Origin of the sequence: Kaistia defluvii, from assembly GCF_040548815.1 — a bacterium.
Classification (GTDB): domain Bacteria; phylum Pseudomonadota; class Alphaproteobacteria; order Rhizobiales; family Kaistiaceae; genus Kaistia; species Kaistia defluvii_A.
This window is the reverse complement of record NZ_JBEPSM010000001.1, coordinates 2,598,270-2,785,797: the sequence shown is the minus strand read 5'-3', so window position 1 is coordinate 2,785,797 and position 187,528 is coordinate 2,598,270. Positions and strand designations below refer to the sequence as shown.

At 66.1% G+C, this 187,528-nt stretch carries 176 protein-coding genes, 1 tRNA gene and 1 other RNA gene (1 of these 178 running past the window's edge); 103 read left to right on the top strand and 75 right to left on the bottom strand.

Annotated elements, in window-relative coordinates; all coding sequences use genetic code 11:
* Positions 1–356 precede the first annotated feature (356 nt).
* The 4 genes from ABIE08_RS13050 to ABIE08_RS13035 all read left to right on the top strand — a co-directional run bounded on the left by ABIE08_RS13050 (position 357) and on the right by ABIE08_RS13035 (position 7,046).
* Complete coding sequence (locus ABIE08_RS13050) at positions 357–1,571, top strand: efflux RND transporter periplasmic adaptor subunit (protein WP_354551695.1); 1,215 nt, start codon at positions 357–359, stop codon at positions 1,569–1,571.
* Positions 1,568–4,663 carry an efflux RND transporter permease subunit gene (locus tag ABIE08_RS13045; protein ID WP_354551505.1) on the top strand — a complete coding sequence of 1,032 codons (3,096 nt, stop codon included), beginning with the start codon at positions 1,568–1,570 and terminating at the stop codon, positions 4,661–4,663. Before ABIE08_RS13050 ends, ABIE08_RS13045 begins: the two co-directional genes overlap by 4 nt.
* An 84-nt stretch (positions 4,664–4,747) precedes the next feature.
* Positions 4,748–5,974: a chromate efflux transporter gene (gene chrA, locus ABIE08_RS13040; protein ID WP_354551504.1), complete on the top strand. Its 1,227-nt coding sequence runs from the start codon at positions 4,748–4,750 to the stop codon at positions 5,972–5,974.
* A 130-nt stretch (positions 5,975–6,104) separates the two neighbouring features.
* A complete protein-coding gene (locus ABIE08_RS13035; protein ID WP_354551503.1) occupies positions 6,105–7,046 on the top strand; it encodes an alpha/beta hydrolase family protein in 942 nt (313 codons plus the stop codon).
* Positions 7,047–7,089: 43 nt separating this feature from the next.
* On the opposite strand, the gene ABIE08_RS13030 is transcribed toward ABIE08_RS13035, so the two are convergent.
* From ABIE08_RS13030 to ABIE08_RS13020, 3 genes are all read right to left on the bottom strand, one after another.
* On the bottom strand, positions 7,090–8,595 hold the full coding sequence (locus tag ABIE08_RS13030; protein ID WP_354551502.1) for a DHA2 family efflux MFS transporter permease subunit: 1,506 nt from the start codon (positions 8,593–8,595) through the stop codon (positions 7,090–7,092).
* A 27-nt stretch (positions 8,596–8,622) separates the two neighbouring features.
* Positions 8,623–9,684, bottom strand: coding sequence for an HlyD family secretion protein (locus tag ABIE08_RS13025; protein ID WP_354551501.1), 1,062 nt, complete (start codon positions 9,682–9,684; stop codon positions 8,623–8,625).
* Between the two features lie 104 nt (positions 9,685–9,788).
* Positions 9,789–10,415 carry a MarR family winged helix-turn-helix transcriptional regulator gene (locus ABIE08_RS13020; protein WP_354551500.1) on the bottom strand — a complete coding sequence of 209 codons (627 nt, stop codon included), beginning with the start codon at positions 10,413–10,415 and terminating at the stop codon, positions 9,789–9,791.
* Positions 10,416–10,437: 22 nt separating this feature from the next.
* Between ABIE08_RS13020 and ABIE08_RS13015 the strand changes: the two genes are divergently transcribed.
* Positions 10,438–11,199 carry a sulfite exporter TauE/SafE family protein gene (locus tag ABIE08_RS13015; protein ID WP_354551499.1) on the top strand — a complete coding sequence of 254 codons (762 nt, stop codon included), beginning with the start codon at positions 10,438–10,440 and terminating at the stop codon, positions 11,197–11,199.
* A gap of 110 nt (positions 11,200–11,309) precedes the next feature.
* Entirely contained in the window at positions 11,310–12,482 is a 1,173-nt protein-coding gene (locus tag ABIE08_RS13010) for an OpgC family protein (RefSeq protein WP_354551498.1), read from the top strand.
* Positions 12,483–12,543: 61 nt separating this feature from the next.
* Here the strand turns inward: ABIE08_RS13010 and ABIE08_RS13005 are convergent, their stop codons facing one another.
* Positions 12,544–12,723 (bottom strand): YdcH family protein, encoded by a 180-nt coding sequence (locus ABIE08_RS13005; protein ID WP_354551497.1) that lies wholly within the window; start codon positions 12,721–12,723, stop codon positions 12,544–12,546.
* A 260-nt stretch (positions 12,724–12,983) separates the two neighbouring features.
* On the opposite strand from ABIE08_RS13005, the gene ABIE08_RS13000 reads away from it, so the two are divergent.
* On the top strand, positions 12,984–13,190 hold the full coding sequence (locus tag ABIE08_RS13000) for a YdcH family protein (RefSeq protein WP_266330330.1): 207 nt from the start codon (positions 12,984–12,986) through the stop codon (positions 13,188–13,190).
* Here the strand turns inward: ABIE08_RS13000 and ABIE08_RS12995 are convergent.
* Positions 13,163–13,864, bottom strand: coding sequence for a GGDEF domain-containing protein (locus ABIE08_RS12995; protein ID WP_354551496.1), 702 nt, complete (start codon positions 13,862–13,864; stop codon positions 13,163–13,165). The two genes, ABIE08_RS13000 and ABIE08_RS12995, sit on opposite strands and share 28 nt — an antisense overlap.
* A gap of 156 nt (positions 13,865–14,020) precedes the next feature.
* Here ABIE08_RS12995 and purE point away from each other — a divergent pair, with 156 nt between their 5' ends.
* The 4 genes from purE to ABIE08_RS12975 all read left to right on the top strand — a co-directional run bounded on the left by purE (position 14,021) and on the right by ABIE08_RS12975 (position 20,083).
* Entirely contained in the window at positions 14,021–14,485 is a 465-nt protein-coding gene (gene purE, locus ABIE08_RS12990; RefSeq protein ID WP_396309517.1) for a 5-(carboxyamino)imidazole ribonucleotide mutase, read from the top strand.
* The gene (locus ABIE08_RS12985; protein WP_354551494.1) at positions 14,475–15,569 is read left to right on the top strand and encodes a 5-(carboxyamino)imidazole ribonucleotide synthase; all 1,095 of its coding nucleotides are present in this window, start codon (positions 14,475–14,477) and stop codon (positions 15,567–15,569) included. Before purE ends, ABIE08_RS12985 begins: the two co-directional genes overlap by 11 nt.
* 282 nt (positions 15,570–15,851) lie before the next feature.
* Positions 15,852–19,004, top strand: coding sequence for an isoleucine--tRNA ligase (gene ileS, locus ABIE08_RS12980; RefSeq protein WP_354551493.1), 3,153 nt, complete (start codon positions 15,852–15,854; stop codon positions 19,002–19,004).
* 86 nt (positions 19,005–19,090) lie between these two features.
* Positions 19,091–20,083 (top strand): LLM class flavin-dependent oxidoreductase, encoded by a 993-nt coding sequence (locus ABIE08_RS12975; RefSeq protein ID WP_354551491.1) that lies wholly within the window; start codon positions 19,091–19,093, stop codon positions 20,081–20,083.
* A 36-nt stretch (positions 20,084–20,119) separates the two neighbouring features.
* Here ABIE08_RS12975 and ABIE08_RS12970 read toward each other — a convergent pair whose 3' ends face one another.
* The 4 genes from ABIE08_RS12970 to ABIE08_RS12955 form a co-directional block, all read right to left on the bottom strand.
* A complete protein-coding gene (locus tag ABIE08_RS12970; protein ID WP_354551489.1) occupies positions 20,120–20,680 on the bottom strand; it encodes a biotin transporter BioY in 561 nt (186 codons plus the stop codon).
* A 229-nt stretch (positions 20,681–20,909) separates the two neighbouring features.
* A complete protein-coding gene (locus tag ABIE08_RS12965) occupies positions 20,910–21,509 on the bottom strand; it encodes an energy-coupling factor transporter transmembrane component T family protein (protein ID WP_354551487.1) in 600 nt (199 codons plus the stop codon).
* Positions 21,506–22,180 carry an energy-coupling factor ABC transporter ATP-binding protein gene (locus tag ABIE08_RS12960; RefSeq protein ID WP_354551485.1) on the bottom strand — a complete coding sequence of 225 codons (675 nt, stop codon included), beginning with the start codon at positions 22,178–22,180 and terminating at the stop codon, positions 21,506–21,508. The genes ABIE08_RS12965 and ABIE08_RS12960 overlap by 4 nt, the downstream gene beginning before the upstream one ends.
* An 84-nt stretch (positions 22,181–22,264) precedes the next feature.
* Positions 22,265–23,263 (bottom strand): exonuclease domain-containing protein, encoded by a 999-nt coding sequence (locus tag ABIE08_RS12955; RefSeq protein ID WP_354551483.1) that lies wholly within the window; start codon positions 23,261–23,263, stop codon positions 22,265–22,267.
* Between the two features lie 167 nt (positions 23,264–23,430).
* On the opposite strand from ABIE08_RS12955, the gene ABIE08_RS12950 reads away from it, so the two are divergent.
* A complete protein-coding gene (locus tag ABIE08_RS12950) occupies positions 23,431–23,808 on the top strand; it encodes an antitoxin Xre/MbcA/ParS toxin-binding domain-containing protein (RefSeq protein ID WP_396309357.1) in 378 nt (125 codons plus the stop codon).
* Complete coding sequence (locus ABIE08_RS12945; RefSeq protein ID WP_354551480.1) at positions 23,768–24,562, top strand: RES family NAD+ phosphorylase; 795 nt, start codon at positions 23,768–23,770, stop codon at positions 24,560–24,562. The genes ABIE08_RS12950 and ABIE08_RS12945 overlap by 41 nt, the downstream gene beginning before the upstream one ends.
* Positions 24,563–25,410: 848 nt before the next feature.
* On the opposite strand, the gene ABIE08_RS12940 is transcribed toward ABIE08_RS12945, so the two are convergent.
* Positions 25,411–26,613, bottom strand: a complete 1,203-nt coding sequence (locus ABIE08_RS12940; RefSeq protein ID WP_354551478.1) for an MFS transporter — start codon at positions 26,611–26,613, stop codon at positions 25,411–25,413.
* Positions 26,614–27,350: 737 nt separating this feature from the next.
* Between ABIE08_RS12940 and ABIE08_RS12935 the strand changes: the two genes are divergently transcribed.
* Positions 27,351–27,992, top strand: coding sequence for a 2-dehydro-3-deoxy-phosphogluconate aldolase (locus ABIE08_RS12935; protein ID WP_354551476.1), 642 nt, complete (start codon positions 27,351–27,353; stop codon positions 27,990–27,992).
* Between the two features lie 263 nt (positions 27,993–28,255).
* Positions 28,256–29,206, top strand: coding sequence for a tellurite resistance TerB family protein (locus ABIE08_RS12930; protein WP_354551475.1), 951 nt, complete (start codon positions 28,256–28,258; stop codon positions 29,204–29,206).
* Positions 29,207–29,335: 129 nt separating this feature from the next.
* Here ABIE08_RS12930 and ABIE08_RS12925 read toward each other — a convergent pair whose 3' ends face one another.
* On the bottom strand, positions 29,336–30,520 hold the full coding sequence (locus ABIE08_RS12925; protein ID WP_354551473.1) for a pyridoxal phosphate-dependent aminotransferase: 1,185 nt from the start codon (positions 30,518–30,520) through the stop codon (positions 29,336–29,338).
* Positions 30,521–30,655: 135 nt separating this feature from the next.
* On the opposite strand from ABIE08_RS12925, the gene ABIE08_RS12920 reads away from it, so the two are divergent.
* The 7 genes from ABIE08_RS12920 to ABIE08_RS12890 all read left to right on the top strand — a co-directional run bounded on the left by ABIE08_RS12920 (position 30,656) and on the right by ABIE08_RS12890 (position 36,525).
* Positions 30,656–32,452 (top strand): IlvD/Edd family dehydratase, encoded by a 1,797-nt coding sequence (locus ABIE08_RS12920; protein WP_354551471.1) that lies wholly within the window; start codon positions 30,656–30,658, stop codon positions 32,450–32,452.
* 696 nt (positions 32,453–33,148) lie between these two features.
* Positions 33,149–33,442 (top strand): hypothetical protein, encoded by a 294-nt coding sequence (locus ABIE08_RS12915; RefSeq protein WP_354551470.1) that lies wholly within the window; start codon positions 33,149–33,151, stop codon positions 33,440–33,442.
* A gap of 16 nt (positions 33,443–33,458) precedes the next feature.
* Positions 33,459–33,638, top strand: a complete 180-nt coding sequence (locus tag ABIE08_RS12910) for a hypothetical protein (protein WP_354551468.1) — start codon at positions 33,459–33,461, stop codon at positions 33,636–33,638.
* Positions 33,639–33,765: 127 nt separating this feature from the next.
* Positions 33,766–34,599 (top strand): isocitrate lyase/PEP mutase family protein, encoded by an 834-nt coding sequence (locus ABIE08_RS12905; protein WP_354551466.1) that lies wholly within the window; start codon positions 33,766–33,768, stop codon positions 34,597–34,599.
* Positions 34,596–35,303, top strand: a complete 708-nt coding sequence (locus ABIE08_RS12900; RefSeq protein WP_354551464.1) for a GNAT family N-acetyltransferase — start codon at positions 34,596–34,598, stop codon at positions 35,301–35,303. Before ABIE08_RS12905 ends, ABIE08_RS12900 begins: the two co-directional genes overlap by 4 nt.
* Complete coding sequence (locus ABIE08_RS12895; protein WP_354551462.1) at positions 35,300–35,773, top strand: GNAT family N-acetyltransferase; 474 nt, start codon at positions 35,300–35,302, stop codon at positions 35,771–35,773. The genes ABIE08_RS12900 and ABIE08_RS12895 overlap by 4 nt, the downstream gene beginning before the upstream one ends.
* Positions 35,770–36,525 (top strand): SDR family oxidoreductase, encoded by a 756-nt coding sequence (locus ABIE08_RS12890; RefSeq protein WP_354551460.1) that lies wholly within the window; start codon positions 35,770–35,772, stop codon positions 36,523–36,525. Before ABIE08_RS12895 ends, ABIE08_RS12890 begins: the two co-directional genes overlap by 4 nt.
* Before the next feature lie 274 nt (positions 36,526–36,799).
* Here ABIE08_RS12890 and ABIE08_RS12885 read toward each other — a convergent pair whose 3' ends face one another.
* A complete protein-coding gene (locus ABIE08_RS12885) occupies positions 36,800–37,762 on the bottom strand; it encodes a 2-hydroxyacid dehydrogenase (RefSeq protein WP_354551458.1) in 963 nt (320 codons plus the stop codon).
* A gap of 230 nt (positions 37,763–37,992) precedes the next feature.
* Here ABIE08_RS12885 and ABIE08_RS12880 point away from each other — a divergent pair, with 230 nt between their 5' ends.
* From ABIE08_RS12880 to hdhA, 4 genes are all read left to right on the top strand, one after another.
* Positions 37,993–38,892, top strand: a complete 900-nt coding sequence (locus ABIE08_RS12880) for an NAD(P)-dependent oxidoreductase (RefSeq protein ID WP_354551456.1) — start codon at positions 37,993–37,995, stop codon at positions 38,890–38,892.
* A 475-nt stretch (positions 38,893–39,367) separates the two neighbouring features.
* Positions 39,368–40,210, top strand: a complete 843-nt coding sequence (locus ABIE08_RS12875) for a cytochrome b/b6 domain-containing protein (protein WP_354551455.1) — start codon at positions 39,368–39,370, stop codon at positions 40,208–40,210.
* Entirely contained in the window at positions 40,200–40,982 is a 783-nt protein-coding gene (locus tag ABIE08_RS12870; protein WP_354551453.1) for a molybdopterin-binding protein, read from the top strand. The genes ABIE08_RS12875 and ABIE08_RS12870 overlap by 11 nt, the downstream gene beginning before the upstream one ends.
* Positions 40,983–41,059: 77 nt before the next feature.
* The gene (hdhA, locus tag ABIE08_RS12865) at positions 41,060–41,827 is read left to right on the top strand and encodes a 7-alpha-hydroxysteroid dehydrogenase (RefSeq protein WP_354551451.1); all 768 of its coding nucleotides are present in this window, start codon (positions 41,060–41,062) and stop codon (positions 41,825–41,827) included.
* 106 nt (positions 41,828–41,933) lie between these two features.
* Here hdhA and ABIE08_RS12860 read toward each other — a convergent pair whose 3' ends face one another.
* The 4 genes from ABIE08_RS12860 to ABIE08_RS12845 all read right to left on the bottom strand — a co-directional run bounded on the left by ABIE08_RS12860 (position 41,934) and on the right by ABIE08_RS12845 (position 46,349).
* Positions 41,934–43,133 (bottom strand): MFS transporter, encoded by a 1,200-nt coding sequence (locus tag ABIE08_RS12860; RefSeq protein ID WP_354551450.1) that lies wholly within the window; start codon positions 43,131–43,133, stop codon positions 41,934–41,936.
* Positions 43,134–43,278: 145 nt separating this feature from the next.
* Entirely contained in the window at positions 43,279–44,205 is a 927-nt protein-coding gene (locus tag ABIE08_RS12855; RefSeq protein WP_354551448.1) for a DMT family transporter, read from the bottom strand.
* Positions 44,206–44,303: 98 nt separating this feature from the next.
* Positions 44,304–44,843: a MarR family winged helix-turn-helix transcriptional regulator gene (locus ABIE08_RS12850; RefSeq protein WP_354551447.1), complete on the bottom strand. Its 540-nt coding sequence runs from the start codon at positions 44,841–44,843 to the stop codon at positions 44,304–44,306.
* 63 nt (positions 44,844–44,906) lie between these two features.
* On the bottom strand, positions 44,907–46,349 hold the full coding sequence (locus ABIE08_RS12845; RefSeq protein ID WP_354551445.1) for an outer membrane beta-barrel protein: 1,443 nt from the start codon (positions 46,347–46,349) through the stop codon (positions 44,907–44,909).
* Between the two features lie 188 nt (positions 46,350–46,537).
* On the opposite strand from ABIE08_RS12845, the gene ABIE08_RS12840 reads away from it, so the two are divergent.
* Positions 46,538–47,551, top strand: coding sequence for a KpsF/GutQ family sugar-phosphate isomerase (locus ABIE08_RS12840; RefSeq protein WP_354551443.1), 1,014 nt, complete (start codon positions 46,538–46,540; stop codon positions 47,549–47,551).
* Positions 47,552–47,815: 264 nt separating this feature from the next.
* On the opposite strand, the gene ABIE08_RS12835 is transcribed toward ABIE08_RS12840, so the two are convergent.
* From ABIE08_RS12835 to hemH, 3 genes are all read right to left on the bottom strand, one after another.
* The gene (locus tag ABIE08_RS12835) at positions 47,816–48,262 is read right to left on the bottom strand and encodes an NfeD family protein (protein WP_354551442.1); all 447 of its coding nucleotides are present in this window, start codon (positions 48,260–48,262) and stop codon (positions 47,816–47,818) included.
* Positions 48,262–49,251: an SPFH domain-containing protein gene (locus ABIE08_RS12830; RefSeq protein ID WP_354551440.1), complete on the bottom strand. Its 990-nt coding sequence runs from the start codon at positions 49,249–49,251 to the stop codon at positions 48,262–48,264. The genes ABIE08_RS12835 and ABIE08_RS12830 overlap by 1 nt, the downstream gene beginning before the upstream one ends.
* A gap of 77 nt (positions 49,252–49,328) precedes the next feature.
* Positions 49,329–50,381, bottom strand: a complete 1,053-nt coding sequence (gene hemH / locus ABIE08_RS12825; RefSeq protein ID WP_354551438.1) for a ferrochelatase — start codon at positions 50,379–50,381, stop codon at positions 49,329–49,331.
* Between the two features lie 172 nt (positions 50,382–50,553).
* Between hemH and ABIE08_RS12820 the strand changes: the two genes are divergently transcribed.
* Positions 50,554–52,056 carry a bifunctional metallophosphatase/5'-nucleotidase gene (locus tag ABIE08_RS12820; RefSeq protein ID WP_354551436.1) on the top strand — a complete coding sequence of 501 codons (1,503 nt, stop codon included), beginning with the start codon at positions 50,554–50,556 and terminating at the stop codon, positions 52,054–52,056.
* A 182-nt stretch (positions 52,057–52,238) separates the two neighbouring features.
* Here ABIE08_RS12820 and ABIE08_RS12815 read toward each other — a convergent pair whose 3' ends face one another.
* Positions 52,239–53,366, bottom strand: coding sequence for a TRAP transporter substrate-binding protein (locus ABIE08_RS12815; protein ID WP_354551435.1), 1,128 nt, complete (start codon positions 53,364–53,366; stop codon positions 52,239–52,241).
* Positions 53,367–53,568: 202 nt separating this feature from the next.
* Between ABIE08_RS12815 and ABIE08_RS12810 the strand changes: the two genes are divergently transcribed.
* Positions 53,569–54,357 carry a gamma-glutamyl-gamma-aminobutyrate hydrolase family protein gene (locus ABIE08_RS12810; RefSeq protein ID WP_354551433.1) on the top strand — a complete coding sequence of 263 codons (789 nt, stop codon included), beginning with the start codon at positions 53,569–53,571 and terminating at the stop codon, positions 54,355–54,357.
* 284 nt (positions 54,358–54,641) lie between these two features.
* Here ABIE08_RS12810 and ABIE08_RS12805 read toward each other — a convergent pair whose 3' ends face one another.
* The 5 genes from ABIE08_RS12805 to ABIE08_RS12785 all read right to left on the bottom strand — a co-directional run bounded on the left by ABIE08_RS12805 (position 54,642) and on the right by ABIE08_RS12785 (position 60,397).
* Positions 54,642–55,745 (bottom strand): nickel/cobalt transporter, encoded by a 1,104-nt coding sequence (locus tag ABIE08_RS12805; protein ID WP_354551431.1) that lies wholly within the window; start codon positions 55,743–55,745, stop codon positions 54,642–54,644.
* Positions 55,742–56,386, bottom strand: a complete 645-nt coding sequence (locus tag ABIE08_RS12800; protein WP_354551430.1) for a DUF1007 family protein — start codon at positions 56,384–56,386, stop codon at positions 55,742–55,744. The genes ABIE08_RS12805 and ABIE08_RS12800 overlap by 4 nt, the downstream gene beginning before the upstream one ends.
* Positions 56,387–56,527: 141 nt before the next feature.
* Positions 56,528–57,436 carry a LysR family transcriptional regulator gene (locus tag ABIE08_RS12795; RefSeq protein WP_354551428.1) on the bottom strand — a complete coding sequence of 303 codons (909 nt, stop codon included), beginning with the start codon at positions 57,434–57,436 and terminating at the stop codon, positions 56,528–56,530.
* Between the two features lie 71 nt (positions 57,437–57,507).
* Positions 57,508–58,692, bottom strand: a complete 1,185-nt coding sequence (locus tag ABIE08_RS12790) for an amidase (protein ID WP_354551426.1) — start codon at positions 58,690–58,692, stop codon at positions 57,508–57,510.
* Between the two features lie 115 nt (positions 58,693–58,807).
* Complete coding sequence (locus ABIE08_RS12785) at positions 58,808–60,397, bottom strand: gamma-glutamyltransferase family protein (RefSeq protein ID WP_436409551.1); 1,590 nt, start codon at positions 60,395–60,397, stop codon at positions 58,808–58,810.
* A gap of 750 nt (positions 60,398–61,147) precedes the next feature.
* On the opposite strand from ABIE08_RS12785, the gene ABIE08_RS12780 reads away from it, so the two are divergent.
* From ABIE08_RS12780 to ABIE08_RS12760, 5 genes are all read left to right on the top strand, one after another.
* Positions 61,148–62,281, top strand: a complete 1,134-nt coding sequence (locus tag ABIE08_RS12780; protein ID WP_354551425.1) for a type III PLP-dependent enzyme — start codon at positions 61,148–61,150, stop codon at positions 62,279–62,281.
* Positions 62,282–62,294: 13 nt separating this feature from the next.
* The gene (locus tag ABIE08_RS12775; RefSeq protein ID WP_354551423.1) at positions 62,295–62,867 is read left to right on the top strand and encodes a GNAT family N-acetyltransferase; all 573 of its coding nucleotides are present in this window, start codon (positions 62,295–62,297) and stop codon (positions 62,865–62,867) included.
* Positions 62,868–62,991: 124 nt separating this feature from the next.
* Positions 62,992–64,422, top strand: a complete 1,431-nt coding sequence (locus ABIE08_RS12770) for a homospermidine synthase (protein WP_354551421.1) — start codon at positions 62,992–62,994, stop codon at positions 64,420–64,422.
* Between the two features lie 496 nt (positions 64,423–64,918).
* Positions 64,919–65,065 carry a DUF1127 domain-containing protein gene (locus ABIE08_RS12765; protein WP_266330395.1) on the top strand — a complete coding sequence of 49 codons (147 nt, stop codon included), beginning with the start codon at positions 64,919–64,921 and terminating at the stop codon, positions 65,063–65,065.
* Between the two features lie 438 nt (positions 65,066–65,503).
* Positions 65,504–65,866: a hypothetical protein gene (locus ABIE08_RS12760; protein WP_354551419.1), complete on the top strand. Its 363-nt coding sequence runs from the start codon at positions 65,504–65,506 to the stop codon at positions 65,864–65,866.
* A gap of 262 nt (positions 65,867–66,128) precedes the next feature.
* Here ABIE08_RS12760 and ABIE08_RS12755 read toward each other — a convergent pair whose 3' ends face one another.
* The 12 genes from ABIE08_RS12755 to ABIE08_RS12700 all read right to left on the bottom strand — a co-directional run bounded on the left by ABIE08_RS12755 (position 66,129) and on the right by ABIE08_RS12700 (position 79,594).
* A complete protein-coding gene (locus ABIE08_RS12755) occupies positions 66,129–67,112 on the bottom strand; it encodes a WD40 repeat domain-containing protein (protein ID WP_354551417.1) in 984 nt (327 codons plus the stop codon).
* 127 nt (positions 67,113–67,239) lie between these two features.
* Complete coding sequence (locus tag ABIE08_RS12750) at positions 67,240–68,316, bottom strand: CobW family GTP-binding protein (RefSeq protein ID WP_354551416.1); 1,077 nt, start codon at positions 68,314–68,316, stop codon at positions 67,240–67,242.
* 257 nt (positions 68,317–68,573) lie between these two features.
* On the bottom strand, positions 68,574–69,560 hold the full coding sequence (locus ABIE08_RS12745; protein WP_354551414.1) for a dipeptide ABC transporter ATP-binding protein: 987 nt from the start codon (positions 69,558–69,560) through the stop codon (positions 68,574–68,576).
* On the bottom strand, positions 69,557–70,564 hold the full coding sequence (locus ABIE08_RS12740) for an ABC transporter ATP-binding protein (protein ID WP_354551412.1): 1,008 nt from the start codon (positions 70,562–70,564) through the stop codon (positions 69,557–69,559). The genes ABIE08_RS12745 and ABIE08_RS12740 overlap by 4 nt, the downstream gene beginning before the upstream one ends.
* Before the next feature lies 1 nt (position 70,565).
* Complete coding sequence (locus tag ABIE08_RS12735; RefSeq protein ID WP_436409550.1) at positions 70,566–71,474, bottom strand: ABC transporter permease subunit; 909 nt, start codon at positions 71,472–71,474, stop codon at positions 70,566–70,568.
* A gap of 4 nt (positions 71,475–71,478) precedes the next feature.
* A complete protein-coding gene (locus ABIE08_RS12730; RefSeq protein ID WP_354551410.1) occupies positions 71,479–72,489 on the bottom strand; it encodes an ABC transporter permease subunit in 1,011 nt (336 codons plus the stop codon).
* A gap of 204 nt (positions 72,490–72,693) precedes the next feature.
* Positions 72,694–74,283 carry an ABC transporter substrate-binding protein gene (locus ABIE08_RS12725; RefSeq protein ID WP_354551408.1) on the bottom strand — a complete coding sequence of 530 codons (1,590 nt, stop codon included), beginning with the start codon at positions 74,281–74,283 and terminating at the stop codon, positions 72,694–72,696.
* Between the two features lie 142 nt (positions 74,284–74,425).
* The gene (locus ABIE08_RS12720) at positions 74,426–75,352 is read right to left on the bottom strand and encodes an NAD(P)-dependent oxidoreductase (protein WP_354551406.1); all 927 of its coding nucleotides are present in this window, start codon (positions 75,350–75,352) and stop codon (positions 74,426–74,428) included.
* Between the two features lie 104 nt (positions 75,353–75,456).
* Positions 75,457–76,263, bottom strand: coding sequence for a creatininase family protein (locus ABIE08_RS12715; RefSeq protein ID WP_354551404.1), 807 nt, complete (start codon positions 76,261–76,263; stop codon positions 75,457–75,459).
* An 81-nt stretch (positions 76,264–76,344) separates the two neighbouring features.
* Positions 76,345–77,748, bottom strand: a complete 1,404-nt coding sequence (locus ABIE08_RS12710; protein ID WP_354551691.1) for an 8-oxoguanine deaminase — start codon at positions 77,746–77,748, stop codon at positions 76,345–76,347.
* A 15-nt stretch (positions 77,749–77,763) separates the two neighbouring features.
* Positions 77,764–79,119, bottom strand: a complete 1,356-nt coding sequence (locus tag ABIE08_RS12705) for an 8-oxoguanine deaminase (protein ID WP_354551402.1) — start codon at positions 79,117–79,119, stop codon at positions 77,764–77,766.
* A gap of 85 nt (positions 79,120–79,204) precedes the next feature.
* Complete coding sequence (locus ABIE08_RS12700) at positions 79,205–79,594, bottom strand: RidA family protein (RefSeq protein WP_354551400.1); 390 nt, start codon at positions 79,592–79,594, stop codon at positions 79,205–79,207.
* 413 nt (positions 79,595–80,007) lie between these two features.
* Here ABIE08_RS12700 and ABIE08_RS12695 point away from each other — a divergent pair, with 413 nt between their 5' ends.
* From ABIE08_RS12695 to ABIE08_RS12660, 8 genes are all read left to right on the top strand, one after another.
* A complete protein-coding gene (locus tag ABIE08_RS12695) occupies positions 80,008–81,021 on the top strand; it encodes an ABC transporter substrate-binding protein (RefSeq protein WP_436409528.1) in 1,014 nt (337 codons plus the stop codon).
* 96 nt (positions 81,022–81,117) lie between these two features.
* Positions 81,118–81,939: an ABC transporter ATP-binding protein gene (locus tag ABIE08_RS12690; protein WP_354551397.1), complete on the top strand. Its 822-nt coding sequence runs from the start codon at positions 81,118–81,120 to the stop codon at positions 81,937–81,939.
* Positions 81,936–82,814: an ABC transporter permease gene (locus ABIE08_RS12685; RefSeq protein WP_436409527.1), complete on the top strand. Its 879-nt coding sequence runs from the start codon at positions 81,936–81,938 to the stop codon at positions 82,812–82,814. Before ABIE08_RS12690 ends, ABIE08_RS12685 begins: the two co-directional genes overlap by 4 nt.
* A gap of 1 nt (position 82,815) precedes the next feature.
* Positions 82,816–84,129: a cytosine deaminase gene (locus tag ABIE08_RS12680; protein ID WP_354551395.1), complete on the top strand. Its 1,314-nt coding sequence runs from the start codon at positions 82,816–82,818 to the stop codon at positions 84,127–84,129.
* 2 nt (positions 84,130–84,131) lie between these two features.
* A complete protein-coding gene (locus tag ABIE08_RS12675) occupies positions 84,132–85,547 on the top strand; it encodes an FAD-binding oxidoreductase (RefSeq protein ID WP_354551393.1) in 1,416 nt (471 codons plus the stop codon).
* Position 85,548: 1 nt separating this feature from the next.
* Entirely contained in the window at positions 85,549–86,130 is a 582-nt protein-coding gene (locus tag ABIE08_RS12670) for an NAD(P)H-dependent oxidoreductase (RefSeq protein ID WP_354551391.1), read from the top strand.
* A 4-nt stretch (positions 86,131–86,134) separates the two neighbouring features.
* The gene (locus ABIE08_RS12665) at positions 86,135–86,722 is read left to right on the top strand and encodes an NAD(P)H-dependent oxidoreductase (RefSeq protein WP_354551389.1); all 588 of its coding nucleotides are present in this window, start codon (positions 86,135–86,137) and stop codon (positions 86,720–86,722) included.
* Positions 86,723–86,856: 134 nt separating this feature from the next.
* Positions 86,857–87,558: an ankyrin repeat domain-containing protein gene (locus ABIE08_RS12660; protein WP_436409526.1), complete on the top strand. Its 702-nt coding sequence runs from the start codon at positions 86,857–86,859 to the stop codon at positions 87,556–87,558.
* Between the two features lie 56 nt (positions 87,559–87,614).
* Here the strand turns inward: ABIE08_RS12660 and galU are convergent, their stop codons facing one another.
* A complete protein-coding gene (gene galU / locus ABIE08_RS12655; RefSeq protein ID WP_354551387.1) occupies positions 87,615–88,493 on the bottom strand; it encodes a UTP--glucose-1-phosphate uridylyltransferase GalU in 879 nt (292 codons plus the stop codon).
* A gap of 149 nt (positions 88,494–88,642) precedes the next feature.
* Here galU and galE (ABIE08_RS12650) point away from each other — a divergent pair, with 149 nt between their 5' ends.
* The 3 genes from galE (ABIE08_RS12650) to ABIE08_RS12640 all read left to right on the top strand — a co-directional run bounded on the left by galE (ABIE08_RS12650) (position 88,643) and on the right by ABIE08_RS12640 (position 92,347).
* Positions 88,643–89,635 carry a UDP-glucose 4-epimerase GalE gene (galE, locus tag ABIE08_RS12650; protein ID WP_354551385.1) on the top strand — a complete coding sequence of 331 codons (993 nt, stop codon included), beginning with the start codon at positions 88,643–88,645 and terminating at the stop codon, positions 89,633–89,635.
* Between the two features lie 97 nt (positions 89,636–89,732).
* Complete coding sequence (locus tag ABIE08_RS12645) at positions 89,733–90,986, top strand: lytic murein transglycosylase (RefSeq protein ID WP_354551383.1); 1,254 nt, start codon at positions 89,733–89,735, stop codon at positions 90,984–90,986.
* A 56-nt stretch (positions 90,987–91,042) separates the two neighbouring features.
* On the top strand, positions 91,043–92,347 hold the full coding sequence (locus ABIE08_RS12640) for a DUF459 domain-containing protein (protein ID WP_354551381.1): 1,305 nt from the start codon (positions 91,043–91,045) through the stop codon (positions 92,345–92,347).
* 304 nt (positions 92,348–92,651) lie between these two features.
* Here ABIE08_RS12640 and ABIE08_RS12635 read toward each other — a convergent pair whose 3' ends face one another.
* Together ABIE08_RS12635 and gltB are read right to left on the bottom strand one after the other, a co-directional pair.
* The gene (locus ABIE08_RS12635; RefSeq protein WP_354551380.1) at positions 92,652–94,073 is read right to left on the bottom strand and encodes a glutamate synthase subunit beta; all 1,422 of its coding nucleotides are present in this window, start codon (positions 94,071–94,073) and stop codon (positions 92,652–92,654) included.
* Positions 94,074–94,083: 10 nt separating this feature from the next.
* Positions 94,084–98,769: a glutamate synthase large subunit gene (gene gltB, locus ABIE08_RS12630; protein ID WP_354551378.1), complete on the bottom strand. Its 4,686-nt coding sequence runs from the start codon at positions 98,767–98,769 to the stop codon at positions 94,084–94,086.
* Positions 98,770–99,359: 590 nt separating this feature from the next.
* Here gltB and ABIE08_RS12625 point away from each other — a divergent pair.
* Complete coding sequence (locus tag ABIE08_RS12625) at positions 99,360–100,421, top strand: threonine aldolase family protein (protein WP_354551376.1); 1,062 nt, start codon at positions 99,360–99,362, stop codon at positions 100,419–100,421.
* A gap of 54 nt (positions 100,422–100,475) precedes the next feature.
* On the opposite strand, the gene ABIE08_RS12620 is transcribed toward ABIE08_RS12625, so the two are convergent.
* Positions 100,476–100,940, bottom strand: coding sequence for an Hsp20 family protein (locus ABIE08_RS12620; RefSeq protein WP_354551374.1), 465 nt, complete (start codon positions 100,938–100,940; stop codon positions 100,476–100,478).
* A 282-nt stretch (positions 100,941–101,222) separates the two neighbouring features.
* Between ABIE08_RS12620 and ABIE08_RS12615 the strand changes: the two genes are divergently transcribed.
* Complete coding sequence (locus ABIE08_RS12615) at positions 101,223–101,636, top strand: hypothetical protein (protein WP_354551372.1); 414 nt, start codon at positions 101,223–101,225, stop codon at positions 101,634–101,636.
* Between the two features lie 216 nt (positions 101,637–101,852).
* Complete coding sequence (locus ABIE08_RS12610; protein WP_354551371.1) at positions 101,853–102,797, top strand: alpha/beta hydrolase; 945 nt, start codon at positions 101,853–101,855, stop codon at positions 102,795–102,797.
* A gap of 7 nt (positions 102,798–102,804) precedes the next feature.
* Here the strand turns inward: ABIE08_RS12610 and ABIE08_RS12605 are convergent, their stop codons facing one another.
* The gene (locus ABIE08_RS12605; RefSeq protein ID WP_354551369.1) at positions 102,805–103,284 is read right to left on the bottom strand and encodes an Lrp/AsnC family transcriptional regulator; all 480 of its coding nucleotides are present in this window, start codon (positions 103,282–103,284) and stop codon (positions 102,805–102,807) included.
* A gap of 128 nt (positions 103,285–103,412) precedes the next feature.
* Between ABIE08_RS12605 and ABIE08_RS12600 the strand changes: the two genes are divergently transcribed.
* The 3 genes from ABIE08_RS12600 to ABIE08_RS12590 all read left to right on the top strand — a co-directional run bounded on the left by ABIE08_RS12600 (position 103,413) and on the right by ABIE08_RS12590 (position 105,862).
* Positions 103,413–103,730 carry a DUF1330 domain-containing protein gene (locus ABIE08_RS12600; RefSeq protein WP_266330250.1) on the top strand — a complete coding sequence of 106 codons (318 nt, stop codon included), beginning with the start codon at positions 103,413–103,415 and terminating at the stop codon, positions 103,728–103,730.
* A 57-nt stretch (positions 103,731–103,787) separates the two neighbouring features.
* Positions 103,788–105,035, top strand: coding sequence for a PLP-dependent aminotransferase family protein (locus ABIE08_RS12595; RefSeq protein ID WP_354551367.1), 1,248 nt, complete (start codon positions 103,788–103,790; stop codon positions 105,033–105,035).
* Positions 105,036–105,124: 89 nt separating this feature from the next.
* Complete coding sequence (locus ABIE08_RS12590; RefSeq protein ID WP_354551365.1) at positions 105,125–105,862, top strand: SDR family oxidoreductase; 738 nt, start codon at positions 105,125–105,127, stop codon at positions 105,860–105,862.
* A 48-nt stretch (positions 105,863–105,910) separates the two neighbouring features.
* Here the strand turns inward: ABIE08_RS12590 and hisN are convergent, their stop codons facing one another.
* Together hisN and ABIE08_RS12580 are read right to left on the bottom strand one after the other, a co-directional pair.
* A complete protein-coding gene (hisN, locus tag ABIE08_RS12585; RefSeq protein ID WP_354551363.1) occupies positions 105,911–106,696 on the bottom strand; it encodes a histidinol-phosphatase in 786 nt (261 codons plus the stop codon).
* 352 nt (positions 106,697–107,048) lie between these two features.
* Positions 107,049–107,939, bottom strand: coding sequence for an N-formylglutamate amidohydrolase (locus ABIE08_RS12580; RefSeq protein ID WP_354551688.1), 891 nt, complete (start codon positions 107,937–107,939; stop codon positions 107,049–107,051).
* Positions 107,940–108,142: 203 nt separating this feature from the next.
* Here ABIE08_RS12580 and cpdR point away from each other — a divergent pair, with 203 nt between their 5' ends.
* Together cpdR and ABIE08_RS12570 are read left to right on the top strand one after the other, a co-directional pair.
* Positions 108,143–108,505 (top strand): cell cycle two-component system response regulator CpdR, encoded by a 363-nt coding sequence (gene cpdR, locus ABIE08_RS12575; protein WP_244670002.1) that lies wholly within the window; start codon positions 108,143–108,145, stop codon positions 108,503–108,505.
* A gap of 102 nt (positions 108,506–108,607) precedes the next feature.
* Positions 108,608–108,682 (top strand) — tRNA-Val (locus ABIE08_RS12570).
* Between the two features lie 115 nt (positions 108,683–108,797).
* On the opposite strand, the gene ABIE08_RS12565 is transcribed toward ABIE08_RS12570, so the two are convergent.
* Both ABIE08_RS12565 and ABIE08_RS12560 read right to left on the bottom strand, forming a co-directional pair.
* The gene (locus tag ABIE08_RS12565) at positions 108,798–109,994 is read right to left on the bottom strand and encodes a M14 family metallopeptidase (RefSeq protein WP_354551361.1); all 1,197 of its coding nucleotides are present in this window, start codon (positions 109,992–109,994) and stop codon (positions 108,798–108,800) included.
* A 254-nt stretch (positions 109,995–110,248) separates the two neighbouring features.
* Positions 110,249–110,521: a hypothetical protein gene (locus ABIE08_RS12560; RefSeq protein WP_354551359.1), complete on the bottom strand. Its 273-nt coding sequence runs from the start codon at positions 110,519–110,521 to the stop codon at positions 110,249–110,251.
* 30 nt (positions 110,522–110,551) lie between these two features.
* On the opposite strand from ABIE08_RS12560, the gene ABIE08_RS12555 reads away from it, so the two are divergent.
* Both ABIE08_RS12555 and sugE read left to right on the top strand, forming a co-directional pair.
* Positions 110,552–110,836: a hypothetical protein gene (locus ABIE08_RS12555; protein ID WP_354551357.1), complete on the top strand. Its 285-nt coding sequence runs from the start codon at positions 110,552–110,554 to the stop codon at positions 110,834–110,836.
* Positions 110,837–111,006: 170 nt separating this feature from the next.
* On the top strand, positions 111,007–111,324 hold the full coding sequence (sugE, locus tag ABIE08_RS12550; RefSeq protein WP_354551355.1) for a quaternary ammonium compound efflux SMR transporter SugE: 318 nt from the start codon (positions 111,007–111,009) through the stop codon (positions 111,322–111,324).
* Positions 111,325–111,374: 50 nt separating this feature from the next.
* On the opposite strand, the gene ABIE08_RS12545 is transcribed toward sugE, so the two are convergent.
* From ABIE08_RS12545 to ABIE08_RS12525, 5 genes are all read right to left on the bottom strand, one after another.
* On the bottom strand, positions 111,375–112,091 hold the full coding sequence (locus ABIE08_RS12545; protein WP_354551353.1) for a sugar transferase: 717 nt from the start codon (positions 112,089–112,091) through the stop codon (positions 111,375–111,377).
* A gap of 92 nt (positions 112,092–112,183) precedes the next feature.
* Positions 112,184–113,191: a UDP-glucose 4-epimerase GalE gene (gene galE, locus ABIE08_RS12540; protein WP_354551351.1), complete on the bottom strand. Its 1,008-nt coding sequence runs from the start codon at positions 113,189–113,191 to the stop codon at positions 112,184–112,186.
* A 603-nt stretch (positions 113,192–113,794) separates the two neighbouring features.
* On the bottom strand, positions 113,795–114,688 hold the full coding sequence (locus tag ABIE08_RS12535; RefSeq protein WP_266330241.1) for a sugar phosphate isomerase/epimerase family protein: 894 nt from the start codon (positions 114,686–114,688) through the stop codon (positions 113,795–113,797).
* A gap of 27 nt (positions 114,689–114,715) precedes the next feature.
* A complete protein-coding gene (locus tag ABIE08_RS12530; protein ID WP_354551350.1) occupies positions 114,716–115,753 on the bottom strand; it encodes a LacI family DNA-binding transcriptional regulator in 1,038 nt (345 codons plus the stop codon).
* A gap of 137 nt (positions 115,754–115,890) precedes the next feature.
* The gene (locus tag ABIE08_RS12525) at positions 115,891–116,691 is read right to left on the bottom strand and encodes an IclR family transcriptional regulator (protein ID WP_354551349.1); all 801 of its coding nucleotides are present in this window, start codon (positions 116,689–116,691) and stop codon (positions 115,891–115,893) included.
* Positions 116,692–116,928: 237 nt separating this feature from the next.
* Here ABIE08_RS12525 and ABIE08_RS12520 point away from each other — a divergent pair, with 237 nt between their 5' ends.
* The 4 genes from ABIE08_RS12520 to ABIE08_RS12505 are packed head-to-tail and all read left to right on the top strand — an operon-like array spanning position 116,929 to position 121,439.
* On the top strand, positions 116,929–117,981 hold the full coding sequence (locus tag ABIE08_RS12520; RefSeq protein ID WP_354551347.1) for a substrate-binding domain-containing protein: 1,053 nt from the start codon (positions 116,929–116,931) through the stop codon (positions 117,979–117,981).
* A gap of 10 nt (positions 117,982–117,991) precedes the next feature.
* Positions 117,992–119,500: a sugar ABC transporter ATP-binding protein gene (locus ABIE08_RS12515; protein WP_354551346.1), complete on the top strand. Its 1,509-nt coding sequence runs from the start codon at positions 117,992–117,994 to the stop codon at positions 119,498–119,500.
* Entirely contained in the window at positions 119,497–120,468 is a 972-nt protein-coding gene (locus ABIE08_RS12510) for an ABC transporter permease (protein WP_354551344.1), read from the top strand. Before ABIE08_RS12515 ends, ABIE08_RS12510 begins: the two co-directional genes overlap by 4 nt.
* A complete protein-coding gene (locus tag ABIE08_RS12505) occupies positions 120,465–121,439 on the top strand; it encodes an ABC transporter permease (protein WP_354551343.1) in 975 nt (324 codons plus the stop codon). Before ABIE08_RS12510 ends, ABIE08_RS12505 begins: the two co-directional genes overlap by 4 nt.
* Positions 121,440–121,456: 17 nt before the next feature.
* On the opposite strand, the gene ABIE08_RS12500 is transcribed toward ABIE08_RS12505, so the two are convergent.
* Together ABIE08_RS12500 and alr are read right to left on the bottom strand one after the other, a co-directional pair.
* Positions 121,457–122,725: a D-amino acid dehydrogenase gene (locus ABIE08_RS12500; protein ID WP_354551342.1), complete on the bottom strand. Its 1,269-nt coding sequence runs from the start codon at positions 122,723–122,725 to the stop codon at positions 121,457–121,459.
* On the bottom strand, positions 122,722–123,888 hold the full coding sequence (alr, locus tag ABIE08_RS12495) for an alanine racemase (protein ID WP_354551340.1): 1,167 nt from the start codon (positions 123,886–123,888) through the stop codon (positions 122,722–122,724). The genes ABIE08_RS12500 and alr overlap by 4 nt, the downstream gene beginning before the upstream one ends.
* A 127-nt stretch (positions 123,889–124,015) precedes the next feature.
* Here alr and ABIE08_RS12490 point away from each other — a divergent pair, with 127 nt between their 5' ends.
* Positions 124,016–124,471, top strand: coding sequence for an Lrp/AsnC family transcriptional regulator (locus ABIE08_RS12490; RefSeq protein WP_354551339.1), 456 nt, complete (start codon positions 124,016–124,018; stop codon positions 124,469–124,471).
* Positions 124,472–124,605: 134 nt separating this feature from the next.
* On the opposite strand, the gene ABIE08_RS12485 is transcribed toward ABIE08_RS12490, so the two are convergent.
* Positions 124,606–124,737, bottom strand: a complete 132-nt coding sequence (locus ABIE08_RS12485; RefSeq protein ID WP_354551337.1) for a hypothetical protein — start codon at positions 124,735–124,737, stop codon at positions 124,606–124,608.
* 285 nt (positions 124,738–125,022) lie between these two features.
* Between ABIE08_RS12485 and ykgO the strand changes: the two genes are divergently transcribed.
* Both ykgO and ABIE08_RS12475 read left to right on the top strand, forming a co-directional pair.
* Positions 125,023–125,148, top strand: a complete 126-nt coding sequence (ykgO, locus tag ABIE08_RS12480) for a type B 50S ribosomal protein L36 (RefSeq protein WP_018181353.1) — start codon at positions 125,023–125,025, stop codon at positions 125,146–125,148.
* Between the two features lie 175 nt (positions 125,149–125,323).
* The gene (locus tag ABIE08_RS12475) at positions 125,324–125,812 is read left to right on the top strand and encodes a hypothetical protein (protein WP_354551335.1); all 489 of its coding nucleotides are present in this window, start codon (positions 125,324–125,326) and stop codon (positions 125,810–125,812) included.
* 181 nt (positions 125,813–125,993) lie between these two features.
* On the opposite strand, the gene pyk is transcribed toward ABIE08_RS12475, so the two are convergent.
* The 3 genes from pyk to ABIE08_RS12460 are packed head-to-tail and all read right to left on the bottom strand — an operon-like array spanning position 125,994 to position 128,999.
* Entirely contained in the window at positions 125,994–127,433 is a 1,440-nt protein-coding gene (gene pyk / locus ABIE08_RS12470) for a pyruvate kinase (protein ID WP_354551334.1), read from the bottom strand.
* Positions 127,430–128,038, bottom strand: coding sequence for a DUF1036 domain-containing protein (locus tag ABIE08_RS12465; RefSeq protein WP_354551333.1), 609 nt, complete (start codon positions 128,036–128,038; stop codon positions 127,430–127,432). The genes pyk and ABIE08_RS12465 overlap by 4 nt, the downstream gene beginning before the upstream one ends.
* A 52-nt stretch (positions 128,039–128,090) precedes the next feature.
* Positions 128,091–128,999: a DMT family transporter gene (locus ABIE08_RS12460; protein WP_354551331.1), complete on the bottom strand. Its 909-nt coding sequence runs from the start codon at positions 128,997–128,999 to the stop codon at positions 128,091–128,093.
* Positions 129,000–129,066: 67 nt separating this feature from the next.
* Between ABIE08_RS12460 and ABIE08_RS12455 the strand changes: the two genes are divergently transcribed.
* The 3 genes from ABIE08_RS12455 (at position 129,067) to ABIE08_RS12445 (ending at position 130,602) form a co-directional block, all read left to right on the top strand.
* Positions 129,067–129,891, top strand: coding sequence for an N-formylglutamate amidohydrolase (locus ABIE08_RS12455; RefSeq protein WP_354551330.1), 825 nt, complete (start codon positions 129,067–129,069; stop codon positions 129,889–129,891).
* A 62-nt stretch (positions 129,892–129,953) separates the two neighbouring features.
* Positions 129,954–130,259 carry a DUF1244 domain-containing protein gene (locus ABIE08_RS12450; protein WP_354551328.1) on the top strand — a complete coding sequence of 102 codons (306 nt, stop codon included), beginning with the start codon at positions 129,954–129,956 and terminating at the stop codon, positions 130,257–130,259.
* A gap of 91 nt (positions 130,260–130,350) precedes the next feature.
* Positions 130,351–130,602, top strand: a complete 252-nt coding sequence (locus ABIE08_RS12445; protein ID WP_266330224.1) for a DUF2312 domain-containing protein — start codon at positions 130,351–130,353, stop codon at positions 130,600–130,602.
* A gap of 75 nt (positions 130,603–130,677) precedes the next feature.
* Here the strand turns inward: ABIE08_RS12445 and ABIE08_RS12440 are convergent, their stop codons facing one another.
* The 4 genes from ABIE08_RS12440 to ABIE08_RS12425 form a co-directional block, all read right to left on the bottom strand.
* A complete protein-coding gene (locus ABIE08_RS12440) occupies positions 130,678–130,851 on the bottom strand; it encodes a hypothetical protein (protein WP_354551327.1) in 174 nt (57 codons plus the stop codon).
* A gap of 320 nt (positions 130,852–131,171) precedes the next feature.
* On the bottom strand, positions 131,172–132,872 hold the full coding sequence (locus ABIE08_RS12435; RefSeq protein WP_354551325.1) for a DUF882 domain-containing protein: 1,701 nt from the start codon (positions 132,870–132,872) through the stop codon (positions 131,172–131,174).
* Positions 132,873–133,215: 343 nt separating this feature from the next.
* A complete protein-coding gene (locus tag ABIE08_RS12430; RefSeq protein ID WP_354551324.1) occupies positions 133,216–134,943 on the bottom strand; it encodes a L,D-transpeptidase family protein in 1,728 nt (575 codons plus the stop codon).
* A 55-nt stretch (positions 134,944–134,998) separates the two neighbouring features.
* On the bottom strand, positions 134,999–136,498 hold the full coding sequence (locus ABIE08_RS12425; RefSeq protein WP_354551322.1) for a sigma-54-dependent transcriptional regulator: 1,500 nt from the start codon (positions 136,496–136,498) through the stop codon (positions 134,999–135,001).
* A 245-nt stretch (positions 136,499–136,743) separates the two neighbouring features.
* Between ABIE08_RS12425 and ABIE08_RS12420 the strand changes: the two genes are divergently transcribed.
* Positions 136,744–138,552 carry a M3 family oligoendopeptidase gene (locus tag ABIE08_RS12420; RefSeq protein ID WP_354551321.1) on the top strand — a complete coding sequence of 603 codons (1,809 nt, stop codon included), beginning with the start codon at positions 136,744–136,746 and terminating at the stop codon, positions 138,550–138,552.
* Positions 138,553–138,838: 286 nt separating this feature from the next.
* On the opposite strand, the gene ABIE08_RS12415 is transcribed toward ABIE08_RS12420, so the two are convergent.
* Positions 138,839–140,737, bottom strand: a complete 1,899-nt coding sequence (locus ABIE08_RS12415; RefSeq protein ID WP_354551319.1) for an ABC transporter ATP-binding protein — start codon at positions 140,735–140,737, stop codon at positions 138,839–138,841.
* Positions 140,738–140,960: 223 nt separating this feature from the next.
* On the opposite strand from ABIE08_RS12415, the gene ABIE08_RS12410 reads away from it, so the two are divergent.
* From ABIE08_RS12410 to ABIE08_RS12375, 8 genes are all read left to right on the top strand, one after another.
* On the top strand, positions 140,961–141,185 hold the full coding sequence (locus tag ABIE08_RS12410; protein WP_354551317.1) for an AbrB/MazE/SpoVT family DNA-binding domain-containing protein: 225 nt from the start codon (positions 140,961–140,963) through the stop codon (positions 141,183–141,185).
* Positions 141,182–141,574, top strand: coding sequence for a type II toxin-antitoxin system death-on-curing family toxin (locus ABIE08_RS12405; RefSeq protein ID WP_354551316.1), 393 nt, complete (start codon positions 141,182–141,184; stop codon positions 141,572–141,574). The genes ABIE08_RS12410 and ABIE08_RS12405 overlap by 4 nt, the downstream gene beginning before the upstream one ends.
* A gap of 100 nt (positions 141,575–141,674) precedes the next feature.
* A complete protein-coding gene (locus ABIE08_RS12400) occupies positions 141,675–143,030 on the top strand; it encodes an ABC1 kinase family protein (RefSeq protein WP_354551315.1) in 1,356 nt (451 codons plus the stop codon).
* 202 nt (positions 143,031–143,232) lie between these two features.
* On the top strand, positions 143,233–143,358 hold the full coding sequence (locus tag ABIE08_RS12395) for an aa3-type cytochrome c oxidase subunit IV (RefSeq protein WP_354551313.1): 126 nt from the start codon (positions 143,233–143,235) through the stop codon (positions 143,356–143,358).
* 105 nt (positions 143,359–143,463) lie between these two features.
* The gene (locus ABIE08_RS12390; protein ID WP_354551312.1) at positions 143,464–144,663 is read left to right on the top strand and encodes a Re/Si-specific NAD(P)(+) transhydrogenase subunit alpha; all 1,200 of its coding nucleotides are present in this window, start codon (positions 143,464–143,466) and stop codon (positions 144,661–144,663) included.
* Positions 144,664–144,665: 2 nt separating this feature from the next.
* A complete protein-coding gene (locus ABIE08_RS12385) occupies positions 144,666–145,157 on the top strand; it encodes a proton-translocating transhydrogenase family protein (RefSeq protein WP_354551310.1) in 492 nt (163 codons plus the stop codon).
* A gap of 10 nt (positions 145,158–145,167) precedes the next feature.
* Positions 145,168–146,574 carry an NAD(P)(+) transhydrogenase (Re/Si-specific) subunit beta gene (locus ABIE08_RS12380; RefSeq protein WP_354551309.1) on the top strand — a complete coding sequence of 469 codons (1,407 nt, stop codon included), beginning with the start codon at positions 145,168–145,170 and terminating at the stop codon, positions 146,572–146,574.
* Between the two features lie 381 nt (positions 146,575–146,955).
* On the top strand, positions 146,956–147,705 hold the full coding sequence (locus ABIE08_RS12375) for a DUF6065 family protein (RefSeq protein WP_354551307.1): 750 nt from the start codon (positions 146,956–146,958) through the stop codon (positions 147,703–147,705).
* A gap of 50 nt (positions 147,706–147,755) precedes the next feature.
* On the opposite strand, the gene ABIE08_RS12370 is transcribed toward ABIE08_RS12375, so the two are convergent.
* From ABIE08_RS12370 to ABIE08_RS12355, 4 genes are all read right to left on the bottom strand, one after another.
* Positions 147,756–148,583 carry a tetratricopeptide repeat protein gene (locus ABIE08_RS12370; protein ID WP_354551687.1) on the bottom strand — a complete coding sequence of 276 codons (828 nt, stop codon included), beginning with the start codon at positions 148,581–148,583 and terminating at the stop codon, positions 147,756–147,758.
* A 219-nt stretch (positions 148,584–148,802) separates the two neighbouring features.
* Positions 148,803–149,033: a 30S ribosomal protein S21 gene (rpsU, locus tag ABIE08_RS12365; protein WP_018181327.1), complete on the bottom strand. Its 231-nt coding sequence runs from the start codon at positions 149,031–149,033 to the stop codon at positions 148,803–148,805.
* Positions 149,034–149,488: 455 nt separating this feature from the next.
* Positions 149,489–150,211, bottom strand: a complete 723-nt coding sequence (locus ABIE08_RS12360) for a DUF1013 domain-containing protein (protein WP_354551306.1) — start codon at positions 150,209–150,211, stop codon at positions 149,489–149,491.
* An 808-nt stretch (positions 150,212–151,019) separates the two neighbouring features.
* A complete protein-coding gene (locus ABIE08_RS12355; protein WP_354551304.1) occupies positions 151,020–152,021 on the bottom strand; it encodes an NAD(P)H-quinone oxidoreductase in 1,002 nt (333 codons plus the stop codon).
* Between ABIE08_RS12355 and ABIE08_RS23610 the strand changes: the two genes are divergently transcribed.
* A complete protein-coding gene (locus ABIE08_RS23610; protein ID WP_436409525.1) occupies positions 151,987–152,307 on the top strand; it encodes a DUF1192 domain-containing protein in 321 nt (106 codons plus the stop codon). The two genes, ABIE08_RS12355 and ABIE08_RS23610, sit on opposite strands and share 35 nt — an antisense overlap.
* Positions 152,308–152,545: 238 nt before the next feature.
* Positions 152,546–153,073 carry a protease adaptor protein RcdA gene (rcdA, locus tag ABIE08_RS12345; RefSeq protein ID WP_354551302.1) on the top strand — a complete coding sequence of 176 codons (528 nt, stop codon included), beginning with the start codon at positions 152,546–152,548 and terminating at the stop codon, positions 153,071–153,073.
* A gap of 108 nt (positions 153,074–153,181) precedes the next feature.
* On the opposite strand, the gene rpmE is transcribed toward rcdA, so the two are convergent.
* The gene (gene rpmE, locus ABIE08_RS12340; protein WP_266330388.1) at positions 153,182–153,406 is read right to left on the bottom strand and encodes a 50S ribosomal protein L31; all 225 of its coding nucleotides are present in this window, start codon (positions 153,404–153,406) and stop codon (positions 153,182–153,184) included.
* Between the two features lie 236 nt (positions 153,407–153,642).
* Between rpmE and ABIE08_RS12335 the strand changes: the two genes are divergently transcribed.
* Entirely contained in the window at positions 153,643–155,445 is a 1,803-nt protein-coding gene (locus ABIE08_RS12335; protein ID WP_354551300.1) for an ABC transporter transmembrane domain-containing protein, read from the top strand.
* A gap of 205 nt (positions 155,446–155,650) precedes the next feature.
* On the opposite strand, the gene ABIE08_RS12330 is transcribed toward ABIE08_RS12335, so the two are convergent.
* The 6 genes from ABIE08_RS12330 to tkt all read right to left on the bottom strand — a co-directional run bounded on the left by ABIE08_RS12330 (position 155,651) and on the right by tkt (position 163,553).
* Positions 155,651–156,679: a peptidoglycan -binding protein gene (locus ABIE08_RS12330; protein ID WP_354551299.1), complete on the bottom strand. Its 1,029-nt coding sequence runs from the start codon at positions 156,677–156,679 to the stop codon at positions 155,651–155,653.
* Between the two features lie 3 nt (positions 156,680–156,682).
* Positions 156,683–157,696, bottom strand: a complete 1,014-nt coding sequence (locus ABIE08_RS12325; protein WP_354551297.1) for a flagellar motor protein MotA — start codon at positions 157,694–157,696, stop codon at positions 156,683–156,685.
* A gap of 244 nt (positions 157,697–157,940) precedes the next feature.
* Positions 157,941–158,972 (bottom strand): class I fructose-bisphosphate aldolase, encoded by a 1,032-nt coding sequence (locus ABIE08_RS12320; protein WP_354551295.1) that lies wholly within the window; start codon positions 158,970–158,972, stop codon positions 157,941–157,943.
* A gap of 188 nt (positions 158,973–159,160) precedes the next feature.
* The gene (locus ABIE08_RS12315; protein ID WP_354551294.1) at positions 159,161–160,360 is read right to left on the bottom strand and encodes a phosphoglycerate kinase; all 1,200 of its coding nucleotides are present in this window, start codon (positions 160,358–160,360) and stop codon (positions 159,161–159,163) included.
* A 112-nt stretch (positions 160,361–160,472) separates the two neighbouring features.
* Positions 160,473–161,480: a type I glyceraldehyde-3-phosphate dehydrogenase gene (gene gap / locus ABIE08_RS12310; protein ID WP_266330200.1), complete on the bottom strand. Its 1,008-nt coding sequence runs from the start codon at positions 161,478–161,480 to the stop codon at positions 160,473–160,475.
* 90 nt (positions 161,481–161,570) lie between these two features.
* Positions 161,571–163,553, bottom strand: a complete 1,983-nt coding sequence (gene tkt, locus ABIE08_RS12305; RefSeq protein ID WP_354551292.1) for a transketolase — start codon at positions 163,551–163,553, stop codon at positions 161,571–161,573.
* Between the two features lie 241 nt (positions 163,554–163,794).
* Here tkt and ABIE08_RS12300 point away from each other — a divergent pair, with 241 nt between their 5' ends.
* The 23 genes from ABIE08_RS12300 (at position 163,795) to ftsH (ending at position 183,181) form a co-directional block, all read left to right on the top strand.
* Positions 163,795–164,121: a DUF4164 domain-containing protein gene (locus ABIE08_RS12300; protein WP_354551290.1), complete on the top strand. Its 327-nt coding sequence runs from the start codon at positions 163,795–163,797 to the stop codon at positions 164,119–164,121.
* Positions 164,122–164,233: 112 nt separating this feature from the next.
* A complete protein-coding gene (locus ABIE08_RS12295; RefSeq protein WP_266330198.1) occupies positions 164,234–164,605 on the top strand; it encodes a cell division protein ZapA in 372 nt (123 codons plus the stop codon).
* Between the two features lie 105 nt (positions 164,606–164,710).
* Positions 164,711–164,870, top strand: a non-coding RNA gene (gene ssrS, locus ABIE08_RS12290) — 6S RNA.
* Positions 164,871–164,903: 33 nt separating this feature from the next.
* A complete protein-coding gene (locus tag ABIE08_RS12285; protein ID WP_354551288.1) occupies positions 164,904–165,476 on the top strand; it encodes a 5-formyltetrahydrofolate cyclo-ligase in 573 nt (190 codons plus the stop codon).
* 19 nt (positions 165,477–165,495) lie between these two features.
* Positions 165,496–166,317: a TIGR00282 family metallophosphoesterase gene (locus ABIE08_RS12280; protein WP_354551286.1), complete on the top strand. Its 822-nt coding sequence runs from the start codon at positions 165,496–165,498 to the stop codon at positions 166,315–166,317.
* A gap of 113 nt (positions 166,318–166,430) precedes the next feature.
* On the top strand, positions 166,431–167,225 hold the full coding sequence (locus tag ABIE08_RS12275) for an inositol monophosphatase family protein (protein ID WP_354551284.1): 795 nt from the start codon (positions 166,431–166,433) through the stop codon (positions 167,223–167,225).
* Positions 167,226–167,316: 91 nt separating this feature from the next.
* Positions 167,317–167,988 (top strand): thiamine phosphate synthase, encoded by a 672-nt coding sequence (locus tag ABIE08_RS12270; RefSeq protein WP_354551282.1) that lies wholly within the window; start codon positions 167,317–167,319, stop codon positions 167,986–167,988.
* Positions 167,989–168,004: 16 nt separating this feature from the next.
* Positions 168,005–169,096 (top strand): tetratricopeptide repeat protein, encoded by a 1,092-nt coding sequence (locus ABIE08_RS12265; RefSeq protein WP_354551280.1) that lies wholly within the window; start codon positions 168,005–168,007, stop codon positions 169,094–169,096.
* Positions 169,097–169,184: 88 nt separating this feature from the next.
* Positions 169,185–169,934, top strand: a complete 750-nt coding sequence (locus ABIE08_RS12260; protein ID WP_354551278.1) for a YebC/PmpR family DNA-binding transcriptional regulator — start codon at positions 169,185–169,187, stop codon at positions 169,932–169,934.
* Positions 169,935–170,068: 134 nt separating this feature from the next.
* Positions 170,069–170,674, top strand: coding sequence for a hypothetical protein (locus ABIE08_RS12255; protein WP_354551276.1), 606 nt, complete (start codon positions 170,069–170,071; stop codon positions 170,672–170,674).
* Between the two features lie 92 nt (positions 170,675–170,766).
* On the top strand, positions 170,767–171,276 hold the full coding sequence (ruvC, locus tag ABIE08_RS12250) for a crossover junction endodeoxyribonuclease RuvC (RefSeq protein ID WP_266330190.1): 510 nt from the start codon (positions 170,767–170,769) through the stop codon (positions 171,274–171,276).
* A 75-nt stretch (positions 171,277–171,351) separates the two neighbouring features.
* Positions 171,352–171,969, top strand: coding sequence for a Holliday junction branch migration protein RuvA (ruvA, locus tag ABIE08_RS12245; RefSeq protein WP_354551274.1), 618 nt, complete (start codon positions 171,352–171,354; stop codon positions 171,967–171,969).
* Between the two features lie 28 nt (positions 171,970–171,997).
* A complete protein-coding gene (locus tag ABIE08_RS12240; protein WP_354551272.1) occupies positions 171,998–172,468 on the top strand; it encodes a hypothetical protein in 471 nt (156 codons plus the stop codon).
* Complete coding sequence (gene ruvB, locus ABIE08_RS12235; RefSeq protein WP_354551271.1) at positions 172,465–173,499, top strand: Holliday junction branch migration DNA helicase RuvB; 1,035 nt, start codon at positions 172,465–172,467, stop codon at positions 173,497–173,499. The genes ABIE08_RS12240 and ruvB overlap by 4 nt, the downstream gene beginning before the upstream one ends.
* 77 nt (positions 173,500–173,576) lie before the next feature.
* Complete coding sequence (gene ybgC, locus ABIE08_RS12230; protein WP_354551269.1) at positions 173,577–174,044, top strand: tol-pal system-associated acyl-CoA thioesterase; 468 nt, start codon at positions 173,577–173,579, stop codon at positions 174,042–174,044.
* 231 nt (positions 174,045–174,275) lie between these two features.
* Positions 174,276–174,986, top strand: coding sequence for a protein TolQ (gene tolQ / locus ABIE08_RS12225; protein ID WP_266330185.1), 711 nt, complete (start codon positions 174,276–174,278; stop codon positions 174,984–174,986).
* A 3-nt stretch (positions 174,987–174,989) separates the two neighbouring features.
* Positions 174,990–175,442: a protein TolR gene (tolR, locus tag ABIE08_RS12220; RefSeq protein ID WP_354551267.1), complete on the top strand. Its 453-nt coding sequence runs from the start codon at positions 174,990–174,992 to the stop codon at positions 175,440–175,442.
* Between the two features lie 3 nt (positions 175,443–175,445).
* A complete protein-coding gene (locus tag ABIE08_RS12215) occupies positions 175,446–176,435 on the top strand; it encodes a hypothetical protein (RefSeq protein WP_354551265.1) in 990 nt (329 codons plus the stop codon).
* A gap of 82 nt (positions 176,436–176,517) precedes the next feature.
* A complete protein-coding gene (gene tolB, locus ABIE08_RS12210) occupies positions 176,518–177,897 on the top strand; it encodes a Tol-Pal system beta propeller repeat protein TolB (protein ID WP_354551264.1) in 1,380 nt (459 codons plus the stop codon).
* Between the two features lie 257 nt (positions 177,898–178,154).
* A complete protein-coding gene (pal, locus tag ABIE08_RS12205; protein WP_266330181.1) occupies positions 178,155–178,673 on the top strand; it encodes a peptidoglycan-associated lipoprotein Pal in 519 nt (172 codons plus the stop codon).
* Positions 178,674–178,827: 154 nt separating this feature from the next.
* The gene (ybgF, locus tag ABIE08_RS12200; protein ID WP_354551262.1) at positions 178,828–179,802 is read left to right on the top strand and encodes a tol-pal system protein YbgF; all 975 of its coding nucleotides are present in this window, start codon (positions 178,828–178,830) and stop codon (positions 179,800–179,802) included.
* Positions 179,789–181,120 (top strand): tRNA lysidine(34) synthetase TilS, encoded by a 1,332-nt coding sequence (gene tilS / locus ABIE08_RS12195; protein ID WP_354551260.1) that lies wholly within the window; start codon positions 179,789–179,791, stop codon positions 181,118–181,120. The genes ybgF and tilS overlap by 14 nt, the downstream gene beginning before the upstream one ends.
* A 138-nt stretch (positions 181,121–181,258) precedes the next feature.
* Positions 181,259–183,181 carry an ATP-dependent zinc metalloprotease FtsH gene (gene ftsH, locus ABIE08_RS12190; protein ID WP_354551259.1) on the top strand — a complete coding sequence of 641 codons (1,923 nt, stop codon included), beginning with the start codon at positions 181,259–181,261 and terminating at the stop codon, positions 183,179–183,181.
* Between the two features lie 67 nt (positions 183,182–183,248).
* Here the strand turns inward: ftsH and ABIE08_RS12185 are convergent, their stop codons facing one another.
* Positions 183,249–183,812, bottom strand: coding sequence for a cysteine hydrolase family protein (locus ABIE08_RS12185; protein ID WP_354551257.1), 564 nt, complete (start codon positions 183,810–183,812; stop codon positions 183,249–183,251).
* Positions 183,813–184,106: 294 nt separating this feature from the next.
* Here ABIE08_RS12185 and glmM point away from each other — a divergent pair, with 294 nt between their 5' ends.
* Positions 184,107–185,450 carry a phosphoglucosamine mutase gene (glmM, locus tag ABIE08_RS12180; protein ID WP_354551255.1) on the top strand — a complete coding sequence of 448 codons (1,344 nt, stop codon included), beginning with the start codon at positions 184,107–184,109 and terminating at the stop codon, positions 185,448–185,450.
* A gap of 285 nt (positions 185,451–185,735) precedes the next feature.
* Complete coding sequence (locus tag ABIE08_RS12175; protein ID WP_354551253.1) at positions 185,736–186,512, top strand: outer membrane protein; 777 nt, start codon at positions 185,736–185,738, stop codon at positions 186,510–186,512.
* Positions 186,513–186,642: 130 nt separating this feature from the next.
* Here the strand turns inward: ABIE08_RS12175 and ABIE08_RS12170 are convergent, their stop codons facing one another.
* Positions 186,643–186,765 (bottom strand): hypothetical protein, encoded by a 123-nt coding sequence (locus ABIE08_RS12170; protein WP_354551250.1) that lies wholly within the window; start codon positions 186,763–186,765, stop codon positions 186,643–186,645.
* 166 nt (positions 186,766–186,931) lie between these two features.
* On the opposite strand from ABIE08_RS12170, the gene ABIE08_RS12165 reads away from it, so the two are divergent.
* A protein-coding gene (locus tag ABIE08_RS12165) for a phosphoserine transaminase (protein ID WP_354551248.1) crosses the window boundary here: on the top strand, positions 186,932–187,528 show its 5' portion. Its footprint extends 576 nt past the window's final position; the window shows 597 of its 1,173 coding nt (coding positions 1–597); its start codon is at positions 186,932–186,934; its stop codon lies off the right edge, out of view.

The window sequence follows — 187,528 nt, the reverse complement described above, 5'->3', positions numbered from 1 at the left end:
TTCCGAGCTTCCGAGCTTCCGAGCTTCCGAGCTTCCGAGCTTCCGAGCTTCCGAGCTTCCGAGCTTCCGAGCTTCCGAGCTTCCGAGCTTCCGAGCTTCCGAGCTTCCGAGCTTCCGAGCTAAAACAGCCCCGTCCAAGTGGCCACGATCCAATCGACCGGTGTTGCGGAGTTAGCACGAGTTCAGAGCGAACGGCGGTGTTCGGCGAGCGGCACGTTGACAGTTCTGTACGCCAGGTACACTAATTCCGGCCTGATGATCGAGGAAGCAACCCTGCGTGGCGCGTTTCCGCGATCTTTGTTTTTTGCCATGCGCCTGCCAGCTTTCAGACCGGCTTCGCGCTCACTGGATTGCCAATCATGAAGCGGTTTATCCTTGCTACGATCCTGCTCGTCGTCGTCGTGGCGATCTGTGGCGGCTTGATCTGGTTCAATTTCTTCCGCGACAAGATGATTGAGCAATTCTTTGCCGGAATGAAGGCGCCCGTCGTCACGATTTCAGCCATCACGGTCGAGCCTGCCCAGTGGACGCCCGGCATCGAGGCTGTCGGCACCGCGGCGGCGGCCGAGGGCGTCGATGTCGCCGTGCAGACCGGCGGCATCGTCGAGAAGATCCTGTTCAAGGCAAACGACAAGGTCCAGCAGGGCCAGTTGCTCGTGCAGATCGATGACGCGGTCGAGCGTGCCGGCTTGGTCAGCGCCAATACCGCCGTGGCCGTCAGCCAGGATGCGCTGAGCCGCGCCCAGGCGCTGCTGCAGCGCAATGTGAGCACCGTCGCCTCGCTGCAGGACGCCCAGAACAATCTGGACAAGGCCAAGGGCGCGCTGACGCAGCTTGAGGCGACCCTCGACGAGAAAGCGATCAAGGCGCCCTTCGCCGGCACGATCGGTATTCCGAAGATCGATGTCGGCCAGTATGTGCAGCCGGCGACCGTCGTCGCGACGCTGCAGAATCTCGACCGCATCAAGGTCAATTTCAGCGTGCCCGAGCAGGAGCTCGGTTCGCTCAAGATCGGCCAGCCGGTCCGCTTCGGCCTCAAGGAAGACGAACTGAACTTCAGCGGCACGATCACCGGTATCGATCCGAAGATCGACGCGGCTTCGCGGCTCGTGAGCGTGCAGGCGCTGCTTGACAATCCGGATGGCACGCTGCGTCCGGGCCAGTTCATTCGCGTGCGCGTCGACCTTCCCGTTGAATCCGACGTGATCGCCTTGCCGCAGACGGCCGTGACCATCAGCCTCTACGGCGCCTATGTCTATGCTGTGCAGGACGCGCCGGCGGAGGCCAAGCCTGCAGATGCCAAGCCTGCGGAAGCCAAGCCCGCCGAGGCGAAGCCCGCGGACGGAAAGCCGGCGGATGCGGCCGCGCCGAACCTCATCGCCAAGCAGATCTTCGTCAAGGTTGGCCGTCGTTCGGGTGACATGATCGAGATCCTGGAAGGCGTGAAGCCGGGCATGCAGATCGTCACGTCGGGCCAGAACAAGCTTTCGAGCGGCAGCCCGGTGGCGGTCGATAATTCCGTCCAGCCGGTCAAGGGCGCCACCGTGAACCCGGAGGCTTCCAAGTCATGAGCTTCTCCGAACTCTTTATCCGCCGTCCTGTCCTCGCAACGGTCGTCAGCCTGCTGATGCTGTTGCTGGGCGCGCAGGGCATCCTGTCGATGTCGATCCGCCAGTATCCCAAGGTGGACGAGACGGTCGTGACCGTCACCACGGTCTATCCGGGCGCCAGCGCCGACGTCATCCAGGGCTTCATCACCTCCACCATCGCTAAATCCGTTTCCTCGGCTGAGGGCGTGGATTACGTCACGTCCAAGAGCTCGCTCGGCGTGTCGACGGTTTCTGTCTACATGCGGCTGAACACCAATCCGGACAAGGCGCTGACGGAAGTCATCGCCAAGGTCCAGCAGGTGCGCGGCCAGCTTCCGGACGAGGCGGAGGATCCGGTGATCCAGAAGGGTACCGGCTTCCAGTTCGCGCTCATGTATCTCGCGGCTCGCAGCGACACGATGAACGCGCAGCAGCTGACGGATTACCTGATCCGCGTGATCCAGCCGCGTTTCGCCACCGTCGACGGTGTCGCCAATGCGGAGATCCTCGGCGCGCAGGAATTCGCCATGCGCGTCTGGATCGATCCGGTCGCGCTCGCCTCGCGCAACGTGACCGCGACCGATGTTCTGACGGCCATCAAGGGCTCCAACTTCCTGTCGGCTCCCGGCAAGACGAAGAACGAGTTCTACGCCTATTCGATCGAGGCGAAGACGACGCTGCAGGATCCCGAGACGTTTGGCGCGCTGCCGATTCGTTCCAATGGCGCGGATATCGTCCGGCTGCGCGACGTCGCCAATATCGAGCTCGCCGCGGCTTCGACCGATACGGAAGTCCGCTTCAACGGCAAGGAAGGCGTGTTCCTCGGCATCTTCCAGACGCCGTCGGCCAATCCGCTCGACGTGGCGTCGGGCGTTCGCCGCGAGCTGCCCCTGATTGCGGATTCGCTGCCGGAAGGCATGCATATCGAGCTGGTCTACGATTCGACCGAGGCGATCAGCGCGTCGATCGAGGAGGTTATCCGGACGATCCTGGAGGCATCGGCCATCGTCGTGGTCGTGATCTTCCTGTTCCTCGGTTCGTTCCGGTCGGTGATCATTCCGATCGTAACGATTCCTCTATCGTTGATCGGCGTCTGTTTCATCCTCTGGGCGCTCGGCTATTCGCTGAATACGCTGACCCTGCTCGCCATGGTTCTGGCTATCGGCCTCGTCGTCGATGACGCGATCGTGGTGGTGGAGAACATCCACCGCCACATCGAGGAGGGGCTGAAACCGATGAAGGCCGCGATCGTCGGCATGCAGGAGATCACCGGCGCGGTGATCACCATGACGATCACGCTGGCGGCGGTGTATGCGCCGATGGCCTTCACCCAGGGCGTGACCGGCGCATTGTTCCGCGAGTTCTCGCTGACGCTCGCCGGCGCGGTGATCCTGTCGGGTTTCGTCGCCTTGACGGTGTCGCCCATGATGTCCGCCCGCATCCTGAAGCCGGGCGGCGGACGCATCCAGCATTTCATCGACCGTGTCTTCGAGAGCTTCAGCCACTGGTATGCCCGCCGGCTGATCGGTTCGCTAAAGGTCCGGCCGATCACGCTGCTGATGGTTGCCGCCATCCTCGGCACCATGGTGTTCCTGTTCCTCAACACGGCGTCCGAACTGGCGCCGGAGGAAGACGAGGGCGCCATGTTCACGCTGATCACGGCGCCGCAATATGCGACGATCGACTACACGCAGCTCTATGTCGATGAGATCGCGCAGAAGACCGCCGATATTCCCGAGCGCCAGGCCCTGTTCTCCATCGCCGGTTCCGGTTCGGCCAATTCGGCCTTCTCCGGCCTGGTGCTGAAGCCTTGGGCCGAGCGCACGCGCGGCCAGCCCGCGGTGCAGGCGGAAGTCCAGGCGCGCCTCGACAAGGTGGCGGGCGTGCAGGCCTTCGTGTTCGCGGTGCCGTCTCTGCCGGGAACGGGCGGCGGTTTGCCGATCCAGTTCGTCATCCAGTCGACCGAGCCGGCCGATCGCGTCTACGCGGTGGCGGAGGAGATCAAGAACCGGGCCATGGCGTCGGGCAAGTTCATCGTCGTGCAGAACTCGCTCTCCTTCGATACGCCGAAGGTGAATGTGGTGATCGACCGCAACCGTGCCGCCGCGCTCGGCGTCTCGGTCGCCGAGATCGGCAATACGCTGACGCTGCTCGTGGGTGAGAACGGCATCTCGAAGTTCGATCGGGAAGCGCGCGCCTATGACATCATCACCCAGGTCCCGGAGAAGTACCGTCTGAATCCGGAAAGCCTCGGGACCTTCTTCGTCCGGTCGCAGGCCGGCGACATGGTGCCGCTCTCCTCGGTGGTCTCCATCAATACGGAAGGTTCGGCGCCGGCGATCGAGCAGTTCAACCAGCTCAATTCGGCGACGCTGGCGGCGCTGCCGCGGCCGACGGTGACGTCGGGCGATGGCCTCGCCACGCTGCAGCAGATCGCGAGCGAGGTGCTGCCGTCCGGCTACTTTATCGAATATGCCGGACAGTCGCGTACGGAATTGGAAACCGGCAATTCGCTGCTGATCGTGTTCGGCCTCGCCATCGTCGTCATCTATCTGGTGCTAGCGGCGCAGTTCGAAAGCTTCCGTGATCCGCTGATCATCATGATGTCGGTGCCGCTTTCGATCTTCGGTGCGCTGATCCCGCTCAATCTGGGCGCGGCGTCGCTGAACATCTATTCGCAGGTGGGCCTGATCACACTTGTCGGGTTGATCACGAAACACGGCATCCTGATGGTGGAGTTTGCCAACCAGCAGCGCGAGGAGCGTGGCCTCAACCGGCATGATGCGATCGTCGAGGCCGCGCGCGTGCGTCTGCGGCCGATCCTGATGACGACGGCCGCCATGGTGTTCGGCGTGCTGCCGCTGCTGTTCGCGGAAGGCGCGGGCGCCAAGGCCCGCTTCTCGATGGGCCTGGTCATCGCGACCGGCATGTCGATCGGCACGGTGTTCACGCTGTTCGTCGTGCCGATGTTCTATACCTACCTCTCCAGCGCGCATGCGAAGCGCGACGAGGACGAGGAGCAGCCGGCGGTTCCCGCTGCGGTGACGACGGCCGGCGCGGCCCCGGCGCACTGACGCCGTCGAAATGAAGTTTGGAAAGCGGCGCCTTCGGGCGCCGTTTTCTTGTGGGTGTCACGGAAGGGATGCAATCCTGCCGGGATGACCCGCCCCGCGATCGATCCCCCTGAACCCCCCGGCCTTGCAAAGGGGGCGCCGACGGTCGCGCGGGTCTTCCGCGAGTTCCTGCGCCTCGGCCTGACCTCGTTTGGCGGCCCCGTCGCGCATATCGGCTATTTCCGCGACCGCTTCGTCAAGCGGCTCGGCTGGCTGGACGAGGCGGATTTCGCCGATCTGGTGGCGCTTTGCCAGTTCCTGCCCGGGCCCGCCTCCAGCCAGGTCGGCATGGCGATCGGGCTGGAGAAGGCCGGCCTTGCCGGCGCGCTGGCGGCGTTCATCGGTTTCACCCTGCCGTCCGCCCTCCTCATGGCGCTGATCGCCTATGGCCTCGGCTCCAACGGGGGATTGATCGATGCCGGCGTGCTGTCGGGGCTGGCGATCGTGGCTGTCGCGGTGGTGGCCGAGGCGGTGCGGGGGATGGCGCTGTCGCTTGCTACCGGAAGGCTGCTCGGCGGTGTGGCGCTGGCGGCGACCGCGCTGGCGCTCCTCGTGCCCGGGAGCTTTGCCCAGATCGCCATCCTGCTCGGCGGCGGGCTGGCAGGCTATGGGTTCAGCCGCCCCGTTACCCGCGTCGTCGAGCTCGCGCCGGGCGTAACAATGTCCCGGCGCAACGGCATCGCAGCGCTCGGCCTCTTCGCCGTGCTGCTCGTCTCCCTCCCCATCCTGGCCGCGACGACCCATTCGCAGACCGCCGTTCTGGCCAGCGGGCTCTACCGGACGGGCGCGCTCGTCTTTGGCGGTGGCCATGTGGTGCTTCCACTGCTGAAGGACTCCGTCGTCACCACCGGGCTGGTGCCGGAGCCGGTCTTCGTGGCCGGTTATGGCGCGGCTCAGGCGATGCCGGGGCCACTGTTCAGCCTGTCGGCCTATCTCGGCGTCGCGGCGGGGGTGCCGACGCCGTGGCTCGGTGGAGCCCTTGCCGTCGTCGCCATCTTCGCGCCTGCCTTGTTGCTGGTCGTGGGCGTCCTGCCGTTCTGGCGGCAGCTGCGGCGGGTGGAGGCCGTTCGCCGCGCTCTCAGCGGCGTTAACGCGGCGGTTGTCGGGCTGCTGGCGGCGGCGCTGTACGATCCGGTCTTCGTCACCGCCATACACGGCCCGCGCGATCTCGCTTTTGCCGTGCTCTGCTACGCGCTGCTGGTTTTCGTGCGTCTGCCGGCTTGGCTGGTGGTGCTGCTGGCGGCCGGCGCGGGCTGGATCCTCGGCGGCTGAACGGCTTGCGGATCGATGCCGAAAGCATCGATAGTGGTGAGGCAGGCCGTTACGCGGGGGCCTCTTGGGGCCAGGGACGGCGCTGATTTGAGATCGTTGACGACGACGTCGTGCTTCCAGGGGAAATTTGATGCTGAGAAAATGGCTGCTTGCCTCCGTCATGCTGGCTGCGATCGTCGCGCCGGCGGCGGCCGATGACGTGACCGCGAAGATGCGCGATGCCTCGAAGATCGCGCTTGCCCGCCCGGCCGGCGAGACGACGGAAAGCACGGTACGGATCGCGCGCGGCGACGAGACCATCGTCGGCACGCTCGCGCTGCCCAAGGGCGTCGAGAAGCCGCCCGTCGTGCTGCTGCTGCACGGCTTCACCGGCAAGCGCGACGAGCTCGAGGTCGCCGGCACCAAGGAAGGCGTCTACTCGCGAACCGCCCGCCTGCTGGCCGAGCGAGGCCTGGCCAGCCTGCGGATCGATTTCGTCGGCTCAGGCGACAGTTCGGGCAAGTGGGAAGATACGACCACCTTCAGCCAGATCGCCGATGCGGTGGCTGCCTTCGACTGGCTGAAGAAGCAGGACACTATCGATCCCGGCAGGATCCACGTCATCGGCTGGAGCCTCGGCGGACTGGTGGCGTCGCACCTCGCTTCCGTGCGTCCGGTCGATAGCGCCACGCTCTGGGCGCCCGTCGCCAATCCGGCCTTCAGCTTCGGCGTCGTGCTGGGCCAGGATACCGTCAACAAGGCGATGGCGGCCACGGACCCGAACGAACTGATCGAGGGCACCTTGCCATGGGGCGCCAAGACGTCGCTCAAGGTCCCGTTCTTCAAGTCGCTGTTTGCGACGGATCCCGTCGCGGCGATCGCGCAATATGGCGGGCCGCTGCTGGTCATCGTCGGCACCAAGGACACCGTCGTGACGCCGCAGCCGGCGGCCGGCCAGCTCTTCCTGGACTATCACACCGGCGATGAAGGCCTGATGGTGCTCGACACCGACCATGGCTTCGACGCCTTCACCGGCCCGGCGACGCTGGACGAGATGGTCGGCGCGACGCTGAGCTTCATCGAAGCGCACTGAACGACAGGCGTGCCGGCGGACGGGTTCCGCCGGCGCGCTTCGCTCATTCGAGAGCGACGTGCTGGGCCGGGCCCTTCTGCGGCTTGTAGCGCATGAAGGCCAGCAGCGGGATCGTGGCCAGCGTCACGAACATCATCAGCTTGAAATCGTCGATATAGGCGATGAAGGCGGCGTCGCGGGTGATGACGGCGTTGATCCGCGCCAACGCCTCGAGATTGCCGGCGGCGGCGTCGGCCGGCATGGCCGGGTTGAACGGCGTCACATGACCGGCCAGCACCTCGTGGCCGATTTGCGTGTTCTGCGACAGCAACGTCGCCACCAGCGAGACACCGATCGACGAGCCGAGATTGCGCACGAGGCTGAACAGGCTGGCCGCGTCGGTGCGCCAATGCGCCGGCAGGGTCGCGAAGGCGATCGTCGAGAGCGGCACAAAGACGAAGCCGAGGCCGAAACCCTGCACGATGCCGGTGGTCATGAACGGCCAGGCATCCATTTCCGGGGCCCAGGTCGTCATTTCGTAGAGCGACCAGGTGGTGGCGCCGAGGCCGACAAGGATCAGGATGCGCGGGTCGACCTTGCCCATGAGCCGGCCGACGACGAGCATCGCCACCATGGTGCCGACGCCGCGCGGCGCCAGGATCATGCCGGTGGTGATGACGGGATAGCCATACAGGTTCTGCAGCATGGGCGGCAGCAGCGCCATCGTCGCCAGCAGGATGATGCCGATGATGAAGATGAAGACGAGCCCGGTGACGAAGTTGCGGTCCTTGAAGATGTGCGGATCGATGAAGGTGTTCTTGGCCGTCGCCATGTGAATGGTGAAGATCCAGAAGCCGATCGCCATCAGCGCCACTTCGATCAGGATCTCGGGCGAGGAGAACCAGTCGAGCTGCTCGCCGCGATCGAGCATCATCTGCAGGGCGCCGATGCCGAGGCTGAGGAAGGCGAAGCCGAAGAAGTCGAACTTGCGGGCGCGAAGCGGTCCTTCCGGCAGGAAGGCGCCGATGCCGAGAAAGGCGATGATGCCGACTGGCAGGTTGATGAAGAACACCCAGCGCCAGTTGAAGGCGTCGGTCAGCCAGCCGCCCAGCGTCGGGCCGATGATCGGGCCGACCATGATGCCGGCGCCCCACATCGCCATGGCCTGGCCGTGCTTTTCCTTCGGATTGATGTTGAGCAGCACGGATTGCGACAGCGGCACCAGCGCGGCGCCGAACAGGCCCTGCAGAATGCGGAACCCGACCATCTGCGTCAGGCTGCCGGAGAGGCCGCACAGCATCGAGGCGAGGGTGAAGCCGGCGACGCAGGTCATGAACAGGCGCTTGATGCCGATCTGGTCGGCAAGCCAGCCGGTGATCGGCGTGGCGATGGCGGCGGCGACGATATAGGAGGTCAGGACCCAGGTGATGGTGTCCTGCGCGGCGCCAAGCGAACCCTGCATCGAGGGCAGCGCGACATTGGCGATCGTCGTGTCGAGCACCTGCATGATCGTGGCAAGCATGATCGATACGGTGATGAAGCCACGATGCTGAACCGCTGGCGCGCTCATTCTGGCGACTTTCCGGTGCGCGGCGTCCTAGTTGGCAGCCGCGGCTTCCGCTGGAGGCGTGGAATTGGCGGCGATCGCATGGCTGAAGCCTGGGAGGGTCCGCTTGTATTCGGTATCGACTTCCACCGAGGCGCTGAGGCCCGTGCGGAGGGTCGAGAAGTCGACCGCGCCATCCAGGCGCAGCCGGACCGGCACGCGCTGCACGACCTTGACCCAGTTGCCGGAGGCGTTCTGCGCCGGCAGCAGCGAGAAGGCCGAGCCGGTTCCGGCGTCGATCGATTCCACATGCGCCGTGAACGGCCGGTCGGGATAGGTGTCGAAGGTAACCCGCGCCGTCTGTCCCACCTTCATGTGGGTCAGGTCGGTTTCCTTGAAATTGGCCTCGACATAGGTGGTGGCCGTCTCGACCAGACTGAGCAGCGCCGTCGGCGCCATCGCCGGATTGGTCACATACTGGCCAACCCGGAGGCGGTCGGTCTGCGAAACGACGCCGTCGCTCGGCGCAAACACGGTGGTCTGCTTCAGCGCCAGCGCGGCCGCTTCCTGCGCGGCCTGCGCCTGCATCACGGTCGGATGCTGGTCGGTCGGCACGTTAGGATCGCCACCCAGCGCCGTGAGCGCGCCCGACACTTTCTCGCGCGCCTGGGCGACGAGCTGTTCGGCGACGCGCACATTGTTCTGCGCGGTGTCGAAATCGGCGTTCGACGTCACGCCGCGCGCCAACAGGTCCTGCTGGCGTTGAAACGTCTTCTGACGGTAGGCGAGGGTGTCCTCGCCGGATTGCTGCTCCGACAGCGCCTGCTGGTAGCTGGAGCGCAACTGCTCGACCTGCAGCCGGGCGACGGCGACCGCCGCCTCTGCCTGGCGCAGCGCCAGCTGATAGGGCTCGGGATCGATGCGGAAGAGCAGGTCGCCCTTCTTGACGTGATCGTTCTCGTGCACCGCGACCTCGACGATCCGGCCGGACTGGTCGGCCGTGATCGTGACGCGGTTCTGTTCGAGATAGGCATTGTCGGTCGAGGCATAGCGCCCGCCCGTCAGCCAGAGATAGCCGCCGCCAACGGCCAGAAGCACCGGCAGCGCCAGCATGAGGAAGAGGCGTCCGCGGCGTGTCTTCCGCGGCGCAGGCTCGGATGCCGACTGCGGGACCGGAGGCTGGGCCTCGGACGTCCCGCCATCTCCCGCTTCGGCGCTCATAGCAAGGCCTTCTCGGACAGCTTGGTCGCGGCATCCTTGGCGGCTTCGCCGCAGCCGGATTCGAAGCCGCGGGTGGTCATGTTGCTGCGGATCCGGCTCAGCAGATCGATCAGCATCTCCGACTCTTTTTCGGAGATGCCTTCGAGTGCGGTGGCGATCACCTCGTTGCCGATGATCTTCATCTGATCGAGCAGCGGACGCACGCTTTCGGTCAGGTGCAGGCGGCGAGCCCGCCGGTCCGCCGGATCGGGAACGCGCGCGACAAAGCCCATCGCTTCCAGCCGGTCGATATGGCGCGACAGGGTGATCGGCTCGACATCCAACGCATCCGCGACGGAGGCCTGGTTCGAGCCCTCATTGTGAAAGAGATAGGCCATAACCTGCCATTGCGCGCGGGTCAGGCTGCAGCTCTGCCCCTTCTGATCGAAGGCACGGCGAACCAGACGCGCGACGTCGTTGATCAGAAAGCCGAGGTGCTTGTCAGAAGGCAGCGTATTCATAGGTCGATATATAATAAGCTCGCGTATGTTACGCAATGTGAGTCTGTCGCCGCAAAAGGCTCCAAAGCAGGAGATATACTGGATTTTGGCGGCGAACGAGGGTAAATCGTTCCAACCTGCCATACTCCTCGCCAAGCGACACCGCATGTTCACCGAATTCGCATTCTACGCGGCTGCGATCCCAGCCGTGGCCGTCGCAGGCTTGTCCAAGGGCGGATTTGGCGGCGCGATGGGGATGCTGGCCGTTCCCATCCTGGCTCTGGTGATCTCGCCGGTTCAGGCCGCCGGCATCATGCTGCCGATCCTGCTCGTGATGGATGCGATAAGCCTCTATTTCTACCGCCGCATCTTCGATCGGCCGACGCTTACCGTCATGCTGCCGGCGTCGATCGTGGGCATCGCGGTCGGCTGGGCGACGGCCGCCTATGTGAAGGAGGATTTCGTCCGCCTTCTGGTTGGACTGATCTCCATCGTGTTCGCCCTGAACTACTGGTTCGGCGACCGGTTGCGGGCGGTGCCGGCGCAGCCCAACGGCGCCAAGGGGTCGTTCTGGGGAATGCTGGCCGGCTTCACCTCGTTCGTCAGCCACGCCGGCGCGCCGCCGTTCCAGATGTACGCGCTGCCGCTCCGGCTCGACAAGCAGGTGTTCGTCGGTACCTCGGTGATCTTCTTCGCCGTCACCAATGCGGTGAAGCTCATTCCCTATTTCTTCCTGGGCCAGTTCGACGCCGCCAATCTGGAAACGGCCGCGGTGCTGTTTCCGCTCGCCGCGCTGACGACGGTTCTCGGCATCTGGATCGTGCGGGTGATCGACCAGACCGTCTTCTACGGTCTTTCCTATCTGTTCGTGATGCTGATCGGGCTCAAATTGACCTGGGACGGAGCCGTGTCCCTCCTGGCGCATTGAAACCGGCATCCACCGCCGCAAGCTTGCCTTGTTCGCCAGCTAGGCGAACCCGATACTTGTCCGTTCCTGTCATCTGAGGCTTCCGGGTGCATCGAGCATTGTCGACTTCCATGCCGCGTGACTATCGGATCGATTTTTTCCGGGGTTTGGCGCTCATCTCGATTTTCGTGAACCACATCCCGGGCAACCTATATTCGAACTTCACGCATCGGAACTTCGGCCTGTCGGACGCGGCCGAGATTTTCGTGTTGCTCGCCGGCATCTCGGCGGCGCTCGCCTATTACCCGCGCTTCGTCTCGGGCCAATCCGGGCAGGCGGTCGGCCGGATCAGCAAGCGCATTGGCACGCTCTATGTCGCGCATCTCGCCTCGATCGCCTGCGGTTTCGCAATCTATGCGGGGGCCTCGCTCTGGCTGGATCAGCCGGGCCTGATGATCCCCGATGAACGTCACTGGATCGTCGAGCAGCCGGTGCAGGCCTTGGCCGGCATCGGCATGCTCACCTACCAGACCGGCAATTTCAACATCCTGCCGATGTACATGGTCATGATGGCGATGCTGCCGCTGATCATGCTGCTGGCCCGTATCCGCCTGTCGCTGGCGCTGGCGGCGAGCGTGGCGCTCTGGGCAATCGCCAATGCCTGGCGCCTCACGCTGCCGAGTTTCCCCGGTGGGGGCGGCTGGTATTTCAACCCGTTCACCTGGCAGCTGCTGTTCGTGATCGGCTTCGTCGGCGGCGTCATGCTGCGGCGGGGCGACCGGCTGGCATTCTCGCGCCCGCTCTATGGCCTGGCGATCGCCTATCTCGTGGCCTCGGCCATCTTGGTGTTCGCCCATCTCTGGGACTATTTCCCGACCTTGCCCGAATGGGTCTGGCTCTCCGGCTTTAACAAGAGCTGGGTCGGATTCTTCCGCCTGCTGCATGTGCTGTCGATCGCCTATGTCGTGATCTACAGCCCGCTGCCGGCCATGCTGGCGGGCTGGCTCGACAAGGGCAACTGGATCGTTCGATTGGGTCGCCACACCCTGCCGGTGTTCTGGACCGGGACCATCCTGAGCGTCACCGGCCATATCATCCGGGAGAGCGTCTTCGGCCTACCCAATGACCCGACCTTCACGGCCACGGGCATGGTGCTCGACACGGTGCTAATTGGCGTGGGCCTGAGCGTCCTGTTTGCGCTGGCCTGGTATCTCGACTGGACCGGACCTGCGCCGAAGTCCCGCCAGCGGCTCGAAGCCGAGGATCCGATCGGGCCGCCGCCGCGCGCCGTTCCGGCCGAGTAGTCCCCAAAAAGCAAAAGCGCCGCGTTGGACGCGGCGCTTCGCATGACCCTTTCGTCATCAATCAGTGAACGGTGTTTCCTACCTTCAGTCGGGCGATCTCGTCCTTCAGCTGCAGCTTGCGCCTCTTCATGGCCGCCAACTCGAGCGTATCGGCGCTCGGATGGTTCGTGACCTGGTCGATTTCCCTGGAGAGCGCCTCATGGCGACGCTCCAGCTCGGCAAGATGCGATTCGATGGACATTAAAACTGCCTCCCTTCGTTGATCGATGACGGCACGCGGATCGTGCCATAGACGGGGGTTGCTGTGAACCGGGAACTGTCACACGCCGGTCATATCAATCCGACCAGCCTGTAAACCGGCTCAGTTTGGATCTGTGCCTTGCGGCCGTCCGGTTCAAGGGGGGAAGGTGAGATAGAGTGCTCGCGCCCGCTGGGCGGAGCATGTATCGTCGCGCGTCGGCGCCGTCAGGGGCCGGGCGGAACTCGGCGAGGTTGGGGCGTATGACCGAGGAAGAAGAGCGGGAAATCCGGTTCGAGCTGGCGCGGTTGCGACAGGAACACAGCGATCTCGACGCGGCCATTTCCGTCATGTCGGAGACCGGCAAGATCGATCCATTGCGGATCCAGCGCCTCAAGAAGCGCAAGCTGGCGTTGAAGGACCGGATCGTCGCGCTGGAAGATCAGCTCTTGCCGGATATCATCGCCTGACCGCAGGCCATTCCCTCTAGCAGAAGCCGGTCCGCCGTTGCGATCACCTGGTCGGCGGTCGCGCCGGGCTCGATCATCACCACCGCCGCGCGTGTGGCCAGGCTGGCGCCCGCTTCCAGAACGTCTTCCAGACCGGCGATGGCACGCTGCAGGCCGAGCACGCGATGGCCGCAATCGGCCGTGGTGGAGTTCCACAGCACGACCGCGAACTGTTCGTTGCCGGTCCGGGCGGTCACGTCGCAGGAGCGGATGCCGGCGCGCAGCGTCTCGCCGATGAGGCGCAGCGCGCGGTTCAGCCCGCTTTGCCCCTGGGCATCTCGGATCGCGTCCATGCCGTCGACATCGATCAGCGCGATCCCGCAGGTCATGGGATAGCGCGTCTGGAAGGCGATCGCCCGTTCGATCTCGCGGATGAAGGCGCGGCGGTTGAACAGTCCCGAAATCGGCTCTTCGGCGGCCTCCACTTCCAGCGCCGCGATGCGGTGCTGGCTGGCGTCGAGCGCGCGGCGCAGCGCGGTTACCTCCTCCGAAAGCCGCATCACCAGCGAGCGCTGCTCGACGGGCAGGTCCGCCGATCCGCCGCCATCCTCGCTTTCGCGACGACGAGCGATCGGCCTCGGATCGTATCCGGAGACGACAAGGTTTTGCGGCTTGAGGACGGGTGCGCTGGACATGGGGCGATTTTGCCCGCGCTTGGTTCAATTCTGGTTAACGGCGGGTAAGGCTGTTTCCGCGCCTTGCGGCGAGGGCATCCCTCTCTATAATCCGCGCCTTCCCGCAATGTCGGAGACGAAAGCTTGGCAGAGACTACGGCGCCAATCGCCATTATCATGGGCAGCCAATCCGATTGGCAGACGATGCGGCATGCGGCCGAGACGCTCGATGCGCTCGGCGTCGCGCATGACGACCGGATCGTCTCGGCGCACCGGACGCCCGACCGGTTGATCGAATTCTCGAAGACGGCGCGCGACAAGGGCTTCAAGGTGGTGATCGCCGGCGCGGGCGGCGCGGCGCATCTGCCCGGCATGTGCGCGGCGATGACGCCGCTGCCGGTGCTGGGCGTCCCCGTCGAATCCAAGGCGCTCTCCGGCCAGGACAGCCTGCTTTCGATCGTGCAGATGCCGGGCGGCATTCCCGTCGGCACGCTGGCAATCGGCAAGGCCGGCGCGATCAACGCGGCGCTGCTCGCCGTCGCGATCCTCGCCCTCAACGACGCGGCCCTTGCGGCGCGTCTCGATGATTGGCGCGCTGCCCAGGCGGCGCGGGTTGCGGAAAGCCCTTCGGATGACCTCTGACAAGATGCTGCCGCCCGGCTCGACCATCGGCATTCTCGGTGGTGGACAGCTGGGCAGGATGCTGGCCACGGCCGCGGCCGAACTGGGCTTTCGCTGCCACGTCTATTGCCCCGACGGCGAGAGCCCGGCTTTCGACGTCGTCGCGGCGCGGACCACGGCGGCCTACGAGAACCAGTCGGCGCTCGCGGCGTTCGCCGGCTCGGTCGACGTCGTTACCTATGAGTTCGAGAACGTGCCGGCCGACACTGCGTCCTTCCTGGCCGAGCAGGTCGACGTCCTGCCGAGCCCGCATGCGCTGGCCGTGTCGCAGGACCGCCTCTCCGAAAAGGAGCTGATGCAGAGCCTCGGCATTCCGGTGGCGCCCTTCGCGCAGGTCGATGATCTCGCGTCCCTGGAAGCGGCCCTTGAAGCGCTTGGCCGCCCGTCGATCCTGAAGACGCGTCGGTTCGGCTATGACGGCAAGGGCCAGGTGGCGATCCGCGCCGGCGACGACGTGGCGGCGGCCTGGGAGGCGATCGGTCGCCGGCCGGCGGTGCTGGAAGGCTTCGTCACCTTCGTCCGAGAGGTCTCGGCGTTGGTCGTGCGCGGCCGGGACGGCGAGACGTCGGTCTACGACACGGTCGAGAATGTCCACCGCAACCATATCCTCGCGACCTCCACGGTGCCGGCGCAGCTTTCGGCCGCCACCACCGAAGCCGCGCGGGAGATCGCGGCCAAGGTGGCGAGTGCGCTCGATTATGTCGGCTTGCTGGCGGTCGAGATGTTCGTGGTCGAGGAAGAGGGCAGCGAACGGCTGATCGTCAACGAGATCGCGCCGCGCGTGCATAATTCCGGTCACTGGACGCAGGATGGCTGCATCGTTTCGCAGTTCGAGAACCACATCCGCGCGATTGCCGGCTGGCCTCTGGGGTCGACCGAGCGCCATTCCAACGCGGTGATGACCAATCTGATCGGCGCCGACGCCGACGACTGGGCAGCCCTCGCGGCCGAGCCCGGCGCCCGGCTGCATCTCTACGGCAAGGCCGAAAGCCGGCCGGGCCGCAAGATGGGGCACGTCAACCGGATTTCTCCGAAGGTCGGCTAAGACCCTCGCCTAACCCTCTCCCGAACGCGGGAGAGGGGGCGCGTCCAGCCCGGTGCAGACGTCGAGACAGATACCGGCGAAAAGCCCTCGCCCGCTTGCGGGAGAGGGTCTTTCTTGCCTTCCATACGGTCGGTCCATGCCGACCCTTACAACTTTGCCCGTCGCCTCCCATATCTGCGCTGCCTCCTGGGGGTGGCGCCCTTGCCGCAAAGGCGCTATCGAAGGCGCCAATTTCCGTCCCGGAATTCGCTGCCGTTTTCCGCCAGAATAAAGACATTCGCCATGACAGAGCCGAAGACCGTCTATCCCGCCGCCGAGCCGTCGCCGTCCTTCCCGAAGATCGAGGAAGCGATCGGCGCGTGGTGGAAGGAGAACACGATTTTCGAACGCTCGATCGAGCAGCGCCGGGAGCAGGGCGCGTCGGAATTCGTCTTCTACGACGGACCGCCCTTCGCCAACGGCCTTCCCCATTACGGCCATCTCGTCACCGGCTTCGTGAAGGACCTGGTGCCGCGCTATCAGACGATGCGCGGCAAGGTCGTCGATCGTCGTTTCGGCTGGGATTGCCATGGCCTGCCGGCCGAGCTGCAGTCGGAAAAGGAACTCGGCGTCTCCGGACGTCTCGAGATCCTGAAATACGGCATGGCCCGCTTCAACGAGCATTGCCGCACCTCGGTGCAGCAGTTCACGTCGGACTGGGAATATTACGTCACCCGTTCCGCGCGCTGGGTCGATTTCAAGAACGATTACAAGACGATGGATCTCTCCTTCATGGAGAGCACCATGTGGGCGTTCAAGCAGCTGCACGACAAGGGCCTGATCTATGAGGGCTACCGCGTCGTGCCCTATAGCTGGGCCGCGCAGACGCCGCTGTCGAACTTCGAGACCCGCCTCGACAATTCCTACCGCATGCGCCAGGACCCGGCGCTGACGGTCGGCTTCCTGCTCGATCCGGTCGCCGGCGAGAGCGTGCCGACGCGCCTGCTCGCCTGGACGACGACGCCCTGGACCCTGCCGTCCAACATGGCGCTCGCGGTCAAGGCCGATGCCGACTACGCCGTGCTGGAAAAGGATGGCCAGCGCGTCATCCTCGGTGCGCCGCTGGTCGCGAACTACGCACATGAACTGGCTGACTACACCGAAGTCGGAACGGTTTCGGGCGCCGATCTCGTCGGCCGCACCTATCAGCCGCTTTTCCCCTTCTTCGCCGGCGAGCGCGAAGCGGGCGCCTTCCGCGTGCATGCGGCCGCCTTCATCGAGATGACAGACGGCACCGGCGTCGTCCACATCGCCCCCGCCTTCGGCGAGGACGACATGGCGCTGTCGCAGTCGAACGGCATCCCGGTCGTCGACCCCGTCGACTTCGCCGGCAATTTCACTGAGCTGACGCCGCCCTACCAGGGCGTGAACGTCTTCGAGGCGAACAAGGACATCATCCGCGACGTCAAGGCCCAGGGCGCCGTGCTGCGCCACGAGACCTATGACCACAACTATCCGCATTGCTGGCGCACCGACCAGCCGCTGATCTACAAGGCGCTGCGCTCCTGGTATGTGAAGGTCTCGGCCTTCAAGGACCGCATGGTCGAGCTCAACCAGGGCATCGACTGGGTGCCGGGCCATATCAAGGACGGCCTGTTCGGCAAGTGGCTGGAGAATGCGCGCGACTGGAACATCGGCCGAAACCGCTTCTGGGGTTCGCCGATCCCGGTCTGGAAGTCGGACGATCCGAATTATCCGCGCCTCGACGTCTATGGTTCGATCGACGAGATCGAGCGCGATTTCGGCGTGCGCCCGCATGACCTGCATCGCCCCTATATCGACGACCTTACCCGCCCGAACCCGGACGATCCGACCGGCAAGTCGGTCATGCGACGCGTCGAGGATGTGCTGGATTGCTGGTTCGAATCCGGCTCGATGCCGTTCGCCCAGGTGCATTACCCGTTTGAGAACAAGGAGTGGTTCGAGAGCCACTTCCCGGGCGATTTCATCGTGGAATATGTCGCGCAGACGCGCGGTTGGTTCTATACGCTGATGGTGATGTCGACCGCCCTGTTCGACAAGGCGCCGTTCCGCTCGGTGATCTGCCATGGCGTCGTGCTCGACGAGAACAAGCAGAAGCTCTCCAAGCGGCTGAAGAACTATCCCGACCCGATCGAGGTGTTCAACACCTACGGCGCCGACGCCTTGCGCTGGTATCTGGTGTCGTCGCCGCTGCTTTCCGGCGGCGATCTCGCCATGCCGAAGGACGGCCGCACGATCGCCGAGACCGTGCGCCAGGTCCTGCTGCCGATCTGGAACGCCTATTCGTTCTTCACGCTCTACGCCAATATCGACGGCATCAAGGGCCGGATGGTCACCACCGCCGAGGCCGAACTCGACCGCTACATCCTCGCCAAGACCGCGGATCTGATCCGCGGCATCGACGCGGCGATGGAGAAGCTCGATCTCGCCGGCGCCACCAGTGCGTTCCCGCCCTTCATCGAGGCGCTGAACAACTGGTTCATCCGCCGGTCGCGCGAGCGCTTCTGGAAGGCCGAGAAGGACGCCGATAAGCAGGCGGCCTATGACACGCTCTACACCGTGCTCGTCACGATGACGCGTGCCCTGGCGCCGTTCCTGCCGTTCCTGACCGAGCATATCCACCGCGCGCTGGTGAACGGCGAGAGCGTGCACCTGGCCGATTGGCCGGATGCCTCGGCGCTGGTCGACGACAAGGCGCTGGTCGAACGCATGGATCTCGCCCGCACGGTAGCCTCCGCCGCCGCCTCGATCCGCACCGTCAAGAACCTGCGTACGCGCCTGCCGCTCCGCCGGCTGACCGTCGCCCATCCGGGCTTCGAGAAGCTGGCTCTGCTGAAGGACGTCATCGCCGACGAGGTCAACGTCAAGGAAGTCGTGCTGGCGGTCGACCCGTCCGCCTTCGGCCAGGTCGTGCTCGCCGTCGATCCGAAGATCGGCAAGCGGCTCGGCAAGGGCTTGAAGGACGTGCTGAACGCGGCGCGGGCCGGCCAATGGGAAGATCTCGGCGGCGGCCGCTATGCCGTGGCCGGCCAGACCATCGAGCCCGGCGAATACGAGCTGCGCTTCAAGGCCAATGAAGGCCTCGACGCGGTCGCCTTCGACGGCGCCGCCGGCGTGGTCGTGCTCGATACGCATGTCGACGAAGCGCTCGAGCGCGAAGGCGTTGCGCGCGACTTCATCCGCCTGGTGCAGGTGGCGCGCAAGGATGCCGGCCTCAATGTTTCGGACCGCATCCATATCGAGGTGAAGATCGCCAACGGCCTCGGCGACGTGCTCGTCGACCATGCCGAGACGATCCGCGCCGAGACACTGGCCGAGACGTTGCGCCCGACCGACGACCAGCCGGAAGGCTTCGTCTCGGAGACGAGCCTCCTGGAACAGCCGATCGCGATCGGCGTCCGCGTCGCTCGCTAAGATGCGGATCTAACGACTATTATCGCCCGGCCGCCCTCGGCCGGGCGAAATCTCTTCCGGCCTTTGCCGCCTGATTGGGGATTGCCATGACGCCCTTGTCCATTCTCGAACTCGTACGCGTGACGGAAGAGACGGATGCGCGGGGCGCGCTCGACAATGCCCGCGACCTCGCCGCCCATGCCGAACGATGGGGCTATAACCGCATCTGGGTGGCCGAGCATCACAACATGCACGGCATCGCCAGCGCCGCGACCTCGATCGTACTCGCGCATATCGCGGCCGGCACCCAGACGATCCGCGTCGGCGCCGGGGGCATCATGCTGCCAAACCACGCTCCCTACATCATCGCCGAGCAGTTCGGCACGCTGGCCAGGCTCTTTCCCGGCCGCATCGATCTCGGCCTCGGCCGGGCGCCTGGCACCGACCAGATGACGCTCAGGGCGCTGCGCCGCTCGCCTGGCAATGCCGAGAATTTTCCGCAGGACGTGTTGGAATTGCAGGCGTTTCTGGCGCCGGCCGGACCGGACCAGCGCATCGTCGCCGTGCCGGCGGCGGGCACCGAAGTGCCGCTCTGGATCCTCGGATCCAGCAATTTCGGCGCGATGCTGGCGGCCGAACTCGGCCTTCCCTATGCCTTCGCCTCGCATTTCGCACCCGACCTGCTGCTGCCGGCGCTGGAGATCTACAAGAGCCGCTTCAAGCCGTCGGAACAGCTCGACCGGCCCTATGCCATGGTCGGCGTCAATGTGATCGCGGCGGAGACGGATGCCGAGGCGACTCGACTGGCGACGACGCAGCAGATGTCGTTCGCGGATATCTTCAAGGGTGCGCGCGGGCTTTCCAAGCCGCCGATCGACGACATCGAGACCTATTGGGGGCCGATGGAACGGGCGCAGGCCAAGCAGATGCTGGCCCGCTCGATCGTCGGGTCACCGGCGACGGTCCGCGCCGGCCTCGACGCGCTGGTCAAGGAGACGGGCGCGGATGAACTGATCCTCGTTTCGGATGTCTACGACCATTCGGCGCGGCTGCGCTCGGTCGAACTGATCGCCGAAAGCTGGGGGATCGGCGCCGGTTAGCAGCGCCGATCCTGTTAGCGATCCGGTAACGGCGCGTTATCGCACCGTCTGCATCAGCGGGTAGGAGCGACGCACCGTCTCGGCGATGACGGCGGCGACGCCGGCCTTGATCAGATCGCCCGGCACGAAGATCATCGAGCCCTTGGTCGCATCCCAGAGCGACAGCTTGGCCACCATGGCCAGCCAGGGGATGCCGATCAGGTAGACGATGCCGATACCGCCAATGACAGAAAAGACGAAGAACCAGACCGTATTCATCCGTCGCCAGTTCAGTTCGGTCAGCCAGCCGGTGACGAAGGCGGCGATCGGCCAGGACAGGATGAAGCCGGCGGTCGGGTCGAAGAAGACAGGGAGCCCACCATAGCCGCCGGAGAGCAGCGGCAGGCCGAGGGCGACCAGCAGCACGAAGAGCAGGATGGCGAGGCCGCCGCGCTTGGCGCCGATCAGCGAGCCCGCCAGCATGACGCCGAGCGTCTGCGCGGTGATCGGCACCGGCAGGAAGCCGATCTGGATCGCCGGGACCAGATTGATCGCCGCCATCAGGGCGGCGAACAGCGCGATATAGACGATGTCTCGGGTCGATACGTCCTTGGTCATCGGATTGGGTCCCCTATCCCGATTTGTCACTCGTTTCAAACTCCGGCGCAGAAGTCGTCTGCCAAGACGCCCGCGCTTTACTTCACCTCTCCCTGAGGGAGAGGTCGACGACCGGAGGTCGGCGGGTGAGGGTTTACGGCCTCACCGGATAGTTCCCTAAACCCTCACCCGGAGCTTCGCTCCGACCTCTCCCTCAGGGAGAGGTGAGGGTAGGTTCTCCTGGTCCGCTTTATCTCTCATAGCCGCGCGCCTCGATGGCGTCGGCGAGTTCGTCGGCGGATTTCAGCGTGCGGATGACGAGCGGCACGATCAGCGCCAGCGGATTGGCGGCGAGCCCGCGCGCGGCCTGCGCCTCGCGGATATGGCGGAATTCCTCCGATATCAGAGGCACGAAGCGGATGGCGAGCGCGATGGCGAGCCCGACCTTCTCCGGATTGACGCCGATCGGCTTCAGGGGCTGGAGCCCCCACTCGACCAGTTCCGCCATTTCGGAGATCGGCGTCGACAGCGTCACGGCGCTGGCGAGCAGGATCAGGCTTGCGAAGCGGGCGACGACCAGAACGCCATCTGCCACCGAGCCGAACAGCAGGTGGAAGATGAAGACGAGGACGAGCAGGATCGCCGGACCGCGCAATTGCGCCATCAATTGCCGGAAGGGCGCACCGGTCGAGAGATAGATCGCGAAGGAGACCGGCACGCTCAAAAGCACGACCAGCGTGGAGGGAATGAGGAAAAGCGCCAGCGAGGCGACCAGCAGGCCCGCGACCTTCGTGCCGGCGGAAAGCCGGTGCAGCGGCGAATGGCCGGGGTGATAGAGCCCGATCGTCATCGCATCCGCTCGCGATAGAAGGGCAGCACTTCGGAGGGCAGGCCGTCGGCGGCGACGCGGCCATCTTCGATCATCAGAATGCGCTCGAAGCCGGCGATCAGATCGAGATCATGGCTGACCACGAGGGCCGGATGCGGCAGCGCATCGATGGCGGCCGCCACCCGGTTGCGGTTGCGGAGGTCGAGCAAGGTCGTCGGCTCATCGAAGACGACGATCTCGGGCTCGGTGACCAGCACGGCGGAGAGCGCCACCAGCTGCTTCTCGCCGCCGGAAAGCAGATGCACCGGCCGTTCGCGCAGATGGCCCAGATTGTAGCGGGCGAGCGCCGCGTCGATCCGGCTGGCGATCTCGGCCTTCGGCACCTTGCGTGCCTTGAGGCCGAAGGCGAGATCCTCGCCGACGATCGGCATGACGATCTGGTGGTCGGGGTTCTGGAACACGAAGCCGACCTTGCGCCGGATCGCCTTGACGTCCTTCTTCGTATCGATGCCGTCGACCAGCACGCGGCCGATCTTCGGCAGGACCAGGCCGTTCAGCAGGCGCGCAAAGGTGCTCTTGCCGGACCCGTTGGCGCCGACGATGCCGATACGCCGCTCGGGCAGGGCGAGGTTGATCTCGACCAGGACAGGCCTGTCATCGAAATCATGGCTGACGCCTTCCAGCACGATCATGGCCCGTTCGGCGCCCCTGCTTTGCGGATTGTGCACTGCCGCATGCGATAGAGGCTGTGATGCGCCGGGTCAATTGTCGCGCACTCAGTCGATCGTGTCGGTGGGGTGACAGGAAATCCGATAGCTGTAAGGGCCTATCTCGGAGATCGAGACCCAGTCGCCGGCCTGCGCGCCACTTGTGTCAAAGAACGCACTTACCCAAGCTCGCTTTCGAAACAGCTTCTTCGAACCATCGAGATCGGTAGCGATCACGCCGCCGCCCCAATGGATGCGGATCTCGCGACTGGCGGCCTCGGCCATGTTCGAGCCGCCGATCGCATCGGCCGGAAACCGATCGAAGAAGTCCTTCAGGTAGATGTGCTTGTGCTTCAGGTTGCCTTCCGTCAGCTGCGACACGCCGATATGCCGTTGCTGCGATTCGATTGCTTCGAGCTGCGCCGAGATCGAAAGCCGTGAGGGCGTGGACGGGCTTCGGCCGAGATCGCCACGGCTCGCGGTGCTGGAAGCCTTCGCCCGGACGCCCTCGGCGTGCAGGACCACTTCCGCCGCGGCGCGCGCGTCTTCGCCGGCGTCGTGGTGGTTGAAGCGGAGCCCCAGATGCGCCTTCAAGCTGGCGAGGCCATGCCCGCCATTGCCCTTCAGCTCGGGCCAGGCTGCGCGCGCCACCTGGACGCTGTTGTGCCATAGCCAGGCGGGCGCCACGAGGTCGATATCGGCGCAGGCGGCGGCGACGGCGCTGCGGTCGAAGCCGGAATGCTGGTAGACCGTGTGGCCCCGCAGCGCCACCTCGAGCACCGGCAGCACATCCGCGAAGGTCGGCGCGCCCTCGACCCTCTCGGCCGTGATGCCGTGCAGGCCACTCCAGAGCCAGATCCGGGTCTGCGGATTGACCAGGGTCACCCAGGTCTCGATGCTGTTGTCCGGGCGGACGCAGGCGACGCCGATCTGGCAGATGCTGCCGCGGTGATTGTTGGCCGTTTCGACATCCAGCGCGAAGAAGCGGAATGGACCCTGAGGGAAGGGCGCGACGCGGGCGGAGGATAGTGCGACCGCCGCGAACAGGCTTTCTTCGATAGAGGGCAAGGAAACGCTCCGGAATCACGGGGACGGCGGGCTCTGCCGGTGTCCGAATGCGATAGAGCCTGCCCTGCGCCGGGTCAATCGGCGCGAGGCCGCGCACAAGGTCGGAGCGATCCGCCCTTTCCATGGAAAAAATTCTGACCTATATTTCCTCTGGAAAGGAAATGGCGATGCTGAAGCTTCAACCTGCTGCCCGGCCCGAGGCCGGTCCGGTCATCACCAAGGCGGCCCTTCGCGCCGCGGACCAGTTGCGCCTTACCGCGCGGGTACTGGCGGCGACGATCGGCGTTAGCGAGGCGACGGTATCGCGGATGCGGCGCGACGAGTTCCGGCTCGAGCCGGGCACCAAGCCGTTCGAACTCGCCATTCTGTTCATCCGCCTGTTCCGCTCGCTCGACGCGATCGTCGGCGGTGATGGCGCCGTCGCCAAGGCCTGGCTGGACAATCCCAATCTCGTCCTCGACGCCCGGCCGATCGAGAAGCTGCAAACCGTGAGCGGGCTGGTCGATGTCATCGCCTATCTGGACGCGCGTCGCGCTCTCGTCTGAGTTCCGCAGTTTCGCCGGACCGTGCTGGCGCCTTGTCGAGGCGCAGCATCGGGTTTCGACGCTCAAGCTGACCGATACGCTGGCCGAGCAGGCCCTGCTGGAAGACCTGATCGAGGCGGCCAAGCCGGCGATTCCGCCGGAGTGCCGCCATCTCGATTTCCTGCTGGCGACGCCGTTCCGCTATGGCTCGATCTATCCCTATGGCTCGCGCTTCCGCCGTGCGGGACGGACGCTCGGCGTCTATTACGCCGCCGAGGACCCAAAGACGGCCGTGGCCGAGATGGCCTTCTACCGGCTGCTGTTCTTCGCGGAGTCGCCGGCCACCCCCTGGCCGAAGGATGCGGCCGAATACACGGCCTTTTCCGCCGAGGTGGCGACCGGACGCCTGCTCGACCTCACCGCGCCGCCGTTATCCGATGACGCGGATATCTGGACAAACCGCACCGACTATGCGGGCTGCCAGGCCTTCGCCGAGGCCGCCCGCGCGGCCGATGCCGACATGATCCGCTACCGGTCGGTGCGCGATCCCGCGGGCGGCGGCAATCTGGCGATCCTGATGTGCCGCGCCTTTGCGCGCCCGGTTCCCGGCGACCGCCAGACCTGGCGCATGCGTCTGAGCGCCAGCGGCGTGCAGGCGCTCTGCGAGTTTCCGCGCCAGGCGGTGGAGTTCCCGCGCGAGACCTTCGTGGCCGATCCCCGCATCGCCGGCCTGAACTGGGATCGGGCGGGGGTTGCGGTGCGGGTGCGCTCCTGAGGGAGCGGTCGTGCAATGCTGGGTCGCTCAGGCCAGAAACGCGATCCTCTCTGGAGTGCTGGCCCATAGTTCGAAGACCTCGATCCTCATCCTGAGGTGCCCGGCGCAGCCGGGCCTCGAAGGAGGGTCCAGGGAAATCCCTTCTGGGGACGGATAGAACTTCGTCGAATTCCAGCAATTGCCCACTGGAGCCTCCTTCGAGGCTTCGCTTCGCGAAGCGCCTCAGGATGATGGCGGAGGGTATGGATGGGGCTGGAGGCTCCTGAGGTTGGAGATCCCAGAGCGCAATCAAAACCCTCACTGCCCGTAAGCAAGACCCTCACCCAGCCCTTTCCCGCGCGCGGGAGAGGGCTTTCGGCCGGCGCCTTTCACGATGCCGGGGAAGGGCGCAGGCGGGCTCCCTCTCCCGCGCGCGGGAGAGGGTCGGGGTGAGGGGCGGGTGCGCTCCTGAGGGTCGCGCTCCAATTCGAAGACCTCGATCCTCATCCTGAGGTGCCCGGCGAAGCCGGGCCTCGAAGGAGGGTCCAGGGAAATCCCTTCTGGAGACGGAGAGGACTTCGTCGAATTCCGGTGGTTGCCCACTGGAGCCTCCTTCGAGGCTTCGCTTCGCGAAGCGCCTCAGGATGATGGCGGAGGGGATGGATGGGGCCGGAGGTTCCGGAGAGTGGATCGTCGCGGCCAGCGAGCAAAGTCCTCACGGCCGGTCAGCAAGACCCTCACCCCACCCTCTCCCGCAAGCGGGCGAGGGCTATTTGGCCGGCGCCTTTCAGGATGCCGGGGAAGGGTGCAGGCGGGCTCCCTCTCCCGCGCGCGGGAGAGGGTTGGGGTGAGGGGCCTTTTCTTGCCCCTTAAGCCGGCTGAAACCGCCGGCGGGGCAGCGGCGGGAAGGCGAGGGCGATCGCCACCGCGCCGAGGCCGACGATCGACGAACCGATGAACAGCCAAGCATAATTCTGGAAGGTGTCGAAGATCCAGCCGCCGATCCAGGGCCCGAGCGCCATCCCGACGCTCGACAGCATGGTCGCGGCCCCGAGCACGGCGCCGAGATTCTTCTGGCCGAAATAATCATGCGCCAGCACCGCATAGAGCGGCATCACGCCGCCATAGGCAGCGCCGAAGATCATCGCGAGCAGGTAGAACTGCTCGAGCTGGCCGACGACGCTGTAGGCGGCGATGACGATCGCCTGCACCAGCAGGCCCGCCACCAGCACCGGCTTGACGCCGAGCCGGTCGGCGCCGACGCCGAGCAGGATGCGGCCGCCGAGCCCGGCCAGCCCCTCGACGCTGTAGATGCTGACGGCCGCCATCGGCGAGACGCCGCAGACGATGGCATAGCTCACCATGTGGAAGATCGGGCCGGAATGGGCCGCGCAGCAGGCAAAGAAGGTGAGCCCGAGAATCCAGAACTGCGGCGAGCGCAGCACCTCGCGCATGGGCATGCCGCCGGATTCGCCGGCCGGTGCGCCCGCCAGCGCCGGGGCAGGCGCCGCCGGAGGCCGCCGCAACAGCAGCGTCGCGGGCAGCAGCACCACCCAGGTGCCGATGCCGATGGCGAGCATGGCGAAGCGCCAGTCATAGGCGGTGATCAGCCAGCGCGCGAAGGGCGAGATGGTCATCGGCGCCATGCCCATGCCGGCCGAGACCAGCGAGACAGCGAGGCTGCGATGGGTGGTGAACCAGCCGGTCACCGCCGCGGTAACGGGCGCGAAGAAGGCGCTGGCGGCGAGGCCGACGAGAATGCCGTAGGTCAGCTGGAAGGCGAGCAGCGAGGTCGCCCGGCTCGCCAGCACCAGCGCCAGTCCGAGCAGCAGCGACCCGATCAGCACGACGATGCCGGGCCCGAAGCGGTCGCTGGCCGTGCCCCAGGCGATGCCGGCGACGCCCATGACCAGGAAGTTGAGGGTCATGGCGCTGGAGATGCCGGCCCGGGACCAGCCGGTCTCGAGCGACATCGGATCGAGAAAGACGGCGAGCGAGAACATCGTGCCGACGGCGACACAGCCCATCAGCGCGCCTGCGAAGACGACGAGCCAGCGTTGGAAATTGCTCATGCTGCGAACCCCTCCAAGGAAGTTGGGCGGTCGCGAGGCTTGCCTTCCGCCGCCGATGAAGCCTCGACGAACGAGGCAGCGCGGTTTCGACAAGATGACGCGGATTTTTACGCGGGAATTTTCGGGAAGGAAGGGAGCAAGGGAAGGGAAGGGAAGGGAAGGGAAGACCCTCACCCCAGCCCTCTCCCGCGCGGCGGGAGAGGGGGGAGGCCGCGCCCGGCCTCGACCCTGTGGCTAGCGGGCGCTCTGCTTCACCTCCCCCTGCGGATAACCTTGGAGAACCACCATCCTCAACATGCTGAGGAGGCCCGAAGGGCCGTCTCGAAGCACGCAGGGCGGCGCCGGCATCAAGCCCGGCCCCTAGGCAGGCTTCGAGACGGCTTGCTGCGCAAGCCTCCTCAGGATGTTGGATATCGAGACCTGCAGACAGATTTCGCCCACCAGCGGGGAAGAATTGCTGTTCTTCCGTCGCCCCGGCGAAGGCCGGGGCCCATAAACACCGGCCACGGAAGCATGGTTGAGCCGCATCGTCATGCGCGGCGTGTCTGGATCCCGGCCGGATGACGGCGGAGGGTGTCGCTCGGCCGGATCGTCTCCGACCCTTCGCTCAAACAAGTCTCATCAGCATGATGCCAGGTCCCCCATGACTACCTCTCTCCCCCTTTTCTTCGGTGTCCGAATGGGAAAGCTCCAGATCGCTCTTCCGCTCCGCCGACCCATTGGCTAGAAACACACTCATGACCCAGAACCTCACCGCTCTCCTCCCGATCGTGAAAGCCGCGCCGGTTGTTCCGGTGCTGATCATCGATGACGTCAAGACCGCCGTACCGCTCGCGCGGGCGCTGGTCGCCGGCGGCCTGACGGCGCTCGAAGTGACGCTGCGCACGCCGGCCGCGCTCGACTGCATCCGCGCCATCAAGGCCGAGGTCGAAGGCGCCAATGTCGGCGCCGGCACGATCCTCAACCCGAAGCAGTTCGACGAGGCCGTCGCGGCCGGCTCGACCTTCCTCGTCAGCCCCGGCGCCAGCCCGAAGCTGATCGCGCATGCGGCCGGTTCGCCGGTGCCGCTGCTGCCGGGCGTCGCCACGGCCGGCGAGGCGATGTTCCTGCTCGAGGAAGGCTATGGCGCGGCGAAGTTCTTCCCGGCCGAGCAGGCCGGCGGCGCACCCTACCTCAAGGCGCTGTCGTCGCCGCTGCCGGGCCTGATGTTCTGCCCGACCGGCGGCGTCAGCCTGAAGAATGCGCTGAGCTATCTGTCGCTGCCCAACGTGATGTGCGTCGGCGGCTCGTGGGTCGCGCCGGCGAGCGCGATCGCGGCCGGCGACTGGGCTGGTATCACCACCCTGGCGCGCGAAGCCTTCGAGCTGCGCGCCGCCTGAGCTGGCGATCTGGAGCTTCCCTCTTCCGCTTGCGGGGAGGGCACTCCAAAGTCTTCGCCGGCGAAGCCAATCGTTTCGCAGCAATCACAACGAGTTCGTCAGGCCGCGTCTGCGCAGAGCAGGGGCGGCCTTTCCTTTTTCGCCATCGATTTCGTCGCGATGATTTTGATCGTCGAGGCGGGATCTTGCCTTGTCGTGGCAACCAGTGCTCACTACTTCCCCCAAAGCGCATTGGCGCGGCTTTTTAGATAGGGAAGAGTGAGATGATCGACGGCAAGAGCATTCTCGACCAGCTACTCGGCGCGACGACCGGGCAAGGCGGCGGCCAGGGGCAGGGCGGCCTCGGTGATCTCAGCCGGATGAGCGGCTCGCTTGGCGGCGGCGGCGGTCAGCCGTCTTCGCCGGGCGCCGGATCCGGCGGCCTCGGCGACCTGCTGGGCGGCATGCTCGGCGGCGCGGGCGGCGGTGCGGCCGGTGGAGCCGGCGCTGGCGGTCTCGGCGACCTGCTCGGCGGCATCATGGGCGGCAATGGCGGCGGTTCGGCCGCCGGCGGGTCGCGCGGCGGCCTGGGCGACGTGGTCGGCAAGGTCACGGAATATGCCAAGCAGAATCCCGGCCTGTCGACGGCGGCGGCCGGCGGTCTCGCCGCGGTGCTGTTCGGCGGCAAGGGCCCGAAGCTCAAGGCCGATGCGCTGACGCTGGGCGGCCTCGCCGCGATCGGCACGCTCGCCTACAAGGCGTTCCAGCAATACAAGATCAACAATCCCGGCACGACCGCCTCGGCGCCGCCGGTCGGCACCCCGGCCGCCCTGCCGCCGGCGGATTCGGCCTTCCATCCGGCCAATGCGCCGGGCGGCCAGGACGCCGTCGCGCTGTCGATCGTGACCGCGATGATCGCTGCCGCCAAGGCGGACGGCACGGTCGACGCGACCGAGCGCCAGAAGATTCTGGGCAAGCTCAGCGAAGGCGGCCTGTCGGCCGAGGAGCGCGATTACCTTGACCGCGAGCTGGCCGGGCCGCTCGATCTCAACAAGGTAGTGGATTCGGCGACCGGGCCGGAGCATGCGATCCAGCTTTATGCCGCGTCGCTGCTGGCAATCGATCCCGACCATCCGGCCGAGCGCGCCTATCTCGACATGCTCGCCGCCCGTCTCGGCCTTGATGCCGGCCTGAAAACCTCGATCGAGCAGGCCGTCGCCGGCGCGGCGGCGTAAGGGTCGGAGCCCTCATAAGAACCCTCTCCCGCATCGGGAGAGGGATTGGTGCTGACGACGGCGCTTGCTTCACCTCTCCCTCAGGGAGAGGTGAAGGTCTCGCTTGCGGGAGAGGGCAGGGTTGGGGCCTCAGGCAGCCTTGATGTTCGCCTGCAGGAATTCGTCGATGCGGGCGATCGCCTTGCGGATGTTTTCCGTCGAGTTGGCGTAGGAGAGGCGGATATAGCCTTCGCCATGGATGCCGAAATCCGGGCCGCCGATCGTGGCGACGCCGGCCTGCTCCAGCAGAGCGGAGGCGAGCGGCTTGGCCTTCCAGCCCGTCGCCTTGATGTTCGGGAAGGCGTAGAACGCGCCCTTCGGCGTGGCGCAGGAAACGCCCGAGATCTTGTTCATCTCCTCGACCACGACATGGCGGCGACGGTCGAATTCCGCGACCATGGCATGCACCGCGTCCTGCGGGCCGGTCAGCGCGGCGAGGCCGGCGAACTGCGCCGGCGCGTTGACGCAGGACCAGCAATTCACGGCAAGCTTGCGCACCTTGTCGACCAGCGCGGTCGGCCAGACCGAATAACCCATGCGCCAGCCGGTCATGGCATAGGTCTTGGACCAGCCGTCGAGCAGGATGACGCGGTCGCGGATCTCGGGATAGGAGAGCAGCGAGGTGTGCTCCAGCCCGTCATAGATCATCTGGCCGTAGATCTCGTCGGACATAATCGCGACATTGGGCCATTTGGCGAGGCCGGCGACGAGCTTGTCGATCTCGCTCTTCGGTGTGACGCCGCCGGTCGGGTTGGCAGGCGAGTTCAGGATGATCAGGCGGGTCTTCGGCGTGATCAGCGCCAGCGTCTCCTCGGCGGAGAAGGCGAAGCCGTTCTCCTCGCGGATCGGCACGGCGACCGGATTGGCGCCGGTGAACTCGATCATCGAGCGGTAGATCGGGAAGCCGGGATCGGGATAGAGGATGTCGGCGCCGGGTTCGCCGAACATCAGGATCGCCGCGAACATCGTCACCTTGCCGCCCGGCACCACCACGACATTGTCAGGCGAGACCGGCGCGCCGGTACGCTTTGCAACGTCCGCGGCGACGGCTTCGCGCAGCGGCAGGATGCCGGTCGCCGGCGTATAGCCATGCTCGCCGTCGCGCAGCGCCTTCACCGCCGCTTCGACGATATGCTCCGGCGTTTTGAAGTCGGGCTGCCCGATGCCGAGATTGATGATGTCGCGGCCCTGGCGGGCGAGATCGGTGGCGCGGGCGAGCACCGCGAAGGCGTTCTCCTCGCCGATGCGATCGAAATTGGCGACTGTCTGGAACATATGTAGCCTCCCTGGGTATGTCCTTGCGGCGGCTGATTTTGTTGCGCGCCGGGATCAGACGATCCTTGATTTCGTATGATGTTTCAGCGCATCCTCACGCCAAAATCAAACTCGATTTTCCGGGAGCCTCTTACCATGTCGTCCAACACGCCGCTCAAGCTTCGTTCGCAGTCCTGGTTCGATAATCCGGATAATCCCGGCATGACCGCGCTCTACATGGAGCGCTATCTGAACTATGGCCTGACGCGCAAGGAACTGCAGTCCGGCAAGCCGATCATCGGCATCGCCCAGACCGGTTCGGACCTGTCGCCGTGCAACCGCCACCACCTGGTGCTGGCTGAGCGCGTTCGCGAAGGCGTGCGCGAGGCGGGCGGCATCGTCATGGAATTCCCCGTCCATCCGATCCAGGAAACCGGCAAGCGCCCGGGTGCGGCACTCGACCGCAACCTCGCCTATCTCGGCCTGGTCGAGCTGCTTTACGGCTACCCGCTCGACGGCGTCGTTCTGACGATCGGCTGCGACAAGACCACCCCGGCCTGCCTGATGGCGGCTGCGACCGTCAACATCCCGGCGATCGCGCTTTCGGTCGGCCCGATGCTGAACGGCTGGTACAAGGGCGAGCGCACCGGCTCGGGCACCGTCGTCTGGAAGCAGCGCGAGCGGCTCGCCGCCGGCGAGATCAACTATGAAGAGTTCATGGAGATCGTCGCCTCGTCCGCGCCTTCGACCGGCTATTGCAACACGATGGGCACGGCTTCGACGATGAACTCGCTGGCCGAGGCGCTCGGCATGCAGCTGCCCGGTTCGGCCGCCATTCCGGCGCCGTATCGCGAGCGCCAGCAGATCGCCTACGAGACCGGCAAGCGCGCCGTCGAGATGGTCTGGGAAGACCTGAAGCCTTCCGACATCATCACCCGCGAAGCGATCGAAAACGCCATCGTCGTCAATTCGGCGATCGGCGGCTCGACCAATGCGCCGATCCACATCAACGCGATCGCCCGCCACATCGGCGTCGAGGTCTCGGTCGATGACTGGCAGACCGTCGGCCACAAGGTGCCGCTGCTCGTCAACCTGCAGCCGGCCGGCAAGTATCTCGGCGAAGACTTCCAGCATGCCGGCGGCGTCCCCGCCGTCGTCTCCGAGCTGATGAAGCACGGCCTCATCCATGAGAATGCGATGACCGTCAACGGCAAGACGATGGGCGACAACTGCCGCAAGGCCGAGATCGAGCTGCCCGACGTCATCCGCACCTTCGATACGGCGCTGGTGCACGATGCCGGCTTCATCGTGCTGCGCGGCAATCTGTTCGACAGCGCCATCATGAAGACCAGCGTGATCTCGAAGGAATTCCGCGATCGCTACCTGTCGAACCCGAGCGATCCCGAGGCCTTCGAAGGCCGCGCGATCGTGTTCGAGGGGCCGGAGGATTACCACCACCGCCTCGACGATCCGGCGCTGGAGATCGACGAGCACTGCATCCTGTTCATCCGCGGCACCGGCCCGATCGGCTATCCGGGTGCGGCCGAGGTCGTGAACATGCAGCCGCCGGCAGCGCTGATCAAGCGCGGCATCCTCTCGCTGCCCTGCATCGGCGACGGTCGCCAGTCGGGCACGTCGGGTTCGCCGTCGATCCTCAACGCATCGCCGGAAGCCGCCGCCGGCGGCGGTCTGGCGCTGCTCAAGATGAACGACCGCGTCCGCATCGACCTCAACAAGGGTTCGGCCAACATCCTGATCTCGGATGAGGAACTGGCCGAACGCCGCGCGGCGCTCAACGCCCAGGGCGGCTTCCATGTGCCGCCGAGCCAGACGCCGTGGCAGGAAATCCAGCGCGCCATGACCGACCAGCTCGCTGACGGCATGGTCCTCAAGCCCGCCGTCAAGTACCAGAAGGTCCACCAGACCTACGGTATCCCGCGCGACAACCACTAAGTTTTCTTGGAAGCCCAAGGCTTTCCGGATCGCTTTGACAGACGCTCATGACCGGCCCCCGTGGCCGGTCATGTTGTTTTCGGGGGGAATTCTTTGGCTGCCGTACAGGCTCGGTCCTCAACATCCTGAGGAGGCTTGCGCAGCAAGCCGTCTCGAAGGACGCACTGACTCTGGGGCTGCAAGCATGCGCACTGCGTGCTTCGAGACGGCCCTGCGGGCCTCCTCAGCATGTTGAGGGTGGTGTTGTGTGTTCGCGCGAGGTCGTCATCCCGGCGAAGGCCGGGATCCAGACGCGCCGGGGTCACACGGTCGAGCGCGGCTTCCACCGCGGGTGGTTATGGGCCCCGGCCTTCGCCGGGGCGACGGGCGGAGCCTTAAACTACCCTCACCCCAGCCCTCTCCCGCAGGCGGGAGAGGGGGCGGTTCCGGCCTCTCCCATGCGCCTCCGCGTCGACGACTCGCGCCGGCGGAAAGCCCTCTCCCGCAAGCGGGAGAGGGTTGGGTGAGGGGCTTGCTGGGACGTCGCTGGCGAGTTGCAAATCCCGCGACATTTTCACCGCCGGTGTTCATGGGCCCCGGCCTTCGCCGGGGCGACGGCGGCGTTTGGCCCGCTTTGCGGAAAAGCCCACCCGGATCCAATTCCATCCCGCCCCATCTTCGCTTAAATAGCGCTTTGCCATGCAAGCGGAGGCTGCCTTGCCGCAACTCAGGATTTCGCCGGAAGGCATCGCCGAGCACTTCTGGCTCGTGCCGGACAACAAGCCCGCCTTCGTCATCGAACCGGACGATCTCGACCTTTCCGACGATTTGCTCGACCGGATCGAGGCTTGGGGCGACGCCTTCGACGCCGTCTTCGATCCGGCCAATCCGACCGCGACGCGCTTCGCCTCGCCGGAAGCCGAGATCGTATGGCGCGCCGAGGGCCATGCCATCGCCGCCGCCATCCGCGAGGAATTGGGCGACGAGTGGGACGTCGAAACGCGCTTCTGACGCCAAGGGGGGAACCATGAGCAAGCTGAACCGGGCGTGGCACGACGCCAATCCGATGCCGGCAAACCCGACGCTGGACCAGCGCGTCGAATGGCATCTGGCCCATACCGCCCATTGCGGCTGCCGGCCGATCCCTCGCCTCGTGCTGGAGGAACTGGCGCGGCGCGGCATCGCGGTGCCCGAGACCACACGCTGAGTCGTTTTTCCCGCCGCCGGGTCGCCAGGCCTAAGGCGTTGCAGGAGCGCGCTTTCTCCGCGCAAACCGCTTTCCACTTCGCCCGAAAACGCTCTAGGATCGAGGCGTTGGAGGGTGAGGGGAAAAGATGACATCGATATCGGCGCGGCGCGCCGCCTTTCGCAGGCTGCACGAGTCGGGATGCTTCGTCCTTCCCAACCCCTGGGACATCGGCAGCGCGCGGCTGCTGGCGGGGCTCGATTTCAAGGCGCTGGCCACCACCTCGGGCGGCTTCGCCTTCAGCCGTGGCCTGCCGGACGGCGCCGTGTCGCGCGACGTTATGCTGGCGCATGTCGGCGAAATCGTCGAGGCGACCGACCTTCCCGTGAACGCCGATTTCGGCAATGCCTTCGCCGATGACGCGGAAGGCGTCGCCACCAATGTCAGCCTCTGCGTCGATACCGGTGTCGCGGGTCTCTCGGTCGAGGACATGGCGTCCGACCGTTCGCTCTATGGTTTCGAGCATGCCGTCGATCGCGTGCGCGCGGCGCGCGCCGCCATCGACGCGTCGCGGCAGGACGTGCTGCTGACGGCGCGCAGCGAGGCGCTGCTGGTGGGCCACCCCGATGCGCTGAACGAGGCCTGCCGGCGCATTGCTGCCTTCGCCGAAGCCGGCGCCGACGTGCTGTTCGTACCGGGCAAGCTCGACGCCGCCGCCACCGCCGCCGTGCTTTCGGCCGCCGGCGGCAAGCCGGTCAACGTCATCGCGCTCGATCCGGCGCAGTCGATCGCTGAGGTCGCCGCCCAGGGCGTGCGGCGGATTTCGCTCGCGACCGGGCTTGCCCGCGCCGCCTATGGCGGTTTCCTGCGGCTGGCGCGCGAAGTGGCGGGGGCCGGCACCTTGACCGAACTGGCGCAGGCCGAGCCCGGCGCCGATCTGAACCGCGCCTTCGCGCCCTTTGCCAGAGGCAGCCAATCGTGACATCGACCGCAACGCTGCCCGTCGGCATTGAACTCGACACCACCCCGGGCGAAAGACCCGGCCGCGTGACGCTCCAGGGTCGCTTCGTCGACGTCGTGCCCTTCGACCTCGCCGCCCATGGCCGCGATCTCTACGACGCCTCCCGCGGGCCGGAGAATGACGGGCTCTGGCCCTATCTCTGGCAGGGTCCCTTCGCCGATTTCGAGAGCTTTTCCGCCCACTATGCGGAAGCGGCGAAGAAGGACGATCCGCTGCTGTTCGCGATCCTGGACAGGAAGACCGGCCGCGCCGTCGGCCATGCGGCGCTCATGCGGATCGTGCCGAATGACCGGGTCGTCGAGGTCGGCAACATCCTCTATACGCCGCGGCTGCAGCGCACGATCGGTGCCACCGAGGCGATGTATCTGCTGGCGCGCTATGTCTTCGACGATCTCGGCTATCGCCGCTACGAGTGGAAGTGCAACGATCTCAACGCGCCGTCGCAGCGCGCCGCCCGGCGCTATGGCTTCCGCTATGAGGGCACGTTCCGCCAGCACATGATCGTCAAGGGCCGCAACCGCGACACGGCCTGGTTCTCGATGCTCGACAGCGAATGGCCGCGCGTGAAGCAGGGTTTCGAGGCCTGGCTCGACCCCGCCAATTTCGACGCCGAGGGACAGCAGATAGCGAGTCTCGATACGGGTGGGGCGGAGACCGCGTCGTGAACCGGCCGCCGCGTCGCGGCGGCCCGGACGACCGCCTCGCCATTGAGGCGCTGCAGCAGGCTGCCTATGCCCGCAACCGCGCCAGGCTGGGCGTCGAGCCGCTGCCGCTGCTCGCCGACTATGCCCGCCTGTTCGACACGCATGAATTCTGGGTGCTGGACGGGGTGACGGCGCCGCGGGGGCTTCTGGTGCTGGAAAAGCGGCCGAAGGACCTGCTGGTCTGGAGCGTCGCGGTCTCGCCGGTGGCGCAGGGCCAGGGCGTCGGCAACCGGCTGCTGGAATTCGCCGAGACGCGGGCGCGCGAGCTCAGGCGCTGGAAGCTGCGGCTCTATACCGGCGAGAAGCTCGTCGAGAATATCGCCTGGTACCAGCGACACGGATACGCGATCGAAGGGCGGGAGGTGCTCGAGGATCGCACGATCGTTCACATGCTCAAGACAATCGACAAGAACACGGGAGGAATTTCATGACGGGACGTCTCACGGGCAAGCGCGCCTTTCTGACGGCGGCGGGCGCCGGCATCGGCCACGCCACGGCGCTCGCCTTCGCGGCGGAGGGCGCCTATGTCATCGCCACGGACCTGAAGCCGGAGCTGATGGCGGATCTCAAGGCCGGCGGCGTCGCCGAGGTGCACGCGCTCGACGTCCGCTCGACCGCGGCGGTCGACGCGCTGGCGGCGCAGGTCGGGCCGGTCGACATCCTGTTCAACTGCGCCGGCTTCGTGCATCACGGCACGGTGCTGACGACGTCGGACGAGGACTGGGATCTCTCCTTCGACATCAACGCCAAGGCGATGCACCGCACCATCCGCGCCTTCCTGCCGGGCATGCTGGCCAAGGGCGAGGGCTCGATCATCAACATCTCGTCCGGCGCGAGCTCCGTGCGCGGCATCCCGAACCGCTATGCCTATGGCGCCTCGAAGGCCGCCGTCGTTGGCCTGACCAAGGCGGTCGCCGCCGACTACATCCGCCAGGGCATCCGCGTGAACTCGATCGCGCCGGGCACGATCCAGTCGCCCTCGCTCGACGGCCGCATCGCCGAGCAGGCGGAAAAGCAGGGCAAGACGGTGGAGGAGATCCGCCAGCAATTCATCGACCGCCAGCCGATGGGCCGCCTCGGCACCGCCGAGGAAATCGCCTCGCTGGCGATCTACCTGGCGTCCGAAGAGTCGCGCTATACGACCGGCCAGGTCTATCTGTCGGATGGCGGGTTCTCGCTTTGAGAAGCGGATGCGCGTCCGGGTTTGGCGCGAGCGGCGGGGATGTGACCCCTCCCCAAAACCGGCTCGGCCGGTTTTGACCCTCCCTCAAGGGGAGGGTTTGAGAAAAGAAGAAGCCGGCAATCAAGGGATTGCCGGCTGCCAAAGATCTCGGGCGTCCCACGCATCCTCCGCGGCCGACCCCTCCCCTTGAGGGAGGGGGCGCCTGCGCGAGCCCATATCTCGGGGCAAGATGCCCCTCTCCCCGAGGGAGAGGGGCTTCCAAAAGGCCTGCGCCTTACTTCTTCCAGCCGGTGAAAGGCGTCTCGGAGACGGGGCTGAGCGGCGGCTTGCCGTCGAGCCAGGCGGTCAGGTTATCGATGACGCGCTGGCCCATGGCGTCGCGCGTGAACACCGAGGCCGAGCCGACATGCGGCAGCAGCACGGCGTTTTCGAGCGCGATCAGCTCGGCGGGAACCTGCGGCTCCTTCTCGAACACGTCGAGGCCGGCGGCGGCGATCCGCTTTTCCTGCAGCGCCTTGATCAGCTCCGCCTCGTCGACGACGGTGCCGCGGCCGATATTGATCAGCACGCCGCGGGGGCCGAGAGCGTCGAGCACGGCGCGGTTGATGACCTTCTCGGTCGAGGCGCCGCCGGGCAGGACGCTCAGCAGCGTGTCGACGGCCCCGGCCATCTCGGTCAGGTCGGCGTAATACTTGTAGGAGACGTCCTCGGCCGGGCGGCGGTTGTGATAGACGACCGGGACGCCGAAGGCTTCGAGGCGGTGGGCGATGGCCTTGCCGATGCGGCCGAGGCCGACAATGCCGACCGTGCGGTCGCGCAGCGAGCCGCTGAGCGGATAGTTGGCGGTCGGCCACTTGCCGGCGCGCAGATAGCGCTCGGAAGCGGAAAGCTCGCGCACCGTCATCAGCAGCAGGCCGAGCGCGGTGTCGGCGACTTCCTCGGTCAGCACGTCCGGCGTGTTGGTGACGATGATACCCTTGGTGGCCGCGTATTTCGCATCGACCAGGTCATAGCCGACGCCGAAGCTCGCCACGATCTCGAGCGCCGGCAGCTTGTCGATCAGCGCGGCATCGACGGCGCCACCCACGGCGACCGCCTGGATGCGCGGCGCGACTTCGGCGAGCAGGGCGGCGGGGTCCTTGGCGTCATAGAGGCGATGCACGGTGAACTTGGCGTCGAGGGCATCGTTGACGTTCTTTTGCATGCGCCCGGGCATGAGAAGTTCGGGCCGAGACATGGGGGCTCCTTGCGGCTGGCTGTGCGCGAACCCGGTTGGCGCAGCGCCGGCACCGGATTCGTGTGATCGGTAACATGATTTCGGCGATCGATCCCGGCTGATCTGTGCCGTCGATCCGACCCTGTGGTGTTTCCTCGCGGGACTGGCGGTGGTTTGCCTTGTCCTGAACCGGTTTCGCACTCTAATCTGCGAATGAAATCAAATGCAAACACCCAGGGAGGGGTTGCGTCATGTCGAACCGCACCGTCGGCTTTATCGGGCTTGGATTCATGGGCGAGGGGATGGCGACCAACCTGCTCACCAAGGGCAACCCGCTGCTGGTCATGGCCAATCGCCGCCGCGAGGCGGTCGAGCGGCTGCTGGCGCTCGGCGCGCATGAGGTGGCAACCCCTGCCGACATGGCGCGCGGCGCCGACGTGATCTTCCTCTGCGTGACCGGCTCGCGCGATGTCGAGCAGGTGATCGAAGGCAAGGACGGCATCCTGGCCGGCGCGCGCAAGGGACTGATCGTCATCGACTGCTCGACCGCCGAGCCGACCTCGACGTTGCGCCTCTCGGGCCGCATGGAAGCGCAGGGGGTGACGCTGGTCGATGCACCGCTGGGCGGCACGCCGGCCGGCGCCGCCGCCGGCAAGCTGCAGGCGCTGGTCGGCGCCAGCGACGAGGTGTTCGCCTCGATCCAGCCGCTGATCGCCTGCTGGGCGGCAACGATCGTGCATGTCGGCCCGGTCGGCGCCGGCCACAAGATGAAGCTGATCAACAACTTCCTCTCGCTCGGCTATGCCGCGCTCTATTCCGAGGCGCTGGCCGTCGGCCAGAAGGTCGGCATCACCCCGGACACGTTCCATTCGGTGATCAGCAAGGGCCGCATGCATTGCGGCTTCTACGATACCTTCATGAACTACGTCATCGACGGCAACGAGAACGCCCATCCGTTCACGATCTCCAACGCCTACAAGGATCTGCGCTATCTCGCGTCGATGGCGGATTCGGCCGGCGCGGTGAACACGCTGGGCGACGCGGTGAAGAACAATTTCGCCGCCATGGCCGCCTCCGGCCAGGCCGAGAAGTTCGTGCCGATGCTGGCCGACTTCATCGCCGCGCAGAACGGGACGAAGCTGAAGGGGTGAGGGGGGCGCCCAGCTGCTCTTCAGCTCTCTCTCTCTCTCTCTGAGAGATGTTGCGGAGCCACATCGCCAGGCCGCGTTTTCCTCGGTCGTCATCCCGGCGAAGGCCGGGATCCATACCCTCGCCGGCCTGGCGAATAGAAGGCTGGTTACGACTTGCTGGGCCAGTGTTCATGGGCCCCGGCCTTCGCCGGGGCGACGCGTTCCCATGCCGTTGTTTCCATTGGCTGTCATCGCGCTTGCCCCCCGCTTCCTAAGGGAGAGACAACGCCACGGCAGGCGTTCCCTGGACCCTCCTTCGAGGCCCGGCTTCGCCGGGCACCTCAGGATGATGATCGTGTTTTAGGAATAACCTCCTCGGCGAATGGCTTGGCCCCTGCACCTTCGCGAAACTTCGCGGGCGAAAAGAGCGTAGAATGGTTGGGCCCGGAAAAGGGGCGGCCGTTTCGACCGCGTGCCGGGCCGGCGGAGTCCGGCCATGTCTGCGATCTCGGAAGAAGGCGTCCCGCGACGCCAACTGATCTATCGCCACCGTCTCGTGGTCCGGATCACCCACTGGATCAACGTGCTCTGCATCACCGTGCTGCTGATGAGCGGGATGCAGATCTTCAACGCCCATCCAGCCCTGTATCTGGGCCAGCGCTCGCATTTCGACAGCCCGGTGCTGGCGATGCGGCAGGCGCCCAATACCGACGACAACCCCGTCGGCCTTACCACTATCCTCGGCCATGACTTCACCACCACGGGCGTGCTGGGCGTGTCGCGCGAAAATGGCGCTTCCGTCGAGCGCGGTTTCCCGAGCTGGGCGACGCTGCCGAGCTTCCAGGATCTCGCCACCGGACGACGCTGGCACTTCTTCTTCGCCTGGCTGTTCGTTGCCAACGGCCTCGTCTACCTCGCCTGGAGCCTCGCCTCCGGCCATCTGCGCGAACTGGTGCCCGACCGCGACCAGCTCCGCCATATCGGCGCGTCCATCTGGGAGCACATGCGGCTGAAATTTCCGCGAGGGGACGAGGCGCGTCACTACAACGTGCTGCAGAAGCTCGCCTATTTCGGCATCGCCTTGGTCGTGCTGCCGCTGCTGGTCCTGGCCGGCCTCGCCATGTCGCCGGGCATCGACGCAGCCTTTCCCTGGCTCGTCGATCTCTTCGGGGGCCGGCAGACGGCGCGCACAATCCACTTCGTCTGCGCTACGCTGGTGGTGCTGTTCATCCTTGTCCACCTCGTCATGGTGCTGATCTCCGGCGTCTTCAACAATCTGCGCTCGATGATCACTGGCAATTACGCCATCGAACCCGAGGAGAAGTCCGATGCGCGCTGACAAGGTGTTCGACCGCCGCGGTTTCCTCAAGCGCGCCTTCGTGCTTGGCGGGACGCTGGTGCTTGCCGGTTGCGACCAGCTTTCCAGTTCTGACTGGTTTCGCCGCATGCTGTTCCGGGCGGAAAACCTGACCCGCACGACGCAGCGCGCCATCCTCGGGCCCAATGACATGGCGCGCGAATATAGCGAGGCGGACATCTCGCCCGACTTCAAGCCGAATGGCAGCATCGATCCGCAGGACGAGGATTATCTCGCCCTGTCCGCCAATGGCTTCCAGGATTGGCGCCTGAAGGTCGGAGGGCTGGTGGAGCGGCCGATGGAATGGTCGCTGGCGGATCTGCGCGCGATGCCGTCGCGCACCCAGATCACCCGGCATGACTGCGTCGAGGGCTGGAGCTGCATCGGCAAGTGGAAGGGCGTGCCGCTGAAGGCGCTGCTCGACCAGGTCGGGCTGAAGCCGGAGGCGCGCTACATCGTGTTCTATTGCGCCGACACGCTGGAGCAGACGCTGGCCGGCGGCGCCAAATATTACGAAAGCCTCGGCTTGCCGGATGCCGAGCATGCCCAGACCATCCTCGCCTATGAGATGAACGGCGAGACCCTGCCGGTCGCGCATGGCGCGCCGCTGCGGCTGCGGGTCGAGCGCCAACTCGGCTACAAGATGGCGAAATACGTCATGCGCATCGAAGCGGTGGCCGATTTCTCGGCGATCGATGGCGGCAAGGGCGGTTTCTGGGAAGATCGCGGCTACGAATGGTATGCCGGGATCTGAACCGGCCGGTCGGATGACGCCGGTGGCGGATCGTGACAGAGTGAAGGGCGTTCCCTGGATCAATGTCGGGTGCCGTCATGACGATCAGCCAGCTTCTCAATCTCGATGCGGATGTCGCCATCGTCACGGGAGCGGCGGCGGGCATCGGCCGTGCCATCGCGATGACCCTGGCCGAAGCCGGCGCCGCGGTCGTGGTCACCGACCTGAAGCCGGAAGGCGCGATCGAGGTAGCCGACGCGATTGTCGCGAAGGGCGGCCGGGCGATCGGCATCGAATGCAACGTCACCGACGAGGCGCATCTGGCGCGCGCCGTCGAGCAGGCGGTGTCGCAATTCGGCAAGCTGACGATCCTCGTCAACAATGCCGGCGGCGGCGGACCCAAGCCGTTCGACATGCCGATGAAGGATTTTCGCTGGGCCTATGAGCTGAACGTCTTCGCGCTGTTCCGCCTGATGCAGTTGGCGGCGCCGCATATGGAGCAGGCCGGCGGCGGCGCGATCCTCAACATCTCGTCCATGTCGGGCGAGAACAAGAACCAGCGCATGGCGTCCTATGGTTCGTCCAAGGCGGCGGTCAACCATCTGACCCGCAACGCCGCCTTCGACCTCGGCCCGAAGAACATCCGCGTCAACGCCATCGCGCCCGGCGCGATCAAGACCGATGCGCTGCAGAGCGTGCTGACGCCGGAGATCGAGGCGGCGATGCTGAAGCACACGCCGCTCGGGCGGCTCGGCCGGCCCTCCGATATCGCCAATGCGGCGTTGTTCCTCTGCTCGCCGGCGGCGGCGTGGATCAGCGGCCAGGTGCTGACGGTCTCGGGCGGCGGCGTGCAGGAGCTCGACTGATCGGCTAGAGCGTTTTCGAGCGAAGTGGGTACCGGTTCGCGTGAAGAAAACGCGATCTCACAGGGAGTTAGAGCCTTTCCCCGCTTCAGGGAAACGGTGAAAGGCTCTAGGCGCGCCCGCGCCGCGAGGGCCGCAGCACGATGCGGGCAGTGCTGTTGACCACGATCGTGCCGACGACGGTGAAGACCGTCAGGCACAGGAAGGCGCCGAACAGGCCGAGCCGGTCGCCAAGGAAGCCCAGCGCCAGCACCGGCAGCGCGTTGGCGAGATAGCCGGTGATGTAGAAGGTCGAGACCCAGGTGGCGCGCCGGTCGGGCGGGGCGATGCGGTTGACCACGCCGGCGGCGCCGACGAATGCCGCGCCATAGCCGATGCCGCTGCCCAGCGTGCCGAGCACGAACAGTAGTGGCGACGCGGTCCAGATGGCGAAGGCGCAGGCGAGGATCGCCAGCGCGATCAGCGTGGTGCCGAGCACCATCGCCTTGTTGGAATCGAGCCGCTGGCTGGCGAGCTGGCTGATGCCGGCGACGAGCTGGAAGGCCGCGACGATGACGCCGGATGCCGCCTGGCTGTTCACCTTCAGCAATTCATGCACGAAGGTGACCCCGAGCCCGGCAAAGGTCGAGCCGACGGCCCAGGCGATGATCAGCGCGCCCGCCGCGACCGTGAAGGCGGCGTAGCGGCCGGTCGGAACGACGTTTGCGGCGACCGTTTGCGGCGTCTCGACGATGCGCGAGGCCGGCTGCCAGGAGGCGGTGACCAGGCCCAGGATGGCGACCAGCGCCAAGGCGGCGATCAGGATGAAGGGGAGATGCAGCGGCCAGGCATCGAAATGGAGCGCCGCCGAGCTGATCACCGGCCCGAGCGCGCAGCCGCCGGTGAAGACGGCGGTGGCGAGAACGGCATTGGCGCGTGCGTCCGCCTTGGGATCGAGCTCGATCAGGGCGGCATTGGCGATGCCGGTCAGGCCGCCCGTGCCGGCGCCGGCCAGCAGCCTTCCGATCAGCAGCGTGGCCAGATTGCCGGCCGAGGCGAAGATCAGCGCGCCGGCGATCACGATGCCGAGCGAGACGATGATCAGCAGCCGCCGGTCGGGCAGGCGGTCGGAAAGCCGTCCCAGGACGACCAGCGCGGCGAGCGTGCCGAAGGCGTAGATGGCGAAGATGAAGGCGACGGTAAATGCGTCCAGCGACCACATCACCCGGTAGCTCGTATAGAGCGGCGATGCGGCGGTGCTGTTCAGCAGCGCGACCATGATGGCGAGGGCGACGAAGAAGCGCGCCTGTCGGTTGGCGGGAAGGGCCATGGGGTATTCCGGGGAGAGCACGGTCTTGAGCCGCGCGCGGGAGCGGCGCGGAAGGGCGACGTTCGGGCGATGCGGTTCGCTGTCTTAGCGCGTTTTCGCGCGGGCGGCTGCGGCCTTTCTGCCGCGCCGGACGAGAAGCCGAGGCTCAGCCGTCCAGAACGTCGACCGGCTCCTGCCGCTCCGGCGCCTTTACGCGCTCCCGGTAGAGCAGATAGAGGCCGCTGGCGATGATGATGCTGGCGCCGACCAGGGTGCGCGGCGCCGGCACGTCGTTGAAGACGACATAGCCGAGCAGGATCATCCAGATCAGGCCCGTATACATGAACGGCGCCAGCACCGGCACGGCGGTCTGCTTGTGCGCGCGGACCAGGCACCAGTGGCCGGCGAAGGCGAGCGCGCCGGTCATGAACATGCAGACCCCGACCAGCAGGGTCGGCGGCGCGCTGATCGTCGGCAGGGCGGTCGGCGACAGCACCAGCATCGGGATCAGCGCCGAATAGAGCAGCAGGCCGGCGCTGCTGTCGGTGCGGGTCAGGAGCCGGGTCGAGAGGATGTAGAAGGCGTTGGAGAAGGCGGCGGCGAGCGACAGGAAGATCGCCGGCTTCAAGGATCCGAAGCCGGGCATGGTGATGACCAGCACGCCGACGAAGCCGACCAGGATCGCGGCCCAGCGGCGGGGCCCCGCCCATTCGCCGAGCAGCGGGCCGGCCAGCGCCGCCGTGATGAAGGGCGCGGAGAAGCCGATCGACATGGTCTGGTCGAGCTGCAACTCGTGGATGGCGAGGAAATTGAACACCGTCGAGCCGGCCAGGAACATGCCGCGCATGAATTGCAGCACCGGCCGCCGCGTCTTGTAGAGCGCGATGGCGCGCCACGGCTGGAACACCAGGATGGCGAGCAGGACCTGGACTGCGAAGCGGAGCCAGACCACCTCCATGACCGGCACGAACTGGCCCGCATATTTGGCGCAGGCGTCGGTGCAGGCGAACAGCAGCATGGCGAGCGAGTAGATGGCGATGCCGCGCAGGCGCAGCGTGGCCTCCGCATCGGCGGTCGGCAACGGGGAAGACATCCGGACTCCGGGAAGTCGGTCGGGGGAGGATGCCCGTGAGGGGGCAGGCGCTATCGGCGATCGGGCCTTGCCCAATCAAGCAGATTGCGCCGCCCGGCTCAAGCCGCCGTTTCGGCGTTCTCCGGCGCGAGAGCGGCTGCGTCCGCCTTCGATTCCGTGTCCGGCTCGGCTTCCGGCTCGTCGATCGCGTCGTCTTCGCCATCCTCGGGGATGGCCGAGAGGTTGCGCTCGATCTGGCGCAGCAGCTTGCGCAGGCGCTTGACGTCCTTGTCGTCGAGACCGGCGAGCGCTTCCTTTTCGAGGCGCTTCCAGCCCTTGTCGATGTCGACGATGGCGTCGCGGCCCTGCTGCGTCAGATAGACATGCGCCTGGCGGCCGTCGCCCTTGGAGGCCTTGCGCTCGACATAGCCCTGGGCGGCGAGGCGGCTCACCATCTTGGTGACGGTGGGCGGCTGCACGGCCAGTGATTGCGCCAGCTGGCTCATCGAGAGGCCATCCTGCTCGGAGAGCGTCTTCAGAACGCTGTCCTGGCCGGGATGGAGCCCGATCCGCGCGAGATGACTACCTGAACGCCCACGAGCGGCACGCGCTGTCTGGGCGAGGCGGAAGGTGATCGTTTTGCGGTGATTGAAGGCCATGATATCCCGCATAACCGGTGAACGTGTCGGGTTGATGACACGGCAAACGAAATCAGCTGAAAATCAACGCTGCAGGCGCAGACCGACCGTGACGGTGGTGGTCGGATAGTCTCCGCCCGGCTGGGCACTCTTGTAGTATTCCTGCGAGAAACGGCCGACAAGCCAGGCGGCGCGATTGATTTTCCACGTCACCCCGAAGCCGGCTTCATAGGTCACGTCGGCGGCGTTGATGCCCTGGTAGTCCTGGTACTGATAGCCGAGGTCGGCCTCGAGCGTCAGGTTGCGGCGCAGCGCATGCTGGGCCTTCAGCCCGACATCGTAGACGATCGAGCCGGCCGAGCTCGAATCCGTCGTTGGATCGACATAGGTGGCGGCGCGCAGCGTGAAATTGGTCAGCTCGGTCGGCGCCCACAACACACTGCCGTCGATGGTCATGGCGTTCAGCGGCTGGAACGCATTGTCGTCATAGCGCTCGTGATGCCAGCCGATGGCGAGTTCGCCCCGGAGCACCGGATCGGCCGAATAGGCGATGCCGCCGCGCAGCGTCACGCCCTGGCTGGCGCGGCTGAAGCCGTTGGGATCGATCTTCTGGCGGAAGCTGCGGTCGGAGACCTCGGCCTCGACGAAGGGGGTGAGAACCGGCGTCACCTCGTAGCCGACGCGGGCGGCGGCGCTGACCAGCGTGTTGTCGCGATAGCCCTGCGGGATGGTGACGTCGCCGGCCTTGCCGTCCTCATAGCCGGAATAGGCGATGTTGCTGCGCAGCTGCAGCACGGTGCGGCCCAGCGTGCCATCCAGCGTCGCCCCGGCCGCATAGGTGTTGATCCCCGGCGGGTTGTCGACGCCGGTCGGGTAATCGAGGTTGGAGAGCGACTGCGTCTCGTAATTATAGGCCGCCCGCAGCCGCAGCGCCCAGTCGCGCGGCAGGTCGATGCGGGCATTGGCTTCGGCATCCACGGTCGGCTTCGGCGCGACGGAGGTGTCGGTGAAATAGTCGTAGGTGCCGTGGAACTTGAAGTCGAGCGCATGCCGGCTCCAGTCCGACTTGACGATCAGGTCCGGCACCAGAGTCAGCAGCCCCGACGGTCCCCCGGTCGCGGAACCCGCCGCGTTCGAGGTATAGCCGCCGCGCAGTTCGATCGAAGGCAGCACGGTAAAGCTGCCCATGCGGATGCCGAGCGGGTCGTAGCTGGAGGCATCGAGCGCATCGGCGGTGCGGTTGCGCGGCCGGGCCGGCTCGTCCTCCTCGGCGATGATCGGCGCGATGCGCTCGGTACGCACGGCGCGGCCGGTTTGCAGCGGCTCGTCGCGGCCGGTGCCGGTGGTCTCGGTCGGCAGGGTGAGGTCGACGGCGGCCTGTCCGTCGCTGCCGCGCAGGCTGCCGAAAGCGTCGATGTCGTCGAGCAGAGCGGCCGGCAGGGCGGCGTCCTGGGCCCGGGCAACCGTCGTCGATGCGAGCGCCGTGAGGAGCGCCGCCGACAGGATGAGCCGGACTGGAATGTGCATTGCCGCTTGCCGTGGCCTTCTGACGAAAACGGGTAGCGACCGGCGAGCCGGACACTATGGTTTCCGAACCGTAAACGGCCTTGGTTAAGAGAAGGTTGTCACGGCCTCTCCGCCGCACAGCGTTTTCCGGCGGCGCGGGCAAGTCGGGCATGCTAAAAGCCCGCCAGAAAACGGATGCGGAGTGAACGATGCCGGTGGCGGGCAAGACAGGCGAACATCTGGTGAGCGTGGACATGGCGGGTCCGTCGGTCGCCTCGGCGCTCAGGACGCTGGAAAGCGAGCGCGCCGGCCTCGATGCCCTGGCCGCCGCCTTCGCCGGGCCGCTGGCCGCGCCCTTCGCCGAAGTCGTGGACATGATCCGCGCCCATGGCGGCCGCGTCGTCGTCACTGGCGTCGGCAAGAGCGGCCATGTCGGCGTCAAGATCGCGGCGACGCTGGCGTCCACCGGCACGCCGGCCTTCTTCGTCCACGCCGCCGAGGCGAGCCATGGCGATCTCGGCATGGTCGGCCGCGACGACATCATCCTGGCGCTGTCCTGGTCGGGCGAGACGGCGGAACTGCGCGCCGTGGTCGAATATGCGAGCCGTTTCCGCACGCCGCTGATCGCCGTCACCTCCAATGCCGACAGCACGCTCGGCCGCCAGGCGAGCCATGTGCTGGCGCTGCCGCGCGCGGAGGAGGCCTGCCCGCATGGCCTCGCGCCGACGACCTCGGCGGTGATGCAGCTGGCGCTGGGCGATGCGCTCGCCATCGCTCTGCTCGAGACGCGCGGCTTCACGGCGCAGGATTTCCGCCTGTTCCATCCCGGCGGCAAACTGGGTGCCAGCCTGCATTTCGTCCGCGACGTGATGCACAAGGGCGCGTCGATGCCCGTGGCTCATTCCGGCGCGCCGATGACGGAAGCGATCGTCACGATGACCGCGAAGGGGCTTGGCTGCCTCGGCGTGATCGACGGCGACGGCGCGCTGATCGGCATGATCACGGATGGCGACCTGCGCCGTCATATCGGGCCGGATTTGCTGTCGCGCAGCGTCGACCAGGTGATGACCCGCTCGCCGAAGACGATCCAGCCGGACATGCTGGTGGGCGCGGCGATCGACCGGCTGAACGCCGCCAAGATCACCGTGCTGTTCGTGGTCGAAGGCGACCGGCCGGTCGGCGTGCTGCACATGCACGACCTGCTGCGGATCGGCGTGGCGTAGCGAAGATTCCCTTCATCTTTGACCTCGGAAGAGGTTGCTCACGCTGAGGACAGACTGACAGGCTGAGGCTATTTGGACGCTCGTCGCCCCGGCGAAGGCCGGGGCCCATGAACACCGGCCAGGCAAGAAGTGGCCAGCCTTCGTTCCACAAGACGGTGTGTCTGGATCCCGGCCTTCGCCGGGATGACGCCCGAGTGATCCCGATTTCGCGTTTCAACGACGAGGCTGCGCCAAGGGTTATCCCGACAGGTGAGATCGACGCGCCTACGCCGCCACGACCTTCAGAACGGCGCCGTCGAAGCCGGTGACGCGGACGCGGGTGCCGGATGGCAGGTCGGGGCCGGTGACGCTCCAGGTCGTGTCATCGATGCGGATGCGGCCATGGCCGTTGGAAATCGCCTCGGCCAGAGGATAGACGCCGCCGACGAAGCGCGCCGCGCGCTGGTTCAGATGCGGCTGGTCGCCCGGGCGACGCTCGCGCGAATAGAAGCGCCGGCCGAGAATGACCAGGACCAGTGCCAGCGCGACGAACAGGATCGCCTGTGCCTGCCAGCTCACCACGACGAGAAGCGCCAGCGCGCCGACGATCAGCGCGGCGATGCCGAACCACAGGAAGAAGGCGCCGGGCGCCAGCACCTCGACGCCGAGCAGCAGCAGGCCGAGGATCCACCAGCTCCATGGGCCGAGCTGCCGGACCGCCTCGACGATCATCAGAACGATCCTTCGCCGGAACGCGGCACGCTGGAGGTCTGGCGGCGGCGCTGGGCGGGTTCCGGGTCCGGGCCGCCAAAGGCGCCGCGCGCGAGCTCCGCGATGCCGCCGATCGAGCCGATCAGCGCCGTCGCCTCGACGGGCAGCATCAGCACCTTCTGGTTGGGGGCGGAGGCGAGCTTTTCCAGCGCCTTGGTATAGCCCTGCGCGACGAAATAGTTGATCGCCTGCACGTCGCCGGCCGCGATCGCCTTGCTGACCAGCTCGGTCGCCTTGGCCTCGGCTTCCGCCGAGCGCTCGCGCGCCTCGGCATCGCGGAAGGCGGCCTCGCGCCGGCCCTCGGCCTGCAGGATCTGCGCCTGCTTTTCGCCCTCGGCCTTCAGGATGGCCGACTGGCGCGCGCCCTCCGCCTCAAGGATCTGGGCGCGCTTCTCGCGCTCCGCCTTCATCTGCCGGCCCATGGAATCGACGAGATCGGCCGGCGGCACGATGTCCTTGATCTCGATGCGGGTGATCTTGATGCCCCAGGAAGCGGCGGCGGAATCGACGACGCGCAGCAGCCTGTCATTGATCTCGTCGCGATGCGACAGCAGCTGGTCGAGATCCATCGAGCCCATGACGGTACGGATATTGGTCATGGTCAGATTCAGCAGCGCGTTCTTGAGGCCGTTCACCTCATAGGCGGCTCGGGCGGCGTCCAGCACCTGGTAGAAGGCCACGCCATCGACCGAGACGGTGGCGTTGTCCTTGGTGATGATTTCCTGCGTCGGGACGTCGAGCACCTGCTCCATCATGTTCATCTTCGCGCCGATGCGGTCGATGAAGGGGACGATCAGGTTGAGGCCGGGCGACAGGGTGCGGGTATAGCGGCTGAACCGCTCCACCGTATAACTATGACCTTGCGGCACGGTCTTGATGCCGGCGATCAGCACCAGAATGACAAGAACGACGACCACCAGCACCGTGATGTCGAAACCGAAAAATCCCATCGCCCAATCCCTCTGCCACGCCTGTCGCGGTCAGAGGAGGTGTAGGGATTTCGATCCGGCGACGCAATTGGCGCCGGTCACACCCAGCCGAGCAGTTCGCGGCGCACGAGGTGTTCCAGCAGCGCCATGCCTTCCGGGCTGTCGTTGAGACAGGGAAGGGCGGCAAACTGCTCGCCGCCATGGTGGCGGAAGATCTCGGCGTTCTCGCCGGCGATTTCTTCCAGCGTCTCGACGCAATCGGCCGAGAAGCCAGGCGTCACCACGGCGATGCGCTTGACGCCGGCCTTGGCCAGCGCCTCGACGGTCTTGTCGGTATAGGGCTGCAGCCATTCCGCCTTGCCGAAGCGCGATTGGAAGGTCGCGCGCAGCTTGTCCTTTGGCCAGCCAAGCTGTTCGCGCAGCAGGCGGGCGGTCTTCACGCAATGGCAGTGATAGGGGTCGCCCAGCTCAAGATTGCGCTTGGGCAGGCCGTGGAACGAGGCGAGCACGATCTCCGGCTCGAAATCGAGCGCCGCGATCGAGCGCTCGACCGAGGTGGCGAGCGCCGCGATATAGACCGGGTCGTCGTGATAGGCCGGCATGGTGCGGACGGCCGGCTGCCAGCGCATGGTGCGCAGCTTGTCGAAGGCCTTGTCGTTGACCGTCGCCGTCGTCGTCGCGGAATATTGCGGATAGAGCGGGGCGATCAGGATCCGGTCGCAGCCCGCGCGCTTCAGCCCGTCGATCTTTTCCGCGATCGAGGGGGTGCCATAGCGCATCGCCCACTCGACGACGATCTTGCCATTGTCGGCAAAGGCGGCGGAGAGCTTGTCGGACTGCGAGCGGGTGATGGTGCGCAAGGGCGATTCGTTGCGCTCCTTGTTCCAGATCGACTCGTAGTTCTTGCCGGACTTCTGCGGGCGCGTCGTCAGGATGACGCCGTTCAGCAGCGGCCACCAGATCAGCTTCGGCACCTCGATGACGCGCGGATCCGAAAGGAATTCCTTCAGATAGCGCCGCATCGACCAATAGTCGGTCGCATCCGGCGTTCCGAGATTGACGAGGAGCACGCCGACCCGGCCGATCGAAATCGGCGGGTGGTCGGCAGGCTTGCTCTTGGGAGGGGCGATATCGGCGGTCTGGCTGGTCATCGTGCCGGAACTTACCCTCAACCTCGCGCGGCGCGAAGGGGCAGGGTGCATTTTCATCCGTCGCGCGTTGTCGCAGCGCCGTTCGGGCGCGTCGGCGCTATGCGATTGCAACATGAGCATGGCATGCTCAGGCCACGCGCCCCTCGCACAACCCTGACCGGAGATCGCCCTCATGTTCGGACGCCAGCGCAGCCTGCGATTCGGCCTTCTCGCCTTCGCCGCCCTTGTCGCGATGCCGTCATGGGCCGCGCCGGTGACGATCACCTTCGTGCAGACCAACGACATCGACCGGATAGAGGAGCTGGACGGTCGCGGTGGTTTTGCCAAGCTGGCCACGGTCGTCGAGGCCGAGCGCGCCAAGGGGCCGACTCTGTTCGTCCATTCCGGCGACACCATCTCGCCGTCGCTGCTCTCGGGCATCGACAAGGGCGTCCATATCATCGACATCCTCAACCAGATGAAGGTCGATGTGATGACTCCCGGCAATCACGAATTCGATTTCGGGCCGGACGTTTTTCACGCGCGCATCGGCGAGGCGACCTTTCCCGTTGTCACCTCGAACATCCGCGAAAAGGACGGCAGCCAGCCGAAGAACACGGTCGACGAGAAGATCGTCGATATCGAGGGCATCAAGATCGGCTTCTACGGCCTGACCACCGAGGACACGCCGGTGGTCGCCACCTCGGGCGACACGGTCTTCAATTCCTCGATCGAGACCGGCAAGGCCAAGGGCAAGGCGCTGCGCGAGGCGGGCGCGGATTTCGTCGTCGCGGTCGTCCACACGCCGCTTTCGGTCGATATCGCGCTGGTGCGCAACCACGCCGCCGATCTGGTGCTGTCCGGCCATGACGAGCACCTGCTGACCTTCTTCGACGGCAAGACGGCGCTGACGGAATCCGGCGCGCAGGCGGAAAGCATCGTCGTCACGCGGGTGACGATCGACAAGAGCGAGAAGGACGGCAAGACCAAGGTCGACTGGCGGCCGCATTTCGAGATCATCGACAGCGCCACGGTGACGCCAGATCCGAAGATCGCCGGCGTGGTGAAGGGCTATCAGGACAAGCTCGACGCCGAGCTGAAGGTCGAGATCGGCACCACGCAGACGCCGCTCGACAGCCGTCGCGCCACGGTGCGCGGCGAGGAGGCGGCGATCGGCGACCTGATCGCCGATGCGATGCGCGCCTCGGTCGGCGCCGACATCGCCCTCACCAATGGCGGCGGCATCCGCGCCGACAAGGAATATCCGGCCGGCACCGTGCTGACCCGGGCCGACGTCTTCAGCGAGCTGCCCTTCGGCAACAAGACGGTGAAGCTGGCCGTCACCGGCAAGGCGCTGAAGGCGGCGCTCGAAAGCGGCTTCAGCCTCGCCGAGGCGGCCGCCGGCCGCTTCCCGCAGGTCTCGGGTCTCGTCGTCGAGGTCGACCTGAAGCAACTGCCCGGCATGCGGGTGAAGAGCGTCACGGTGAACGGCGCGCCGCTCGATCCGGACAAGAAATACACGCTCGCCACCAACGACTATGTCGCCGATGGCGGCGACGGCTATGTCGCGTTCAAGGATGCGGCGCGGCTGATCAGCCCGGTCGACGCCAAGCTGATGGCGAGCGACGTGATCGACTATATCGCGGCGCGGAAGACGATCGCGCCGAAGCCTGAAGGTCGGATCGTGTTCCGTTAGGTTCGGGGCGGTCAGGAAAGACCCTCACCCCAGCCCTCTCCCGCGAGCGGGAGAGGGGGATCGCCGGCTCCCGGCATTTCCCAAGTTTCAGCGGGACTGGCACACTCCGCCATCATCCTGAGGTGCTTCGCTTCAGCGAAGCCTCGAAGGAGGATCCACCGGTGGGACGATGGGCTTGAACCCTAGAGCCCCTTGGCCTGCTGGGCGAAGCCGAAGCTCTCGAACGAGAATTCGGCGACACGGAACGACTGGTAGATCTGGTCGCGGAACAGCTTCCACGGCTCGTAGATCGCCTTGAAGCGCGGGTGCTCTGCCGCGAGTTCGGCATAGAGCTCGAACGACGCCTTGTAGGTGGCCTCCAGCAGGTCCGTCGGGAAGGGCCGCAGTTGCACCCCCTTGTCGATCAGGCTGCGGATGGCCGTGTTGTTGCGCACATCGTAGCGGGCGAGCATCTCGTGCGAGGCCTGGCCGGCGGCCGTGCGGAGCGCCACCTTGTAGAGCTCCGGCAGCGCCTCGAAGGCCGGGCGGTTGACGAGCAGGTGGACGGACGGTCCGCCCTCCCACCAGCCGGGATAGTAGTAATAGGGCGCGACCTTGTAGAAGCCGAACTTCTCGTCCTCATACGGCCCGCCCCATTCGGCGGCGTCGATCGTGCCATCGGCCAGGGCGGCATAGATCCCCTCGGGCGCGATCTGCTGCGGCTCGACGCCCAGCCGGGCGAGCACGGTGCCGCCGACGCCGGCAATCCGCATCTTCATGCCGGCGATCTCCGGCAGGCTGCGGATCTCGCGCCGGAACCAGCCGCCCATCTGCGCGCCCGTATTGCCGACGACGAAGGAGACCAGGTCGTAATTGGCATAGAAGGTGTCGAGCAGGTGCTGGCCGCCGCCATCCGTTATCCAGGCGTCCTGCATCCGGGCGTTCATGCCGAAGGGCAGGGCGGTGCCGATCGCGAAGGCGGGGTCGAGATCCATATAATAGTAGGAACAGGTCTGGTGCGCCTGGATGGCGCCGTTGCGCACGGCGTCGAGCGTCTCGGCGCCGGGCGCCAAATGGCCGGGCGTCTCGATCTCGATGCGAAACCGGCCGCCGGTCAGCGCCGCGATCGTGCGCGCCATCGCCTCGGCGCTGCCGTGAATGGTTTCGAGCGAGGCGGGGAAGCTCGATTGCAGCCGCCAGACGATGTCGGGCAGGCTGGACGTCACGGCGGGGGCGGCCAGCGCGGGCGTGGCGGCGCCTGCCACCGCCACGCCCGGGGCGATGACGGCGGTGCGGAGGAACGTGCGTCGATCCGGTCGGTTCGGAGCCATTCCTTACCTCCTGGTTGGTCAGGGCAGCCATCGCGGCCGGGACTCAACGCCTTTCGGCGGCTGTCTCGGCCTGGGCTGCCGGCGTCCGGGGGAACGCCTATGGGGGGCTCGGTGGGTAGCCGGCAGAGTTGGCGAAAAGACGGCTTTTTGCCATGGTCCGGTGTAAAAGGAGCGAAATGCCTCACAGCAAGCGATCTGGATCATGACGGAACTGAAGAATGCCTCGCCTCTCGTGGCCGTTGCGGCCGATGTGCGCGAGTTCGAGGGCTATCGCTGGCACGCCGCTTCCGAGACCTATGTGAAGGCGGTCCTTACCGGCGCCGGCGGTATTCCGGTGATCGTGCCGTCGCTGGGCGACGCGCTCGACATCGAGGCGCTGCTGGAGCGGGTCGATGGCGTGCTGGTCACTGGCAGCCGCTCCAACGTCCATCCCTCGCTCTATGGCGAAAGCGCCGATCCGCGCACCGAGCCCTATGACCCGGCCCGCGATTCGACCACGCTGCCGCTGATCCGCGCCGCGATCCGGCAGGGCGTGCCGCTGCTCGCCATCTGCCGCGGCCAGCAGGAACTGAACGTGGCGCTGGGCGGCACGCTGATCTCGGAAGTGCAGGAGCATCCCGGCCGCCACGACCACCGCGCGCCGGTTTCCGAGGTCCAGGCCGAGCGCTTCGCGATCCGCCACCCGGTCCGGATCATCGCCGATGGCTGTTTCGCCCGCATCGTCGAGCGCGACGAGATCGAGGTGAACTCGCTGCACCGGCAGGCGATCGGCGAACTGGCCGAAGGGCTGGTCGTCGAGGCGTTGGCGGCGGATGGCACGATCGAGGCGGTCAGCGTCCGGGACGCGCCGGGCTTTGCCGTCGGGGTGCAGTGGCATCCGGAATATTGGGTGACGACCGACGCGCCCTCCGCCCGCCTGTTCCGCGCCTTCGGCGAGGCAATGCGGGCGCGCCTGGCCTCGCGCGGTCGCCTGGCTGCGGCGGCGGAGTAGTTCTTGAGGAGGCAAGACGCCCAGCTTCTTCCGCGGAGGGGGCGCACAGAGAGTCTCTCTGTCTTTGAGCAAACACCATCCTCAACATGCTGAGGAGGCCCGGAAGGGCCGTCTCGAAGCACGCAGGGCGGTGCCGCTTCAAGACAGGCCCTAAGGTGGTGCGTCCTTCGAGACGGCCTGCTTCGCAGGCCTCCTCAGGATGTTGGAAATCGAGATCTGCAGGATCCGGCCTTTGGCCGTCGACCTCTCCCTCAGGGAGAGGTGAAGGAAGAGCCGTCTCGAAATTACCCCGCCGCGAGGGCGCCGCCGAGCATCAGCAGGCCGAAGAGCAGGATGCCGCTGGCGACAGCGATCTGCAGGCCGTTGACGACGCGCAGTTGCGTCCGCGTCTCGCCGCCGGAAAAGCGCAGCGCGAGGTCCTTGGCCTTGACCGCCAGCGTTGCGAGCGCCGAGACCGTCAGGCCGGTGCCGAGCGCCATCAGCAGCACTGACAGGATGCCGGCCCAATAGAGCTTCTGCGATACGGCGAAGACCAGCACGATGATCGCGCCCGAGCAGGGGCGGATCCCGACGGCGAGGATCGCCGTCCAGGCCCGGCCGACAGTCAGCGGGCGGTCGAGCTGGGACGGGTCGGGCGCGTGCGAATGGCCGCAATCGCAGGCGAGGCTGGTCGCCCCGGACGCGACGCGGCTGTCGGTGAGCCCGGTGGCCGAAAAACCCGCATTGGCGAGGCCGACGGGAGCGACCCGGGGCCCGAAGGCGAGATTGCGGCCGAGCCGGTGATGGGGATGATTGCAGGTCGCGGGATCATGCTCCACGACCGGCGCATTCGGATTGGACTCCTGGCCGCGTCCCGACAGCTTCATCCAGAGCAGCCAGACGCCGCAGAGCGCGATCAGCGCGTAGCTGGCGATCTCCAGCGCATCGGTCGCCCGCGTCATGGTCATCGCGGTCACGTTGAGAATCAGCGTGCCGACGGAAACCACGAGGATGGCGGTCAGCGCCTGCACCAGGGCGGAGGCAAAGGAGATGACGATGCCGCGCTTCAGCCGGTCGCCGGTCGCCAGCAGATAGGAGGCGATCACCGCCTTGCCATGGCCGGGGCCAACGGCGTGGAACACGCCATAGGCGAAGGACAGCGCCACCAGGATGAGGGCCGCGTGGCCGCTCTGCGACAGGTTCGCGAGCGCGTCGGTCAGGTCGCGGTAGAAGACTGATTGCTGGCGCGCGATCCACTGGAAGAGCGGGGCGAGGGGGCCGGCCCAGCCGACTGTGCCGCCGCCATCGGGCGTGGCGATGCCGAACGGGCTCGGCGCGGCGAGGGCAAGGGTCGGCATCGCGCTGGCGGCGACGGCGCCGGTCCAGCGAAAGGCGCGGGATGGCTTCATGAACAGCGGATCGTGATCTGGGCCGCGAGGCTCGAGGCCGCGTCGGCGAGTTCATCGGGCAGGTCGCGCTGGTCGGCCGGGATCGCGGCAAGCTTGGCCATGATGTCGGCGTCGAGCTCATGCGGCGGCGCGTAATGCGCCGTGCAATTGGCCGGCGCGCCGGTGAGCGTGATGGCGTGATGCTTCACGAAGTTGAAGGCGACGAAATATTCGGGGTCGAACACTTCCAGCGTCGTCGTCTCGCCGACCGCTGTCGGCGTCTTCAGCGGCAGCGTGTAGAACAGCGTCAGCCGGCTGTCGTGGAAGTCGAGCCAGTATTCGGACGGCGCCTCGACCGGCGCGCGGCGGCCATTGACCTTCAGCCGGGTGAAGTAGTGGTAGTCCTTCAGCGACTCGACGTTGACCTTGGCGAGCGGCTGCAATTCCTCGTCCGACAGCTTGCCGTCGCCATTGGCGTCGAGGCCCTGGATGGCGAAGGCGGTGAAGGCCTGGTCGAACTGCCAGATATGGCGGATCGCCGACATCTTGCCGTCGGCGTCGAACAGGATCTCCTCCTTCGCATCGACGAAGACATGCGGATGCGCCTGGGCTGCGGTCGCGAAGAGCGCGGCGAAGGCGAAGACGATCAGGGATCGAAGCATGCGATGGGTCTCTGCGGAAAGGCGAACGGCCTGAAAGGGCCAGACAAGTGCGGCCAGATCGTGTCGAGCCGACGACGGACGCGTGCCGGCGACGGCCCGACGGTCACAGTTTCTTGAAGGCGGCTGGCGGCGGAGGCCCGCCTAGCAATTGCCGCCATGCGGGCCGTTCTTGTCGAACCACTTCACCAGGAAGTCGATGAAGCTGCGTACCTTCCCCGAGAGATGGCGGCGGTGCGGATAGACGGCGTGGATGGCGGCGCTGGCCGGCTCATAGGCCTCCAGCACGACGCGCAGACGGCCGGCCTCGATATCGTCCTTGACCACCAGATGCGGGACGATGGCGAAGCCGAGGCCGGACAGCGCCGCGAGGCGGGCGGCGTTGGGGCTGTCGACCTCGACGCGGCCCTTGACCGGCACCGTTACCCGCTCGCCGTCGATCAGGAACGGCCAGTTGGTGCGGTAGGCGACGTTGGAATCGATGACGCAGGGCTTGCCGGAAAGCTCCTCCGGGCGCTCCGGCAGGCCATATTGTTCCAGCACGGCGGGGCTGGCGACGGCCGAGATGCGGAACGAGGCGAGGCGGCGGGCGATCAGGCTTGAATCGGTCAGGGTCGAAATGCGGATGGCGACGTCGAAGCCCTCATCGACGAGATCGACGAAGCGGTCCTCCAGGTGCAGTTCGAGCGAGATCTCCGGCTCGCTGACCACGAATTCCATGATCGCGCGGCCGAGCTCGCCATCGCCGAAGGTGCGCGGCGCCGAGACCTTGAGGCGGCCGCGCGGCGCGGCATGGGCGTCACCGACCGAGGACTGCAGGTCTTCGATCCGCTGCAGGATCTCGGTCGCGTCGCGGGCATAGCCCTGGCCGACCTCGGTAAGCGACAGGGTGCGTGTCGTGCGGTTGAGCAGGCGGGCGCCCAGTTCGTCCTCGAGTTCGCGGACATATTTGGAGATCAGCGCCTTCGAGCGGCCCATCTTGCGCGCGGCGGCCGAAAAACCGCCGGCCTCGACGACCTCGACGAAGGTCTTCATCCGGGTGAGCGTATCCATCGTGCCGCCTAGGGTATTTCGAGCGAAGGGGGAGCCGGCCCGCGCGAGGCGGCGTGGGCCGGCGAAGCGGACTAGCCGGCCATGATCCGGGCGGCGAGATCGATCAGGGCGCGGTCGCGGCCGGCCGGCGCGATCAGCGAGACGCCCAGCGGGCACCCCTCATGGTCGGCGAGCGGCAGGCTGATCTGCGGCAGGCCGGCGAGGCCGGCGGTGCAGAGCATGGAAAGCGCGCGGTTGCGGTAGGATTCGAGCTCGTCGCCTCCAAGGCCGATGCGCGGCGCAATGCCGGGCGTGGTCGGGATGGCAAGGACGGTATTGTCGCCGAGCAGGCCGCGCACGCGCGCCCGGACCTGGGCGCGGCGCAGGGCGGCGGCGTCATATTCCTCGCGGGTGACGTGGCTCGCCCATTCGAAGCGCTCGCGCACGCCGGGGCCGAAGCTCGGCTGGCGGCTCTCGATCCATTCGCCATTCGCCTGCCAGGCTTCATAGGCCTGCATGGTGCGGAAGATCATGCGCCAGGCGGCGAGCCCATCCGGCGCGACGATGACGGCGCCGGCCGGCTCCAGATGCGCGGCGATGCGCGGCGTCGCCGAACGGACGGCGGCTTCTTCCAGTTCGCCGAGCAGCAGGGCATGGATGTCGTCGCCGACGAGGAAGCGGGTCAGCGGCGTGTCGCTCTCGTCCTCGCCCAGCAGCACGGCGCCGACGCGGGAGAAGGTATCGGCGTCGCGGGCGAACCAACCGACCGTGTCGAAGGTCTCGGCCAGCGGCGCGACGCGGGAGATGTCGATGCGCCCATGCGTCGGGCGGATGCCGAGCAGGCCGTTATAGGAAGCGGGCGCGCGCACCGAGCCGCCGGTGTCGCTGCCAAGCGCGAAATCGACCAGGCCGCCCGAGACGGCGGTGGCCGAGCCGGAGGACGAGCCGCCCGGGATGCGGCCGGGCGCGCGGACATTGATCGGCGTGCCGTAATGGTGGTTCTCGCCGTTCATCGAATAGGCGAACTCGTCGGTATGGACCTTGCCGACGAAGCGAGCGCCGGCATCGAGCAGAAGCTGCACGGCGGGCGCGGTCACCGTCTTGTCGCCGCTCTCGGCGCGCTTCAGCGGGTGGCCGACGCCGGTCGGATAGCCGGCGACGTCATAGAGATCCTTGATCGCCATGGTGAGTCCGACGAGCGGCCCGGTCGGGGAGGACGGCACTTCAACGGCGGGATAGTCGACGAACGCATGGACCGGATCGTTGGCGAGAAGCATGGGCGTCTATCGACTCCTGGATGGGATATCGGGGCGACGCCTTCGCGGCGTCGCTTTGCAGGCGATTCATAGCGCCATTCTCAGGTATTTGCCAAAAAAGAGCGCGCTGGGCGCCTCAGGCGGCGATGGCGGCGCCGTCTGAACGCGGATCGCTGGCGCCGAAGATCCGGCCATCCTTGCGCCGCACCAGCGCGCCGGCATGGCCCATCGTGTCGGAATAGGCCTCGTCCAGCACGGCGACCTCGTGGCCGGCCCGCTCCAGCGCGATCAGAAGGTCGGGATCGAACCGGTTTTCCACGCGCAGATTGGTGTGGTCCGAGCCCCAGGTGCGGCCGAGCAGCCAGCGCGGCGCGTCGATCGCCTCGCCCAGATCCATGCCGAACAGCGCATGCCGGCTCATCAGGGCGGCCTGCGTCTGCGGCTGGCCTTCGCCGCCCATCGTGCCATAGCTCATGATGCGGCCATCGTCGAAGCGGGCGAGCGCCGGATTCAGCGTGTGGAAAGGCTTGCGGCCGGGCTCCAGTGGGTTGAGCGCGCGCGGATCGAGCGAGAAGCTGGCGCCGCGGTTCTGCCAGGTGATGCCGGTCGCCGGCAGCACCACGCCGGAGCCGAACTCCCAGAAGATCGACTGGATATAGGAGACGGAGAGGCCGGAGGCGTCGATCGCGCCGAGCCAGACCGTGTCGCCCTTCTTCGCCACCTGAGGCCAGGGTGCGGCGCGGGACATGCTGATCTGCGCCGCCTCGCGGTCGAGCACGCGCGGCGACAGATGCACGGAGAGATCGCCGGCGAAGATCGGGTCGGTCACATGCTTGTCGCGGATCAGGAAGGCGCGCTTGGTCGCCTCGACCAGCCCGTGAATATGCTCGAAGCTCTCGCCGCGCTTGACGTTGAGCCGCTCGAAGATGCCGAGGATCAGCAGCGAGGCGAGGCCCTGGGTCGGCGGCGGCGAGTTGAAGACCGTGGCGCCCTCGAGCCGGACGGAGAGGGGCGCGCGCAGGCGCGCCTCATGCGCGGCGAGGTCGTCGCGCGTCACGGGGCATTCGAAACGCTCGAGATCGCCGGCGATCTCGCTGGCGACGTCGCCCTTGTAGAAGTCGAGGAAGCCGGCGCGGCCGAGATGTTCGAGCGTATCGGCGAGGCGTTCCTGACGGATCGTCGCGCCAAGCTCCGGCGCCTTGCCGTCGACCAGGAACACGTCCTTGAAGCCGGGGGCGGCGGAGAGGTCGGCCAGATGCTGCGCTGTCAGCCGGGCCTGCGAGCGGGTGACGCTTATGCCCTTCTTGGCATGTTCAACGGCGTTGGCGAGCAGGGTGGGGCGGTCGATCCGCCCGCCCAGGCTCTGCGACAGTTCATAGGCGGTGTTCCAGCCGGAAACCGCGCCGGCGACGGTGAGCGCCGCGTCGGGGCCGCGCGTCGGGATCGTGTCATAGCCCTTGCCGCGATAGGCCTTGATGGTGGCGAGCGAACCGGCGCCGCCGCAGGCTTCAAGGTAGCGCGGCTCCTTGCCGGGCTCGCGGATCAGCCAGAAGCCGTCGCCGCCGATGGCATTCATATGCGGATAGACCACGGCGATGGTGGCGGCCGCGGCGATCACTGCCTCAATGGCGTTGCCGCCGGCCCGGATGATCTCGGCCCCCGCTTCCGCTGCAGCCCTGTGGGGAGCCACAACCATGCCCTTTTCGCCGACGACGGTCTCGTTCACATGCAGCACTCCTGTTGCCGCTTCTGCATAGGCGATCGGGCCGATTGCCGGAAGCACGAATCAATCGCAGTGGCGGGCGTGTTAAGCCTGTTTGGCAGGCGGAATCCGGCTCCCGGAGGGGGCTGCCAAGCCCCTGTGGCGACACAAAAATGTCGTGATTCCGTCATGTCGGCCGCGCTGCGGCCGCCCCTGCATGATTTTTGTGCCCGAGGGGCAAAAACCGCTTGAATGTTAACCGCGTTGGGCCTACGTACCGCTTGCCCAATTATCGCACGTGCCTGTGGTTGCGTGCCGACCGGTGGGGCTTCGGACAAGAGGCCGAAGCGACGCCCAAGACCCTCACAAAGAGAGGGTCCCAGGAGTTCGGGAGAGATCCCGATAAGGTCGGCAGCCGGAAAGCGAAACCGGTGAACTCCGTCTCCGCGGAGGACGCGACTTGAAGCAACGACGTAGCGGGCTTTTTTGGTCTCGGACGGCTCTCCATCGGCCGTAGTCACTGAAGAGGCACTACATCCTTGCCGGGCGTGCGGATCGGGTCTCCCGTTCCAAGCGAAGGCAGCGCTCACGATAAACGCTGGCCGTTTGTCCCAAGCGACTGCTACCCGCGAAAACTGCCGGCTTACCCCGGCAAAAACGGCTCGTCTTCAACGTTCCGATCGCGTCCATAGCGCTCGGCGCGGCGATTTCGCTCCGGTTTCGTCCCGCTTCGCAACGCTTTTCTGGCCTTGGCAGGCCATCGGGGAGACCCTCATGACCGCTCGCATCATCGACTTCCTCAATAGCCGACGTCCCGAAGGCCCGTGCCTTGTCGTGGATCTCGATGTCGTGCGGGAGAATTATCTCACCTTCGCGCACGCTCTGCCCGACACCCGCGTCTTCTATGCGGTGAAGGCCAATCCGGCTCCGGAAGTGCTGGCGCTGCTCGCTTCGCTCGGCTCGAACTTCGACTGCGCGTCGGTCGCCGAGATCGACATGGCGCTGGCCGCTGGCGCGACCCCGGACCGCATCTCCTTCGGCAACACCATCAAGAAGGAGCGCGACGTCGCCGCTGCCTTCGCGCGTGGCATCGACCTTTATGCGGTCGATTGCGAAGCCGAAGTCGACAAGGTCGCCCGCGCCGCTCCCGGCACCCGCGTGTTCTGCCGCATTCTGTGCGACGGCGCCGGCGCCGAATGGCCGCTTTCGCGCAAGTTCGGTTGCGAGCCCCAGATGGCTGTCGGCGTGCTCGAGCATGCCCATCGCCAGGGCCTGCGCGCCTATGGCGTTTCGTTCCATGTCGGTTCGCAGCAGGCGAACACCGAAGCCTGGGACGGCGCGCTCGCGTCGGCCGCCGGCATCTTCCACACGCTCGCAGAGCGCGGCATCCAGCTGTCGATGGTCAATCTCGGCGGCGGCTTCCCGACCCGTTATCTCAAGGAGATTCCGGGCGTGGAGAACTATGCCTCGTCGATCGACTCGGCCCTGAAGCGCCATTTCGGCAACCGGATCCCGGAGACGATCATCGAGCCGGGCCGCGGCATGGTCGGCAATGCCGGCATCATCAAGACGGAAGTCGTGTTGATCTCGAAGAAGAGCGACTCGGCCGACGACCTGCGCTGGGTCTATCTCGACATCGGCAAGTTCGGCGGCCTCGCCGAGACGATGGACGAGTCGATCCGCTACCCGATCCGCACGGCGCATGACCACGACGAGAAGACGGCCTGCGTGCTTGCCGGCCCGACCTGCGACTCGGCTGACGTCCTCTACGAGAAGACGCCGTATCACCTGCCGGTTTCGCTCTCGATCGGCGACGAAGTGCTGATCGAAGGTACCGGCGCCTATACGACGACCTATTCGGCCGTCGCCTTCAACGGCTTCAAGCCGCTCGAATCCTTCGTGATCTGAGGGAATTCCATCGATGATTCAGATCGACGTGGAGGCGCCCGGCGAAGCCGGCGCCCGGGAAATGCTGCTTGACCGGACCATGGGTCCGGATCGCCACCAGAAGACCTCCGAACGCCTGCGGGAAAATCGCCTGCCGGCGTCCGGCCTGGCTCTCGTCGCCCGCGATGGCGACGAGATCATCGGTACGGTCCGTCTGTGGAACGTTGCGGCCGGCGGCCGCGACGCGCTGCTGCTCGGGCCGCTGGCGATCGCGCCGGAACGGCAGAGCGAAGGCCTTGGCGGCAAGCTGATGCGCGCCGCGCTGAACCGCGCCGCCATGTTCGGCCATGGCGCCGTGATACTGGTCGGCGATGCCGAATATTATGCCCGCTTCGGCTTTTCCGCCGCGGCGACGCAGAGCCTGCTGATGCCGGGGCCCGTGGAGCGCAAGCGCTTCCTGGCCCTGGAACTCCGCGAAGGCGCCCTCGACGGCGCCTCCGGAATGCTGGTCGCGACAGGCGACTGGTCGGTCCCGCCGCTCTCCGCGCAGGACTTTCCGCTGGTTGCAAGCCCGTCCGGGCTCGACCTGGCCGACACAAGCCGCTAGGCTCCCGCTTCAAACCGGTCGTGGATGGAAGAGCTGACGCTCCTTCATCCACGACTTTTTGTTTGTCACGAAGGAAGGGTACGGTACCCCACTTGTTGATTTCGACTTTGAGGAGTGTCTCGCTATGACGACTTGGCCTGTCTACGGTCGCATCAATGGCCCCGTGGTCATCATCGGCTTCGGTTCGATCGGGCGAGGGTTCCTCCCGCTAATCAGGCGCCATTTCGCGCTCGACCAGCCGCAGATCACGGTCATCGAACCGAGCAGTGAAAACGTCGGACTGATGGCCACCTACGGCGTGAAGCACGTCAAGGCGGCGCTGACGCGGGAAAATTTCCGCGAGATCCTGGCGCCGCTGCTGGCTCCCGGCGGTTTCTGCGTCAATCTCTCGGTCGACACCTCCTCGCTCGACATCATGCGGCTCGCCCGCGAGATGGGCAGCCTCTACATCGATACGGTGATCGAGCCCTGGCCGGGCTTCTATTACGATCACAAGGCCGATCCGGCCTCGCGCTCCAACTATGCGCTGCGCGAAGAGCTGCTGACGGAAAAGCGCGCCAATCCCGGCGGTCCGACCGCGGTTTCTTGCTCCGGCGCCAATCCGGGCATGGTGTCGTGGTTCGTCAAGCAGGCGCTGCTCGACGTGGCGCGCGACCTCAACATCGAGCATGACGAGCCGAAGACGCGCCGCGAATGGGCCGCGCTGATGAAGGCGACCGGCGTCAAGGGCATCCACATCGCCGAACGCGACACCCAGCGCGCCCGCGTCGCCAAGCAACTCGACACCTTCATCAACACCTGGTCGGTCGAGGGCTTTATCTCCGAAGCGCTGCAGCCGGCCGAGCTCGGCTGGGGCACGCATGAGCGCTGGATTCCGGACCATGCCCGCACGCATGACACCGGCAGCGGCGCGGCGATCTTCCTGCTCGGCCCGGGCGCCGATACGCGCGTGCGCTCCTGGTGCCCGACGCCGGGCCCGCAGCTCGGCTACCTCGTGACGCATAATGAGGCGATCTCGATCGCCGACCACTTCACGGTGCGCGAAGAGGGCGAAGTCGTCTATCGCCCGACCTGCCACTACGCCTACCACCCGTCCAACGACGCGGTACTGTCTCTGCACGAAATGTTCGGCCGCGCCGGCAAGCGCCAGTCGAAGCAGCACATCCTCAGCGAGGAAGAGATCATCGCCGGTCGCGACGAACTCGGCGTGCTGCTCTATGGCCATGCCAAGAACGCCTACTGGTATGGCTCGCGGCTGACGATCGACGAGGCCCGCGAAAACGCGCCCTACCAGAACGCCACCGGCATGCAGGTGACGTCGGCGGTGATCGCCGGCATGGTCTGGGCGCTCGAGCATCCGACTGCCGGCATCGTCGAGGCGGACGAGATGGACTACCATCTCTGCCTGCGCATCCAGCGGCCCTATCTCGGCACCGTCGAGGGCATCTACACCGACTGGACGCCGCTCACCGATCGTCCGGGCTTCTTCCCGGAAGACATCGACGAGAGCGACCCCTGGCAGTTCCGCAACGTGCTGGTCCACAATCTGGGCTGATTTTCTCCGGCGCGAGGCGGAGTCCTTCACCCTCCCTGAGGGAGAGGTGAGGATGGCGCCTTCGCCGGGGCGACGCGTTCATTCTGAGAGTGGCGCTCAAGTCGAGCAAGACCATGAGGACCGGGCTTTGGCCCGGTCTTTTTTTATGCGCTTGCCGGGGCAGGGCGCATCCGCCGTCGATGCCGCCTGCCGATTAGGCAGGGCCCGCGGCTGCCGCGACATGCGTCACGGGCATGTCTCCGCCGGCTTGCCGCCCCGATGCGGGCACATTCGGTACCTGGGTGCCGCAATTCAGCCGCAGCGCTTAATGTGCAGTGCAATATGACAGCGAAATTAATGCTGCCCTGCGTCAGGCGCATCGCTGGCATGAGCTTTTTCGTAGTGCTCATTCCGTCGGCATCAGCCTATATCAGCGTCAACAAGAACGGCGACAGAGAAATCCGGCGCCAGTTCGACAGAGATCAGACCGAATTCAAAAGGACATCCGAAAATGGCTATGAACATCGTTGCTTCCTACAAGACCTGGCGCAAGTTCCGCGAGACCTACAACGAGCTTTCCCGCCTGAACAACCGCGAGCTTGCTGACCTCGGCATCCACCGCGGCGAGATCGAGCGCGTCGCCAAGCAGGCCGTCGGTTACTAAGACTTCCGACACGCGCTATAAGTTCAAGGAATTCGCAGGGAACCTCCTCCCCTCCAAGTCCCTGCGATCGGCGCCGCGCTGACCTCCTCCCCGGCAACGCGCCACCTTCAAACGCCCGTCGATCTCCTCCCCGACGGGCGCTTCTTCTTCGACGCCATGCGGTTTTCCTCCCAAAACCATGCGTCAGACGCCGGCAGACGCGACCGAGTCTTGAGCCTCCCCTTCGGCTCCCGGTCGCGCGCCGGCGTCATTCTTTTTGGGCCGTGGCTCTCCGCCTGCGCCCGGCCGACACGTGCTCCGACAGGGCAGGCCCAACATCCCACCTTGGAATGATTTTGACTTACCTTCCGTAACGTCGTAACCGCGTTTCGGGGGCGTATGACGGGATGAGTCGGCCCCGCTTCCGGAGGGGAATTCGACATGCCAAGAATTAGCCAGATGTTTATCGGGACCGCCGTGATCTATGTGATCATCGGCATGCTGGGCGGCATCATCATGGGCGCGCAGCAGGACTTCAGCCTTGCGCCGGCTCATGCCCACCTCAACCTGATCGGCTGGGTATCGCTCGCGCTGATGGGCTTTTATTACAACGCCAATCCCGCCAAGGCCGAGAGCCGGCTCGCGCTGATCCAGTTCTGGGTCTCGACGATCGGCCTCTGGATCATGATCCCGGGCCTGGTGCTGACGCTCCGCGGCGCGCCGGCCGGCGAACCGATCGTCATCCTGGGATCGCTGATCACGCTGGTCGGCATGATCCTGTTCGCGACGGCGATCTTCCGCAAGGCCCCCAGCCTGCGCTGAGGCACGGTCTTCTCAGGCGTTGGCCTTCTCGCTCTTCTTGAGGAGCCTGCGCCCACATCGTTGAGACGCCAATGCCCCGTCTCCCTCGGGCGTCATCCCGGCGACGGCCGGGATCCATACGCCTGAGGCCTACCCGAAAGAGGCTGGCCAAAGTTTGCTGGGCCGGTGTTCATGGGCCCCGGCCTTCGCCGGGGCGTCGGACACTTTTGCACCAGAAACAGACTTGAAGCAGCGCTGCCTGGGGCTGCGTGCCTCGTCGGTGTCAGCCGGCGAGGTCGATGACGCCGGCTTCGCCGCCTTCGGTGCCGAAGGCGAGGCGGATGCCCTTCTTGTCCCAGGCGAGCGCGCTGATCGGGCCGCCCTCGGCCGGCTTGCGCAAAATCGCTTCGTCGCTGTCGGCAAAGCGAACCGCCAGCACCATGCCGTCCCGGTAGCCGATCGCCACGACTTCCTCGGTCGGGTGGCAGGCGACGAAGCTGACGATCTGGTCGCGGACGCCCAGCTGCAGCGGCTGCTTGCCCATCGGGCCGTCCTTGAAGTGGAACGGCCAGAGCACGGCCATTTCCGCGCCCGACGTCGCCAGGAAGCGGCCCTTGGCCGACCACGACATCGACTTGACCTTGCCCGGATAGCCCGACATGCGCATGTGGCCACCGCCATCGGCGACGCGCCAGCCATGCAGCGAATTCTCCTGCATGGTCGTGATGACGTTCTTGCCATCGGGCGAGAAGGTGACGCCGAGATGCGAGCCCTTCCATTCGAACTCGGTCGGCTTGGCGTCGGTGCCGATCCACCAGAGCGACACGCCATTGTAGCGCGCGACGGCGAGGCGCATTCCCTTGGGCGCGAAGGCGAGGCCGGCGGCGGTGCGCTCATGCTCCAGCACGCGCTCCTTGCCATTGGCGAAGCGCACGAAAACCTGGCGGCCGCTGGCATAGGCGATCGTGCCGTCCGGGCCGCAGGCGACCTGGTCGATCCACTTCTTCGGCTGCACCGCGATCTCGTCGATCTTGCCGCTCGCGTCGATCGCCATGACGCGGCCGTCATCGCCGGTGGTGATCAGCCGGTCGCCATCCAGCGTGCGGGCGGCGGCGAGCAGGCCGCCGGAATGGACGTCGTGCTTCTCGGCGGAGGGGCCGCTGACCAGGGCGACCTTGCCGTCGCCGAGCGCGAAGGCCGGCTCGGAACCCAGAAACTCGGCGGCGACGACATAGGCGTCGAGAGGAAAGGACTGGATCGTGGGCAAGAGGCGTTTCCGGTCGATGTCTGTCGTGGATTTTGGGAGAGATCAGGCCGCGTCACCCGGAATGTCTCGGGATGACGCGGCCTTCAAGGGTAGAGGGCGGCGATGGGCCGGCCCGTTTCCAGTCGCCTCAGGCGGCGATGAGGCAATCCTCGAAGCTTTTGCGCAAAGCCTGCTCGTTCAGCTTGCGGCCGATGAAGACGAGGCGGCTCTCGCGCTTCTCGCCCTCGGCCCAGGGGCGCTGATGCGTGCCTTCGACGATCATGTGCACGCCCTGCAGCACATAGCGGTCCGGATCCTTGTCCATCGCCAGGATGCCCTTCAGGCGCAGGATGTTCGGACCCTCGACCTGGGTGATCTCCTGGATCCAGGGGAAGAACTTGTTCGGATCGAGCGTGCCGCCGCGCAGCGAGACGCTGAACACGGATTCGTCATGGCGCGGATGGTGGTGGTGATGGTCGTGATCATGGTCATGACCGTGATGGGCATGGTCGTGGTCATGATGGTGGTGATCGTGGCCGCAATTCTCGTCATGGACGTGATCATGGTCATGATCGTCGCCCTCGAGGAATTCCGGGTCGAGCGTCAGGATGCGCTCGAGGTCGAAGGCGCCGCGGTCGAGCACCTTGGAGAGATCGATGGCGCAGCGCTCGGTCCGGTGGATCGTCGCATGCGGGTTGATCTCGCGGATGCGTCGCTCGACGGCAGCCAGCTTCTCGGCGTCGACGAGATCGGCCTTGTTGAGCAGGATGACGTCGGCGAAGGCGATCTGTTCCTCGGCCTCCGGCGCGTCGTCGAGCCGGGTCAAAAGGTTCATCGCGTCGGCGACGGTGACGACGGCGTCGAGGCGCGACTTGGCGCGGACATCGTCATCCATGAAGAAGGTCTGCGCGACCGGGGCCGGATTGGCGAGGCCGGTGGTCTCGACCAGGATGCCGTCGAAGCCGCCGGGGCGCTTCATCAGACCCTCGACGACGCGGATCAGGTCGCCGCGCACCGTGCAGCAGACGCAGCCATTGTTCATCTCGTAGATCTCTTCGTCGCTCTCGACGATGAGGTCGTTGTCGATGCCGATCTCGCCGAATTCATTGACGACGACGGCGTATTTCTTGCCGTGGTTTTCCGAGAGGATGCGGTTCAGCAGCGTCGTCTTGCCGGCGCCGAGATAGCCGGTGAGCACGGTGACCGGGATCTGGGTTTCCGTCATGAAATGTCTCCGGCGCGGAACATCAGCCCGCGCAAAAGGGGGAATGGGTTGCCGCCTGATATAAGGGATGTCGGCGCCGATTGCGATGGGTCACGAAACGGTCGCGGCAAAGGAAGACCCTCACCCCAGCCCTCTCCCGCGGGGCGGGAGAGGGGGCGCCAGCGATACGCCGCGATGTCGAGGAGGGCCGCCGCCAGAAAAGCCCTCGCCCGCTTGCGGGAGAGGGTTGGGTGAGGGGGCTTGCTGGCTGAAAAGACCTAAGCCGCCCGGTCATCCCGCTCGACGGCCCAGCAGGCGACTTCGGTTTCGCCGTGAAAGCGCAGCTCCGGGCGGTCTACGCGGCATTTGTCGAAGGCGAGCGGGCAGCGCGGATGGAAGGCGCAGCCGGATGGCGGGTTGAAGGGCGACGGCAATTCGCCCTTGAGCCGCACCCGGTCGCGCTGGCGCTCTGGATCGGCCATTGGCGTCGCCGAAAGCAGCGCCTGCGTATAGGGATGCATCGGCTGCTCGAACAGTTTTTCGCGCGGGGCGCGTTCCACCACCCGGCCGAGATACATGACCAGGATCTCGTCCGCCATGTGCCGCACGACTGCCAGGCCATGGCTGATAAACAGGTAGGAAAGGCCGAGGCTGTCCTGCAACTCGACCAGCAGGTTGAGCACCTGCGCCTGCACCGAGACGTCGAGCGCCGAGACCGGCTCGTCGAGCACCAGGATCTTCGGCCGCAACATCAGCGCGCGGGCAATCGCGATGCGCTGGCGCTGGCCGCCCGAGAACATGTGCGGATAGCGGTCGGCATGCTCGGGGCGAAGGCCGACCCGCTGCAGCATGTCGAGCACGGCAGCCTTGCGTTCGGCCGCGCTCATTTCCTTGCGGTTGATCACCAGCGGCTCGGCCAGCGCATCGATGATCCTCTGGCGCGGATTGAGCGAGCCATAGGGGTTCTGGAAGACGATCTGCACGTCGGAGCGCAGCTTCCTCAGCGCCGCCTTGTCGGCGGTGACGATGTCGGTATCGCCGATGACGAGCTCCCCCTCGCTCGGCTCCTCGATCATGGTGACGAGGCGGGCGAGGGTGGACTTGCCGCAGCCGGATTCGCCGACGACGGCCAGCGTCTTGCCGGCATGCAGGGTGAAGCTGGCCTCGGCCAGCGCCTTGATGGTGGCGGCGGGCTTGAAGGCGCCGCGGCTCACCGAATAGAAGCGCGCCAGCTTGCTGGCTTCGAGGACGACGGGCGCGTTCATGCCGCGACCTCCCTGCCTTCGGGGTGGGGATGGCCAATCGGCCGGCCATGCGTCAGCGGATAGTGGCAGAGCGCGAAGCCGGCAATGGCGCCCTGGCGCGGCGGCAGCTTGGTGCGGCAGCGCTCGGTGGCGAAGCGGCAGCGCGGCTCGAACAGGCAGGCCGGCGGCCGGTCGAACTGGCCGGGCACGACGCCGGGAATCGAGGGCAGGCGCTTGCCCGTCGCGCGTTCCGGCAGGGCTGCGAGGAGCGCCGCCGTATAGGGGTGGTGCGGATCGGCGAAGAGCGGGCCGACCGGCTGCTCCTCGATCTTCTGTCCGGCATAATGCACCGAGACGCGCTCGGCCGTTTCGGCGACAACGCCCATGTCGTGGGTGATCAGCACCAGGCCGGTATCCGTCTCGCGCTGTAGCGAGACGAGCAGTTCCAGGATCTGCGCCTGGATGGTCACGTCGAGCGCCGTGGTCGGCTCGTCGGCGATGATCAGCTTGGGCCGGCAGGCCAGCGCGATCGCGATCATCACGCGCTGGCTCATGCCGCCGGAAAGCTGATGCGGGAAGGCCGAGAGCCGGCGTTCGGGATCCGGAATGCCGACGGCCTCGAGCAGTTCGATCGAACGCTTTCGGCGCTCGCTCTTGGAGAGGCCGAGATGGACCTTGAGGCTTTCGCCGATCTGGTAGCCGACCGTGAAGCACGGGTTGAGGCTCGACATCGGCTCCTGGAAGATCATCGCCATGTCCTTGCCGACCAGCCTGCGCCGCTCGCGCGGCGTCAGCGTCAGCAGGTCGCGGCCGTCAAAGGCGAGCGTCTTGGCCGAGACGGTGGCGGTCCAGGGCAATAGCCCCATGACCGCCAGCATGGCGACCGACTTGCCGGAGCCGGATTCGCCGACGATCGCCAGGATCTCGCCGCGGTCGACCGTGAGCGACACGCCGTCGACGGCGCGGAACTGGCCGGAGCCGGTCTTGAAGTCGACCGTCAGGTCGGAGATTTCGAGAAGCGGCATGTCAGCTCCTCCGCATTTTCGGGTCGAGCGCATCGCGCAGCCCGTCGCCGACAAGGTTGATGGCAAGCACGGTGATCAGGATGGCGAGGCCGGGCTCGGTGACGATCCAGGGCGCGGATTGCAGGAATTCGCGCGCCGAGGCGAGCATCGCGCCCCATTCGGGCGAGGGCGGCTGCGCGCCGAGGCCGAGGAAGCCGAGCGCCGCCGCTTCCAGGATGGCGTTGGAGATGGTCAGCGCCGCCTGGACGATGATCGGCGCCATGCAATTGGGCAGCACCGTCTTGAACATGATGCGCAGCGTGCCGGCGCCGCCGACGCGGGCCGCCGTCACATAGTCGCGCGTCTTCTCCTGCATCGCCGACGCCCGCACGAGGCGGACGTAATAGGGCAGGTAGACCACGGTGATCGCGATGATCGTGTTGGTCAGGCTCGGGCCGATGATGGCGACGATGACGATGGCGAGCAGCAGGCTCGGCACCGACAGGATGACGTCCATCGCCCGCATGATCACGATCGACGGCCAGCCCGGCGCGAAGGCGGCGACCAGGCCGAGCACGATGCCGACCACCATCGAGGCGACCACCACCGACAGGCCGATGAACAGCGACAGCCGGGCGCCGAAGATCAGGCGCGAGAGCATGTCGCGGCCGATCTCGTCGGTGCCGAGCAGGAAGGCGCGATTTCCCCCCTCGACCCAGGCGGGCGGGATACGGGTGAACTCGCGGAACTGCTCAATCGGCGAATAGGGCGCCAGGAAATCGGCAAAGATCGCGACGAAGACCAGCAGGCCGAGCAGGATCAGCCCGATCAGGGCGGCGCGGTTTTCCGAGAAGTCGCGGAAAAAGGAGGCGAAGGGGCCTGGCGGCGCCTTCGGCTCGACCATGGCGGCGGCGGTCCGCTCGGCAGGCATTCTGTCAGCGGGCATGGCGGATCCTCGGGTTGAGCACGCCGTAGAGCAGGTCGACGAGAATGTTGATGACGATGACGATGCCGGAGACCAGCAGGATGCCGCCCTGCAGCACGGGATAGTCGCGGCGCTGGATCGATTCGATCAGCCAGGAGCCGATGCCGGGCCAGGAGAAGATGTATTCGGTCAGCACCGCGCCGGCCATCAGCGCGCCGACCTGCAGCCCGATCACCGTGACGACGGGGATCAGCGCGTTTCTGAGCGCATGGATGCCGACGACGCGGAAGGGCGACAGGCCCTTGGCGCGGGCGGTGCGGACGTAATCCTCGCCGAGGATCTCCAGCATGGCCGAGCGGGTCATGCGGGCGATGGTGGCGAGCGGAATGGTGCCGAGCACGATGGTCGGCAGGATCAGATGCGACACGGCCGAGCTGAGCGCGCCCTCCTGGCCGGAGAGCCAGCTGTCGATCAGCATGAAGCCGGTGACGGGCTCGAAATAGTAGAGCAGGTCGATGCGGCCCGAGACGGGGGTCCAGCCAAGATCGACCGAGAAGAACAGGATCAGCAGCAGGCCCCACCAGAAGATCGGCATCGAGAAGCCGGTCAGCGCCGCGCCCATCAGCGTGTAATCGACGAAGGTGCCGCGCCGGGTCGCCGCGATCACGCCGGCCGGGATGCCGAGGATCGTCGCGAACAGCATGGCGCAGATGGCCAGTTCCAGCGTCGCCGGGAACAGCGTCGTGAATTCGGTCAGGATCGGCGTCTGCGTCGAGATCGAGGTGCCGAAATCGCCATGCGCGATCTGCCAGAGATAGTCGAGAAACTGCTTCCACACCGGCTGGTCGAGACCGAGCTCATGGCGGAAATGGGCCAGACGCTCGGGCGAGATGCCGCGCTCGCCGGTACGGGCCTCGACCGGATCGCCCGGCACGAGCCGGATCGCGATGAAGGTGAGGAAGGCGATGGCCAGGAAGGTCGGAATGACCAGCAGCACGCGCCGGATGATGAAACTGAACATGGTGATACCGCCTGGAAGGCGAGGCGGGAGGCGCCGTCACGGCCGTCATCCCCGCGAAAGCGGGGATCCGCCCTGGCCCTTGCGGGCCGGCGGATCCGGGGGCTTGCGTGAGCCTGCCGGACCGCGCGCGACGCGGCCCGCCAGGCTCATGACAATACCCGGAACGACGGAGGTGTGGTGCCCCCCGTCCTCGTCCGTCGCTTGCTACTCGAGACCGACTTCGGCGAATTCACGCCGTCCGAGCGGGCTGACCTTGTAGTTCGTCACGTTCTTGCGGATCGGCTCGTACACGATCGAATGCGCGACGTTGAAGACCGGCGCTTCTTCATGCGCGATCACCTGCATCTGCTCATAGAGCTTGGCGCGCTCCGCCACGTCGAAGGTCGACTTGGCCTTCTGGAACAAGGCTTCGAAGTCCTTGTTGCACCACTTGGACAGGTTCTGGCCGCCCGGGCGGGCGCCCTCGCAGCCGAGCAGGAAGAAGAAGTTGTCGGGATCGCCATTGTCGCCGCTCCAGCCGAGCTGGCCCATCTGGTGCTCGCCGGCCTGCATGCGCTTGCGGTATTCGCCCCACTCATAGGAAACCAGGTGGGTCTTGATGCCGACCTTCTCGAAATCCGCCTGCATCAGTTCGGCGATGCGCTTGGCGTTCGGGTTGTAGGGGCGCGTTACCGGCATCCACCACAGATCGCTCTCGAAGCCTTCCGCGACGCCGGCGGCCTTCAGCATTTCCTTGGCCTTGGCCGGGTCATACTTGTAGGGCTCGATCGCGTCGTTGTAGCTCCAGATCGTCGGCGGAATGAAGTTCTTGGCCGCCTGGCCGGCACCGCCATAGACGTCCTTGATGATCGTCGCCTGGTCGATCGCCATCGTCAGAGCCTGGCGCACTTCCTTCTTGTCGAAGGGCGGCTTGGTGACGTTGAACGACAGATAGGCGATGTTGAGGCCCGGCTGCGACAGCAGGTTGACGTTCGCGTCCTTGCCCATGGCGTCGAGGTCGGCCGGGTTCGGGCCGATCATCACCTGGCACTCGTTCTTCTGCAGCTTGGCCCAGCGCGCGGTCGGGTCCTTGGTGATGGCGAAGACGAGGTCGTCGATCTTGGCCTTCGGGCCCCAGAAGTCCGGGAACGCCTTGAAGCGGATGACGGCGTCCTTCTGGTAGGCGACGAAGGTGAAGGGACCGGTGCCGATCGGCTGCTGGTCGACCGTCTCGGGCTTGCCCGCCTTCAGCATCGCGTCGGCATATTCGGCCGACATGATGGTGGCGAAATCCATGCCGAGATTGGCGAGGAAGGGCGCGTTCGGCTTGGTCAGCGTGAACTTGACCGTGTAGTCGTCGACCTTGTCAATCGACTTCAGCAGCGTCGGCATCTCCATGTCGTTGAAGTAGTCATACGCGCCGCCGGAGACCTTGTGGTAGGGATTGTCTTCCTTCCACATCCGGTTGAACGAGAACAGAACGTCGTCGGCGTTGAAGTCGCGCGTCGGCTTGAACAGCTTCGACGAATGGAACTTCACGCCCTTGCGGAGGTGGAACGTGACTTCCATTCCGTCGGGCGACACGTCCCAGCTCTCGGCCAAGGCCGGGCGGATCTTCGTCGTGCCCGGCTCGAACTCGACGAGCTGGTTGAACACCGGCCGGGCGGCGTCGAACGACGTGCCGGTGGTGTTGATCTGCGGGTTGAAGTTTTCCGGGCTGCCTTCCGAGCAGTAGACCAGAGTTTTCGCCTCGGCCGCCGAAGCGAGGCCGGCGGCCAGCATGGTTGCCGCCAACAGGCGGGCAAAATTCCTCATTCAAAACTCCCCTGGCTAGCGCCATCCAAAGCGCTTTAGGCCCGCCTTTTAAACCGGGTTCCTTGAGGAACCTCATCTTGGCGGGAAAGCTGCAGTCGAGCCGAGGCCGGCCACTATTGCAAGAGGGATTTTGGCCGCTTGATCAAAGATTGAGCGCGCCGCGAACTTTGGCAACGATCGCCGCGGAGGAGCGCAGGTGGGATTCGAGCGTCAGGTCGGCGATGCGCGGCGTCAGAACGAGATTGGGGACAGCCGCGAAGATCGAGCCGGCCTCGCTGTTGAGCGGTTCGGTTTCGAAGCCGTCGAAGGCGGCGCCGCGGAGACGGCCGATCGACAGCATGTTGGCGACCGCCGCCTCGTCGACGACGCCGCCGCCTCCGACCGAAATCAGCACGGCGGTCGGCTTCAGCCGCGCCAGCGCCGCCGTGCCGACGCGGCCGATCAGTTCTGGCCGGGCGGGCAGGTGGACGCTGACCACGTCGGATTCGCTGAGCAGCGCGTCGAACTCGACCCGCTCGACATCGCGCCAGACGGGATGGGCGGATTTCAGGAACGGATCCCAGCCGATCACCTTCATCCCAAGCGCCTGGGCGCGCTGGGCGGCGGCGCGGGCGCCGAAATCGAGCCCGACCAGGCCGAGCGTGCGGCCGTTGATCTCGCGGCCGACGAGATGGCCGCGCGGCCACTTACCGGCCATCACCTCGCGCGTCGCGAAGAAGGCGCCGCGCATCAGCATCATGGCGCTGGCGATGACATATTCGCCGATCGCGTCGGCCATCATGTCGGGCGCGCGGACGATCGAGACGCCGCGCGCCTCGCAGCTCAGCATGTCGATATTGTCGGAAACGGCGCCGACCTGGCCGATGACGCGCAGGTCGAGCGCCTGCGCGATCAGGGGGATGTCGACCACCGTCCGGTCGCGGATGATCAGTGCCTTGGCGTGGCGCACGGCGCGCGACAGACTCGGCAGGTCGCTGCCGAGCGTCGGCTCGTAATGAACCTCGAAATCGCGGGAGAGATCCGCGATCGCGTTCTTGTGCATGAACTCGGAAATGACAATGTCGACCACGCCCGCCCCCGGACATACGCTCCGTCAGATGCGGCCGCGCTGTTGCGTCATGCTAGCAACAGACGCCTGACATTCCCAAGCGTTTTCGGTCGAATTCCGTAGTTTCAGGCCGGCGCCTTCCAGAGGCGGGCCAGATCGAAGCGGGCCATTTCCTGCAGCAGCTCGACGAAGGCCGATGCCTGGTAGTCGACCATCTGCCGGCCCCGATCGGCGGTTGCACGCGAGGCGTCGCCGACGGCGCCCTTGGGGTTGAGATCCTGCGCCTTCCAGGCCGCCCGCGCCGGAGCGCTGTGGAAGCGGAGGCGCTTGAACTCCTTCAGCAGATCGAGCTGGGTCGAGCGGAAATCCTCCGCCTTCGACATGTCGACCAGGTCGGGGCGGAAATGCAGCATGATCGAGGTTTCGACGTCGCCGCCATGGATGCCGTAGAGATATTCCTCGGCCGGTACCATGCCCTCCGGTTCGCCGACATTGGTCCAGCCGGTGGAGACGACCAGCATCTCGTGCTTGATGCGCAGCTCGCGGGCGATGATGTCGGCGATCGGAACATTGCCGCCATGCGAGGTGACGATGACCAGCTTGCGGACGCCGGCGCGCGCGATGCTGTCGCCGATCTCCATCCACATGCGGATCGCGGTTTCCCACGTGAAGGTCAGCGTGCCGGGCGAGGAGATATGCTCGTTCGACTTGCCGATCGACTGCAGCGGCAGGAAGGTCGCCGGCAGGCCCTCGGGCAGCAGCTCGACGACGCGCTTGACCATGCCCTCGCCGATGCAGGCGTCGGTGAAGACGGGCAGATGCGGGCCATGCTGCTCGATGGCGCAAACCGGCAGGACCGCGATCCAGTCCTTTTCGCCGCCCAGGAAGGAAGGCGCCTGCATCTCATGCCAATAGGGGCGGGGAAGGGTCATTCCGAAGTCTCTTTCACGGATCGTTGCGATGGGGCAGGCGGGCATGGGCCGCGCCTGTCGGGCAGGAAGGAATGCCTGTTGTCATAGCGCTTCCAGGAAGGCGCGCGAAGCCTGATGATGCTCGTGGCGAAGGCGCGCGACATCGACGCCGACCGGCGCGCCGTCCTCGACCCGCCATTCGCCCTTCACCATGACGCGGTCGGCCGCGTGCGCGCCGCAGAGCACGAGTGCGGCGATCGGATCGCCCGCGCCGGAGAAGCGCAGATCGTCGAGCGACCAGAACGCCAGGTCGGCCTGCTTGCCGATGGCGATGGCACCCAGATCGTCGCGGCCGAGGCAGCGGGCCGAACCTTCCGTCGCCCAGCGCAGCGCGTCGCGATGGGTGACGCTCGCCGCATCATAGCGCAGCCGGCCGATCATCAAGGCGTGGCGGACGGCTTCCATCAGGTTGGAATTGTCGTTGGAGGCCGAGCCATCGACGCCGAGACCGACGGGTGAGCCCGCGGCCTCCAGCTCCTTCGTCCGGCAGATGCCGGAGGCGAGCACCATGTTGGAGGTCGGGCAATGGCAGATGCCGACGCCGTGGCGGCCAAGCTTCGCGACCTCCGCATTGTCGAAATGAATGCCATGCGCGAGCCAGGTCCGGTTCGACAGCCAGCCGCATTCTTCCAGATAGTCGACGGCCGACATGCCGTGCTTCGCATGCGCGAAATCGGCTTCCTGCTTCGTTTCGACGAGGTGAGTGTGCAGCCGGCAATCGTGCCTGTCGGCCAGCGCCGCTGTCTCGCGCATCAGCCGCATCGACACGTCGAAAGGCGCGCAGGGCGCAAGCGCGACGCGGGTCATCGCGCCGTTGGAGCGGTCGTGGTAGCGGCTGATGACGCGCTCGCAATCGGCGAGGATGACGTCGGTGTCCTGCGTCGCGCCGCCGGGCGCCACCGCCTGACTGTCGTCGCCGGCCTTGTCGCCGACGACATCGAGCGCGCCGCGCGACAGTGTCATGCGCAGGCCGACGGCGGCGGCCTCCTCTGCCTCAATGTCGAGCGCGTGCTCAAGGCCGGTCGGGAACATGTAGTGGTGGTCGGAGGCGCAGGTGCAGCCCGACAGCAGCAGTTCCGTCACTGAAAGCCGGGCGGCGAGGCGGAAATTGTCGGCGTTCACATGCCGCGTCCAGATCGGATAGAGCGCCTCGATCCACGGCCAGAGCGATTTGTTGATCGCCTTGGGATGCGCCCGCGTCATGGTCTGGAAGAAGTGGTGGTGCGTGTTGACGAGGCCCGGCGTCACGACATGCCGGCCGGCATCGAAGATCGTCTGAACCGGGTGGGCGGGTTCGGCGTTTTTGCCCACCAGCTCCACGATCCGGCCGCCTTCGACCACGACGCCGCGCTCGGCGCCATCCGCCAGCACGGCGATCGGGTCCCTGATCCAGATGCGGTCGGTGCGCTTCGTCTCCCTCTCCCGCTGCGCGGGCGAGGGAGCCAGTGGGAGCCTGGCCACCTACACCGACTCCAAAAAGGCCTTCGCCGCCTGGCCGTGTTCGTAGCGGAGCCTGGCTAGGTCCATGCCAACGGGCACGCCCTCCTCGACGCGCCAGTCGCCCTTCACCATGACGCGGTCGGCCTTGTAGGCGCCGCAGAGCACGAGGGCGGCGAGCGGGTCGCCAGCGCCGGAAAAGCGCAGTTCGTCCAGCGTGTAGAGCGCCATGTCGGCCTGCTTGCCCACGGCGATGGCGCCGATGTCGTCGCGGCCGAGGCAGCGCGCCGAACCCTGCGTCGCCCAGCGGAACGCGTCGAAATGGGTGACGCTTTCGGCGTTGTAGGTGAGGCGGTTGATCATCAGAGCGTGGCGGACGCCTTCCATCAGGTTGGAATTGTCGTTCGACGCGGAGCCGTCGACGCCGAGGCCGACCGGCGAGCCTGCGGCTTCCAACTCCTTCGTCCGGCATTGGCCGGAGGCGAGCACCATGTTGGAGGTCGGGCAATGCGAGACGCCGACGCCATGGCGGCCGAGGCGCATCACTTCCTCGTCGTTGAAGTGGATGCCATGCGCCAGCCAGACCCTGTCGTTGAGCCAGCCGCATTCCTCGAGATAATCGACCGGCCGGTAGCCGAAATGCTCCATGCAGTAGTCGTTCTCGTCGCGGGTCTCGCCGAGATGCGTATGCAGCCGGCAACCGCAGCGCTCGGCGAGCGCCGCCGTTTCGACCATCAGTCGCTTGGTGACGTTGAAGGGCGCGCAGGGAGCGAGCGCCACCTGCAGCATCGAGCCTTCGGACTTGTCGTGGTAGCGGTTAATGACGCGCTCGCAATCGGCCAGGATGACGTCGGTATCCTGCACCGCGCCCTGGTCGGCATTGCCACCGTCTTCTGTCGTCAGATTGAGTGCGCCGCGTGTCAGCGTCATCCGGACGCCGAGCTTGCCGGCCTCTTCCGCCTGGATGTCCATGGCGTCATCGAGGCCCGGCGGGAACAAATATTGGTGATCGGAAGCGGTGGTGCAGCCCGAGATCAGCAGCTCGGTCAGGGCCAGGCGGCTGGCAAGCCGCAGATTGTCCGGATTGACGTTCTTCGCCCAGATCGGGAACAGCGCCTGCAGCCAGGGGAACAGTTCCTTGTTGATCGCCGCCGGATGCGCCCGGGTCAGCGTCTGAAACATGTGGTGATGCGTGTTGACGAGGCCCGGCGTCACGACATGACGCGAGGCGTCGAACACCTTGTGGACCGGATGGCTCGGCTCGGCGCCCTTGCCCACCAGTTCCTGGATCTTGCCATTCTCGACGACGACGCCGCGTTCCGCCCCTTCGGCGAGGACCGCGATCGGATCCTTCAGCCAGACTCTCTCGCTCGTCGTCATGTCGCTTCCTGTCCTGTCGCGCGTCGTTCGACGCCGGGTGCCGCTGGCGCCTGGCTCGCAAGATGCGCGCCAGACAATCGGCCGCTCATTCCACCCTGGCGGCGACGGCCTCGATCTCGACCAGGAATTCCGGCCGGGTGAAGCCGCCGACAATGTAGAGGGTGGAAGCCGGCAGCGGCTCGCTGACGAAGCGGTCGCGCACGTTCATGTAGCGGCGCATGTCCTCGCGCCGGGTGACGAAGGCGTTGAGGCGGACGATGTCGGAGAGATCCATGCCGCCGGCGGCGAGGATCGAGCGGATGTTCTCGAAGCAGATCTCGGCCTGCGCCTCGATGTCCTCCGGAATGCTGTCATCGGCGCGGATGCCGAGCTGGCCGGAGGTGAAGATGAAGCGGCTGCCGGCCGGGGCCTCGACGCCGTGGCTGTAGCGGCCGAAGGGCGGACGGATGTCCGTGGGGGTCAGGGGAAGGTTCACCGATGGGCTCCGGGGTCAGCAATGCGGGCGAGAAGGGTAGGGGCGGGACCGCTCCGGTGGCAAGGGCGGGCGCGGCCGAAGGCGCGGGCAAGCCCTGGAGCGAAGGACCGCCGCCGACTGCCCGCTCGCTGCGCAGCCGGGCCGGCATCGTTTCGCTTTGGGTGCTCAGAATCATGCCCGCTGCCGCTATCTTGGGCAGAGTTCGTCGCATAATATGCCGCGACTTTCCGAAGGGCAGGCGGAGGACAGGGCCTGGCACCGGGGCGCCGTCCGGCCACGCGAGGGGCGTTGCGTGGCATGTGTCTTGCGTCGGGAGCCTGATTTCTGGGCTTTCGGGCCACGAACCGGGCAAGCCCGTTCGGAAACAACACGATCTGCGGCCGCTGGGGTTGCCGCAACAAGGGGAAGGCGAAGTGTTCATGACATCCATCAGGACTAAGTTCATCGGTCTGGCGGCCGGCGCGGCGGCGGTGGCCTTTTCCGGCCAGGCCTTCGCCCTCGACGAAGTCAGCTTCGGCACCAACTGGCTGGCCCAGGCCGAGCATGGCGGCTTCTACCAGGCCGTCGCCGATGGCACCTACGAGAAGTACGGTCTCAAGGTCACGATCGTGCAGGGCGGCCCGCAGGCGGCCAACCGCCAGCTGATGCTGGCCGGCAAGACCACCTTCAACATGGCCGGCAATTTGGTCGAGACCTTCGCCGCCGTCGAGGAAGGCATTCCGCTGGTCGAGGTCGCCGCGATCTTCCAGAAGGAACCGCAGGTCCTGATCGCCCATCCCGACGTCGAGAAGTTCGAGGACCTCGCCAAGCTCGACACGCTGCTGCTGTCGAAGGATGGCTATGCCTCCTATTTCCAGTGGATGAAGTCGGCCTATCCGGGCTTCCGCGACGAGCAGTTCAAGCCCTACACCTTCAATCCGGCGCCGTTCCTGGCGGATCCGAAGTCGGCGCAGCAGGGCTACATCACCTCCGAGCCGTTCGAGATCGCCAAGCAGGCCGATTTCAAGCCCAAGCTGTTCCTGCTCGCCGACCAGGGCTTCAGCACCTATTCGACGCTGATCGAAGGGACGCAGGAATATGTCGACGCGCATCCCGACATCGTCCAGCGCTTCGTCGATGCCTCGACGGTTGGCTGGTACAATTACCTGTACGGCGACAACAAGGCTGCCAACGACCTGATCAAGAAGGATAATCCCGAGATCACGGACGAGCAGATCGCCTACACGATCCAGACCATGAAGGATTACGGCCTGGTCGATTCCGGCGATACGCTCGACAAGGGCATCGGCTGCATCACCGATGCGCGCGTGCAGGATTTCTACGAGAAGATGGTCAAGGCCGGCGTCACCAAGCCGGGGCTGGACCTGTCCAAGGTCTACACCACCAAGTTCACCTGCAAGGGCGTGGGCAAGGAACTGAAGAAGTAGGGGCGGCGACGCTCCAGGCATTGCCGGGCTCGTTCCGGCAATGCCATCGCCAGTCTGGTGGCGCGTTTCGCCACTTTAGTTGAGGAAACGGATTTCTTGTCTCTCGCACCCAGCAGCCCGCCATCCGCCTTGTCCGGACGGCCTATCGTGCGCCTCGAGCATGTATCGAAGACCTTCTCGAACGGAACCATCGCGCTGAAGGACATGTCGCTGTCGATCGGCGCCGGCGAGTTCATCAGCCTGCTGGGCCCCTCGGGCTGCGGCAAGTCGACGGCGCTGCGGATGCTGGCGGGACTGGGCGAGCCGAGTTCCGGCAAGATCGTCTGGCCCGACCAGCCCGAGCCGAAGGCCAGCGACAAGAGCGAGGGCGAGATCGGCTTCGTGTTCCAGGAACCGACGCTGATGCCCTGGGCGACGGTGTTCAAGAATGTCTGGCTGCCGCTGCGCCTCAAGGGCATCTCGCAGGCCGCCGCGCGGCCCCGCGTGATGGAAGCGCTGGAGATGGTCGGGCTCGACAAGTTCGCCGATTCCTATCCGCGCGAACTCTCGGGCGGCATGAAGATGCGCGTCTCGATCGCCCGCGCGCTGGTCACCCGCCCGCGCATCCTGCTGATGGACGAGCCCTTCGCGGCGCTGGACGAGATCACCCGCCAGAAGTTGAATGACGACCTGCTGCGCCTCTGGGAGCAGTTCGGCTGGACCATCGTCTTCGTCACCCATTCGGTTTTCGAATCCGTCTACCTGTCGAGCCGCATCGTCGTCATGGCCGCCCGTCCGGGCCGCGTCATCGACGAGATCGACGTCGATGCGCCGCATCCGCGCGGCATCGGCTTCCGCACCTCGCAGGCTTATGGCGACTATTGCCGCCGGGCTTCGGAATCCCTTCTTTCCGCCATCGGAGCGGCCGACCACCTATGACCAGCATCGATCAGGGCCCGGCCGTGGCCCATGCCGCGCAGGAGACTGCGCATCCGGAACCCGCCATCGTGCCGGCGCCGTCCATGCCGGTCACGGAGCGCGTGCTGCGCGTGGCCATCCCGCTCGTGATGCTCGCCGGCCTGATCGGCCTCTGGGCCTGGTATGTCGCGGCCTACAACATCCCGAAATACATCCTCCCCGGCCCGGACCTGGTGCTGCAGTCGCTCATCAAGGATTGGCCGATCCTCGGCACCGCGCTGCTGGTGACGCTGAAGATCACCTTCGCGGCGCTCGGCATCGCGCTGGTCGGCGGCGTCGCGCTGGCGATCCTGCTTACCTCGTCCAAATGGGTCGAACTGGCGCTGTCGCCCTACATGGTGATCCTTCAGGTGACGCCGGTCGTCGCCATCGCCCCGCTCATTCTGATCTATGCGCCGTCGACCCAGTCGGCGCTGCTGATCTGCGCCTGGATCGTCGCCTTCTTCCCGGTGCTCTCCAACACGACGCAGGGCCTGAAGAGCACCGACCACAATCTGCTCAACCTGTTCGAGCTATACGGCGCCAGCCGCTGGCAGACGATGATCCACCTGAAGCTGCCGGCCGCGCTGCCCTATTTCCTGGCGGGCCTGCGCATCGCCGGCGGTCTCGCGCTGATCGCCGCCGTGGTGGCGGAGTTCGCCGCCGGTTCGGCCGGCGCCGGCTCGGGCCTCGCCTTCCGCCTGCTCGAATCGCAATACCGCCTCAACATTCCCCGCCTGTTCGCGGCGCTGATCCTGCTCTGCGGCACCGGTGTCGTGATCTATGGCGCCACCAGCCTGATCTCGCACCTGGCGCTTCGCCGCTGGCACGAGAGCGCGATCCGGCGGGAGAATTGAGATGACGAAGGGTTTTGCCGCGATCCCCGATGCGGATCGCTATGTGCTGGCCAATGCGACGCTGCCCTCGGTCACCGTCGACGGCTTCGACGGGCGCGATGTCGGCGAGGGGCTGATGCGCGCCGATATCGTCGTCGCCGACGGCAAAATCGAGGCGCTGCGGCCTGCCGGCAGCGTCGCCGAGCTGCCGGTCTTCGATCTCGACAAGGGCCAGGTCTGGCCCTGCTTCGTCGACATGCACACCCATCTCGACAAGGGCCATATCTGGGCCCGCCGCGAGAACCCGACCGGCGATTTCGCCGGGGCGCTCGCCGCCGTCGATGCCGATCGCGACGCGAACTGGTCGACCGCCGACGTTCGGGCGCGCATGGAATTCTCGCTCCGCTCGGCCTATGCGCACGGCACGAAGCTGATCCGCACGCATATCGATTGCGTGCCGCCGCAGTTCCCAGCCTCCTGGCCGGCCTTCGCCGAGGCGCGCGACGCCTGGGCGGGACGCGTCGACCTGCAGGCCGTCGCGCTGTCGCCGATCGAGCTGTTCCTCGACGAGACGGTGCGCAAGCGCCTGACCGACACGGTTGCCACCTATGGCGGCGTGCTGGGCGGGTTCACCTACATGACGCCGGGGCTGGAGACCGCGCTCGACCATCTCTTCGCCATGGCCTCGGAAAACGGCTTCGACATCGATCTGCATGTCGACGAGACCGCCGATCCGAATGCCCGTTCGCTCCAGGCGATCGCGGAAGCCGCGATCCGCACCGATTATGAGGGGCAGGTCACGGTCGGCCATTGCTGCTCGCTGGCGCGGCAGGAGGAGAGCGAGGCGGACCGGACGATGGATCTCGTCGCCGAGGCCGGCCTCGCCGTCGTCTCGCTGCCGATGTGCAATCTCTATCTGCAGGACCGGCATGCCGGCCGCACGCCGCGCTGGCGCGGCGTGACGCTGCTCAACGAGATGGAAGAGCGCGGCATCCGCGTCGCCGTCGCTTCCGACAATACGCGCGACCCGTTCTATGCCTATGGCGACCTCGACGCCGTCGAGGTGTTCCGCGAGGCGGTGCGCATCCTGCATCTCGACCATCCGCTCGATGGCGCCGCGCGTGTCGTCACCACCAATCCCGCCGCGATCCTGCGCCGTTCCGATGTTGGCCGCATCCGCGTCGGCGACCCGGCCGATCTGGTGCTGTTCCGCGCCAGGACCTGGTCGGAATTCCTGTCGCGCCCGCAATCCGATCGCATCGTTTTGCGCCAGGGCAAGGCGATCGACCGGACCTTGCCCGATTATCGCGACCTCGATTCCCTGTTTGGACACTGATCATGGCTCACCAATTCCGTAACGACCTCGAAGCGCTGAAGGCCGATCTCGACGGCATCGCCATCGAGGAAAATCCCGCGCTGGTGAAGCAGAAGAGCCGTGACTTCTTCTGGTACTCGCCCGTCCTGAAAGCCCAGCTCGACAACGTCACCGCCGATCTGGTGGCGACGCCGAAGGACGAGGCGGAGGTGATCCGCATCCTCAAGGCCGCCTTCAAGCACGACGTTCCGGTCACGCCGCGCGGCACCGGCACCGGCAATTACGGCCAGGCCATGCCGCTTTCCGGCGGGCTGATCCTGAACCTTGCCGAGATGAACAAGGTCAAGGCGATCCATCCCGGCCGCGTCATCGCCGAGCCCGGCGTCGTCGTCGCCCAGCTCGACGCCGAGACGCGCGCCCATTCCGGCCAGGAACTGCGCATCCATCCCTCGACCGCCAAGACGGCGACGATCGGCGGCTTCATCGCCGGCGGTTCCGGCGGCGTCGGCTCGATCCGCTGGGGCGGCCTGCGCGATATCGGCAACGTGCTTCGGCTGCGCGTCGTCACCATGGAGGCCGAGCCGCGCGTCCTGGAACTGACCGGCTGGGAACTGCACAAGGTGATGCACGCCTATGGCACCAACGGCATCATCACCGAAGTCGAGATGCCGCTGACCACGGCCTATGACTGGGTCGACGTGCTGGTCGGGTTCGACGACTACATGGATGCGGTGCGCTATGCCGACAGCCTCGGCAATGCCGATGGCCTGCTGCTGAAGGAACTCGCCACCGTCGCGGCGCCGATCCCCTATGACTATTTCCTGCGCCACCAGAAATTCCTGAAGCCCGGCCAGTCGCTGGCGATCGTCTCGCTCGCGCCGCATGCGGTCGACGCCTTCGTCGCCTTCACGGAGCGGACCAAGGGCGAAATCGTCTTCCGCTCCGACACGGCCGAGGATCTGAAGGGCCTGCCGCCGGCTTACGAGCTCGGCTGGAACCACACGACGCTGCGGGCGATCCGCGTCGATCCGTCGATCACCTATCTGCAGTCGATGTATCCGCCGCCGCACCACATCGAGAAGATCGAGACGCTGACGAAGCTGCTCGGCGACGAGGTGCCCGGCCATCTGGAATTCGTCCGCTTCGACGGCAAGATCACGCCGATGGGCCTGCCCATGGTGCGCTACACCACCGAGGCGCGGCTGGAGGAGATCATCCGCATCCATGAGGACCATGGCTGCCCGATCTTCAATCCGCACCGCTACACGCTGGAGGAGGGCGGCATGAAGCAGACCGACCTCGCCCAACTCGCCTTCAAGCGCGAGGCGGACCCGAAGGGCCTCCTCAATCCGGGCAAGATGATCGCCTGGGAAGATCCGGACTTCGACTTCACCACGACCAAGACCTTCCTGTTCCCGGGACTGCAGCAGGCGAGCTGACATGCGCGTTCTGGTGCTCTACGCGCATCCGGTCGAGACGAGCTTCCAGGCGGCGGTGCATCGCACCGTCGTCGAAGCGCTGACGCGCGCCGGGCACCAGGTCGATGATTGCGATCTCTACGCCGAGGGCTTCGATCCCGTCCTGTCGCGACAGGAGCGGATCGACTATCACGACCTCGCCCGCAACCGTCGCAACGTCGATCCCTATGTCGAGCGCCTGTTGAACGCCGAGGCGCTGGTCCTCGTCTATCCCGTCTGGAACTTCGGCTTTCCGGCGATCCTGAAGGGCTACTTCGACCGGGTGTTCCTGCCCGGCGTGTCGTTCCGGATGGAAGGCGGCAAGGCCGTCAACAATCTGCAGAACATCCGCAAGCTCGCGGCGGTGGCGACCTATGGCGGCGCGCGCTGGAAGGCGCTGCTCGTCGGCGACCCGCCGCGGAAGAACGTCAAGCGCGTGCTGCGGGCGCAGACCCGGCCCTTCGGCCGCGTGCCCTACCTGGCCCATTACGACATGAACCGCTCGACGGAGGCGACGCGCTCGGCGTTCCTCCGGAGCGTATCGAAAGAGATGGAACGTTTTTAGAGCCATGCGCGCCCTTGTCGTTTTCGCCCATCCCGTGCCGGAAAGCTTTGGCGCCGCCCTGCGCGACACCACCGTGGCCGCGCTTCGCAACGCCGGCCATGAGGTCAAGCTGCTCGACCTCTATGCCTCCGGTTTCGATCCGGTGATGGGGGCGGACGAGCGCCGCGTCTACAACGAGCCCGGCATCAACGAGCTTCCGGTCGCCGATCATCTCGCCCTGATCAAGTGGTGCGAGATCCTCGTCTTCGTCTATCCGACCTGGTGGTACGGCCCGCCGGCCATGCTGAAGGGCTGGCTGGAGCGGGTTTGGGTGCCGCATGTCACCTTCACCATGCCGACGGCGACGCAGGGGCCGCGCCCGGGCATGACCAACATCCGCAAGATCGCCGTGGTAACGACCTGCGGCGCCAGCTGGATGCTGTCGAAATTCGTCGGCGAGCCGGGCCGGCGCATTCTCCTGCGCGGCATCCGCACGCTCTGCCATCCGCTCTGCCGCACCAGCTATACTGCGCATTACAAGATGGACAGTTCCACGCCGGAGAGCCGGGCGCGCTACCTGCAGAAGGTCAGCCGCCGGATCGGCAAGCTGTAGCCAGCCCTCAGCCTCGGCGAGTTTTCGCTCCGGGGCGGTTCACGGCCACCGTCCTGGCGGGCTACAAGGGGAGACGCTGGCGGGCCGGCCTGCCGCCCGCTTGGTATCGCTTCCTTGCGCGAGGACCGTTGTTCATGCCGATCCGTCTGACCCGGCGCAGCTTTCTCCTCGGCGGCCTCGCCGCCGCCGTCACAACCCGTTTGATGGTGTCCGGTGTCATGACCGCTTCCGCCCAGACCTCCGCCTCGGACGCGCTGTTTGCCGCCGTGGCGCGTGGTGACGAAACCGCCGTCGCGGATCTCCTGGCAAAGAGTGTGGATGTCGATGCTCGCAATGCCGATGGCGCAACGGCGCTTCTTGTCGCCACGCACCAGAACCGCGTCGGGATCGCGCGGCAGCTGATCCTGGCCGGCGCCGACGTCAACGCCAAGGACCGCATCCAGGACAGCCCCTATCTCTACGCCGGTGCGCGTGGCCATCTGGAGATCCTGAAGCTGGCGCTCGCCCACGGCGCGGACCTCAGGAGCACCAACCGCTATGGCGGCACCGCGCTCATTCCCGCCGCCGAGCGCGGGCATGTCGAAACCGTCCGCACCCTCATCGAGGCGGGCGTGGCGGTCGATCATGTCAACAATCTGGGATGGACGGCGCTGCTCGAGGCGATCCTGCTCGGCGATGGCGGCGAGCGCCATGTCGCAATCGTCCAGCTGCTGCTCGAGGGCGGGGCCGATCCGTCGTTGCCGGATCGCGACGGCGTCACGCCGTTGCGGCACGCCAGGCAACGCGACTTTCAGCCGATCGTCGCGCTTCTGACGAAGGCCGGCGCCCGGGAGTAGGCGCGGGGTAGGGGACACGAAGCGGGCGGCCCGCTTCGTGTCGTGTCGGTGGGCGCCTAGCGTGCCAGCAGCTTTTCCAGCTCGGGACGGAATTCCGCCGCGATATCCGGACGGTCGAGCGCGAAAGCGACGTTGGCGGCGAGGAAGCCGACCTTGTTGCCGCAGTCATAGGTCTCGCCGTTGAAGCGGCAGCCGTAGAAATACTGGCGGTCCATCAGGCGGAGCATGGCGTCCGTCAGCTGGATCTCGTTGCCGGCGCCCTTTTCCTGCTTGGACAGCAGGTCGAAGATCTGCGGCTGCAGGATGTAGCGGCCGTTGATGTAGAGGTTGGACGGCGCGACTTCCGGCTTCGGCTTCTCGACCATCGCATTGATGCGGAAGGCGGTGCCATCCAGCTCGTTGCCGATGCCGACGATGCCGTACTGATGGGTCTGCGACGGGTCGCATTCCTCGACCGCGAGGACGTTGCCGCCCCATTCCTCATAGACCTTGACCATCTGCTTCAGGCAGCCGGGCTCGCCCTTCATGACCATGTCCGGCAGCAGCACGGCGAACGGCTCGTTGCCGATCATCTCGCGCGCGCACCAGACGGCATGGCCGAGGCCGAGCGGAACCTGCTGGCGGGTGAAGCTGGTCGATCCGGGCTTCGGCAGGTCCTTGGTCAGCAGGTCGAGCGCCTCCTGCTTGCCGCGACCCGAAAGCGTGGCCTCGAGCTCGTATTGGACGTCGAAGTGATCCTCGATGACCGCCTTGTTGCGGCCCGTGACGAAAATCAGATGCTCGATGCCGGCTTCGCGCGCCTCATCGACAGCATATTGGATCAGCGGACGATCGACGACCGTCAGCATCTCCTTGGGCATGGCTTTGGTCGCGGGGAGAAAGCGGGTGCCAAGGCCTGCGACGGGAAATACGGCCTTGCGGATCTTCGGGTTCATGGACGCCTCACAGATGCATCGGTTCGGTCAGCATATCGGCAGATTCCTAACAGGAACGCTAATGAAAAGGGTGAATATTTCAAGGCCATCAAGACTTCGTTCACCTATTCATAGTTCATTAACATTACGAATCTGCTTGGAGTTTCGAAGTGGCTGTTTTGGTGACGGGTGGAGCCGGATATATCGGTAGCCACATGGTGTGGCGTCTTGTTGACGCTGGTGAGGCGGTCGTGGTTCTCGATCGTCTGTCCACCGGCTTTCAATGGGCCGTGGCGCCGGAGGCAACCTTCATCCAGGGCGACATCGCCGACGAGGCGCTGGTCGAACGACTGGTCGCCGAGCACGCCATCGACGCCGTCATCCATTTCGCCGGTTCGATCGTCGTGCCGGAATCGGTCTTCGACCCGCTCGGCTATTATCTGAACAACACGGTCAAATCCCGCGCCCTGATGGCGGCGGTGATCCGCGCCGGCGTGCGCCACTTCATCTTCTCCTCGACCGCCGCCGTCTATGGCGACACCGGCACCGAACCCGTGCTGGAGAGCGCGGCCACCGTGCCGCAATCGCCCTATGGCCGCTCGAAGCTGATGACCGAGATGATGCTGGAGGACGCAGCGAAGGCGCACGACTTCCGCTATGTGGCGCTGCGCTATTTCAACGTCGCCGGCGCCGATCCGCGCGGCCGCACCGGGCAATCGACCAAGGGCGCGACGCATCTGATCAAGGTCGCCTGCGAAACCGCGCTCGGCAAGCGGGACCAGATCGAGCTGTTCGGCACCGATTACGATACGCCGGACGGCACCTGCGTGCGCGACTACATCCACGTCGCCGACCTCGCCAACGCCCATGCCGACGCGCTCGCCTATCTGCGCAGCGGCGGCGATAGCCTGGTCGCGAATTGCGGCTATGGCCACGGCTATTCCGTGCGCGAGGTGCTGGAGTCCGTGCGGCGCGTCTCGGGCAGGGAATTCCGCGTCGTGGAGCGGGAGCGCCGCCCCGGCGATGTTCCCGCTGTGGTCGCAAATTCGACACGGGCACGCAGCACGCTGGGCTGGACGCCCATGCATGACGATCTCGACCAATGCGTCGCGACGGCGCTGGCGTGGGAGGAGGCGCTCGGTCGGCGCAATCAGCGCGACTGAGACGGAGGGACCGGACTGGGGCCGGTCAAAGCGTGAGGAAGCATCCGGACGGGGGCCCGGACCAGCAATGATACCGATACAAGGAGTCTTCTGAGACATGGCATTTTTGAGCTCGCCCGTTTCCGTCATGCGGCCCTTCGCGGCCGCCGGAACCCGCGCAGTTTTGTTGGTCTTCCTGCTTCTGGCCGGGCTGTTACCCGCCATGGCGGATGCGGCAGGCGCGCGATGGGTGGCGAGTTTCTGGCCGACCGCCCAGAAGGCCGGCATCTCGCGCAGCGTCTATAACAGCGCGCTCGGCAACTTCACCCCCGATCCCGACGTGCTGGCCAAGGCCGGCTCGCAGGCCGAATTCGTCAAGCCGCTCTGGGAGTATCTGGACGGCGCCGTCTCGCAGAAGCGGCTGGAGAATGGCCGTGACGCGCTGCGCCAGTATGGCCGGCAGTTGCAGCAGATCGAGCAGGCCTATGGCGTCGACCGCAGCATCGTCGTCGCCATCTGGGGCATGGAATCCTCCTACGGCCAGGTCCTCTCCAATCCGAAGATCGTCAAGAACACCATCCGTTCGCTGGCGACGCTCGCCTATCAGGGCGGCTCGCGCGCCAAATATGGCCGCCAGCAGCTCATCGCGGCGCTGAAAATCCTCGAGCGTGGCGACGTCGACGCCCGCCACATGGTCGGCTCCTGGGCCGGCGCCATGGGCCACACCCAGTTCATCCCCACCACCTACCAGGCCTATGCCGTGGATTTCGACGGCGACGGCAAGCGCAATGTCTGGACGTCGGAAATCGACGCGCTCGCCTCCACCGCCAACTATCTCGCCAAGATGGGCTGGCGCTCGGGCCAGACCTGGGGCTACGAGGTCGAACTGCCGGCGAGCTTCGACTGGCGCCACAATGATTCCGGCAAGGCGCTGACCCTCGACCAGTGGCGCAAGATGGGCGTCCACCGCGTCGCCGGGCGGCAGTTCCCGGCCTCGAACGACACGGCGACGCTCTATGCGCCGGCCGGCGCCGGCGGGCCCGCCTTCCTGCTGCTGCATAACTTCAAGGTGATCAAGCGTTACAACAACGCCAATGCCTATGCGCTCGCGGTTGGCCATCTGGCCGATCGGCTGCGTGGCGGCGGCGATTTCGTCTCGGGCTGGCCGCGCGACGTGCGGCCGCTGGCGGCGGCGGAAAGGGCGGAATTGCAGACATTGCTGGGACGGCGCGGGTTCTATTCCGGCACTGTCGATGGCAAGATCGGCGCCGGCACCCGCCAGGCCATCCGCTCGTTCCAGGCTTCGGCCGGCGACATCCCGGACGGCTACGCCTCAACGGGGGTGTTGCAGCGACTGCGGTCCGGCAGGTAGGATTATTCCTTTAGGGAAGGTCGCGAGGGCAGGCGACCTTGTGGCCGGATGTCGTCATGCTGGTTCGTATCCTTCGCGCGTTCGTCGCCCTTATCCTGGTTTCCGCCGCGCTGCTGAGCGCGACGGAGCCTTCGGTCGCGCAATATCGCCGTGGACCGGCCGGGTTCCTCGATCGGCTGTTCGGCATCGAACGGCCGCCGCCGGACCAGTTTCTCATGCCGCCGGAGGATGTCGGCCGCCGCCGGCAGCCCTCGGGGCAGCGTCCGCCGCGCCAGTCGGGCGACCAGCCGCCGCCGGTGCGCAAGAAGCGGCCCGCCGCGCCGGCCGAGCCGATCTACCCGGCGCTTGAAATCCAGCCCAAGAATCCCGACGCCCGAAAGGTGCTTGTGGTTGGCGATTTCGTCGCCGGCGGCCTTGCCTGGGGTCTCGATCAGGCCTTTGCCGAGGAGCCCCGGCTCGCTGTCATCGATCAGAGCGACGGGCCGTCCGGCTTCGTGCGCGACGATCATTTGGATTGGGCCGCGAAGATCGGCGAAAAGCTCGATGCCGAAAAGCCGGACATGGTCGTGGTTCTGATGGGCGCCAATGACCGCCAGCAGATCAAGACCGCCGATGGCCGCCTGTCGCCGGGAACGCCGGAATGGCAGAAGGCCTACCAGCAGCGCGTGGAGCGCTTCCTGCTGGCGCTCAAGGTCTATGGCAAGCCGGTCTACTGGGTCGGCGCGCCGCCGCTGCGTTCGTCCGACGCGTCGGCCGACATGGCGCAGCTCAACACGCTCTTCAAGGTGCGGGCCGACGCGGTCGGCGCCCATTTCATCGACGTCTGGGACGGCTTCGCCGACGAGAGCGGCAAGTTCATCGCCCGCGGGCCCGACGTGGACGGGCAGATGCGCAACCTGCGCCTCAGCGACGGCATTAATTTCAGCAAGGCCGGCAAGCGCAAGCTCGCCTTCTTCGTCGAGCGCGACATCCGCCAGGATAGCGGCCTCGGCCTGCCGATGAGCGCGATCACGCCGACCAACCCGAACGCGGCGACCGAGATCGGACCGGATGGCAAGGAGCGCCAGGTCGGCCCGGTGGTGTCCCTGACCGATCCGGATCCCGGCGCGGCCAGCGCCAAGCTGGCGGGCGCGGCCGACCAGGCCGGTCCCGGCCCCGCGGCCGACAGCCTGCAATACAAGCTGACGGTGAAGGGCGAGGCGCCGGCAGCGAAGCCCGGCCGGGTCGACGACTTTGCCTGGAAGCCGCCACATGCCGAGGACGACAGCGCCGCCTCGTCCTCCTCCAGCATCGTCGACGGCATCGTCATCCTGCCGGCCCCGACCGCGGGCGTCCGCGGCATGGCTCCGGCTGTGGAGTAGGGGGAAGACCCTCACCCCAGCCCTCTCCCGCGCGCGGGAGAGGGGGCGCGCATGCGTCCCTCGCCAAGCCACGAGATCGATGAAGAGCGCTGACCAAAACCCTCGCCCGCCTGCGGGAGAGGGTAGGGTGAGGGTTAGGGAACAATCCTGGGAGACCGTAAACCCTCACCCGCCGCCATTCGGTCGTCGACCTCTCCCTCAGGGAGAGGTGAAGACATGGCTTGCGGAGAGCTGGCACACAAAAAAAAGCCCCCGCCGGTCGCCGGCGGGGGCTTTTCATTTCCTTGGATGCTGCGAGCCGGCCTTACCAGGCGAGGTTGGACGCGCCCATCAGGTGCTTGTCAATCGCGTGGGCCGCCTGGCGGCCTTCGCGGATCGCCCAGACGACGAGCGACTGGCCGCGGCGCATGTCGCCGGCGGCGAACACCTTGTCGACCGAGGTCTGGTAGCTCTGCGTATCGGCGGCGAGGTTGCCGCGCTTGTCGAGCGTCGCGCCCAGTTCGGTCAGCATGCCCTCGTGAACCGGATGGGCAAAACCGATCGCCATGAAGACGAGATCGGCGCGGATGATGAACTCCGTGCCTTCGATCGGCCGGCGCTTCTCGTCGACGCGGGCGCACTGCACGCCCGTGACCTTGCCGTTCTTGCCGACGACGCCGAGCGTCGCGCAGGCGAATTCACGCTCGGCGCCTTCGGCCTGCGAGGACGAGGTGCGGAACTTGGTCGGCCAATAGGGCCAGACCGCCAGCTTGTCTTCGCGCAGCGGCGGCATCGGGCGGATGTCGAGCTGGGTGACGGCGAGCGCGCCCTGGCGGAACGAGGTGCCGACGCAGTCCGATGCCGTGTCGCCGCCGCCGATGACGACGACGCGCTTGCCGGTGGCGATGATCGGCTCCTCGTGGATTTCCTCGCGGCCGACCCGGCGGTTCTGCTGGACCAGGAAAGGCATGGCGTAGTGCACGCCTTCCAGTTCCGCGCCCGGCAGCTTCGGATCACGCGGGGCCTCGGCGCCGCCCGTGAGCAGCACGGCGTCATGGTCAGCGACCAGTTCGGCCATCGCCTTGTTGACGCCGATGTTCATGCCGTAATGGAAGGTTGCGCCCTCGGCCTCGATCTGCGCCACGCGCCGATCGATGAAGTGCTTCTCCATCTTGAAGTCCGGAATGCCATAGCGAAGCAGACCGCCGGCCTTCGCCTCGCGCTCGTAGACATGGACGTCATGGCCGGCGCGGGCGAGCTGCTGGGCAGCCGCCATGCCGGCAGGACCGGAACCGACGATGGCGATCCGGCGGCCGGTCTTGACCGACGCGATCTCCGGCTTGATCCAGCCCTGGTCCCACGCCTTGTCCGCGATCGACTGCTCGACCGACTTGATCGCGACCGGCGTGTTCTCGAGGTTCAGCGTGCAGGCTTCCTCGCACGGGGCGGGGCAGACGCGGCCGGTGAACTCCGGGAAGTTGTTGGTCGAGTGCAGGTTGCGCGAGGCTTCCTGCCAGTCGTTCGAATAGACGAGATCGTTCCAGTCCGGGATCTGGTTGTGAACCGGACAGCCCGTGTCGCCATGGCAGAACGGAACGCCGCAATCCATGCAGCGCGCCGCCTGCCGAACGACGTCCTGGTCGTTCAGCGGCAGGGTGAATTCCCGGAAGTGCCGGATGCGGTCCGCAGCCGGCTGATACTTCTGGTCCTGGCGGTCGATTTCGAGGAAGCCCGTTACCTTACCCATTCTTTCCCCCTTACTCGGCCGCCACGCCGTAGCGCGCGCGTTCCATCTCGATCAGTGCCCGCCGATACTCGACCGGCATGACCTTGCGGAATTTCGGACGGTAGCTCTCCCAGTTCTCCAGGATCTCCTTGGCCCGGCTCGAGCCGGTGTAATGGAGATGCTTGGAGATCAGCAGGTGGAGACGCTCGTCATCGTGGCGATTCATGTTCGACGTGATGTCAATCCGGCCCTTGTGCTCGATGTCGCCGCCATGGTGGTGCAGCTTCTCCAGCAGGTCGTCCTCTTCCTGGACAGGCTCGATCTCGACCATCGACAGGTTGCAGCGCTGGGCGAAGGTTTCGTCTTCGTCGAGCACATAGGCGATGCCGCCGGACATGCCGGCCGCGAAGTTGCGCCCGGTCTGGCCGATGACGACGACAATGCCGCCGGTCATGTATTCGCAGCCATGATCGCCGCAGCCTTCGACGACCGCCACCGCGCCCGAATTGCGGACGGAGAAGCGCTCGCCGGCGACGCCGCGGAAATAGGCCTCGCCTTCGGTCGCACCGTAGAGAACGGTGTTGCCGACGATGATCGACTCTTCCGGCACGATGCGGCTGTTCTCGGCCGGGCGCACCACGATGCGTCCGCCGGAAAGGCCCTTGCCGACATAGTCGTTGCCTTCGCCGATCAGGTCGACCGAAACGCCGCGCGCCAGGAAGGCGGCGAAGCTCTGGCCGGCCGTGCCGCGCAGGGTGATTGCGATCGTGTCGTCCGGCAGGCCGTCATTGCCGTAGCGCTTGGCGACCTCGCCCGAGAGCATCGCACCGGCCGAACGGTCGGTGTTGTGGATCTCGGCCTCGATCTTCACCGGGGTGCCGGTGGCGAGCGCGGGCTGTGCCTCGGCGATCAGCTTGCGGTCGAGCACATGCTCGATCGGATGATGCTGGCGCTGTGTGTGACGGATCTCGTCCGGGCCGGCCTCTACCTTGTGGAACAGCTTGGTGAAATCGAGCCCGGCTGCCTTCCAGTGGTTGACTGCCGCGACCTTGTCGAGCCGGTCGGACTGGCCGATCAGCTCTTCGAGTTGGCGAACGCCCATGGCCGCCATCAGCTGGCGAACTTCCTCGGCGACGAAGAAGAAGAAGTTGATGACGTTCTCGGGCGTGCCCTTGAAGCGCTTGCGCAGCACCGGGTCCTGGGTGGCGACGCCAACCGGGCAGGTGTTGAGATGACACTTGCGCATCATGATGCAGCCGGCGGCGATCAGCGGCGCCGTCGAGAAGGCAAATTCGTCCGCGCCGAGCAGCGCGCCGATGATGACGTCGCGACCGGTCCGGAAGCCGCCATCGACCTGCAGGGCGATGCGCGAGCGCAGGCCGTTCAGGACGAGCGTCTGCTGCGTTTCGGCCAGGCCGATTTCCCACGGGCTGCCGGCATGCTTGAGCGAGGTCAGGGGCGAAGCACCCGTGCCGCCCTCGAAGCCGGAGATCGTGATGTGGTCGGCGCGCGCCTTGGCGACGCCGGCGGCGACCGTGCCGACACCGACTTCCGAGACGAGCTTGACCGAGACGTCCGCCTGCGGGTTGACGTTCTTCAGATCGAAGATCAGCTGGGCCAGATCCTCGATCGAGTAGATGTCATGGTGCGGCGGCGGCGAGATCAGGCCGACGCCCGGCGTCGAATGCCGGACCTTGGCGATGGTCGCGTCGACCTTGTGGCCAGGCAGCTGTCCGCCTTCGCCGGGCTTGGCACCCTGCGCCACCTTGATCTGCATCACGTCGGAGTTGACGAGATATTCCGTCGTCACGCCGAAGCGTCCCGAGGCGATCTGCTTGATCGACGAGCGCATGGAATCGCCGTTCGCCATCGTCACGAAGCGCTCGGCTTCCTCGCCGCCCTCGCCGGTGTTCGACTTGCCGCCGATCCGGTTCATGGCGATGGCGAGGGTGGTGTGCGCCTCGCGCGAGATCGAGCCGAACGACATGGCACCGGTGGCGAAACGCTTGACGATCTCCGAGGCCGGCTCGACTTCGTCGAGCGGCACCGGCGATGCGCCGACGTCTTCCGCCATCTTGATCTCGAACAGGCCGCGCAGCGTCAGCAACGCCTTGGACTGCTCGTTCATCGCCCGGGCATAGTCCTCGTAGCGCTCCCACGAGCCGACGCGGACCGCATGCTGCAGGTTCGCCACCGAGTCGGGCGACCAGGCATGGCGTTCGCCACGGATGCGGAAGTTGTACTCGCCGCCGATGTCGAGCGTGTTGCGCAACACCGCGCCATCGCCGAAGGCCTCGGCGTGACGGCGCACGGTCTCTTCCGCGATCTCGGCCAGGCCGACACCCTCGATGGTGGTGGCGGTGCCGAAGAAGTAGCGGTCGACGAACTCGCTCGCGAGGCCGATCGCATCGAAGATCTGCGCGCCGCAATAGGACTGGTAGGTCGAGATGCCCATCTTGGACATGACCTTGAGAATGCCCTTGTCGATCGACTTGACGTAGCGATGCACGATCTCTTCGTCGTCGACCTCCTCGGGGAAGTCCTTCTTCATGTCGGTCAGCGTCTCGAAGGCGAGATAGGGATTGATCGCCTCGGCGCCGAAGCCGGCCAGCACGCAGAAATGATGCACTTCGCGGGCCTCGCCCGTCTCGACGACGAGACCGACCGAGGTGCGCAGGCCCTTGCGGATCAGGTGATGGTGCACGCCGGCCGTGGCCAGCAGCGCCGGAATCGGGATCCGGTCCGGTCCAACCATGCGGTCGGACAGGATGATGATGTTGTAGCCGCCATGGACGGCTGCCTCGGCGCGCTCGCAGAGCCGCTCCAGGGCGTCAGCCATGCCTTCGGCGCCCTGTGCCACGGCATAGGTGATGTCGAGCGTCTTCGACTGGAACGGGTTGTCGTCCAGTTCGCCGATGGCGCGGATCTTCTCGAGATCCGGGTTCTCCAGGATCGGCTGCCGGACTTCGAGCCGCTTGCGGCGGCCGGCGCCCTGCAGGTCGAACAGGTTCGGCCGCGGTCCGATGAAGGACACGAGGCTCATGACCAGTTCCTCACGGATCGGATCGATCGGCGGGTTCGTCACCTGGGCGAAGTTCTGCTTGAAGTAGGTGTAGAGCAGCTTCGACTTGTCGGAGAGGACCGAGATCGGCGTGTCCGTGCCCATCGAGCCGACGGCTTCCTGGCCGGTGGTGGCCATGGGGGCCATCAGCAGCTTCAGGTCTTCGCCGGTGTAGCCGAAGGCCTGCTGGCGATCGAGCAGCGTCACGTCGGTGCGCGGCGCGCGCGGCGGCACGGAGGGCAGGTCTTCGAGCACGATCTGGGTGCGCGCCAGCCACTCCTGGTAGGGGAGCTTGGTGGCGAGCTCGGTCTTGATCTCCTCGTCGGAGACGATGCGGCCCTGTTCCAGGTCGATCAGCAGCATGCGGCCCGGCTGAAGCCGCCACTTGGTGACGATCTTCTCTTCCGGGATCGGCAGCACGCCGGATTCGGAGGCGAGCAGCACGTCGCCATCCTCGGTCACGAGGTAGCGTGCCGGGCGCAGGCCGTTGCGGTCGAGGGTCGCGCCGATGCGCACGCCGTCGGTGAAGGCGACGGCGGCCGGCCCGTCCCAGGGCTCCATCAGGGCGGCATGGTATTCGTAGAAGGCACGCCGCTGCTCATCCATGAGCGGGTTGCCTGCCCAGGCTTCGGGGATCAGCATCATGGCCGCGTGGGGCAGCGAGTAGCCGCCCTGCACCAGGAATTCGAGCGCGTTGTCGAAGCAGGCGGTGTCCGACTGCCCCTCATAGGAGATCGGCCACAGCTTCGAGATGTCGTTGCCATAGAGCTCGCTGTCGACCGAGGCCTGCCGCGCCGCCATCCAGTTGACGTTGCCGCGCACCGTGTTGATCTCGCCGTTATGCGCGACCATGCGGTAGGGATGCGCCAGGCGCCAGGACGGGAAGGTGTTGGTCGAGAAGCGCTGATGCACGAGCGCGATCGCGCTCTCGAAGCGCTCGTCGTGGAAGTCGCGATAATAGGCGCCGAGCTGCTCGGCGAGGAACATGCCCTTGTAGACGATGGTCCGCGCCGACAGCGACACGACGTAGAAGTCGTTGTTCAGGCCGGAATAGGCTGCGTAGATGCGGTTCGAGATCACCTTGCGGATGATGAACAGCCGCCGCTCGAACGCGTCCTCGCTCTCGATGTCCTTGCCGCGGGCAATGAACACCTGGCGATGATGCGGTTCGGTCGCCGCGATGTCGGGCGCCTTGGAGAGCGACGAGTTGTCGACCGGCACGTCGCGCCAGCCGAGCAGCACCTGGCCCTCGGAAGCGACGACTTCCTCGACGATCTTTTCCATGCCGGCGCGGACTTCCGCATCCTGGGGCAGGAAGAGGAAGCCGACGGCATAGCTGCCCGGCTCGCTGAGCGCGAAGCCCAAGCGCGTGGCCTCCTCGGAAAAGAACCGATGCGGAATCTGCACCAGCATGCCCGCGCCGTCGCCCATCAGCGGATCGGCGCCGACCGCTCCGCGATGCTCGAGATTGCGGACGATCTGCAACCCGCTCTGGACGATGCGGTGCGACTTCTCGTTCTTCAGGTTGGCGATGAAGCCGACGCCGCAGGCATCGTGCTCATTGCGCGGATCATAAAGGCCTTGGGCGCCTACGCCGCCGGCCTTGTTGCGTGCGGCGGTGCTTTTGGCGGCGCGGGCCGTCGCCGCTGCTGCCATCTGCATTTCCGCTTCACGTAAGACCTTCGGCATCTGAGTGCCCTCTCATCCTCTATGGTTCATCATTCGACGTTGAAACCGGCCGCTCTCCCGCCCGTTCGCTGGAACGTTTGGATGACCAACCGGCGCATCGCCGTATTCATTATAAGACGCAACCGCGTCCAAACCGCCGCATCGCGCCGTCAGGCGTGCGACCCCGACCCGTCAGGGCCGCATCCTATCGCAAGCAAGGTTCATTCCGAACTCGCCCGCGCCTGCTTCGCATGTCGCCGAAACCATCGGCTTCGGACTCGATAATGGGACAGCAAGACTGTCCTAATTCAAGGCGCGCCAAAATGCCAGAACTCTTATAGTTCGGCAAGCGCCTCGGTGATCACGCATTATGTTTGTTACGAAAGGAGCGTGGCAAGCACACTTAAGGTGATGATGATGTCAAGGAAGCGCAACAAAATTGCGAAAGCCGCGGTGGACGCTGCGGTAGCGGCTTCCGGCGAGCGGGCACGCCGATCGCGGCCGGGACGCTGTATTTTCACCGTGTTCGGTTGACAAAGGGGGTTGCGCTGGGCGGCGTGTCCCCGCGATATGGCGCCATGATTTTTGCAAGCGATAACTGGACGGGGGCGTCCGACCGGGTGGCGGCCGCGCTCGTCGAAGCGGCGGGTGGCTATGCTCCCGCCTATGGCAACGATCCGCTGACGGCTGCCGTCGAGGCGGCCTTCACGCGGGTCTTCGAGCGCGAGGTGGCGGCGTTCTTCGTCGCAACGGGAACGGCGGCAAACTCGCTGTCCCTGGCCCAGTTCTCCAAGCCGGGCGGCGTCGTATTCTGCCACCGCGACGCCCATATCGCCGTCGACGAGGGCGGAGCGCCGGAGTTTTTCGGCGGCGGATCGCGATTGCACCGGATCGATGGCGCGGACGGCAAGCTGTGGCCGGCCGACCTCGCCGCCGCGATAGCGCTCTATCCGGCCGTTTTCATTCATCACGGCCAGCCGGCCGCGGTCTCGATCAGCCAGCTGACCGAGATCGGAACCGCCTATATGCCTGCGGAAATCGCGGCTCTCGCCGCGGTCGCGCATGAGGCCGGCCTGCCGCTCCATATGGACGGTGCGCGATTCGGTAATGCGGTCGCCGGGCTCGGCGTCACGCCGGCCGAGGCGAGCTGGCGCGCCGGCGTCGACGTCATGTCGTTCGGCGGATCGAAGAATGGCTGTTTTGCCGCCGAGGCTGTCGTCTTCTTCAATCCGGAGCAGGCGAAGGGCTTCGCGTTTCATCGCAAGCGCGGCGGCCACCTCTTTTCCAAGAGCCGATTCGTCGCGGCGCAGTTCTCGGCCTATCTCGAGGCGGATCACTGGCTGGGCCTGGCGTCGCATGCCAACGCCATGGCGCGCCGGCTGGCCGAGGGCATCGAGGCGGCGTCGGGCTCGAGCCTCGCCTGGCAGCCGCAGGGCAATGAGGTCTTTGCATTGATCCCGAAGAGTGCCGATGCCCGACTGCGTGCGGCGGGCGCTGCCTATTATGAATGGCCGACGGCGGGACCGATTGCCGCACCCTTGGACAATCAGCCAATTCTTGTGCGGCTGGTGACCAGTTTCCAGACGCAAGCATCGGAAGTGGATGCGTTTCTGCAAATACTTTCGGCAGATGCGGCCTAAAAAATAGGCGCCCCACTCGCGTGGGACGCCCCATCCTTCAGGCTATGGCGCTGCTTACGCAGCCTTGGCCTCGATCTGCTGGCTGACATTCTTGCCGCTGGAAATCGCGATGGTGCGCGGCTTCATGGCCTCGGGGATCTCGCGGACGAGATCGACATGCAGGAGGCCGTTCTCGAGGCTGGCGCCCTTCACTTCCACATGGTCGGCGAGCTGGAATCGGCGCTCGAACGAACGTCCGGCGATGCCGCGATACAGCACTTCCGAATCCTTGCCTTCCTCAGGCTTCTTCTCGCCCTTCACGGTCAGCGTGTTTTCACGCGACTCGATCGACAGATCGCTGTCGCCGAAGCCGGCTACCGCCATGGTGATGCGATAGGCGTTCTCGCCGGTGCGCTCGATGTTGTAGGGCGGATAGCCCGGCACGCCGGCTTCGACGCCGGAGGCCTGGTCGAGAAGGGAAAAGAGCCGGTCAAAGCCGACGGTGGAGCGATAGAGCGGGCTCAGATCAAACGTACGCATGGTTGTCCTCCTTGGAGCGACGGTTCGTTTCGAAGTTCACGACGGCTCCGCCATCCGATGGCCGGGGCCGCATGTCTCAGTCGCGGACCCTCTTTTGGCATCCGCAAGGAGGATGTGGGGACAAGTTCTGGGCGGTTCAAGAGGGGGTGGACGCCGGCTTCTTCACAAGGCTGAACGCCATATGAACGACCAATTCGGATGATGTTCAGGCGCCTGCGGATAGGTTCACCATCAATGCCGGCGATGAAGAGATCGTTCGGTGCATCCGCTGGAGAGACATCAATGATGAAGTCCATTCTCGCCACCTCCGCGCTGGTCGGCGCCCTGCTGCTGCCGATCGCGGCGCAGGCCCAGGATTACCGCTTCGAAGGCGGGCGCGGCGGCTACGGTCGTTACAATGACGACCGCGGCTATCGGGACGATCGCGACTATCGCCGCCCGCCGCCGCCCCGTCGCCAGCTTGACGGCCGCCAGATCTACCGGTTGCTCGCCCGCCAGGGCTACGCCCGCATCGACATCATCAACCGCCGCGGCGACGCCTATATCGTCCGCGCCATCGGTCCGCGTGGCCGGGACGTCATCGTGGTGGTCGATTCCTGGTCCGGCGAGATCGTGCGCCGCCGGGTGATCGAGAATGACTGGCGCGGCGATCGCGGTTGGCACGGTGGTTGGGGCAATGACTGGCGCCGCTGGTAGTCCCGTTTCCGGAGCCATTCGGCTCTGACCGGTCGGTCGATCTCGAATCCGCCCCCCGCGCGAGGTCGGCCTGTCAGCCGGCGACATCCCTGGATGTCGCCGGTTTCTTCTTGTCCGGGCGAGGCCGGTTGCGGCCCATCGCTTGTCGCTCCCCGGTTGGTCGGCTAAGACCGGTTGGCCCTGAATGCGATGCTCGAATGCGGAACCGCGCGGCGGATGAGTTTGCAATCCTCTCCTGACAATCCCGTCCCCGAAGGCGCCGTCGAGCAGACCGTCACGACCGTCGACGGGGTCAAGCTGCGCGCCGCATACTGGCGCCCGCCGGGACAGCGGAAGGGCACGGTCTGCCTCATCCATGGCCGCGCCGAAGCGATCGAGAAATATTACGAAGTCGTCGGCGAACTGCTGCAGCGCGGCTTCGCGGTGGCGAGCTTCGACTGGCGCGGGCAGGGCGCTTCCGACCGGCGGCTCGCCAACCCCCGCAAAGGCCATGTCGACGATTTCTCCGAGTTCGAGCGCGATCTCGAGGCGTTCATGCAGCAGGTGGTGCTGCCCGACTGCCCGCCGCCCTATTTCGCGCTGGCGCATTCGACGGGCGGCTTGGTCTGCCTGCGCGTCGCGCGCCGGTCGCGCCAGACTTTTGCGCGCATGGTGCTGGTGTCGCCGCTGCTCGATTTCGGCGGCTTCGCGCCCTCGCGCGCTCTGATCAACTTCACGGCCGGCTGCTTTTCGCTGCTGGGCCTCGGCGATGCCTTTCCGCCCGGCTCGAAGATCGCCCAGGTCGAGGAGCGCGGCTTCAAGGGCAATCCGCTCACCAGCGATCCGCGCCGCTTCGCCCGCTCGATCGCCATCGGCCAGACGCGGCCGGAGCTGATGGTCGGCCCTCCGACCATTTCGTGGCTGCACGCCGCCTGCCGCGCGATGAATGAGGCGGCCGATCCCGCTTTTGCTGCCAGCATCCGCATCCCGACCCTGATGATCGCCGCCGGCGAGGACCGGGTCGTGTCGCCGCTTGCGATCGAGCGCTTTGCCCGCGAGATGCGGATCGGCGCGCAGATCGTCATCCCCGGCGCGCGGCACGAGATCCTGATGGAGCGCGATCCGATGCGCGGCCTGTTCTGGGCCGCCTTCGACGAGTTCATACCCGGCAGCGAGGCGTGATCTTCGACTAGCGCTTGGCCACGGTCTCCGCCGTCGACAGGCCGTTCGATTTCGTCGTGTCGAGAATGACCATGGTCGAGGTCTCGGCGACGCAGGGAATCGCCTGCAGAGCGGCGGAGATGAACTGCCGCAGCGCTTCGATATCCCTAACCCAGACCCGCAGCAGATAATCAACGCTGCCGGTGACCAGCAGGCATTCGGTGATCTCCGGCCGGTCCTCGATCGCGCTCAGGAACTGGCTCGCCGCATCCGGCGTCTGCTTGGCCAGGCGAACGCTGACCACCACGCAGATGGAGAGCCCGAGCGCCAGCGGGTTGATTCGGGCCGAATAGCCCTGGATGACGCCGCTCTCCTCCAGCCGCTTGATGCGCCGGCTGCAGGGCGTCGGCGACAGGCCGACGCGTTCGGCGACTTCTAGGTTGGACATGCGGCCGTCGGCCTGCAGCACGGCGAGGATCCGGCGGTCGATCGGGTCGAGTTCGACCATTGGCGTTTTTCCCTAACGAAGCGGCCTCTGCAAGCGAGTTCTTGCGAGGCTAAGGCAAGCCCCACGAAAAATTGCACGGATTCCCTCGCCATTCGAGCGCTATTGTCTAGCAAACAAGGGAGACGACAATGCCGGCCTATGTGATCTGTACGATGGCGATCCACGACCCCGTGACCTACAAGAAATACACCGACCGTACGCCGCCGATCGTAAAGCGGCATGGCGGCCGGTTTCTGACGCGCGGCGACGAGGTTTCTGCGGCCGAAGGCCCCCCTTTCACCGACCGCATGGTGATCCTCGAATTCCCCAGCAAGGCGCATGTCGATGCCTGGATCAAGGATCCCGACTATGTCGAGGCCTGCCAGTTCCGCTATGCCGCCTCGACCGGCCGAATGATCGTGCAGGAAAGCCGCGGCAATACCGAGGATCCCGATCCCCGGCTCTGACGCTTCCGGCGGGCGCGGCGCCCGCCGAACTTCCCTGAACCTTCGAGGTTTCCGACGATGGCGAGCGCCAAGGCAAGCACCCCCCGGCCGCAGACGGCGGCCTGGCTCCGGTCCAGCAACGATATTTCGCAGCAGTTCCTGGCCTTTGGCGGTCGTGCCGACGTCGTCAGCCTCGCCGGCGGCCTGCCGGCGGCCGAACTCTATCCGGTCGCCGAGGTGCAGGCAGCGGCGCAGGCGGCGATCGCTCGCCATGGCGCGACGATCATGGAATATGGCCCGGTCGAGGGCCTGCCGGCGCTGCGCCAGCTGATCGCGGCGCGCGCCTCGGCTGAGACCGGCGGCACCTTCACGGCGGCGAACGTGCTGCTGACTACCGGCTCGATGCAGGCGCTCGACCTGATCGGCAAGGTTCTGGTCGATCCGGGCGAACTGATCGTCGCGCAGGCGCCAACCTATCTCGGCGCGCTCGATGCCTGGCGGCCGCGCGCTCCCAGCTATCGGCCGCTCGACTGGACGCTGACCGATCCCGATTTCGACGCCACGCTGGCGCGGGCGAAGTTCGTCTATTCCGTACCGAACTATTCCAACCCGACCGGCGTGCTGGTGTCGCAGGAGCGGCGCGTCGCCCTGCTCGACAAGGTGCTGGAAGCCGGCACCTGGCTGGTCGAGGACGACCCGTATCTCTCGATCCAGCTCGACGGTTCGCCGGGTCCGAGCATATTGAGCCATTCGGTCGCCCGCTCCACCCGGCCGGGCCCCTATGACGGGCCCGTGATCTATCTCGGCACGGTTTCGAAAAGCCTGGTGCCGGGCCTGCGCGTCGGCTGGGTGATCGCCGAGCCCGGCATGATCCAGAACCTGGCCCTGACCAAGATGGCGAGCGACCTCAGCGGCAGTTTGCTGACGCAGGCGATTGCGCTGGAGTTGATGGAGCGCGAATTCGACCACCAGCATTCACGCTCCATCGTGCCGGTCTATCGCGAGCGCCGCGACGCTCTGCTGCGCGAGGCGAATGCGCGGCTTGCCGACTGGTTCGAATGGGAGGTGCCGGTCGGCGGCATGTTCGTGTGGATGCGCTCGAAGGGCGACGCGATCGACACCGACGCGCTCTACAAATTCGCGGTCGAGGAGAAGGTCGCCTATGTCCCGAGCAGCGTCTTCGACTTCACCGGCGAGAACCGCTTTGCCATGCGGGTCAATTTCACCCGCAGTTCGCCCGAGGTGATTGCCGAAGGCGTGCGCCGCCTGGCGCGGGCGATCGAGCACTATCTCTCCGCCCGCCAGCAGCTCGACGGCGCGGCCTAGCGAGCGCCAATCGTCCGGTCGGGGCGGGTGGCCTTCGCGGCGCGCATCAGCGAGCCTTTCCTTCTTTCGAACTGCAGGATTTTTCGTCCATGGACCTGAAACTGAACGACAAGACCGCCCTCGTCTTCGGCGGCTCGCGCGGGCTTGGACGCGCCATCGCGGCCGAGCTGGCGGCCGAGGGCGCCAAGGTCGTGATCGTCGCGCGAGATCCCGCCCGCGTCGAGGCGACGGCCAAGGAACTCGGCGTCATCGGCATCGCCGGCGACGTTTCCAAGCCCGGCGCCGGCCGCGCGCTGGTGCAGCAGGCAGCCGAGAAACTCGGTCGCAGCGTCGATATCCTCGTCACCAATACGGGCGGTCCCGCGCCCGGCAATTTCGAGGCGATCACCGATCAGGCCTGGCAGGCGGGCTTCAACAATCTCTGGATGAGCTTCGTCGAGAGCGTCGGCGAGGCGCTGCCGGCGATGAAGGCAAACGGCTTCGGCCGTATCCTGGCCGTCACCTCCGTCGCGGCCAAGGAGCCGCAGCCGGGCCTCGTGGTCTCCAACGGCCTGCGCGCCGGCCTGCTCGGCCTCGTCAACGCGATCAGCCGCGACGTCGCGGCGTCGGGTGTGACGGTCAACGCGCTGCTGCCGGGCTACACCAATACGGACCGGATGAAGGAAGTCGGAGTCACCAGCGCATCAATGGGCTCGAAGATCCCGGCCGGCCGCATCGGCGAGCCGGAAGAGTTCGCCGCGCTTGCCGCCTTCCTCGCCTCCGAGCGCGCCAGCTACATCACCGGACAGGCGATCGCCGTCGATGGTGGCCTGCTGCAGTCGATCTGAAGGTCGCCTTCTTCACCTCTCCCCACGGAGAGGTGAGGAACTCCCCGCTCAGCCTGCGCGGTTCAGCGTTTCCAGGATCTGGTCGTGAAGGCGGGCGTCGCCGGATGCCACCACGCGGCCGCCGGATGCGGCCGAGCCGCCGTCCCAGCTGGTGACCCGGCCGCCGGCGCCTTCGATCACCGGGATCAGTGCCACGATGTCATAGGCATGCAGGCCAACCTCGATCACGGCATCCGCAAAGCCCGCGGCCACCATGCAATAGGCGTAGCAATCGCAGCCATAGCGGGCGAGGCGGACCTCGTTCTCGACCCGGTCATAGGCCTCGCGATCGCTGCCCTTGAACAGCGACGGCGTGGTCGTGAACAGCACGGCATCCGAAAGTTTGTCGCAGGCTCGCGTCTTCAGGACCCGGTCGCCTTCCGGCCCGGTGTACCAGGCCCGTGCGCCATTGCCGGCGAAGCGCTCGCCGGTGAAGGGCTGGGCCATCATGCCGAGCGAGGGCTTGCCGCCAGTGGTGAGGCCGATCAGCGTGCCCCAGACCGGCAGGCCGGAAATGAAAGCGCGCGTGCCGTCGATCGGATCGAGCACCCAGACGTTCTCGGCGTCGAGATTCTCATCGCCGAACTCCTCGCCCATGATGCCATGCGACGGGTAATGCTCGTTGATCAGCGCGCGCAGCGCCTCTTCCGAAGCGCGGTCGGCGACGGTGACCGGATCGAAGCCGGTGGCCGCTTTGTTCTCGACGGAATTGAGTGCGCGAAAATGCGGCATGATCGCTTTTCCGGCAGAATCAGCGAGCCGATCGAGGAAGGCAATCAGGGTCGGATCGGTCATTCTAGGCTCCAAAAGGCTGCTGCAGACGTGCCATGCGCTATATGCATAACGACGCTCCGTTCAGGCGTTCCTGTCTAACAATCTGATTTAAAACGTCTATTTCAAGTGGTTCGCGGGGCGCGTCTCCCGCGGCGACGTCTACCGTGGCGGAATCGTCGCACTTGGGCGCGAGCGTGGGAAAGGGTCTTGATCTTTTTGCAGTGCAAGCGCAACTTATTGCGGTGCGGTACATCGATTGGCGTCGATCTACCGCTGCCCTTCTTGGGCGTTTCCTCCCTAGACTTGGGCCGCCTCGTTTGACGAGCGGCCCTTTTTTCTGCCCGCAGTTCCGTTTTCGCGATGGTGGGTAGGGCTACTCCGCCGCTTCGGCCAGCGGGTAGAGCGCGGCGTCCGGCAGGCTCGAAAGCGCCGCCGCGAACCGCGCCAAGTCGGCCGCGAGCCGATCATAGCCGGCATTGGGCTGCAGCGTCCGCTCGTTCATATAGAGCCCGCGATTGATCTCGATCTGCAGCGCATGCAGGCCGCGGCTGGGTCGGCCGTAATGCTCGGTGATGAAGCCGCCGGCATAGGGCTTGTTGCGGGCGACCGCATAACCCGCGTCGCTCAGGATCGAATAGGCGGCTTCCGAAATGCCCGGCGCGCAGCTGGTGCCATAGCGGTCGCCGAGCACGATGTCGGCCCGTGCCCTGCCGGGCAGGGTCCGCACGCTGGACGGCATGGAGTGGCAATCGACCAGCACGCAATAGCCGAAGCGCTCATGCGTCGCCGCCAGCGTCTGGCGCAGCGTCTCGTGATAGGGCTTGTAGACCGTCTCGATGCGATGGAGCCCCACCGCCACCGGGATCGGCTCGGCATAGATCTCGACATTTTCCGAGACGACGCGGGCGATCGTCCCCAGGCCACCTGCGACCCGAAGCGAGCGGATATTGGCATAGGACGGCAGGTCGCCATCGAACATGCGCGGGTCCAGTTCGTAGGGCTCGCGGTTCACGTCCAGCCAGGCGCGGGGAAAATGCGCCCGCATCAGGGGGGCGCCGAGCGGCACGACGGACGCAAACAATTCGTCGACGAACGTATCCTCCGAGCGGCGGATCGTCTTCTCGTCGAGCTTCGAGGCCTCCAGGAAAGCGGCCGGGTAGACGCGGCCGCTATGGGGCGAATTGAACACGAAGGGTATGCGCTGCTCGGCCGGAGCCACCACCTCGAAGGGAAGCGCGTCTGCAAAATCCGGCGCGGCGTTGATGATCGTTCTCCTCGCGGTTGCGGCCGGGGCCGCGTCCTGTCCGAAAGGCCCATTCTATGTCGTCTGGCGCGCTTCGGGCAGGGGAAGTTTCGCTCCATTCACCCGATCTTTACTTCGTTCAGCCGTAATTCAATAACCAAATCGCCCAGGCCGCGCATAGTAGGCGCCTTGCGAACGAGATCGACCGTCCAGCCATGGATTCCCTGATGAACCGCATCCTGCTTGCCGAAGACGACAATGACATGCGCCGCTTTCTGGCGAAGGCGCTGCAGAATGCCGGCTATGATGTCGTGTCCTTCGACAATGGCCGCAGCGCCTATGAACGCATCCGCGAAGAACCCTTCACCCTGCTGCTGACGGATATCGTCATGCCGGAGATGGACGGCATCGAACTGGCGCGCCGCGCCACCGAGCTCGATCCTGATCTGAAGGTGATGTTCATCACGGGCTTCGCCGCCGTCGCCCTCAATCCCGATTCGAACGCGCCCAAGGATGCGAAGGTGCTTTCCAAGCCTTTCCACCTGCGCGATCTGGTCAATGAGGTAGAGCGGCTGCTTGCCGCCTGAGGGAGTTTTCAACAGGGTCGAAAAACGAGGCTTGAAGCTTCGGAAATCGCCCTGTATACCCTCGCTCACGCCGCCGGTCCCGCCGGTCGCGTTGAGAAGGATGGGCGTGTAGCTCAGCGGGAGAGCACTACGTTGACATCGTAGGGGTCACAGGTTCAATCCCTGTCACGCCCACCATCCTCTCTCCACCGAAATCGCTGACCTGAAAGCCGCCGGCCTCGCGCCTCGGTTTGTCGTCGATTTTCCGGAAGCCTCCAGAGTCCCGACGCCTCCCCAAGCCTTCGGTCCCGGATCACTCGGGATAGGTTTCGGCCCCATCCGACGTGGACTGGTGGAAGAGAATGAAGGCGAGGGGATTGCCGGGTTCGGCCATCGCGTCGCTCCGCAGGCCTGTCACCTCGCCGGCCACGCCGCTGGAATATTCAGCCACCACTTCGCCGAAACTGTTGCGCTGGATCGCGATTCTCTGCCCGGCTTCGACCTTGTCGTTGAGCTTGACCAGAAGCTCCACCAGGCCGCCCTGGGTCGCCAGGACGGGGAAGGCGCTGTTGCCGACAAACACGCCCACATCCTTGCCGGTGCGGCCCATCGCTCCCGCCAGGATGCCGTGGTGCTTGAGGACATTCATCGTGCCCTCCACGAACAGGGCGATCATGTCGAGGTCCAGGATGCGGGCAGCGCCGACCTCCGCGCAAAAGGACGGGACGCCCGCGTCGACCAGCGCGTTGTGCAGCACCCCGGGATAGACGTGGTTGTCGAAGACCTGGCCGATCGGAAACAGGTCCACCATCGCCTTGATCTCGAGCACATCCATGCCGGCGAGGTTGAAGGCCGCGACTTCGAACCCCGTCGTCCCGGTGTGGAAGTCGATCGCCGCGTCGGCGTTGGGCCGCAGCAGCCGGTTGAACAGGAGCCCTGCATGCCGGCTGGGCGCGGTGATGCCGTTCTCGTTGCCGGGCCATTCCCGATTCATGTCGATCAGGTCCTGGCCCCGGCCATAATTGGGCCATCGGCGCTGCATGCTCTCGATGGCCGGGCGCGCGACATCCGTGACGGCCATGACCGTGCCCGCCATCTGCGCGGGGTCGAGTTGGTTGATCACGGTCTGCACCGTGTGGATGGAGCTCATTTCGTCGCCATGCACGCCGCTCACCAGAACGACGCGCTTGCCGGGCTTCGCGCCCCGCACGACGACGACCGACACATACCAGTGCTGCCCGCTCGGCATCTCCACGCCCTGGAAATACAGAAGATGCTTCTGCCCGGGCTCCAGGTCCTCGACATGGAGCGCGCTGACGACCTTCTTTCCCTGGATGATCTCCCCGGTGTAGACGGTGCCGTGCGTCGATTTGGGCACGGCGTCCTCGCTCGATGCCGGCGGCTCCTGGGCGCTCGCGCTGTTGGCGCCCAGGGCCGACGCGCCCACGGCCGCCAGCGAAGCCATCAGGAAGTCGCGCCGATCGGCGCCTTCTTTGGATTGGGTGGGCATGGCGGACCTTCCTCCTGAGCTGCTAGGACCGGGCGGGCGCTCTCCTGGCCTTCGGCCCACCATACTGGCGTTCCCCGGCGACCGTGACCAGTCTGCGTGCGGAGGAATTCTGTCCGTGGATTGGGAGGGGGCGGAGATCCCGTCGGCGCGCTACGGGAATCGCGCGATCGGTGGAGCGGCGGCTGATCGCCAAGGGGGCCTTGGTTCTCGGATGTGACTGGACTGCTTCGCGTCGGCGAAGGCGCGCAGGGGCGTCAGGCGCCGTCGGGTAGGCTCGACGCGCCGGCTGCACAGGATTGCGGCCGGGCGTCCGCCGTCTTGCCGCTTGGCTTGGCGTCGCCAGACCATTCCAGCGCCCAAAGCGGCAGGTCCAGAAGCACGAAATAATCGCCCTGCCGACCGCGCATCGCCTCGCCCACCCAACCGCCGACGATCATCGCCTCGACCCGGGCGGACTGGAAGGCGCGGACGTCGAGCGCATGAAGCAACGCCTCGGCATGGGAGGCCGCCAGATTTCCAACCTGCACGCCGCTGATCATGACCCGGACGGCGGTCGAATGGCCAAGGTGATCGCGCTCGGGGATCAGGTCGGCGACAACGGAAATCTGGTGGCCAAGCTCGGTCTTTCCGCCGGCAATCTCATCCAGGGCGGTTTGGAAATATCGTTCCCCGCCGCCGCCCAGGCGAAGTCGCCATCGCCGTCCACCCTCCAGACGCTACTGCGAGGACGGCGGCGGAGCAGGCTGAAAAACCAGCGCATCCGTTCATCTCCCGCTACGTCAACAAAGGCTACAGCGAGCCGGCAATGTCCGTCGACTGAATTAGTTCAAATTTTTAACTAAAATGCGGATGAGCTGCCAGGATGCGGGCATTCATCGTCACGGCCCGCGTTTCGCTACGAGGCTCGCACCCTTGCTCCCCTGTCGCCGCATCGCTATCTTTCGGGTAGAGGACGACCTCCCCATCATGGGTAACATTTCCGGGACGGCCCGGCCCTTTCGTGGAGGGCCTGATGGCCTGGGTTTATCTTCTGCTTGCCGGCGTGTTCGAGGTGGTCTGGGCTTCGACGATGAAGCACTCGGACGGCTTCACGAAACTCACCCCGACGATCATCACCATCGTCACCATGATCATCAGCTTCGGGCTGCTCTCGGTCGCGATGAAGTCGCTGCCGCTCGGCACCGCCTATGCGATCTGGACGGGCATCGGCGCTGTCGGCGCGTTCTGCGTCGGCGTTTTCGTTCTGGGCGAGGCGGCGACGCTGTTCCGCATCGCCAGCGTCGCCTTGATCATCCTCGGCCTTGTCGGCCTGAAGGTCTCGACGCCTTAGCGCGCGGCGTTGCGCAGGCGCTAGCCGAGCGCGCCGCGGCGAAGGCTTCTTCAGTATTCGCCGCGGCCCAGCAGGACCACTGGAATGGTCTGGGCTAGGATGGCTAGGTCCTGCAGGAGGCTCATCTGCCGGACATAGATTGCGTCGAGGCGGATGCGGGTGTGGTAATCGGTGTCGGAGCGGCCGGAAACCTGCCATAGGCCCGTCATGCCGGGGCGGCAGAGATAATAGGCCTCGAAATGGCGCGTATTGTAGCGCTCAGCGTCGGCGATTTCGCGCAGCAGCCGGGGGCGCGGTCCGACCAGACTCATCTCGCCTTTCAGGACATTGATCAACTGGGGCAGTTCATCGAGGCTGAACTGGCGCAGGAAGCGGCCCAGAAGCGTGACGCGAGGGTCTCCTTTCAGCTTGTAGCGGGACTCGTAGTCGATCCGGGCCTGGGGATTGTTGGCCAGATAGGTCTCCAGCCTGCGCTCGGCATCGGGCTCCATCGTGCGAAACTTGTACATGGCGAAGCGGCGTCCGCCGCGTCCGATGCGGTGCGAGCGAAAGAAGATCGGCTGGCCGCCAAGGCCGATCAAGCCCGCGATCAGAATGGCGACCGGCAGTAGCAAGAGAAGCATCGCTGCCGCCAGCACTATGTCGAAGCCGCGCTTGAAGGGATATTCGCGGGCGTCGACTCCTCTGCGCCGTCGCTCCGGCGCGGAGGCCGGGATGGCCGCATTTTCCAGGGATCTGGCCGAGGCGATTTCGAATTTCGGGTCCATCGCTCACCTACGCAAACTGGGTTCAAAGGCCGGGCCGCCTTCTGTGCCGTATTCACAGCGCCGAAGCCGGCGGATGGGGTCGAGACTTCGAATTAAGTCGCTTGGACGATTGATTTCGGCTGGCGCGAGGCCAGTTCGGCCAGGGCCGTGCCGAGGATCGTGTCGATGTCGGAATGCTGCGTCGTGAAGCCGAGCGTGCGGCGCGCCAGGCTCGGGTCGGCATAAAGGATCGGTGGGTCGCCTTGCCGTCGGGGCTGGATGGTGCTCGGCACGGGATTGCCGGTCTGGCGCGCGGCGGCATCGAGGATCTGCTGCACGGAGAGGCCTTGCCCGGTCCCGAGATTGAGCGCGAGGTTCTCGCCACCCCGCGCTAGATGCTCAAGCGCCAGGCCATGGGCGCGGGCCAGATCGGTGACATGGATATAGTCGCGCACACAGGTGCCGTCCGGCGTCGCGTGATCGTCGCCATAGATCTCGATCGAGGCCAGGATGCCATGGGCAGCCATCAATACCCGCGGTACAAGATGCGTCTCGTGCGAGTGCCACTCGCCGATCTCGCCCGCGGGGTCGCAGCCGCAGGCATTGAAATAGCGCAGGATCACGTAGCGGCTGTCATAGGCGTGGGCATAGTCCCGGATGATCTGCTCGCCCATCAGCTTCGATCGTCCATACGGGCTGATCGGCCGTTGCTCGGCACCTTCCGGCACGGGCAGGACGTCCGGCTCGCCATAGGTCGCGCAACTGCTGGAAAAGACCAGCCGATCGATGCCGGTCCTGCGCGCGGCGTCGAGGACGGAAAGCGTGCCCAGGACGTTGTTGGAATAATAGGCCGCCGGATCGGCGACGGACTCGCCGACATAGGCGAGGGCGGCGATATGGCAGATGGCGTCGGGCCTGTAGCGCCGGATGGCGCCTTCCAGAGCCGCTACATCGCGAATGTCGCCCTCGACCAAGGGGCCCCAGCGCACGGCGCTGCGATGGCCGCGGGCGAGATTGTCGAAAGCAACGGGCAGGTAGCCGGCCATGGCCAGTTGCTTGCAGGTATGGCTGCCGATATAGCCGGCGCCGCCCGTTACCAGGATCGCGCCCCGCGCCGTCATGTTGAACCCGCTTGTTCACGATGAGACGATCCAGCCGGGCAGCCGGCTTCGATAGAGATCTTCATGCGATACCCCCGCGGCATTCTCGCAAGATCCAGTTCATGGTCTACAATAAACTCACCTCCGCCGGCCGATGACATGAGGCCATCGAACGACAGAAAGGGCATTTCGGAAGATGAGGGCCCCCTGAAAGCACATGCATTGCAAGCCGGAAACGCTTACGTCTCTGGCGTCTGCCCCTCAAGGGGCTGGGAATGCTAGGAATCCGGCGCGTGCCAGCCAATAACCCGTCTGCATTTCGCAGGCATCGAGCGGATATTTAAAAATCCGTAATAATTCTACGCTAGTGGTTCGGATACTGGAGTCAAGAGGTTTTCGAATCGCCGGATCGGTTGCGGCTAGCGTATTGTGGGCGAGCATCAGCTGCGTTCGCTTGCTATGGCGATGTTAAGAATCGCGTATCCCTTCAGGGATAGAGATTTAAGCTTGCATTACGCTGGGGAACTTATGGGTTTCGAGCGTGCCGGCGAAGGCGGAGACGCCCGTCTCGCGATGAGTGAGCCGGTGCGGCGGGAGTGCCCGTCTCGCACCGGCTTCCTTGGATTACCAGTCGACGCTGCCCCCAATCGCCTGGGCCTGCTTGGCGGCGTGCATCTGGGCCTGGGTGAACTCCATCGCGTGGCGGCAGAGATCGGTGGAGTCGGTCCAGAGATTGCGCCAGATGCCGAGAATGCCGGTCAGCGGCTCGCCGGCGACGGCGGAGGAGAAGGATTCAAAGCAGATCGGGCCTTGATAGTTGGCCTTCACCAGCCCGCGGAAGATCTTCACGAAGTCGATCGAGCCGGTGCCGAGATAGCCGCGATGCGACTCGCCGGTGTGGAAATAGCCGAGATAGTCGCCGGTATCGATGATCGCCTGCTCGGCGTCGGCTTCCTCGATGTTCATGTGATAGCAATCGAGGTGAACCTTGACGTTGGCCATGCCGACGCGCTTGCAGAGCTCGACGCCCTGGGCGGCGGTGTTGATGACGTTGGTCTCGTAGCGGTTCACCACTTCGAGGCCGAGCGTGATGTTGCTCTTGGCAGCTTCCTCCGCGACGCGCTGCAGAACTTCGACAGCGCCGGCGACGCCCTCCTTGGTAGCGGCGGTGAAATATTTCTGGAAGCCGGAATAGAGGATGCCCGTGATGTGGGTGCCGCCGAGGTCGCGCGTGGTCTTCACGACCTGCATCAGATGCGCCTCGCCGCGCGCCTTCTTGCCGGGGTCGCCGGCCGAGATATCGCAGCTGTCATCGAGGCCTAGCGAGGTGGTGATGCCGAGCCCGGCCTTCTCCAGCTCCTTGCGGGTGAAGTCGATGTCGATGAGCGACGGATCGAGCGCCGGCGCTTCGATATAATCGTAGCCCAGCGATGCCGTGCTCGCGATCGCGCGGGCCGCTTCCTCATGGCTCCAGCCGCCGACCCAGACCTGTGCGTGGACGCCCAGCTTGTTCTTCATGGTGGTTCCTCCCTCGTGTCTCGGAGCTCAAGCGGCCCCTGTTGAAATTCCGTCTTCTACCGAAGGCGCGGCCGTCGAGGCGCGGATCTCCAGGCTGCATTTCAGCTGGATATGCGCCGGCGGCGAAACATCGCCATCGATCCGTGCCTTGAGCCGCGCCCAGATCGCCTCGCCGATTTCCGTTACCGGCTGGCGGATCGCGGTCAGCGGCGTGGCGCGCGCCCGCATCCAGGCATAGTCGTCGAAGCCGATCAGCGAGATCGGTCGCGGAATGCCGATCTGCCGTTCCGCCAGTGCCGCGAGCGCGCCGAGCGTGGTGAAATTGGTCAGCGCCAGAATGGCCGTCGGCCAGCGGTTGGCATCGAGCCATTGCGAGAGACGGGTGGCGGCCAGTTCGAAATGGCCGCCCGCCTCGAGAACGACGGGCGGCGGCAGGCCCGCGCGCGCCAGCGTCGCGCCAATGCCGGCGCAGCGCTCGCGGATGTTGCCAAGCGTGAGCACGGAGGCGGCGACCAGGATGTTGCGATGGCCAAGGTCGAGCAGATGCCGCGCGCCGATGGTGCCGGCGTCCTCATTGTCGACCGATACGGTGTCGGCGGTGGGCTCGCGGGTGATGCGATCGGCGATGACATAGGGCACGCCGGCCTGCTCGATCCGAGCGCGGGCAGAAAAGTCGTCGGAGCAGGGGATGACGACCAGTCCCGCCGGGCGCCAGGCCAGCATGGCGGCGAGGCGCGAATGCTCGGTCGCCTCGTCGCCATTGGAACTGGCGACGATGAGTTCGTAGCCCTGGTCGCGCAGCGAGGTTTCGACCGCGGAAACCACCGAGGTGAAGAAGGGGTTGTCGAGATCGGGGACCAGTACGGCGATGATCCGCGCCTTGCCGGTGCGCAGCAGCGCCGCCGCCCGGTCGGCCTGGTAGCCCAGTTCGCGCGCCGCCTGGCGGACCCGCTCCGCGAGCGCCGGATTGACCGGCTTGCTGCCGTTCATGACATTCGAGACGGTGCCGGGCGACACGCCCGCCCGCTCGGCGACGTCGCGTATGGAAATCGGCTTGTCCGACATGGGACGGCGACCTCTCGGCCGGAACGAAGCCCGCGGCTTGTCCCGAAAAAAACGATTTACAAAACCGTTTTAGGCCGACGCCGTGCTTGCCGCAACACTCATCCACTGAGGGACGAGATCTCCTGGGGGAGCCGCTACTATTCGCCGACGAGGCCGAGGCTGGCGGCGCGTTCGCGCAGCAGGGCCAGCAGTTCGATGCGGCGGGCCTCCGGCGTATCGATCGGCAGCACGAAGCAGAGCGTCAGGGTCATGGCGCCGCGTCCGTCAAGGATCGGCGCCGCCAGGCACCAGGTGAAACGGTCGGCCAGCGCCGCGCTCTCGCTGTAGCCCTGCTGGCGCGCCAGCGCGATGGCTTCCAGGAATTCTTCCTGCGGCAGCCACCGTCCATCCGGCAGCCGGTAATCCTCTGGCGGGATGAAGGCGCGGACCGCGTCCTCGTCCATGTGGCTGAGAAGCAGCCGACCCGAAGCCGTCCAGGGGATCGGCACCTCGACGCCGACCTGGCTGGAAATGCGGAACGGCCCGGCGGAATCGCGGCAATCGAGCACGACATATTTGTTGCCGCGCAGGCTGCAGAGCTGCACCGTCTCGCCGGTTTCGGCGGCCAGCCGGTCGAGCGTCTCGATGATGCGCGGATAATGCGCGTTGTGGTGGCTGTAGGCCCAGCCGAACAGGTGCATGGCGCGGCCGAAATAGACATGCCCGTCGGTTCCCACCGTCTCCAGCATGTCGGCTTCGAGCAGGCGATTGACGATCTCGTAGGTCGTCGAGCGCGGCGCGCCGATCCGCCGGGCGATGTCGCCGACGCGCATCGGCGCCCGCTGACGCAGCAGCGCCTCCAGCAGGATGATGACGCGGTCAATGCCGCGCTTGCGCTCGCCCCCGGTTGCCGTTGCTGTCTCGGGCCGGCTTCTTTCTAGGGTCTCGGTTTCCGTCATGAGATGCCTGGTTCGTTGCTTGGATGGCGGGCGGGCGAAGGCCCTTGAAAGATATCGTGGCTCAGATTAGCCTCACTTTTGTCCGATATACAGACGCACTGTCTAGTATATCGGACAAAAATGGGGGCCCGGGCGGAGAGTTCACGGCGATTGGCAGACAGGCCGCGTCATGGCGGCTGCGCGATTCTGCATTGTCGTTTCCCTGCGCGTCGAGGCACAACCTTCCAGGGGAACAACATGAAGAAGTCTTCGCTTTTTGCATCCGCAAGCGTGCTCGGCCTCGGTATCCTTCTGAACGTTCTGGGCGCCTCGCATGCCGACGCCGCCGCCAACTGCATCAAGGGTGACCGCAAGGCGCCCTATACGCTCGGCTGGGCCAACATCTACTCCGTGCCGACCTGGATGAAGCAGACCCAGGGCACGATCGAAGCGGAAGTCGAGCAGCTGAAGAAGGAAGGGCTGGTCGACAAGCTCGTCGTGACTGACGCGCAGGGCGACTCCAATGTCCAGATCCAGCAGATCCAGTCGATGATCGACGCCAATGTCGATGCCATCATCCTGATCGCCGGCTCGTCGACGGCGCCCGCCCGCGTGCTGGCCGATGCCTGCGCCAAAGGCATCGCCATCATCAACTTCGACAGCCTGGTCGACACCAACGACGTGACCGCCAAGGTCAATACGGACTCGCACCAGTGGGGCGAGCAGGCCACCAAGTTCATGATCGATGCGCTGGGGGGCAAGGGCAAGATCATCATCCTGAACGGCCCGGCCGGCGTTTCGGTCAGCGACGATCGCCGCGCTGGCGGCAATGATCTGCTCAAGGCCAATCCGGGCATCCAGATCCTGGCCGAGACCAATACCGCCTACAACGTTGCCCCGGCGCAGGAGGCGGTGACCAGCCTGCTGTTCGCCAATCCGGAAATCGACGGCATCCTCTCCTTCGGCGGGGCGCTTTCGGCCGGCGCCGTGCTGGCCCTCGACAAGCAGGGCCGCGAGCAGGTGCCGATCACCGGCGAGAATGCCCGCCAGTTCCTGGAACTCTGGAAGGAAAAGGGCCTGAAGAGCTGGGCGACGATGCAGCCGAACTGGCTGGGTGCCTTTGCGGCCTATACCGCCGTGCAGGCGCTGGAAGGCAAGGACGTGCCGGCCTTCGTCAAGGTGCCGCTGCCGATCATCGACAACTCCAACATCGACGAGTACCTGGCCCGCGCCAAGGACTTCCCGGCCGACGGCTATATCTATTCGCCGTATGACCGCGAGCTCTTCGCCAAGCTTCTGGCCCAGAAGTAGGGCGGGAGCCGTGGCATCGTCCGTGCCCATCCTCGCCGCGCGCGGGGTGTCGAAGGCGTTCTTCGGCAACCCGGTCCTGCGCTCGGTGTCCATCTCCCTCGAGCCGGGCCGCATCCATGCGCTGCTCGGCGAGAATGGCGCGGGCAAGTCCACGCTGATCAACCTGCTGTCCGGCGCTCTGCGTCCGGACAGCGGGACTATCGAGATCGACGGCAAGGCCGTCTCGCGCCACAGCCCGCCGGAGGCGCGCCGCGCCGGCATCGCGGTGGTGCAACAGGAACTGAGCCTCACCAATTCGCTGTCGATCGCGGAAAATATCGGCCTCGGCGCTTATCCGCGCCGCTTCGGGCTGGTGGACTACCCGGCACTGGCGGCAGGGGCGAAGGCGGCCTGCGACCTTGTCGGCCTGAACGAACCGCTTGCGACGCCGGTCGGGGAATTGTCGCTTGGCCGCCGCCAGATGGTCGAGATCGCCAAGGCGCTCTATCGCAAGCCGCGCGTGCTGATCCTCGACGAGCCCACCTCGTCGCTCTCCGCCACCGAAACGCGCATCCTCACCACGCTCCTGGAAAAGCTGCGCAGCGAGGGCATCGCCATTCTCTATATCTCGCACCGCCTGGACGAGGTGATGCAGCTTTGCCAGCACGTTACCGTGCTGAAGGACGGCACCTGCACGGCGGACCGCCCGCTCGAGGGCGTCAATGCCGCCGGGCTGGTGCGGCTGATGGTCGGACGCGATCCCGGCGACCTGTTCCCGCGCTGGGACAGCATGCGGACCGAGCGCGTCGCGGTTTCCGTCAACCGGTTTGCGGCCGGGCTCATGCGCGATGTCGATCTCGAAGTCCGCGCAGGCGAGGTCGTCGGCATTGGCGGCCTGGTCGGGCAGGGACAGGAAGACCTGCTGCTCGGCCTCTATGGCGCCATTCCCGCCAAGGCGGCCTCAGCCGTGATCAACGACGCGTCGGGACTTCCCGCCAACGTTCCCCAGGCCAATACGCGCGGGCTCGCCTATGTGCCGGCCGACCGCAAGCGCGAGGGCCTGCACCTGATCCATCCGATCGTGACCAATCTGATGCTGCCCGCCTTCGCCCGCATGCCGGCGCTGAAATTGCGCAGCCGCGCCCGCGAGCGCGAGACGGCGATGGGCCTGGCGCTGCAATTCGCCATCAAGGGCGATCTCGGCCGCGCCGCGCAGGCGCTTTCGGGCGGCAACCAGCAGAAGGTCGCGCTGGCGAAATGGATGCCGCTCGATCCCGCCGTGCTGCTTCTGAACGACCCGACGCGCGGCGTCGATGTCGAGACCAAGCGGGAGATCTACGCCATGCTTCGCGCTTTCGCGGCCGCCGGCAAGGCGGTCGTGCTGCTCAGCTCCGACACGCCGGAGCTCGTCCATCTCTGCGATCGCGTCGCGGTCGTGCGCGAGGGGCGGGTGGTCACGCTGCTTGAGCGGGGCGAACTGAGCGAGGAGGCGATCGTCGCCGCCGCCATGGGCGCCGAGCCGGAAAGGGCGGCGGCATGAGCAACGCATCCATCTCCCCGCACGCCCGTTCGGGCTCGCTCTATTGGGCGATCCAGGCCAAGCGCAATATCGGCGTGCGCGGCCTGTTCGTCGTCGTGCTGGCCTTCATGGTCGCCTATGGCTTCCTGTTCCACGGCCTCTTCACCGGATCGGGCTTCGCCAAGTTCACCCAGAGCTGGTTCCCGCTTGCCCTCGTCGCCATGGCGCAGGCTATCCTCATGCTGACGGGCGGCATCAGCCTCGCCATCGGCGCGCTGGTCAGCCTCGGCGCGGTGCTGGCCGCCACCACCATGACCGGCCCGCTCGGCGTCGCCGGCGGCACGGCGCTGGTCTGCCTCGTCGGTCTTGGCATCGGCGCCGCAACTGGCGTCATCGTCGTGCGCCTGCGCCTGCCGGCCATCGTCGTGACGCTGGCCGGTTCGTTCATCATCGCCGGCGCGGCGCTTCTGGTGCTGCCGCGGCCGGGCGGGGCCATGCCGCCCTGGCTGTCGGATCTGCTGGCCGGCAACACGCCAGCGGCCTTCGGCGTGCTGGTCGTCGTCGTGCTGCTCTGGAAGCTCTATCTGGCAACGCCGCTCGGCCTCAGCCTCTATGCCGCCGGCGAAAATCCGGTTGGCGCCTATCGCTCCGGCGTGCCGGTCGATGCGGCGCGGATCGCTGCCTATGCGATCAGCGGCCTGCTCTGCACCGGCGCCGGCCTGTTCGTCGCGGCGCAGACCGGCTCCGGCGATCCGATCATCGGCAATTCCTTCACGCTCAACTCGATCGCCGCCGCCGTTCTCGGCGGCATCGGCTTCCTCGGGGGCCAGGGCACCATGCGCGGCGCGCTCGCCGGCAGTCTGCTGCTCAGCCTGATGATCTCGGTCATGTTCTTCCTGGGCTTCACGCCGGTGGCGCAATATGTGGCGCAGGGCCTGATCATCATTGGCGCCGTCGCCATTCCGCAATTCCGCATGAGGGCCCGATGAGCATTCGCGACGCCGGATTCCTGTCCCGATCCCGCATCCTCGCGGTCGTCACCAGCCGGCCGTTCCTGACCTTCGCCATCGTGGCGCTGGTCTGGATCGTCGCCAGCTTCGTCTCACGCGGTTTCGGTGCCTATGGCCATCTGCGCTATCTGGTCGAGCTCGCCGCCGTCATCGGCATCGTCGCGGCCGGCCAGACCTTCGTCGTCATCGCCGGCGGCATCGATCTCTCGGTCGCGGCGATCGTCACGGTCGCCGCCGTCGGACTGCCGCTCTTCGCCATCGACGCCGACCCGACGGGCCTGACGCCGATCCTCGCCGTGCTCGCCATGACCACGGCGATTGGCCTCGTCAACGGCCTCGGAGTCGCCTTGCTGCGCGTGCATCCGATGATCATGACGCTGGCGATGGCGACCTTCCTGCAGGGGCTTTTGATCATCATCGCCGGCGGCAGCGCCGTCACCGCGGCCAACCCGCTCGTCAGTTGGGTCGGCAATGCGCGGCCTCTAGGCATTCCGGCCGGCATCCTCGTCTGGGTGGTGATCTCCGTCGTCGTGCTGGTCGTCATGCACGCGACGCCCTTCGGCGCGCGCCTGTTCGCCATGGGCGCCGGTCCGCTGGCGGCCAAGCTCTCCGGCGTGCCGATCGCCAGCACCACCATGGCCGTCTATGGCATCAGCGGCTTCATGTCGGGGCTTGCCGGCATCATCGTGCTCGGCATGAACGGGCAGGGCTATGTCGGCATCGGCGATCCCTACCTGCTCGCCTCGATCGCGGCCGTGGTGCTGGGCGGAACCTCGATCCTGGGTGGGCTCGGCACCTATGCCGGCTCGATCCCTGGCGCCATCCTGCTGGTGACGATCACGGCGCTAATCACCGTCGTCAACGCCTCGCCGGGCTGGCGCAGCATCCTGTTCGGCACGCTGATCCTCGCCCTGCTGCTGCTCTCGGGCCGGGAGGCGGCGCGACGCTAGGCGCGCGCCGCCCCGTCTCAGGCCGCCATCCGGCTGCCATAGCGCGCCAGGCTGAGATCGTCGGACTGGATATCCGGCTTCTTGCCGTCGATCAGGTCCGCGAGGAGCTTTCCCGACCCGCAGGCCATGGTCCAGCCCAGCGTGCCATGGCCGGTGTTGAGGTAGAGATTGCTGTACTCCGTCGCGCCGATCACCGGCGTGCCGTCCGGGGTCATGGGGCGGAGGCCTGTCCAGTAGCTGGCCTGCGACTGGTCGCCGGCCCCGCCGAACAGATCTTCCACCGAATAGACCAGCGTCGCCTTGCGCGATGGCGGCAGGTCGCGGTTGAAGCCGGCGATCTCCGCCATGCCGCCGACCCGGATCCGGTCGCCGAGACGGGTGATGGCAATCTTGTAGGTCTCGTCCATGACGGTGGAAACGGGGGCGCGGCTTTCGTCGACGATCGGGACGGTGATCGAGTAGCCCTTGACCGGATAGACCGGCACGCGCAGCCCGAGCGGCTTCAGCAACTGCGGCGTGAAGCTGCCCATGGCGGCGACGAAGCGATCGGCGGTGATCTCGCCGCGCGTCGTCTTCACGGCGACGATGCGCTTGCCTTCGGTGCGGATGCCGAGGATGTCGACGCCATACTGGAAGGTGACGCCCAGGGCCTCCGCGCGCTTGGCCAGTTCGTTGGTGAACTTGAAGCAGTCGCCCGTCTCGTCATGGGGAAGCTGCAGCCCGCCGACGATCTTCTCGCGCACATGGGCGAGGCCGGGCTCCGCCGCGATGCAGCCGGCCGGGTCGAGCACCGAGAACGGCACGCCGTCGCTCTTCAGCACGGCGATATCCTTGCCGATGCCGTCGAGCTGCTTCTGCGTCCGGAACAATTGCAGTGTGCCCTTCGCGCGGCCGTCATATTCGATGCCGGTTTCCTCGCGCAGCGCGATCAGGCAATCGCGGGAATATTCCGCCAGCCGGACCATGCGGCTCTTGTTGACGGCGTAACGGGCCGAGGTGCAGTTGCCGAGCATCGCGATCACCCAGCGCCAGGTATCCGCATCCAGCATCGGCTGGATGATGAGCGGGGCATATTTCATGAACACCCACTTCATCGCCTTCTGCGGGATGCCGGGGGCGGCCCAGGGCGAGGAATAGCCGGGCGAGATCTCGCCGGCATTGGCGAAGCTGGTCTCCAGCGCCGGGCCAGGCTGCCGGTCGATGACCGTCACCTCGTGCCCCGCTTTGGCCAGATAATAGGCTGAGGTCACACCGATGACGCCGGCCCCGAGAATGGTGATCTTCATGACTGCCCCTGTCCGCCTTCGCGGCTTGACGGATATGCGTAGTGCCGATGGTAGCGCTGACCGAGACGGGTCAGGATCTCGTAGGAAATAGTGTCGGCGTCGGCCGCGACCGCTTCTAGCGTCTGGTTGGGTCCGATCATCTCGACCAGCGTGCCGGGCGCGAGGGCGTCTTCGGCAAGCGCCGTGACATCGACCATGAGGCTGTCCATCGAGATCCGGCCGATAATCGGCAGTCGCGTTCCCTCGAACCACGCAGCACCGCGATTGCTAAGCGAGCGCGGCAGGCCGTCGGCATAGCCGGCGGCGAGCGTGGCGATGCGGGTTTCGCGCGGGGTGAGATAGGCGCCGCCATAGCCCACCGCCGTGCCGGCCGGGACGGTGCGAGTCTGGATGACGCGCACGTCGAGCCGGACGACCGGGTGCATCGGGTTTTCCTCGGCCACGGTTGGGGCTGCGCCATAGAGCGCCACGCCGGGACGGGCGAGATCGCCGCGATATTCCGGACCCAAAAACACGCCGCCGGAATTGGCGAAGGAGACGGGAATGCCGGGGAAGAGCGCGCTGGCGGTTCGCATCCCGGCAAGCTGGCTCGGGCTCGCGGCGTGGTCGGGCTGATCGGCGCAGGCGAGATGACTCATGATCAGGGTCAGGCGGATGCCGGCCAACCCGGCTGGGTCAGTCGCCAGCGCCTGCAACTCCGGCAGGGAGAGGCCCAGCCGGGCCATGCCCGTATCGACCTGCAGCGCCGCCTCCAGCTCGATGCCGCGTGCCAAGGCCAGCGCCGACCAGGCCTTTGCCTGATCGAGCGAATTCAGCACGGGAATGGCGCCGAGATCGGCACAGGCACCTTCGCTTCCCGGCATCAGCCCGTTCAGGACATAAAGCCTGGCGTCACCTGGCAGGAAAGGCTTCAGCCGCACCGCCTCGATGAAATGGGCGACAAAGAAGTCGCGGCACCCTGCCGAATGCAGCACCGGCACGACCTCCGCCGCGCCGAGGCCGTAGGCGTCGGCCTTGACGACGGCCGCGACCGGCGTCGGCGCCGCCCTCCGGCTGAGCCTGCGATAGTTTTCGACCAGCGCGGCGAGGTCGATGGTCAGCCGCCCGCAGGCGGACGTCTCATCCACGCCGCTCGCCATTGTCAGCCTCACGGTCTCGTTCATCGCTGCCCACCCCTCCGCCTCGGATCAGCATATTGCTTCATCCTGCGAACTTCCGATCGAAGAGTGCGTCTTTGTGCGATAGAAGAGATCTTAAAGATCGTTTCTGCGATGGATTGAAAGAAACTGCATGTCCGGTCTCGACGCCATCGACCGCAACATTATCCGGCTGCTGCGCCTCAATGCCCGGATCAGCAACGCCAAGCTCGCGGAAGCCGTGGGGCTGTCGCCTTCCGCCTGCCTGCGGCGGGTCAACATATTGGAGCAGACCGGAATCATCCGGGGCTATACGGCGCTGGTCGGGACCGGGGCGGAGGAGGGGATCGCCGTCATCGTGCAGATCACGCTCGACCGGCAGACGGAGGAATATCTGAACCGCTTCGAGGCGGCGGTGCGGAAATATCCCGAGATCCGCGAGTGCTTCCTGATGACCGGCGGCTCCGATTATTTCCTCCGGGTCGAGGTGGACGGGGCTGCCAATTTCGAGCGGGTGCATAAGGAGATCCTGTCCGCTCTGCCGGGGGTCGCCCGCATCCACTCGAGCTTCGCGATCCGCAACGTGCTGTCGTCGCGCCGGCCGGGCTGACCAAGGAGCGTATGCCGATCCTCGATGGACCCTGGGCGCACAGCTCGGTGAGGCGTCTGGCAAAAAAAGACCCGCCCGGGGAGGGGCGGGTCGATCGGGAGGATCGATTGAGAGGGGTCGATCCTTGGGCGCCGTCAGCGCTGGCCGCCCTTGTGCGAGGAATCGTGATCCTTGTTCTGGGATCCATGCGAACCCTGCTGCGGGCCCTTCTCAGAGGTCTGGCCCTGCTGGCGCTGTCCGGACTGCTCTGCGCCCTTCTTGCCCATTTCGGAGGCTCGTTTCGGGTCGTTCGCAAAATTGCCAGATCCGGTGCGTTGATCTTTATTAGGCATCTCACTCACTCCGCTTAACCCCGTCCGCGTAAGAAACTGTCCAGCGGGGCAATCGTTCCGAACTTTGCCGCATAACGTTACGTCGCAGCTCGGAATCACCGGATTCTGGCCCGTTCGTGTTGACAAGCCATAGCCGCGCTGCCTATGGTCCGGCCGAATTTTCGAGCGGGCGCCCCGGCGCTCGTGTCGTTCCCAGAACCCTTTCGCGAGCGTCGCGCCATGAAGATCAAGAACTCGCTCAAGTCCCTTCTCGGGCGTCACCGCGCCAACCGGCTCGTGCGCCGGAAGGGCCGTGTATTCATCATCAATAAGGTCAATCCGCGCTACAAAGCCCGTCAGGGCTAATTGGCGGGCGCGCCACGGCGTGCCATCCGGATTAGATTTTGACGATGCCCGCATGACGGCTTAAATTGCCATCATGCGGGCATTTGTCATTTCTATCGTCGCGTTGACCGCTCTCTCGTCGGTGGCTCTTGCCGCACCGCCTGGTGCTGCCGATTCGGCGGACAAGAGTAATGGTTTGGCGAGCCAGAGCATCGACCAGCTTTTCACCTCGCTCGCCAAGCCGGGCGACGAGGCAGCCGGTGCTGCCGTCGAGGCGGAACTGCAGCGCCGTTGGCGCAATTCCGGCAGCGACACGGTCGACCTGCTGATGCTGTGGGCGACCGAGGCGATCTCGGCCAAGAACTTCCCCCGCGCCTTCGATTATCTGGATGCCGTCACCACGCTGCGGCCCGATTATATCGAGGGTTGGAACCGGCGCGCGACGCTGTTCTTCCTGCAGGATGAATATGGCAAGGCGCTCTCGGACCTGGAAAAGGTGCTGGCGCTGGAGCCCCGCCATTTCGGCGCCCTGGCGGGCCTGGGCATGATCCTGAACGAGATCGACCGCAAGAAGGAAGCGCTGATCGCCCTTCAGAAGGCGATCGCCATCGATCCCTATCTCGACGACCAGGTCCGCGACGCCATCAAGAAGCTGGAGCCCGAAATCGACGGGCGAGAAATCTAGCGGCCGGCGCTCTCTCCGAACGATTTCGACAGTTCCGGCTCGCCTGAGCATTCGCACATAGAAAAAGCCGACCTCCGCGAGGAGGCCGGCTTTTTCTATGTCTGCGGCGAAGCCGGATAGGGAAGGGCAGGTTCCTAGTAGGGCGGACCCGGTATGGGCCGTAACCAGCCCGGAGAGCCGCCTAGCGGCGACCCTCTTCCGCGCCGGTGCCGACATAGGCGATGCGCAGCATGTTGGTGGCGCCCGGCGTGCGGAGCGGCACGCCGGCCGTGATGATGATCCGGTCGCCGGGCTTCGCGAATTCCTCGCGGTTGGCGATGAAGCAGGCGCGGTTCACCATGTCGTCGAGATTGTAGGCATCGTCGCTGACGACGCAGTGCAGGCCCCACACGACCGACAGGCGCCGGGCCGTCGAGACAATCGGCGACAGGGCGATGATCGGGGTCTGCGGACGCTCGCGGGCGGCGCGCAGGCCGGTCGAGCCCGAAGCGGTGTAGCAGCAGATCGCGGCGAGGTTCAGCGTCTCGGCGATCTGGCGCGCGGCGGCCGAGATCGCGTCGGCGCCGGTCGCCTCCGGCTCGGTGCGCTGGGCGTGCATGATGTTCTTGTGGTTCGAATCGAGCTCCACCTGGGTGGCGATCCGGTCCATCGTCGCGACGGCGTCGATCGGGAAGGCGCCGGCGGCGGATTCGGCCGACAGCATGACGGCGTCGGCGCCTTCATAGACGGCGGTGGCGACGTCGGAGACCTCGGCGCGGGTCGGGACCGGCGCCGTGATCATCGATTCCAGCATCTGGGTGGCGACGACGACCGGCTTGCCGGCGCGGCGGCAGGCGCGGGTGATCTGCTTCTGGATGCCCGGAACCTGCTCCAGCGGCATCTCGACGCCGAGATCGCCACGCGCCACCATCAGCGCATCGGAGATTTCGATGATCTCGGCCAGACGCTGCACGGCCTGCGGCTTCTCGATCTTCGACATGATGCCGGCGCGGCCGGCGGCGATCTTGCGCACTTCGGCGACGTCGTCGGGACGCTGCACGAAGGAAAGCGCGATCCAGTCGACATTGGCCTCGAGGGCGGCGTCGAGATCGGCGCGGTCCTTCTCGGTCAGCGCGCCCGTCTTGATCGTCGAATCCGGGACGCTGACGCCCTTGCGGTCGGAGAGCTTGGTACCGACTTCGACGGTCGTGAGCGCGCTCTTGCCATTGGTCGAGATGACGCGAAGGCGAACCTTGCCGTCGTCGATCAGCAGACGGTGGCCGGGTTCGAGCACTTCCAGGATTTCGGGATGGGGCAGGAAGACGCGACCCTGCGTGCCGGGGGTCGGATCGCTGTCGAGCGTGAAATTCTGGCCGACCGAGATGTCGATCGACTTGTCCGCAAAGGCGCCAAGGCGCAGCTTCGGACCCTGGAGGTCGGCGAGGATGCCGATCGGGCGACCGACATCGGCTTCGACGGCGCGGATGATGCGAACGAGATCGTTCAGCTTCTCATGCGTCGTGTGGCTCATGTTGATGCGGAACACATCGGCGCCGGCCCGGAACAGGGCCTCGATCATCTTCTTGTCGGAAGAAGCCGGACCCAGGGTCGCGAGAATCTTGACCTTACGCGACCGTCTCATTTGCGTTGCGCTCCTTGCTGTGCAGGTTCGTTGAGCTGGATCGTCCAGCTGGTTTGTTCGCCGGTATCGACTTCGAAGAAGCCGGAACGGTTAAATCCACGCGGCACGCAATCTTCGGTGCCTTCGATGGTAAACATTTTGTCTTTCGTGCACATCACGTATTTGCCGCTCCACTCGCCGCCGTGGTCGTAGTCGACCGCATAGACGTAATAGTAGCGTGACACGAGCGTGCCGCTGACGAGCGTCTCGCAGCTATTGACGGGGACGTTCCACCAGCCTTCGGTCGTCCAGACTTTCTTGTCCTTATAGCCGATGGCGACGCCGACACGACTGGGCGTCTTGTTGCAGAGGCGCAGATCGGCAGACGCCGGCGCCGATTGCAGGAACAACGCTCCCAAAGCGACAATGAAGGCGAGAAGGGCCGAGCGCGGCCAATGTCGAAGCTCGTATGATCGCATCGATGAGGTCGCGAACCGGTTGAGGCAGGAGGCTGCTTTATGGCGCTGCTGCTTTCCAGCTGTCAACCTTGGGATAGGCGAAGCGGCGGGCTCCAGAAGCCGCGTCCGCTGCGGGCTTGCCGCCGATTTCAGTCCGATGAATCGCATTTCTCTGATAATCAAAATAAACGCGGCTGCATGATGGCTAAAACCCTTTTCGTCAACCGCCGCGTTGCGGTCGGGCGATGAAGATGCCGGCGAGGATGAGGGCGCCGCCGATGGCCTGCGCCATCGAGACGGCCTCGCCGAGAAACAGCCAGCCGGCCAAGGCCGCGGCGACCGCTTCCAGGAAGATTACCAGCGCTGAAAAAGCGGCAGGCAGATGGCCGAGCGCGAAAGCGAGCATGCCCTGCCCCCCGGCATGGCTGATGAAGGCAAGGCCTGCGAGCGAAGCGGCGCTCTCGATCGAATCGGGCAGGATGCGCGGCTCCGTCGCCAGCGCCACGGCGAGCAGGATGACGCTTGTGATCAGCGTCGACAGGAAGGTGATCTTCCCGGCCGAGGATCGGCGGCGCGCCACCCGGACCGCCAGGAAATAGCAGCCGAAGAAGAAGGAGGTGATGACGCCGTAGAGGTCGCCGTCGAGATGCTCTGGGCGGATGCGCCAGCTCATGCCGATGAGGAAGGTGGCGCCGAGCAGGCAGAGCGCGAGGCCGGCCAGGACGCCGCGCCCGACCTTTTCGCAGATCAGCAGGCCCGAGCCCAGCACGACCCAGACCGGCGCCATGGTGGCGAGGAAGGTGGCGTTGGCGACGCTCGTCTTCAGGATCGCCAGATGCCAGAACAGCAGGTCGCCGGCGAACAGTCCCCCGGCCACCAGGATCGCGCCGTCGATCCGCCAGATCGAGCTCAGCGGTGCGCCGGACCGGCGCGCCTCGAACAGCGCCCAGGCGAGCAGAAGCGGCAACGCTCCCCCGACGCGCCAGAAGGCGCTGGCGAAGGGGCCGACATCCGTCAGGCGGACAAAGATCGGCGAAATGCCCATCGCCATCGCGCCCAGGATGAGGGCGGGAATCGCGAAGGCGGCGACGGAGGCGGGGGGCGGCGTGGTTGGCGAAGCAGAGGGCAAGGCGATCTCGCGGGAAGGGCAGCACATTCCTATGGCAGCCGTCCGGCCGGGTCACTATGATTTAACCATGCGCGATGCTTTAAATCCGATGCCGGCTGCCGAAGCCGTGCCCGCCGATGCCGTCTTCGAGATCCTCCCGGGGGATGCGGGCGCGGGATTGATCCTGCTCTGCGACCATGCCTCCAGCCATGTGCCGGCGGACTATGACTCGCTCGGCCTGCCGCCTTCCGAATTCGAGCGCCACATTGCCTATGACATCGGCGCGGAAGCGTTGACGCGGGCGCTGGCCGCGCGGTTCGGCGTGCCGGCCGTGCTGTCGCATTTTTCCCGGCTGCTGATCGACCCCAATCGCGGCCTCGACGACCCGACCCTGATCATGCGGCTCTCGGACGGCGCCGTGATCCCGCGCAATGCGCGGATCGACGGCGAGGAGCGCGAGCGCCGGATCGCGCGCTTCTACCAGCCCTATGACGATGCGGTGAACCGGACGATCGAGGCCGGCATGGAAACCGGGCGGATCCCGATGATCCTGTCGATCCACAGCTTCACCCCGCTCTGGAAGGGCCAGCCGCGTCCCTGGCATGCGGGTATCCTGTGGGATGCCGACCCGCGGCTGGCCCGGCCGCTGATCGAGGGGCTCGCGCGCGATCCCGCCATCGTCGTCGGCGACAACGAGCCCTATCATGGGGCTCTGAAGGGCGACACGCTTTACCGCCACGCGACCCGGCGCGGGCTCGCGCATGCGCTGGTCGAGATCCGCCAGGACCTGATCGCCGATCCCGCCGGCGTCGCCGAATGGGCCGATCGGCTGGCCGGCGTGCTCACCGACCTCAAGGTTGGCGAAGCGCCGCACCACGTCGAATTCTACGGCTCGCTCGCCGACCCCCGCTAGCGGCAACGGGCAAGCCCCGGCAACGGACCTTCGGGTCCCCTCACTTTCGAAGGCAGGCTGTCATGACCCAACTGGACCCCCAAACGACGACCGAACTCGAGGCGGCGGCTTTCCGCAGCCTGGTCGAGCATCTGCGGACGCGCAGCGATGTGCAGAACATCGATCTGATGAATCTCGCCGGCTTCTGCCGCAATTGCCTGTCGAACTGGTACCGCGAGGCCGCCGAGGCGAAGGGGATTGAACTCTCCAAGGAGCAGTCGCGCGAGATCGTCTACGGCATGCCCTATGCGGAGTGGCAGAAGCTGAACCAGCGCGAGGCGTCGGCGGAACAGCAGGCGGCCTTCGCGGCCAATCGCCCGGACCATTGACGCACCGGCACGTCCTTTGTGGACTTGACCCATTCGGCTAAGTCGGGCACTCACGCTCGCCTGTCGCCAAACTTTTTTGAGGTTCCCCACCATGGCTGAAGACGAAGTCCAGGGCGTCGCCGCCGCCCAGCTCAGATCCATTGTCGAGCGGATCGAGCGACTCGAGGAAGAGAAGAAGGCGATCGCCGACGACATCAAGGACGTCTATGGCGAGGCGAAGGCCAATGGCTACGACACCAAGGCGCTGCGCAAGATCGTGGCGCTGCGCAAGCAGGACGCCAATGAGCGCGAAGAGCAAGAGGCGATCCTCGAACTCTACAAGAACGCGCTCGGCATGGTCTGATCCAGCCATTCCGTCCGACGGGGTCGATCGGAGCGCTGCTCCGATCGTGCGCCGCCGGTGGGCATCCCGATGGGGCTACTTGCCCTTGTTCTCGGCCGGCAGATGCTGGCCATAGGCCCGCTCGCGCTCGTCGCGCGTCCGCACCAGGTCTTCATAGGCTTGGCGGGCCTCCGCCGACAGCGATACCCGCTTTACCGGGGCCGCCTTCTTACGTGGGGCCTTCTTGAAGCGATCGTTTTTCTCGGTCATGGCGCGCGCTTCCTCTCAGGGCTGATCAACAGCCTATATCAGCCCCCTGCGGCAGCCGACAGGTCCCGTTCGCCCTTTTGAAGCGCGCCGCTCGCTGAGCCCCGCGCCGGCCTGCGTCCAAGCTCTCCGATTCTCTAAGCGATTCCCTGACCGAGCGGGCCGTCCATGGCCCCGGGCAGGCATGCTCGTGCCTGGGCGTTTTGGCCATCCGCTACTTGGCTCGTCCCGGCGCGCTCGGGCGGCGGAGGCAAAAGCCGGCCAAAAAAAAGCGCCGCAGCATGTCGCTACGGCGCTTTTGATTTTTCTATTGCTGCCTGCGGTCAGCGCTTCAGGAAGGCCGTCCGACCGATGGTCTCGAGCTGCGCGAATTCCTGCGTGCCGAGGTGATGGACCAGCGGGCCGGCGAAGCGGTCCGTCCGGAGGCCTTCATAGGCGATGCGACCAAAGCCGAGGCGGATCGAGCGCTCCGGTGCCGTGAACAGTTCCGGCATCAGGAAGGGCGTCGGCATCTGCAGGTTGGCGTAGGGCTTCTGACGGGTCGAGCCGGTGCGGGTAACCAGTTCGATCGTCGCGGCCTCATAGGCAACCGGCGTCAGGCGAGCGAGCGGATCGTTGGCAACAACCGGCGCTGCGGCCTGCAGTCCCGAGGCATTGCCCCGCGACGCGAGCTTGGCTCCGCCGGTAGCCGAGGCCTTGGCAACCGTCTTGGCGGCGTGGCCGGCGACGATCGCGCCCGTCGCGGCGTCGATATGCGGCGCAGCGGTCTCGTCGAAGGTCAGCGGTGCGGCATAGGCCATCATCGCGTCGCTGGAGGGCTTGCCCTTGCCAACGGCCTCGGCGATGGCGTCCGCCGCGGTGCCGGACTTGCGCAGACCCGCGACCTGGGCGTTTGCCCTGGCCGAGCTGGTCGCTTCAAGCGCCGCGAGCGTATCGGTGATGCCGCTGCCATAGGCCGGCGCCGGCTGCACAGGCGATGCCTGCGGGATCGGCGCGACGCTGGCCATCGCCATGATGGGACGGGCGACCGGCGAACGGCGCGGAGCCGGCGGGAAAGCGCCAACGGCTTCGGTATCGGCGGCTGCGACGACGACGGCTTCGGCCTCGCGGTTCGGGGCCGGGCGCGGCAGCGGTGCGGACGCCGTTGCAAACGGCACGGCCTCCTCGGCTGCCGGTTCGTCGGTCTTGGCGACGGCGGCGACCTGGACGGCATCCGCATCGGCTTCCATCGCGGCCGGAGCCTTGCCCGGCTTCGCAGCCGGAGCCGCGACGGCGGGGATATCGTCCTCGTCGGCGGAATCATTGCCGGTCAGGCGGCTGAACCAAGACTTGCCCTTGCTCGACGAGGCGCTGGCCATCATGACCGAACCGCCGCCGGCCTTGCGGGCCTTGTAGGCAGCAAGCGCCTGCTCATAACCGGGAAGCGGCCTGCCATCGGACGGCACATGCAGCGTCTTGCCGTTCGGGAAGATCCGCACGAGCTGTTCGCGCGTCATCTTCGGCCAATGGCGGACGCTGCCCGTGTCCATATGGACGAAGGGCGAGCCGGAGGTGGGGTAGAAGCCGACGCCGCCAACCTGCATCTTCAGGCCGATGGCCCGGAGCTTGGCCAGCGGAACGTCCGGCATGTAGAAATCCATCGCCTTGCCGAGCATGTGCTGGCTCTGCTTGGCGACGCCGCGGGAACGCGAACGGAGCATGCCGTTGGTCGCGGGCGAGCGATAGCCGCAGATGACGGTGATCGGCACGCGCGACCCGGCCTGCTGGTACACTTCCCAGATCAGGTCGAAGAGCTGCGGATCCATCTTCGTCGGCTCGTTCTTGCGCCAGTCGCGCAGGAACACGTTGAGCTGCTTCAGCCCGGCCGGGTCGTATCGGCCGTTGCGCTTGAAGACGATGGTGGCCGTCTCTTGTGTGTGGGCGTTGTGCAGCTTGAGCGCGCGGTCGCCCGCGGCGGCGTCTGCATCATCGATGGGCGCCGTGACGACCATTGAGCCGGCAACGACGGTGGTTGCGAGGAGCATGCGAAAAGCGGTGCTGCAACGCTGCAGCAGGCTCCGGTCTCGCTCGAACTGATCGGTTTGCTTAATCAATGTGCTTCTGCGTCCTTGCCCGGAATGGGCCCCCGTAAAGGGCAGAATGCTTGAAGAGAGTTAACCAGCATTTACCGTAATCGACCTTTCTTGGACCCCGTTTCCGGGGTTCACCTGCCGATCACGGCATTGTCATTTCGCAACAGTCGGCGGCAATCGTGGCATTTGAGGGGCAAAAAGAAAACCGCGCAGGACATCGTCCAGCGCGGTTTCGCACATTTCATCGCCGGAAACAGCGGGCCGGCGCCCTGCAACCCAAGGCGCCGGGCCGGTTTCAGCCCTGCAGGCCGAGCGCTTTTTCGACCCTGGCGTTGAAGCCGTAAATGTCCGGGCGGGTCTGGACAACGCCATTATCGTCGACGAAAGCCGTGAAATAGGTCAGGTGAATCGGGATCCGATTCGGCAGATTGATCCATTTTTCCTTGCCGCCGACCATTTTGCGAAGGCGCTGCTGCGACCATCCGCCCTGATGCGCCAGCAGCACGTCGGCGAATTCCAGGGGATCCTGGACGCGGACGCAGCCATGGCTGAGCGCACGGTCGTCGCGCTTGAAAAAGCTCTTCGATGGGGTGTCGTGCAGGTAGACGGAGTGCTCGTTGGGAAACAGGAACTTGACGTTGCCCAGCGCGTTGTCGTCGCCCGGCGGCTGGCGGATCATGATCTGGCGCGCGTTGACGTTGCTCCAGTCGACCATCTGCGGATCGACCGGGCGGAACTTGCCATCGACATTCGCCAGCACCTGATAGCCCTTGCGCGACATGTAGCTCGGGTCGCGCCGAACCGCCGGCAGCATTTCCTTCATCGTGATCGAAGCCGGGACGTTCCAGCTCGGATTGACGACGATCGATTCCATAGCGTCGGAGAAGACCGGGGTCTGGTTGGTGATCTTGCCGACGACCGCGCGGGTCGTGTGGATCACCTTGCCGTTCTCGACCACGCGGACGTTGTATTCGGGGATGTTCGCGATGATGTGGAAGGCGCCGAGGTCGCGCGGCATCCAGCGCCAGCGCTCCATATTGGCGATGATTTCCGCGGTGTTCGACTTGCCCGTGCCGTTGATGAAGGCGACCGTGGCGTTACCGGCGATGCCGTCCGCCTTCAGCCCCTTGTCGGCCTGGAAGCTCTTCACCGCCTGCGCCAGCGTCTCGTCATAGACCTCGGGCGCCTCGCTCGGCGCCGGCAGGTCGAAGCGGGCGCGCAGCAGCGGCACGCGCGGATCGGAGAGGCCGACCTTCATCGACTTGCCGCCGGGTACCGGCGCATGAACCGTCGCGGTCTCGCCGCCGCGCGCGGTAGCGAGCGCCTGCTTCAGGCGCCGATAGCCCTCGTGCTGCGGATTGTAACCGGCGATCGCCGCCGCGCCGTCGCTGGCGGTCGAGACGGTGGTCAACACCTCGATCGGATCGGGCAGCAGCGGCTTCAGCGTGATCAGCTTGCTGATCGAGGACGGATCCAGCCGGCCCGCATAGGCCTGGCGGGCATAGGTGAGGACCGCCTTGCTGAGCAGCATGTCGACCGAGGCCGCGATATCCGGGCCGGCCGGGGTGCTGGAGCCCAGGGTCGCCGGCGGCAGCTTGTAGGCGGCGGGGTCGAGCCCGTCTTCGGCGGCGGCCGCAATTCGGTCCATGATCCGGCGCGCCTGGGGCGTGTAGACGCCTTCGACCATCCAGACAGGCTGATAGTCACGCTCGGCATAGAACTCGACCATGGCGGCGCGGTCGCGCTTGTCGTTGAACGAGAGCTTTTCCTGCGGCGCGGTGAGCAAGCCCTTCAGGGCGCGCGCGGCCGGATCGCTGGCGACGTCGGCCAGGGTCAGGCTGGCGGCGCTGCCTGCGCGCTCGCGAAACGTCTTGCCTTCCGGCAGGTAGGCATGGGCCGAGCCGACCGACAACCCGATCAGCGCCGCGCCTGCCAGGAGTGTCTTCGTCGCCTTGAACATCATCTCGCCCGAACCCTTCATGACTTCCGAACCTTTCGAGCCGTACCGGAGCGATACCGTCACGGTCGGTGCCTGGCACCTGTAGACATCAATTCCATGGACCGCGCTGCGATCCACGTCACTCTGCCGCAATCTTCCCGGCCCCGGATTTCTCGCCCGTCTCGGCAATGCCGAGTTCTTTGAGTTTGCGATAGAGAGTCGAGCGGCCAATGCCGAGTTTCCGCGCCACCGTTGCCATGCGGCCACGGTAGCGATCGAGCGCCAGCCGGATCACCTCCGCCTCGATCTCGGCCAGCGGCCGGACGTCGCCGCCGGCATCGACGGCGGCGATCGTAGCGTCGCCCTGTGGCGCCAGGGCGGTTGGCGGCGCGTCGGATAGACGCGGCCGGTCGAATGGGATCACCGCGTTGCTCTCGATCGCGACCGGCGCGCTCGGGATGGCTTCGTGGCGGCTGGCGATCTGCGGGAAATCGGCCGGCGTGAGCATCGGGCCGTCCGCCAGCGCGACGGCGCGGAAGACGGCGTTTTCCAGCTGCCGGACATTGCCGGGCCAGGCCTGCGACCTCAGCAGGTCCAGCGCTTCCGGCGCGATACCGCGTAAGCTGCGCTTGCCCTGTTCGGAAGCGAAGCGGGCGGCGAATTGCTGGACCAGATCCGGAATGTCCTCGCGCCGGTCGCGCAGCGGCGGCACGCGGATCGGGAAGACGTTGAGCCGATAATAGAGGTCCTCGCGAAACAGCCCCTGCCGGATGCGGTCGATCAAGTCGTGATCGGTCGCGGCGATCAGGCGGATGTCGATCCGGAGGGGGCGCTTGGCGCCGACCGGCTCGATTTCACCCTCCTGGAGCGCGCGCAGCAGCCGGGCCTGTACGTCGAGCGGCAGGTCGCCGATGCCGTAGAGGAACAGCGTCCCGCCCTGGGCCTGTTGCAGCTTGCCGGGATGTCGGGCGGCGGGGCCCGTCTGCAGGCCGAACAGGGTCGCATCCAGCAGGCCGGGGGCGAGCATGCCGCAGGAAACGGCCACGAAAGGCTTCGATTTGCGGTCGCCGCTGCCATGGATGGCGCGGGCGATGCGCTCCCTGCCGGTGCCGCTCTCGCCTTCGAGCAGGATGGGCATCGGCGATCCCGCGGCGCGCAGGCCGAGCTGGACGACCCTGGCCATGGCCGGGCTTGTCGTCACGAGATCGTCGAAAGTCAGCGTGTCGCCAGCGGCGCGGCGGCTCCGCGCCTGTTCTTTTTCCAGCGCGCCCAGACGCAGCGCGTTCCGGATCGAGACTTCGATGCGTTCGGGCGAGGTGGGGGTGACGAGAAAATCCGTGGCGCCGGCGCGGATCGCGCTCGCGGCCTGGTCGGTCCCGCCCTGCGCCACCTGGACGATCACCGGCAGCGTCCGGCCGGTTCGGGACAGGCGTTCCAGCACGCCAATGCCATCGAGTTCCGGCAGGACGAGATCGAGAATCATCGCATCGAACCGTCCGCCATCCGGCGCGGCCAGCCGCTCGAGCGCGGCGCGGCCGTCCGACAGCACGACGACTTCCAGGCCGAGCGCTACGGCCGCCGCTTCCAGAAGCCGCCTTTGCGCGGGATCGTCGTCGACGATGAGGATCTGGGCGGGCATGCGGCGCTTTGCAATTTCGGGATGAGAGCGGCACGGCGCAGAGCGGCGCCAGGGTGCCTGTCGGTCCATGATCGGATCGTCGCGTTAACGTCCTGTTACCCGTGCGGCCCCGATGCGCCGATGCGCACCGTTCGATCACGCGGGTTGATCGAGAGGGGGGTGGGCCCCTAAGTATGGACCATCTTTCTCGCGCTATCGGATCCTCCATGCCCTTCATCAATGCGATCCCGAAGAGCTCGGCTCACATGAGCTCCGCTCTTGCCACCCAGCCCGCCGATGCGGCGCTTGGCGCACTGCCGGAGTGGAATCTGGCCGACCTCTATCCCGGCATGGACTCGCCCGCGCTGGCCGCCGACCTCGCCCGGGCGCAGACCGATTCGGTCGCCTTCGAGACCGCCTACAAGGGCAAGCTGGAAGCGCTCGCCCGCGATGGCGGCCTGGTCGAGGCGATCGTCGCCTGCGAGACGCTGGAGGAATTGCTCGGCCGTATCATCTCCTATGCCGGTCTCGTCTATTCCGGCGACACCACCGATCCGGTAGGCGCCAAGTTCTATGGCGACGTGCAGCAGAAGATCACCGATGCCGGAACGCATCTGCTGTTCTTCACGCTTGAGCTGAACCGGATCGAGGACAGCGTGCTCGAGACCGCGATGCAGGCGGATGCCAGGCTCGCGCATTACCGGCCGTGGATCGAGGATGTCCGCAAGGAGAAGCCGTACCAGCTCGAGGATCGCGTCGAGCAGCTCTTCCACGAGAAGTCGGTCACCGGCCGCGGCGCCTGGAACCGGCTGTTCGACGAGACGATGGCCTCGCTTCGCTTCGACGTGAACGGCGAGGAGCTGACGCTCGAGCCGACGCTGAACCTGATGCAGGATCCGGACGAGGCCAAGCGCAAGGCGGCCTCCGATGCGCTGGCGGCGACCTTCAAGGAAAACATCCGCCTGTTCACCCTGGTCACCAACACGCTGGCCAAGGACAAGGAAATCTCGGATCGCTGGCGCGGCTTCGAGGATGTTGCGGCCTCCCGCCACCTCGCCAACCGGGTCGAGCCCGAAGTGGTCGATGCGCTGGTCGCGGCCGTGCGCGAGGCCTATCCGCGCCTGTCGCACCGCTACTACAAGCTGAAGGCCAAGTGGTTCGGCAAGGATGCGCTCGATCATTGGGATCGCAACGCGCCGCTGCCGAAGGTGCCGGGCCGCACCATTCCCTGGACCGAGGCGCGCGACACCGTGCTGTCGGCCTATGGCGATTTCGCGCCGGAAATGGCCGAGATCGCCAGGGAATTCTTCGACAAGAACTGGATCGACGCGCCCGTGCGCCCGGGCAAGTCGCCCGGCGCCTTCGCGCATCCGACGGTGCCCTCCGTGCATCCCTATGTCCTGCTCAACTACCAGGGCAAGACGCGGGACGTGATGACGCTGGCGCACGAGCTCGGCCATGGCGTGCACCAAGTGCTGGCCGCGCCGCAGGGCGCGCTGATGGCGCCGACGCCGCTGACGCTGGCCGAAACCGCCAGCGTGTTCGGAGAGATGCTGACCTTCCGCGCGCTGCTCGACAGCCAGACCGACCCGGTCCAGCGCAAGGCGATGCTCGCCTCAAAGGTCGAGGACATGATCAACACGGTCGTGCGCCAGATCGCCTTCTATTCGTTCGAGCGCAAGGTCCACATCGCCCGTCGCGAGGGCGAGCTGACCTCCGACCAGCTGAACGCGATCTGGATGGAAGTCCAGGTCGAGAGCCTGGGCCCGGCGATCCGCCTCGGCTCCGGCTACGAGACGTTCTGGACCTACATCCCGCACTTCATCCATTCGCCGTTCTACGTTTACGCCTATGCGTTCGGCGACTGCCTGGTGAACTCGCTCTATGCCGTCTACCGGCAGTCGGAGAGCGGCTTCCAGGAGAAGTACTTCGACCTGTTGAAGGCAGGCGGCACCAAGCACCATTCGGAGCTTCTGGCGCCCTTCGGCCTCGACGCGACGGACCCATCCTTCTGGCAGAAGGGCCTTTCAGTGCTCGAAGGCTTCATCTCCGAGCTGGAAGCGATGGAGGCGTAATTCGCCGCGCCAGTTTCTGGTATCGAAAAGGCCGCGCCCGAACAGGCGCGGCCTTTTTGTTTGTGCAGGCATCCATGCTCCGTTCGCACGGGCGCACGAGGAGGGGGCGTCCTAACTTGGAACTCCATCCTCATCCCGAGGTGCCCGGCGAAGCCGGGCCTCGAAGGAGGGTTCAAGGAACACCGTTGCTTGGGACCGCCACACGGCTTTCGCCCGCTGGATCCTCCTTCGAGGCTTCGCTGGCGCGAAGCGCCTCAGGATGATGGTGGAGCCTGTAGAAGGCTGCCTACAAACTCGCCTGCGCCCGGTAGAGCCGGGCATAGGCGCCGTTTGCCGTGATCAGCGCCTCGTGGCTGCCTTCCTCGACGATGCCCGACTCGGTCAGCACAAGGATCCGGTCGGCCCGCTGCACGGTCGACAGGCGGTGGGCGATGACCAGAGTCGTGCGCGAGCGCGCCAAAGTAAGCAGCGCCTGCTGCACGGCCCGTTCGCTCTCATTGTCGAGCGCGCTGGTCGCCTCGTCGAAGATCAGGATCGGTGCGTCCTTCAGCATGGCGCGGGCGATTGTCAGCCGCTGCTTCTGCCCGCCGGAGAGCTTCACCCCGCGCTGGCCGATGTCGCTGTCGTAACCGTCCGGCAGCGCCAGGATGAAGTCATGCGCGTTGGCAGCCCGCGCCGCCGCCTCGACCTCGGCATCGGTGGCATCGGGCCGGCCGTAGCGGAGGTTCTCCATCACCGTGCCGGCGAAGAGGTAGACGTCCTGCTGCACGATGCCGATGTTCCGCCGCAGCGCATCGAGCCGGATGTCGCGGATGTCGATGCCGTCGACGAGGATCCGCCCTTCCGTCACGTCGTAGAAGCGCGGGATCAGCGCACAGAGCGAGCTCTTGCCCGCGCCGGACGCGCCGACGAGCGCCACGAACTCTCCCGGCCGGATCGAGAGCGACAGGTTGCGGAGCACATGCGGGCCATCCTCCTCGTAGCGGAATCCGACCTTTTCGAAGGCGATCGCGCCGCGGGCGCGGCCGAGGGCGATCGCGCCGGGGCGATCCTGGATGTCAGGCTCCGTCTCGAAGATCTCCATCACCCGCACGAAGCCGGTGAAGCCGCTCTGCCAGAGGCGGGCGAGGTTGGCGAGACGGTCGACCGGGTCGACTAGCACGCTGACGCAGAGCAGGAAGGTCAGCAGTTCGGCAACGCCGAGCCCGGCTTCAACGACCCGGACCGCGCCGGCGACGATCACCATGACCGTCACGATCTGCGGGAACACCGTGGTGCCCGACCAGAGAAACGCCTCGCTGCGATAGCCTATGCGCCGGCCCTCGAGAAAGCGCTGGTTGGCAATTTCAAAGCGCTGGTTCTCCAGCGCCTCGTTGGCGAAGGACTGCACGACGCGGATGCCGGCGAGGGAATCCTCGACCCGCTCGCTGACGCCGCCGACCCGCTCCTTCACCTGCAGCATGGCGGCGTTGACGCGGTTGTTGAAATAGAGCGCGTAGAAGGCCGCCGGCGGAATGAAGGCGAGGATCATCAGGGCGAGCGGAACGTCGAGCGTGAACAGGATCGCTGTCACGCCGCCGAACTTGAGGACCGCGATGGCGAGGTCCTCCGGGCCGTGGTGATAGAGCTCGCCCACGTCGAACAGGTCGTGCGTGACGCGGCTCATCAGCTGGCCGACGCGCTGGCGGTCGTAGAAGCGGAAGGAGAGCTTCTGGCAGTGGGCGAAGAGCTCGCGCCGGAGCGCCGCCTCCATCTTGGCGCCCATCATGTGGCCCTGATAGTCGACGAAGAGGGTCGCGAATGCCTGCACGACGAGCAGGGCCAGCATCAGCCCGCCCATGGCGTAGATCGCGGGTAGCGTCGACGACGGATCGTCCGCGCCGATCAGCAGGCGCGTCACATGGTTGGCGCAGAGCGGCAGCAGCAGCGCCGTCACGGAGATCAGCACGGCGCAGGCGAGGTCAAGCGCCAGCAGCGGCAGATAGGGCCGGTAGTAGCCGAGCAGCTTGGCAAGCCGCGCGCGGGTCAGCCGCGGCGTCGAGGCCTCGGTCGGATCTTCCGATAGCAAAGCAGCGCGCGGAAAGGCGCGTTCGGCATTCGCGGCGGATGGAGCGGGAAGAGGGGAGTGTTCGCTTTCGCTAGCGGCGTCGTCGCGCGCCTGCATTTCCGGAGAACGGATAAGCATAGAGTCTCATGTCCTGGTGGTTTTCAAAGGCTTCCTTCTGGTTGGACATGAGGGTTCTCATCGGATGCTCCCGGTCTCTCGTTTGGCGACCCGGCACTATGATCGCGCGGGCCACGCCGGGCAATGTCGAGGGGGTGGAAACCGGCCGACCGTGACTTTTCGGCACCGGCGATGGCCATCCGGTCATGAATGTTGTACATTCTGTATAACCGGAGTGTGCGCCATGAAGCTCGAAATCAAGAAGATCGGCAATTCGACCGGTCTGATTTTGCCGAAGGAACTGCTCGCGAGGCTCGACCTGCAGCAGGGCCAATGGCTGAGCGTGACCGAAAATGCCGATGGCTCCATCCGCCTTTCGCCCTTTGATCTGGAATTCGACAAGGCGATGCGCATCGTCGACGACGTCATGGACGAATACCGCGATACCCTGCGGGAACTGGCGAAGTGAGCGAGCCGCGCTGGCTCACCCTGGAGGAGGTGCTGGTCGCGCATGAGCGGCAGATCGCCAAATTCGGAGGGCCGGCGGGGATACGGGACGCGGGTGCGCTGGAATCGGCGTTGGTCCGGCCTCGCAACAAGTTGGTGTATGGCGGAACCGATTTAGCCAGCCTGGCTGCGGCCTATGCGTTCGGCATCGCGCGCAACCATCCCTTTGTCGACGGTAACAAGCGCGCCGCCTTCGTCGCGATGATGCTGTTCCTGCGTCTCAACGATGTGCGTTTCGCGCCGTCTCCGGCCGAGGCGACGCTCGCCATTCTCGGGCTTGCTGCGGGCGAGATCTCCGAGGAAAACCTGGCCCGCTGGATTCGGGAGAGACTTCCCCCAGCGACCGAGTAGCGCGGCGGGTTTTTCCGGCGTCGGCTTGCTTCTGGCTTTCGGCACCGCATCTTAGGGGCACGCTTCCCTTCGCGTCTCCTTCCCGAGAGAGCTTGCCCCCATGTCCGATTCCGAACGCAACCGTCTTACCGGCCGCCTGTCCCGCTATGCCCGCGTCGGCGTGAATGTCGGCGGCGTCGCGGCCAAGGTGGCAGGGGCGCGGCTGTTCGGCGGCTCGCTCGACAAGGGCAAGAATGCTTCGGAACTGGCCGCCGCGCTGGGCGGGCTGAAGGGGCCGTTGATGAAGGTCGGGCAGATCCTCTCGACCGTGCCCGACCTCGTGCCGCCGGAATATGCCGAGGAACTGTCGCAGTTGCAGGCCAATGCGCCGCCGATGGGCTGGCCCTTCGTCAAGCGGCGCATGCAGGCGGAGCTCGGTCCGAACTGGGAAAAGCGCTTCCAGCTTTTCGAGCATGCGCCGGCCGCGGCCGCCTCGCTCGGCCAGGTGCATCGCGCCATCGCCGGGGATGGCAAGGCGCTGGCGGTCAAGCTGCAATATCCCGACATGCAGTCGGCCGTCGAAGCCGACCTCTCGCAGCTGAAGATCCTGTTCTCGGTCTATCGCCGGATCGACAAGGCGATCGACACCAGCGAGATCTTCGAGGAGATCGGAAACCGCATCCGCGAAGAGCTGGACTATGGCCGCGAGGCGCGCCACGCGCTGCTCTACAAGATCATGCTCGACGGCGAGACGCTGGTGCGCGTGCCGGAGGTGGAGCCGGCGCTCTCGACCAACCGGCTGCTCGCCATGCAATGGCTCGACGGCAACCGGCTGCTCGACTATCGCGACCGGCCGCTCGACGAGCGCAACCGGATCGCCACCGCCATGTTCAATGCCTGGTGGTCGCCCTTTGCCCGCTATGGCGTGATCCATGGCGATCCGCATCTGGGTAACTACACCGTGTTCGAGAACGAGGCGGGCGAGGCCGCCGGCATCAACCTGCTCGACTATGGCTGCGTGCGCATCTTCCCGGCCAAGTTCGTCGCCGGCGTGGTCGACCTGTTCCACGGGCTGCGCGACAACGACCGCGACCGGATCGTCTCGGCCTATGAGATCTGGGGCTTTGCCGGGCTTTCGAACGAATTGATCGAGGCGCTCAACATCTGGGCGCGCTTCATCTATGGCCCGCTGATCGACGATCGCGTCCGCACCATCGCTGATGGCGTGGCGCCTTCGGAATATGGCCGCCGCGAAGCGTTCCAGGTGCATCAGGTGCTGCGGGAGAAGGGGCCGGTGACGGTCCCGCGCGAATTCGTGTTCATGGACCGCGCGGCCGTCGGCCTCGGCTCGGTGTTCCTGCACCTGAAGGCGGAAATGAACTTCCATCGCCTGTTCGCCGAAACCATCGACGGCTTCGATCGCGACATGCTCGACCATCGCCAGAAGGCGGCGCTGGGCGGGGTCGGCCTGGCCTGAGCCCCTTCTCGCTGCATCGGTTGGCGGGGTAGGGGCTTGTTTGCCCCTCCGCCTGCGACATCACGCCCAATCGCCGTTTTTCAGCACCGCTAGAGTATGGCGAGGCCCGGTCCTTGCTATGGTGGCAATGGCGGATTGCCCGGCCTGCCCAAGTGTTGTAAAGGCCGCTCACGTTTGGTTTGCGCTGAAGGATGGATGCACCATGTCAGATAGCCCGATGGACTACCCGGAACATGAGAGAACCTACGCGTTCTTCACCGGCCTGACCAAATACGGCACGATCGCCTGCGTGGTGATCCTGGTGCTGATGGCGATTTTCCTGGTCTGAGTTCGACATAGACTCATCCGGCAGCCTGGCTGCCGGATGTCGCGATACCCGACGACTTGACTGAGCGGGCACATTGCGAGGCCCGCCGCTCCATAGGAAAACGCCATGAAGATTGGTGTGCCGGCGGAGGTGGACGGGCTGGAAAGCCGCGTTGCCGCGACGCCTGAGACGGTAAAGAAGTTCATCGCGCTGGGCGCCGAGGTGTCGGTGCAGTCTGGCGCCGGTGTCGCCTCGCGCATTCCCGATGCCGAGTATGCCGCTGCCGGCGCGACCATCGCGGCTTCCGCCGCCGATGCCGTGCGCGATGCGGATATCGTGCTCAAGGTTCGCCGGCCCCTCGCCGAGGAACTGCCAAACTACAAGCGCGGCGCGCTGATCGTCGCGACCATGGATCCCTATGGCCATGAGCAGGATGTCGTCGCCATGGCCGGCGCCGGCGTCACGGCGATCGCCATGGAGTTCATGCCGCGCATCACCCGCGCCCAGGTCATGGACATACTGTCGAGCCAGGCCAACCTCGCCGGCTACCAGGCCGTGATCGACGCGGCTTATGAATATGACCGCGCCCTGCCGATGATGATGACCGCCGCCGGCACCGTGCCGGCCGCCCGCATCTTCGTCATGGGCGCCGGCGTCGCCGGCCTGCAGGCCATCGCCACCGCCCGCCGTCTCGGCGCCGTGGTGACGGCGACCGACGTCCGCCCCGCCGCCAAGGAGCAGGTGGAATCGCTGGGCGCCAAGTTCGTCGCCGTCGAGGATGACGAGTTCAAGCAGGCCGAGACCGCCGCCGGCTACGCCAAGCCGATGTCGGCCGAATATCAGGCCAAGCAGGCGGCCCTCGTCGCCGAGCACATCAAGAAGCAGGACATCGTCATCACGACGGCCCTGATCCCCGGCCGCGCCGCGCCCCGCCTCGTCTCGGCGGCCATGGTCGCCTCGATGAAGCCGGGCTCGGTTCTGGTCGATCTCGCGGTCGAGCGCGGCGGCAACGTTGAGGGCGCCAAGCCCGGCGAGGTCGCACTTGTCGACGGCAAGAAGATCGTCGGCCACCTGAACGTCGCCGGCCGCATCGCCGCGACCGCGTCGCAGCTTTATTCCAAGAACCTGTTCGCCTTTGTCGAAACGCTGATCGACAAGGCCGCCAAGACCGTCGCCGTCAATTGGGACGACGAGCTGGTCAAGGCGACCGTGCTGACGCGCGACGGCGCCGTCGTCCATCCGGCCTTCAAGCCGAAGGACGCGCCGGCGCCAGTGCCGGTCGAAGAGCCGAAGCCGATTCTCGTTGCTGAGCAGGGGGCCAGCTGAACATGGCAAGTCTTACGCCCGATCAGGCGGCTAGCGCCGCCAAGTCTGCTGCCGACGCCGCAAGCGCCGCGGCGAGTGCCGCGCAGGAAGCTGCCGCCGCCGCGCAGATCTATGCGGACCAGGCGGCCGGTGGGCTCGGCGATGTCGCCGGCGCCGTCGCCCATGCGGTTTCCGGCGGGGCCATCGACCCCTTCGTCTTCCGCCTCTCGGTCTTCGTGCTGGCGATCTTCGTCGGCTATTACGTCGTGTGGCAGGTGACGCCGGCGCTGCATACGCCGCTGATGTCGGTCACCAACGCGATCTCCTCGGTCATCGTCGTCGGCGCGCTGCTCGCGGTCGGCGTCGATGCGGCGGTCGATGCGGCCGCTGCCTCCGGCCATGCCTGGGCGCAGGGCTTCGGCTTCGTCGCCCTGATCCTCGCCAGCGTCAACATCTTCGGTGGCTTCCTCGTCACCAGTCGCATGCTCGCCATGTACAAGAAAAAGACGAAGTGAGGCCGCGCCGATGACAACCGCAAATATCACGGCGCTGCTCTACCTCGTCTCCGGCGTGCTGTTCATCATGGCGCTGCGCGGGCTTTCGAGCCCGGCAACCTCGCGCCAGGGCAATCTGTACGGCATGGTCGGCATGGGGATCGCGATCCTCACGACGCTCGTGCTGGCGGCGCCCAAGAGCGGCACGGCGTGGGGCCTGATCATCGTCGGCCTCGCCATTGGCGGCGGCGCCGGCGCGATCATCGCCCGCCGTATCGCCATGACGCAGATGCCGCAGCTGGTCGCCGCCTTCCACTCGCTGGTCGGCCTCGCCGCCGTCATGGTGGCGGCAGCGGCCCTCTATGCCCCGGCCGCCTTCGGCATCGGCGATATCGGCCACATCCATGGCCAGGCGCTGGTCGAGATGTCGCTCGGCGTCGCCATCGGCGCGATCACCTTCACCGGCTCGGTCATCGCCTTCGCCAAGCTGAACGGCAACATGTCGGGCAAGCCGATCCTGCTGCCCGGCCGCCATTTCACCAATGCCGGCCTGTTCATCCTGCTGGTGGCGCTGGTCGTCGCGCTGGTGTTCACGGAAAGCCACCTGATCTTCTGGCTGATCGTGATCGTCAGCCTGGTTCTCGGCGGCCTGATCATCATCCCGATCGGCGGCGCCGACATGCCCGTCGTCGTGTCGATGCTCAACTCCTATTCGGGTTGGGCAGCGGCCGGCATCGGCTTCACGCTGGGCAACACGGCGCTGATCATCACCGGCGCGCTGGTCGGCTCGTCGGGCGCGATCCTTTCCTACATCATGTGCAAGGGCATGAACCGCTCGTTCATCTCCGTCATTCTCGGCGGCTTCGGTGGCGAGACGGCGGGCCCCGCCGGCGGCGGCGCGGTCGAGCAGCGCCCGGTCAAGCAGGGCTCGGCCGAAGACGCGGCCTTCATCATGAAGAACGCGTCCAAGGTCATCATCGTGCCGGGCTACGGCATGGCGGTCGCCCAGGCCCAGCACGCGCTGCGCGAAATGGCCGACAAGCTCAAGGCGGAGGGCGTCGAGGTCAAGTACGCCATCCATCCGGTGGCGGGCCGCATGCCGGGCCACATGAACGTGCTGCTGGCCGAGGCGAACGTGCCGTATGACGAGGTCTTCGAGCTCGAGGACATCAATTCGGAATTCGCGCAGGCCGACGTCGCCTTCGTCATCGGCGCCAATGACGTGACTAACCCGGCCGCGAAGACGGATCCGACCTCGCCGATCTACGGCATGCCGATCCTCGACGTCGAGAAGGCCGGCACGGTGCTGTTCATCAAGCGCGGCATGGGCTCGGGCTATGCCGGTGTCGAGAACGAGCTGTTCTTCAAGGACAACACGATGATGCTCTTCGCCGACGCCAAGAAGATGGTCGAGAACATCGTCAAGTCGCTCGGCTGATCTTCAGGCCGATGCAATATCTCGAAAAGGCCGCCTCCGGGCGGCCTTTTTGCGTTGGCACGTCCGAAGCGCCAAGGTCCTTGCGGCCCGAAGGGTTGACGTAGGGGAGGGCTTTCTTCAGGCTGCTTGCTGGGGGCGATTCAAACCCAATGGGGGTCCATGGATGACTGATCGCAAGCCTTACGTTCCGCCTGTCCTGTCCAAGCGTTCGAAGATCGGCCCAATCGTCGCGGCGGCATCGCCCGTCATCTGGACGCCAAGCTAATCGCTTTGCATGGTCCGTCGTCCGGACGGACCATGCATCAGATGCCGCGATCCGATCGCTGACGGCCGTCGGAAACCAAGTCGGAAACCAAGTCGGATGAAAGCGACCAGGCAAGCATGAAGCTCATCGCCTATGTGCTGGATGGCCACGAGCTCGACATCCGGCCGGCGCGGCCGAACCGGGCCTGGATGGACGCCTACTTCGAGCGATATGCCTATGGCTGCCTGCCGCTGCTGATGGCGAACATGCATGGCTGGGAGATCCTGTCGCCGGTGAGCTTCACGGCGATCTGGAACGGCGGCGCCAACAAGGATTGCGTCGCCATTCTCGCGGACGAGGATACGAACGGCGTCATCCTCAGCTTCTTCGGCGCTGGAATCATCACCTACAAGGTACCGGCCGTGTTCCGGACCGAGCCGGGTTACGACCTGATCATCCAGGCCCCGCCGAACAATCCGGTCGACGGCGTGTCGCCGCTCACCGGAATCGTCGAGATGGATTGGGCCTCGACCGTCGTCTCGATGAACTGGCAGCTGACCCGGCCGAATTTCGCCGTGCGGTTCAGGAAGGGGCAGCCGATCTGCCAGATCGTTCCCGTGAAGCGGGGCGAACTGGAGAGCTTCGAGCCGGAAAAGCGAAAGCTCTCCGACGATCCCGAACTCGCCGAATATATGCGGCAATGGGGCGAGAGGCGGGGCGTGTTCCAGCAGGCGCTGAAGGATCCCGATTCACCCGAGCGGCGGCAGAAATGGCCCGGAAACTACCGGCGCGGCACGGATGTCTTTGATGAGCGCGCGGCGCCGGGCGACCACCTGACCCGGCTTCGGCTGAAGCCCTTCGAGGATCCGGACGTCCAGCCAGAATAGCCGCGACGACGGCAGGCGGGGCTCCAAGCTGGTCCCCGCCCGATGTCAGCTTAGCTGGCGGGGGCCGTGCGGCGCATGCCGTCGCGGGCCGGGGCGTAGCCGGAATTGAGCGTGTGGGCGCGGTTGAAGGCGGCGTAGGCCGCGTCGCGCTCGCCCAGCTTCTCCAGCGCCAGGCCCTGGTTGGTCCAGCCCTGGTAATTGTCCTTGTCGCGGCGGACGACGGCGTTGAAGTCGTCGAGGGCTGCCTTGTAGTCGGCGGTCGCGAGATAGGACAGGCCACGGCCGAGATGCGGGGCGACCGCGTTCGGCGCATAGGTCATCGACGCGGTGAAATCGGCGATGGCGTCGTTGTGGCGGCCCTGGCCCTGATAGATCAGGGCGCGATTGTTGTAGGCCTTGGGATCTGTCGGCTCCAACTCGATCGCCTTGGAGAAATCGGCGAGCGCCATGTCGATCTGGCCCTGCGAGCGATAGAGATTGCCGCGGCCGACATAGGCTTCGTTGTAGCTCGGATTGATCTCGATCGAACGATTATAGTCCGACAGCGCCTGGCCGTTCTGGTTCAGCTTGCGCTGGACGAGGGCGCGGTTCGAATAGGCCTGGTAGAAGCCCGGATTGATCTCGATGGCGCGGTTGAAGTCGGCGAGCGCCTGGTCGTAGCGACCCGCGCGGCCGAGCGCCGTGCCGCGCACATTGTAGCCCGAGGCGTCGCTGGGATTCTGGTTCACGACCGAGCTGAGTGACGAGATGTTCGCTTCCGAGCCCATGGCGCGGTCGACATCGTCGAAATCGTGAACATTGGACGCCGTCTGGCAGCCTGCGAGCGCCAGCGCGCCGGCGAGCGCGATCCAGAGCGGTCGCTGCGCCAATCCGCCCATCGACCTCAAGGCAAGCTCCTGGCTGCCGATTGCGGTCGAGGCCGGGCTCGCGGATGAAAACCTGCCGAGCGCCATCATGAGCGTAGCTCCCAAACGGGCGCCCATGGCGAATGGAAAGGGCGCAAGAAAACAAAAGGAAACGAGCCCGAAACAACGGGCTCGTCACCTCTGAACTTCAAAGCGAAAAAGCAGGCGAAAGCAGGGCGATGCCCTGGCTTATCAACGCTTCGGCTTGGGAGCCGCGACGATGCCGCCTTCGCGCTGGGCGCGCTTGCGAGCCAGCTTGCGAGCACGACGGACGGCTTCCGCCTTCTCGCGTGCCTTCTTCTCCGAGGGCTTCTCGTAGAAGTTGCGCAGCTTCATCTCACGGAAGATGCCTTCACGCTGCATCTTCTTCTTGAGAGCCTTGAGCGCCTGATCGACGTTATTGTCGCGAACGAGTACCTGCACGCGGGAGCGTCCTATCTTGATCCGGTCCGGATGAAATCTCGGGGGAGACGAGGCAGGGCGACAAAAGCCGCTTATCAACACCGTCCCAATTGTGGTCGCTCTCATAGCAGAAGGGGGGAGGCGATGTCAAAGCGGAGAGCCGCCGAAACAAGGTAAATTCTCGTTTTCGCCGGGTCAGCGTGGCTTTTTGGCCCGCGTTCCGGGAGCGAGAGCCCGGAATCCGCGAGCGCTAGAGGCCGCCACAAGGCTGATTCAAGCAGAATCCGGCGCTGGAAGCAATTCTTCGCGAGTGAGTCGCAATCGCACGTCGCGCCTCGCCTCAAGGAATCGTGGCGGCGGGCAAAGAAAAGGCCCCGCCCGGTGGGCGAGGCCATTGTGTCGGGATCTGTCAGGCGCCGGCTGAGGGGGCGGGGAGGGCTGTTGGAGCCCCGCCCGTCCGGCCGCGTGGCCCGGGATCAGGCCTCGTCTTCGTCCTCGTCGACGGGGCCCTTCAGCGACTTCAGCTTGGCAAAGACGGCGTCGGCGTCCAGCTCGTCGTCCTGCGGCTCTTCCTGGCGATAGGAGCGCAGGGCAGCCGAGGCCAGGGCGTCGGCGGCGGTCGTCTCTTCCGTCGGCAGCAGGGTCTCGCCCTCGGCGCCGATTTCACGCGGCGGGGCGTTCTTGGCGGCCTTCTCGACTTCGAAATCGAGGTCGATCTGCGAGCACAGGCCGAGCATGACCGGGTCGGACGGCGTCAGATTGGTGGAATTCCAGTGGCTGCGGCCGCGGATCGAATCGATCGTCGGCTTGGTCGTGCCGACCAGACGCATGATCGCGGCGTCCTTCAGCTCCGGATGGTTGCGTAGCAGCCAGAGAATGGCGTTGGGGCGATCCTGACGGCGCGACACCGGCGTGTAGCGCGGACCCTTGCGCTTCTGCACGGGAACGCGGACGCGCGTCTCGGCCATCTTCAGCCGGTACTTCGGATCCTTCTGGGCGCGGTCGATTTCCTCGCGCGTCAGCTGGCCCGTCGTCACAGGATCGAGGCCCTTGATCGTCTGGGCAGCCTCGCCGTCGGCGATTGCCTTCACTTCGAGCGGGTGAAGCTTGCAGAAATCGGCGATCTGGTCGAAGCCGAGAGAGGTATTCTCGACGAGCCATACGGCGGTTGCCTTTGGCATCAGCGGGATAGTCGACATAATTCTCTCCTGGTCGCTCTCCCGGTGGTCGGCCGGAGGAGCAGAGCAATCGTCTGAATGACGGGAATGGGCCGATATATAGACCGGTGCCTTTCCCGACGCAAACAATGCTTGCCGAGGGAAACGCCAAGCTGGCCTTTCCCGATCCCTCGATCGACGACAAAAGCCGGATGCGACCGTGGTCGCATCCGGCAATCTTGCGTTCGCCCGCCGCAGAATTACGGGGCGGGGGTCGACGGAGCCGGCGTTGCCGGGGCCGGGGTGGCCGGAGCAGGGGTAGCCGGAGCAGGCTCAGGGGTCGACGGCGCGGGCGCCGGGGCCGGAGCGGGCTCAGCAGGCTTCGCGGGTTCCGGAGCCGGGGTAGCCGGGGCGGGGGCCGGCGTGGACTGCTCGACGGCTGCCGGCGTGGGCGGCGCGACGTGCGTGCGGGACTTCCACCAGAAATAGGCGATCACCAGAACGATGATGACGACGACGACCCAAACCCAAGTATTTTGGCGTTGCATGTTGTCCTCCGGGGTGCGTGTTGCACCGACAAGCGCAATCTTACATCGAATCGTCCCCTTCCAAGAAGAGGAAACGATGGGTTACGTTTTACGCGGTCTCGAAATCTACTGCATGGAGGCTGATCAAGGGCGTAAGCCCGCCGATTCTCAGCCTCTATCCAGCGGATCTCGACGGGGAGCCACCGATGTTACGCTTGGCAGCGCCGGCGAACTTCGACGCTCCCCAGAGGGGCAACGGCTCTCGCCCGCTCTGGTTTCAGCGGGCGAACCATTTTCGCGCGGGAGGGGCGCGGCCGGGTCACTCAGACGGTCAGGACGATCTTGCCGATATGGCCGGAGCTCTCCATCCGCCGATGCGCTTCCGCGGCCTGCAGCAGCGGGAAGGTGGCATCGATGCGCGGCAAGACTTCGCGCCGCTCGATGAGAGGCCACACCTTTTCCTGGAGCGCGCGGGCAATGCCCGCCTTGAAGGCGATGGTGCGCGGGCGCAGTGTCGATCCCGTCAGGGTGAGGCGCTTGGCGAGCAGGCGGGTGAAGTTCACGTCGGCGATCGGCCCGTTCAGGAAGGCGATCTGGCCGATATGGCCGTCCAGCGCGGCGGCGTCGAAATTGCGCTCGATATAGTCGCCGCCCACCATGTCGAGGATGACATCGGCGCCGTGGCCATCGGTCACCGCCTTCACGACGCTGACGAAATCCTCCGTATGGTAGTTGATGGCGTGGCTGGCGCCGAGCTCGATGCAAGCGGCGCATTTCTCGGCCGATCCAGCCGTTGCCAGCACGGTGGCGCCGAACGCCTTAGCCAGCTGGATCGCCGTGGTGCCGATGCCGGACGTGCCGCCATGCATGAGGAAGACATCGCCCGCCTTCAGGCCGCAGCGCTCGAAGACATTGTGCCAGACGGTGAAGAAGGTCTCGGGCAGGGCGGCCGCCTCGACCAGGCTCAGGCCCTTGGGCACGGGGAGGGCATTGGACTCGTGGACGGCGACATATTCGGCATAGCCGCCGCCGGCGACCAGCGCCGTCACGGTATCGCCGATGGCGAAGCGCGTGACATTGCGGCCGAGCGCCACGACATGGCCGGCGACCTCCAGGCCCGGCAGGTCGGAGGCGCCCTTGGGCGGCGGATAATGACCCTGCCGCTGCGCAACATCCGGTCGGTTGACGCCGGCCGCCGCCACCTGGATCAAGATCTCGTGCTCGAACGGGTGCGGCACGGGGCGCTGGGTCGGCTGCAGAACGTCCGGCCCGCCCGGCTCGGAAATGGCGATGGCGGTCATGGTTTCGGGAACAGCGTTCATCAACGTCTCCTTGGACTTCGGCGCCCTGACTGGCAAAGGCCGATTCAATATTGCTATCTTTGAACCAGGCGGGACCCAAAAACGAGTGGAGCGCATCATGGCCCTTTTCGACGACGTCCCGGTGGAAAAGCCGTCGCCGCATCGGATCGGCGAGGATCTGGGGCGGCTTTCGATCGATGAACTGACCGACCGCATCGCCTTGATGGAGGGCGAAATCGCGCGGCTGCGCGAGGCGATCGCCGCCAAGACGGCGTCGCGCGAGGCGGCTTCTTCCTTCTTCAAGACGTGAGGGACGGAGCACCACGGCGGCGTTAACGGCTCGTTAAGGTTTCGGGAGCCTTAATGAGGCGATCCAGCGATCTGGATGTGACTGAAGCGTTCTGTTGGTCTCCTCCCTCTGTCGCCTCACAAGAGCCGTTCATCGCGGCTCTTTTTTTGACTTCCGGGTTCGCAGGAGTCAAAATCCGGAAAACTTGCGCCCCGCTTGCCCCTGGTGGACGAGCACGGCTGCGCAGTGGAATGGCTTCATGACAGACGATAGCCCTGGGCAAATCGATCCGCCGGTCGTTTTCGGCAGGCGGTTTGCCTTTTCGGACACTTTCCGTGGCCTTTTCCGGGAAGGAATGCTGCTCGTCGAAGAGACGGCGGCCTATCTGGACGGCGACGGCCGGGCCGAATCACGCGACCTCCCGCGCGCCGCCTCGCTCACCTACGCCACCGAATCGATGCGGCTGACGACCCGGCTGATGCAGATCGCCTCCTGGCTGCTGCTGCAGCGCGCGGTCAACGAGGGCGAGATGACCTTCGAGCAGGCGGGTACGGAAAAGGCCAAGGTGCGGCTGCGCGGCTTCGGCACGCTGACCGAGGGGCCGAACTGGCAGGACCTGCCGGTGCGGCTGCGCGAGCTGATCGAGCATTCGGTGCGGCTGCAGGAGCGCGTCATCCGCCTGGACGATGCCATGTACAACGCCGCCAATGCCGAGGAGCCTGCCGAGAACCCGGTCAGTCGCCAGCTCGGCCAGCTGGCGCGCGCGTTCGGCTCGGGCGGCGAATAGGCGCCCGGCGCTCGCCGGCAGCAGCCCTATCGGCAGCCAACATCCGGACAAACAAAAACCCCGGCCAATGACCGGGGTTTTCTTATTCCAGTACTTCGAACGGGCGAATTAGCTGCCCATGAAGCCCTTGAACTTGTTGTTGAAGCGCGAGACGCGGCCGGCGCGGTCGAGCAGGGTCTGGTTGCCGCCGGTCCAGGCCGGGTGCGTCGACGGGTCGATGTCGAGGTTCATGACCGAACCCTCTTCGCCATAGGTCGACTTGGTCAAATATTCGGTCCCGTTCGTCATCACGATCTTGATCGTGTGGTAGTCGGGATGAATGCCATTCTTCATCGTCTGGTCCTCGCGGCTCGGTCCGTTGGACCGCATGGTCGTCGCCCGCCGAAGCGGAAGCGCCGTCCTGATCAATGGGGAAAACGGCTGCTTGCGACCGGCCGTCCTGTGGGGCGACGATATAGCCCAGCGTTCCGGCCGGCACAAGAGGCGGCTTGCCTTGAAACACTGCCGCCGTCAGTGCATCTAGGCGCCATCGAGGCGATCGCCTCCGGGAATGACTGAGACGGGTGCCTATGGCGGACCGAGACGCGATACCGAGCGACGCCGCGGGCGCTGCCAAGACTGGCCGCCGCTCGCTGCGGCCGCTGGCCATGCTGCGGCCCTATGTGTTGCGCCGCAAGCCGCAGCTGGTCGGTGCGATCCTCGCGCTGGTGATGGCGGCGCTGGCAACCCTGACCGTGCCGTTGGCCGTCCGCCGCATGATCGACCACGGCTTCACCGCCGACAATGCCGGCACGATCAACGTCTATTTCATGGCCCTGATCGGCGTCGTCGCGGTGCTGGCCACCGCCTCCAGCCTGCGCTTCTATTTCGTCACCTGGCTCGGCGAGCGCGTCGTCGCCGACCTCCGGGCCGACGTTTTCCGCCATCTTTCAGCCCTCGGCATCGATTTCTTCGACCGCAACCGCTCCGGCGAGATCGCCTCGCGGCTCACGGCAGACACGACGCAGATCAAGTCGGTCGCCGGCGCCAGCATCTCGATCGCGCTGCGCAACCTGGTGATGTTCATCGGCGGCGTGGCGATGATGATCGTCACCAGCCCCAAGCTTTCCGGCCTCGTGCTGATCGCGCTGCCGATCGTCGTGCTGCCGCTGGTCGGCTTCGGCCGCCGCGTCCGGCTGCGCTCGCGCAAGGCGCAGGACCTGCTGGCGGACGCCTCCGCCTATGCCTCGGAAGCCGTCGGCGCGATCCGCATCGTCCAGGCTTTCACGGCCGAGGCGACGGTGGCGCGGCGATTCGCCGAAAGCGTCGAGGGCGCCTTTGTCGCGGCCCGCAATTCGACGGTTGCCCGCGCGGCGCTGACCGGCTTCGGCATCTTCATGGTGTTCGCCAGCATGGTCGCCGTGCTGTGGTGGGGCGCGCACGACGTCATGGCCGGCCGGATGACGCCGGGCACGCTCGGCCAGTTCCTGATCTATGCGGTGATCGGCGCCGGTGCGCTCGGCGAGCTCTCGCAGGTCTGGGGCGACATTTCCAACGCGACCGGCGCCGCAGAGCGGCTGGCCGAAATCCTGGCCGAAAAGCCGTCGATCGCCGCACCTTCGAAGCCGCAGCGACTGGCCGAGCCGGTCCGGGGCGCCGTGGCGTTCGAGGATGTCGGCTTTGCCTATCCCGAAGGCGGGCGGGGCCCGGCGATCCGCCATATCGGCTTCCGCGTCGAGCCGGGCGAGCGCGTCGCCGTGGTCGGTCCGTCCGGGGCCGGCAAGAGCACGCTCTTCAACCTGATGCTGCGCTTCTACGATCCGCAGCAGGGCCGCGTGACGGTGGACGGCGTCGATATCCGCGATCTCGATCCCGTCGCGCTGCGCAGCCATATCGCCATCGTGCCGCAGGATACGGTGGTGTTCGCCGCGAGTGCGGCGGAGAATATCGGCATCGGCCATCCCGGCGCCGACCGCGACGCGATTAAGCGCGCGGCCGTCTCCGCCCATGCCGACGCGTTCCTGGTGACGCTGCCGGAAGGCTACGAGACCGAACTCGGCGAGCGCGGCGTGACGCTTTCCGGCGGCCAGCGCCAGCGCATTGCGATCGCCCGCGCCATCCTCAAGGACGCGCCGATCCTGCTGCTCGACGAGGCGACGTCGGCGCTCGACGCCGAGAGCGAAGTCGCCGTTCAGGATGCGTTGGATGAATTGATGGTCGGCCGCACGACGATCGTCATCGCCCACCGCCTGGCGACGATCCTCAAGGCCGACCGCATCCTGGTCATGGACGGTGGCGCCATCGTCGAGGAAGGCACGCACGAGGCCCTCGTGCGCCATGGCGGCCTCTATGCGAGGCTCGCCCGCCTGCAGCTCCGCGAAGACGCCGCCTGAGCCTCAGGCGGCGACGAGACGGCGCTCGGTGACCCGACTGGCGTCATCCCGGACGCGGCGAAGCGAAGATCCGGGATCTATTCAGCCGCGCGATCGGGGAGGCCATCCTCCAGCGCCCAGGCTGGATGGATCCTCGCTTGCGCGAGGATGACGGCGGAGGGGTGGCGGCGGGCGGACTGATTTCCCGGTCGCTGTCAGAGCGCGCCTACCGCTCGGTGAGCTTCAGCTCGATGCGGCGGTTGCGGGCGTAGGCGGCGTCGTCATTGCCCTGGACCAAGGGCTGGAACTCGCCAAAGCCGGCCGCGACCAAATGGATCGGCTGGACGCCCTGGTCGACCAGGAAGCGCACCACTGCGATGGCGCGGGCGGCCGACAGTTCCCAGTTGTTGCGATAGCGGCCGGAACCGGAAAGCGGACGCGCGTCGGTGTGGCCGTCGACGCGCAGGACCCAGGCGATCTCGGGCGGGATCTCGCCCTCCAGCACCTTGAGCGCATCGGCGAGCTTGGTCATCTCGACGCGGCCTTCGTCGTTGATCTCGTCGGAGCCCGACGGGAACAGCACTTCCGACTGGAAGACGAACCGGTCGCCGACGACGGTGATATCCGGCCGGTTGCCGAGGATCTCGCGCAGGCGGCCGAAGAAGTCGGAGCGATAGCGCGACAGTTCCTGCACGCGCTGCGCCAGCGCGACGTTCAGGCGGCGGCCGAGATCGGCGATCTTCGTCTGGCTCTCGGTATCGCGCTTTTCCGAAGCGCCGAGCGCCTCTTCCAGCGCACCGATCTGGCGGCGAAGGGCGGCGATCTGCTGGTTGAGGATCTCGACCTGCGACAGCGCCTTCTGGCTGACGACCTTCTCGTTTTCGAGTGCCTTGGTGATGATGGCGATCTGGCCCTCGGCGGACCCGGCGGCCGCGGTCGACGTATCCGCCGCGCCTTTCAGCCGGTCGCGCTCCGCCTCGGCCGAGGCGAGGCTCGCCTGCAGGCTCGCCAACTGGTCGGCAGCATCCTGCTTGCCCGCCCGTTCCATGGCCAGCAGTTCGGTCAATTCGGCGATCTGGCCGTTCAGACGGTTCAGCACCGTGTCCTTGCCGGTGATCTCGCGTGTCTGCAGGAATTGCAGCAGCGCGAAGATCGACAGCAGAAAGATGAAGACGAGCAGGAGGTTCGACAGCACGTCGACAAAGGCCGGCCAGACATCGCTCCTGGCCTCGCGACGGCGTCCGCGAACGGCCACCGCCTACTCCCCGGCCGGCTGCTTGAGGGCCTTGGCGATCACTTCCAGCAATTGCTGCATTTCGCGTTGCTGGTCGGCCTGCTGCTCCACCCAGCCGCGCACGACCTGCTGCTCGCTGCGCATGTGCTGCACGAGGCCCTGGATGCCTTCGGCAAGATTGGCCATGGCGGCCGTGGCGCGCTGCGTCGACCCGCCGGAGCCGCCGCCGCCTTCATGCACGGCAGCCGTCAGCCGTTCGATGGCGACGCGCAGGTCCTCGCCCGAGGAGGCCGCGCCTTCGCGAACGTCGAGCATGCTCGGATCGAGGTCGGTGACCGTCGAGAGCCAGTCTTCCAGCTCGGTATAGAACTTGTTCTGCGCCTGTCCGGCCTGAAGATCGAGGAAGCCCAGGATCAGCGATCCGGCCAAGCCGAACAGCGAGGACGAGAACGCCGTTCCCATGCCCTTCAATGGTCCCTCAAGCCCGGACTTCAAATCCTCGAAGATCACGGAGCTGTCGCCGGTGCCGACATTCAGGTTGCGGATCGCGTCGGCGACCGCGCCGACCGTCTCCAGCAGGCCCCAGAAGGTGCCGAGGAGGCCGAGGAAGATCAGCAGGCCGGTGAGGTAGCGCGAGGTGTCACGGTCCTCGTCCAGGCGCATCAGGATCGAATCGAGCACCGAGCGCATGGTCTGGGTCGAGATCGACATGCGGCCGATGCGGTCGCCGAGGATGGCGGCCATCGGCGCCAGCAGAACCGGCGCGCGGTCCATCTCGATCGAGCGATCGGCGTTGCGGAAGCCGTTGACCCAGCGGATTTCCGGGAAGATCCGGATGACCTGGCGAAAGGCCAGCAGGATGCCGATGAACAGCACGCCGATGATGACGCCGTTCAGGGCCGGGTTGGCGAGGAAGGAGGTGTAGACCTGGCGGTAGAGGATCAGCGCCACGAAGGCGGCGATGATGAGGAAGATGATCATCCGCCACAGATAGACCTGTGGGCTGGCAAGTTTGTAAGGGTCGAAGTCTCTTGCCATCGTTCTCCGCCGGATCACGCTGCGTCTCGTTTCGCTCCGCATGTCCCGCCACCAGATGCTTGCGCTGGCCGAACTGCCAAGTCTCGGATCGAGAGTGCCAAGTCCTTTCCCAGCGTGCGGCGCGGCAGGCCGCGTCGCACTCCGGTGATCAAGGTTTAACGTGATTTGACGGAGGATAGAAAGTCCTTAACGCGTCGCGGCGCGAGCGGAAGACGCTTTCCCCTCCGTCATTTGCGCCCGGCGCTCAATCGGCCTGACGCTCCAGCTCCGCCGTCCACTCGCCGAGCGAGGCGAGGCCGTTCATGCGCGCCCGGTGCAGGAAGGCGTGCTGCCCCGCGGCGACGTTCTCCGGCTTGCCGGCCCACGCCTTGAGGGCGGCTGCCTGGAGCGCGCGGCCGTAGGAGAAGGTGATCTTCCAGGGGCGGTTCGGGATCTGGTTGATCAGCGACAGATGCTCGGTCGCCAGCACGTCGGACTGGCCACCCGACAGGAAGGCGATGCCCGGAACGCTGGTCGGCACGGTTGCGTGGAACGCGGCGACGGTCCGCTCGGCAACCTCGGACGGGGCGGCGTTCTGGCCGCTATCCTTGCCGGGCACGATCATGTTCGGCTTGAGGATCATGCCGGTCAGGTCGACGCGGGCCTTTTCCAGTTCGTTGAACACGGCCTCGAGCGTCGCCTCCGTGACCTTCTGGCAGGTCTCGATCGTGTGGGTGGCGTTCGGATTGTCCATCAGGACTTCCGGCTCGACGATCGGCACGATGCCGTTTTCCTGGCAGAGCGCGGCATAGCGGGCCAGCGCATGCGCATTGGCGGAAAGCGCGCCCGGCGTCGGCAGGTTCGCGCCGATGGTGATAACGCCGCGCCATTTGGCGAAACGCGCGCCCAGCTTGTAGTATTCGACCAGCCGTTCGCGCAGGCCGTCCAGGCCTTCGGTGACCGTCTCGCCCGGATAGAAGGCGAGGGGCTTGGCGCCCATGTCGACCTTGATGCCGGGGATCGAACCATTGGCCTGGATCAGTTCGACCAGCGTCCGGCCGTCGCGGGCGGACTGGCGGATCGTCTCGTCGAACAGGATGACGCCCGAAATGTGCTCGCGCATCGCCGTATCGGCTGAGAACAGCATTTCGCGATAGTCGCGGCGGCTGTCCGCCGTCGATTCGAGAGCGATCCCATCGAAACGCTTCTTGATCGTGCTCGAGCTTTCATCCGCCGCGAGAATGCCCTTTCCGGGTGCGACGAGACGACGGGCAATATCCTGAAGGCTTTCGGTCATGCGGAGCGATCTCTTCCCAAACGCGGACCTGGACCGTCCAGGCCGCCCGTAGGCTGCATAGCGCGTCGGGATAGGTTTTGCACTGCAAAATTAAACGCTTCCGAGCCGCTAAAGCTCGGAAGTTGTTTAATTTTACAGATCAAATTATCGCAAAGAGCGGAACCGTCTGCTGTTGCAGTGCGGGATACTCAGCCGTTCCGGCGCAGCACTTCGACGCCGGGGAGGGGCTTGCCTTCCAGCCATTCGAGAAACGCGCCGCCCGCCGCGGAGACATAGGTGAAATCTTCGCTGACGCCGGCATGGTTCAGCGCCGCCACCGTATCGCCGCCGCCGGCGACCGACAGCAGCTTACCGGCCTTGGTGCGCTGGGCGGCGTGGCGGGCCACCTCGACCGTGCCGCGGTCGAACGGCTCCATCTCGAAGGCGCCGAGCGGGCCGTTCCAGACCAGCGTCGCCGCTTCGTCGATGGCGGAATTGATGCGGGCGACCGACAGCGCGCCGACGTCGAGGATCATGCCGTCATCCGGAATGGCGTCGATGCCATAGGTCTGGGTCGGCGTGTGCGCCTGGAAGTGATAGGCGACGGTCGCATCGACCGGCAGGATGATGGCGCAGTTGGATTCCTGCGCCTTGATCAGGATGCGGCGGGCGGTGTCGGCCAGGTCCTTCTCGCAGAGCGACTTGCCGATCGAATAGCCCTGGGCGTGCAGGAAGGTGTTGGCCATGCCGCCCCCGATCACCAGCGCGTCGACCTGGGTGACGAGGTTTTCGAGCAGCTCGATCTTGGAGGAGACCTTGGCGCCGCCGACGACGGCGATCACCGGGCGCTGCGGGCTGGTCAGCGCCTTTTCCAGCGCCTCGAGCTCGGCCTGCATGGCGCGGCCGGCATAGGCCGGCAGCTGGTGGGCGAGGCCCTCGGTCGAGGAATGGGCGCGGTGCGCAGCCGAGAAGGCGTCGTTCACATAGATGTCGCCCAGTTCGGCGAGCGCGCTGGTGAAGATCGGATCGTTCTTCTCTTCGCCCTTGTGGAAGCGGGTGTTCTCCAGAAGCAGCACGTCGCCGTCCGACATCTTGGCGATCGCGGCGGCCGCGTCATTGCCGATGCTGTCATTGGCGAAGGCGACCGGACGGCCGAGCAGCGTCTCCAGCGCCGGCACGACCGGGCGCAGCGTCATCTCGGCGACGCGCTCGCCCTTGGGGCGGCCGAAATGCGCCAGCAGGATCGCCTTGCCGCCGCGCTTCGTCACGTCGCGGACGGTCGGCAGGATGGCGCGGATGCGCGTGTCGTCGCTAACCATGCCGTCCTTCATCGGGACGTTGAGGTCGACGCGGATCAGGACGCGCTTGCCCTTGACGTCGGCGGTATCGAGGGTCCGGAAGGTCGACATGCGCGCTCTCTCCTACAGGGCGTGGATCGCCCTTCAATGTGAAAATGGCCCGGAGATCGTCCGGGCCATCTGGTTCTAGCTGATCTGGTTTCGCCGGATCAAATCGTCTCGATCAAATCGTCTTGGCGAAATAGGCCGTCATGTCGGCCATGCGGTTCGAGAAGCCCCACTCATTGTCGTACCAGGCCAGCACGCGGACGAAGTTGCCCTCGATGACCTTGGTCTGGTCGAGGTGGAACGTCGAGGAGTGCGGGTCGTGGTTGAAATCGTGCGAGACGTTCGGCTGGTCGGTGATCGCGAGCACGCCCTTGAGCGGGCCGGCAGCCGCTGCCTTCATCGCCGCGTTGATCTCGTCGACCGTCGTGTTGCGCTCGGCGACGATCTTGAGGTCGATCAGCGAGACGTTCGGCGTCGGGATGCGGATGGCGCTGCCGTCGAGCTTGCCCTTCAGTTCCGGGATCACCAGGCCGATCGCCTTGGCGGCGCCGGTCGAGGTCGGGATGGCCGAAAGGGCGGCGGCGCGGCCGCGGTAGAGATCCTTGTGCATCGTGTCGAGCGTCGGCTGGTCGCCGGTGTAGGAATGCACCGTCGTCATGTAGCCGTGCTTGATACCGACCGTCTCCTGCAGGACCTTGGCGACCGGCGCCAGGCAGTTGGTGGTGCAGGAACCGTTCGAGATCACCAGGTGGTCCTTGGTGAGGCCCTCATGGTTGACGCCGAACACGGCGGTGTAGTCGGCGCCGTCGCAGGGAGCCGAGACGATGACGCGCTTGGCGCCGGCCGTGAGGTGAGCGGCAGCCTTGTCGCGGGTCGTGAAGATGCCCGTGCACTCGAGCGCGATGTCGATGTCGAGCTCCTTGTGCGGCAGCTCGGCCGGGTTGCGGATCGCGGTGACCTTGATCCGGCTCTTGCCGATGACCAGCGTGTCGCCGTCGACGATCACTTCATGCGGGAAGCGGCCATGGACCGAATCGAAGCGGAGCAGGTGGGCGTTGGTCTCGACCGGGCCGAGATCGTTGACCGTGACGACTTCGATGTCGGTCCGGCCCGACTCGACGATCGCACGAAGGATGTTCCGGCCAATTCGGCCGAAGCCATTGATAGCAACCCGCACCGCCATATTCGATCTCCTTGAGGCGCGTTACGCGCCTTCGTCCGTTTCGGCCGGGCGCGTGCCCGGCCGGGGTTCAGTTCAGGGTTCCGGCTCGGCTTACTTCAGCCGTGCCAGCGCCGCCTCGGCGGCATGCTCGGCCGTGATGCCGAAATATTCGTAGAGCTTGTCGGCCGGCGCGCTGGCGCCGAAGCCGTTCATGCCGATGAAGATGCCGTCGACGCCGATGAAACGGTCCCAGCCGAGGCGGATCGCCGCCTCGATGCCGACGCGAACCTTCGAATTGCCGAGGATCGACGCCTTGTAGGCGTCATCCTGCTCTTCGAACAGCTCGAAGCTCGGAACCGAGATGACGCGGGCCGTGCGGCCGGCTTCCTCGATCTTCGCCTTGGCGTTCATGGCGATCTCGACTTCCGAGCCGGTCGCGAACAGCGTCACGTCGGCATTGTCGGGACCGGCGAGCAGGTAGGCGCCCTTGGCCGACTTGTTTTCCGAGACGTGCTCGGTGCGCAGCGTCGGCAGGTTCTGGCGCGACAGGGCCAGCACGGAAGGATTGTGCGGGCTCTCGACGGCGATCTGCCAGACTTCCGCCGTCTCGACCGCGTCGGCCGGACGGAAGACGCGCAGATGCGGGATCGCCCGCAGCGCCGCGACATGCTCGACGGGCTGGTGGGTCGGGCCGTCCTCGCCGAGGCCGATCGAGTCATGCGTCATGACATAGATGACGCGCTCGCCCATCAGCGCCGACAGGCGGATGGCCGGGCGGGCATAGTCGGTGAAGACCAGGAACGTGCCGCCATACGGGATGAAGCCGCCATGCAGCGCGATGCCGTTCATCGCCGCCGACATGCCGAATTCGCGGATGCCGTAATGGATGTAGCGGCCGGCATAATCGTCCGGCGTCAGCGGGATCTGGATCTTCGCGCGGGTGAGGTTGGAGCCGGTCAGGTCGGCCGAGCCGCCGGCCAGTTCCGGCAGAACGGTGGCGAGCATGTCCAGCGCCATCTCGGACGACTTGCGGGTCGCGACCTTCGGCTTGGTCTCGGACAGGTTCTTCTTGTAGGCGTCGACGGCGGCGTCGAGGCCGGCCGGCAGTTCGCCCTTCATGCGGCGTTCGAATTCCGAACGCACGGCGGCGTCGGCCGCGGCGAAGCGGGCTTCCCAGGCGGCGCGCGGCGCTGCCAGTTCGGCTGCGGCCTTGTGCCAGTCGGCATAGACGTCTTCCGGGATCTCGAACGGCGCATAGGGCCAGCCGAGCGCCTCGCGGGCGCCGGCGATTTCCTTGTCGCCCAGTGCCGAGCCATGCGAGGCATGGCTGTCGGCCTTGGTCGGCGCGCCATAGCCGATGATCGTCTTGCAGGCGATCATGGTCGGGCGGTCGGAATTGCGGGCGCGCTCGATGGCGGCGGCGACTTCTTCCTGATCCAGGCCGTCGACGCGCTCGGCGTTCCAGCCGCTCGCCTTGAAGCGCGCAACCTGGTCGACCGAGGTGGAGAGGTCGGTATGGCCGTCAATGGTGATGCCGTTGTCGTCGAACAGCACGATCAGCTTGTTCAGCTTCAGATGGCCGGCAAGGTCGATCGCCTCGTGGCTGACGCCTTCCATCAGGCAGCCGTCGCCCGCGATCACATAGGTGTAGTGGTCGACGAGGTCGTCGCCATATTCGGCGTTCAGCATGCGCTCGGCGAGCGCGAAGCCGACCGACATGGCCAGGCCCTGGCCGAGCGGACCGGTGGTCGTCTCGACGCCCGGCGTCACGAAGTTCTCGGGATGACCCGGCGTCTTCGAATGAAGCTGGCGGAAATTCTGCAGCTCGCTGATCGGCAGAGCCTCGGAGCCGAGCAGGTGCAGGACGGAATAGAGCAGCATCGAGCCATGGCCGGCCGACAGGATGAAGCGGTCCCGGTCGGGCCAATGCGGCTGGGCGACGTCGTATTTCAGGAAGCGCGTGAACAGCACCGTGGCGACATCGGCCATGCCCATCGGCATGCCGGGATGGCCGGACTTGGCCTTTTCGACCGAATCCATCGCGAGCGCACGGATGGCGTTTGCCATGCGCTTGTGGGTGTCAGGAGCTGTCATCTTTGCTTCCACGCTTGTGGGCCGGACCACTGCTCACTTGTCGAGCAGCGAGCGGCCTCGTTGTTCTGTGGGGGTAGGTACCCGGCCGCCGGACCGTCGCGGAAAGGCGCTGCGACAAATAACAGACCACCTTGGTGAGTCAATCTCGTGACCGTCCTTCGCGACCGGCGCGCATCCCGGAAATTCGCCGAAAATGCGCGTCGGAGCGTAGGCCATTGACGCCCCGTTTCGGGCCTGCCTAATGTCCGGGACGATTTCTGACCGGCTGCATCAGGGAGATTCCGCCACAATGCGAGGGGCGTCGCCCATTGACGGTGCGTTGCGGCGCTTGAGCGCGGCGCTGGACGGGCTGGAGGGAGCCGTCGATCGACGGCTGAACGCCGGCGCACGGCTCGGCGAGATCGAGAACGAAATGCAGCGCATCGGGCTGGACCGCTCGCGCCTGGCGCAATCCGTCGACGCGGCCGAAGCCCGCTCCGAGCGCCTGGAAGAAGCCAACAAGGAAGTTTCCCGCCGCCTCGTCGCCGCCATGGAAACGATTCGCTCCGTGCTCGAACGGCACGACTGACGCGTTTCGGGCAGCGCCGGAACCGGTTCGCGCGACGAGACGCGATCAACCAAGCAGCTAGGGACGTCTTCCCAGTTTTGGGAACAGCGAGACGGCCCTGACGGGAGAGACCATGCCGCAAGTCAATGTCACGATTAACGGCAAGACCTACCGCATGGCCTGCGATGACGGGCAGGAGGCCCATCTCGAAGGCCTGGCCGACCGTCTGAACGAGATCATCGGCCAGTTGCGCCAGAGCTTTGGCGAAATCGGCGACCAGCGCCTGACCGTCATGGCCGCCATCACCATGGGCGACGACCTGGCCGAGGCGCATCGGCGCATCCGCCGGCTGGAGGCGGAACTGGCTGCCATCAACGAGACCAAGACCGCGGTGATCTCGCGCTTCGAGGAATCGGAGGCGAGCATCGCGCGCGCCATCGAGCAGGCGGCCGGGCGGCTCGAGGGGCTGGCCCAGAAGCTCGTCGCCGTCGACAAGCGCGACTGATCGGCCGTTCGAACGTCCTCGCCCGGCCTCGCGCGTGCAGGTTCCTGCGAACATCGCGTCGAGAGCGCTGGCTAAGCGGCATGCGGTCGCCTATATCTGGTTTCGGCGAGACTGCGCGGTGCGACAGGAGCTCACAATTCCCCGGGGCCTTATCGATCCAAACGGGGGCTGTCCCTGACTGGAGCCGTGGTTCCGGTCATATGGCTCCCACCTACACTGTAGGTTCCCTGGGATCGATCACTCCATCGGCCCATCGTGGCTCGCCACCCTATCCTTTCTTCCAGCTTCCCCTGTTGCCGTGACGAACAAAAGCCAGCTTCGCGCCGCCGCCCTTGCCCGACGCGACGCCGTCGACCCGTCCGCACGCGCCGCGGCTGCCGACCGGGTGCTTCGTCAGGCGGGAACGCTGTTCGACCGGCCTGGCCATGTCGTTTCCGGCTACTGGCCGATCCGCAGCGAGGCCGATCCGCGCCCGTTGTTGGAGCGCGCTCGCCTCGCCGGCGCTTCGATCGCGCTTCCCGTGCTGCTCGATGCCGAGACGCTGTGTTTCCGTCTTTGGCAGGCGGGCGCCGCGCTTGAGCCGGCAGGTTTCGGCACGGTCGGGCCATCGGCCGAGGCGCCCTTCGTCATTCCCGACATCGTCATCCTGCCGCTTGCCGCCTTCGACCGGCGCGGCCATCGCATCGGCTATGGCAAGGGGCATTATGATCGCGCCGTCGCCGGGCTGGTGGCTTCCGGCGTGCAACCTTTGCTGGTTGGGCTTGCCTTCGCGGTGCAGGAAGTCGACAAAGTTCCCTTTGAGCCGCACGACATCCCCCTCGATTACATCCTGACCGAGGACGAACTGATCGCTGCGCCAAAGCCTGGCTGACCCATCGAAGGGGAACTGCGTGCGACTTCTATTTCTGGGCGACATTGTGGGACGCTCCGGCCGAAACGCCGTCATCGAAAGGCTGCCGGGTCTGATCGATCGCTACAAGCTCGATTTCGTCGTCATCAATGGCGAGAACGCGGCAGGCGGCTTCGGCATCACCGAGGAGATCGTGCGCGACGTGCTGGATGCGGGCGCTGATGTTATCACCACCGGCAACCACGCCTTCGACCAGCGGGAGGCGCTGGTGTTCTGCGAGCGACAGCCGCAGTTCCTGCGCCCGGTCAATTATCCCATGGGCACGCCCGGGCGGGGCGCTAACCTGTTCATCGCCCGCAATGGCGCGCGGGTCCTCGTCGTCAACGCGGTGGGGCGCATCTACATGGACGCGCTGGACGACCCCTTCGCCGCCATCGACCGGGAAGTCTCGGCCTGTCCGCTCGGCGAGCAGGCCGACGCGATCATCATCGATTTCCACGCCGAGGCGACCAGCGAGAAGCAGGCGATCGGCCATCATCTCGATGGACGCGTCACCCTCGTCGTGGGCACGCACACCCATGTGCCGACCTCGGATTGCCGGATCCTGGCGGGCGGCACCGCCTACCAGTCGGATGCCGGCATGTGCGGCGACTATGATTCCGTGCTCGGCATGGACAAGGAAGAGCCGGTCCGCCGCTTCCTGACCAAGATCCCGTCCGGGCGGTTCCAGCCCTCCGGCGGCAACGCCACCTTGTGCGGTCTGGCCGTCGACGTCGACGATACGACAGGGCTCGCCCGCTCGGTCTCGCCGCTGGCCATCGGCGGCGTCCTCGAAGAGCGGTTGCCGACCTTCTGGGGTTGACGCCGATCGTCATTCCGTGATGGGAGAGGCAAACGCTTCCCCCATTTCAGATTTGCTCCGTCCGGGCGCGGTTCGCCTCGATACCGCCGGACGATGCTGCAGGAGTTTCCTTTATGGCCCGCTCGGCCCTTCTCAATGTCATGGTCAGCGCCGTCACCAAGGCCGGCCGTCCCCTCGCGCGCGACTTCGGCGAGATCGAGAACCTGCAGGTTTCGATGAAGGGGCCGGCCGATTTCGTCGTCGCCGCCGATCGCAAGGCGGGCCAGGCGCTGGTCGCCGAACTGAACAAGGCGCGGCCCGGCTACAGCTTCCTGACCAAGGATCGCGGCCTGCTTCCCGGCCCCGACGAGTCGCATCGCTGGATCGTCGACCCGCTCGCCGGCTCGACGAATTTCCTGCACGGCATTCCGGTGTTCGGCGTTGCCCTGGCGCTGGAGCGGGAAGGGCAGATCGTCGCGGCAGTGTTGTTCAACCCCGTCACCAACGACCTCTATGTCTCCGAGCGGGGCGCCGGCGTGTTCCTGAACGATCGCCGCCTGCGCGTCGCGGGCCGCACGGCGCTGGCCGATTGCGTCGTGGCGACCGGCATTCCGCATCTCGGCACGCCTGATCATCCGGGCGCCATCCGCAAGCTGCAGAGCGTCATGATCGAAGTGGCCGGCATGCGCTCTAGCGGTTCGCCGGTGTTCGAGCTGGCGTCGGTCGCCGCCGGCAGGATCGATGCCTACTGGCAGGAAGGCCTCCAGCCCTGGGATATCGCGGCCGGCGCGCTGTTCGTGCGCGAGGCCGGCGGCAAGAGCTCTGACCTCTGGGGCGGCGAGAAGATGATCGATACCCGCAGCATCTGCGCCGGCAACGAGAAGATCCAGGGCCGCCTGCTGACGGCGCTCACCACCGCCCGCGGCTGAGCGAGCCAAAGCCCCGCGCATGACGTCTTGAACGGCGTCGTGCTTTCGCCATAAGGCTGTGGCGTTTTCGGATGCGTTGTTGAAGGCGATCATGGCCAAGAAGAAAAAAGCCCCTCTGCCAGAGCCGTTTGCGCGCCTCTGCCTCGTCACGCCGGCGGGCCTCGATCCCGAGGCCTTCGCACCCATGCTCGACTCGGTGCTGAAGGCCGGCGACGTCGCGACGCTGTTCATCGCGTCGGAGACGTCGAATGCTGGCGAATTGCAGCGCATCGCCGAGGCGCTGGTGCCGGTGGCGCAGGCCAATGGCGTCGCCGTGATCGTGCCCAACGACACGCGCCTTTTCGGCCGCTCCGGCGCGGACGGGCTGCACGTCGATACCGGCCTCGCCGATCTCAAGGACGCGATGGAGACGCTGAAGCCCGACCATATCGTCGGCGCCGGCGGCATCACCACCCGGCACGACGCGATGCTCGCCGCCGAGGCGGACTGCGACTACATCTTCTTCGGCCGCTTCGACGGCGACACCGCCGACGAGATCTTCGACAAGGCGTTCGACCTGGCGTCCTGGTGGTCGGCGGTGTTCGAGATCCCGGCCGTGGTCATGGGCGGCCGCACGCTGGCCTCCGTCGAGCCGGCCGTCGATGCCCGGATCGAGTTCGTGGCGCTGCGCTCCGCGATATGGGACCATCCGGAAGGGCCGGTCGCGGCGGTGACCGAGGTCAACCGGCTGATCGCCGCCCGCCAGGCCGAAGCGACGCCATGACCCGGCGGGCCGCGCCATGATGAAGCGAACCGCGGTTCTCGCTGCTCTGGTTGCGGCCATGGCACTGCCGATGCAGGCTGAACCGGCCGGGGCCGCGTCCGGCAAGGCGACTGCCACCACCACCGAACCCGCCAAGCCCGCGGGCGAGGAAAAGTCGATCGGCGTTGCCCCCGTGGTCGGCTCGACCGGCACGCTCGGCGTGCCGCCGCCAACGGCCGGCCTGCTGCCCAGCGCCGAAGACCTGATCAAGTCCGGCCGGGCGCTGAACGATGACAGCGAGGGCGATCTCGCCTTTGGCGCGTTCCAGCGCGGCCTCTACCTCACCGCCTTCCAGATCGCGATGAGCCGCGCGCAGCGGGGCGACGCCGCCTCGGCGACGCTGGTCGGCCGGCTCTACGCCGAGGGGCTCGGCGTCAAGCAGAGCGACAAGGCGGCTGCCGCCTGGTACCAGCAGGGCGCGCTGGGCGGCGATCCCAACGCGCAGCTGGCGCTTGGCCTGATCTATATGGATGGCAAGGGGCTGAAGAAGGACCGCGCCAAGGCGGCCGATGCCTTCGAGCAGGCGGCCGAGTGGAACGAGCCCCAGGCGCTCTACAATCTCGGGCTGCTGTATCTCGAAGGCAATGTCCGGCCGCGCGACCCGCAGAAGGCGGCGACGCTGTTCAGCAAATCGGCCGGCCAGGGCAATGTCGACGCCCAGTTCGCACTGGCCCAGCTCTATTCCGAGGGCGAGGGCGTGTTGCTCGACGACGGCATCGCGACGATGTGGATGGCGAAGGCGGCAAAGGCCGGCCATGCTGACGCGGCGGTCGAATACGGCATCCGCCTGTTCAACGGAATCGGCACCCAGAAGGACATCATCGCCGCGGCCGGCTGGTTCCAGCGCGCGGCCGAGGCGGGCAACGCCGTCGGCCAGAATCGGTATGCCCGGATTCTGGCCAGCGGCATGGGCGCGGACCCGGATCCCGTCGCCGCCGCGAAGTGGCATCTGATCGCCGAGAAGCGCGGCGCCAAGGACGAATGGCTCGACGAATTCGTCAAGAAGCTGCCCGAAAGCGAGCGCAAGGCGGCCGAGACCGCAGCGGAACGCTGGCCCTCCGGCCACTGAGCCGACTTTATTTTGGCCTTTCGAGCTTCTATAAGCGTGGCGATCGCGCGGCGCCGCGCCGCCCATTTGCTTCAATAGGACGCCCCAGATGGCCGGACATTCCCAATTTAAGAACATCATGCACCGCAAAGGTGCCGCCGACGCCAAGCGCTCGCAGGCCTTCGCCAAGCTGGCGCGTGAAATCACCGTTGCCGCCAAACTCGGCCTGCCGGACCCGAAGATGAACTCGCGCCTGCGCCTGGCCATCCAGAACGCCCGCGCGGAAAACATGCCCAAGGACGTTGTCGACCGCGCCATCAAGAAGGCGGCCGGCGCCGATGGCGAGAACTATGACGAGATCCGCTACGAGGGCTACGGCCCCGGCGGCATCGCTGTCGTCGTCGAGGCGCTGACCGACAACAAGAACCGCACGGCGAGCGCGGTGCGCTCCTATTTCACCCGCTCCGGCGGCGCGCTGGGTGAGACCGGCGCCGTGTCGTTCATGTTCGATCATGTCGGCCAGATCGTCTACAAGCCCGAGGCCGGCTCGGCCGATAAGGTGCTGGACGCTGCGATCGAGGCCGGGGCCGACGACGTGCAGAGCGGCGAGGAAGGACACGAGATCATCACGTCCTTCGAAACCCTCAGCGATGTCGCCAAGGCGCTGGAAGAGACGCTGGGCGAGCCGGTATCGGTCAAGGCCATCTGGAAGCCGCAGAATCTGGTCCCCGTCGACGAGGAGAAGGCGGTCGGCGTGATGAAGCTGATCGACGCGCTCGACGACGATGACGACGTGCAGAACGTCTACACCAACTTCGAAGTCTCCGACGAAGTCATGCAGAAGCTGACCGCCGCCTGAGTCTTTCTTGCCATAGCCGGCCCGAGACGCTCGGGCCGGCTACGCCTTTGCCGCACCCGCTCGACAGCGTGGCGGCGCGCCCTAGTTGCTCCCCGCGATGGCCATGTCCGGCCGTCTTGGCTTCGGAGTGACCCATGCGCCTTCTTCCCCTTGTTTCCGCCGGCTTCCTTTTGATGCTCGGCTCTGCCGCCGCGCTGGCGCAGCAGGCGGCCATGCCTGACCGCATCGGCGGCACGGTGGAGAGTTTTGCCGGCGACCGGCTGGCGATGAAGACCGCCGACGGCCAGGTTACGACGGTGCTGATCCCGCCCACGGTCAAGGTCACGGCGCTGGAAAACCGCAAGCTCAGTGACATCAAGGCGGGCGACTATGTCGGCTCCGCTGCCGTGCAGGGCACGGATGGCAAGCTGCACGCGCAGGAAGTGCATATCTTCGCCGAAAGCATGCGTGGCGCGGGGGAGGGGCACCGGCCGATGTCGGGGCCTAGCCGTTCGATGACCAACGCGACCGTCACCACCGTGATCGCCGATCCCCAGGGCCAGACCCTGCGCCTTACCTACAAGGGCGGCGAGCAGGATATCGAGGTCGGCCCGGAGGCGCGGATCGTCGCGATCGTTCCCGGCGACCGGGCGCTGCTGAAGCCGGGCACCGCCGTCTCTGTCTTCGTCACCAAGGGCGCTGATGGCAGCCTGTCGGCCCGCGCCGTGCAGGCCGAAAAGGACGGCGTGAAGCCGCTTTGACCGCAGGGGCCGGGGCCGCGGAGGCCCCGGACTTTCCTCGATGTTCCCCGAATGTTCTTCCCAATTGCGCCGGGGTCGGCTAGGCCTTTGGCATGACACACACGATTCGCATCATCGGCATCGACCCCGGGCTTCGCCGTACCGGTTGGGGCATCGTCGAGAGTCGGGGCAATGCGCTTTCCTTCATCGCGTCGGGCACCGTCAAGGCGCAGCTGGATGGCGAACTGGCGCATAGGCTGGTGACACTGCATACGGGGCTGACCGAGGTCATGCGCCAGTATCAGCCCGACGAAGCGGCCGTGGAGCAGACCTTCGTCAACAAGGACGCCGGCGCGACGCTGAAGCTGGGCCATGCGCGCGGCATCGCGCTGCTGGTTCCGGCGCTGGCCGGCCTCTCGGTCGCGGAATATTCGCCGAACTCGGTCAAGAAGACGATCGTCGGCGCCGGCCATGCCGGGAAGGAGCAGATCCGCATGATGGTGAAGGTGCTACTGCCCAAGGCCGAGTTCGACACCGACGACGCCGCCGACGCGCTCGGCATCGCGATATGCCATGTTCATCACCGCGTCTCGCTCGCCCGCATGATGCGGGCGGTGGGCTAACTTCGTCTCGACGCATCACTGGATCCGGCAGGGCCGCCACCTTCCGGGTTCCCGCTTTCGGAGGCTGGTGGAAGCATGATCGGCAAGCTCAAGGGGATCGTCGATTCGTTCGGCGACGACTGGGTCATCCTGGATGTCGGCGGCGTCGGCTATCAGGTGCATTGCTCGACCCGGACGCTGCAGGCGCTGCCGGCCCCCGGCGAGGCGGCGCAGTTGGCCATCGAGACCTATGTCCGCGAGGACATGATCAAGCTGTTCGGCTTCGGCGCCGATGTCGAGCGCGAGTGGTTCCGCCTGCTGATGACCGTCCAGGGCGTCGGCTCCAAGGTGGCACTCGCCATTCTGGGCATCCTGAAGCCAGCCGATCTCGCCACCGCCATCGCCCTGCAGGACAAGGCGCAGGTGTCGCGCGCGCCGGGCGTCGGGCCCAAGGTTGCTGCCCGCATCGTCGCCGAATTGCGCGACAAGGCGCCGGCCTTCTCGACGGCCGATCCGACCTTCGTGGCGCTACAGAACGAACTGCACGAAAAGCGCGCGCCGCAGCCGGTCGCGGACGCCGTTTCGGCGCTGACCAATCTTGGCTATGCGCAGCTGCAGGCGAGCGCTGCGGTCGCGGCGGCGGCGCGTTCCGCTGGCGAGGACGCCACCACCGAGACGCTGATCCGCCTCGGCCTCAAGGAACTGGCGCGATGACCGGGGCCGTGATCGGCAGGGTGCTGCCGTGACCGAGATTCGCGCCGCGCTGGCCAACCGCTGGCCGACGATCGTGATCTTCATGCTGTTCGGGCCACTGCTGGTCATGATCGCCGACATGGCGCTGGAACAGCTGAGCCAGGAGGACGGGCTCAGCCTTGCCCGGCTGCGGAGCTGGATCGTCGAGGACGTGTTCTTCGTGCCGCGCTTCCTCTTCATCCTGGGCGCCGTGCCGGCCGGCCTTCTCGGCGCGCTGGTCGCCTGGCGGGATTCGCGCGGGCGGACCTCCGGCCGGCTGATCGCCATGCTGTCGGCAGGGCTCGGCCTCGCCACGGCGATCTTCTTCGCGCGCAACCTGTTCGTCTTCACCCCGCCGCCTTTCGGCGCTCAACTGGCAATCGGGGGACGCGCCTTCGTCAGCGTGGTCCTGGCCGGCCTCGTCTGTTACGGACTGAGCCGACCATTCGCGCGGCCGGTGTTGTCGCAGGAGGAACGATGAGCGACAGCCGCCTGGTAGCCCCCGAATTCCAGAGTGAAGACTTCGACCGCACGCTGCGGCCGCAGGTCCTGGCCGATTTCGTCGGCCAGCAGCAGGCGCGCGCCAATCTCTCGGTGTTCATCGAGGCGGCCCGCTCCCGCAAGGAAGCGCTCGACCACGTGCTGTTCGTCGGGCCGCCCGGCCTCGGCAAGACGACGCTGGCGCAGATCGTCTCGCGCGAACTCGGCGTGAATTTCCGCGCCACCTCCGGGCCGGTCATCGCCAAGGCCGGCGATCTCGCGGCGCTGCTGACCAATCTCGAAGAGCGCGACGTGCTGTTCATCGACGAGATCCATCGCCTCAGCCCGGCGGTGGAAGAGATTCTCTATCCGGCGATGGAGGATTTCCAGCTCGACCTGATCATCGGCGAGGGGCCGGCGGCGCGCTCGGTGAAGATCGACCTGGCGAAATTCACGCTGGTCGCTGCGACAACTCGTCTCGGCCTGCTGACCACGCCGCTGCGCGACCGCTTCGGCATTCCCGTGCGGCTGCAGTTCTACACCGTGCAGGAGCTGGAGCACATCGTGTCGCGCGGCGCCAAGATGATGGGCATCGGCATGACGCCGGATGGCGCGACCGAGATCGCGCGCCGCTCGCGCGGCACGCCGCGCGTCGCCGGGCGCCTGCTGCGCCGCGTGCGCGATTTCGCCCTCGTCGAGGGCCCGGGCACGATCACGCGTGAAGTGGCGGATGGCGCGCTGCTGCGGCTCGAGGTCGACAGCATGGGGTTCGACTCGCTCGACCGGCGCTACATGTCGACCATCGCCGTGTCGTTCGGCGGCGGGCCGGTCGGCATCGAAACGATCGCGGCGGCCCTGTCGGAACCGCGCGACGCGATCGAGGAGATCGTCGAGCCCTATTTGATCCAGCAGGGTTTCGTGCAGCGCACGCCGCGCGGTCGGATGCTGACGCCGCATGCGTTCCGCCATCTCGGCCTCGCCGTGCCGAACAGCGCCATCATTGAGGCGCCGATGCTCGATCTCGACGGCTAGATCGCATAAGTCACGCCGGGAACGAGCGAAAGCGCGCTTTGGCGCGTCGGGACCGCATGAGAAGGAGCCAGCATCGCATGAGCCAGGACGGCATCCAGGTCGACTATCCCCACCTCGCCGGGCGGCACACGCCGGAGGGCCATGTGCTGCCGGTGCGGATCTATTTCGAGGACACCGACTTCTCCGGCGTCGTCTATCACGGCTCCTATGTCCGCTTCCTGGAGCGCGGGCGCAGCGACTATGTCCGCCTGCTCGGCGTGCATCACAGCGAGTTGCATGCCGGCGAGACGGGCGAGTCGATCGCCTTCGCCGTGCACCGCATGGAGATCGACTTCAAGCGACCGGCGCGCATCGACGACGTCGTCGAGGTGCTGACCCGGCCCAAGGAAGTGCGCGGTGCGCGAATCCTGCTGTCGCAGACCATTCGTCGCGGTTCGGAGATCCTGATCGAGGCGGTCGTGACGGTGGTGCTGGTCAATGCCGCGGGCCGGGCGCAGCGAATCCCGGAGAGCCTCGCGCAGCGCTTCGCGGCGGCGCCGAAATAACCATTGCTTAACCATGCGGGCGCTATAGAGAAGGCGTCGCGACAGCATGGGCGAGCCGGCCAAAACGCCCTCAAATGAACAAATTTGAGGGCGAGACAGCCAATCGGATTGTTGTATCCGGCCCGATGCTTGCAAGGACTTGTTCCAAGGCGGGGATCGTCGCCAGGTGCCGCGTCCTGTCCTCGCTGGCTGCGAGATGCGAGTGATCAACTCCGAGAGGTTGTAAAGCGAATGAATCCGGTCGACGTGGGCCAGGTAGCGCTCGACGCGCCGGCAAGTCTGTCGCTTTTGTCCCTGTTCTGGCAGGCGCACATCGTCGTCAAGCTGGTGATGCTCGGGCTGCTCGTCTCCTCGATCTGGAGCTGGGCCATCATCATCGACAAGGTGCTGCTGTTCGGACGCGTCCGTCGCCAGATGGATCGCTTCGAGAAGGTGTTCTGGTCCGGCCAGTCGCTGGAAGAACTCTACCGCTCGATCTCCACCCGTCCCGCGACGTCGATGGCCGCGCTCTTCGTCGCCGCGATGCGCGAATGGAAGCGCTCGTTCGAATCCGGCGCGCGCTCGCCGATGGGCCTGCAGATGCGCATCGACAAGGTGCTCGACGTAACCCTGTCGCGCGAAGCCGAGCGGCTGGAAAGCCGCCTGCTGTTCCTCGCGACCGTCGGCGCCGCCGGTCCGTTCATCGGCCTGTTCGGCACGGTCTGGGGCATCATGTCGTCGTTCCAGGCCATCGCCGCTTCCAAGAACACTTCGTTGGCCGTCGTGGCTCCCGGTATCGCCGAGGCGCTGATGGCGACCGCGATCGGCCTGTTCGCCGCCATTCCCGCTGTTATCGCCTACAACAAGCTCGCGAGCTCGGCCGGCAAGATCTCGTCGCGTCTCGAGGGTTTCGCCGACGAGTTCTCCGCCATCCTGTCGCGCCAGATCGACGAGAGGGCCTGAACCATGGGCATGTCGGTCGGCGGTCGGTCGGGGGGCGGGGGACGCGGTGGACGCCGTCGCCGGCGCACGACCGGCGTCATGAGCGAAATCAACGTCACGCCGTTCGTCGACGTCATCCTCGTGCTGCTGATCATCTTCATGGTCTCGGCGCCGCTGCTGACGGCCGGCGTTCCGTTGGATCTGCCGCAAAGCCAGGCCAAGGCCCTCACGGCCGACAAGGATCCGATTTCCGTCAGCATCAATGCCGACGGCAAGATCTTCCTGCAGGAGACGGAGATCTCGCTCGACGAGATCGTGCCGAAGCTCAAGGCGATCGCCGCGGCTGGTTATGAAGAGCGCATCTTCGTGCGCGGCGACAAGACCAGCAATTACGGCGCGATCATGCAGGTGATGGGCGCCATCTCGAGCGCCGGCTATCGCAACATCGGGCTTGTCACCGAGGCGACGGACGGCTGATCCATGCGCGTCGGGCTCGCCTTTTCCGCCGTTGCCCACCTCTCGGTTCTCGCCTTGGGGCTCTTTGGGCTGCCCGACAACAAGCCGTTCGATGCGACCATGGTCGAGTCGATGCCGGTCGACCTCGTGCCCATCTCGGAACTGACCAGCCTGCAGAAGGGCAAGAAGACCGCCGAGGTCAAGAACAAGCCGTCTCCGAACAAGCCTTCCGAAAAGGAGACGCCGAAGCCGTCGCCGACGCCGCCGAAGCCCGCGCAGCCGTCGACGCCGCCGCCTCCGCCACCCCCGCCGCCGCAGCCCAAGTCGGAACCGACGCCGCCCGCGCCGACTCCGCCTGAGCCCACGCCCGCACCGCCCGAGCCGACGCCGCCGGAGCCGCCCAAGCCTGCCCCGGCCGAGGTGAAGCCCGAGCCGACGCCCGAACCCGCGCCTGCGCCGAAGGAGGCCGAGGCCACGCCGCCGCAGCCCGCACCCAAGCCGCGCGTCAAGCCGCAGCCGCCCAAGCCGGTCGAGACCGCCGAGGCTCCGAAGAAGCAGCCGGACAAGCCCGCCAAGCAGCCCTCGCAGAGCACGACGCCGTCGGATTTCGACCCCGACCGCATTGCCGCCCTGCTGGACAAGACCAAGCCGACCGGCGGCGAGACGCGGAGCCAGGAACAGGAATCGTTTGGCGCGGAAGAGGAACGCAATCCGAGCGCGACGATGACCCAGAGCGAGATCGACGCGCTGCGCGCGCAGATCCAGCGCTGCTGGAACATTCCGGTCGGCTGGACGGATCCGAAGGACGTCACCGTCACGATCCGCTTCAAGCTGAACCAGGACGGCACGGTCAATGGCGTGCCGTCGATCCAGCAATATCCGGCCAGCCAGTATGGTACGGTCGCCGCGGATCGAGCGGTTGGCGCCGTTCTCCAGTGCGGCCCGTATCAGCTTCCGGCCGAGAAGTATGATCTTTGGAGCGAGGTCCAGATGCGATTCTCCCCGCAAGGATGAGAATCGCCGTCGTCACTGCTCTGCCGTTATCTTCGGCCACAACCGAACCAGCACAGAAGATTTGGATTACAGGAACAGCACCATGACGGTTCACGCCCCCGATAAAGGCGCCGCGGCCGGTCCGCGCCGCCTAAGCCGAATGTCCTTCGGAGCGGCCCTGCTTTTCGCCGCTGCCTTCGTGGTGGCGACTGTCCCGTTCACCCAGCGCGCCGAAGCCCTGATCGAGCTCGACGTGACGCAGGGCAATGTCCAGCCGCTGCCGATCGCCATTCCGACCTTCATCGGCGGAACGCAGGCCGACGCACAGCTCGCGGCGGACGTCTCCGGCGTTATCGCCGCCGACCTGAAGCGCTCGGGCCTGTTCCTGCCGCTCGACCAGGCCGCCTTCATCGAGAAGATCACCAACGCCAACCAGACGCCCAACTTCCAGAGCTGGACGGTGATCAAGGCGCAGGCGCTCGTCACCGGCGGCGTCACGCGCCAGTCGGATGGAAGGCTGCGCGCCGAGTTCCGCCTGTGGGACATCTATGCCGGCCAGCAGATGGCCGGGCAGCAGTTCTACACGACGCCGGAAAACTGGCGCCGCGTCGCCCATATCATCGCCGACGCGATCTATGAGCGCCTGACCGGCGAGCAGGGCTATTTCGACAGCCGCGTCGTCTATGTCGACGAGAGCGGCCCGAAGGACAAGCGCGTCAAGCGCCTGGCCATCATGGACCAGGACGGCGCCAATTCGCGCTACCTGACCCGTGGCAACGATCTGGTGTTGACGCCGCGCTTCAATCCTTCCGCGCAGGAAGTCGTCTACATGTCCTACGGCGCCGACCAGCCGCGGGTCTATCTGCTCAACATCGAGACCGGCCAGCGCGAACTGGTCGGCAATTTCCCCGGCATGACCTTCGCGCCGCGCTTCTCGCCCGATGGCCAGCGCATCGTGATGAGCTTCGAGGACCAGGGCAACGCCAACATCTATGCGATGGACCTGCGTTCGCGCCGCACCACACGTCTGACCAACTCGGCCTCGATCGATACCAGCCCGTCCTATGCGCCCGATGGCTCGCGCATCGTCTTCACCTCGGATCGTGGCAGCAGCCAGCAGATCTACGTGATGGGCGCCGACGGCTCGAACCCGCAGCGCATCTCGTTCGGCCAGGGTTCCTACTCGACCCCGGTCTGGTCGCCGCGCGGCGATCTGATCGCCTTCACGCGCCAGTCAGCCGGCGGTTTCGCCATCGGCGTGATGAAGCCGGACGGCTCGGGCGAGCGCATCCTGACCGAGGGCTTCCACAATGAAGGCCCGACCTGGTCGCCCAATGGTCGCGTGTTGATGTTCTTCCGCGACACGCCTGGCGCGAATGGCGGACCGCAGCTCTGGTCGGTCGATCTGACCGGCTATAACGAGTTCAAGGTCCCGACGCCGGCCTTCGGTTCGGATCCCGCCTGGTCGCCCTTGATCAACTGAGATCGAGTGGATAGTTTCCAAGCCGTCGGCGCCCCGCGCCGGCGGCTTTTTTCATCGCCGTGCGTATTTCGGTAATCATGTTCCCGCCCCTCGTTAGGCATGTGGGAATCCAGGCCGGGCCTAGTGTTTTCCGGCAACCGTCTCGCTCCCACGGCCGTGCGTTAACCTCCTCTCAACCACGTTTTTGAACCCGCGCTTAACCAACGGGCTGCTAATACCGCCTCATGTCCGAGTATGGTGGACAAGGAGTTATCTTCATGACGAATACTCACCCCATTCTGCGCGGCGCCAAGTTCGTCGTGTTCCTCGGTGCAGCGCTTGCGTTGGCAGCCTGCGCCAATAAGCCGGGCGCCGGTGGCGCTGGCGGCGCCGGCGGTTACGGCTCCGGTGGCATTGGTTCGGCGAGCCCGGGCAGCGCCCAGGATTTCGTCGTCAATGTCGGCGACCGCATCTTCTTCACGACCGACCAGACCGAAATCTCGTCGGCCAACCGCGCGACGCTGGACAAGCAGGCCCAGTGGCTGCAGCAGTATCCGCGCTACCAGGTCACGATCGAAGGCCATGCCGACGAGCGCGGCACGCGTGAATACAACATCGCGCTGGGCGCCCGTCGCGCCACCAACACCAAGAACTACCTGGTTTCGCGCGGCATCAATCCCGCCCGTATCCGCACGATCTCCTACGGCAAGGAGCGGCCTGTCGCCGTCTGCAACGACATTTCCTGCTGGTCGCAGAACCGTCGTGCCGTCACCGTGCTGAACAACGCCGGCTCGTGATCGCTGTCCACCATACGGTTTGACGGAAACGGCGGCCTCTGGCCGCCGTTTCTGTTTGTGCGACGCCGCAATTTGGCCGAACTCGACCCGCCCAGATAGGCAGATGAAGACGATAGAGCGGCGGACCCGCGACGATCCTTCAACGGATGGGCTGATGAAACAGAGAATTCCGATCCTGACCGCCGTGCTGTTCGCAGCCGGGCTGACCTTTGCCACGACCGGCCCGGCCGATGCCGGCCTGTTCGACCGGCTGAAGCGCGGCCCGGAGGAACAGGTTCCGCCGGCAGGGGTTGGCGATGGCGGTTTCGCGCCGGCGCAGGCGACCCCGAATGACGGCCAGGCGAGCATGCGCATGGACCGCATCGAGCAGCAGATGCGCGACATGACCGGCCAGATCGAACAGTTGACCTTCCAGGTCCGCCAGTTGCAGGAGCAGTTGCAGCGCCTGCAGGGTGGCGGTGGCGCTGATGCTGGCGCCGGCAAGCGCTCGGAAGCACCGCCTTTGCGCGCTCGCGTGCCGTCGCCGGCCGCCGCCAATGCGCCGCCCGCCGCCCGGGGCGGCGATCCGATCGGCCAGGCCATCGGCTCGACCGATGGCGAGATGGAAGGCACCGTGCCGGTCGGGCAGGGCGCCCCGCCGCGCGACCTCGGTCAATTGACGCTCGACCCCAATGCGCCGATCGACCTGTCGCAGGGCGGCGCCGCGGTGCCGGGCGCCGCTGCGGGTGCAACTCCGCGCTCCACGGGTAGCCCGCGGGGCGACTATGACGCGGCCTACAGCCAGGTGCTGAAGGGCGACTATGACGTCGCCGAGGCGTCGTTCCAGCAGTTCCTGCGCCAGTATCCCGGCGATCCGCTCGCCGCCGATGCCCAGTACTGGCTCGGCGAGAGCCTCTATGCCCGCCAGGATTACCGCGGCGCTGCGGATTCCTTCCTCTCCGGCTACAAGAAGTATCCCAAGAGCGGCAAGGCGCCCGATATGCTGCTGAAGCTCGGCATGTCGCTCGCTGGCCTCAAGCAGCGCGAGGCGGCCTGCGCCACCTATGCCGAAGTGCTGAAGCAGTATCCGAAGAGCTCGAATGCCCTTGTCCAGCGGGTCAAGCAAGAACAGGCCAGTGCCAGCTGCTGATAGCTCGCTGCTGAACGACGGCGCGCGGCTCGACGAACTTTTCGCACCGTTCGCGGAGACCGGGTGTCTGGCCCTTGCCGTTTCGGGCGGCGCCGATTCGCTGGCTCTGCTCCTTCTCGCCCAACGCTGGCGCGCGGCTGGGCCGACCGGGCCCGACCTGCTGGTGCTGACCGTCGATCATGGCCTTCGGCCTGAATCCGCCGCCGAGGCCCGCTTTGTCGGCGAGGTCGCAAAACGCCACGGACTTCGGTTCCACTCGCTGCTTTGGACCGACCCCGCTCCCCTTCGCGGCATCGAGGCCGCCGCCCGCGCCGCGCGTTATGCGCTACTGCTGGACGCGGCGCGCCAGGCCGGTGCAACCCACCTTGCCACCGCCCATCACCGTGACGACCAGGCCGAGACGTTCCTGATGCGCCTGGCGCGCGGTTCCGGCGTCTATGGCCTGGCCGCCATGGTCCGTGATGTCGAACGCGACGGCATCCGCCTCGTCCGGCCGCTGCTCGACGTGCCGCATGAGGACCTCGTCGATGTCGTCCGCGCTGCGGGTCTCCAAGCCGTCGACGACCCGCATAATGCCGACCCCGCCTTCGACCGCGTCCGCTTTCGCCGGCTGATGCCGATGCTCGCTGCCGAGGGGCTCGACGCGGAGACACTGGCGGCCACGGCGAAGCGACTGGGCCGTGCGGCGGCGGCGCTCGACAGCTATGTCGGACGGCTGTTCGAGCGGGGGGCGATTACCGACGCCACCGGCGGCGTCCGGCTCGATGCCGCCGCCTGGAACGGGGAGCCGGAGGAGGTGCGCCTGCGGGCGCTCGCCCGCATCCTGCGCGCGGCCGGCGGTGCGGCCTATGTTCCGCGGCTGGAAAGCCTGGAGACGCTGGAAATGGCGATGCGCCAGGCGCTGCAGGGCGAGCCATCCGGCAAGCTCGCGCGCACTCTGGCCGGGGTGCTGATCGACCTGCGGCAGGGCGCCTTCCGCTTCCAGCGCGAGCCGGGACGCGAGGGTTTGGCCGAAATTACAGTCGAAAGCGGCTTTTCCGGCATCTGGGACGGCCGATTTGCTGTCCGCATGACGTCCGGGGCGGCCGGGGCGTTTACCATAGGGGCGCTGGGAGCCGAGGGGCGGCGACAATTTGCCGTCTGCGTACCGAAGGGCATGCCACGCGCCATTGAGGCGCTGCCGGCGCTGCGGCGAAATGGCGAAATCGTTGCGGTTCCGGCGCTGGGCATCGCGTCGGATGCGGGGCTCGGCGTAGGGTTCGAGGCGTCCTCACTGGTCGGTGAACGGATGCTGGAACCGGTCCGATCGGCGGAATGAGCCGCCGGATCTAAACCATTGCCGCATTTTCCGCGCTTTCATTGGCATAGCTCATATTGGCTTAAGCGGTCGGGCCACCTATCTTAGCTTTCAAATGAGCGGCACCTCGGCCGTAATCCTGCCCTTGAAGGGATTCTGATGAACGCGAATTTTCGCAACTTCGCAGTTTGGGTCATCATTGGCCTGCTGCTGATCGCCCTGTTCAATCTGTTTCAGAACCCGGGACCGCGCGCCGCCGGCCAGGACATTGCGTATTCGCAGTTCCTCAGCGACGTCGACAGCGGACGCGTGAAAAGCGTCGTCATCGCCGGACAGCAGATTTCCGGCAGCTATACCGACAATTCCAGCTTCCAGACCTTCGCGCCCAATGACGCGGATCTGGTCAAGCGCCTCGAGAACAAGAGCATCTCGATCACGGCGAAGCCGCCGACCGAAGGCGGCACCTCGCTGATCGGCGTGCTGATCTCGTGGTTCCCGATGTTCCTGATCCTCGCGGTCTGGATCTTCTTCATGCGCCAGATGCAGGGCGGCGCCGGCGGCAAGGCGATGGGCTTCGGCAAGTCCAAGGCCAAGCTGCTGACGGAGGCCCATGGCCGCGTCACCTTCGACGACGTCGCCGGTGTCGACGAAGCCAAGGAAGACCTGCAGGAGATCGTCGAGTTCCTGCGCGACCCGCAGAAGTTCCAGCGCCTGGGCGGCCGCATTCCGCGCGGCGTGCTGCTGGTCGGCCCTCCGGGTACCGGCAAGACGCTGACGGCTCGCGCCGTCGCCGGCGAAGCCAATGTGCCGTTCTTCACCATCTCGGGTTCCGACTTCGTCGAAATGTTCGTCGGCGTCGGTGCGTCCCGCGTGCGTGACATGTTCGAGCAGGCGAAGAAGAACTCGCCCTGCATCATCTTCATCGACGAAATCGACGCGGTCGGCCGTCATCGCGGCGCCGGCCTCGGCGGCGGCAATGACGAGCGCGAGCAGACGCTGAACCAGCTGCTGGTCGAGATGGATGGCTTCGAGCAGAACGAAGGCGTGATCATCATCGCGGCGACCAACCGTCCCGACGTGCTGGATCCGGCGCTGCTGCGTCCCGGCCGTTTCGATCGCCAGGTCATGATCCCGAACCCGGACGTCATCGGCCGTGAGAAGATCCTGAAGGTCCATGCCCGCAAGGTGCCGATGGCGCCGGACGTCGACCTGAAGACGCTCGCCCGCGGCACGCCCGGCTTCTCTGGTGCCGATCTGATGAACCTGGTCAATGAAGGTGCCTTGCTCGCGGCCCGCCGCAACAAGCGCATCGTCACCATGGCCGAGTTCGAGGACGCCAAGGACAAGGTGATGATGGGCGCCGAGCGCAAGTCGATGGCAATGACCGCCGAAGAGAAGCGCAACACCGCCTATCACGAGGCCGGCCACGCGATCATCGCGCTGCTGCTCTCGGGCACGATCGACCCGATCCATAAGGCCACGATCATTCCCCGCGGCCGTGCGCTCGGCATGGTGATGACGCTGCCGGAATCGGATCGCTACAACTGGACCTATGAGAAGGCCAAGTCGCGCCTGATCATGCTGTTCGGCGGTCGTGAGGCGGAGATCCTGACATTCGGTCCGGAAAAGGTGACGACCGGCGCCAGCGGCGACATCCAGATGGCAACCGGGCTTGCGCGCTCCATGGTCATGGAGTGGGGCATGTCGGAGCGTCTGGGCCGCGTGCGCTACCGTTCGAACGAGCAGGAAGTCTTCCTCGGTCATTCGGTCTCGCAGTCGACCAATATTTCCGACGAGACCGCCAAGATCATCGACGAGGAAGTACGCAAGCTGATCGAGGAAGGTGAAAGCGAGGCACGTCGCCTGATCACGGAAAACCGTGACAAGTTCGTCGCCATCGCCGAAGCCCTGCTCGAATACGAGACGCTGTCGGGCGAGGAAATCCGCAATCTCCTCGAAGGCAAGCCGCCGATCCGCGACACCGGGGACGATGTCCCGCCGTCGCGCCCCTCGGTGGTGCCGACGACCCGCGGTCCGCGCCCGAAGGGCGACACCGGCCTCGAGCCGCAGCCGCAGGTCTGATCGACCGCATGATTGCAAAAAGGGCGGGACCCAGGTCCCGCCCTTTTTCTTTGCCCGCTCGGTCGTTTCAGGCGGCCTTGGTGGCGGCAGCCGCGCCGATCAGGGTTTCGGAATCGGTGATGGTCGCGCCATAGATGGTGCGCAGATAGTCGATCGCCGCGGCGTTATCGACGCCGTCGAACACGCAGACGCCATCGGTCGGGATCTCGATGCCATAGCCGCGAATGAAGGCGCCGTAGCTGGAGTGCCGGACGCAGCAATGGGTGTGCTGGCCCACGATGACGACGTCGGTGACGCCATAGCCCTGCAGGATCTCGTGCAGTCCGGTCTCGTCGAAGGCGCCATAGAAGCGCTTGGGCGAGACGATCTCGCGCGGGGCGCCGATCGGCTTCAGCGCGTCGATGACGTCGGCGCCGCGCGTGCCGGCCATGGCGTGCGGCCCCCAGATGGCGATCTCGGCATCATCGGCGCGATGGGCATCATTCGAATAGACGAGGAGCCAATCCGGATTGGCGCGGGCATGATCGATCAGCCTGGCGATAACAGGCACGATTTTCGACGCATGCAGTTCGTTGTTCAGCACGCCAGAGTAGAAGTCGTTCAGCATGTCGACGGTGATGAGGGCCTTCATATCCTGCTCCTGATGCGGGAAGGGAAGACCCCCTTGCCATCCCGCCCGGCGGGGCGAAATGCACATTGCGTGTCCGGCTGAAATATTCGGCTTCCGAACCAAATTTCGGCAAGCCTGGCCGAATTGCTCAATGAAATCTGGACCTTATGGTCAAGGAATCGAGCCTGGATTTGTCGGCGTCGGTAACGGGCGAGTTGCAACGGGCCGGCGTGTAACAAGTGCTTATGATTTTTGAACGGTTTCGCCGCAATGCTGGGTTAAGACTGCCGGCGAATAAGGAGACGGATTCGACGCATGGCTCGCAAATTCTTCGGCACGGACGGCATTCGGGGCAAGGCCAACGCCTTTCCGATCACCCCGCAACTGGCACTGCAGGTGGGGATCGCCGCGGGGCTGGCGTTCCGGAATGGTGGCCATCGGCACCGCGTGGTGATCGGCAAGGATACGCGCCTGTCCGGCTACATGATCGAGCCGGCGCTGACGGCGGGGTTCACGGCTGCCGGCATGGATGTTTTCCTGCTCGGCCCGATGCCGACGCCGGCCGTTGCCATGCTGACCCGCTCGCTGCGCGCCGATCTCGGCGTCATGATCTCCGCCTCGCACAACCCGTATGAGGATAACGGCATCAAGCTGTTCGGTCCCGACGGCTACAAGCTTTCCGACGAGACCGAAGCGAAGATCGAGGCGCTGATCGAGGAGGACCTTTCCGGCCGCCTGGCCGGCTCCGCCGACCTCGGCCGCGCCAAGCGCATCGACGGCGCGCAGGAGCGCTATGTCGAATTCGCCAAGCGGACCCTGCCGAAAACCCTCGACCTCGCCGGCCTGCGCATCGTCGTCGATTGCGCCAATGGCGCCGCCTACAAGGTGGCGCCCGCCGTGCTTTGGGAACTCGGCGCGGAGGTGATCACCATCGGCGCCGAGCCGAACGGCTTCAACATCAACCTCGATGTCGGTTCGACGGCGACGGATGCGTTGCGCAGGAAGGTGCATGAGGTGCGCGCCGATATCGGCATCGCGTTGGATGGCGATGCCGACCGGGTCATCATCGTCGATGAAAATGGCGAAGTGGTCGATGGCGACCAGCTGATGGCCGTCGTCGCCCAGTCCTGGGCCGAGGATGGGCTTCTGTCGCAGCCGGGTATCGTGGCCACGGTCATGTCCAATCTCGGCCTGGAGCGCTTTCTGGCCTCGATCGGCCTCAGCCTTGCCCGCACCAAGGTCGGCGACCGCTATGTCGTCGAGCACATGCGCCAGCACGGCTTCAATGTCGGCGGCGAACAGTCCGGCCACCTGATCCTGTCCGATTTCTCGACCACGGGCGACGGCCTCGTCTCGGCGCTGCAGATCCTCGCGGTCGTGCGCAAGACCGGCAAGCCGGTCAGCGAAGTCTGCCGCCGCTTCGAACCGGTGCCGCAGATCCTCAAGAACCTGCGCTTCGGCGGCGGCAAGCCGCTGGAGAAGGCAAGCGTCCAGGCGGCGATCGCCGATGGCGAGGCGCGGCTTGGCAAGACCGGCCGCCTGGTCATCCGCCCCTCCGGCACGGAGCCGCTGATCCGCGTCATGGCCGAGGGCGACGATCACGCCCTGGTGGAAGCCGTGGTCGACGACATCATCGGCGCATTGAAGCTGGTCGCCTGAGCGGCCGACTCCCGGTCTTCGCCAACGTTATCCCCGGACGGGCCGTCGCGCTTGCTTGGCGCGGGGGCCCGAACCTTTTCCTGCAGGCGGAAATGCGCGGGGGAGGCGGGCTCGCACCGGGGGCGGGCATTTTTGACACGGCCGTTATGCTTAACCTTCCGTTGCGGCGGAAAGATTCTGGTTAAGAGTTGTAGTTAATCCGATGTTAAAAGGTTCTGGCTGAAATTCCGTCCCATGAGTTTCGGGATCGCGCAAGTCGTGGTCCGGCCTTCGATGGGGGATAGGATGACCAGATCAAGAATAGCGGCCCTCGCGATTGCGGCGGGCCTTGGCTGTGCAGTGCCCGGCGGCGCCGCGATCGCAGCGGACCTGCCTTATGTGGAGCCCGTGCCGTTGGCAACCGGCGGCTGGTACCTGCGCGGCGCCATCGGCATGAGCAACCAGCGCCTCGGCAATCTCGACTACCAGTATTTCGAGACCCCCGGCTACGCGACCGAGTGGATCAACAAGGGCGATTTCTCGTCCGCCCCGACCTTCAGCCTCGGCGCCGGCTATCAGTTCAACGACTGGTTCCGCGCCGACCTGACCGGGCAGTATCGCGGCAAGGCGGATTTCTCCGCGACGCAGCGCGTGACGCCGCTGGAAGGCGCTCCCTTTAGCGACGACTATACCGCACAGAAGTCCGAATGGCTGTTCCTGGCCAATGGCTATGTCGATCTCGGCACCTATCACGGCATCACGCCTTATGTCGGCGCCGGCATCGGTACGTCGCGCAACACGATTTCCGGCTTTCGCGACGTGAATACGGAACTGAATGGCGGCGGTTATGCCGGCAGCGATTCGCAGTGGAACTTCGCCTGGGCGCTCCATGCCGGCCTCGGCTTCAAGGTGACCGAGAACCTGATCTTCGATCTCGGCTACAGCTATGTCGATCTCGGCAATGGCAAGACCGACACCGCCTACAACATCGACCCGAATTATTCGCGGCCGAACGATGGCTTCAAGTTCAAGAACATCACCTCGCATGATGTGAACTTCGGCATCCGCTACCTGTTCAACTGATCGTTCCGCTCGGCCTGCCGGAAACTCCGGCATGGCAACGACCATGTGCTTGACCGAAAGCGCGCCACCTCCTGGTGGCGCGCTTTCGGCATTCAGGGCGCTGCGATGGCGTCCGGCTGGGGCATGGCGGCTAGATCCAGCCCTGCGATTTCGCCGCCTGCAGCAGCGTCAAGATCACGATGAGCACGAGAAGGACCAGTTGCCCCGACGGGCGGTAGGGCGGGCGGCGCGGCGGCTTGCCGTCGATCGTCATGGGATCTCCTGGACGCTGGGTCGAACTTCAGGGCTATTCCATGTAGCCGCAGCGGGGCCTATCGACAAAATTTCTTCCTCGTCTTGCTTTCCCTCCGGCCCAGGCGTAAACGCGTCGGCGGGACACGCCTCCCCAACGAGGCGCTGACTATCTGAGAGGATAGAAAATGGCTGACTTCGCTACGCCCGCCCGCCGGCCGGTGAACGCAAACTATTCTTCCGGCCCCTGCGCCAAGCGTCCTGGTTGGACCCTGGATGCGCTCAAGGATGCGGCCCTCGGCCGGTCCCACCGGGCCAAGATCGGCAAGACCAAGCTGCAGAACGCCATCGACCTGACCCGCGACGTGCTCGGCGTTCCCGCCGACTATCGCATTGGCATCGTTCCGGCGTCCGACACGGGCGCCGTCGAGATGGTGCTGTGGTCGATGCTCGGCGCCCGCGGCGTCGACATGCTGGCCTGGGAATCCTTCGGCGAAGGCTGGGTCACCGATGTCGTCAAGCAGCTGAAGCTGGAAGACGTTCGCACCTTCACGGCCGATTACGGCAAGCTTCCCGACCTCAACAAGGTCGATTTCGATCGCGACGTCGTCTTTACCTGGAACGGCACCACCTCGGGCGTCCGCGTTCCGAATGGCGACTGGATCGACGCCGACCGCGCCGGCCTGACCATCTGCGACGCCACCTCGGCCGCTTTCGCGCAGGATCTCGCCTGGGACAAGCTCGATGTCGTGACCTTCTCCTGGCAGAAGGTTCTCGGCGGCGAG

Excerpts from the sequence above, each read along its gene's own strand:
- ABIE08_RS12685 (WP_436409527.1), top strand. The coding sequence starts at position 81,936 with ATGACCAGCATCGATCAGGGCCCGGCCGTGGCCCATGCCGCGCAGGAG.
- ABIE08_RS12315 (WP_354551294.1), bottom strand. The coding sequence starts at position 160,360 with ATGTCGACCTTCCGGACCCTCGATACCGCCGACGTCAAGGGCAAGCGC.
- ABIE08_RS13035 (WP_354551503.1), top strand. The coding sequence starts at position 6,105 with ATGCTGAGAAAATGGCTGCTTGCCTCCGTCATGCTGGCTGCGATCGTC.
- ABIE08_RS12940 (WP_354551478.1), bottom strand. The coding sequence starts at position 26,613 with ATGAGCAATTTCCAACGCTGGCTCGTCGTCTTCGCAGGCGCGCTGATG.
- ABIE08_RS12835 (WP_354551442.1), bottom strand. The coding sequence starts at position 48,262 with ATGATCGTCGAGGCGGTCCGGCAGCTCGGCCCATGGAGCTGGTGGATC.
- ABIE08_RS12740 (WP_354551412.1), bottom strand. The coding sequence starts at position 70,564 with ATGCCGCTTCTCGAAATCTCCGACCTGACGGTCGACTTCAAGACCGGC.
- ABIE08_RS12605 (WP_354551369.1), bottom strand. The coding sequence starts at position 103,284 with ATGGTCGAACTCGACCCGATCGACCGCCGGATCCTCGCCGTGCTGCAG.
- tolR (WP_354551267.1), top strand. The coding sequence starts at position 174,990 with ATGGGCATGTCGGTCGGCGGTCGGTCGGGGGGCGGGGGACGCGGTGGA.
- ABIE08_RS12775 (WP_354551423.1), top strand. The coding sequence starts at position 62,295 with ATGATTCAGATCGACGTGGAGGCGCCCGGCGAAGCCGGCGCCCGGGAA.
- ABIE08_RS12610 (WP_354551371.1), top strand. The coding sequence starts at position 101,853 with ATGAGTTTGCAATCCTCTCCTGACAATCCCGTCCCCGAAGGCGCCGTC.
- ybgC (WP_354551269.1), top strand. The coding sequence starts at position 173,577 with ATGAGCCAGGACGGCATCCAGGTCGACTATCCCCACCTCGCCGGGCGG.
- ABIE08_RS12995 (WP_354551496.1), bottom strand. The coding sequence starts at position 13,864 with ATGTCCAGCGCACCCGTCCTCAAGCCGCAAAACCTTGTCGTCTCCGGA.
- ABIE08_RS12450 (WP_354551328.1), top strand. The coding sequence starts at position 129,954 with ATGACCCAACTGGACCCCCAAACGACGACCGAACTCGAGGCGGCGGCT.
- ABIE08_RS12925 (WP_354551473.1), bottom strand. The coding sequence starts at position 30,520 with ATGTTCCAGACAGTCGCCAATTTCGATCGCATCGGCGAGGAGAACGCC.
- ykgO (WP_018181353.1), top strand. The coding sequence starts at position 125,023 with ATGAAGATCAAGAACTCGCTCAAGTCCCTTCTCGGGCGTCACCGCGCC.
- ABIE08_RS12545 (WP_354551353.1), bottom strand. The coding sequence starts at position 112,091 with ATGGACCCGAAATTCGAAATCGCCTCGGCCAGATCCCTGGAAAATGCG.
- ABIE08_RS13045 (WP_354551505.1), top strand. The coding sequence starts at position 1,568 with ATGAGCTTCTCCGAACTCTTTATCCGCCGTCCTGTCCTCGCAACGGTC.
- ABIE08_RS12510 (WP_354551344.1), top strand. The coding sequence starts at position 119,497 with ATGAGCAACGCATCCATCTCCCCGCACGCCCGTTCGGGCTCGCTCTAT.
- ABIE08_RS12645 (WP_354551383.1), top strand. The coding sequence starts at position 89,733 with ATGGCATTTTTGAGCTCGCCCGTTTCCGTCATGCGGCCCTTCGCGGCC.
- ABIE08_RS12375 (WP_354551307.1), top strand. The coding sequence starts at position 146,956 with ATGAAGCTCATCGCCTATGTGCTGGATGGCCACGAGCTCGACATCCGG.
- ABIE08_RS12170 (WP_354551250.1), bottom strand. The coding sequence starts at position 186,765 with ATGACGATCGACGGCAAGCCGCCGCGCCGCCCGCCCTACCGCCCGTCG.
- ABIE08_RS12790 (WP_354551426.1), bottom strand. The coding sequence starts at position 58,692 with ATGCTTCTCGCCAACGATCCGGTCCATGCGTTCGTCGACTATCCCGCC.
- ABIE08_RS12455 (WP_354551330.1), top strand. The coding sequence starts at position 129,067 with ATGCGCGATGCTTTAAATCCGATGCCGGCTGCCGAAGCCGTGCCCGCC.
- pyk (WP_354551334.1), bottom strand. The coding sequence starts at position 127,433 with ATGAGACGGTCGCGTAAGGTCAAGATTCTCGCGACCCTGGGTCCGGCT.
- ABIE08_RS12885 (WP_354551458.1), bottom strand. The coding sequence starts at position 37,762 with ATGTCTCGGCCCGAACTTCTCATGCCCGGGCGCATGCAAAAGAACGTC.
- ABIE08_RS12845 (WP_354551445.1), bottom strand. The coding sequence starts at position 46,349 with ATGCACATTCCAGTCCGGCTCATCCTGTCGGCGGCGCTCCTCACGGCG.
- ABIE08_RS12815 (WP_354551435.1), bottom strand. The coding sequence starts at position 53,366 with ATGGCTCCGAACCGACCGGATCGACGCACGTTCCTCCGCACCGCCGTC.
- galU (WP_354551387.1), bottom strand. The coding sequence starts at position 88,493 with ATGAACCCGAAGATCCGCAAGGCCGTATTTCCCGTCGCAGGCCTTGGC.
- ABIE08_RS13005 (WP_354551497.1), bottom strand. The coding sequence starts at position 12,723 with ATGTCCATCGAATCGCATCTTGCCGAGCTGGAGCGTCGCCATGAGGCG.
- ABIE08_RS12985 (WP_354551494.1), top strand. The coding sequence starts at position 14,475 with ATGACCTCTGACAAGATGCTGCCGCCCGGCTCGACCATCGGCATTCTC.
- ABIE08_RS12420 (WP_354551321.1), top strand. The coding sequence starts at position 136,744 with ATGAGCTCCGCTCTTGCCACCCAGCCCGCCGATGCGGCGCTTGGCGCA.
- chrA (WP_354551504.1), top strand. The coding sequence starts at position 4,748 with ATGACCCGCCCCGCGATCGATCCCCCTGAACCCCCCGGCCTTGCAAAG.
- ABIE08_RS12965 (WP_354551487.1), bottom strand. The coding sequence starts at position 21,509 with ATGACGATCGGGCTCTATCACCCCGGCCATTCGCCGCTGCACCGGCTT.
- ABIE08_RS12675 (WP_354551393.1), top strand. The coding sequence starts at position 84,132 with ATGGCTCACCAATTCCGTAACGACCTCGAAGCGCTGAAGGCCGATCTC.
- gltB (WP_354551378.1), bottom strand. The coding sequence starts at position 98,769 with ATGGCAGCAGCGGCGACGGCCCGCGCCGCCAAAAGCACCGCCGCACGC.
- ABIE08_RS13015 (WP_354551499.1), top strand. The coding sequence starts at position 10,438 with ATGTTCACCGAATTCGCATTCTACGCGGCTGCGATCCCAGCCGTGGCC.
- ABIE08_RS12325 (WP_354551297.1), bottom strand. The coding sequence starts at position 157,696 with ATGGCAAGAGACTTCGACCCTTACAAACTTGCCAGCCCACAGGTCTAT.
- ABIE08_RS12555 (WP_354551357.1), top strand. The coding sequence starts at position 110,552 with ATGGCCAAGGTGATCGCGCTCGGGGATCAGGTCGGCGACAACGGAAAT.
- ABIE08_RS12840 (WP_354551443.1), top strand. The coding sequence starts at position 46,538 with ATGCCGGTGGCGGGCAAGACAGGCGAACATCTGGTGAGCGTGGACATG.
- ABIE08_RS12425 (WP_354551322.1), bottom strand. The coding sequence starts at position 136,498 with ATGCCCGCCCAGATCCTCATCGTCGACGACGATCCCGCGCAAAGGCGG.
- ABIE08_RS12590 (WP_354551365.1), top strand. The coding sequence starts at position 105,125 with ATGGACCTGAAACTGAACGACAAGACCGCCCTCGTCTTCGGCGGCTCG.
- ABIE08_RS12760 (WP_354551419.1), top strand. The coding sequence starts at position 65,504 with ATGTTTATCGGGACCGCCGTGATCTATGTGATCATCGGCATGCTGGGC.
- ABIE08_RS12970 (WP_354551489.1), bottom strand. The coding sequence starts at position 20,680 with ATGACCAAGGACGTATCGACCCGAGACATCGTCTATATCGCGCTGTTC.
- ABIE08_RS12445 (WP_266330224.1), top strand. The coding sequence starts at position 130,351 with ATGGCTGAAGACGAAGTCCAGGGCGTCGCCGCCGCCCAGCTCAGATCC.
- ABIE08_RS12410 (WP_354551317.1), top strand. The coding sequence starts at position 140,961 with ATGAAGCTCGAAATCAAGAAGATCGGCAATTCGACCGGTCTGATTTTG.
- ABIE08_RS12945 (WP_354551480.1), top strand. The coding sequence starts at position 23,768 with ATGTCATCGCCTATCTGGACGCGCGTCGCGCTCTCGTCTGAGTTCCGC.
- pal (WP_266330181.1), top strand. The coding sequence starts at position 178,155 with ATGACGAATACTCACCCCATTCTGCGCGGCGCCAAGTTCGTCGTGTTC.
- ABIE08_RS12535 (WP_266330241.1), bottom strand. The coding sequence starts at position 114,688 with ATGAAGAACAAGCTGGGCGTCCACGCACAGGTCTGGGTCGGCGGCTGG.
- ABIE08_RS12855 (WP_354551448.1), bottom strand. The coding sequence starts at position 44,205 with ATGTCTTCCCCGTTGCCGACCGCCGATGCGGAGGCCACGCTGCGCCTG.
- ABIE08_RS12960 (WP_354551485.1), bottom strand. The coding sequence starts at position 22,180 with ATGATCGTGCTGGAAGGCGTCAGCCATGATTTCGATGACAGGCCTGTC.
- ABIE08_RS12215 (WP_354551265.1), top strand. The coding sequence starts at position 175,446 with ATGCGCGTCGGGCTCGCCTTTTCCGCCGTTGCCCACCTCTCGGTTCTC.
- ABIE08_RS12395 (WP_354551313.1), top strand. The coding sequence starts at position 143,233 with ATGTCAGATAGCCCGATGGACTACCCGGAACATGAGAGAACCTACGCG.
- ABIE08_RS12805 (WP_354551431.1), bottom strand. The coding sequence starts at position 55,745 with ATGAAGCCATCCCGCGCCTTTCGCTGGACCGGCGCCGTCGCCGCCAGC.
- ABIE08_RS12795 (WP_354551428.1), bottom strand. The coding sequence starts at position 57,436 with ATGGATACGCTCACCCGGATGAAGACCTTCGTCGAGGTCGTCGAGGCC.
- ABIE08_RS12725 (WP_354551408.1), bottom strand. The coding sequence starts at position 74,283 with ATGAGGAATTTTGCCCGCCTGTTGGCGGCAACCATGCTGGCCGCCGGC.
- ABIE08_RS12750 (WP_354551416.1), bottom strand. The coding sequence starts at position 68,316 with ATGACGGAAACCCAGATCCCGGTCACCGTGCTCACCGGCTATCTCGGC.
- ABIE08_RS12320 (WP_354551295.1), bottom strand. The coding sequence starts at position 158,972 with ATGACCGAAAGCCTTCAGGATATTGCCCGTCGTCTCGTCGCACCCGGA.
- ABIE08_RS12415 (WP_354551319.1), bottom strand. The coding sequence starts at position 140,737 with ATGCTTATCCGTTCTCCGGAAATGCAGGCGCGCGACGACGCCGCTAGC.
- ABIE08_RS12880 (WP_354551456.1), top strand. The coding sequence starts at position 37,993 with ATGTCGAACCGCACCGTCGGCTTTATCGGGCTTGGATTCATGGGCGAG.
- ABIE08_RS12875 (WP_354551455.1), top strand. The coding sequence starts at position 39,368 with ATGTCTGCGATCTCGGAAGAAGGCGTCCCGCGACGCCAACTGATCTAT.
- rcdA (WP_354551302.1), top strand. The coding sequence starts at position 152,546 with ATGACAGACGATAGCCCTGGGCAAATCGATCCGCCGGTCGTTTTCGGC.
- ABIE08_RS12860 (WP_354551450.1), bottom strand. The coding sequence starts at position 43,133 with ATGGCCCTTCCCGCCAACCGACAGGCGCGCTTCTTCGTCGCCCTCGCC.
- ruvA (WP_354551274.1), top strand. The coding sequence starts at position 171,352 with ATGATCGGCAAGCTCAAGGGGATCGTCGATTCGTTCGGCGACGACTGG.
- ABIE08_RS13025 (WP_354551501.1), bottom strand. The coding sequence starts at position 9,684 with ATGCTGGCGCTGCCGGTGCTTCTGGCCGTTGGCGGCGGCTATCTCTGG.
- ABIE08_RS12485 (WP_354551337.1), bottom strand. The coding sequence starts at position 124,737 with ATGGGCAAGAAGGGCGCAGAGCAGTCCGGACAGCGCCAGCAGGGCCAG.
- galE (WP_354551351.1), bottom strand. The coding sequence starts at position 113,191 with ATGACGGCGCGGGGCGCGATCCTGGTAACGGGCGGCGCCGGCTATATC.
- ABIE08_RS12335 (WP_354551300.1), top strand. The coding sequence starts at position 153,643 with ATGGCGGACCGAGACGCGATACCGAGCGACGCCGCGGGCGCTGCCAAG.
- ABIE08_RS12730 (WP_354551410.1), bottom strand. The coding sequence starts at position 72,489 with ATGTTCAGTTTCATCATCCGGCGCGTGCTGCTGGTCATTCCGACCTTC.
- ABIE08_RS13010 (WP_354551498.1), top strand. The coding sequence starts at position 11,310 with ATGCCGCGTGACTATCGGATCGATTTTTTCCGGGGTTTGGCGCTCATC.
- ABIE08_RS13030 (WP_354551502.1), bottom strand. The coding sequence starts at position 8,595 with ATGAGCGCGCCAGCGGTTCAGCATCGTGGCTTCATCACCGTATCGATC.
- ABIE08_RS12905 (WP_354551466.1), top strand. The coding sequence starts at position 33,766 with ATGACATCGATATCGGCGCGGCGCGCCGCCTTTCGCAGGCTGCACGAG.
- hemH (WP_354551438.1), bottom strand. The coding sequence starts at position 50,381 with ATGACCAGCCAGACCGCCGATATCGCCCCTCCCAAGAGCAAGCCTGCC.
- ABIE08_RS12390 (WP_354551312.1), top strand. The coding sequence starts at position 143,464 with ATGAAGATTGGTGTGCCGGCGGAGGTGGACGGGCTGGAAAGCCGCGTT.
- ABIE08_RS12360 (WP_354551306.1), bottom strand. The coding sequence starts at position 150,211 with ATGTCGACTATCCCGCTGATGCCAAAGGCAACCGCCGTATGGCTCGTC.
- ABIE08_RS12890 (WP_354551460.1), top strand. The coding sequence starts at position 35,770 with ATGACGGGACGTCTCACGGGCAAGCGCGCCTTTCTGACGGCGGCGGGC.
- ABIE08_RS12810 (WP_354551433.1), top strand. The coding sequence starts at position 53,569 with ATGACGGAACTGAAGAATGCCTCGCCTCTCGTGGCCGTTGCGGCCGAT.
- ABIE08_RS12800 (WP_354551430.1), bottom strand. The coding sequence starts at position 56,386 with ATGCTTCGATCCCTGATCGTCTTCGCCTTCGCCGCGCTCTTCGCGACC.
- ABIE08_RS12255 (WP_354551276.1), top strand. The coding sequence starts at position 170,069 with ATGCGCCTTCTTCCCCTTGTTTCCGCCGGCTTCCTTTTGATGCTCGGC.
- ABIE08_RS12600 (WP_266330250.1), top strand. The coding sequence starts at position 103,413 with ATGCCGGCCTATGTGATCTGTACGATGGCGATCCACGACCCCGTGACC.
- sugE (WP_354551355.1), top strand. The coding sequence starts at position 111,007 with ATGGCCTGGGTTTATCTTCTGCTTGCCGGCGTGTTCGAGGTGGTCTGG.
- purE (WP_396309517.1), top strand. The coding sequence starts at position 14,021 with ATGGGCAGCCAATCCGATTGGCAGACGATGCGGCATGCGGCCGAGACG.
- ABIE08_RS12625 (WP_354551376.1), top strand. The coding sequence starts at position 99,360 with ATGATTTTTGCAAGCGATAACTGGACGGGGGCGTCCGACCGGGTGGCG.
- ABIE08_RS12950 (WP_396309357.1), top strand. The coding sequence starts at position 23,431 with ATGCTGAAGCTTCAACCTGCTGCCCGGCCCGAGGCCGGTCCGGTCATC.
- ABIE08_RS12295 (WP_266330198.1), top strand. The coding sequence starts at position 164,234 with ATGCCGCAAGTCAATGTCACGATTAACGGCAAGACCTACCGCATGGCC.
- gap (WP_266330200.1), bottom strand. The coding sequence starts at position 161,480 with ATGGCGGTGCGGGTTGCTATCAATGGCTTCGGCCGAATTGGCCGGAAC.
- ABIE08_RS12370 (WP_354551687.1), bottom strand. The coding sequence starts at position 148,583 with ATGGGCGGATTGGCGCAGCGACCGCTCTGGATCGCGCTCGCCGGCGCG.
- ABIE08_RS12185 (WP_354551257.1), bottom strand. The coding sequence starts at position 183,812 with ATGAAGGCCCTCATCACCGTCGACATGCTGAACGACTTCTACTCTGGC.
- ABIE08_RS12615 (WP_354551372.1), top strand. The coding sequence starts at position 101,223 with ATGATGAAGTCCATTCTCGCCACCTCCGCGCTGGTCGGCGCCCTGCTG.
- tolB (WP_354551264.1), top strand. The coding sequence starts at position 176,518 with ATGACGGTTCACGCCCCCGATAAAGGCGCCGCGGCCGGTCCGCGCCGC.
- ABIE08_RS12640 (WP_354551381.1), top strand. The coding sequence starts at position 91,043 with ATGCTGGTTCGTATCCTTCGCGCGTTCGTCGCCCTTATCCTGGTTTCC.
- hisN (WP_354551363.1), bottom strand. The coding sequence starts at position 106,696 with ATGACCGATCCGACCCTGATTGCCTTCCTCGATCGGCTCGCTGATTCT.
- ftsH (WP_354551259.1), top strand. The coding sequence starts at position 181,259 with ATGAACGCGAATTTTCGCAACTTCGCAGTTTGGGTCATCATTGGCCTG.
- ABIE08_RS12465 (WP_354551333.1), bottom strand. The coding sequence starts at position 128,038 with ATGCGATTCATCGGACTGAAATCGGCGGCAAGCCCGCAGCGGACGCGG.
- ABIE08_RS12705 (WP_354551402.1), bottom strand. The coding sequence starts at position 79,119 with ATGACGACGAGCGAGAGAGTCTGGCTGAAGGATCCGATCGCGGTCCTC.
- hdhA (WP_354551451.1), top strand. The coding sequence starts at position 41,060 with ATGACGATCAGCCAGCTTCTCAATCTCGATGCGGATGTCGCCATCGTC.
- ABIE08_RS12745 (WP_354551414.1), bottom strand. The coding sequence starts at position 69,560 with ATGAACGCGCCCGTCGTCCTCGAAGCCAGCAAGCTGGCGCGCTTCTAT.
- rpmE (WP_266330388.1), bottom strand. The coding sequence starts at position 153,406 with ATGAAGAATGGCATTCATCCCGACTACCACACGATCAAGATCGTGATG.
- ABIE08_RS12500 (WP_354551342.1), bottom strand. The coding sequence starts at position 122,725 with ATGAAGATCACCATTCTCGGGGCCGGCGTCATCGGTGTGACCTCAGCC.
- ABIE08_RS12975 (WP_354551491.1), top strand. The coding sequence starts at position 19,091 with ATGACGCCCTTGTCCATTCTCGAACTCGTACGCGTGACGGAAGAGACG.
- ybgF (WP_354551262.1), top strand. The coding sequence starts at position 178,828 with ATGAAACAGAGAATTCCGATCCTGACCGCCGTGCTGTTCGCAGCCGGG.
- ABIE08_RS12850 (WP_354551447.1), bottom strand. The coding sequence starts at position 44,843 with ATGGCCTTCAATCACCGCAAAACGATCACCTTCCGCCTCGCCCAGACA.
- ABIE08_RS12715 (WP_354551404.1), bottom strand. The coding sequence starts at position 76,263 with ATGACCCTTCCCCGCCCCTATTGGCATGAGATGCAGGCGCCTTCCTTC.
- ABIE08_RS12770 (WP_354551421.1), top strand. The coding sequence starts at position 62,992 with ATGACGACTTGGCCTGTCTACGGTCGCATCAATGGCCCCGTGGTCATC.
- ABIE08_RS12870 (WP_354551453.1), top strand. The coding sequence starts at position 40,200 with ATGCGCGCTGACAAGGTGTTCGACCGCCGCGGTTTCCTCAAGCGCGCC.
- ABIE08_RS12380 (WP_354551309.1), top strand. The coding sequence starts at position 145,168 with ATGACAACCGCAAATATCACGGCGCTGCTCTACCTCGTCTCCGGCGTG.
- ABIE08_RS12525 (WP_354551349.1), bottom strand. The coding sequence starts at position 116,691 with ATGACGGAAACCGAGACCCTAGAAAGAAGCCGGCCCGAGACAGCAACG.
- ABIE08_RS12735 (WP_436409550.1), bottom strand. The coding sequence starts at position 71,474 with ATGCCTGCCGAGCGGACCGCCGCCGCCATGGTCGAGCCGAAGGCGCCG.
- ABIE08_RS12440 (WP_354551327.1), bottom strand. The coding sequence starts at position 130,851 with ATGACCGAGAAAAACGATCGCTTCAAGAAGGCCCCACGTAAGAAGGCG.
- ABIE08_RS23610 (WP_436409525.1), top strand. The coding sequence starts at position 151,987 with ATGGCGGTCATGGTTTCGGGAACAGCGTTCATCAACGTCTCCTTGGAC.
- ABIE08_RS12505 (WP_354551343.1), top strand. The coding sequence starts at position 120,465 with ATGAGCATTCGCGACGCCGGATTCCTGTCCCGATCCCGCATCCTCGCG.
- ABIE08_RS12270 (WP_354551282.1), top strand. The coding sequence starts at position 167,317 with ATGGCCAAGAAGAAAAAAGCCCCTCTGCCAGAGCCGTTTGCGCGCCTC.
- ABIE08_RS12530 (WP_354551350.1), bottom strand. The coding sequence starts at position 115,753 with ATGTCGGACAAGCCGATTTCCATACGCGACGTCGCCGAGCGGGCGGGC.
- ABIE08_RS12935 (WP_354551476.1), top strand. The coding sequence starts at position 27,351 with ATGACCCAGAACCTCACCGCTCTCCTCCCGATCGTGAAAGCCGCGCCG.
- ABIE08_RS12435 (WP_354551325.1), bottom strand. The coding sequence starts at position 132,872 with ATGCTCCTCGCAACCACCGTCGTTGCCGGCTCAATGGTCGTCACGGCG.
- ABIE08_RS12660 (WP_436409526.1), top strand. The coding sequence starts at position 86,857 with ATGCCGATCCGTCTGACCCGGCGCAGCTTTCTCCTCGGCGGCCTCGCC.
- ABIE08_RS12565 (WP_354551361.1), bottom strand. The coding sequence starts at position 109,994 with ATGCCCACCCAATCCAAAGAAGGCGCCGATCGGCGCGACTTCCTGATG.
- ileS (WP_354551493.1), top strand. The coding sequence starts at position 15,852 with ATGACAGAGCCGAAGACCGTCTATCCCGCCGCCGAGCCGTCGCCGTCC.
- ABIE08_RS12265 (WP_354551280.1), top strand. The coding sequence starts at position 168,005 with ATGATGAAGCGAACCGCGGTTCTCGCTGCTCTGGTTGCGGCCATGGCA.
- ABIE08_RS12385 (WP_354551310.1), top strand. The coding sequence starts at position 144,666 with ATGGCAAGTCTTACGCCCGATCAGGCGGCTAGCGCCGCCAAGTCTGCT.
- ABIE08_RS12830 (WP_354551440.1), bottom strand. The coding sequence starts at position 49,251 with ATGGGATTTTTCGGTTTCGACATCACGGTGCTGGTGGTCGTCGTTCTT.
- ABIE08_RS13020 (WP_354551500.1), bottom strand. The coding sequence starts at position 10,415 with ATGGCAGGTTGGAACGATTTACCCTCGTTCGCCGCCAAAATCCAGTAT.
- ABIE08_RS12930 (WP_354551475.1), top strand. The coding sequence starts at position 28,256 with ATGATCGACGGCAAGAGCATTCTCGACCAGCTACTCGGCGCGACGACC.
- ABIE08_RS12910 (WP_354551468.1), top strand. The coding sequence starts at position 33,459 with ATGAGCAAGCTGAACCGGGCGTGGCACGACGCCAATCCGATGCCGGCA.
- ABIE08_RS12820 (WP_354551436.1), top strand. The coding sequence starts at position 50,554 with ATGTTCGGACGCCAGCGCAGCCTGCGATTCGGCCTTCTCGCCTTCGCC.
- ABIE08_RS12175 (WP_354551253.1), top strand. The coding sequence starts at position 185,736 with ATGACCAGATCAAGAATAGCGGCCCTCGCGATTGCGGCGGGCCTTGGC.
- ABIE08_RS13000 (WP_266330330.1), top strand. The coding sequence starts at position 12,984 with ATGACCGAGGAAGAAGAGCGGGAAATCCGGTTCGAGCTGGCGCGGTTG.
- ABIE08_RS12680 (WP_354551395.1), top strand. The coding sequence starts at position 82,816 with ATGACGAAGGGTTTTGCCGCGATCCCCGATGCGGATCGCTATGTGCTG.
- ABIE08_RS12520 (WP_354551347.1), top strand. The coding sequence starts at position 116,929 with ATGAAGAAGTCTTCGCTTTTTGCATCCGCAAGCGTGCTCGGCCTCGGT.
- ABIE08_RS12635 (WP_354551380.1), bottom strand. The coding sequence starts at position 94,073 with ATGGGTAAGGTAACGGGCTTCCTCGAAATCGACCGCCAGGACCAGAAG.
- alr (WP_354551340.1), bottom strand. The coding sequence starts at position 123,888 with ATGAACGAGACCGTGAGGCTGACAATGGCGAGCGGCGTGGATGAGACG.
- ABIE08_RS12765 (WP_266330395.1), top strand. The coding sequence starts at position 64,919 with ATGAACATCGTTGCTTCCTACAAGACCTGGCGCAAGTTCCGCGAGACC.
- ABIE08_RS12400 (WP_354551315.1), top strand. The coding sequence starts at position 141,675 with ATGTCCGATTCCGAACGCAACCGTCTTACCGGCCGCCTGTCCCGCTAT.
- ABIE08_RS12260 (WP_354551278.1), top strand. The coding sequence starts at position 169,185 with ATGGCCGGACATTCCCAATTTAAGAACATCATGCACCGCAAAGGTGCC.
- ABIE08_RS12300 (WP_354551290.1), top strand. The coding sequence starts at position 163,795 with ATGTCCGGGACGATTTCTGACCGGCTGCATCAGGGAGATTCCGCCACA.
- ruvB (WP_354551271.1), top strand. The coding sequence starts at position 172,465 with ATGAGCGACAGCCGCCTGGTAGCCCCCGAATTCCAGAGTGAAGACTTC.
- ABIE08_RS12665 (WP_354551389.1), top strand. The coding sequence starts at position 86,135 with ATGCGCGCCCTTGTCGTTTTCGCCCATCCCGTGCCGGAAAGCTTTGGC.
- ABIE08_RS12780 (WP_354551425.1), top strand. The coding sequence starts at position 61,148 with ATGACCGCTCGCATCATCGACTTCCTCAATAGCCGACGTCCCGAAGGC.
- tkt (WP_354551292.1), bottom strand. The coding sequence starts at position 163,553 with ATGACAGCTCCTGACACCCACAAGCGCATGGCAAACGCCATCCGTGCG.
- ABIE08_RS12490 (WP_354551339.1), top strand. The coding sequence starts at position 124,016 with ATGTCCGGTCTCGACGCCATCGACCGCAACATTATCCGGCTGCTGCGC.
- ABIE08_RS12670 (WP_354551391.1), top strand. The coding sequence starts at position 85,549 with ATGCGCGTTCTGGTGCTCTACGCGCATCCGGTCGAGACGAGCTTCCAG.
- glmM (WP_354551255.1), top strand. The coding sequence starts at position 184,107 with ATGGCTCGCAAATTCTTCGGCACGGACGGCATTCGGGGCAAGGCCAAC.
- ABIE08_RS12620 (WP_354551374.1), bottom strand. The coding sequence starts at position 100,940 with ATGCGTACGTTTGATCTGAGCCCGCTCTATCGCTCCACCGTCGGCTTT.
- ABIE08_RS12920 (WP_354551471.1), top strand. The coding sequence starts at position 30,656 with ATGTCGTCCAACACGCCGCTCAAGCTTCGTTCGCAGTCCTGGTTCGAT.
- ruvC (WP_266330190.1), top strand. The coding sequence starts at position 170,767 with ATGACACACACGATTCGCATCATCGGCATCGACCCCGGGCTTCGCCGT.
- ABIE08_RS12275 (WP_354551284.1), top strand. The coding sequence starts at position 166,431 with ATGGCCCGCTCGGCCCTTCTCAATGTCATGGTCAGCGCCGTCACCAAG.
- ABIE08_RS12595 (WP_354551367.1), top strand. The coding sequence starts at position 103,788 with ATGGCGAGCGCCAAGGCAAGCACCCCCCGGCCGCAGACGGCGGCCTGG.
- tolQ (WP_266330185.1), top strand. The coding sequence starts at position 174,276 with ATGAATCCGGTCGACGTGGGCCAGGTAGCGCTCGACGCGCCGGCAAGT.